This is a genomic window from Kitasatospora sp. NPDC098652, assembly GCF_044760155.1.
GTDB lineage: Bacteria > Actinomycetota > Actinomycetes > Streptomycetales > Streptomycetaceae > Kitasatospora.
Map to the genome: position 1 here is coordinate 1 of NZ_JBIWAQ010000014.1, position 220,673 is coordinate 220,673.

At 73.0% G+C, this 220,673-nt stretch carries 184 protein-coding genes, 5 tRNA genes, 5 pseudogenes and 1 riboswitch; of the genes and pseudogenes, 116 read left to right on the forward strand and 78 right to left on the reverse strand.

The window, feature by feature from the left end; all coding sequences use genetic code 11:
* The 15 genes and pseudogenes from ACIQWA_RS26725 to ACIQWA_RS26795 form a co-directional block, all read left to right on the forward strand.
* Positions 1-132 (forward strand): annotated as a pseudogene (locus ACIQWA_RS26725) (NADH dehydrogenase subunit D); the annotation flags it as partial.
* A gap of 26 nt (positions 133-158) precedes the next feature.
* Positions 159-1,010: an NADH-quinone oxidoreductase subunit NuoE gene (nuoE, locus tag ACIQWA_RS26730; protein WP_402487123.1), complete on the forward strand. Its 852-nt coding sequence runs from the start codon at positions 159-161 to the stop codon at positions 1,008-1,010.
* Positions 1,010-2,371: an NADH-quinone oxidoreductase subunit NuoF gene (nuoF, locus tag ACIQWA_RS26735; protein ID WP_402486777.1), complete on the forward strand. Its 1,362-nt coding sequence runs from the start codon at positions 1,010-1,012 to the stop codon at positions 2,369-2,371. Before nuoE ends, nuoF begins: the two co-directional genes overlap by 1 nt.
* Positions 2,368-4,872: an NADH-quinone oxidoreductase subunit G gene (locus ACIQWA_RS26740; RefSeq protein ID WP_402486780.1), complete on the forward strand. Its 2,505-nt coding sequence runs from the start codon at positions 2,368-2,370 to the stop codon at positions 4,870-4,872. The genes nuoF and ACIQWA_RS26740 overlap by 4 nt, the downstream gene beginning before the upstream one ends.
* Positions 4,869-6,209 (forward strand): NADH-quinone oxidoreductase subunit NuoH, encoded by a 1,341-nt coding sequence (gene nuoH / locus ACIQWA_RS26745; RefSeq protein ID WP_360244839.1) that lies wholly within the window; start codon positions 4,869-4,871, stop codon positions 6,207-6,209. The genes ACIQWA_RS26740 and nuoH overlap by 4 nt, the downstream gene beginning before the upstream one ends.
* Before the next feature lie 6 nt (positions 6,210-6,215).
* Positions 6,216-6,818, forward strand: a complete 603-nt coding sequence (nuoI, locus tag ACIQWA_RS26750; RefSeq protein ID WP_360244842.1) for an NADH-quinone oxidoreductase subunit NuoI — start codon at positions 6,216-6,218, stop codon at positions 6,816-6,818.
* Entirely contained in the window at positions 6,818-7,714 is an 897-nt protein-coding gene (locus ACIQWA_RS26755) for an NADH-quinone oxidoreductase subunit J (RefSeq protein ID WP_402487125.1), read from the forward strand. The genes nuoI and ACIQWA_RS26755 overlap by 1 nt, the downstream gene beginning before the upstream one ends.
* On the forward strand, positions 7,711-8,010 hold the full coding sequence (gene nuoK, locus ACIQWA_RS26760; RefSeq protein ID WP_360244848.1) for an NADH-quinone oxidoreductase subunit NuoK: 300 nt from the start codon (positions 7,711-7,713) through the stop codon (positions 8,008-8,010). Before ACIQWA_RS26755 ends, nuoK begins: the two co-directional genes overlap by 4 nt.
* 14 nt (positions 8,011-8,024) lie before the next feature.
* Entirely contained in the window at positions 8,025-9,920 is a 1,896-nt protein-coding gene (gene nuoL, locus ACIQWA_RS26765) for an NADH-quinone oxidoreductase subunit L (protein ID WP_402486784.1), read from the forward strand.
* A gap of 49 nt (positions 9,921-9,969) precedes the next feature.
* Positions 9,970-11,589 (forward strand): NADH-quinone oxidoreductase subunit M, encoded by a 1,620-nt coding sequence (locus ACIQWA_RS26770; protein WP_360244854.1) that lies wholly within the window; start codon positions 9,970-9,972, stop codon positions 11,587-11,589.
* Positions 11,586-13,223, forward strand: a complete 1,638-nt coding sequence (gene nuoN / locus ACIQWA_RS26775; RefSeq protein ID WP_360244857.1) for an NADH-quinone oxidoreductase subunit NuoN — start codon at positions 11,586-11,588, stop codon at positions 13,221-13,223. The genes ACIQWA_RS26770 and nuoN overlap by 4 nt, the downstream gene beginning before the upstream one ends.
* A gap of 253 nt (positions 13,224-13,476) precedes the next feature.
* The gene (locus tag ACIQWA_RS26780) at positions 13,477-14,487 is read left to right on the forward strand and encodes a polyprenyl synthetase family protein (protein WP_402486788.1); all 1,011 of its coding nucleotides are present in this window, start codon (positions 13,477-13,479) and stop codon (positions 14,485-14,487) included.
* Between the two features lie 94 nt (positions 14,488-14,581).
* Positions 14,582-15,244, forward strand: a complete 663-nt coding sequence (locus ACIQWA_RS26785) for a response regulator transcription factor (RefSeq protein ID WP_360244863.1) — start codon at positions 14,582-14,584, stop codon at positions 15,242-15,244.
* A gap of 249 nt (positions 15,245-15,493) precedes the next feature.
* Positions 15,494-17,491 (forward strand): 2-oxoacid:acceptor oxidoreductase subunit alpha, encoded by a 1,998-nt coding sequence (locus ACIQWA_RS26790; RefSeq protein WP_402486791.1) that lies wholly within the window; start codon positions 15,494-15,496, stop codon positions 17,489-17,491.
* On the forward strand, positions 17,488-18,543 hold the full coding sequence (locus ACIQWA_RS26795) for a 2-oxoacid:ferredoxin oxidoreductase subunit beta (protein ID WP_402486793.1): 1,056 nt from the start codon (positions 17,488-17,490) through the stop codon (positions 18,541-18,543). Before ACIQWA_RS26790 ends, ACIQWA_RS26795 begins: the two co-directional genes overlap by 4 nt.
* Positions 18,544-18,635: 92 nt before the next feature.
* Here ACIQWA_RS26795 and ACIQWA_RS26800 read toward each other — a convergent pair whose 3' ends face one another.
* Both ACIQWA_RS26800 and ACIQWA_RS26805 read right to left on the reverse strand, forming a co-directional pair.
* The gene (locus ACIQWA_RS26800) at positions 18,636-20,318 is read right to left on the reverse strand and encodes an LCP family protein (protein WP_402486796.1); all 1,683 of its coding nucleotides are present in this window, start codon (positions 20,316-20,318) and stop codon (positions 18,636-18,638) included.
* The gene (locus ACIQWA_RS26805) at positions 20,311-20,661 is read right to left on the reverse strand and encodes a DUF6542 domain-containing protein (protein ID WP_402486798.1); all 351 of its coding nucleotides are present in this window, start codon (positions 20,659-20,661) and stop codon (positions 20,311-20,313) included. The genes ACIQWA_RS26800 and ACIQWA_RS26805 overlap by 8 nt, the downstream gene beginning before the upstream one ends.
* A 417-nt stretch (positions 20,662-21,078) precedes the next feature.
* Here ACIQWA_RS26805 and ACIQWA_RS26810 point away from each other — a divergent pair, with 417 nt between their 5' ends.
* Complete coding sequence (locus ACIQWA_RS26810) at positions 21,079-21,720, forward strand: TetR/AcrR family transcriptional regulator (protein WP_402486801.1); 642 nt, start codon at positions 21,079-21,081, stop codon at positions 21,718-21,720.
* Positions 21,721-21,880: 160 nt separating this feature from the next.
* On the opposite strand, the gene ACIQWA_RS26815 is transcribed toward ACIQWA_RS26810, so the two are convergent.
* The 4 genes from ACIQWA_RS26815 to ACIQWA_RS26830 all read right to left on the reverse strand — a co-directional run bounded on the left by ACIQWA_RS26815 (position 21,881) and on the right by ACIQWA_RS26830 (position 26,907).
* Positions 21,881-22,576 (reverse strand): hypothetical protein, encoded by a 696-nt coding sequence (locus ACIQWA_RS26815; protein ID WP_402486804.1) that lies wholly within the window; start codon positions 22,574-22,576, stop codon positions 21,881-21,883.
* A 214-nt stretch (positions 22,577-22,790) separates the two neighbouring features.
* A complete protein-coding gene (locus ACIQWA_RS26820; RefSeq protein WP_402486806.1) occupies positions 22,791-23,351 on the reverse strand; it encodes an RICIN domain-containing protein in 561 nt (186 codons plus the stop codon).
* Between the two features lie 54 nt (positions 23,352-23,405).
* Positions 23,406-23,855, reverse strand: coding sequence for a CAP domain-containing protein (locus tag ACIQWA_RS26825; RefSeq protein ID WP_402486809.1), 450 nt, complete (start codon positions 23,853-23,855; stop codon positions 23,406-23,408).
* 130 nt (positions 23,856-23,985) lie between these two features.
* Entirely contained in the window at positions 23,986-26,907 is a 2,922-nt protein-coding gene (locus tag ACIQWA_RS26830; protein WP_402486812.1) for an AfsR/SARP family transcriptional regulator, read from the reverse strand.
* A 134-nt stretch (positions 26,908-27,041) separates the two neighbouring features.
* On the opposite strand from ACIQWA_RS26830, the gene ACIQWA_RS26835 reads away from it, so the two are divergent.
* Complete coding sequence (locus tag ACIQWA_RS26835; protein WP_402486815.1) at positions 27,042-28,463, forward strand: BTAD domain-containing putative transcriptional regulator; 1,422 nt, start codon at positions 27,042-27,044, stop codon at positions 28,461-28,463.
* A 16-nt stretch (positions 28,464-28,479) separates the two neighbouring features.
* On the opposite strand, the gene ACIQWA_RS26840 is transcribed toward ACIQWA_RS26835, so the two are convergent.
* Together ACIQWA_RS26840 and ACIQWA_RS26845 are read right to left on the reverse strand one after the other, a co-directional pair.
* Entirely contained in the window at positions 28,480-28,977 is a 498-nt protein-coding gene (locus ACIQWA_RS26840; RefSeq protein WP_402486817.1) for a hypothetical protein, read from the reverse strand.
* A gap of 119 nt (positions 28,978-29,096) precedes the next feature.
* Positions 29,097-29,570, reverse strand: coding sequence for a hypothetical protein (locus tag ACIQWA_RS26845; RefSeq protein WP_402486820.1), 474 nt, complete (start codon positions 29,568-29,570; stop codon positions 29,097-29,099).
* Between the two features lie 270 nt (positions 29,571-29,840).
* Between ACIQWA_RS26845 and ACIQWA_RS26850 the strand changes: the two genes are divergently transcribed.
* On the forward strand, positions 29,841-30,959 hold the full coding sequence (locus tag ACIQWA_RS26850) for an alpha/beta hydrolase (protein WP_402486823.1): 1,119 nt from the start codon (positions 29,841-29,843) through the stop codon (positions 30,957-30,959).
* 38 nt (positions 30,960-30,997) lie between these two features.
* On the opposite strand, the gene ACIQWA_RS26855 is transcribed toward ACIQWA_RS26850, so the two are convergent.
* From ACIQWA_RS26855 to ACIQWA_RS26865, 3 genes and pseudogenes are all read right to left on the reverse strand, one after another.
* On the reverse strand, positions 30,998-31,714 hold the full coding sequence (locus tag ACIQWA_RS26855; RefSeq protein WP_402486825.1) for a DsbA family oxidoreductase: 717 nt from the start codon (positions 31,712-31,714) through the stop codon (positions 30,998-31,000).
* Between the two features lie 94 nt (positions 31,715-31,808).
* The gene (locus ACIQWA_RS26860; protein ID WP_402486828.1) at positions 31,809-32,366 is read right to left on the reverse strand and encodes a GNAT family N-acetyltransferase; all 558 of its coding nucleotides are present in this window, start codon (positions 32,364-32,366) and stop codon (positions 31,809-31,811) included.
* Positions 32,367-32,556: 190 nt separating this feature from the next.
* Positions 32,557-32,928 (reverse strand): annotated as a pseudogene (locus ACIQWA_RS26865) (MerR family transcriptional regulator); the annotation flags it as partial.
* 149 nt (positions 32,929-33,077) lie between these two features.
* Here ACIQWA_RS26865 and ACIQWA_RS26870 point away from each other — a divergent pair.
* The gene (locus ACIQWA_RS26870; protein ID WP_402486830.1) at positions 33,078-34,046 is read left to right on the forward strand and encodes an oxidoreductase; all 969 of its coding nucleotides are present in this window, start codon (positions 33,078-33,080) and stop codon (positions 34,044-34,046) included.
* A gap of 16 nt (positions 34,047-34,062) precedes the next feature.
* Here ACIQWA_RS26870 and ACIQWA_RS26875 read toward each other — a convergent pair whose 3' ends face one another.
* From ACIQWA_RS26875 to ACIQWA_RS26890, 4 genes and pseudogenes are all read right to left on the reverse strand, one after another.
* On the reverse strand, positions 34,063-34,551 hold the full coding sequence (locus tag ACIQWA_RS26875; protein WP_360244914.1) for a hypothetical protein: 489 nt from the start codon (positions 34,549-34,551) through the stop codon (positions 34,063-34,065).
* A gap of 135 nt (positions 34,552-34,686) precedes the next feature.
* A complete protein-coding gene (locus tag ACIQWA_RS26880) occupies positions 34,687-34,995 on the reverse strand; it encodes an AAA family ATPase (protein WP_402486835.1) in 309 nt (102 codons plus the stop codon).
* A gap of 147 nt (positions 34,996-35,142) precedes the next feature.
* A pseudogene (locus ACIQWA_RS26885) lies at positions 35,143-35,373 on the reverse strand (AAA family ATPase); the annotation flags it as partial.
* Positions 35,374-35,478: 105 nt separating this feature from the next.
* On the reverse strand, positions 35,479-36,195 hold the full coding sequence (locus tag ACIQWA_RS26890; RefSeq protein WP_402486838.1) for a chitinase: 717 nt from the start codon (positions 36,193-36,195) through the stop codon (positions 35,479-35,481).
* A gap of 260 nt (positions 36,196-36,455) precedes the next feature.
* Between ACIQWA_RS26890 and ACIQWA_RS26895 the strand changes: the two genes are divergently transcribed.
* On the forward strand, positions 36,456-38,492 hold the full coding sequence (locus tag ACIQWA_RS26895; RefSeq protein WP_402486841.1) for a hypothetical protein: 2,037 nt from the start codon (positions 36,456-36,458) through the stop codon (positions 38,490-38,492).
* A 37-nt stretch (positions 38,493-38,529) separates the two neighbouring features.
* On the opposite strand, the gene ACIQWA_RS26900 is transcribed toward ACIQWA_RS26895, so the two are convergent.
* Positions 38,530-38,721, reverse strand: coding sequence for a DUF6011 domain-containing protein (locus ACIQWA_RS26900; protein ID WP_360245766.1), 192 nt, complete (start codon positions 38,719-38,721; stop codon positions 38,530-38,532).
* A gap of 26 nt (positions 38,722-38,747) precedes the next feature.
* Between ACIQWA_RS26900 and ACIQWA_RS26905 the strand changes: the two genes are divergently transcribed.
* A complete protein-coding gene (locus ACIQWA_RS26905; RefSeq protein WP_402486845.1) occupies positions 38,748-39,032 on the forward strand; it encodes a TetR/AcrR family transcriptional regulator C-terminal domain-containing protein in 285 nt (94 codons plus the stop codon).
* Here the strand turns inward: ACIQWA_RS26905 and ACIQWA_RS26910 are convergent.
* On the reverse strand, positions 39,019-39,438 hold the full coding sequence (locus ACIQWA_RS26910) for a winged helix-turn-helix transcriptional regulator (RefSeq protein ID WP_402486848.1): 420 nt from the start codon (positions 39,436-39,438) through the stop codon (positions 39,019-39,021). The two genes, ACIQWA_RS26905 and ACIQWA_RS26910, sit on opposite strands and share 14 nt — an antisense overlap.
* 93 nt (positions 39,439-39,531) lie before the next feature.
* On the opposite strand from ACIQWA_RS26910, the gene ACIQWA_RS26915 reads away from it, so the two are divergent.
* Positions 39,532-40,425, forward strand: coding sequence for an SDR family oxidoreductase (locus ACIQWA_RS26915; protein WP_402486851.1), 894 nt, complete (start codon positions 39,532-39,534; stop codon positions 40,423-40,425).
* 154 nt (positions 40,426-40,579) lie between these two features.
* Positions 40,580-41,557, forward strand: a complete 978-nt coding sequence (rarD, locus tag ACIQWA_RS26920) for an EamA family transporter RarD (RefSeq protein ID WP_402486854.1) — start codon at positions 40,580-40,582, stop codon at positions 41,555-41,557.
* On the opposite strand, the gene ACIQWA_RS26925 is transcribed toward rarD, so the two are convergent.
* The 3 genes from ACIQWA_RS26925 to ACIQWA_RS26935 are packed head-to-tail and all read right to left on the reverse strand — an operon-like array spanning position 41,547 to position 44,910.
* Complete coding sequence (locus ACIQWA_RS26925; RefSeq protein ID WP_402486856.1) at positions 41,547-42,530, reverse strand: ABC transporter permease; 984 nt, start codon at positions 42,528-42,530, stop codon at positions 41,547-41,549. The genes rarD and ACIQWA_RS26925 overlap by 11 nt on opposite strands.
* Positions 42,517-43,596: an ATP-binding cassette domain-containing protein gene (locus ACIQWA_RS26930; protein ID WP_402486858.1), complete on the reverse strand. Its 1,080-nt coding sequence runs from the start codon at positions 43,594-43,596 to the stop codon at positions 42,517-42,519. The genes ACIQWA_RS26925 and ACIQWA_RS26930 overlap by 14 nt, the downstream gene beginning before the upstream one ends.
* 3 nt (positions 43,597-43,599) lie before the next feature.
* A complete protein-coding gene (locus ACIQWA_RS26935; RefSeq protein ID WP_402486861.1) occupies positions 43,600-44,910 on the reverse strand; it encodes an outer membrane lipoprotein carrier protein LolA in 1,311 nt (436 codons plus the stop codon).
* A 181-nt stretch (positions 44,911-45,091) separates the two neighbouring features.
* On the opposite strand from ACIQWA_RS26935, the gene ACIQWA_RS26940 reads away from it, so the two are divergent.
* Positions 45,092-47,698 carry a bifunctional FO biosynthesis protein CofGH gene (locus tag ACIQWA_RS26940; protein ID WP_402486864.1) on the forward strand — a complete coding sequence of 869 codons (2,607 nt, stop codon included), beginning with the start codon at positions 45,092-45,094 and terminating at the stop codon, positions 47,696-47,698.
* A 223-nt stretch (positions 47,699-47,921) separates the two neighbouring features.
* Positions 47,922-49,037 (forward strand): ADP-ribosylglycohydrolase family protein, encoded by a 1,116-nt coding sequence (locus tag ACIQWA_RS26945; RefSeq protein WP_360245745.1) that lies wholly within the window; start codon positions 47,922-47,924, stop codon positions 49,035-49,037.
* 143 nt (positions 49,038-49,180) lie between these two features.
* Here ACIQWA_RS26945 and ACIQWA_RS26950 read toward each other — a convergent pair whose 3' ends face one another.
* The 3 genes from ACIQWA_RS26950 to ACIQWA_RS26960 all read right to left on the reverse strand — a co-directional run bounded on the left by ACIQWA_RS26950 (position 49,181) and on the right by ACIQWA_RS26960 (position 51,536).
* On the reverse strand, positions 49,181-49,390 hold the full coding sequence (locus ACIQWA_RS26950; protein WP_360245742.1) for a DUF397 domain-containing protein: 210 nt from the start codon (positions 49,388-49,390) through the stop codon (positions 49,181-49,183).
* Positions 49,387-50,250, reverse strand: a complete 864-nt coding sequence (locus ACIQWA_RS26955) for a helix-turn-helix transcriptional regulator (RefSeq protein WP_360245739.1) — start codon at positions 50,248-50,250, stop codon at positions 49,387-49,389. The genes ACIQWA_RS26950 and ACIQWA_RS26955 overlap by 4 nt, the downstream gene beginning before the upstream one ends.
* Before the next feature lie 533 nt (positions 50,251-50,783).
* Positions 50,784-51,536 (reverse strand): GPP34 family phosphoprotein, encoded by a 753-nt coding sequence (locus ACIQWA_RS26960; protein ID WP_360245736.1) that lies wholly within the window; start codon positions 51,534-51,536, stop codon positions 50,784-50,786.
* Positions 51,537-51,833: 297 nt separating this feature from the next.
* On the opposite strand from ACIQWA_RS26960, the gene ACIQWA_RS26965 reads away from it, so the two are divergent.
* Together ACIQWA_RS26965 and ACIQWA_RS26970 are read left to right on the forward strand one after the other, a co-directional pair.
* Positions 51,834-54,329, forward strand: coding sequence for a serine hydrolase (locus ACIQWA_RS26965; protein ID WP_402486870.1), 2,496 nt, complete (start codon positions 51,834-51,836; stop codon positions 54,327-54,329).
* Between the two features lie 151 nt (positions 54,330-54,480).
* Positions 54,481-54,553 (forward strand) — tRNA-Arg (locus ACIQWA_RS26970).
* Positions 54,554-54,663: 110 nt separating this feature from the next.
* Here the strand turns inward: ACIQWA_RS26970 and ACIQWA_RS26975 are convergent.
* Positions 54,664-55,467, reverse strand: a complete 804-nt coding sequence (locus ACIQWA_RS26975) for a phosphatase PAP2 family protein (protein ID WP_402486873.1) — start codon at positions 55,465-55,467, stop codon at positions 54,664-54,666.
* A 425-nt stretch (positions 55,468-55,892) separates the two neighbouring features.
* Between ACIQWA_RS26975 and ACIQWA_RS26980 the strand changes: the two genes are divergently transcribed.
* Both ACIQWA_RS26980 and ACIQWA_RS26985 read left to right on the forward strand, forming a co-directional pair.
* On the forward strand, positions 55,893-56,879 hold the full coding sequence (locus ACIQWA_RS26980; RefSeq protein ID WP_360245727.1) for a sigma-70 family RNA polymerase sigma factor: 987 nt from the start codon (positions 55,893-55,895) through the stop codon (positions 56,877-56,879).
* Positions 56,880-56,994: 115 nt separating this feature from the next.
* A complete protein-coding gene (locus ACIQWA_RS26985; protein WP_402486876.1) occupies positions 56,995-57,363 on the forward strand; it encodes a hypothetical protein in 369 nt (122 codons plus the stop codon).
* Positions 57,364-57,371: 8 nt separating this feature from the next.
* Here the strand turns inward: ACIQWA_RS26985 and mscL are convergent, their stop codons facing one another.
* The 4 genes from mscL to ACIQWA_RS27005 form a co-directional block, all read right to left on the reverse strand.
* Positions 57,372-57,788, reverse strand: a complete 417-nt coding sequence (gene mscL, locus ACIQWA_RS26990; RefSeq protein ID WP_360231278.1) for a large conductance mechanosensitive channel protein MscL — start codon at positions 57,786-57,788, stop codon at positions 57,372-57,374.
* A gap of 550 nt (positions 57,789-58,338) precedes the next feature.
* Positions 58,339-58,665 (reverse strand): FmdB family zinc ribbon protein, encoded by a 327-nt coding sequence (locus ACIQWA_RS26995; RefSeq protein WP_402486880.1) that lies wholly within the window; start codon positions 58,663-58,665, stop codon positions 58,339-58,341.
* Between the two features lie 126 nt (positions 58,666-58,791).
* The gene (locus ACIQWA_RS27000; protein WP_402487127.1) at positions 58,792-60,081 is read right to left on the reverse strand and encodes an MFS transporter; all 1,290 of its coding nucleotides are present in this window, start codon (positions 60,079-60,081) and stop codon (positions 58,792-58,794) included.
* A 466-nt stretch (positions 60,082-60,547) separates the two neighbouring features.
* Positions 60,548-62,032 (reverse strand): potassium/proton antiporter, encoded by a 1,485-nt coding sequence (locus ACIQWA_RS27005; RefSeq protein ID WP_402486883.1) that lies wholly within the window; start codon positions 62,030-62,032, stop codon positions 60,548-60,550.
* A 358-nt stretch (positions 62,033-62,390) separates the two neighbouring features.
* Here ACIQWA_RS27005 and ACIQWA_RS27010 point away from each other — a divergent pair, with 358 nt between their 5' ends.
* Positions 62,391-65,111 (forward strand): penicillin acylase family protein, encoded by a 2,721-nt coding sequence (locus tag ACIQWA_RS27010; RefSeq protein ID WP_402486886.1) that lies wholly within the window; start codon positions 62,391-62,393, stop codon positions 65,109-65,111.
* Positions 65,112-65,201: 90 nt separating this feature from the next.
* Here ACIQWA_RS27010 and ACIQWA_RS27015 read toward each other — a convergent pair whose 3' ends face one another.
* Positions 65,202-65,819, reverse strand: coding sequence for a 5-formyltetrahydrofolate cyclo-ligase (locus ACIQWA_RS27015; RefSeq protein ID WP_402486889.1), 618 nt, complete (start codon positions 65,817-65,819; stop codon positions 65,202-65,204).
* 61 nt (positions 65,820-65,880) lie between these two features.
* Between ACIQWA_RS27015 and ACIQWA_RS27020 the strand changes: the two genes are divergently transcribed.
* The 10 genes from ACIQWA_RS27020 to ACIQWA_RS27065 all read left to right on the forward strand — a co-directional run bounded on the left by ACIQWA_RS27020 (position 65,881) and on the right by ACIQWA_RS27065 (position 75,477).
* Positions 65,881-66,786, forward strand: coding sequence for a GGDEF domain-containing protein (locus ACIQWA_RS27020; RefSeq protein WP_402486891.1), 906 nt, complete (start codon positions 65,881-65,883; stop codon positions 66,784-66,786).
* Between the two features lie 51 nt (positions 66,787-66,837).
* A complete protein-coding gene (gene galU, locus ACIQWA_RS27025) occupies positions 66,838-67,758 on the forward strand; it encodes a UTP--glucose-1-phosphate uridylyltransferase GalU (RefSeq protein WP_270144670.1) in 921 nt (306 codons plus the stop codon).
* Between the two features lie 27 nt (positions 67,759-67,785).
* Positions 67,786-69,120 carry a gephyrin-like molybdotransferase Glp gene (glp, locus tag ACIQWA_RS27030; protein ID WP_360231260.1) on the forward strand — a complete coding sequence of 445 codons (1,335 nt, stop codon included), beginning with the start codon at positions 67,786-67,788 and terminating at the stop codon, positions 69,118-69,120.
* A gap of 160 nt (positions 69,121-69,280) precedes the next feature.
* Positions 69,281-69,721, forward strand: a complete 441-nt coding sequence (gene moaC / locus ACIQWA_RS27035; protein WP_402487129.1) for a cyclic pyranopterin monophosphate synthase MoaC — start codon at positions 69,281-69,283, stop codon at positions 69,719-69,721.
* Positions 69,718-70,236 (forward strand): molybdenum cofactor biosynthesis protein B, encoded by a 519-nt coding sequence (locus tag ACIQWA_RS27040; protein WP_402486896.1) that lies wholly within the window; start codon positions 69,718-69,720, stop codon positions 70,234-70,236. The genes moaC and ACIQWA_RS27040 overlap by 4 nt, the downstream gene beginning before the upstream one ends.
* Positions 70,237-70,274: 38 nt before the next feature.
* Complete coding sequence (locus ACIQWA_RS27045) at positions 70,275-70,859, forward strand: GNAT family N-acetyltransferase (protein WP_402486898.1); 585 nt, start codon at positions 70,275-70,277, stop codon at positions 70,857-70,859.
* A gap of 150 nt (positions 70,860-71,009) precedes the next feature.
* Positions 71,010-72,029 (forward strand): hypothetical protein, encoded by a 1,020-nt coding sequence (locus tag ACIQWA_RS27050; RefSeq protein ID WP_402486901.1) that lies wholly within the window; start codon positions 71,010-71,012, stop codon positions 72,027-72,029.
* 73 nt (positions 72,030-72,102) lie between these two features.
* Positions 72,103-72,176 (forward strand) — tRNA-Ala (locus ACIQWA_RS27055).
* A gap of 255 nt (positions 72,177-72,431) precedes the next feature.
* The gene (locus tag ACIQWA_RS27060) at positions 72,432-73,814 is read left to right on the forward strand and encodes a glycosyltransferase 87 family protein (protein ID WP_402486904.1); all 1,383 of its coding nucleotides are present in this window, start codon (positions 72,432-72,434) and stop codon (positions 73,812-73,814) included.
* A 40-nt stretch (positions 73,815-73,854) separates the two neighbouring features.
* Entirely contained in the window at positions 73,855-75,477 is a 1,623-nt protein-coding gene (locus tag ACIQWA_RS27065; RefSeq protein ID WP_402486907.1) for a DUF2079 domain-containing protein, read from the forward strand.
* Here ACIQWA_RS27065 and ACIQWA_RS27070 read toward each other — a convergent pair.
* From ACIQWA_RS27070 to ACIQWA_RS27080, 3 genes are all read right to left on the reverse strand, one after another.
* A complete protein-coding gene (locus ACIQWA_RS27070; RefSeq protein WP_402486910.1) occupies positions 75,467-75,931 on the reverse strand; it encodes a universal stress protein in 465 nt (154 codons plus the stop codon). The two genes, ACIQWA_RS27065 and ACIQWA_RS27070, sit on opposite strands and share 11 nt — an antisense overlap.
* A gap of 82 nt (positions 75,932-76,013) precedes the next feature.
* Complete coding sequence (locus tag ACIQWA_RS27075; RefSeq protein ID WP_402486913.1) at positions 76,014-76,883, reverse strand: peptidase; 870 nt, start codon at positions 76,881-76,883, stop codon at positions 76,014-76,016.
* Positions 76,884-76,885: 2 nt separating this feature from the next.
* Positions 76,886-78,208 carry a VWA domain-containing protein gene (locus ACIQWA_RS27080; RefSeq protein WP_402486916.1) on the reverse strand — a complete coding sequence of 441 codons (1,323 nt, stop codon included), beginning with the start codon at positions 78,206-78,208 and terminating at the stop codon, positions 76,886-76,888.
* Between the two features lie 371 nt (positions 78,209-78,579).
* On the opposite strand from ACIQWA_RS27080, the gene ACIQWA_RS27085 reads away from it, so the two are divergent.
* The 4 genes from ACIQWA_RS27085 (at position 78,580) to ACIQWA_RS27100 (ending at position 84,754) form a co-directional block, all read left to right on the forward strand.
* Positions 78,580-79,959 (forward strand): FtsW/RodA/SpoVE family cell cycle protein, encoded by a 1,380-nt coding sequence (locus tag ACIQWA_RS27085; RefSeq protein WP_402486919.1) that lies wholly within the window; start codon positions 78,580-78,582, stop codon positions 79,957-79,959.
* Positions 79,959-81,467: a penicillin-binding transpeptidase domain-containing protein gene (locus ACIQWA_RS27090; protein ID WP_402486921.1), complete on the forward strand. Its 1,509-nt coding sequence runs from the start codon at positions 79,959-79,961 to the stop codon at positions 81,465-81,467. The genes ACIQWA_RS27085 and ACIQWA_RS27090 overlap by 1 nt, the downstream gene beginning before the upstream one ends.
* 156 nt (positions 81,468-81,623) lie before the next feature.
* Positions 81,624-83,201 (forward strand): APC family permease, encoded by a 1,578-nt coding sequence (locus tag ACIQWA_RS27095; RefSeq protein ID WP_402486924.1) that lies wholly within the window; start codon positions 81,624-81,626, stop codon positions 83,199-83,201.
* Positions 83,202-83,344: 143 nt separating this feature from the next.
* Positions 83,345-84,754, forward strand: coding sequence for a glycosyltransferase 87 family protein (locus ACIQWA_RS27100; protein ID WP_402486927.1), 1,410 nt, complete (start codon positions 83,345-83,347; stop codon positions 84,752-84,754).
* A gap of 70 nt (positions 84,755-84,824) precedes the next feature.
* On the opposite strand, the gene ACIQWA_RS27105 is transcribed toward ACIQWA_RS27100, so the two are convergent.
* Together ACIQWA_RS27105 and ACIQWA_RS27110 are read right to left on the reverse strand one after the other, a co-directional pair.
* On the reverse strand, positions 84,825-86,585 hold the full coding sequence (locus tag ACIQWA_RS27105; RefSeq protein WP_402486929.1) for a penicillin-binding transpeptidase domain-containing protein: 1,761 nt from the start codon (positions 86,583-86,585) through the stop codon (positions 84,825-84,827).
* Positions 86,586-86,798: 213 nt separating this feature from the next.
* Positions 86,799-88,595: a dolichyl-phosphate-mannose--protein mannosyltransferase gene (locus tag ACIQWA_RS27110; RefSeq protein ID WP_402486931.1), complete on the reverse strand. Its 1,797-nt coding sequence runs from the start codon at positions 88,593-88,595 to the stop codon at positions 86,799-86,801.
* Between the two features lie 96 nt (positions 88,596-88,691).
* On the opposite strand from ACIQWA_RS27110, the gene rsmI reads away from it, so the two are divergent.
* The 7 genes from rsmI to ACIQWA_RS27145 all read left to right on the forward strand — a co-directional run bounded on the left by rsmI (position 88,692) and on the right by ACIQWA_RS27145 (position 96,722).
* Positions 88,692-89,561 carry a 16S rRNA (cytidine(1402)-2'-O)-methyltransferase gene (gene rsmI, locus ACIQWA_RS27115; RefSeq protein ID WP_360231210.1) on the forward strand — a complete coding sequence of 290 codons (870 nt, stop codon included), beginning with the start codon at positions 88,692-88,694 and terminating at the stop codon, positions 89,559-89,561.
* Positions 89,562-89,796: 235 nt separating this feature from the next.
* A complete protein-coding gene (locus ACIQWA_RS27120) occupies positions 89,797-90,222 on the forward strand; it encodes a hypothetical protein (protein ID WP_360231207.1) in 426 nt (141 codons plus the stop codon).
* Between the two features lie 138 nt (positions 90,223-90,360).
* Positions 90,361-91,980 (forward strand): methionine--tRNA ligase, encoded by a 1,620-nt coding sequence (gene metG, locus ACIQWA_RS27125; RefSeq protein WP_402486935.1) that lies wholly within the window; start codon positions 90,361-90,363, stop codon positions 91,978-91,980.
* A complete protein-coding gene (locus ACIQWA_RS27130) occupies positions 91,980-92,858 on the forward strand; it encodes a TatD family hydrolase (protein WP_360231201.1) in 879 nt (292 codons plus the stop codon). The genes metG and ACIQWA_RS27130 overlap by 1 nt, the downstream gene beginning before the upstream one ends.
* Before the next feature lie 102 nt (positions 92,859-92,960).
* Positions 92,961-93,851, forward strand: a complete 891-nt coding sequence (rsmA, locus tag ACIQWA_RS27135) for a 16S rRNA (adenine(1518)-N(6)/adenine(1519)-N(6))-dimethyltransferase RsmA (RefSeq protein WP_402486939.1) — start codon at positions 92,961-92,963, stop codon at positions 93,849-93,851.
* Positions 93,848-94,762 (forward strand): 4-(cytidine 5'-diphospho)-2-C-methyl-D-erythritol kinase, encoded by a 915-nt coding sequence (locus ACIQWA_RS27140; RefSeq protein ID WP_402486940.1) that lies wholly within the window; start codon positions 93,848-93,850, stop codon positions 94,760-94,762. The genes rsmA and ACIQWA_RS27140 overlap by 4 nt, the downstream gene beginning before the upstream one ends.
* Positions 94,763-94,907: 145 nt before the next feature.
* Positions 94,908-96,722, forward strand: a complete 1,815-nt coding sequence (locus tag ACIQWA_RS27145) for an ABC-F family ATP-binding cassette domain-containing protein (RefSeq protein WP_360231195.1) — start codon at positions 94,908-94,910, stop codon at positions 96,720-96,722.
* Between the two features lie 65 nt (positions 96,723-96,787).
* On the opposite strand, the gene ACIQWA_RS27150 is transcribed toward ACIQWA_RS27145, so the two are convergent.
* Positions 96,788-98,641: an FUSC family protein gene (locus ACIQWA_RS27150; protein ID WP_402486945.1), complete on the reverse strand. Its 1,854-nt coding sequence runs from the start codon at positions 98,639-98,641 to the stop codon at positions 96,788-96,790.
* A 322-nt stretch (positions 98,642-98,963) separates the two neighbouring features.
* Between ACIQWA_RS27150 and ACIQWA_RS27155 the strand changes: the two genes are divergently transcribed.
* From ACIQWA_RS27155 to ACIQWA_RS27175, 5 genes are all read left to right on the forward strand, one after another.
* Positions 98,964-99,548 carry a hypothetical protein gene (locus tag ACIQWA_RS27155; protein WP_402486948.1) on the forward strand — a complete coding sequence of 195 codons (585 nt, stop codon included), beginning with the start codon at positions 98,964-98,966 and terminating at the stop codon, positions 99,546-99,548.
* Between the two features lie 43 nt (positions 99,549-99,591).
* Positions 99,592-101,226 carry a WXG100 family type VII secretion target gene (locus ACIQWA_RS27160; protein WP_402486951.1) on the forward strand — a complete coding sequence of 545 codons (1,635 nt, stop codon included), beginning with the start codon at positions 99,592-99,594 and terminating at the stop codon, positions 101,224-101,226.
* A gap of 97 nt (positions 101,227-101,323) precedes the next feature.
* Positions 101,324-102,649, forward strand: coding sequence for a S8 family serine peptidase (locus ACIQWA_RS27165; protein ID WP_402486954.1), 1,326 nt, complete (start codon positions 101,324-101,326; stop codon positions 102,647-102,649).
* A 29-nt stretch (positions 102,650-102,678) separates the two neighbouring features.
* On the forward strand, positions 102,679-103,953 hold the full coding sequence (locus ACIQWA_RS27170) for a S8 family serine peptidase (RefSeq protein ID WP_402486957.1): 1,275 nt from the start codon (positions 102,679-102,681) through the stop codon (positions 103,951-103,953).
* A 154-nt stretch (positions 103,954-104,107) separates the two neighbouring features.
* Entirely contained in the window at positions 104,108-105,442 is a 1,335-nt protein-coding gene (locus ACIQWA_RS27175; RefSeq protein ID WP_402486960.1) for an MFS transporter, read from the forward strand.
* Between the two features lie 19 nt (positions 105,443-105,461).
* Here the strand turns inward: ACIQWA_RS27175 and ACIQWA_RS27180 are convergent, their stop codons facing one another.
* The gene (locus tag ACIQWA_RS27180) at positions 105,462-106,058 is read right to left on the reverse strand and encodes a flavodoxin family protein (protein WP_360231180.1); all 597 of its coding nucleotides are present in this window, start codon (positions 106,056-106,058) and stop codon (positions 105,462-105,464) included.
* A 152-nt stretch (positions 106,059-106,210) separates the two neighbouring features.
* On the opposite strand from ACIQWA_RS27180, the gene ACIQWA_RS27185 reads away from it, so the two are divergent.
* From ACIQWA_RS27185 to ACIQWA_RS27205, 5 genes are all read left to right on the forward strand, one after another.
* Positions 106,211-106,681, forward strand: a complete 471-nt coding sequence (locus ACIQWA_RS27185; RefSeq protein ID WP_402486963.1) for a winged helix-turn-helix transcriptional regulator — start codon at positions 106,211-106,213, stop codon at positions 106,679-106,681.
* 98 nt (positions 106,682-106,779) lie between these two features.
* Positions 106,780-106,855, forward strand: a tRNA-Thr gene (locus ACIQWA_RS27190).
* Between the two features lie 188 nt (positions 106,856-107,043).
* A complete protein-coding gene (locus ACIQWA_RS27195) occupies positions 107,044-107,712 on the forward strand; it encodes a response regulator transcription factor (RefSeq protein ID WP_360231174.1) in 669 nt (222 codons plus the stop codon).
* A gap of 198 nt (positions 107,713-107,910) precedes the next feature.
* Positions 107,911-108,873, forward strand: coding sequence for a UDP-glucose 4-epimerase GalE (gene galE, locus ACIQWA_RS27200; protein ID WP_402486967.1), 963 nt, complete (start codon positions 107,911-107,913; stop codon positions 108,871-108,873).
* Positions 108,874-109,251: 378 nt separating this feature from the next.
* Positions 109,252-110,205, forward strand: a complete 954-nt coding sequence (locus tag ACIQWA_RS27205; protein ID WP_402486969.1) for a LuxR C-terminal-related transcriptional regulator — start codon at positions 109,252-109,254, stop codon at positions 110,203-110,205.
* Between the two features lie 87 nt (positions 110,206-110,292).
* Here the strand turns inward: ACIQWA_RS27205 and ACIQWA_RS27210 are convergent, their stop codons facing one another.
* A complete protein-coding gene (locus ACIQWA_RS27210) occupies positions 110,293-110,790 on the reverse strand; it encodes a MarR family transcriptional regulator (protein ID WP_360231165.1) in 498 nt (165 codons plus the stop codon).
* Between the two features lie 110 nt (positions 110,791-110,900).
* On the opposite strand from ACIQWA_RS27210, the gene ACIQWA_RS27215 reads away from it, so the two are divergent.
* Positions 110,901-111,692 (forward strand): methyltransferase domain-containing protein, encoded by a 792-nt coding sequence (locus ACIQWA_RS27215; protein ID WP_402486973.1) that lies wholly within the window; start codon positions 110,901-110,903, stop codon positions 111,690-111,692.
* A gap of 74 nt (positions 111,693-111,766) precedes the next feature.
* Here ACIQWA_RS27215 and ACIQWA_RS27220 read toward each other — a convergent pair whose 3' ends face one another.
* Positions 111,767-112,369 carry a TetR/AcrR family transcriptional regulator gene (locus tag ACIQWA_RS27220; protein ID WP_360259311.1) on the reverse strand — a complete coding sequence of 201 codons (603 nt, stop codon included), beginning with the start codon at positions 112,367-112,369 and terminating at the stop codon, positions 111,767-111,769.
* 227 nt (positions 112,370-112,596) lie between these two features.
* Positions 112,597-113,598: a fatty acid desaturase gene (locus tag ACIQWA_RS27225; RefSeq protein ID WP_360231159.1), complete on the reverse strand. Its 1,002-nt coding sequence runs from the start codon at positions 113,596-113,598 to the stop codon at positions 112,597-112,599.
* Positions 113,599-113,865: 267 nt separating this feature from the next.
* Here ACIQWA_RS27225 and ACIQWA_RS27230 point away from each other — a divergent pair.
* The 6 genes from ACIQWA_RS27230 to ACIQWA_RS27255 all read left to right on the forward strand — a co-directional run bounded on the left by ACIQWA_RS27230 (position 113,866) and on the right by ACIQWA_RS27255 (position 118,795).
* A tRNA-Gln gene (locus ACIQWA_RS27230) sits at positions 113,866-113,936 on the forward strand.
* Between the two features lie 151 nt (positions 113,937-114,087).
* Positions 114,088-115,542 carry a bifunctional UDP-N-acetylglucosamine diphosphorylase/glucosamine-1-phosphate N-acetyltransferase GlmU gene (gene glmU, locus ACIQWA_RS27235; RefSeq protein ID WP_402486976.1) on the forward strand — a complete coding sequence of 485 codons (1,455 nt, stop codon included), beginning with the start codon at positions 114,088-114,090 and terminating at the stop codon, positions 115,540-115,542.
* Between the two features lie 203 nt (positions 115,543-115,745).
* The gene (locus ACIQWA_RS27240) at positions 115,746-116,723 is read left to right on the forward strand and encodes a ribose-phosphate diphosphokinase (protein ID WP_360231153.1); all 978 of its coding nucleotides are present in this window, start codon (positions 115,746-115,748) and stop codon (positions 116,721-116,723) included.
* 312 nt (positions 116,724-117,035) lie between these two features.
* Complete coding sequence (locus ACIQWA_RS27245; RefSeq protein WP_402486979.1) at positions 117,036-117,626, forward strand: 50S ribosomal protein L25/general stress protein Ctc; 591 nt, start codon at positions 117,036-117,038, stop codon at positions 117,624-117,626.
* 112 nt (positions 117,627-117,738) lie between these two features.
* Complete coding sequence (gene pth, locus ACIQWA_RS27250) at positions 117,739-118,317, forward strand: aminoacyl-tRNA hydrolase (RefSeq protein ID WP_402486982.1); 579 nt, start codon at positions 117,739-117,741, stop codon at positions 118,315-118,317.
* Positions 118,318-118,471: 154 nt separating this feature from the next.
* Entirely contained in the window at positions 118,472-118,795 is a 324-nt protein-coding gene (locus ACIQWA_RS27255; protein WP_402486984.1) for a hypothetical protein, read from the forward strand.
* A gap of 149 nt (positions 118,796-118,944) precedes the next feature.
* Here the strand turns inward: ACIQWA_RS27255 and ppc are convergent, their stop codons facing one another.
* Positions 118,945-121,740, reverse strand: coding sequence for a phosphoenolpyruvate carboxylase (gene ppc / locus ACIQWA_RS27260; protein ID WP_402486987.1), 2,796 nt, complete (start codon positions 121,738-121,740; stop codon positions 118,945-118,947).
* A gap of 279 nt (positions 121,741-122,019) precedes the next feature.
* On the opposite strand from ppc, the gene ACIQWA_RS27265 reads away from it, so the two are divergent.
* On the forward strand, positions 122,020-123,327 hold the full coding sequence (locus tag ACIQWA_RS27265) for a sensor histidine kinase (protein ID WP_402486989.1): 1,308 nt from the start codon (positions 122,020-122,022) through the stop codon (positions 123,325-123,327).
* A gap of 59 nt (positions 123,328-123,386) precedes the next feature.
* On the opposite strand, the gene ACIQWA_RS27270 is transcribed toward ACIQWA_RS27265, so the two are convergent.
* Together ACIQWA_RS27270 and ACIQWA_RS27275 are read right to left on the reverse strand one after the other, a co-directional pair.
* A complete protein-coding gene (locus tag ACIQWA_RS27270) occupies positions 123,387-123,983 on the reverse strand; it encodes an SUKH-3 domain-containing protein (RefSeq protein ID WP_402487131.1) in 597 nt (198 codons plus the stop codon).
* Positions 123,984-124,066: 83 nt separating this feature from the next.
* Positions 124,067-124,528, reverse strand: coding sequence for a YwqJ-related putative deaminase (locus ACIQWA_RS27275; RefSeq protein WP_360231138.1), 462 nt, complete (start codon positions 124,526-124,528; stop codon positions 124,067-124,069).
* Between the two features lie 427 nt (positions 124,529-124,955).
* Between ACIQWA_RS27275 and ACIQWA_RS27280 the strand changes: the two genes are divergently transcribed.
* The 7 genes from ACIQWA_RS27280 to ACIQWA_RS27310 all read left to right on the forward strand — a co-directional run bounded on the left by ACIQWA_RS27280 (position 124,956) and on the right by ACIQWA_RS27310 (position 138,222).
* The gene (locus ACIQWA_RS27280) at positions 124,956-126,104 is read left to right on the forward strand and encodes a Gfo/Idh/MocA family protein (protein WP_402486992.1); all 1,149 of its coding nucleotides are present in this window, start codon (positions 124,956-124,958) and stop codon (positions 126,102-126,104) included.
* A gap of 23 nt (positions 126,105-126,127) precedes the next feature.
* Positions 126,128-127,255: a DegT/DnrJ/EryC1/StrS family aminotransferase gene (locus ACIQWA_RS27285; protein ID WP_402486995.1), complete on the forward strand. Its 1,128-nt coding sequence runs from the start codon at positions 126,128-126,130 to the stop codon at positions 127,253-127,255.
* 55 nt (positions 127,256-127,310) lie between these two features.
* Positions 127,311-128,312, forward strand: coding sequence for an SMI1/KNR4 family protein (locus ACIQWA_RS27290; RefSeq protein ID WP_360231306.1), 1,002 nt, complete (start codon positions 127,311-127,313; stop codon positions 128,310-128,312).
* Positions 128,313-128,375: 63 nt separating this feature from the next.
* Positions 128,376-131,012: an SUKH-4 family immunity protein gene (locus tag ACIQWA_RS27295; protein WP_402486998.1), complete on the forward strand. Its 2,637-nt coding sequence runs from the start codon at positions 128,376-128,378 to the stop codon at positions 131,010-131,012.
* A 265-nt stretch (positions 131,013-131,277) separates the two neighbouring features.
* Positions 131,278-132,723, forward strand: a complete 1,446-nt coding sequence (locus ACIQWA_RS27300) for a DUF4047 domain-containing protein (RefSeq protein ID WP_402487001.1) — start codon at positions 131,278-131,280, stop codon at positions 132,721-132,723.
* Between the two features lie 709 nt (positions 132,724-133,432).
* Positions 133,433-137,062 carry a transcription-repair coupling factor gene (gene mfd, locus ACIQWA_RS27305; RefSeq protein WP_402487004.1) on the forward strand — a complete coding sequence of 1,210 codons (3,630 nt, stop codon included), beginning with the start codon at positions 133,433-133,435 and terminating at the stop codon, positions 137,060-137,062.
* A gap of 122 nt (positions 137,063-137,184) precedes the next feature.
* Entirely contained in the window at positions 137,185-138,222 is a 1,038-nt protein-coding gene (locus ACIQWA_RS27310; RefSeq protein WP_402487007.1) for a MazG family protein, read from the forward strand.
* 33 nt (positions 138,223-138,255) lie between these two features.
* On the opposite strand, the gene ACIQWA_RS27315 is transcribed toward ACIQWA_RS27310, so the two are convergent.
* Complete coding sequence (locus ACIQWA_RS27315; RefSeq protein WP_402487009.1) at positions 138,256-138,681, reverse strand: SDR family NAD(P)-dependent oxidoreductase; 426 nt, start codon at positions 138,679-138,681, stop codon at positions 138,256-138,258.
* A gap of 302 nt (positions 138,682-138,983) precedes the next feature.
* Between ACIQWA_RS27315 and ACIQWA_RS27320 the strand changes: the two genes are divergently transcribed.
* From ACIQWA_RS27320 to ACIQWA_RS27350, 7 genes and pseudogenes are all read left to right on the forward strand, one after another.
* Positions 138,984-140,300 carry a cytochrome P450 gene (locus ACIQWA_RS27320; protein ID WP_360231114.1) on the forward strand — a complete coding sequence of 439 codons (1,317 nt, stop codon included), beginning with the start codon at positions 138,984-138,986 and terminating at the stop codon, positions 140,298-140,300.
* A 210-nt stretch (positions 140,301-140,510) separates the two neighbouring features.
* Positions 140,511-140,681, forward strand: a riboswitch (cyclic di-AMP (ydaO/yuaA leader).
* 1 nt (position 140,682) lies between these two features.
* Positions 140,683-141,465: a transglycosylase family protein gene (locus tag ACIQWA_RS27325; RefSeq protein ID WP_402487013.1), complete on the forward strand. Its 783-nt coding sequence runs from the start codon at positions 140,683-140,685 to the stop codon at positions 141,463-141,465.
* A 288-nt stretch (positions 141,466-141,753) separates the two neighbouring features.
* The gene (gene eno / locus ACIQWA_RS27330; RefSeq protein WP_360231108.1) at positions 141,754-143,040 is read left to right on the forward strand and encodes a phosphopyruvate hydratase; all 1,287 of its coding nucleotides are present in this window, start codon (positions 141,754-141,756) and stop codon (positions 143,038-143,040) included.
* A gap of 163 nt (positions 143,041-143,203) precedes the next feature.
* Positions 143,204-143,686 (forward strand): septum formation initiator family protein, encoded by a 483-nt coding sequence (locus ACIQWA_RS27335; protein ID WP_360231105.1) that lies wholly within the window; start codon positions 143,204-143,206, stop codon positions 143,684-143,686.
* Positions 143,658-144,179 (forward strand): annotated as a pseudogene (locus tag ACIQWA_RS27340) (DUF501 domain-containing protein); the annotation flags it as partial. The gene ACIQWA_RS27335 and the pseudogene ACIQWA_RS27340, both read left to right, overlap by 29 nt.
* A 182-nt stretch (positions 144,180-144,361) precedes the next feature.
* The gene (locus ACIQWA_RS27345) at positions 144,362-145,303 is read left to right on the forward strand and encodes a Ppx/GppA phosphatase family protein (protein ID WP_360231102.1); all 942 of its coding nucleotides are present in this window, start codon (positions 144,362-144,364) and stop codon (positions 145,301-145,303) included.
* Between the two features lie 428 nt (positions 145,304-145,731).
* Complete coding sequence (locus tag ACIQWA_RS27350; protein WP_402487017.1) at positions 145,732-147,099, forward strand: NAD(P)/FAD-dependent oxidoreductase; 1,368 nt, start codon at positions 145,732-145,734, stop codon at positions 147,097-147,099.
* 264 nt (positions 147,100-147,363) lie between these two features.
* Here ACIQWA_RS27350 and ACIQWA_RS27355 read toward each other — a convergent pair whose 3' ends face one another.
* Both ACIQWA_RS27355 and ACIQWA_RS27360 read right to left on the reverse strand, forming a co-directional pair.
* On the reverse strand, positions 147,364-149,919 hold the full coding sequence (locus ACIQWA_RS27355; protein ID WP_402487019.1) for an ABC transporter permease: 2,556 nt from the start codon (positions 149,917-149,919) through the stop codon (positions 147,364-147,366).
* Positions 149,920-149,963: 44 nt separating this feature from the next.
* The gene (locus ACIQWA_RS27360) at positions 149,964-150,776 is read right to left on the reverse strand and encodes an ABC transporter ATP-binding protein (protein ID WP_402487022.1); all 813 of its coding nucleotides are present in this window, start codon (positions 150,774-150,776) and stop codon (positions 149,964-149,966) included.
* Between the two features lie 256 nt (positions 150,777-151,032).
* Between ACIQWA_RS27360 and ACIQWA_RS27365 the strand changes: the two genes are divergently transcribed.
* The 3 genes from ACIQWA_RS27365 to ACIQWA_RS27375 all read left to right on the forward strand — a co-directional run bounded on the left by ACIQWA_RS27365 (position 151,033) and on the right by ACIQWA_RS27375 (position 152,570).
* A tRNA-Leu gene (locus ACIQWA_RS27365) sits at positions 151,033-151,114 on the forward strand.
* A 142-nt stretch (positions 151,115-151,256) separates the two neighbouring features.
* Complete coding sequence (locus tag ACIQWA_RS27370) at positions 151,257-152,123, forward strand: Bax inhibitor-1/YccA family protein (RefSeq protein ID WP_402487024.1); 867 nt, start codon at positions 151,257-151,259, stop codon at positions 152,121-152,123.
* Positions 152,124-152,201: 78 nt separating this feature from the next.
* Positions 152,202-152,570 carry a hypothetical protein gene (locus ACIQWA_RS27375; protein ID WP_402487027.1) on the forward strand — a complete coding sequence of 123 codons (369 nt, stop codon included), beginning with the start codon at positions 152,202-152,204 and terminating at the stop codon, positions 152,568-152,570.
* A gap of 152 nt (positions 152,571-152,722) precedes the next feature.
* Here ACIQWA_RS27375 and ACIQWA_RS27380 read toward each other — a convergent pair whose 3' ends face one another.
* The 3 genes from ACIQWA_RS27380 to ACIQWA_RS27390 form a co-directional block, all read right to left on the reverse strand.
* A complete protein-coding gene (locus ACIQWA_RS27380) occupies positions 152,723-153,679 on the reverse strand; it encodes a hypothetical protein (protein WP_360231084.1) in 957 nt (318 codons plus the stop codon).
* A gap of 290 nt (positions 153,680-153,969) precedes the next feature.
* A complete protein-coding gene (locus ACIQWA_RS27385) occupies positions 153,970-155,190 on the reverse strand; it encodes an acetyl-CoA C-acetyltransferase (RefSeq protein ID WP_402487030.1) in 1,221 nt (406 codons plus the stop codon).
* Positions 155,191-155,254: 64 nt separating this feature from the next.
* On the reverse strand, positions 155,255-156,334 hold the full coding sequence (locus ACIQWA_RS27390) for an SGNH/GDSL hydrolase family protein (protein ID WP_402487033.1): 1,080 nt from the start codon (positions 156,332-156,334) through the stop codon (positions 155,255-155,257).
* A gap of 231 nt (positions 156,335-156,565) precedes the next feature.
* Here ACIQWA_RS27390 and ACIQWA_RS27395 point away from each other — a divergent pair, with 231 nt between their 5' ends.
* From ACIQWA_RS27395 to ACIQWA_RS27405, 3 genes are all read left to right on the forward strand, one after another.
* Entirely contained in the window at positions 156,566-157,966 is a 1,401-nt protein-coding gene (locus ACIQWA_RS27395; RefSeq protein WP_360231076.1) for a cystathionine beta-synthase, read from the forward strand.
* Between the two features lie 552 nt (positions 157,967-158,518).
* Complete coding sequence (locus ACIQWA_RS27400) at positions 158,519-158,851, forward strand: hypothetical protein (RefSeq protein ID WP_402487036.1); 333 nt, start codon at positions 158,519-158,521, stop codon at positions 158,849-158,851.
* A gap of 187 nt (positions 158,852-159,038) precedes the next feature.
* Positions 159,039-160,328, forward strand: a complete 1,290-nt coding sequence (locus ACIQWA_RS27405; protein ID WP_402487038.1) for an Ig-like domain-containing protein — start codon at positions 159,039-159,041, stop codon at positions 160,326-160,328.
* A 78-nt stretch (positions 160,329-160,406) separates the two neighbouring features.
* On the opposite strand, the gene ACIQWA_RS27410 is transcribed toward ACIQWA_RS27405, so the two are convergent.
* Positions 160,407-160,769 carry a cupin domain-containing protein gene (locus ACIQWA_RS27410; protein ID WP_402487041.1) on the reverse strand — a complete coding sequence of 121 codons (363 nt, stop codon included), beginning with the start codon at positions 160,767-160,769 and terminating at the stop codon, positions 160,407-160,409.
* 154 nt (positions 160,770-160,923) lie between these two features.
* Positions 160,924-161,601, reverse strand: coding sequence for a peptide-methionine (S)-S-oxide reductase MsrA (gene msrA, locus ACIQWA_RS27415; RefSeq protein ID WP_360231064.1), 678 nt, complete (start codon positions 161,599-161,601; stop codon positions 160,924-160,926).
* A gap of 160 nt (positions 161,602-161,761) precedes the next feature.
* Here msrA and ACIQWA_RS27420 point away from each other — a divergent pair, with 160 nt between their 5' ends.
* The gene (locus tag ACIQWA_RS27420; protein WP_360231061.1) at positions 161,762-162,916 is read left to right on the forward strand and encodes a cystathionine gamma-synthase; all 1,155 of its coding nucleotides are present in this window, start codon (positions 161,762-161,764) and stop codon (positions 162,914-162,916) included.
* Between the two features lie 5 nt (positions 162,917-162,921).
* Here ACIQWA_RS27420 and ACIQWA_RS27425 read toward each other — a convergent pair whose 3' ends face one another.
* A complete protein-coding gene (locus tag ACIQWA_RS27425; RefSeq protein ID WP_360231058.1) occupies positions 162,922-163,404 on the reverse strand; it encodes a MarR family transcriptional regulator in 483 nt (160 codons plus the stop codon).
* 122 nt (positions 163,405-163,526) lie between these two features.
* On the opposite strand from ACIQWA_RS27425, the gene ilvA reads away from it, so the two are divergent.
* From ilvA to ACIQWA_RS27440, 3 genes are all read left to right on the forward strand, one after another.
* Positions 163,527-164,738: a threonine ammonia-lyase gene (gene ilvA, locus ACIQWA_RS27430; protein WP_402487044.1), complete on the forward strand. Its 1,212-nt coding sequence runs from the start codon at positions 163,527-163,529 to the stop codon at positions 164,736-164,738.
* 169 nt (positions 164,739-164,907) lie between these two features.
* Positions 164,908-166,002: an ATP-binding cassette domain-containing protein gene (locus ACIQWA_RS27435; RefSeq protein WP_402487047.1), complete on the forward strand. Its 1,095-nt coding sequence runs from the start codon at positions 164,908-164,910 to the stop codon at positions 166,000-166,002.
* A 1-nt stretch (position 166,003) separates the two neighbouring features.
* Entirely contained in the window at positions 166,004-166,861 is an 858-nt protein-coding gene (locus tag ACIQWA_RS27440; RefSeq protein ID WP_402487049.1) for an ABC transporter permease, read from the forward strand.
* Between the two features lie 135 nt (positions 166,862-166,996).
* Here ACIQWA_RS27440 and greA read toward each other — a convergent pair whose 3' ends face one another.
* Positions 166,997-167,497 carry a transcription elongation factor GreA gene (greA, locus tag ACIQWA_RS27445; RefSeq protein WP_360231046.1) on the reverse strand — a complete coding sequence of 167 codons (501 nt, stop codon included), beginning with the start codon at positions 167,495-167,497 and terminating at the stop codon, positions 166,997-166,999.
* 317 nt (positions 167,498-167,814) lie between these two features.
* The gene (locus ACIQWA_RS27450) at positions 167,815-168,228 is read right to left on the reverse strand and encodes a DUF4307 domain-containing protein (protein ID WP_360231043.1); all 414 of its coding nucleotides are present in this window, start codon (positions 168,226-168,228) and stop codon (positions 167,815-167,817) included.
* A 238-nt stretch (positions 168,229-168,466) separates the two neighbouring features.
* Between ACIQWA_RS27450 and mca the strand changes: the two genes are divergently transcribed.
* The 4 genes from mca (at position 168,467) to ACIQWA_RS27470 (ending at position 172,713) form a co-directional block, all read left to right on the forward strand.
* Positions 168,467-169,372 (forward strand): mycothiol conjugate amidase Mca, encoded by a 906-nt coding sequence (gene mca, locus ACIQWA_RS27455; RefSeq protein WP_360231040.1) that lies wholly within the window; start codon positions 168,467-168,469, stop codon positions 169,370-169,372.
* Positions 169,373-169,420: 48 nt separating this feature from the next.
* Positions 169,421-169,612 (forward strand): hypothetical protein, encoded by a 192-nt coding sequence (locus ACIQWA_RS27460; RefSeq protein WP_360231037.1) that lies wholly within the window; start codon positions 169,421-169,423, stop codon positions 169,610-169,612.
* Positions 169,613-169,758: 146 nt separating this feature from the next.
* Positions 169,759-171,810, forward strand: coding sequence for a thioredoxin domain-containing protein (locus tag ACIQWA_RS27465; RefSeq protein WP_402487053.1), 2,052 nt, complete (start codon positions 169,759-169,761; stop codon positions 171,808-171,810).
* A 39-nt stretch (positions 171,811-171,849) separates the two neighbouring features.
* Complete coding sequence (locus ACIQWA_RS27470; protein ID WP_402487055.1) at positions 171,850-172,713, forward strand: GNAT family N-acetyltransferase; 864 nt, start codon at positions 171,850-171,852, stop codon at positions 172,711-172,713.
* A 54-nt stretch (positions 172,714-172,767) separates the two neighbouring features.
* On the opposite strand, the gene ACIQWA_RS27475 is transcribed toward ACIQWA_RS27470, so the two are convergent.
* Positions 172,768-173,094 (reverse strand): hypothetical protein, encoded by a 327-nt coding sequence (locus ACIQWA_RS27475; RefSeq protein ID WP_402487058.1) that lies wholly within the window; start codon positions 173,092-173,094, stop codon positions 172,768-172,770.
* A 106-nt stretch (positions 173,095-173,200) separates the two neighbouring features.
* On the opposite strand from ACIQWA_RS27475, the gene ACIQWA_RS27480 reads away from it, so the two are divergent.
* Complete coding sequence (locus ACIQWA_RS27480; RefSeq protein WP_402487061.1) at positions 173,201-174,955, forward strand: alpha/beta hydrolase; 1,755 nt, start codon at positions 173,201-173,203, stop codon at positions 174,953-174,955.
* Positions 174,952-175,566 carry a hypothetical protein gene (locus ACIQWA_RS27485; RefSeq protein WP_402487064.1) on the forward strand — a complete coding sequence of 205 codons (615 nt, stop codon included), beginning with the start codon at positions 174,952-174,954 and terminating at the stop codon, positions 175,564-175,566. The genes ACIQWA_RS27480 and ACIQWA_RS27485 overlap by 4 nt, the downstream gene beginning before the upstream one ends.
* Before the next feature lie 10 nt (positions 175,567-175,576).
* Here ACIQWA_RS27485 and ACIQWA_RS27490 read toward each other — a convergent pair whose 3' ends face one another.
* Complete coding sequence (locus ACIQWA_RS27490; protein WP_360231303.1) at positions 175,577-176,545, reverse strand: hypothetical protein; 969 nt, start codon at positions 176,543-176,545, stop codon at positions 175,577-175,579.
* Positions 176,546-176,759: 214 nt separating this feature from the next.
* Here ACIQWA_RS27490 and ACIQWA_RS27495 point away from each other — a divergent pair, with 214 nt between their 5' ends.
* Positions 176,760-177,434, forward strand: coding sequence for a papain-like cysteine protease family protein (locus ACIQWA_RS27495; protein ID WP_402487067.1), 675 nt, complete (start codon positions 176,760-176,762; stop codon positions 177,432-177,434).
* An 8-nt stretch (positions 177,435-177,442) separates the two neighbouring features.
* A complete protein-coding gene (locus ACIQWA_RS27500) occupies positions 177,443-178,369 on the forward strand; it encodes a hypothetical protein (protein WP_402487070.1) in 927 nt (308 codons plus the stop codon).
* Positions 178,370-178,420: 51 nt separating this feature from the next.
* Here ACIQWA_RS27500 and ACIQWA_RS27505 read toward each other — a convergent pair whose 3' ends face one another.
* On the reverse strand, positions 178,421-179,077 hold the full coding sequence (locus ACIQWA_RS27505) for a TetR/AcrR family transcriptional regulator (RefSeq protein ID WP_402487073.1): 657 nt from the start codon (positions 179,075-179,077) through the stop codon (positions 178,421-178,423).
* An 8-nt stretch (positions 179,078-179,085) separates the two neighbouring features.
* Entirely contained in the window at positions 179,086-180,618 is a 1,533-nt protein-coding gene (locus ACIQWA_RS27510; RefSeq protein ID WP_402487076.1) for an MFS transporter, read from the reverse strand.
* Positions 180,619-180,932: 314 nt separating this feature from the next.
* On the opposite strand from ACIQWA_RS27510, the gene ACIQWA_RS27515 reads away from it, so the two are divergent.
* Complete coding sequence (locus ACIQWA_RS27515) at positions 180,933-181,544, forward strand: hypothetical protein (RefSeq protein ID WP_402487079.1); 612 nt, start codon at positions 180,933-180,935, stop codon at positions 181,542-181,544.
* Here the strand turns inward: ACIQWA_RS27515 and ACIQWA_RS27520 are convergent.
* Positions 181,515-182,207, reverse strand: a complete 693-nt coding sequence (locus ACIQWA_RS27520) for a hemolysin III family protein (protein ID WP_360231008.1) — start codon at positions 182,205-182,207, stop codon at positions 181,515-181,517. The two genes, ACIQWA_RS27515 and ACIQWA_RS27520, sit on opposite strands and share 30 nt — an antisense overlap.
* A gap of 285 nt (positions 182,208-182,492) precedes the next feature.
* Here ACIQWA_RS27520 and ACIQWA_RS27525 point away from each other — a divergent pair, with 285 nt between their 5' ends.
* On the forward strand, positions 182,493-184,319 hold the full coding sequence (locus ACIQWA_RS27525) for a phosphoenolpyruvate carboxykinase (GTP) (RefSeq protein ID WP_402487082.1): 1,827 nt from the start codon (positions 182,493-182,495) through the stop codon (positions 184,317-184,319).
* 179 nt (positions 184,320-184,498) lie between these two features.
* Here the strand turns inward: ACIQWA_RS27525 and ACIQWA_RS27530 are convergent, their stop codons facing one another.
* Positions 184,499-185,713, reverse strand: a complete 1,215-nt coding sequence (locus ACIQWA_RS27530) for a pyridoxal phosphate-dependent aminotransferase (RefSeq protein WP_360231004.1) — start codon at positions 185,711-185,713, stop codon at positions 184,499-184,501.
* A gap of 292 nt (positions 185,714-186,005) precedes the next feature.
* Between ACIQWA_RS27530 and ACIQWA_RS27535 the strand changes: the two genes are divergently transcribed.
* Positions 186,006-186,728 carry a prepilin peptidase gene (locus ACIQWA_RS27535; RefSeq protein WP_402487085.1) on the forward strand — a complete coding sequence of 241 codons (723 nt, stop codon included), beginning with the start codon at positions 186,006-186,008 and terminating at the stop codon, positions 186,726-186,728.
* Between the two features lie 105 nt (positions 186,729-186,833).
* Here the strand turns inward: ACIQWA_RS27535 and ACIQWA_RS27540 are convergent, their stop codons facing one another.
* The gene (locus ACIQWA_RS27540) at positions 186,834-188,390 is read right to left on the reverse strand and encodes a chitinase (protein ID WP_402487088.1); all 1,557 of its coding nucleotides are present in this window, start codon (positions 188,388-188,390) and stop codon (positions 186,834-186,836) included.
* Between the two features lie 376 nt (positions 188,391-188,766).
* Here ACIQWA_RS27540 and ACIQWA_RS27545 point away from each other — a divergent pair, with 376 nt between their 5' ends.
* From ACIQWA_RS27545 to ACIQWA_RS27560, 4 genes are all read left to right on the forward strand, one after another.
* Complete coding sequence (locus ACIQWA_RS27545; RefSeq protein ID WP_360230998.1) at positions 188,767-189,561, forward strand: isoprenyl transferase; 795 nt, start codon at positions 188,767-188,769, stop codon at positions 189,559-189,561.
* A 315-nt stretch (positions 189,562-189,876) separates the two neighbouring features.
* Positions 189,877-191,211, forward strand: coding sequence for a PhoH family protein (locus ACIQWA_RS27550; RefSeq protein WP_360230996.1), 1,335 nt, complete (start codon positions 189,877-189,879; stop codon positions 191,209-191,211).
* Positions 191,212-191,661: 450 nt separating this feature from the next.
* Positions 191,662-192,402, forward strand: coding sequence for a transglycosylase SLT domain-containing protein (locus ACIQWA_RS27555; RefSeq protein WP_402487091.1), 741 nt, complete (start codon positions 191,662-191,664; stop codon positions 192,400-192,402).
* Between the two features lie 533 nt (positions 192,403-192,935).
* Positions 192,936-194,414: an AI-2E family transporter gene (locus ACIQWA_RS27560; RefSeq protein ID WP_402487094.1), complete on the forward strand. Its 1,479-nt coding sequence runs from the start codon at positions 192,936-192,938 to the stop codon at positions 194,412-194,414.
* Here the strand turns inward: ACIQWA_RS27560 and ACIQWA_RS27565 are convergent.
* The 5 genes from ACIQWA_RS27565 to ACIQWA_RS27585 all read right to left on the reverse strand — a co-directional run bounded on the left by ACIQWA_RS27565 (position 194,396) and on the right by ACIQWA_RS27585 (position 197,991).
* Entirely contained in the window at positions 194,396-194,773 is a 378-nt protein-coding gene (locus tag ACIQWA_RS27565) for a hypothetical protein (protein WP_402487096.1), read from the reverse strand. The two genes, ACIQWA_RS27560 and ACIQWA_RS27565, sit on opposite strands and share 19 nt — an antisense overlap.
* The gene (locus ACIQWA_RS27570; RefSeq protein WP_402487098.1) at positions 194,766-196,373 is read right to left on the reverse strand and encodes an alpha/beta hydrolase; all 1,608 of its coding nucleotides are present in this window, start codon (positions 196,371-196,373) and stop codon (positions 194,766-194,768) included. The genes ACIQWA_RS27565 and ACIQWA_RS27570 overlap by 8 nt, the downstream gene beginning before the upstream one ends.
* A 10-nt stretch (positions 196,374-196,383) precedes the next feature.
* A complete protein-coding gene (locus ACIQWA_RS27575) occupies positions 196,384-196,764 on the reverse strand; it encodes a hypothetical protein (RefSeq protein WP_402487100.1) in 381 nt (126 codons plus the stop codon).
* Positions 196,765-196,893: 129 nt separating this feature from the next.
* Positions 196,894-197,436, reverse strand: coding sequence for an alkyl hydroperoxide reductase (locus tag ACIQWA_RS27580; RefSeq protein ID WP_350506049.1), 543 nt, complete (start codon positions 197,434-197,436; stop codon positions 196,894-196,896).
* A gap of 3 nt (positions 197,437-197,439) precedes the next feature.
* On the reverse strand, positions 197,440-197,991 hold the full coding sequence (locus ACIQWA_RS27585) for a peroxiredoxin (RefSeq protein ID WP_350506050.1): 552 nt from the start codon (positions 197,989-197,991) through the stop codon (positions 197,440-197,442).
* A 193-nt stretch (positions 197,992-198,184) separates the two neighbouring features.
* Between ACIQWA_RS27585 and ACIQWA_RS27590 the strand changes: the two genes are divergently transcribed.
* Positions 198,185-199,141, forward strand: coding sequence for a LysR substrate-binding domain-containing protein (locus ACIQWA_RS27590; RefSeq protein WP_402487101.1), 957 nt, complete (start codon positions 198,185-198,187; stop codon positions 199,139-199,141).
* A 12-nt stretch (positions 199,142-199,153) separates the two neighbouring features.
* Here ACIQWA_RS27590 and ACIQWA_RS27595 read toward each other — a convergent pair whose 3' ends face one another.
* Positions 199,154-199,777: a TetR/AcrR family transcriptional regulator gene (locus ACIQWA_RS27595; protein WP_402487103.1), complete on the reverse strand. Its 624-nt coding sequence runs from the start codon at positions 199,775-199,777 to the stop codon at positions 199,154-199,156.
* Positions 199,778-199,932: 155 nt separating this feature from the next.
* Here ACIQWA_RS27595 and ACIQWA_RS27600 point away from each other — a divergent pair, with 155 nt between their 5' ends.
* A complete protein-coding gene (locus ACIQWA_RS27600; protein WP_402487105.1) occupies positions 199,933-202,122 on the forward strand; it encodes an MMPL family transporter in 2,190 nt (729 codons plus the stop codon).
* A gap of 69 nt (positions 202,123-202,191) precedes the next feature.
* On the opposite strand, the gene ACIQWA_RS27605 is transcribed toward ACIQWA_RS27600, so the two are convergent.
* The 3 genes from ACIQWA_RS27605 to ACIQWA_RS27615 all read right to left on the reverse strand — a co-directional run bounded on the left by ACIQWA_RS27605 (position 202,192) and on the right by ACIQWA_RS27615 (position 208,358).
* Positions 202,192-204,069 (reverse strand): SpoIIE family protein phosphatase, encoded by a 1,878-nt coding sequence (locus ACIQWA_RS27605; protein ID WP_402487107.1) that lies wholly within the window; start codon positions 204,067-204,069, stop codon positions 202,192-202,194.
* Between the two features lie 68 nt (positions 204,070-204,137).
* Positions 204,138-204,836: a class I SAM-dependent methyltransferase gene (locus tag ACIQWA_RS27610; RefSeq protein ID WP_402487134.1), complete on the reverse strand. Its 699-nt coding sequence runs from the start codon at positions 204,834-204,836 to the stop codon at positions 204,138-204,140.
* A 558-nt stretch (positions 204,837-205,394) separates the two neighbouring features.
* Positions 205,395-208,358, reverse strand: a complete 2,964-nt coding sequence (locus ACIQWA_RS27615) for an AfsR/SARP family transcriptional regulator (protein ID WP_402487108.1) — start codon at positions 208,356-208,358, stop codon at positions 205,395-205,397.
* A 214-nt stretch (positions 208,359-208,572) separates the two neighbouring features.
* Between ACIQWA_RS27615 and ACIQWA_RS27620 the strand changes: the two genes are divergently transcribed.
* Complete coding sequence (locus ACIQWA_RS27620; protein WP_402487110.1) at positions 208,573-208,845, forward strand: hypothetical protein; 273 nt, start codon at positions 208,573-208,575, stop codon at positions 208,843-208,845.
* Positions 208,846-209,331: 486 nt separating this feature from the next.
* Here the strand turns inward: ACIQWA_RS27620 and ACIQWA_RS27625 are convergent, their stop codons facing one another.
* Positions 209,332-209,550: a hypothetical protein gene (locus ACIQWA_RS27625; protein WP_360230970.1), complete on the reverse strand. Its 219-nt coding sequence runs from the start codon at positions 209,548-209,550 to the stop codon at positions 209,332-209,334.
* Positions 209,551-209,684: 134 nt separating this feature from the next.
* On the opposite strand from ACIQWA_RS27625, the gene ACIQWA_RS27630 reads away from it, so the two are divergent.
* The gene (locus ACIQWA_RS27630) at positions 209,685-210,443 is read left to right on the forward strand and encodes a GntR family transcriptional regulator (protein ID WP_360230968.1); all 759 of its coding nucleotides are present in this window, start codon (positions 209,685-209,687) and stop codon (positions 210,441-210,443) included.
* 41 nt (positions 210,444-210,484) lie between these two features.
* Here the strand turns inward: ACIQWA_RS27630 and ACIQWA_RS27635 are convergent, their stop codons facing one another.
* The 3 genes from ACIQWA_RS27635 to ACIQWA_RS27645 form a co-directional block, all read right to left on the reverse strand.
* A complete protein-coding gene (locus ACIQWA_RS27635; RefSeq protein ID WP_380401831.1) occupies positions 210,485-210,745 on the reverse strand; it encodes a Txe/YoeB family addiction module toxin in 261 nt (86 codons plus the stop codon).
* Entirely contained in the window at positions 210,742-211,014 is a 273-nt protein-coding gene (locus ACIQWA_RS27640) for a type II toxin-antitoxin system Phd/YefM family antitoxin (RefSeq protein ID WP_402487113.1), read from the reverse strand. The genes ACIQWA_RS27635 and ACIQWA_RS27640 overlap by 4 nt, the downstream gene beginning before the upstream one ends.
* A 153-nt stretch (positions 211,015-211,167) precedes the next feature.
* On the reverse strand, positions 211,168-212,835 hold the full coding sequence (locus ACIQWA_RS27645) for a fumarate hydratase (protein ID WP_360230966.1): 1,668 nt from the start codon (positions 212,833-212,835) through the stop codon (positions 211,168-211,170).
* Between the two features lie 242 nt (positions 212,836-213,077).
* On the opposite strand from ACIQWA_RS27645, the gene ACIQWA_RS27650 reads away from it, so the two are divergent.
* Both ACIQWA_RS27650 and ACIQWA_RS27655 read left to right on the forward strand, forming a co-directional pair.
* Complete coding sequence (locus ACIQWA_RS27650; RefSeq protein ID WP_402487136.1) at positions 213,078-213,788, forward strand: DUF1707 domain-containing protein; 711 nt, start codon at positions 213,078-213,080, stop codon at positions 213,786-213,788.
* Positions 213,789-214,103: 315 nt separating this feature from the next.
* Entirely contained in the window at positions 214,104-214,481 is a 378-nt protein-coding gene (locus tag ACIQWA_RS27655; protein ID WP_402487137.1) for a WhiB family transcriptional regulator, read from the forward strand.
* 133 nt (positions 214,482-214,614) lie between these two features.
* Here the strand turns inward: ACIQWA_RS27655 and glpX are convergent, their stop codons facing one another.
* Entirely contained in the window at positions 214,615-215,655 is a 1,041-nt protein-coding gene (gene glpX / locus ACIQWA_RS27660; RefSeq protein ID WP_402487115.1) for a class II fructose-bisphosphatase, read from the reverse strand.
* A 214-nt stretch (positions 215,656-215,869) separates the two neighbouring features.
* Between glpX and ACIQWA_RS27665 the strand changes: the two genes are divergently transcribed.
* Entirely contained in the window at positions 215,870-216,406 is a 537-nt protein-coding gene (locus tag ACIQWA_RS27665) for a DUF4245 domain-containing protein (RefSeq protein WP_402487117.1), read from the forward strand.
* A 126-nt stretch (positions 216,407-216,532) separates the two neighbouring features.
* Here ACIQWA_RS27665 and ACIQWA_RS27670 read toward each other — a convergent pair whose 3' ends face one another.
* Both ACIQWA_RS27670 and ACIQWA_RS27675 read right to left on the reverse strand, forming a co-directional pair.
* Complete coding sequence (locus ACIQWA_RS27670; RefSeq protein ID WP_360230958.1) at positions 216,533-217,135, reverse strand: malonic semialdehyde reductase; 603 nt, start codon at positions 217,133-217,135, stop codon at positions 216,533-216,535.
* A gap of 210 nt (positions 217,136-217,345) precedes the next feature.
* Complete coding sequence (locus tag ACIQWA_RS27675; protein ID WP_360230956.1) at positions 217,346-217,603, reverse strand: exodeoxyribonuclease VII small subunit; 258 nt, start codon at positions 217,601-217,603, stop codon at positions 217,346-217,348.
* Positions 217,604-217,697: 94 nt separating this feature from the next.
* Here ACIQWA_RS27675 and ACIQWA_RS27680 point away from each other — a divergent pair, with 94 nt between their 5' ends.
* Complete coding sequence (locus ACIQWA_RS27680; protein ID WP_402487119.1) at positions 217,698-218,186, forward strand: GNAT family N-acetyltransferase; 489 nt, start codon at positions 217,698-217,700, stop codon at positions 218,184-218,186.
* On the opposite strand, the gene xseA is transcribed toward ACIQWA_RS27680, so the two are convergent.
* Both xseA and ACIQWA_RS27690 read right to left on the reverse strand, forming a co-directional pair.
* Complete coding sequence (xseA, locus tag ACIQWA_RS27685; RefSeq protein ID WP_402487121.1) at positions 218,180-219,460, reverse strand: exodeoxyribonuclease VII large subunit; 1,281 nt, start codon at positions 219,458-219,460, stop codon at positions 218,180-218,182. The genes ACIQWA_RS27680 and xseA overlap by 7 nt on opposite strands.
* A gap of 85 nt (positions 219,461-219,545) precedes the next feature.
* Positions 219,546-220,580, reverse strand: a pseudogene (locus ACIQWA_RS27690) (APC family permease); the annotation flags it as partial.
* Positions 220,581-220,673 lie beyond the last annotated feature (93 nt).

The following is a 220,673-nucleotide window of genomic DNA, read 5'->3' on the forward strand; positions in this document are numbered from 1 at the left end:
CGGGTGCACTTCCGGGACCCGTCGTTCACCAATCTGCAGACGATGGCGGCGATGTGCGAGGGCGGCCAGGTCGCCGACGTGATCGTCGCGGTGGCCGGGATCGACCCGGTGATGGGAGGCGTGGACCGGTGACCGACGTCGAACTGGGACTGCCGGCGATGCCGGCCCCGCCGTACCCGGAGGAGGTGCGCACCCGGCTGGCCGCCGACGCCGCCGAGCTGATCGGCCGCTACCCGCAGGCCCGCTCGGCGCTGCTGCCGCTGCTGCACCTGGTGCAGGCCGAGGAGGGCTTCGTCAGCGCGACCGGGATCCGGTTCTGCGCCGAGCAGTTGGAGCTCACCACGGCCGAGGTGACCGCCGTCGCCACCTTCTACACGATGTACCGGCGGCGCCCGGCCGGGAAGTACCACGTCGGGGTCTGCACCAACACCCTGTGCGCGGTGCTCGGCGGGGACCGGATCTTCGCCGACCTCCAGGAGCACCTGGGCATCGGCAACAACGAGACCACCGAGGACGGCGCGATCTCGATCGAGCACATCGAGTGCAACGCCGCCTGCGACTACGCCCCCGTGGTGATGGTCAACTGGGAGTTCTTCGACGACCAGACCCCGCAGAGCGCCCGCCGGCTGGTCGACGACCTGCGGGCCGGCCGCGAGGTGCGGCCCACCCGCGGCGCCCGGCTGTGCGACTTCAAGGAGACCGCCCGGATCCTGGCCGGCTTCCCGGACGAGCGCCCGGGCGCCAACGACGAGTCGGGTGCCGGCGGCGCCCCCTCGCTGGCCGGGCTGCGGCTGGCACGCGGCGAGGCCCTGCCGGGCACCGGCGGCACCAAGGTGGTCGCCCCCCGCCACGAGGCCCCGCGCCCCGAGGAGCCCCGCCACGAGGCCCCGCGCCCCGAGGAGCCCCGCCACGAGGCCTCCCGCCCCGAGGCCTCCCGCCACGAGGCTCCCCGCCCCGAGGAGCCGGGCCACGAAGGCAAGGCCGCCGGCCAGGAAGGGACCGAAGCGTGATGACCTCCGCCGAGCCGGCCGAGAAGCTGCTCACCCCCGTCCTGTCGGACCCCTGGGACGACAGCCGCCCCTGGACCCTCGCCACCTACCGCCGCCACCAGGGCTACGAGGGCCTCAAGGCGGCCCTCGCGATGCCCCCGGACGACGTAATCGCCCTGGTCAAGGACTCCGGCCTGCGCGGCCGCGGCGGCGCCGGCTTCCCCACCGGGATGAAGTGGCAGTTCATCCCGCAGAACGACGGCAAGCCGCACTACCTGGTGGTCAACGCGGACGAGTCCGAGCCGGGCACCTGCAAGGACATCCCGCTGCTGTTCGCCAACCCGCACTCCCTCATCGAGGGCATGATCATCGCCTCCTACGCGATCCGCTGCGACCACGCCTTCGTCTACCTGCGCGGCGAGGTCGTCCCGGTGCTGCGCCGCCTGCACGCCGCGGTCGCCGAGGCGTACGCGGCGGGACTGCTCGGCCGGGACATCCTCGGCTCCGGCGTGAACCTGGACATCACCGTCCACGCCGGCGCCGGCGCCTACATCTGCGGCGAGGAGACGGCCCTGCTGGACTCGCTGGAGGGCCGCCGCGGTCAGCCGAGGCTGCGCCCGCCGTTCCCGGCGATCGCCGGCCTGTACGCCTGCCCGACGGTGGTCAACAACGTCGAGTCGATCGCCTCGGTGCCGCCGATCCTGGCCCGCGGCAAGGAGTGGTTCAAGGGCCTGGGCACCGAGAAGTCCCCGGGCTTCACGCTGTACTCGCTGTCCGGCCACGTCACCAACCCCGGCCAGTACGAGGCCCCGCTCGGCATCACGCTGCGCCAGCTGCTGGACCTCTCCGGCGGTGTCCGGGCCGGGCACCGGTTGAAGTTCTGGACCCCGGGCGGCTCCTCCACCCCGATGTTCACCGACGAGCACCTCGACGTCCCGCTGGACTACGAGGGCGTCGGCGCGGCGGGTTCGATGCTCGGCACCAAGGCGCTGCAGGTCTTCGACGAGACCACCTGCGTGGTGCGGGCGGTGACCCGCTGGACGGAGTTCTACGCCCACGAGTCCTGCGGCAAGTGCACCCCCTGCCGGGAGGGCACCTACTGGCTGGTCCAGCTGTTGAAGCGGATCGAGGCGGGCCAGGGCGTCGACGGGGACCTGGAGAAGCTCCTCGACATCGCCGACAACATCAACGGCAAGTCCTTCTGCGCGCTGGGCGACGGCGCGGCGAGCCCGATCGTCTCCTCGCTCCAGCACTTCCGGGCCGAGTACGAGCAGCACCTGGCCGAGCGCCGCTGCCCGTTCGACCCGGCCGCCTCCACCGTCTGGGCCGACGGCCCCCGCCCCGGCCACCAGTCCGCCACCGAGAGGGAGGTGCACGCGTGACGATCACCGAGCCGGCCGCCTCCACGAACGACGGAGCCGCCGTCGAACTGGTCACGCTCACCATCGACGGCGTCGAAGTGAAGGTCCCCAAGGGCACCTTGGTGATCCGGGCCGCCGAGACCATCGGCACCCAGATCCCGCGCTTCTGCGACCATCCGCTGCTGGATCCGGCCGGCGCCTGCCGGCAGTGCATCGTGGAGGTCGAGGGCCAGCGCAAGCCGGTCGCCTCCTGCACCATTCCGGTCGCCGAGGGCATGGTGGTGCGCACCCAGCTGACTTCGCCGGTGGCCGAGAAGGCGCAGCGCGGCGTGATGGAGCTGCTGCTGATCAACCACCCGCTGGACTGCCCGGTCTGCGACAAGGGCGGCGAGTGCCCGTTGCAGAACCAGGCGATGAGCAGCGGCGCGGCGGACTCCCGGTTCGAGGGGATGAAGCGCACCTACCCGAAGCCGCTGCCGATCAGCAGCCAGGTGCTGCTGGACCGGGAGCGCTGCGTGCTGTGCGCGCGCTGCACCCGGTTCTCGCAGCAGATCGCCGGGGACCCGTTCATCGACCTGGTGGAGCGCGGGGCGCTGCAGCAGGTGGGCACGGGGGAGGGGGACGCCTTCGAGTCGTACTTCTCCGGGAACACCATCCAGATCTGTCCGGTGGGTGCGCTGACCTCGGCGGCTTATCGTTTCCGCTCGCGCCCGTTCGACCTGGTGTCCTCGCCGAGCGTGTGCGAGCACTGCTCGGCGGGTTGCGCGCAGCGCACCGATCACCGGCGGGGCAAGGTGCTGCGCCGGCTGGCGGGCGAGGACCCGGCGGTGAACGAGGAGTGGAACTGCGACAAGGGCCGTTTCGCGTTCCGCTACGCCCAGCAGCGGGACCGGTTGACGACCCCGCTGGTGCGGGTGGACGGCGAGCTGGTGCCGGCCTCCTGGCCGGAGGCGTTGCAGCGGGCCGCCGAGGGCCTGCGCGGGGCCCGTACGGGTGTGCTGGCGGGTGGCCGGGTGACGGTGGAGGACGCGTACGCGTACGCGAAGTTCGCCCGGGTGGTGCTGGGCACCAACGACGTGGACTTCCGGGCCCGCCCGCACAGCGGTGAGGAGGCGGACTTCCTGGCCGCGGCGGTCGCCGGGCGCGGGGTGGACGTGGACGGTTCGGGCGTCGACTACGCGCGGTTGGAGCAGGCTCCGGCGGTGCTGCTGGCCGGGTTCGAGCCGGAGGAGGAGTCGCCGATCGTCTTCCTGCGGCTGCGCAAGGCCTCCCGGGGCGGCGGCGTCAAGGTGTTCTCGGTGGCGTCGTTCGCCTCCCGGGGGCTGGCGAAGCTGCGTGGTGCGCTGCTGCCGGCGGCGCCGGGGACGGAGCCGGAGTGGTTCGCGGCGCTGGCGGCGGACGAGCCGTTGAACGACGAGGCCGGGCGGGCGGCCGAGCTGTTGCGCCGGCCGGGTGCGGTGATCCTGGCGGGTGAGCGGCTGGCGTCGGTGCCGGGCGCGTTGACGGCGGTGCTGCGGCTGGCGCACGCGACCGGAGCGGCGTTGGCCTGGGTGCCGCGTCGGGCCGGGGAGCGCGGGGCGGTGGAGGCGGGTGCGCTGCCGGGTCTGCTGCCGGGCGGCCGTCCGGTGGCGGCCGAGGCGGCGCGGGCGCAGGCGGCCGCGGTGTGGGGGGTGGCGGAGCTGCCGTCGCGTCCGGGCCGGGACACCGGCCAGATCCTGGCCGCGGCGGCGCAGGGCGATCTGGACGCGCTGCTGGTCGGCGGGGTGGATCCGGACGATCTGCCGGATCCGGCGCTGGCCGGGGAGGCCCTGGCGGCGGTGCCGTTCGTGGTGTCGCTGGAGCTGCGGCCGTCGGCGGTGACCGAGCGGGCCGACGTGGTGCTGCCGGTGGCGGCGGTGGCGGAGAAGGCGGGCACCTTCCTGGACTGGGAGGGCCGGGTGCGGATGTTCGAGGCCGCGCTCAAGCCGGACCAGCAGATGGGCCGCCACCTCCAGTCGGACCTGCGGGTGCTGGCGATGCTGGCGGACGCGCTGGGGCACCGGCTGGGCCTGGCGGACGTGCGGGCGGCCCGGTTGGAGCTGGACCGCTTCGGGCCGTGGCGGGGTGACCGTGCGGCGGATCCGGCGGCGCACCCGGGTGTGCTGCCGCGTCCGGCCACCGGCCAGGCGGTGCTAGCGGGTTGGCGGCTGCTGCTGGACGAGGGCTCGTTGCAGGACGGGGATCCGCACCTGGCGGGGACGCGGCACCGGGCGGTGGCCCGGGTGTCGTCGGCGACGGCGAAGGAGGTCGGCGCGGACGCCACCGGTGCGCTGCGGCTGACCGGTCCGGCGGGTTCGCTGGTCCTGCCGCTGGAGGTGACCGACTCGGTCCCGGACCGGACGGTCTGGATCCCGCTCAACTCCACGCCGGGCGGCGCGCACCGCGCGCTCGGCACCACCGTCGGCCATCTGGTGACGATCGCCGCGGCCGAGCTCGCGCCGGTCGCCGTCGAGGGCGGGGCCCGGGAAGGGGAGGTCCGATGACGACTCCGCAGCCGTACGAGACGCTCCACTTCTTCGGCCAGGACCCTTGGTGGCTGGTGCTGTTGAAGGCGGTGTTCTGCTTCGCCTTCCTGGTGCTGACGGTGCTGGTGGCGATCGTCTGGGAGCGCAAGGTGGTGGCCTGGATGCAGTTGCGCATCGGGCCGAACCGGCACGGGCCGTGGGGTCTGCTGCAGTCGCTGGCGGACGGCGTGAAGCTGGCGCTCAAGGAGGACCTGGTCGTCAAGGGCGCGGACAAGGTGGTCTACGTCCTGGCCCCGATCGTCTGCGCGATCCCGGCGTTCATGGCCTTCGCGGTGATCCCGTTCGGCCCGGCCGGCGAGGAGGTGTCGGTCTTCGGCACCCGGACGCCGCTGCAGCTGACGGACTTCCCGGTGGCGCTGCTCTACATCCTGGCCACCGCCTCGATCGGCATCTACGGGATCGTGCTGGCCGGTTGGTCCTCCGGTTCGACGTACCCGCTGCTGGGCGGGTTGCGGTCGGCCGCGCAGATGATCAGCTACGAGATCGCGATGGGCCTGTCCTTCGCGGCGGTGTTCGTCTACTCGGGGTCGATGTCGACCTCGGAGATCGTGGCGCACCAGCAGCCGAAGTGGTTCGCGGTGCTGCTGCCGGTGTCGTTCATCGTCTACATCATCGCGATGGTCGGGGAGACCAACCGGGCGCCGTTCGACCTGCCGGAGGCCGAGGGCGAGCTGGTGGGCGGTTTCAACACCGAGTACTCCTCGTTGAAGTTCGCGATGTTCATGCTGGCCGAGTACGTCAACATGGTGACGGTCTCGGCGGTGGCGTCGACCCTGTTCCTGGGCGGCTGGCGGGCCCCGTGGCCGGTGTCGGCCTTCTGGGAGGGCGCCAACCACGGCTGGTGGCCGATGCTGTGGATCACCTTGAAGATCCAGCTGCTGCTGTTCTTCTTCATCTGGCTGCGCGGCACGCTGCCGCGGTTGCGCTACGACCAGTTCATGAAGCTGGGCTGGAAGGTCCTGATCCCGGTCTCGCTGGTGTGGCTGGTGCTGATCGCGAGCGTGCGGGCGCTGCGCAACGAGGGGTACGGCTTCGGCCAGGTGGTGCTGTACGTGGGCGCGCCGGTCGGCGTGATCCTGCTGCTGGCGCTGGTCCGGGACTTCCTGCGGAAGGAGAAGGAGCCCGGGGAGGAGCAGGAGGCCCCCGGGCGGGGCGAGTTCGATCCGATGGCGGGCGGGTACCCGGTGCCGCCGCTGCCCGGGCAGGTGCTGCCGCCGGTGCCGCGCCGGCCGGGCCGGGCCCCGAAGCAACTCCAGGACGCCCTCAACGGGGCCGACCATTCCGAAGGGAGCTGATCCGCGATGTCGTCCGACCAGACGGGCCGGCCCGAGCGGGCCGACCGGCCGTCGGTGCTCGGTCCGGCCGCCGGTTTCGGCGTGACCTTCAAGGCCATGTTCAAGAAGCGGCTGACCGAGCAGTACCCGGAGCAGAAGAAGCCCACGGCGCCGCGTTTCCACGGCCGCCACCAGCTGAACCGGCATCCGGACGGGCTGGAGAAGTGCGTCGGCTGCGAGCTGTGCGCGTGGGCCTGCCCGGCCGACGCGATCTACGTGGAGGGCGCGGACAACCGGGACGAGGAGCGCTACTCGCCGGGTGAGCGCTACGGCGCGGTGTACCAGATCAACTACGCCCGCTGCATCCTGTGCGGGCTGTGCATCGAGGCCTGTCCGACCCGGGCGCTGACCATGACCAACGAGTACGAGCTGGCGGACTCCTCCCGCAAGGACCTGATCTTCACCAAGGAGCAGCTGCTGGTCGGCCTGTCGGAGGACATGGTCGACACCCCGCACGCGATCTTCCCGGGCGCCGACGAGGGTGCGTACTACCGGGGCGAGGTCACCGGGGCGGCGCCGGGGACGGTCCAGCAGGAGCGCACCGACCGGGAGAAGGAGGTGCGGCAGTGATCGCACAGCTGGCGGCGGCGAGCGGGACGACCTCCACGGGTGAGGCCGTCCAGTTCTGGGTGCTCGCGGTGATCGCGGTCGGTGGCGCGCTGGGCATGCTGCTGATGCGCAAGGCGGTGCACAGCGCGCTGTGCCTGGCGGCGACCATGCTGGCGCTGGCGGTCTGTTACATGGCCCAGGGCGCGGTGTTCCTGGGCGTGGTGCAGATCGTGGTGTACACCGGCGCGATCATGATGCTGTTCCTGTTCGTGGTGATGCTGGTCGGCGTGACCAGCGAGGACTCTCTCAAGGAGCAGTTGAAGGGCCAGCGGTTCGCGGCGGTGCTGTGCGGGCTGGGCTTCGGGGTGCTGCTGATCGCGGGCATCGCGAACGCGAAGCTGAACCACTTCACCGGGCTGGCCGAGGCGAACGCCGAGGGCAATGTGCCGGGCCTGGCCCGGCTGATCTTCACCCGCTACGTGTGGGCCTTCGAGGTCACCGGCGCGCTGCTGATCACCGCGGCGATCGGCGCGATGGTGCTGACCCACCGGGAGCACGTGACGGCGCCGAAGACCCAGCGGGAGCTGGCGGAGCAGCGGGTGCGGGACAACATCCAGGTGCCGCCGCTGCCGGCGCCGGGCGTGTACGCCCGGCACAACGCGGTGGACGTGCCGGGGCTGCTGCCGGACGGCACGATCGCGGAGGACTCGGTGATGGCGACGCTGCGCGAGCGCGGCCAGGTCCGGGACGTCAGCCAGGACATGCTGCGGCGGATGGCGGAGCTGGAGAACAGCACGGCGGACTGGCTGGGCCGGCCGCCCTCGGAGCGGCCGGTGGCGGCGGCTCCGCGCAGGTCCTTGGAGCCGGTCCCGGGCCATGGGGCCGAGCAGGACGAGACCGGGGAGGGGGAGCGGTGAATCCGGTCAACTACCTTTATCTGTCGGCCCTGTTGTTCACCATCGGCGCGTCCGGGGTGTTGATCCGGCGGAACGCGGTCGTGCTGTTCATGTGCGTCGAGCTGATGCTGAACGCCTCGAACCTGGCCCTGGTGACGTTCTCCCGGCTGCACGGGACCTTGGACGGCCAGATCATCGCGTTCTTCACGATGGTGGTCGCGGCGGCCGAGGTCGTGGTCGGCCTCGCCATCATCGTCTCCATCTTCCGGACCAGGCACTCCGCTTCGGTCGACGACAGCAATCTGATGAAGCTGTAGGCGGAGGGCCTTCGGTGAACTCTCTCATTCCGCTGCTGGTGGCGGCTCCGCTGGCCGGTGCCGCCCTGCTGCTCCTGGGCGGTCGGGCCTTCGACCGCTTCGGCCACTGGCTGGCCACCGCGCTCGCCGCGCTCTCGTTCGGCTTCGGCCTGGCCCTGTTCTCGGACATGCTGGGCCGGGACGCCGAGCACCGGGCGGTGACGAAGCACCTGTTCACCTGGGTGCCGGTGAACGCCTTCCAGGCCGACGTCTCGTTCCGGCTCGACCAGTTGTCGCTGACCTTCGTGCTGTTGATCACCGGGGTGGGCACGCTGATCCACCTGTACTCGGTGGGCTACATGGCGCACGACGAGCGCCGGCGCCGGTTCTTCGCCTATCTGAACCTGTTCCTGGCCGCCATGCTGCTGCTGGTGCTGGCGGACAACTACCTGCTGCTGTACTTCGGTTGGGAGGGCGTGGGCCTGGCCTCGTACCTGCTGATCGGCTTCTGGCAGCACAAGCCGAGCGCGGCGACGGCGGCGAAGAAGGCGTTCCTGGTCAACCGGGTCGGCGACATGGGCCTGTCGATCGCGATCATGCTGATGTTCGCCGAGTTCGGCTCCTTCGCCTTCACACCGGTCTTCGACGGGGCGCACGGGGCCAGCGAGGGCAGGCTGACGGCGATCGGCCTGATGCTGCTGCTCGCCGCGTGCGGCAAGTCGGCGCAGGTGCCGCTGCAGTCCTGGCTGGGGGACGCGATGGAGGGCCCGACCCCGGTCTCGGCCCTGATCCACGCGGCCACCATGGTGACCGCCGGGGTCTACCTGATCACCCGGTCCTCGGCGATCTTCGACCTGGCGCCGGACGCCCAGACCGCCGTGGTGGTGGTCGGGGCAGTGACGCTGCTGTTCGGTGCGATCGTCGGTTGCGCCAAGGACGACATCAAGAAGGCGCTGGCCGGTTCGACCATGTCGCAGATCGGCTACATGATCCTGGCGGCCGGACTGGGCCCGATCGGCTACGTCTTCGCGATCATGCACCTGGTGACCCACGGCTTCTTCAAGGCCGGGCTGTTCCTCGGCGCCGGGTCGGTCATGCACGGCATGGACGACGAGGTGAACATGCGCCACTACGGCGGCCTGTGGCGGAAGATGCCGTGGACCTTCGCCACCTTCGGCCTGGGCTACCTCGCCATCATCGGCTTCCCCGGGCTGTCCGGCTTCTTCTCCAAGGACAAGATCATCGAGGCGGCCTTCGCCAAGGGCGGCACCGAGGGCTGGATCCTCGGCCTGTGCGCACTGGTCGGCGCGGCCGTCACCGCGTTCTACATGACCCGGGTGATGGTGCTGACCTTCTTCGGCGAGCAGCGCTGGCAGCCGGACGCCGAGGGCAACCTCCCGCACCCGCACGAGTCGCCGCGGACCATGGTCGTACCGATGGTCCTGCTGGCCTTCGGCTCGGTCTTCGCCGGCGGGCTGTTCGTCCTGCACGACTCCTTCCTGAAGTGGCTGGAGCCGGTCACCGGCCACAGCGAGGGCAACCCGCCGCTCGGCTCCTGGACGGTCACCGGGCTGACCACGGCCTGCATGCTGGCCGGCGTGGGCCTGGCGTACCTGATGTACGGGCGCTCGCCCGTCCCGGTGGTGCCGCCGGTCGGCTCCCCGCTCACCCGGGCGGCCCGCCGCGACCTGCTGCAGGACGACTTCAACCACGCGGTGCTGGTGCGCCCGGGCTCGGCGCTGGCCGCGACCCTGGTCTACTTCGACAGCCGCGGCCTGGACGGTTTCGTCAACGGCCTGGCCGCCCTCATCGGGGGCCTGTCCGGCCGGCTGCGGCGGGTCCAGAACGGCTTCGTCCGCTCGTACGCGCTCTCCATGTTCGGCGGCACGCTGGTGCTGGTCGCCTCGACTCTCCTGATGAGGTCCGTGTGATGACAGTTACTCGCCCGCTCGGCGGGGAATCGCGTCGGGAGGTGCGGTCGTGAGCGTCCTGCTGACCACCACCTGCGTCGTCCCGGCGGCCGGCGCGGTGCTGACCGCCGCGCTGCCCGCCGGGACGAACGAGGCCCGGCGGCGCACCGTCAAGACCGTCGCGCTGGCCGTGTCCGGGGTGACCCTGGTGCTGGCCGCCCTGGTGGCGCTGCGCTTCGACCCGCACGGCGCCCGGTTCCAGCTGACCGAGTCGTACAGCTGGATCCGCTCCTTCGGCATCACCTTCTCGCTCGGCGTGGACGGCATCGGCGCGGTGCTGGCCCTGCTGACGGCCGTCCTGGTGCCGATGGTGATGCTGGCCTCCTGGCACGACGCGGACCCGGCCGCGCCGGGCCCCGACGGCAGCTTCGAGAACAAGCGGCGCACCCAGGCCTTCTTCGCCCTGATCCTGGCGGTGGAGGCGATGGTGGTGGTGTCCTTCTACGCCACCGACGTCTTCCTGTTCTACGTGTTCTTCGAAGCCATGCTGATCCCGATGTACTTCCTGATCGGCGGCTTCGGCGACCGGGCCGGCGGCCCGGAGTCGGCGCGCCAGCGCTCCTACGCGGCCGTCAAGTTCCTGCTGTACAACCTGCTCGGCGGCCTGGTGATGCTGGCCGCGGTGATCGGGCTGTACGTGATCGCCCAGGACCAGGGCCTCGGCACCTTCGACCTGCCGACCCTCACCGGGGCGATCGCCGACGGCAGCCTCAAGCTGTCCGGGACGGCGCAGAACGCGCTGTTCCTCGGCTTCTTCTTCGCCTTCGCGGTGAAGGCCCCGCTGTGGCCGCTGCACACCTGGCTGCCGAACGCGATGGGCGAGGCGACGGCCGGCACCGCGGTGCTGATCACCGCGGTGGTGGACAAGGTCGGCACCTTCGCGATGCTGCGCTTCTGCCTCGGGCTGTTCCCGGACGCCTCGAAGACCTTCGCCCCGGCGATCCTGGTGCTGTCGCTGATCGGGATCGTCTACGGCGCGCTGCTGGCGGTCGGCCAGAAGGACATCAAGCGGCTGGTCGCCTACGCCTCGATCTCGCACTTCGGCTTCATCATCATGGGCGTCTTCGCGATGACCAGCCAGGGCCAGAGCGGCGCGACCCTCTACATGGTCAACCACGGCCTCTCCACCGCCGCGTGGATGCTGGTGGCCGGCTTCCTGATCTCGCGCCGCGGCTCGCGGCTGATCGCCGACTACGGCGGCGTGCAGAAGGTCGCCCCGGTGCTCGCCGGGACCTTCCTGATCGGCAGCCTGGCGACCCTGTCGCTGCCGGGGCTGGCCCCGTTCGTCAGCGAGTTCCTGGTGCTGGTGGGCACCTTCACCCGCTACCCGGCGATCGGCGTGGTGGCCACCCTCGGCATCGTGCTGGCCGCGCTGTACGCCCTGCTGCTGTACCAGCGCACCATGACCGGCCCGGTGAAGGAGGGCGTGCGCGCGATGCCCGACCTCAAGGTCCGCGAACTGGCCGTGGTGGCACCGCTGGTGGCGCTGACGATCCTGCTCGGCGTGTACCCGAAGCCGCTCACCGACCTGGTGAACCCCTCGGTGGACGCGACGCTCTCGCAGGTCCACCGGACCGATCCGGCGCCGGCCCACCCGGTCGCCGCCACCTCAGGAGGTGAGCAGAAGTGAGTGCCACCGCAGTGCTCGCCGCCGCCGGCGGCAACACCCCCAGCATCCCGGCGCCGCACATCGAGTACGGCCAACTCTCCCCGATGCTGGTGGTCTTCGGGGCCGCCGTGGCGGGCGTCCTGGTCGAGGCCTTCGTCCCGCGCCGGCTGCGGCACTGGACCCAGGTGTCGTTGGCGCTGGTCGCGCTGGCCGGCGCGTTCGCCGCCGTGGTGGTGCTGGCGACGCAGGGCCACGGCGCGCCGCGGGTCGACCTGCTGGCCATGGAGTCGGTCGCCCTGGACGGCCCGGCGCTGTTCCTCCAGGGCGTGATCCTGCTGGTCGCCGTCGTCGCGGTGCTCACCTACGCGGAGCGGAAGCTGGAGCCCAAGGCCGGCGGCCTGCCCGCCGACGCCTTCGCCGCCCAGGCGTCCGCCACCCCGGGCGGGGAGCAGGAGCGGGCCGCGGTCCGGGCCGGCTTCGCGACCACCGAGGTGTTCCCGCTGACCCTGTTCGCGGTCGGCGGGATGCTGCTCTTCCCGGCCGCCAACGACCTGCTGACCATGTTCGTTGCGCTGGAGGTCTTCTCCCTCCCGCTGTACCTGCTGTGTGCGCTGGCCCGGCGCCGCCGGCTGCTGTCCCAGGAGGCGGCGGTCAAGTACTTCCTGCTGGGCGCCTTCGCCTCGGCGTTCTTCCTGTTCGGCACCGCGCTGCTGTACGGCTACGCGGGCAGCGTGAAGCTCGGCGACATCGCGGACGTCATCTCCGGCAAGGCGATGACCACCCCGGCGCAGCTGAGCAGCACCCAGAGCGACGCGCTGCTGCTGACCGGCCTGGCGATGCTGGCGGTGGGCCTGCTGTTCAAGGTGGGCGCGGTGCCGTTCCACTCCTGGACCCCGGACGTCTACCAGGGCGCGCCGACCCCGGTGACCGGCTTCATGGCCGCGGCCACCAAGGTCGCCGCGTTCGGGGCGTTCCTGCGGCTGTTCTACGTGGCCTTCCCGGGCCTGCGGCTGGACTGGCGGCCGGTGCTGTGGGGCGTGGCGATCCTGACCATGGTGGTCGGCGCGGTGCTGGCGGTGACCCAGCAGGACGTCAAGCGGCTGCTGGCGTACTCCTCGATCGCGCACGCCGGGTTCATCCTGACCGGGGTGATCGCGGTCAACAAGCAGGGCCTGTCCTCGGTGCTGTTCTACCTGGCGGCGTACTCCTTCGTGACGCTGGGGGCCTTCGCCGTGGTCACCCTGGTGCGCGACTCCAAGGGGGAGGCGACCCACCTGTCCAGCTGGGCGGGGCTGGGGCGGCGCTCGCCGCTGGTGGCGGCGGTCTTCGCGCTGTTCCTGCTGGCCTTCGCCGGGATCCCGCTGACCTCCGGCTTCACCGGGAAGTTCGCGGTGTTCCAGGCGGCGGCGGCCGGCGGGGCGACACCGCTGGTGATCGTCGGTGTGCTGAGTTCGGCGGTGGCCGCGTTCTTCTACATCCGGGTGATCGTGCTGATGTTCTTCTCCGACCCGCAGCCGGGCGGCCCGACGGTGGCCATCCCGAGCGCCTTCACGGCGACCGCGATCGGGGTGGGGGTGCTGGTCACGCTGGGTCTGGGCCTGCTGCCGCAGTACTTCCTGGACCTCGCCTCCAAGGCCTCGCTGTTCGCCTACTGACCGGAGCCGGTCGGTTCGTCGGAGATCGGTCCGGATCCTCGGGCCGATCTCCGGCGTTTGTTTCCGGCCGAATTCGCCCCCACCGCGGCTCCGTCCGCGCAGGCCTCCTGACCAGGGCTTCCGGCGCGGTCATGACGGGATCCGCACGCCCGTGCAGTGATCCACTCGCGACCGGATACCCTGCCTGTATTGGCCAGCGGCGGCACTCAGGGACCAGGCCGCTAGATCGACCAGGGACAGAGGAGTGGTCTTCGTGACCGTCGTGGGACCCTTCGGGCTCAGCGTGCAGGACCGCGACCTGACCCGGGACGTCCAGGTCGGACTGGACGCGGTGGAGGCGGCGCTCTCCGAGGCCGTCAAGAGCGACGTCCCCTTCATCACCGTCACCGCCAGCCACCTGATGGAGGCCGGCGGCAAGCGCTTCCGTCCGCTGCTCCTGCTGCTGGCCGCCCAGTTCGGCGACCCGGGGGCGCCCGGCGTGGTGCCGGCCGCGGTGGTCGTCGAGCTGACCCACTTGGCCACGCTGTACCACGACGACGTGATGGACGAGGCCCCGGTGCGCCGCGGCGCGGAGAGCGCCAACTCCCGCTGGGACAACTCGGTGGCCATCCTCACCGGCGACTTCCTGTTCTCCCGCGCCTCCCAGGTGCTGGCCGACCTCGGCCCGGAGGCGGTGCGGATGCAGGCCGAGGCCTTCGAGCGGCTGGTGACCGGCCAGATCCTGGAGACCCGCGGCCCCGGCCCCGAGGGCGACCCGCTGCTGCACTACCTGGACGTGCTGGAGGGCAAGACCGGCTCGCTGATCGCCGTCTCCTGCCGGATAGGAGCGCTGGTGGCCGGCGCCGAGCCGTGGGTGGTGGAGGCCCTGGGCGAGTTCGGCGAGCGGATCGGCATCGCGTTCCAGCTGGCGGACGACGTGCTGGACATCGCCAGCGACGGCCACGAGTCCGGCAAGACCCCCGGCACCGACCTGCGCGAGGGCGTGCCGACCCTGCCGACCCTGCTGCTGGAGCAGATGCCCGCCGACCCGGACGACCCGGCCGACGCCCGGCTGCGCGAACTGCTCACCCAGGACCTCTCCGACGACGACCTGCACGCCGAGGCGCTGCGCCTGCTGCGCGCCCACCCCGCCCTGGAGCGGGCCCGCCGGGAGACCCTGCGGCACGCCGAGGAGGCCCGGGCGCTGTTGGCCCCGCTGCCGGACTGCGCGGCGAAGGCCGCCCTGGACGGGCTCTGCGACGCGGTGGCGATCCGCACCATGTGACCGCCCCCGGGCGGATCGGACCCCGAGCCCGTACGGGCGCGGGCGGATGGGGGAGACTGGCACCCGTCAGCCCACGCCTGCCCGGAAGGTCGCCATGCGCCGCGTCGTCATCGCCGAGGACTCCGTACTGCTCCGGGAAGGCCTGACCAGGCTGCTCACCGACCGCGGCCTGGAGGTCGTGGCGGGGGTCGGGGACGGCGCCGCCCTGGTGAAGACGATCCACGACCTGGCGGCGGCCGACGCCCTGCCGGACGTGGTGGTCTCGGACGTGCGGATGCCCCCGACCCACACCGACGAGGGCCTGCGCGCCTGCGTGGAGCTGCGCGGGCGCTACCCGCAGCTGGGTGTGCTGGTGCTGTCGCAGTTCGTGGAGGAGCGCTACGCCTCCGAGCTGCTGGCCGGGTCCACCCGGGGCGTCGGCTACCTGTTGAAGGACCGGGTCGCCGAGGTGCGCGAGTTCGCCGACGCGGTGGTGCGGGTCGCCGAGGGCGGCACCGCGCTGGACCCGGAGGTGGTGCAGCAGCTGCTCAGCCGCAGCCGCAAGGGCGACGTCCTGGCCAATCTCACGCCGCGCGAGCGCGAGGTGCTCGGCCTGATGGCCGAGGGGCGCACCAACGCCGCGGTGGCCAAGCAGCTGGTGGTCTCCGACGGGGCGGTGGAGAAGCACGTCAGCAACATCTTCCTCAAGCTGGGGCTGGCGCAGAGCGCGGAGGACCACCGCCGGGTGCTCGCGGTGCTGACCTACCTCAACTCCTGACCTCGACTCCAGGCCTCGACCGCCGGCCGGGGCCGTCCGGGGAGCCCGCCGTGGGGCGGCTGCTCCGTACCCGGAATGATCTCCGGCGGTCGGGCGTTGTCCCTGAGTGCGGTACCGGCGCGGCCGAGGGAATCCTGCGGGAGTTCCAACCGGGCCCGAGCGCCCGCGCATAGGATGCGAGCGGTGCACCAAGCGGACGGGGCACGGGGCCGCGCCCGCGGTGGTGTGTCCACGAGGAGGTCCGCGGCAGTGACCAGTCAGGTCGATCAGTCGGAGGCAGTGGACGGATCGGGCGGCGACGAGGGTCGTACCGGCGGTGGTGACGGACGCCCCGGAGCGGCCGGACCAGCCGGCCCGCACGCCCCGGGCAGTCCACCGGTGAGGCGGCCCAAGCCCGTTCGCAGACTCGACCGGGTGATCATCCGGTTCGCCGGGGACTCCGGTGACGGTATGCAGCTCACCGGTGACCGCTTCACCTCGGAGACGGCCGCGTTCGGCAACGACCTCTCCACGCTGCCGAACTTCCCGGCCGAGATCCGGGCCCCCGCCGGCACCCTGCCCGGCGTCTCGTCCTTCCAACTGCACTTCGCCGACCACGACATCCTCACCCCGGGCGACGCCCCGAACGTGCTGGTGGCGATGAACCCGGCGGCCTTGAAGGCGAACCTGCCGGACCTGCCGCGCGGCGCGGAGATCATCGTCAACACCGACGAGTTCACCAAGCGCGCGCTGGCCAAGGTCGGCTACGCGGCGGATCCGCTCGGCGACGACTCGCTGGACGCCTTCCACCTGCACCGGGTGCCGCTGACCACGCTGACCCTGGAGGCGCTCAAGGACAGCGGGCTGGCCCGCAAGGACGCCGAGCGGGCGAAGAACATGTTCGCCCTGGGCCTGCTGTCCTGGATGTACCACCGGCCCACCCACGGCACCGAGTCCTTCCTGCGCACCAAGTTCGCCAAGAAGCCGCAGATCGCCGAGGCCAACATCAGCGCCTTCCGGGCGGGCTGGAACTTCGGCGAGACCACCGAGTCCTTCGCGGTCTCCTACGAGGTGTCGCCGGCCAAGCTCCCGGCCGGGCGCTACCGCAACATCTCCGGCAACCTGGCGCTGTCCTACGGGCTGATCGCCGCCGCGCAGCGCTCCGGCCTGCCGCTGTACCTGGGCTCGTACCCGATCACCCCGGCCTCGGACATCCTGCACGAGCTGAGCCGGCACAAGGACTTCGGGGTGCGCACCTTCCAGGCCGAGGACGAGATCGCCGGCATCGGCGCCGCGCTCGGCGCGGCCTTCGGCGGGGCGCTCGGCGTGACCACCACCTCCGGGCCGGGCGTGGCGCTCAAGTCGGAGACCATCGGCCTGGCGGTCTCGCTGGAACTGCCGCTGCTGGTGGTGGACATCCAGCGCGGCGGCCCGTCCACCGGCCTGCCGACCAAGACCGAGCAGGCGGACCTGCTGCAGGCGATGTTCGGCCGCAACGGCGAGGCGCCGGTGCCGATCGTCGCCCCGGCCACGCCCGCCGAGTGCTTCGACGCGGCGCTGGAGGCGGCCCGGATCGCGGTGACCTACCGCACCCCGGTGTTCCTGCTCTCGGACGGCTACCTGGCGAACGGCTCGGAGCCCTGGCGGATCCCGGAGGTCGACGAACTGCCGGAGATCGACCCGAAGTTCGCGACCGGCCCGAACCGCGAGGACGGCGCCTTCTGGCCGTACCTGCGGGACCAGCACACCCTGGCCCGCCCCTGGGCGGTGCCCGGCACCCCGGGCCTGGAGCACCGGATCGGCGGCATCGAGAAGCAGGACGGCACCGGGAACATCTCCTACGACCCGGCCAACCACGACCTGATGGTCCGCACCCGGCAGGCGAAGGTCGACGGGATCACCGTCAAGCCGGTGGAGGTCGACGACCCGACCGGCGACGCCCGGGTGCTGGTGCTCGGCTGGGGCTCGACCTACGGCCCGATCACCGCGGCGGTGCGCCGGGTGCGCGCGGACGGTGGCGAGGTCGCCCAGGCGCACCTGCGCAACCTCAACCCGTTCCCGGCCAACCTGGGCTCGGTGCTGCGCAGTTACGAGAAGGTCATCGTGCCCGAGATGAACCTGGGCCAGCTCGCCCTGCTGCTGCGGGCGAAGTACCTGGTGGACGCCGAGTCCTACAACCAGGTGCGCGGACTGCCGTTCAAGGCGGCGCAGCTGGCGGACGTGCTGTGGGCGGCGATCGGCACCCTGGACGAGGAGGACCACCGATGAGCGAGCACCCGTTCCCGTCCTTGAAGCTGGTGCCCAAGGCCGACGGGCCGCAGAGCGCCCGGGACTTCAAGACCGACCAGGAGGTGCGCTGGTGCCCGGGCTGCGGGGACTACGCGATCCTGGCCGCGGTGCAGTCCTTCATGCCGGAGCTCGGCATCAAGCGGGAGAACACCGTCTTCGTCTCCGGCATCGGCTGCTCCTCGCGCTTCCCGTACTACATGAACACCTACGGGGTGCACTCGATCCACGGCCGGGCGCCGGCGATCGCGACCGGGCTGGCCTCCTCCCGGCGGGACCTGTCGGTGTGGGTGGTGACCGGGGACGGCGACGCGCTGTCGATCGGCGGCAACCATCTGATCCACGCCCTGCGGCGCAACGTCAACCTCAAGATCCTGCTGTTCAACAACCGGATCTACGGCCTCACCAAGGGGCAGTACTCGCCGACCAGCGAGCTCGGCAAGATCACCAAGTCGACCCCGATGGGCTCGCTGGACGCGCCGTTCAACCCGCTGTCGCTGGCGATCGGCGCCGAGGCCTCCTTCGTCGCCCGCACCATCGACTCGGACCGCCAGCACCTGCAGTCGGTGCTGCGGGCGGCGGCCGAGCACGAGGGCACGGCGCTGGTGGAGATCTACCAGAACTGCAACATCTTCAACGACGGCGCCTTCGAGGTGCTCAAGGAGGCCGGCACCCGGGACGAGGCGCTGATCCGGCTGGAGCACGGGCAGCCGATCCGCTTCGGCGCGGACGGGGCCAACGGCGTCTTCCGGGGCGCGGACGGCGAGCTGTTCACCGCCCCGGTGACGCCGGACAACGAGGCGCGGGTGCTGGCGCACGACGCCCACGCGGCCAGCCCGACCGGCGCCTTCGCGCTCTCCCGGATCGCCGACGCGGACACCCTGCACCACACGCCGATCGGCGTGCTGCGCGACGTCCGGCGCCCGGTCTACGACGACCTGATGGAGAGCCAGCTGGCCACCGCCGTCGCCCAGCGCGGGCCGGGCGACCTGGCGACCCTGCTGGCGGGCGGCGACACCTGGACGGTGGACTGACCCCCCGCCCGGCCGCGACGCGTCGGCGCCCCCGTCCCGGAGCGGACGGGGGCGCCTTCGCGTCGGGGGCGCCTTCGCGTCTGGGGTGCGCGTCAGAAGACGCAGGGGATGCCGCCGTCCGAGGTGGCGTCGACGCCGGGGCCCTGCATCGGCAGGTTGGCGGCCGGGTTGCCCGTGGCGGGGCCGCTGGGGGCGGCGGACTTGTCGTCCGTACCGGTGAAGGAGGTGCCGAGGGTGACCACCACGTGGCCGGCGCCGGCGGTGGCGGACTCGGTGGCGGTGACGCCGTAGCGGGCGGCGATCTGGTCGGCGGCGTCCTTGGCGCCCTTGCCGTAGGTCACCGTGGTGGTCTTCGGCTTGCTGCGGGCCGGGCCGGTGGTGCCCTCCTTGAAGCCCATCGCGACCAGGGCCTTGGCCTCGGCGGAGGAGGAGACCCCGGCGGCGGCGGAGGCGTTGTACACGTCGACGGTGGCCGGGGCGCCCGCCTTGGCCGGGGCGGTCGCGCTCGGCGAGGGGGTGGCGGGGGCCTCGGTGGTCGGGGCGTCGGTGGCGCCGTCCGCCGGCGCGGCGGGGGCGGCCGCGTCGGCGTAGCCGAACAGCTGCTTGACCACCTTCTGGATCTTCGACGGGGTGACCAGGTTGACGTCCTGGCCGTTCCTGGTGCCGAAGCCGTCGAAGGTCAGGGTGTTGAACTCGACGTTGCCGCCGGTCAGCGCCGGGGCCTGCTGGGCGAAGTCCAGGACGTTCCACTCGTTGTCGATCACCAGGTCCTTCTGGACGACGCCGAACAGGTCCTTGAGCTTGCCGAGGTCGCTGATGATGCCGTCCTGCTTGAGCTTGTGCACGACGGAGGAGATGAAGGCCTGCTGGCGGTGGGTGCGGGCGAAGTCGCCGGTGTTGCCCTTGCCGTCGTCCAGGTTGTGCCGCTGGCGGACGAAGGCCAGCGCCTGGGAGGCGTTGAGGGTGTTGATGCCCTTCTTGAAGTCGGCGCCGGAGCCCTGGCCCTCCATCGCCGGGTCCTTGGTGTCGTGGGTCAGGCAGACCTGGATCGGCTCCACGGCCTTGGCGATGTCGTAGAAGCCCATCAGGTTGACCTCGGCGATGTGGTCCACCGGCTGGTTCACGAAGGTCTGGACGGTGCGGATGGTGGCCGCGCGGCCGGCGTCGCGGCCGGCCTTCTCCAGGTCGGCGCCCTTGAGGCCCTTGGCCTTCGGGCTCCGGTCGAAGGCGTCCTTGGCGTTGCCGTACGCCTCCTTGATCTTGTGCATGCCCTGCTGGGAGCCGTCCCCGTTGTAGGTCATGACGTAGTCGTCGCGCGGGATGGAGACCGCCTGCACCTTGCCGCCGCCCGCCGGTATGTGCAGCAGGATCAGGGAGTTGGTGTTGTAGCCGCCGATGTCCGAGCTGTGGCCGGCGTGCAGTTCGTCCTGGACGAACTCCGGGGGCAGGTCGGAGCCGTCCATCGCCTTGCGGCTGTCCAGGCCGATCAGCAGCAGGTTGACCGAGTTGTCCAGGTGCTTCGGGGCGTCCTTCTTGGTCTCCGAGATCGCGTTGGACGTGGTCATCCCGTCGGTCAGCGACGTGTACTCGTACCAGACCACCCCGCTGGCCGCGAACACCGCGAAGCCCACCGTGGTGGCGACCACCCGGCCGGCGATCAGCGCCGGGGAGCTGCGGCGGCCCGCCGGGGCTGCCGCGGCCCTGCGGTCGGCGGCCCGGCCGCCATCCGGTCGTTCCCGTTCCCGTTCCTGTTCCCGCTCGCGCCCGTCAGCCATGCCGCCTCCTCCGGTCCAGGGCCACCCGGGCCACGATCACCAGCAGGGCCGCCACGGCGGCCTGCGCCATCACCGGGAAACCGTGCACCACCCACTTCGCGGAGCCGGTGGCCAGGGCCTTGCCCCGGTAGGTGTCGCCGTTCGCGGCCAGCTCGGCCGCGGCCGTCACGCCGAGCACCACCAGCGGGGAGGCGGCGACCACCCACCACCAGCCGCGGCGGGTGCTGAGCCCGGCCGACAGGCCGGTGCCGAGCACCGCGCACACCGCGAAGGCCAGGCCCATGCCCGGCCCGGAGAGCTCGTCGACCACCGCGCCGACCAGCGGCAGCCCGAGGGCCGCCACCGCGGGCAGTGCGGGCCCGCCGGAGAAGGGACGGGTGGGGCCCGCGGGCCGGCTCGTCGTCCGCCGTCGTGAACCCTGGTCGGACGACCGTCCTCGCTGCCCCGCCACTCACTCACCCCCGGTGTTCCCGTGCTTCGCGCGCCACGTCGGCGCTGCGCCGGGTCTGCCGTGGGAGAGCGGTTGCGGCGCTGCCAGTACGGGACGCTGGTGTTCGGCCGGCCGGTTCCCGTTCGCGGTTTCCCGCTGCTGCTCGGGGGCAGGCACGTTTTCGGATTTGCTCTACAGAGGTGTAGAGATCGTACGCAGCATAGAGCACGCCTGTTCGGTGGCAAGTCCGCTCGTGAACGGGCCAGCAGACACTACACCGGGCAGTTTCTGAGCCGGTCGGCGGGGCGCCGACGGAGAAGGAGGAGGGTCGTGGCGACCACAGGCGCAGCGGGACGGCCGGAGAAGCGCAGGGCGATCACCGCGGCCGCGACCACGGTGTTCGGACGGGAGGGGTACGTCCGGGCCAGCATGGACGCGATCGCGGCCGAGGCCGGGGTGTCCAAGCGCACGGTCTACAACCACTTCGCCGACAAGGAGACCCTCTTCCTGTCGGTGGCGCTGCAGAACTCGGCGGAACTGGCCGAGCGGATGCGGGAGTTGCTGGCGGAGCACCTGGAGGGGGCGGTGGACGTGCGCAGTGCCCTCACCGCCTTCGCGGTGGAGCGGGCGAACGCGGCGCCGGCCGCGGGTGAGCTGGGGGCGCTCGGGCGGGCGATCCGGGCCGAGGTGGCCAACATCCCGGCGGACGTCCTGGAGGCCTGGCTGGAGACCGGCCCGGCGGCCGCCCAGCGCGCTCTCGCGCAGTGCCTGGCGGAGCTCGGCGGGCGCGGGCTGCTGACGGTCCCGGACCCGGGGCTCGCGGCCGAGCGGTTCACCCTGCTGACCTTCCACGGCGTGGCCGAGCGCTCCTTCTGGGGCGCCCTGCCGGTGGCCGAGGAGGAGGTCCGGCGGCTGGCCGGCTCCGCCGTGGACGCCTTCCTGCGGATCCACGGCGGGCCGGCTGAGGGCTGAGCGCTGAGCGCGGGCCGGCCACGGCCGACGGTGTGCCGGTGGGTGTGCCGGTGGATGTGCAGGCGGGCGGGGCGGCCAGGAGCCGCCCCGCCCACCGGGTCATCGCCGATCAGCGACGGTCACCGTCGCCGGTCACCGTCGCCGGTCACCGTTCGACGGGTCACTTCCAGTTGACGCCCTTGCCCAGGGTGTACGGCTCGCCCCAGTACTCGGCGCCCGACACCTTGGTGGCCGTCGGGGCCAGCGCCAGCACGCAGGAGGTGATCGACTGCCCGTTGGTGAAGCCCTTCGGGAAGGAGGGGTGCGGGCACTTGTCGAAGCTGCCGATCAGCATCACCTCGGCGGCCTCCGAGCCGTCCGGCAGGGTGCCCTTCACCTGGGTCAGGCTGGAGAAGGACAGGTCGGTGCTGCCGGTGTTGGTGACCTTGAAGCGGATGTAGTACGGCACCATGCCCGCGGCCTTGTCGCCGAGCTTGAGCGGGGTGAGGTCGGCCGGGTCGCCCTTGTCGATCGAGGTGACCGCGAGCGAGACGGTGCCCTTGGTGCTGCCCGAGCTGAACGGGATGGTCGCCGCGTCGCCGATCTTCACCGTGGTGCCGGGCGCCGCCGTCGGACCGGCCTGGGCCGGGGCGCCGCCGGTGGTCCCGCCGGTGGCAGCGCCGGTCGGCGCGGCCGCCGAGGCGGAGGCGGCCGGGGTGGTCGGCGCGGCGGACGGCGCGGCCGGGGCCTGGGTGGCCGGCGGGGTGGTGGCGCTGTCGGACGACGCGGCGTCGTCGTTGCAGGCGGTCATGGTGAGCGCGCCGATCACGGCCAGGCCGGCCAGGGCCATGGTGCGACTGTTGCGGATGGTCTTCATGTGACGTCCCCCGTGCATGCGGACCGCCGTGGCGGCGGTTCTCCTGAGGGATGTTCATAGCGCAAGGGGAAAGCCGGGCGCCATTCCTTCGGTGCCGTCTTGACTGCGCCGTGACGAGTCCCACGCGGGTTCGTGACAAGGGATGCCGAGTCGTGATCAGTGGTGCCCGAACCGCCGGCCGCCCCGGGCCGGCGGAACGGGCCCCGCGGAACGGCTACTTGTGCCAGCGCTGGGCCGGGTCGCTGCCGTTGCAGGAGGTCACCGAGGTGTACTGGGCGATGCCGTTGCCCTTGAGGCACTGCCCGGTGGCGACGTTGCGGATCAGGTACCAGCCGCGGTCCTCGTCGGTCAGCCGCCACTTCTGGTTGGCGCCCATCCAGGCGCCGTTCTGCTGGTTGAGGCCGTCCCAGCCGCCGGGGGTGTCCCAGAGCTGGACGGCTCCGGTGCCGTGCGAGTCGAGGTCGAGCACCTTGCCGTTGCCGCCGTGCGAGATGGCGGTGGTGCCGTCGCAGTAGTCCCAGAACGTCCAGGTCTGGGCGGGGGACTGGTTGGCGGTGTAGGTGCCGACCCGCTTGCCGTTGGTCTCGTCGTTGGACGGCAGGTCGAGGGCGCCGGCGGAGCCGTTGAAGACGTTGACGGTGGCGCCGACCGACGGCCCGAGGTCGCAGGGCCCGGGCGTGGCGGCCTGGGCGGCGGGGGCGGCGACCAGGACGGTGGTGGCCAGGGCCGCGGCGGCGCCGAGGCCGGCGAGCAGGCGGCGGGTGGGGGTGGTCATCGGGATTCTCCTTCGGGTGGGGTGCGGTGATCGGTGGGCGTCGGACCCTGGCCGTCAGACCTGGCCGAGCGTCAGCACGTAGCGGCCCGGGGCGCCGGAGCGGCCGGGGGCGAAGCCGGTGCCGAGGTGGTTGAAGCGCGGGTCGAGCACGGCGTCACGGTGCCGGGGGCTGTTCATCCACAGCTGTACGGCCTGGGGCACGCTGTCGGCCGGGGCGATGAGCTCGGCGGCGAAGCGGAACGCGAAGCCGGCCGCCCGGACCCGGCGCCAGGGCGTGCTGCCGTCGGTGCCGTCCTGCTGGAGGAGGTCGTGCGCGGCGAGGTCGGCCGCGTGGCGCTGGGCGGCGGCGTCCAGCCGCCCGTCCGGGTTGAGCAGCCGGGCGCCGGAGTGGACCCGCCGGAAGTTGACGGAGGTCAGCAGTTCGGTGCGGAAGTCGACGCCGGGTCCGGTCAGGTCGGCTGCCGCGGGGGTCAGGACCGGGCCGCCGTGCACGAGCGTGGTCATGGTTCGCGCCTCTCCTCGGGTGTCGCCCCGGGGCGGCGGGTGCCGCGGTCCGGGGCCGGATGAGGAGTACGGTCCCGGACCGCGGTAGACAGGCGGTCAACGCGCGTAGCGGGCGATCACCCGGGGCCGGTCACCCCAACTCGGCCAGTACGGCGCTGACCTGGGCCGCGTCCTCGTCGAGGCCGAGCCGCCGGTAGCCGTCCAGGGCGTCGGTGAGGCAGGCCCGGGCCTGGCGCGGGCGGCCGAGGCCGGTGAGGGCGGTGCCGAGGGTGCGCAGCAGCCCGGCCTCCAGGGCGGGGCTGGTGCGGCGGGCCTGCGGCAGGGCGGCCTCGGCGACGTCGGCGGCGAGCAGCCAGCGCCGGGCCTCGCCGTGGATCCGGGCGGCGAGCTCCCCGGCGGCGGCCTCGAACACGGTGACCTGGAGGGCGGCGAACTCGTCCCGGGCGCCGAGCGCGTGGGTGAGGGCGGCCTGGCCGTCCCCGCACAGCCGTAGCACCCGGGCCAGGTAGTAGCGGCCGGTGGCGGCGGAGACCGGTCCGGCGGCGGTCATCAGCCGGGCGCCGCGCTCGGCGGCCTCCCGGGCCTCGGCGAGGCGTCCGGTCTGGGCGGCGTTGAACGCGAACTCGCCCAGGGCGCTGCCTTCGGCGCGTTCGGCGCCGAGGCGGCGGAACAGTTCGGCGGCGCGGCCGGTGTGTTCGGCGGCCTCGGCGTGGCGGCCGTGGACGCGGGCGTTGCCGCCGAGGTTGACCAGGGCCTTGGCGAGGATCCGTTCGGTGTCGGGCGTGGTGCAGAGGTCGACGGCGCGGCGCAGCTCCGCCTCCGACTCGGCGTAGTGGTTGACGTGCCAGAGCATGGCGCCGCGCAGGTAGCGGGCGAGGGCGAGCGGGCCGTGTTCGCCGCGGGCCTCGGCCTCGTCGGCGAGGCGTCCGGCGAGGTCGACGATGACGCCGGTCTGGGTGCGTTCGGCGAGCACGGCGCCCATCCGGTCGGCGAGTTCGGCGGCGCGGTCCAGCGGCAGGGCGGGGTCGGCGCAGCTGAGCGCGATGGCGGCGGCGTGCACCTCGGCCTGCTCGCGCATCCAGCGCACGGCCTCCGGGCCGTCGGCGATGGGCACGCCGGGGGAGATCACGGGGGCGCGGAGCAGGCTGAGTTCGGCGTCCTCGGCCTTGCGGGCGGCCCGGTCGGCGCTGCGGGCGGCGGCGAGGCAGAAGTCGGTGAGCCGGTCGGCGGCGGCGGTGTGTTCGGCCGGTGGTTCCTCGGCGGCGAGTCGGCCGCGGGCGTAGTCGCGGACGAGGTCGTGGAAGCCGTAGCGACCGAAGCGCGGGGAGTGCAGCAGGTTGAGGTCGACGAGGCTCTCCAGCAGCTGGTCGGCCTCGTCCTCGGTGCGGCCGAGCAGCGCGGCGGCGCAGGGCAGCGGGAGGTCGGGGGCGTCGGGCAGGGAGAGCAGGCGGAAGGCGCGGGCGAGTTCCGGGTCGAGGCGGTGGTAGGAGAGGGCGAAGGTGGCCTCCACGGTCCGCTCGCCGTCGCTGAGTTCGGCCAGCCGGTGTTCGCGGCGCAGCCCTTCGGCGAGGGCGGCGAGGGTGAGCCCGGGGTCGGTGGCGAGCCGGGAGGCCGCGATCCGGACGGCGAGCGGCAGCAGCCCGCAGGCCCGTACGACGTCCTCGGCGGCGGCCGGTTCGGCGGCGACGCGCTCGGCGCCGACGATCCGGGTGAGCAGTTCCAGCGCCTCGGCGGGCGGCAGGGTGTCCAGGCGCAGGTGGTGGGCGCCGGAGAGGCCGGTGAGCCGCTGTCGGCTGGTGATCAGGACGGCGCAGCCGGCCGCGCCGGGCAGCAGCGGCTCGACGTGGTCGAGGGTGGCGGCGTTGTCGAGGACGACGAGGACGCGCCGCCCGGCGAGGGCCGAGCGGTAGAGGGCGCTGCGTTCGCCGGTGTCGTTGGGGATCTCGCCGGGGGCGACGCCGAGGGCGCGCAGGAAGCCGGCCAGGACGGTGCCCGGGTCGGGCGGGGTGCGGTCGGCGCCGCGCAGGTCGGCGAAGAGCTGGCCGTCGGGGAAGCGGGCGCGGACCTGCCGGGCGGTGTGCACGGCGAGGGCGGTCTTGCCGACGCCGCCCATGCCGTCCAGGGCGGAGACCACCACGGCGCGTCCGCCGGCCCCGGCCAGCCGGTCGGTGAGGGCGTCCAGTTCCTCGGTGCGGCCGGTGAAGTCGGGCAGTCCGGAGGGCAGCTGGTCGGGCGCGCGCCAGGGCTCGGCGGCGGGTTCGGGGTCGGCGCCGGCGGCCCGGGCGGGCAGCAGGGTGGTGTCCTCGCGCAGGATGCGCAGCTGGAGTTCGGCGGCGGCCCGGTCGTGCGGGGGCAGGGCGGGGCGGGCGTCCTCGTAGACGGCGAGTGCCTCGGCCTTGCGTCCGGCCTGGTAGAGGGCGCGCATCAGGACGGCGGTGAGCCGGGGCCGGCCGGGGTGTTCGAGGGCGAGCGCGGTGGCCTCGGCGGTGAGGTCGGTGCGGTCGCCGAGGTCGGCGTCCAGTTCGAGCTGGGTCTCCTTGGCCGAGATGCGCTGTTCGGCGAGGCGGGCCCGGAGCGCCTCGGCGTGCGGCCCGGGGAGCCCGGCCAGGGCTTCGCCGGCCCACAGCCGCTGGGCGCGGCGCAGCACCTCCCGGACCTCCTGCCCGGGCGCGTCCGCCCGGCGCAGGTGCTCGGCCTCGGCGAGCAGGGCCTGCCACTGCTGGGCGTCGGTGGGGGCGGCGCGCAGGGCGTAGCCGTCGCCGACGCGGTGCAGCGGCAGCTGGTCCGGGTCGCCCGCGGTGTGCGGCCTGAACGCGGCGCGCAGCCGGGAGACGGCCAGCTGGACGGCCTTGCGCGGGTCGGACGGCGGGGTGCCGCCCCAGACCCCCTCGACCAGCACCGAGGTCGCGACCGTCCGCCCGGCGGCGCCGATCAGCACGGCGAGCAGCGCGCGCTGCTGCGGGCGGCCGAGCTCCACCTCTTCCGTCCCGTACCAGGCCCGTAGCGGGCCGAGCAGCGCGAAGCGCAGTCCGGTCCCCCCGATATCCACCATGTCGTCCCGTTTCCTGATTCGTCCCGTGCCGGATTCTCGCCACTTCCGTCCGGACGGCGGCGCCCCCAAGTCCCGGCTTCTATGCTCTGTTCACAGATTGTGCCCCGGACGCCGGAATTCCGAGAGGGTGGGGAGTGGAGCTCGATTTCCGCGTGCTGGGGCCGTTGCGCGCCCGGTGCGAGGGCCGTGAGGCCGACCTCGGCAGGCCGCAGCAGCGTGCGGTGCTGGCGGCGCTGCTGCTCGCCCCCGGGGAGCTGGTGTCGACGGACCGGCTGGTCGAGGGCGTGTGGGGCGAGGATGACGCGCACTGGCCGAAGGATCCGGTGGGCCAGATCGGCACCCACGCACACCGGTTGCGGCGGGCCCTGGACGCGCCCGGGCTGCTGGTCGCGGCGGCCGGCGGGTACCGGTTGTCGGTGCCGCGGGACGCGGTGGACCTGTTCCGGTACGAGGCCGCGGTGGCCGAGGCCGTCGCGCTGCGTCACCGGGATCCGCTGCGAGCGCGGGAGTTGCTGGTCGGGGCGCTCGACGCCTGGGAGGGGCCGCGGGCGCTGGACGGCGTACCCGGTCCGCTCGCCGAGCGGGCCAGGGAGCGGCTCGCGGCCGGGCGGCTGGCGGCGCTCAAGGTGCGGTACGACCTGGACCTCGCGCTCGGCGGCCACGAGCAGGCGCTGGAGCCGCTGGGCGAACTGGCGCGGGCCTACCCGCTGGACGAGGAGGCGCACCGGCTGCACCTGCTGGCGCTGCACCGCTGCGGCCGTTCCGAGCAGGCGCTGGCGGCGTACGAGGAACTGCGGGAGCGGCTGGACCGGGAGCTGGGCCTCGAACCGGGGGCCGCGGTGGCGGAGCTGGCCGAACGGGTCCGGGGCGGGGAGCCGGTGGCGGCGGCCCGGGCGCTGCCCCGACCGTGCCAGCTGCCGCCGGACATTCCCGACCTGGTCGGTCGGGCGGGGCTGCTGCGGGAGGCGGAGCGGGCGCTGCGGGCGGGCGGCTCGCCGGTGGTGGGGTTGTCGGGGCCGTCCGGCAGCGGGGCCTCGGCGCTGGCCGTGCACGTCGCGCACACGGTGCAGGACGCCTTCCCGGACGGGCAGTTGTACGCGGCCGGCGGGGAGGCCGGTGCGGTGCTGGCGGGCTTCCTGCGCGCCCTGGGGGAGCGGCCCGGCGACGGCGCGGGGGTCGGCGAACTCGGCGCGCGCTACCGCGAACTGCTCGCCGGGCGGCGGGTGCTGGTGGTGCTGGACGGGGTGGCCGACCCCGGGCTGCTGCTCCCGGAGGTGCCGGGCTGCGCCGTGGTGGTGGCGGGAGCCGAGCCCGGGGCACTGCCCGGCTGCGCCGTGCGGCTCGCGGTGGGACCGCTGGAGCCGCACGACGCCTATGAGTTGCTGGCCCGGATCGTGGGCGCGGAGCGGATCCGCCGCGAGCCGGACGCGGTGGCGGGGCTGGCCGCGCTCTGCGGGTACCTGCCCGTCCTGCTGCGGACGGCGGCGACCCGGCTGGCGGCCCGCCCGCAGTGGTCGGTGGCCGACCTGGTGCGGTGGTTCGCGGGGCGGGGGTGAGCCCGCCTCGGCGGCCTCAGTACAGGTCGGAGGAGAGGGGAACGGTGTTGGGGTCGCCGCCGTTGCTGCTGCGGGGGATGATGCCGCCGTTCCAGTGGACGCCGGAGCGGCCGGCGTCGAAGACCATCAGCTTGGCGTGCGGGTGGCCGGCCGTGCCGAGGGACCAGCAGACGCCGCCGTTGGCGGAGTAGACCACGAGGTTGCCGTCGGACTGCATGACGGCCTTGTAGCCGCAGCCGACGGTGTTGCTGGCATAGGTGACCTTGGTGAACTGCCCGCTGCCGTCGTTCTGGTAGACGACGAAGTTGCCGTCGGGCTGCATGATGACGCGCGTGGTCATGGAGTCGAGGTGCCAGCCCGGGTAGAGCGGCTCGTCGTCGTAGATCGCCTTGTAGCCGTTGCCCTGTTCGAGCGCCGCCTGGGCGGTGCCGGTGGTGGCCACCGTCCCGGCCAGGGCGAGCGCGGCGGTCGCGGCGGCCAGCGCCGTGTGGCGGAGGGTCTTCTTCGTCCTCATGTCCCGTGTCTTCCTTCGGTGTCTTCGGTGCCCGTGGTCCATCCGTGCTGAACGCCCGCGCGCCGCGCCTCACCTGCGCGCCGGGCCGGCGGGCGGGTGAGGCGCGGCGGGGCCCGGCGTCAGTACAGGTCGGAGCTGCGCAGGCTCGCCCAGTCGACGCCGTGGGAGGGCGGGTTGGTGAAGGCGATCGCGAGCCCGCCCTTGTCGGCGACCACCAGCGTGGCCTTGCCGGCGGGGTTCGGCTTGAAGGTGTTGCTGGCCCAGCAGGGCTGGTTGTAGGCGTTGTAGACGACGAAGTTGCCGTCGCCCTGCATGATCGCCTTGACACCGCAGCCGAGGGTCTTCGGGGCGACCCAGACGGGGGTGGGGGCGCTCGGGACGCCCCGGTAGAGGACGAGGTTGCCGTCGCCCTGCATGATCAGGCTGGTGTCACCGGCGGTGAGGCGGTCCCCCTGGTAGAGGACCCCGGGCTCGTCCATCCCCACACTGTCGTCCGCCTGCGCGGTCCCCGCCGACACCATCGTCCCGGCCAGTGCCAGCGCACCGGCCGCCGCGGCCATGGCCATGTGCCGCACGGTCTTCTTCGTCTTCATGTCCCCGTGTGCCTCTTCTCGTACCTCGCGCCCGTGATCCCCCGGGGCGCCTCCTGGAACGATCATGGCGCAGGGCGGTAGACAACCGATGAACGCCCCCGTCGGCCCGTCGGCCGGCCGTTCCCGGGCGAGGTCAGGGCCGTGCGGCCGGCGACAACCACTGGAAGCCGGTCCGGTCGACGAGGAACGGACGGACCGGCGAGCCCTGCTGAGTGATTCCGTACCGTCCCAGGTGCAACCGAACACCCGTCGCCCTCCGTTTCAGCAGGTGTGAAGCTCACCGGCACGCCGTTCCTCGTCCTCGCGCTGTTCCTCGTCCCGCTCTCCGTGGGCCTGCTGATGTACCTGTGGAACCGGGTGCGCGGCCCACAGGCCCTGCGGTTCGGGGCGCGGCTGCTGATGGTGGCCTTCGCCCAGGTCACAGCGGTGACGCTGGTGTTCGTGCTGGTGAACAACGACAACCAGCTGTACGGCAGCTGGGACGACCTGCTCGGCACCGGCAACCACGTGCGCGCCGTGCCCGTCCCGCCCCCGGCGGACGCCACGGCGGCGGCGAACGCGCCCGACCAGCCCAAGGTGGTGCAGCAGTTCGGGCCGGTGGACGACAACGCCGTGCCGAAGGACGTGCGGACGACCCAGCTCAAGGGCCGGGTGTCCGGGGTGGACGGCGAGGTGCTGGTCTGGACGCCGCCGCAGTACGACGACCCGGCCTACAAGGACAAGAAGTTCCCGGTGGTCGAGCTGCTCGCGGGCTTCCCCGGTTCGTCCAGCGCCTGGTTCGGCAGCATGAACGTCTCCAAGCAGCTGGGGCCGTTGATGAAGTCGGGGCAGGTCGCGCCGTTCATCCTGGTCTCGCCGCGGGTGGTGCTGCTCGGCAGCCACGTCGACACCGGCTGCGCGGACGTGCCGGGCAAGGTCAACGCCGAGACCTGGCTGGCGCGCGATGTGCCGCAGATGGTGCTGGACAACTTCCGCGCCGAGCCGGGCCCGGAGCACTGGGGGGTGGCCGGCTACTCGGCGGGCGCGCACTGCGCCGTCCGGCTCGCGCTGGGGCACCCGAACCGGTTCCACGCGGGCGTCAGCCTGTCCGGCTACAACGACCCGATGGGCGAGTCCGACTCGCTGACCGCCAAGGACGCGCACCTGCGCGAGGTCTCCAACCCGGTCTACCTGCTCCAGCACGCGCAGACGCCGCCCAACGTCGCCCTGTACGCGACGGGCAAGAAGGGCGACGGCCTCGAGGACGCCCTGGCGCTCCAGAAGAACGCCAAGGCGCCGACGGTGGTCACCCCGGTGGAGGTCAACGGCCCGCACCTGACCTCCACCTGGCAGCCGCTGGTGCCGTCGGTGTTCACCTGGCTGACCCAGACCATCGGCAAGACCGGCTGACGGTCTGCCCTCGGCCCTCGGCGGTCAGTGGACGGCGGTCAGCGCTGCGGCAGCTCGCAGCCGTCCGGCCCGCAGGCCTCGGCGTCGCCGGGCGTGCCGACCTGGACCAGCGGGGCCGGCACCCGGCTCGCCCAGGCCTGCTCCAGCGCCATGGTGAAGGTCTCGGCGGGCTGGGCGCCGGACACCCCGAGCCGCCGGTCGAGGACGAAGAACGGCACGCCCGTCGCCCCCATGGCGCTCGCCGTCGCCTCGTCCTCGCGCACCGCCTCGGCGTACGCCTCCGGGTCGGCCAGTACGGCGGCCGCCGCCCCGCCGTCCAGTCCGGCCTCGACGGCCAGCTCGACCAGCCGCCCGGGGTCGAAGGCGGAGCGCTCCTCGGCGAAGTTCGCCCGGTACAGCGCGTCCAGCAGCTCGGCCTGCCGGCCGTGCTCGGCGGCGAAGTGCAGCAGCCGGTGCATGTCGAAGGAGTTCGCGGCGTCCCGGCCCTCGTCCAGGTACGGCAGTCCCTCGCCGCGCGCGTTCTCGGCGATCCGGGCCTCCGCGGCCTCGGCCTGCTCCAGGCTCAGCCCGTACTTGGTGGCGAGCAGCGGGATCACCGGCCGGGCCGCGTCCGGCGCGTGCGGGTCCAGCTCGAACGAGCGGTGGACGACCTCCACCTCGTCGCGGTGCGGGAACGCCGCCAGCGCCCGTTCGAACCGGGCCTTGCCGATGTAGCACCACGGACAGTTGATGTCGCTCCAGATCTCCACGCGCACGGCGCCGCACTCCTTCTGCTCCCGCGCGGTCCCTCCGCGCACTGCGGTGGTGCCAACGCGGTCGAGGACCTGAATATTTCTTGCCATGAAATATTCAGGTCCGGGGTTCGGCGACCGGGCGCTCGTAGCGGCTCATCCAGAGCACCGGGACGGCCTCCTTCGGCTGCCCCGGCAGGCCGAGCCAGCGGGCGTCGCCGCGGTGGGTGAAGCCGCGGCGCTCGTAGTAGTCGCGCAGCGAGCGGTTGTGGGAGACGCAGTCCAGGCGGAGGGCGGCCGCGCCGCGCTCGCGGGCGCGGTCCTCGGCCCAGGCGAGGATCACCGCGCCCAGGCCGCGGGCCGACCGGCGGACGGCGAGCCGGTGCACGTAGCCGGCCGTGCCGCCGACGTCCGCCCACAGGTCGTCGGCCCAGTCCAGGGTGACCGTTCCGGCGGTCTTGTCGCCGACGTCCACCAGCCAGGTCTCGCCGCGTTCGATCGCCGCGACCACCCACCCGGGCGGGAAGCGGTCCGGCCACTGGCGGATGCCGCGCCCGCCCAGCCAGCCGGCCGCCTCGTCCAGCACCTCCAGCACCTCGCCGGTGTCCGCCGGGGCGGCGGGCCGGAAGGACACCCGGTCGCCGGCCCACTCGATCGGAGCGTTCGTCGTTGCCACAGTCCCTACCGTCCTACCGTTCGGGTGCGAAGGCCGAGGCGAGGTCCCCCGCCGTCCAGCGTTCCGGCTCCGCCGATTCTTCCGTCACCTCCAACGCTCCCGGTGCCTCCGGTGCTCCCGGCCCTCCCGGCCCTTCCGGCCCTTCCGGGACTCCCGGTGCTCCCGGAGCGGGCGGTCGGCCCGGGCGGACGGTCGGGTCCCAGAGGCCGGTGGCCTCGCCGCGCGCGAGGTGCTCGGCGTAGACGGCGGTCTTCCGGGCGATCACCGAGCGGCACTCCTCCAGCGCCCGGATCCGCTCGTCGACGCGCTGCTGGTGGGCGTCGAGCAGGCGCAGCCGCTCGGCCTCGTTGCCCGGGCCCCGTCGCACCAGCTCGGCGAAGCGCCGCAGCTCGGCGAGCGGCATGCCGGACTCGCGCAGCTTGACGCAGATCAGCAGCCACTCCACGTCCAACGCGCCGTAGCGCCGACGGCCGCCCGCGGTGCGCCGGACCGGCTCGACCAGCAGGCGCTGGCGCTCGTAGAAGCGCAGGGCGTCCACGCTGAGCCCGGTCTGCTCCGCCACCTCGCCGATGCCCAGCTCCGCCGCGCCGTCCCCGTCCCCGTCCCCGTCCCCGTCCCCGTCCCCGTTCCCGTCACCCGCCATGGCGCCCAGCCTAGTTCGGAGGGGACGGACTTGAGCTGGACCGCACTCCAGCTCCTACCGTCCTCGCCATGACCACCGACGAACAGCAGCCGCTCGGCTCGCCCTTCTGCGCCACCAGCACCGCCGAGGCCGTCATGGCCGGCCTCGACCTCTCCGGCCGGACCGCCGTCGTGACCGGCGGCGCCTCCGGCCTCGGCCTGGAGACCGTACGGGCCCTGAGCGCGGCCGGCGCCCGGGTGATCGTGCCGGCCCGCCGGCCGGAGCCCGCCCGCGACGCGCTGCGCCACCTCGACGGCTGCGAGGTCGTTCCGGCCGACCTCACCGACCTCGACAGCGTGCGCGCCGCCGCCGAACTGATCGCCGGGGCCACCCGGCACATCGACCTGCTGTTCGCCGTCGCCGGGGTGATGGCCACCCCGGAGCGGCGCGTCGGGCCGGGCTGGGAGGGGCAGTTCACCGCCAACCACCTCGGACACTTCGCGCTCGCCCGCGCGCTCCACCCGTTGCTCGCGGCGTGCGGGGCCAGGGTGGTCGTGAACAGCTCGGCCGGGCACGCCCTCACCGACATCCGGTGGCACGACCCGCACTTCCACCACGGGTACGACAAGTGGCTCGCGTACGGCCAGTCCAAGACCGCCAATGTGCTGTTCGCCGCGCACCTCGACGTGCTCGGGCGGGCGGACGGCGTCCGGGCCTTCGCGCTCCACCCCGGCAAGGTCATCACCGGCCTCCAGCGGGAGCTGACGCTCCGGGAGCAGGTCGACCGCGGCTGGGTGGACGAGCGGGGCGTGGTCGTCGGGGCGGACTTCAAGTCCCCCTCCCAGGGCGCCGCCACCGGCCTGTGGGCGGCGACCTCCCCGCTCCTCGACGGCCGCGGCGGGCTCTACCTGGAGGACTGCGAGGTCGCCCGCGTCGCCGCACCCGGGGAGCCGATGGACGACGGCGGCGTCCGCGCGTACGCCCTCGACCCCGGTTCGGCGGCCCGCCTCTGGGACGTCTCCCTCGCCGCGACCGGAGCCGCCCCGATCACCCGCTGAGGGCAGGACCGCCCCGCTACAGGCAGATCCAGCAGTACAGCCGTTCGCCAGCCGCCCGCGCCCGGCGGGCGAGGGCGATCAACTCCCCGGCCAGCGGTGCGAGATCCGCCGGATCCACCCCGCCCCACTCCTCCGCCTCCGCCCACTGCCGGACGGCCTCCGGTATTCGCTCGTCGGGCAGCTCGGCGAGAGTGTCGCGGGTCGCGTCGTCGAGTTCGAACGCCCACGGGCCGGTCGCCCACGGATCGTCCTCGCCCCGGGGCCCGTCCGGGCCGGGGCGCGGGGTGGTCGGCCAGATCGGCGTGTCCTCCACGAGGTCGACCCGCCACGGCTCCGCCCGGATCGCCGCGACGAGCTGCGCCAGCACGACGCCCGGGTCGATCCGCTTGGCCTCGACCACGTCGAAGTCCGCGCGGACGGCGGCCAGTGAGCCGTCGGCCGCGTCCAACGCCCGCACCACGGCCTCCGCGTCAGGCGCGCGGAAGTAGTCGGTCAGCACACCCATCCCGGCTGCCACCTCCTCGTCTCGGTCCTGCGAGCAGTCCAGCAGACGCCACTGACACCGTTCACTCGATCGGCTGATGCCCGGAACGGGAAGTCGGCCGGTCCGACCTCCCGCTCCACAGACGGGCCGGGCCCGTCAGGCGAAGGACGGCCAGCGGGCGGCGGCCCAGGCGTGCCAGTCGGGCCAGGGGGTCGGGGGCGGGTCGAGGTGGTGGCCGGCCAGTTCGGCGGGGTCGGGCTCCTCGAAGTGGGCGCGGCCGTCGAGGATGTCGGCCTCGGTCATCGGGAAGGTCTCGTCCGGGGTGGCGGCCCAGCGCTGGGCGATCCGGGCGCGCTGGGTGTGCACGTCCACCGGGAGGTAGAGGAGTCGGCAGGACGCCCCGGCCCCGGCCGCCAGCCAGCGAATCGCGGAGCGTTCGTCGCGCCCCTCGGGCGTGTCTGACAATTCGCGTCGGATCAGCGCGCGGCGTTGGGGTGCGTGCATCGCAAGGCGGAGGAGGGAGTCCATGCGGAGCATCGGCGACTGACGACAACGCGGCGAGGTGCGTGCCCCGGCGTCGCGCGCCCGGCGGGAATTGTCAGACACGCCCTAGCAGCCGAAGTCGACGACGACGTCGGTGCCCGCGCGCAGCGCCTTCAGGCCGAGCGAGAGCAGGCGGCCCTCCAGCACGTCCCGCTTGCCCTCCGCCTCGGCCGTGCCGAACAGCGGGAGCATCCACTCGTCCGGGCTCAGCCGGACCGCCCGGTGCTCCGCGGCGAGTCGGCGTGCCAGGGTCGTCTTTCCGGCGCCGGGCAGCCCGACCATCAGGAAGAGCGTCGTCACGCCCGCATGGTGGCAGCCGCGGCGTGGCGGGCGCGAACGCTTTTGCCCCCGGGGCGGGAAGTCGGCCGGTCCGACCTCCCGCTCCGCGGGCACCCGGTGGCGGGGTCAACAGGAGATGTTGCCGCCGCCGACGTTGGTGCCGAGCACGCCGACGAACTGCTTGAACAGGTTGATCCGGTCGTTGCGCTCGTCCGGGTTCTTGCCGTCGCACTCCAGGGCGCCGTTGATGCTGCGGATGGTCTCGCCGAAGCCCCGGTTGTTGACGATGGCGTCGTGCGGGGTCATGGTGCCGGCGCCCTTCTGGGTGTCCCAGAACCAGAGGGCCGTCTTCCAGGAGACGGCCGGGTCGGTCTGCACCAGGTTCGGGTTGTGCAGCAGGTCGATGTGCAGGGCGTCGCCCGCGGCCTTGTAGTTGAAGTTCCAGCTGATCTGCAGCGGCCCGCGCCCGTAGTAGGCGGACTGCCCGGCCGGACAGCCGTAGGGCTGGCCGGCGTCGCAGTAGTGGCTGTAGTTGGCGGTGTTCTGCTCGACGACGTACTTGAGCCCGCCGGTCTCGTGGCTGACGTTGGCGAGGAAGGCGGCGGCCTCGCGCTTGCGGGTGGCGTCGTCGCCGCTGGTGGCGAACCTCGGGTAGGCGCCCAGGGCGTCGGTGAGGCCCTTGTACGTGTAGAAGGAGTTCCGGCTCGGGAACATCTTGTTGAACTGGGCCTCGCTGACCACGAAGGAGGCGGCGGAGGCCGGGGTGGCGACCGGCCCGGTCAGGGCGAGGGTGCTCAGGACGGCGGCCGCGGCGAGTGCGGAGAGGGTGCGGGAGAGCTTCATCGTTCCTCGGCAAGGGTGGGGATCCGGATGCGAAAGGTGCTTCGCTCTCGAAGCACCGGAGTCATCGTGGTGGCCGCCGCCCCGGAGCTGAACCCTTCTCAGGTCTAAACCACTCGTAAGGGTCTTGTCCGACGGGTCAGTTGTCCGCCACACCCAGCGCGGGGTGATCATCCGCCAGTCGTACGTACCGGATAGCCTCGTCCGCGCACGAGGACCGAGGAACCAGCGAACACCGCGCGACCGCGACCGGGGGACAGGGCATGGCGCACACCGACGACGACGGCGACGAACGGCTGGCGGCCGAGGGCGAGGTGGCCGTCGCCCGGCTGGCGATCGACTCCGGCGACCTCGGCCACGCCGCCGACCACCTCGCCGACGCCATCCTCGCCGACCCCCAGCTGCCCGAACTGCACGAGGCCCTGGCCGAGTTGTGCGCCGCCACCGGCGGCCCCGCCGCGGCCCGCGAGCTGTTCCCGCTGGACGGCGAGGTCTACCTGGGCACCGTCGTCTGCCGCGCCCACGTGGAGGCCGCCGCCGGGGACTGGGACACCGCCGTCGGCCTGCTCGCCTCGGCGATCCAGTACGAGCCGGCCCGCCCCTGGGCACACACCGCCTGGCTCGCCCGCGAGGACCTGCCCACCCTGGTCGACCCGGACGCCGTCGCCCAGGCGGTGGCCCGCGCCGCCGGTGCGCTGCCGGACCCGCTGCCCGCCGAACTCGCCGACGCAGTGAGACCCTTCGAACGCTTCCTGCGGGCCGTGGTGGCCCGCCACCCCGACCACCCGCTGCTGCTGGCGATGGCCTCCGGCCTGACCCGCCGCTTCGGCGCCACCACCCGCGCCGTCGAACTCGCCGAGCGGGCCCACCGGCTGGCCCCCGACTACCTGCCCGCCGTGATGCTCGGCAACGCCCTGCGCGCCGACGGCCGCCCCGAGCACGCGCTCGCCGTCTGGGAGGCCGAACTGGCCCGGGTCGCACCGGCCGAGGGCAACTCCAGCGGCTACCTCGCCGTGGACGTCGCCGAGCTGTACGGCGCCCTCGGCCGGCCCGCCGAGGGCCTGCCCTGGCTGGAGCGGGTCCTCGCCGCCGAACCCGGGCACCCCAAGGCCGGCCCCGCCCTGTACGGGCTGCGGCACGCCGTCGACGGCGAGGCGGTCCACCTGCTCGCCCTCGCCGACCACCACCGGGACCACCCCGACCACGCCTACGCCCAGGACCTGCTGGAGCGGCTCAGCCACCGGGAGCCCTGGCTCGGGATGGTCTCCGGCACCACCGAGGCGACCGTCAACGTGCTGCACCAGGTGCTCGGTTCGTCCGGCGCCGGCCGCGACACCGAGGTCGACTGCACCGCCTCCGCCGTCGAGCCGCCCAGCTCGGTGCTGGCCGTGCACCTCGCGCTGCCGCGCTCCACGGTGTCCTACCGGTCCGTCGGCGAGCCCGACCCCCGGCTGCCGCTGACCGAGCCCACCACCCGGATCTGGGCCTGGGACGGCACCGACCCGCGCCCGGCCGTCGCCGCGCCCGCCCCGGCGAGCGCCGACCTCGTGCGCGCCACGGCCGAGATCGTCTGGCCGACCGTCCCCGCCGCCTACGACCACGCCGTCCGGCTGGCCGGGCTCCCGCTGGACGAGCTGCTCGGTGTGCTGGTCCACCCGCCGCTGCCGCGCGAGGACGACCTCGGCCGCGCGCTGCTCGCCCACCAGCCCGAGCTGTGGGTGCGCGCCGTCCAGGCCTTCGCCTGCCTCGGCATCGCCCACCACCGCACCGACCAGCCCTGGGAGGGCTCCGAACGGCGCCGGGTGCTGCGCGACCTGCTGCTCGGCCCGGAGGACTGGGTGGTCGAGGCGGCCGGCTTCGCCCTGGTCGCGATCGGCTGGACCCACCCCGCCGCCCGCACCGACATCGCCGCACTGCTGCGGCAACGGCTGCACTACAGCGCCCGGGCGAGCCGCAGCCGGGTGGTGACGATCCTGCGCTCGTACTGCGCCCTGGTGCTGGCCGCGCCGTGGGTGGAGCTGTCCGACCGCGAACTCGCCCGGCAGCTGCTGGCGGAGGCCGACGCCCGGGACGCCCGGGACGGCGAGGAGGCCGAGGAGGCCGAGGATGCGAAGGGACCGGAGGACGCCGAGGGTCCTGAGGGACCTGAGAGTGCTGAGGGTGCTGAGCGCCCCGGGGACGCCGACGCGTCCGGCCCGGCGGTGCCCGAACCCCCGCAGCGGCAGCGGCAGCGGCAACGGCCGGCGGAGCCGGGGCGGTCCCGCCCCGGTCTGCTCCGCCGCCTCTTCGGCCGCTCCTAGCCCTGTCCCCGGCCTGTCACGGGTCCCGGCCGGCGCCCTACACGCCCGGCAGGGTCTCCTGCTCCACGTCGAACCGGGCGACCCGCTCCGCCGGGTCCCGGCACTCCGGCCCGAGCCGGAGCATCCGCGACTCAGGGTCGTGCAGCGGCCGGTGGCAGCGCCGGCAGGTGACCCGGGGGCGGAGGACCTGGGTGGTGTCCGTGCCGGGAAGCGGCTGAGGGCTGGTCATGGGGGAGACGGTAGCCGCCGCCTCCCGTGGGCGGATCCTCCGCATGGCCACCGACCGCAGCAGCGCCGACCGCAACGGCGCTCCACCAGCCGCCCGCCCAGCAGGACAGCGCGATGACCGACGCCCAGTGGTGGCAGGCCAACGCCGAGCTGCCGGCCCGGGTCTTCGACCCCGAGCGCCACCCGGTGGCGGCCAGGGTCTGCGCCGCGGCGGGCGCGGCGCACGGCGGCGCGTACGACCCGGACCACGCGTACGCCTTCGGCCTGGCCCGGGTGCTGGACGGGCTGGAGGCCCTGATCAGGGAGCGGTAGCCCGCCCGTCGTACTCCTCGCGCGCCGCGACCACGGCGGCCACCCGCCGCTCCGACCAGTGGGCGAGCGCCGCGACCAGCTCTGCCGCCTCCCGCCCGAGCGGGGTGAGGCTGTAGTCGACCCTGGGCGGGATCACCGGGTGCGCCTCGCGCAGCACGAAGCCGTCCCGCTCCAGCGTCTGGAGGGTCTGGGCGAGCATCTTCTCGCTGACCCCGGAGACCTGCCGCCGCAGTTCGCTGAACCGGTAGCCGCGCTCGCGCAGCGCGCCGAGGACGAGCACGCCCCAGCGGCTGGTGACGTGCTCCAGCACGCCCCGGGACGGGCACATCCGGTCGAAGACGTTCGCCGGGGGCGGCACCGCGTCGACCGGCGCCCCGCCCACCATCCGCATGCTGCTCACCTTCATGTCAGTACCCTACTTCGAAGTGCGTACTTTCGAAAGGTTAGTGCCGGTCCTAGGGTGAGTGTCGAGGTCAGAACCCGTCCAGAGGAGCACCCCATGTACGTCGTCACCGGAGCCACCGGCCAGCTCGGCCGCCTCGTCGTCGAAGGCCTGCTGGCGCAGGTCCCCGCGGGCGAGGTGGCGGTCGCCGTCCGCTCCGCCGGGAAGGCGGCCGACCTGGCCGCGCGCGGGGTCGACGTCCGGGTGGTCGACTACGACCGGCCGGAGAGCCTGGCCGGCGCCTTCGCCGCCGGGGACCGGGTGCTGCTGATCTCGGGCAGCGAGGTCGGCCGCCGGATCCCGCAGCACCGGGCCGTGGTCGAGGCCGCGCGGGCGGCCGGGGTCGCCCTGCTCGCCTACACCAGCATCCCGGCCGCGGCCACCTTCCGGCTGGCCGACGAGCACCGGGCCACCGAGGAGCTGATCCTCGCCTCCGGCCTCCCGTACGCCTTCCTGCGCAACGGCTGGTACACCGAGAACTACCTGGGCGACGCGGCCGGCACGGTCGGGCGCGGGGTGGTGCTCGGCAGCGCCGGGAACGGTCGGGTGGCCACCGCCCCGCGCCGGGACTACGCCGACGCGGCGGTCGCCGTGCTGCTGGGCGGGGGTGGGAGCGACGGCGCGGGTGAGGGGGCGGGCGAGCGGGGCCGGGTGTACGAGCTGAGCGGTGACACCGCCTGGAGCCTGTCCGAGCTGGCCGCCGAGCTGGCGCAGGCCTCCGGCAAGGCGGTCGTGCACCGCGACGTCACCCCGGTCGAACACCTGGCGGCCCTGGTCGGCGCGGGCCTGCCGCAGGGCTTCGCGGAGGCGCTGGTCGACGTGGACGCGGGCATCGCGCGCGGCGAGCTGGCCGGCACCCCGGGCGACCTGGCCCGGCTGATCGGCCGCCCGACCACCCCGCTGGCGCAGTCCGTCCGCGAGGCGCTGGCCGCCCCGCCGGCCGGCGCCTGACCAGCCCGGCGATCGGCGCCTGACCAGCGCGGTCGCCGGAGCCGTCCAGCATTCAAGCAATGTCATGACCAAAATCCGGAAACGGAGATGACAGCCTGCCCTCCCGCCCGCTACCGTCGCATCGATATTCGCGCGCGCGGGAGGGCACTCGGCCATGCCACAGACGACCCAGCAGAACAGTGGCCGAGGCCTCTGGTACGGCATGGCGGCCTACGGGATCTGGGGGATCTTCCCCCTGTTCTGGCCGCTGCTCGAGCCCGGCGCCGCCGACGACATCCTCGCCAACCGGATGGTCTGGTCGCTGGTCGCGGTGGTGCTGATGCTGGTCGCCCAGCGGCACTGGAGCTGGATACGCCCGCTGCTGCGCCAGCCCCGCCGACTCGCCATGCTGGCCGGCGCGGCCACCGTGATCTCCGTCAACTGGGGCGTCTACATCTGGGCCGTCAACAACGGCCACGTGGTGGAGACCAGCCTCGGCTACTTCATCAACCCCCTGGTCACCATCGGCTTCGGCGTCCTGGTGCTCAAGGAACGGCTGCGCACCGTGCAGTGGACGGCCGTCGGCATCGGCGCCGCCGCCGTCGCGGTGCTCACCGCCGCCTACGGTCAGCTGCCCTGGGTCGCGCTCACCCTGGCGCTCTCCTTCGCCACCTACGGCCTGTTGAAGAAGCAGGTCGGGCTGAGCGGGCTGGAGAGCCTGGCCGCGGAGAGCGCCTTCATGTTCCCCTTCGCCCTCGGCTACCTCGTCCACCTGGAGCTCAGCGGGCGCGGCACCTTCGGCCACACGGTGGCCGGCTCCTACGGCTGGGGGCACTCCGCGCTGCTGGTGGTCAGCGGGGTGATCACCGCCGTCCCGCTGCTGTTCTTCGGCGCGGCCGCCGTCCGGGTGCCGCTGACGGTGCTCGGCCTGCTGCAGTACCTGGCACCGGTGTTCCAGTTCCTGATCGGCGTCGCGGTGTTCCACGAGTCGATGCCGCCCGCGCGCTGGGCCGGCTTCGCCCTGGTGTGGGCCGCGCTCGCGCTGCTCACCTGGGACGCGCTGCGCCAGGTGCGGGCGGACCGGGCCGGGCGGACCGCGACCGTGCCGCGGCCCGCCCCGGCGGGGGCGGCCAAGGAACCCGTCAGGCGCTGATGTCGCGGCTGGTGAACCGGGCCCAGGCCGCCGAGCCGAACACGGCGACGTAGGCGGCCTGGAGGCCGAGGTCCTTCCACACGCCGTCCCAGTACATCGGCTCGCGCAGCAGGTCCGAGAAGCTCATCCAGTAGTGGGTGAACAGGAACGGCCGGACCGCGTCCAGCTGCGGGAAGGCGTCCAGGATCTGCACCGTGATCACCAGCCCGACGGTCGCGGCCATCGCCGCGATGCCGCTGCCGGTGAGGGTGGAGACGAACAGCCCGATCGCCACCAGCCCGGCCAGCGAGGCGGCCACCACCCCGGCCACCAGCACCGCCCGCAGCAGGGCGTCGCCGAAGCCGATGGTGTCCCCGGAGATCAGGGTGACCTCGCCGAGCGGGAACAGAGTGGCGCCGGTGGCCAGCGCCGTCACCGCGACCGCCGCGGTGGCGGCCAGGCAGAACACCAGCCCGGCGGTGAACTTGGCGGCCAGCAGCCTGGTCCGCCCGGCGGGGGCGACCAGCAGGTAGCGCAGCGTCCCGGTGGCCGCCTCGCCCGCCACCGAGTCCCCGGCGACCACGCCGACCGTCATCGGCAGGAAGACCGGCAGGGCCACCGCCAGCGCGGTGAACACCAGGAACAGGCCGTTCTGGGTGGTCTGCGCGATGAAGCTCGGCGCACCGCCGCCACCGCCGCGCGGACTGTCGGTGTTGAGCTTGACGATCACCCCGATCAGGACCGGCAGCGCCGCCAGGATGCCCAGCAGCACCTTGGTGCGCATCCGGCGGAAGGTCAGGTGCAGCTCGTTGCGGAACAGCGCCAGGAAGCCGGACGCGGTCTGCGGCCGCCGTCCGGCGAGCAGCACCGTCCCGGCCGGGGCCGCTCCGTCCGCCGTCGTCCCGCCGGCTGTTGTCCCGCCCGTGGCCGTCGTTCCGCCCGTGGCCGTCCCGCCCGTGGCCGTCCCGGCCGCCGAAGCCTCAGCCCGCGACATCGAAGCCCTCCCCGGTCAGCGCCACGAAGGCGTCCTCCAACGTGCCCCGCTCCAGCCCGAACCCGTGCACCCGGACCCCGGCCTCGACCAGCGCCGCACACAGCTTGGGCAGCGCCTCGTCGTCGCTCGCGCCCAGCTCGCCGTCGACCCGGCCCTCGCCGGGCACCAGCGCGCCCACCTGGTGGGCGGCCAGTACCTCGGCGGCCTGCGCCACGTCGGGGGTGCGGACCACCAGCCGGCCCTGGGCCCGGGCGGCCAGCTCGGCCACGGTGCCCTGGACGACCAGCCGGCCCCGGGACATCACGGCCGCGTGGGTGCAGACCTGCTCGATCTCGTCCAGCAGGTGCGAGGAGAGGAACACCGTGGTGCCCTCCGCCGCGACCTCCCGCACCAGCGCCCGGATCTCCCGCATGCCCTGCGGGTCCAGCCCGTTGGTCGGCTCGTCCAGCACCAGCAGCTCGCGCGGCTGCAACAGCGCTGAGGCCAGGCCCAGCCGCTGCTTCATGCCGAGCGAGTAGGCGCGGGCCTTCTTCCCGGCGGCGGCACTCAGGCCGACCCGCTCCAGCGCGGTCTCCACCCGCTGCCGGCGGGTGCGCGGGTCGGCGGTCGGGTCGGCCGCGTCGAAGCGGACCAGGTTGTCCCGGCCGGAGAGGAAGCCGTACAGCGCCGGGCCCTCGATCAGCGCGCCCACCCGGGGCAGCACGGTGGCGACGGACTGCGGCATCGACTCGCCGAGCACGGTGGCCGCGCCGGAGGTGGGGGCGATCAGGCCCATCAGCATCCGGATGGTGGTGGTCTTGCCGGAGCCGTTGGGGCCGAGGAAGCCGAACACGGAGCCGCGCGGCACGGCCAGGTCCAGGCCGTCGACGGCGAGTTGGCCGCCGCGGAAGCGCTTGGTCAGGCCGCGGGTCCTGATCACGTCGTCGGTGCGGTCGGTGCGGTCGGTGCGGTCAGTGCGGGGGGCCGGAGGAGCGGAAGGAGCGGAAGGAACGGGGGCCGGGCGCGACGCGGCGCCCGGACCCCCGGCCGACTCCGTAACGTCCCCCGTTACGGGAGCGTCGGTCATCCGTCAGTTCACCCCGGCGGCGTGCTGGAGGACCGACAGGGTCACCGCACCGGCGAAGACCCGGCCGTCGTCGGTGAGCAGGACGTTGACGACCTTGGAGCTGATCAGGGTGCCGCCGCCGACCGGCTTGCCGAGCGACTTCACCAGCGCCTGCGGGTTCATCGACCGGCTCTGGTGCTTGCCCTGCCGCCCGTCGGCGTTCGGCGCCTCGGCGGGCGCCCCGACGGCGGCGGGCAGCTGGGCGGAGACCACGGCCGTCCAGCCCTCGCCGATCACGTTCACGCCGTCGTGGCCCTTGGCCTGCTCGCCCGCGAAGCCCTGGACGTCCTGGGCGCCCTGGTCGCGGGAGCCGTGCGCGCTCTTCGCCGCCGCGTCCGCCTTCCGCTCCGTCACCTTGGCGCCCTTGGGCACGGTGAAGTCGAAGGTCTTGGCGGCCGGCTTGGCGAAGGACACGTCGGTGAAGTGCACGTCCAGCACGGTGGAGCCGTCGGTGGACTTCACCACCACGGCGAGCGGCACCCCGTTGTCGGCCGCCACCGAGATCCGCACCTCGGAGATCGTCGAGCCGGACTGGGTCGGCTTGACGCTCAGCCGGTAGGCCTTCTGCCCGGCCACGTTGGCCGTCCCGTCGACGGTGACGGAGGTGGTGCCGGCGCTCCCGGTCAGGAACTGCTTCGCGGCCTCCTGCGGGGTGGTCGGCACCCCGGTCAGCGGGGCCTTCGGCTTCCCGGCGTGATCGGCGTGATCGGCGTGACCGGCGTGACCGGCGTGGTCGGCCGGACGCCCGGTCAGGTGCAGGGCGGTGTTGGTCGAGCTGTCCCAGGCCCAGCTCTGGTCCCCGTTGCGGACCAGGGTGTAGCCCGCCATGTTCTCCATCAGGTCGACCCGCTGACGGTCCGGGCCGTCCACCGCGACCCGCAGCGTCCGGTCGCCGCTGAGCAGGCCGAGCAGCTTGGCCTGCGGGTCCGCGCCCGCGCCGCCCCCGTCGTTCCCGCTGCCGTGTCCGGCCGCGGCGCCGAGGCCGCCCGCGGCCGCGCCCAGCAGCTGGCTGGGCACCCCGAGGTCGGTGGAGACGGAGACCGTCCCGGACAGGGTCTGGGCGTCCGAGCCGAGCACCTTGGCCACCACCTGCTCGGCGGACAGCTGCGGCAGGTCCGGCGGCGAGTCGGCGGCCAGCGCCGGCACCAGCCCGACCCCGGCGGCGATCACCGCGACCACCGCCACCGGCACCCCGACCCGCACCATGGTGCGCCGCCGTGAGCGGTACGGCACCCCGCCGTCCGAACGGTCTTCCCCTGCCGTCCCATTGGTCATGGCGTCCTCAACTCCTCTACGAACCCGTGCGATTGGCCGTGCTCCTCCATTAGAGGCCGGTGCCGCCGCCACGTCATCGCCCTGCAGGGGCACTTCGAGGTGAACCTGACGGGTACGCCGACCCTGAGACGGCCTCAGGGTTGGGTCATCCTGCCGTACCACCCTGGCGTAGGGTCGCGCCATGGACGGAACCGCAACGGACGCAAGCAACCCTCCGACCGCGAACGCCATGCGGCGCGCCCTGCGCCGCGCCCGGGACGGCGTGGCCCTCGACCCGACCGAGGCCGCCGTACTGCTCCAGGCCAGAGGCGAGGACCTGCGCGACCTGTGTGCGAGCGCCGCCCGGGTGCGCGACGCCGGCCTGGAGGCGGCCGGCCGCCCCGGCGTCATCACCTACTCCAAGAGCGTGTTCATCCCGCTCACCCGGCTCTGCCGCGACAAGTGCCACTACTGCACCTTCGCCACCGTCCCCGGCAAGCTGCGCCGGGCCGGGCACGGGATGTTCATGTCCCCGGACGAGGTGCTGGAGGTGGCCCGGCGCGGAGCCGAACTCGGTTGCAAGGAAGCCCTGATCACCCTCGGCGACAAGCCCGAGGACCGTTGGCCCGAGGCCCGCGAGTGGCTGGACGCGCACGGCTACGACGACACCGTCGCCTACGTCCGGGCCATGTCCATCCGCATCCTGGAGGAGACCGGCCTGCTGCCGCACCTCAACCCCGGGGTGCTGAGCTGGACGGACTTCCAGCGCCTCAAGCCCGTCTCAGCCTCGATGGGCATGATGCTGGAGACCACCGCCACCCGGCTGTGGAGCGAGCCCGGCGGCCCGCACTTCGGCTCCCCGGACAAGGAACCCGCCGTCCGGCTGCGGGTGCTGGAGGACGCGGGCCGCAGCTCCGTCCCGTTCACCAGCGGCCTGCTGATCGGCATCGGCGAGACGTACGAGGAGCGCGCCGAGTCGCTGTTCGCGCTGCGCAAGGTCTCCCGCGCCTACCACGGCATCCAGGAACTGATCCTGCAGAACTTCCGGGCCAAGCCGGACACGGCGATGCGCGGCATGCCCGACGCCGAACTGGACGAACTGGTCGCCACGGTGGCCGTCGCCCGGCACCTGCTCGGCCCGACCGCCTGCCTCCAGGCGCCGCCGAACCTGGTCGACGGCGAGTACGAGCGGCTGATCGCCGCGGGCATCGACGACTGGGGCGGCGTCTCCCCGCTCACCCCGGACCACGTCAACCCCGAGCGCCCCTGGCCGCAGATCGACCGCCTCGCCGAGCGCTCCGCCGCGGCCGGCTTCGAACTGCGCGAGCGCCTCGCCGTCTACCCCGAGTACGTGCTGCGCGGCGAACCCTGGCTGGACCCGCGGGTGCTGCCGCACGTGCGCGCCCTGGCCGACCCGGCCACCGGCCTGGCCAACCCGGACGCGACCGTCCTGGGCCGCCCCTGGCAGGAGCCCGAGGACCTGCCGGAGTCGTACGGCCGGACCGACCTGCACACCGCCGTCGACACCGAGGGCCGCACCGGCGACCGCCGGGCCGACTTCGAGGACGTGTACGGCGACTGGGAGGTGCTGCGCGAGCAGGTGCTGGCCAAGGGCGCGCCCGAGCGCCTCGCCGGGGACCTGCGCGAGGCGCTGGCGGTGGCCGCCGACGACCCGACGAAGCTCACCGACGACCACGCGCTGGCGCTCTTCCACGCGGACGGCCCGGCCCTGGACGCCCTGTGCCGGATCGCCGACGACGTCCGCCGGTCGGCGGTCGGCGAGGAGGTCACCTACTGCGTCACCCGGAACATCAACTTCACCAACGTCTGCTACACCGGCTGCCGCTTCTGCGCCTTCGCCCAGCGCCGCACCGACGCCGACGCCTACACCCTCTCCCTGGAGCAGGTCGCCGAACGGGCCGCCCAGGCCTGGGAGGTGGGCGCCACCGAGGTGTGCATGCAGGGCGGCATCCACCCGGACCTGCCCGGCACCGCCTACTTCGACATCGCCCGCGCGGTGAAGGAGAAGGTCCCCGGCATCCACGTGCACGCCTTCTCCCCGATGGAGGTGGTCAACGGGGCCACCAGGACGGGCCTGTCGATCCGCGACTGGCTGCAGCGGGCCAAGGAGTCCGGCCTGGACACCATCCCCGGCACCGCCGCCGAGATCCTCGACGACGAGGTCCGCTGGGTGCTCACCAAGGGCAAGCTGCCGGCCGCGACCTGGGTCGAGGTGGTCACCACCGCGCACGAGCTGGGCATCCGCTCCTCGTCCACCATGATGTACGGGCACGTGGACACCCCCGCGCACTGGCTCGGGCACCTGCGGCTGCTCGCCGAGATCCAGCAACGCTCGCTCGAATCCAACAGCAGCGGCGGCTTCACCGAGTTCGTCACCCTCCCGTTCATCCACACCAACGCCCCGGTCTACCTGGCCGGCATCGCCCGCCCCGGCCCGACCGCCCGGGACAACCGCGCCGTGGTCGCGATGGCCCGGCTGCTGCTGCACCCGCACATCCCCAACATCCAGACCAGCTGGGTCAAGCTGGGCGCCGAGGGCGCGGCCGAGATGCTCCGCTCCGGCGCCAACGACCTCGGCGGCACGCTGATGGAGGAGACCATCTCGCGGATGGCCGGCTCGGCGTACGGCAGCTACAAGTCGGTGCGCGACCTCCAGGCGATCGCCGAGGCCGCCGGCCGCCCGCACCGCCAGCGCACCACCGTCTACGGCGAGGTGTCCGCCGAGCGGCGGGCGGCGGCGCTCGCCTCGGACGGGCACCTGCCGGAGCTGCTGCCGGTCCTGGACTGAGGCGCCGGGCGTCCGGCCCGCCGCACCGTCGGCGGGCCGGACGTGGGCCGGACGTGGCCGGACGCGGGGGCACGTGGGGCACGCGGGGCACCGGAGCGAGCCGGCACCGGAGTACGAGGGATCCCGTCGATCCGTTCGAACCTTCGAAGTACAGTGCCAGGGCGCGTCGGCGGCCGTGGTGTCGCACGCGGCCCCCGACCCCGACGAAAGGCGCCCCGTCGTGATGCCACTGTGGTCACGAGCCCAGCAGCAGGACTTCCGCAGCCGGGTGCGCGGCTGCCTGCTCGGCGGTGCCATCGGTGACGCGCTCGGCGCCGGCGTCGAGTTCGAGCCGCTGGAGAAGATCCGGGCCCAGCACGGCCCGCAGGGCGTCACCGGCTACCTCCCCGCCCACGGGCGCACCGGCGCCGTCACCGACGACACCCAGCTCAGCCTGTTCACCGTGGACGGCCTGATCCGCGCCCACATCCGGCGCGACACCGGCAGCTGGCACCCGCCCACCGACCTGCACCTGGCCTACCTGCGCTGGGCCGCCACCCAGCGCGACTGGGGCCCGGACGAGCGCCGCCCCGACCTCGGCTGGCTCGGCCGCGAGGAGTGGCTGTACGCCCGGCGCGCCCCCGGCCAGGGCTGCCTGACCGGCCTCACCGGCCCGGACGGCGAGCGCCTCGGCACCCTGGACCGGCCCAAGAACCCGCACTCCAAGGGCTGCGGCACGGTGGTGCGGGCGGCGCCCTTCGGGCTGCTCACCACCTGGGAGCCGGGCCTGGTGTTCCAGCTCGCGGTGGAGTGCTCGGTGCTCACCCACGGCCACCCCACCGGCTACCTCGCGGCGGGCGCCTTCGCGGTGATCGTCCAGGCCGTCGCCCGCGGCGGCACCCTGGAGGAGGGCGTGCACCTGGCGCTGGCCCTGCTCTCCGAACGGCACGCGCACGAGGAGACCACCGCCGCGCTGCGCGCCGCACTGGACGCGGTCCGGGCCGGCGAGCCGTCCGCCGAACGGGTCGAGGCCCTGGGGGAGGGCTGGGTCGCCGAGGAGGCGCTCGCCATCGGGGTCTACTGCGCGCTGGTCGCCCACGACGTCCGCTCCGGCCTGCTGCTGGCCGTCAACCACTCCGGGGACAGCGACTCCACCGGCTCGATATGCGGCAACCTGCTCGGGGTGCTGCACGGCGACACCGCGCTGCCGCCGGGTCTGGTGGCGGGGCTGGAGGGGCGCGGAGCGATCCTCGAACTCGCCGACGACTTCACCCTGGAGCTGATGCACGGCACCGAACTGCACGACCCGCAGAGCCCGGAGGGGGCCGGCTGGGCCACCCGCTACCCGGTGGCGCACTGAACGGCGGGGCCCTGAACGGCGGCGCGCGGCCCGCCGGCCGTACGGACGAGGGCCCCCGGAACGGCAGTTGCCCGTAGCTCCGACCGCCGCCGCTCGGGGCGACGGACAGCGCTACGGGCAACTGGGCCGAGCACGGATCCCGTTCAGACCTCGCCGAAGGCCCCCGCCGCCGCGGCGGACGCGAAGGCGTTCCAGGCCTGGGTGGAGAAGCGCAGCTGCGGACCGGCCGGGTCCTTGGAGTCCCGGACCGCGACCGCACCCGCGGCCGGTCCGGCGATCTCCACGCAGGCGCCCTGGCCTCCACTGTGACTGCTCTTGCGCCAACGGGTTCCGTGCTCGGCGGCGGTGCTCATTCGTGGTATCCCTCTTCGATGTCGGCTATCAGCGACCGGCTCTCCGCGACACCGAGTGCGGCCGCTCTCAGGTAGTCGTACAGACCGGTATAGCGGCGCACATCGGCCTCCTTCTCCAGGTAGAGATCGCTCGTCACACCTTCGAAGTAGACAACCGTGGAATCGGCTGACTCCGGGAACTCCAGCAGGGAGAATGTCCCGGTCATGCCGGGGTGGGCGCCGTGCGAGAACGGGATCACCTGGATGGTGATGTTCGGGCGCAGGCTCAGCTCCAGCATCTGCCGCAGCTGGCGGGCCATGATCTCGCGGCTGCCGACCTCGCGGCGCAGCGCCGCCTCGTCTATGACGGTCCACAGGCTGCCGAGCTGGTTGTCGCCGTGGACGCGCTCCTGGCGCTTCATCCGCACCTGGACCCGGCGCTGCACCGCGATCGCGTCGGTGTCCGGCTGGGTGCCCTCGACCACCGCCTGGGCGTACTGCTCGGTCTGCAACAGGCCGGGGATGAAGGAGGACTCGTACGCGCGGATCGAGGAGGCCTCGGCCTCCAGCCCGATGTAGACGCTGTACGGGGTCGGCATGTCGTTGAAGTCGTGCCACCAGCCGCGCTGGCGGGACTCCTTGGCCATCTCCATCAGGCTGCCGCGCATCTGCTCGTCCGCCACGTTGTACACGTCGCAGAGATCGCGCACGTCGCGCTGGCTGATGCTGCGGCGGCCGTTCTCCAGCCGACTGATCTTCGACTGGGAGACCATCAGACGGCCGGCCACCTCCTCCGCCGTCATGCCCAGGCCCTCGCGGAGTTTGCGCAGCTCGGAGCCGAGGCGTCGGCGGCGCACGGTGGGATTGATGTTCGCGGACACGTCGACCTCCGGCCGAACCTCTGGTGATCGTTGGAACGGCAGCCCTCGGAACACTTCGGACATTGGGACCAACCCCCCTGACTTGGAGCAGCATGTCACCTTGGGCCAGGTCGGCGCCGGGGAATCACAGCAGCGCAGTAGAACAGATCATCGGAAAAGCGCGTCTGTGAGACAGCGAAAGCCCCCAGGTGGTAATGCGGCTCGGCGACTCGAACCGGTAGTTGCGGTGGGCCCCGACGGGCCTGCGGGAACGGCAGAGGGGCGGTCGCCGGGCGACTTGCGTCGCGGGGCGACCGCCCCTCTGTGCTCCTGGTGCTTCTCGTACTTCTCGTGCTTCCGGTGTTCCCGGTGTCTCCGGCGGTGCCGGTGGCGCCGGTGGTACCGGTCGTCCTGGTGGTGCGGAGATGTGCGGAAGGTCGTTCAGCGCCGCCGAGGGGCGCGAACGGTGCGCCGTGCGCTGCCGGGCGTTCCGTCGGACGACCTGTCGGACGTATGGTCCGGGTTGTCGCCCGGTACGGGGCCGGGGGTCCGGGTCAGCGCACCCCGACCCGCGGTGCGGGGACCCGCCCGCCCGGGGCCCGGCCCGTGACACGGGCACCGGAGCGCCCGGAACCGGCTCCGGCTGTGGCCCCGGAACCCTGGGATGAACGGTTCTGCTGCGCCGGCAGGCCGTTCTGCACGTCCATCACGGCGTGCGCGACCATCCCGCCCAACGGGTCGTACCGGATCAGATCGCGCAGCCGCGACCGTGAGGACCGGCCCTCGTTGCCCGGGTACAGGTGCTTGCCCAGCCCCACCGAGTGGGCGAGGGCCGCGAGCGCGGCCGTCCGCGGGTCCGGCGGCACGCCGGTGCGGATCGCGGTGTCCAGTCGCTGCTTGATCGCGGCGTTGGTGCAGTCGTCGGACGCCTGGTACCGGGTCGTCGGCAGCACCCCGCACACCTGTCCCGGCACGGCCGTGACCATGCCGCAGCGCTCCAGGTGCGCCAGGTACGTCTGTCGCAGCCCCAGTCGGGGCCCGCCGATCCAGTGCGCCGCGCGGACCGGACTGCCGCGTCGGCGCAGCAGTTCCAGTGCGTGGTCGAGGGTCGGGTCGCCGGTCGGCCGTGCGAGCACGACGGCGATCCGGTCACCCTCCGGTACGATCCGTCCGGCCAGGGACAGCTCGACGAGCTGGGCCCCGGCGAGTCCGAGGTCGAGGGTCTGCGGCTGCGCCGTGGTACCCGTGGTCGGGTCCAAAGCGAGCAGCAAGAGTTCCTCGGGAACAGTTCTGCGGCTCTTGCCCATCCAAGCCTCCCCGCGTGGATGAGAGACAGGGTGACGCCTCTCACACGGGCTTGTCGAGTACGCCTCCGAATCGTGACCTTGCGGTGAAGGCGCGGAACCGGCGGCCTCGGGCCCGGCGTCTGACCCTCGAACAGACCGCGTTGCGGCCGTGCGGCGGCAATAAGCGCCGGTCGGGCGGGGTGTGCGCGGCCGGACGGCCGTCGGTGGCGGAGACTGTACAGGTACACGGGGCGGGGCGTCGGCTTCCCGAAATCGGGTCTGCCGGTGCCCCGCCGGGCGTTGAGGAGGCTGGGATACGTGGGCGAGTCCCCCGACAGGGTGCTGAGGGACGGCGAGCGGGAGCGGGACCGCGAGCGCGAACGGGCGGGCGCGGCGGCTGCCGGGGAGTCAGCCGGGGAGTCAGCCGGGGCTGTCCGGTCCTCGGCCGGCGCCTCGACCGAGGCTGCCGCCGACGCGTCCGCTGACGCCTCGCCCGCTGCCGACACCGCTACCGGTACCTCTGCCGACACCGCTGCCGGCTCCTCCGTCGACGCGCCGAAGGCGGGCGCCAAGGGCGGCCCGACGGTGGAGCTCCGTGTCCGGGATGTGGACAGCCGGACGACCACGCTGCGGCTGCCGACGGACGACCGGACCACCGCCCTGCGGCTGCCGGTGGACGACCGGACCACCGCCCTGCGGCTGCCGGTGGACAACCGGACCACCGCGCTGCGACTGCCGGACGAGCTGCGCAAGCCCGCGGACAAGGGCGGCTCCGGCGACGGCGCACAGAACGAGAAGGACGCGCCGGAGGCCGACGGCGAGCAGGGGAGCGCCGAGCGGCCGCCCGCCGCCGACCCGCGTCTCGCCATCCGGACCGCCGCGGCGGCGGAGCCGGCCGACGGTGAAACCGACGAAGCCGACGAAGCCGACCGGCCCGATGAGGCGGCGAAGGCCGCGAAGGCCGCGAAGCCCGCAGGATCCGAGCAGCCGGAGAGCGCGAAGCGGGCGGAGGCCGGGAAGGCCGACACGCCCGACGACGCCACCGCCTCCGCCGCCGGGAAGGCCGACGCGCCCGGGACCCTCGGAACCTCCGAGACCCCCGAGACCTCCGACACCCCCGAGACCCCCGACACCACCGCGCCCGTCGCACTGACCGGGAACGGGCAGCCCGGTCAGCGGCCGGGCGGGGCGGGGCAGTCGGGCCGGTCCGGGAAGCTGGAGAAGCCCGCGCCGCTCCGTACTCCCGCAGCCCCGGCGGCGGCGCCCACCGCCGGTACCGTCCCCGAGCCCCCGGAGCCCGCTCCGCTGCCGGAGCCGGACCCGGCCCCCGAACCGCTGCCCCGGCCCGCCCCGAAGCCGGCCCCCACCCCCACCCCTGCGCCGACACCGCTGCCCGAACCGGACCAGCGCCCGGTGCCGCCCGTCCCGCCGCTGCCCCGGCCCGAGCCGCTGCCCTCCCAGCAGGTGCCGCCGCGGCCGGCGCCCCGGCCGGAGCCCGAGCCGGAGCCCCAGCCCCAGCCGCTGCCCTCGCCGGAGAACACCGCCGAGGCGATGGAGGTGCTCGCCACCCTCAACGCCCGCCCGGTCTCGCCGCTGCGCCGCGCGCTCAAGCGGATCACCATCTGGACGGCCTTCCTGGCCGTGGTGCTCGGCGTGCTCGTGGTGGCCCAGCTGCTGCGCCCGCTGCCGGACCCGAAGATGCGGATGACGACCGCGGGCAGTTTCAGCTTCGCCGGTGACCAGTTGGACCTCGCCTGGCCGGCCAAGGGCCAGTCCGCCGCCGAGGTGGTCGGCGTCGGCAGCCTGGGCAGCTCGGGCCAGGAGACGCCGGCCCCGATCGCCAGCGTCACCAAGGTGATGAACGCCTACCTGATCCTGCAGAAGTACCCGCTCAAGAAGGGGGAGAGCGGCCCCAAGATCAAGGTCGACAAGCAGGCCGCGCAGGAGTCCGGCAACGCCGACGAGTCCCGGGTGACCCTCGTCGAGAACCAGGAGCTCACCGAGTACCAGGCGCTGGAACTGCTGATGCTGCCGTCCGCCAACAACGTGGCCCGGCTGCTCGCCCGTTTCCACTCCGGCTCCGAGGACGCGTTCGTCAAGCAGATGAACGACACCGCGGCCAAGTTCGGCATGACCAACACCACCTACGCCGACCCGGCGGGCTTCAACGCGGATACCAAGTCCACCGCGAAGGACCAGCTCAAGCTGGCCGAGCAGGTCATGCAGGACGAGATCTTCCGGCAGATCGTCTCCACCCCGGACACCACGTTCAACAACGTGAAGATCCCCAACACCAACAACCTGATCAACCCGAAGACCGGCGTCATCGGCGTCAAGACCGGCTCCAGCACCCCGGCCGGCGGCTGCCTGATGTGGGCCGCGTACAAGGAGATCGGCGGCGTGAAGCGGCTGATCCTCGGCGTCACCCTGGGCCAGCAGGCCACCGGCCCGAACGTCGGCGACGGCATCCTGCCGACCGTGCTCAAGGTCAGCGGCAAGCAGATCCAGGCCGCGCAGAACGGGCTGACCGGCCAGACCGTGGTGAAGAAGGGCGACGTGGTCGGCAGCGTGGACGACGGCCTCGGCGGCAAGGTCGCGGTCGTCGCCACCAACGACCTCGTGGTGCCCGGCTTCCCGGGCGTCACCGGCACCGTCACCCTGGACCCGTCCGCACTGGGCCACAACGAGAAGGCGGGCAAGGAGGTCGGCACGCTGCGCGTGGGCGCGGGCGACAGCCGGACGGAGGTCCGGGTGGCCCTCCAGAGCGACCTGAACCCGCCGTCCATCGAGTCCCGCCTGCTGCGCCTGCTCTGACCGTCCCGGCGCGGGGGGAGCCGGGCCCGCCCGGCTCCCCCCCCCGCGCTGTCCCCCCGTCAGACCCCGGCACCCCCCGCCTCCCGGTCCGCCACCCCCGGCCGACCCCAGATCCGGTACGCTGTGAACGGCCTGGTCACCGACCGGCCACGCCTCAGTAGCTCAGGGGATAGAGCACGGCTCTCCTAAAGCCGGTGTCGCAGGTTCGATTCCTGTCTGGGGCACATACAGAACCGCAGTTCGCAGGCCCTCCGCCCACCCGGGTCGGAGGGCCTGCGGCGTTCCCGCGCCCTCCGTACCCTCGGTCCTCCGGCGCTGCCCGCCCAGGGGCAGATCAGCGGACCGGACCGTCCAACTCACTGTCCTCCAGCGGCCCGTCGGCCTGCGGCGCCCGGACGGACGGCACGATGACCCGCTGGACCCTGGGTCTGGTGCGCCAGTTGACCCGGCGGACGTCCCGGGCCAGGGCGCCCGGCCGCCAGAGTTCGATCACGGCCGTCACGGCGCCGAGCACGGCGCCGGCGGCCAGCCAGCCGGCCAGTACGTCGCTGGGCCAGTGCACCCCGAGGGCGGTCCTGGTCCAGCCGATGGTCAGCACCGTCACCGCGGCCACCGCGCAGGCGGCGGTCCGGCCGCGTCGGCCGACCCGGTACCAGAGCAGGCCGACCAGGACGGCACAGGTGATCGCCGAGGCCATGGCGTGCCCGGAGGGGAAGGCCGGACCGCCCGCGTGCGACACCGGATCGGAGAAGGCGGGCCGCTGCCGGCCGACGGCCAGCTTGAGCGTCCACTGGGCCGCCCAGCCCACCAGTGCCTGGGCGGCCACCCAGCCGGCCAGCACCCGGGCGCCGATCAGCAGGAGCCAGGCGGCCGCGCAGCCCAGCAGGATACGCATCGTGACGGGGCCGCCGATGTCGGAGAGGGTCTGCACCGCGGCGGTCCAGATCCGGTGATCGCGGGCGTAGGAGTGCAGTCCGTCGATCCAGTCCTGGTCGAACTCGTGCAGGGGGCTCCAGCGGTCCGTCACCAGTGTCGCCAGAAGGCCGAACAGCGCGGCGCAGCCCAGCGCGACCGACGCGTCCCGGAGGAGGCGGCGATGACGCACGGTGACGGGTCTCGTGCTGTTGGTCAGGTGCATGCCTGACACCTTCCCAGTGCGCTGCGCCGATCGGGAGCTGGAGTGATAGCGATTCGGCATCATTTGTGCGGAGGACCTGCGTGCGCCGGGGGGCGGGCGCGGGCGGAAGCCGGGGGCGCGCGGGAACGTCCACGAGTGTTCGCCTGTTCAACCAATGGGCGACGGTTGCGTGTGCGGGCGGTGAAGAAGCGCTCTACGAGCGGTCGCGAACGGGCACCCGAGGTGCCCGGGCGGTCACCGAGTGTCCAGAACCGGAGTGAAAACCGGCAGGATACTGCATCCCGAGGAAGAATCTGAACGACTTGGGAATGTTGTCCGGAATCTGTTCGTTGGATCGTTACGTGTGAGCCCCTGGGGGCCCGCACTTCTTGCCCTCCAGGGGGGCAGGCAGGCAGACCTCGGCAACACCAGCAAAGGGAGCAAGCATGGCCACCCGTGCCGTCGTTCGCGACAGGGCCGACCGGACTCGCGCGGCCCGCCCGACCAACCTTGAGGCCGACCGCGACCTGGTCGGTATGTACCTCGACGAGATCGCCAGGACGCCCCTGCTCGATGCCGCCGAGGAGGTCGAGCTCTCGCTGCGGATCGAGGCCGGTGTGTACGCCCAGCACCTGCTGGAGGAGAGCGAACTCCCCGACGGTCAACTCCCCGACGGCGTCACGCGCGAGGAGCTGGAGGTGATAGCCGCCGACGCCGAGCGCGCCAAGGACGTCTTCATCCGCTCGAACCTCCGTCTGGTGGTGGCCGTCGCCCGGCGCTACCCGCGCAGCGGCCTGCCCCTGCTGGACCTCATCCAGGAGGGCAACGCCGGCCTGGTGCGCGCCGTCGAGAAGTTCGACTACGCCAAGGGTTTCAAGTTCTCCACCTACGCGACGTGGTGGATCCGGCAGGCGATCACCCGCTCGATCGCCGACCAGTCCCGGACCATCCGGCTGCCCGTGCACCTGGTCGAGGAACTCGGCCGGATCCGCCGGGTGCAGCGGGAGAAGTCCAAGGAGCTGGGCCGTGAGGCGGAGCCGGCCGAGATCGCGGCCGAGCTGGACACCACCGAGGCCCGGATCAAGGACGTGCTGGACTGGGCGCGCGACCCGGTCAGTCTCAACATGTCGGTCGACGACGAGGGCGAGACCCAGTTCGGTGACCTGGTGGAGGACACCGGGGCGACGTCCCCCGAGGACGCCGTGATGGTCATGCTCCGCCGCGAGGAACTGGACGACCTGATCGGGCGGCTGGACGACCGCACCGCCTCGATCATCCGCTCCCGGTACGGCATGGAGGACGGCCGCGAGCGCACCCTCACCGAGGTGGGCAAGCAGCACGGCCTCACCCGCGAGCGGATCCGGCAGATCGAGAAGCACGCCCTGGCCGAACTGAAGAAGATCGCCGACCATGCGGGCTTCGAAGCCGCCTGACGGCCGGCGGCCGAGGTCGACCACCCGGGCCCGGGTGCGGAGCGCTCCGCACCCGGGCCGGCGCATGTCGCCGGGAGCCTCACGAGGCTTCTACGCTGAAAGGACAGGTCGGACCGTGAGCAGGGGAGTGGACGAGATGAGCGAGCAGGAACAAGAGCAGGCGCCGGAACCGGGGCGCGAACTGGGCCAGGGCCGCACGCGGGGGGCCACCCCCGCCCCTCCCTCCCCCTCCCCCCTCCCTCCCTCCTCCTCCACCCCTCCCACCTCCACCACCCCACCCACCACCACCCCACCCACCACCACCTCTGCCACTCCCACCCCTCCCGCCCCTGCCAAGGCCCGCCTGGTCTTCCGTGACCCGCTGGACCAGCAGTCCCGGGACGACACTGACGCCGGCTGGGGCGATCGCCCCGGGGCGGGTGCCGGCGGTGGGCGGGGGCTGGACTGGTACCTGAGCCAGCGCCCGCCGCACCACGGCGACTGAGGGACTTCCTAGCGCGCCGCGACCAGCGCGTCGCGGATCTCGGTCAGCAGTTGGACCTCCTTGGCCTCGGCCTCGGCCGCCACCTCGGCGACACTCTTGCGCTTGGCCGCCATCCGGTTCATCGGCACGATCAGCACGAAGTAGACGACGGCGGCGGTGATCAGGAACTGCAGGACGGCGCTGAGCACCGACCCCCACAGGATGAGGATCCCGGACGTGACCTCACCGGTGGCGCTCACCTCGCAGGGCCCCTTGAGGCAGGAACTGTAGGACGCCAGGTCCTTCGTCCCGAACACGCCGACGATCGGATTGATCACGCCCTTGACGAAGGCGTTGACGATGTTGGTGAAGGCCGCGCCGATGACCACGGCGACGGCGAGCTCGACGACATTTCCACGCAGCAGGAATTCTTTGAAGCCTTTCATGCCGCCTCGAACGACGAAGTCGTTGCCGGGTTACGGGTGATCTTCCGGAAGCCCGGATTGACAACCCGTACGGCCCACGGCGCCGCCCGGCGGCGGTGGCAGGCCGGCCCGTGCGGGCCCGGAGGCGAGTGCCGCGGCCGCCGCGAGCAGCACCAGCGCGGGCACCCCGCCCCGCCGCCGGACGGCCCGGCGCCAGCGGTGCCACCCGCCGCAGCCGCGCCGGATCGGTGGGAAGCTCGGCACCTCCCGCCGGGGCGGTACGGAGGGGGCGGGCAGCGGGAGGGACAGGCTCGTGGTCGACATCGGGACACCTCCGGACTCGGTCGGGTCTTGCTCGGTGTCCCACACCTTGCGCGTTCTTGCCGCGCTCCGGAAATCGATTCCCACAGCCTGTGGACAAACCCGCCCCTGTGGATAACTTCGTACACCCGCAGGAGTTGTTTCGATTCCGGAAGTTGACGGCGGCGCGCGAAAGGCCCGCCGCGGCGCGCGAAAAGGCCCGCCGTCCCCGCGCGCAGCGGGGTCGACGGGCCTTCCCGTGAAACCGAGGTCAGCCGGCGGCCGGAGCCGGGCTGCTGGACGAGCTCGACGCGCTCGACGCGCTCGAGGAACCGGACGACGAGCCGGTCGAGCCCGACGACGCCGAGGAGCCGGTCGACGAGCCGGCGGACGAAGCCGCGCCCACCGAGCTGCTGGAGGACGAACGGCTGTCGGTCCGGTAGAAGCCCGAGCCCTTGAACACGACGCCCACGGCCGAGAAGACCTTGCGGAGCCGTCCCTGGCATTCGGGGCACGTGGTCAGCGCCTCGTCGGTGAACTTCTGCACCGCCTCCAGGCCGCTGCCGCACTCGGTGCACTGGTACTGGTACGTGGGCACTTGTCTTCCTCCTGGCACTCTCGCCTGATGAGTGCTAACGATGGTCAATGATGCGGTATTCCGTTGGATCAGTCCAGCGAATCCGGTGTGAGATGAGCCGGTACCGAGTCACCGACGACCGTGCGTTCAGCCCTTCGCGGCACCGACCAGCTGTCCCGCGCCGCCGAGGTCGGCCGAGGAGGCCACCACGCGGCTCGTCCCGCTCGGGGCCACCAGCAGGCGCCGCAGCGACACCAGCGCGATCAGCCCCAGCCCGGCGCCGACCAGTGGCACCAGGAAGCCGGCGGACGGCCCGTGGCCGTCGATCAGCCGCCCGGCCACCATCGAGCCGACCGCCAGGCCCAGGCCGATGGCACCGGTCAGCCAGGTGAAGGCCTCGGTCTTGGCCCCGTCCTCGACCAGGGTCTCGACGAGGGTGTAGCCGCTGATCAGGGTCGGCGCGATGGCCAGGCCGCAGACCAGCGCGGCGATCGACAGCGTGACCAGGTTGGGCATCGCCCACAGCGTGGAGCAGCCCGCCACCAGCAGCGCGTAGCTGATCACCATCCGCTGCTGGACGGCCCGCCGCCAGGCGATGACGCCGTAGAGCACGCCCGCGACCATCGAGCCGCCGGCGAAGATCCCGTACACGGTGCCGGCCGCGTCGTGCTGGCCGACCGAGTCGGCGAAGGCGTTCACCGAGACCTGCATGCCGCCGAAGACGGCCCCGACCCCGAGGATCACCCCGGCCAGCAGCCGGACGCCGGGAGAGGACAGCGCGGAGGCGCGCCGGACCCCGGGCTCCGGGGTCATCCGGGCGGGTGCGGTGCGGCGCTGGGCGGCGAAGACCAGGCCGCCGACGAAGGTCAGCGCGGCCTCGACGACCAGGGCGGTGGCCGGGTTCACCGAGGTGGCGATGTTGGCGGCCAGGATCGGACCGATCACGAAGGTGAACTCGTCCGTCACGGACTCGAAGGCGAAGGCGGTGCTCACCTTGGCCGAGGCGGAGGCGGACGCGCCCTGGGCGCCGATGGTGGCGATCCAGCGGGCCCGGACCATCGCGCCGATCTGCGGAACGCTCGCGCCGGCCGGGACGGCGGCCAGGAACAGGCTCCAGGCGGGCGCGTGGCCGAGCGCCAGCGCGATCAGCAGGCCGACCGAGGCCGCGTGCACCGCTACGGTCGGGACGAGGACGGCGGCCTGCCCGTACCGGTCGGCGAGCCGTCCGGTCTGCGGGCCGATCAGGGCCTGGGCGACGGCGGCGATGGCCGTGACGGTGCCCGCGGTGCCGTAGGAGCCGTGGGTGTCCTTGACCAGGAGCAGGATGCCCATGCTGAGCATCGCGTAGGGCAGTCGCGCGATGAAGGCGGGGGCCAGGAAGGTCCAGGCTCCGGGCGTGCGCAGCAGCGCGCCGTACCCGACCTTGGCCGGTGTCACGGCGTCGGCGGTCGCGCTGTTCGGGGTGCTGTCCGCGGTGTCCGGAGCGTTGTCCGCGGTGATCTCGACCGTTCGGCGGGCCGTCACGGTCGGTCCTTCCTGCTGCCTGGTAGCGCGGCAGGGCATGGGGTGGCCCCGACGGCGCCGAGAGTCGTCCTCTCGCGCGTCGACCGGGGTAGATACCGGGCCGGCCGGGCCTGGTGGGCCGGGGCCGGGCCGCGGCCGCCGAGCGGTCGCGCCAACTCTGCGTCAGGCAGATGCTGGGGGTGGTCTAACGGTAGTCATACGGCGTGGTCGTACCAGCATACAGTTACGCGCGTAGATCCCGCCAGGCCACCCAGAACACCCGAGCACCCCAGGCCACCGGCGCACCCCGGGCCACTCAAGTCACCCCAGTCACCCCAGCCACCCCGGCCACCCGAGCAACCCCGGCCACCCCAGCCACCCGAGCAACCCTGGCCGCGCCTCAGCGCCCGTTCAGCCACCCCGCCAGCTTGCCGCCCTTGTCCACGGCCCGCAGCCGCCGCTCGGCCGCCTCGCCGACCTCGTCCGTGGTGACCACCAGCAGTTCGTCCCCGCCGCGCAGCATCGTCGCCTTGTCCGGCACGAAGGAGCTGCCGTCCCGCACGACCAGGGTGACCGCCGCCCCCTTGGGCAGCCGCAGCTCGCTGATCTCCACGCCGGACATCCGCGAGGCCGGCGACAGCGTGACCGAGAGCAGGTGCCCGTGCAGCTTCTCCAGCGGCGCGGACTCGATGTCGAGGTCCTGGCCCATGGCGCCCTCGCCGATCCGCAGCCGCTTGGCCATCCAGGGCAGGGTCGGGCCCTGGAGCAGGGTGAAGACCACGACCAGGATGAAGACGATGTTGAACACGTCGTCGGCCTTGTGCGCCCCGGAGACCACCGGGATGGTGGCCAGGACGATGGGCACCGCCCCGCGCAGTCCGGCCCAGCTCAGCAGCGCCTGCTCGCGGGCGGGCACCTTGAACGGGGTGAGCGTGAGCACCACGGACAGCGGCCGGGCCAGGAAGACCAGCACCGCGCCGATCACCAGCGCGGGGACCACCGCGTCGCCCATGCTCTCGGGCGCGGCGAGCAGCCCGAGCAGCACGAACATCCCGATCTGCCCGATCCAGGCGAGCCCGTCGGCGAAGCCGCGGACGGCCGGGCCGTGCGGCAGCTTGGAGTTCCCGAGGATCACCGCGCTGATGTAGACGGCGAGGAAGCCGGAGCCGTGCAGCAGCGCGCCGCCGGCGTAGGCGAGCACGGTCAGGGCGACCACGGCGATCGGGTACAGGCCGGAGGACGGCAGGGCGACGTGCTTGACCGCGAACGCGCCGAGCTTGCCGACGGCCAGGCCGACCGCGGCGCCGATCGCCAGTTCGGCGGCGATCGTGGCGAGCAGCACGTACCAGGAGTCCAGCTCGCCGGTCGAGGCGAAGGCGACGACCAGGATGACCACGGGCGCGTCGTTGAAGCCGGACTCGGCCTCCAGCAGGCCGGTGAGCCGGTGCGGCAGTGGGACCATCCGCAGCACCGAGAAGACGGCGGCGGCGTCGGTGGAGGAGACGATCGCGCCGAGCAGCAGCGAGGTGCGCCAGTCCAGGCCGACCAGCCAGTGCGCGCCGGCCGCGGTGACGAAGACGCTGACGCCGACGCCGACGGTGGCCAGCACGGTGGCCGCCGGCATGGCCGGCCTGACCTCGCGCCAGCTGGTCTTGAGGCCGCCCTCGGCGAGGATCACCACGAGTGCCGCGTAGCCGAGCACCTGGGTCAGTTCGGCGTTGTTGAAGGTGACGCCGATCCCGTTCTGGCCCAGCGCCACGCCGATCCCGAGGTAGATCAGCAGACTGGGCAGTCCTGATCGGGTCGAGAACCGGACGGCGACCACTGCGAAGAGCAGGATCACGGAGGCTTCGAGCAGGAGCTGGTTCAGGTGGGCGACGTTCACGCAGTGGCACCTCGGGCAGGCATGGGCGGGCGGGGTGTCAGGTGGTGCCGGGCCGGGGCAGTGCCGGACCGTCGACCCGTTAAGAAGTCGTCAATGCTCCCCTTGCGGATCGTTACTCAGTCTAACATTTTGCCATATCTTTAGTTTCATTGCCTACTTCCTCCCTCGTCGCGCCCGTCGCGAGCGCCCGCAGGGCGCCCACCAGCCCCTTCCGGGCCGCTCGTTGACCTCCCCCGATCCCGCCGGGAGCGTCCCCCGTGCACGCCGGTCGTCCGACTCGGCCTAATGTGGTGCCCTGTCACGGCCCCAGGCCCGGGACACGCCCGCCCGCCCCGAAGTCAGGACCGCAAGGACCCAGATGCCCCGCTCGAAGAAGTTCCGGCGCGCCCGTCTGATCGTGATCGTGCTGGTCGTGCTGCTGGTGGCCGGCGTCGGCTACGGCGGCTACCGCGGGGTCACCGCGGTCCGCGCCTCCTTCCCGGAGGTGGACGGCACGGTCAAGGTGGCGGGCCTGAGCGCGCCGGTCGACGTCAAGCGCGACGCCAACGGCATCCCGCAGCTGTACGCGGACACCAGCGAGGACCTGTTCCGCGCCCAGGGCTACGTCCAGGCCCAGGACCGCTTCTGGGAGATGGACGTCCGGCGGCACATCACCGCGGGCCGGCTGTCCGAGATGTTCGGTGACGGCCAGGTCGACACCGACTCCTTCATCCGCACCATGGGCTGGCGGCAGGTGGCGCAGAAGGAGTACGACACCAAGCTCTCGCCGGAGACCAAGAAGTACCTCCAGGCCTACGCGGACGGCGTGAACGCCTGGCTCGCCGAGCACCCCGGCGGGGAGAAGGCCTCGCTGGAGTACGCCATGCTCGGCGTGGTCAACAGCGGCTACACGCCCGAGCAGTGGACCCCGGTCGACTCGGTGGCCTGGCTCAAGGCGATGGCCTGGAACCTCTCCGGGAACCTCCAGGAGGAGGTCGACCGCTCGCTGCTGGCCCAGGACTTCGGCCCGGACAAGATCGCCGAGCTGTACCCGGACTACCCGTACGCCCGCAACGGCACGATCGTGAAGACCGGCACCGTCAACGGCGACACCTACCGTCCGGCCGACGGCTCGACCCCGGCCGGTGCCGCCCCCGGTGCCGGCACCGCCCAGGGCGCGGCCACCACCAAGGCGCTGCTGCAGGGCCTCACCGACCGGATCGACGCGATGCCGCAGCTGCTCGGCCGCCCCGGCCAGGGCATCGGTTCCAACTCCTGGGTGGTCGCCGGCTCGCACACCACCACCGGTAAGCCGCTGCTGGCCAACGACCCGCACCTCGGTCCCGGCCTGCCCTCGGTCTGGTACCAGATGGGCCTGCACTGCCGGACCGCCTCGCCGGCCTGCCAGTTCGACGTCTCCGGCTTCACCTTCGCCGGCATGCCCGGCGTGGTGATCGGCCACAACAAGGACGTCGCCTGGGGATTCACCAACCTCGGCGCCGACGTGACCGACCTCTACCTGGAGAAGGTCACCGGCCCGGACACCTACCAGGTGGACGGCAAGGACGAGAAGTTCGACCTCCGTAAGGAGACCATCAAGGTCGCCGGCGGCGAGGACCGCACCATCACCGTCCGCACCACCCGCACCGGCGCCCCGCTCATCTCCGACGTGAGCACCGAGCAGCAGAACGTCGGCAAGTACGCCCCCAACGGCAGCTCCGCCCCCGACCGCGGCACCGGCGGCTACGGCGTCGCCCTGCAGTGGACGGCGCTCAGCCCGGGCAGGACCATGGACGCCGTCTTCGAGCTCGACAGGGCGAAGAACTGGGACGAGTTCCGCGCCGCCGCCAAGGACTTCGCCGTCCCCGCGCAGAACCTGATCTACGCCGACAGCAAGAACATCGGCTACCAGGCCCCGGGCGTCGTCCCGGTGCGCGGCAAGGGCGACGGCTCCATGCCGGCCCCGGGCTGGGACTCCTCGTACCAGTGGAAGCCGGACCCGGTCCCCTTCACCGCCCTGCCGTACAGCCTCAACCCGGCGTCCGGCTACATCGTCACCGCCAACCAGGCCGTGGTGGACCAGGGCTACAAGTACAACCTCACCAAGGACTGGGAGTACGGCACCCGGGCCAAGGAGATCACCGACCAGATCGAGGGCCTGCTCAAGAACAACGGCAAGATCTCGCCGGACGACATGCAGACCCTCCAGCTGGACAACACCAGCATCATGGCCAAGACGCTGGTCCCGCTGCTGCTCAAGCAGCGGATCGACGACCCCTACGTGCGCGAGGCCCAGGACCTGTTGAAGGACTGGAACTTCCACCAGGACGCCGACTCGGCCGCCGCCGCCTACTACAACGGCGTCTGGCGCAACCTGCTCAGCCTGGCCTTCGGGCAGAAGTTCCCGGCCGACATCCGGGCCAAGGACAACTGCCTGCTGGTGCGCCAGCAGGACGACCCGACCAAGCCGGACAGCTCCAGCAAGATCGTCACCCAGTGCGGCACCCGCGACCCGGGCAAGGCCCAGCCGGACGGCGGCGACCGCTGGACCGAGGTCGTGCGCGCCCAGCTCGACAAGCCGGACAGCTCCTGGTGGACGTACATCGACTCGGACCACAAGGAGCAGAAGGGCCTGGACAACCTGCTCAAGGAGGCGATGAAGAACGCCCGGCAGGACCTGACCTCGCTGCTCGGCAAGGACATCTCCACCTGGAGCTGGGGCCGTCTGCACAAGCTGGAGCTGCGCGAGCAGACCCTCGGCACCGACAACTCCTCGATCGCCTCCGGCCTCGTCCACAAGCTGCTCAACCGCGGCCCGTACCGCCTCTCCGGCGGCTCGGCGGCGGTCGACGCGGCCGGCTGGAACGCGGCGGCGGGCTACCAGGTGGACTGGATCCCGTCGATGCGGATGGTGGTCGACCTGAACGACCTGGACTCCTCGCGCTGGGTCAACGTCGGCGGCGCCTCCGGCCACGCCTTCCACCAGAACTACAACGACCAGACCGACCTCTGGCTCAAGGGCAAGCTGCTGACCTGGGCCTACACGCCGGACGCGGTCGAGAAGGCCACCAAGCACAAGCTGGTGCTCACCACGGGCTGAGGCCCGTCCCGAGCCCGAGCGGCCCCGCCCTCCTCCCCGGGAGAGCGGGGCCGCCGCCGTCTCATCCGCCGCCGTCCCGGCCCCGCCGCTTCACCCGCCGTCCGGGCCGCCGCCGTCCGGGCCGCCGCCGTCCCGGCCGAGCGCCCGCACCCCCGAGGGCGTGACCACCAGGTCCACCGGCAGGTCGTGCGGCTCGGCCGGCACCCGCTCCAGCAGCTCGTGCTCGTACAGCAGCACCGCCAGGACCGGCCGTACCCCGGCCCGCTCCAGCCGGGCCAGTACCCGGTCGTAGCTGCCCCCGCCGCGGCCCAGCCGCAGCCCGGCCGCGTCCACCGCCAGGCCCGGCAGCAGCACCACCGAGGCCTCCGTGACGGCCTCCGGCCCCAGCCGCGGCCCGACCGGCTCCAGCAGCCCGCGCCCGGCCGCGGCCAGCGCCGCCGGCCCCGCGTACTCGGCCCAGTCCAGGTCGTTGTCGGGCAGCAGCACCGGCAGCAGCACCCGGACGCCGCTCTCCCGCAGCGCGTCCAGCAGCGGCCGCGTCCCGGGCTCCGCGCCCACCGACACGTACGCGGCCACCGTGCTGCCCGGCGCGGCGAGTTCCCACGCGTGTCCGGCCAGCGCGAGCGCCGCCTGCGCGCGCCCCTCGGCGGTGAGTGCGCGGCGCCGCGTCAACAGCCGTGTCCTCAGGTCGCTCTTCTCGTTGTGCACCGGATCCTCCACGTCCGAAAACCGTGACGCGCAGAGCCTGACACGCGAAAGGGCGCCCCGATTGTCCACCCCGTTGCTGGTCCAGGCCCTGGCCGCGCTGAGCGCCCCCGCGCTGGCCGGCGCCACCGTGCTCGGCGTGCGCGCGCGCCGGGAGCGGGCCGGGGCCGCCGCCGACCGGGAACGGCTGACCGGCCGGATCGCCGAACTGGAGGAGCGCTGCGCCGAGCTGGAGCGGACCGCCTCCTGCGACCCGCTCACCGGCGTCTGGAACTACCGCCACCTGCAGCTCACCCTGGACCGGGAGATCGAACGGGCCCGCCGCGCCGAGCACACCGACCAGGCCGAGGGCCCGCGCCCGCTGGCCGTCCTGCTGCTGGAGATCGCCGGCTTCGACGCGGTGCTCGCCGAGCACGGCCGGGCCCGCGGCAACGCGATACTGCGCGACCTCGCCCAGCGGCTGGCGATGGAGATCCGCCGCGCCGACACCCTGGGCCGCTACAGCGGCGAGGAGTTCCTGGTGGTGCTCCCGGACACCGGCGCCGAGGGCGCCGCGCAGGTCGCCGAGCGGCTGGTCTGGTCGGTCCGCCGGCACCTGCTGCTCGACTGGTCCTCCGGCACCCGGGCGCCCCGCCCGGCCGGGGGCAACGGCCTGACCGCCGCCGTCGGCGTCGCCGTGCTCCCCGAGGACGGCACCCACGCGGCCGTCCTGCTGCGCTCCGCCGACGGGGCCCTGGCCGCCGCCCGAGCGGCCGGCGGCGACTGCTGGCGGCTCGCGCCGGGCCCCGGCCGCCCCGCCGGGCCCCGTGAGCAGCCCCCTTCCGCACCGGAGCGGGCGCCGACTCCCGAACGTGACCGTTCGGAAAAGCCGGGTAGTCTGTCCGCCTGTACCGGAGGGGACCCCCTGGCCCAGCCGGTCGCTTCCCATACGCCTGCCACCGTGGCCGTGCCCCGGGACGTGCTGTCCTAGCCGCCCGACCGCGCTCGGCCGGGCGAAAACGTGCCTGAGTAAGGTAAACGCATGACGACGACCACCTCCCGAATTCCGGTAACCAAGGCCGTGGTACCCGCGGCCGGACTGGGCACCCGCTTCCTCCCGGCGACCAAGGCCACCCCTAAGGAGATGCTGCCCGTCGTCGACAAGCCGGCCATCCAGTACGTCGTCGAGGAGGCCTCCGCCGCCGGCCTCTCCGACATACTGATGGTCACCGGCCGCAACAAGCGCGCGCTGGAGGACCACTTCGACCGCGCCTACGAGCTGGAGGAGCTGCTCGTCCGCAAGGGCGACGAGGACCGCCTGCGCCGGGTCCGCGAGTCCGTCGAGCTGGCCAACATGCACTACGTCCGCCAGGGCGACCCGAAGGGCCTCGGCCACGCCGTCTCCGTCGCGGAGCAGCACGTCGCCGGCCAGCCCTTCGCCGTCCTGCTCGGCGACGACCTGATCGACCCGCGCGACCCGCTGCTCGCCCGCATGATCGAGGTGCAGCAGGAGCTCGGCGGCTCGGTCGTCGCCCTCATGGAGGTCGACCCCTCCCAGATCCACCTCTACGGCTGCGCGGCCGTCAAGGCCAACGGCTTCGGCGAGGACGTCTTCCAGGTGACCGACCTGGTCGAGAAGCCCGAGCCGGGCGAGGCGCCCTCCAACTACGCCGTCATCGGCCGCTACGTCCTCGACCCGCTGGTCTTCGACGTGCTGCGCGAGACCCCGCCCGGCCGCGGCGGCGAGATCCAGCTCACCGACGCCCTGCGCGAGCTGACCACCCGCGACGCCGAGGCCGGCGGCCAGGTGCACGGCGTGCTCTTCAAGGGCCGCCGCTACGACACCGGCGACCGCGCCGACTACCTGCGCGCTATCGTCCGACTGGCCGCCGAACGCGAGGACCTGGGCCCGGAGTTCCGCTCCTGGCTGCGGGAGTTCGTCGGTTCCGAGCTGCAGGACTGACCGCACGACACAGAGAGCGAGCCGCCGATGACCGGGTCCACGGAGCACACCACCACCCCCGCAGCCTGCTGCGACGGGTCCGCGGACCGGGCACCGGCGGCTCCTCGCTTCTGGACGGTGGACGAGCACCGCGCCGACGTGCTGGCCGCGGTCGGCCCGCTGCCCGCGATCGAGCTCCAGCTGCTCGACGCCCAGGGCTGCCGGCTGGAGGAGGACGTGGTCGCCGAGGGCGACCTGCCGCCCTTCGACAACAGCTCGATGGACGGCTACGCCGTCCGCACCGCCGACACCCAGGGCGCCACCGAGGAGTACCCCTCGGTGCTCGCCGTGGTCGGCGACATCGCCGCGGGCGCGGGCGAACTGCCCAGGGTCGGGCCCGGCCGGGCCGCCCGGATCATGACCGGCGCCCCGGTGCCGCCCGGCGCCCAGGCGGTCGCCCCGGTCGAGTGGACCGACGGCGGCACCGGCACCGGGACGGCCGCCGCCGCGATGACCGCGCCGGTGCCGGACGAGGAGGTCCGGGTGCTGCGCCCGGTCGCCGAGGGCGCCCACATCCGCCGCCGCGGCAGCGACGTCGCCGCCGGCGCCACCGTCCTGGAGGCCGGCACCCGGCTCGGCCCCACCCAGCTCGGCCTGCTCGCCGCCATCGGCCGCGCCACCGTGAAGGTCCGCCCGCGCCCCCGGGTCGTGGTGCTCTCCACCGGCAGCGAGCTGGTCCAGCCCGGCGAGCCGGTCGGGCCCGGGCAGATCTCCGACTCCAACAGCTTCACCCTCACCGCGGCCGCCCAGGAGGCCGGCGCCATCGCCTACCGGGTCGGCGCCGTCCCGGACGACGCCGACCGGCTGCGCGCCGTGCTGGAGGAGCAGCTCGGCCGGGCCGACCTGATCGTCACCAGCGGCGGGGTCAGCGTCGGCGCGTACGACGTCGTCAAGGAGGTTTTCGAGTCCTACGGGGGAGTCGACTTCCGCAGGCTGCGGATGCAGCCCGGCAAGCCGCAGGGCTTCGGCCGGATCGGCGGCGCGGCCGGGGTGCCGCTGCTCGCCCTGCCGGGCAACCCGGTGAGCGCCTACATCTCCTTCGAGCTCTTCGTCCGCCCGGTGATCCGCACCATGCTGGGCGCGAGCGACGTCCACCGTCCGGTGGTGCGCGCGCTCTGCCCGTCCGCGCTGCGCTCCCCGGCCGGGCGCCGGCAGTTCCTGCGCGGCCGCTACGCGGCGGACGGCACCGTACGGCCGGTGGGCGCCGCCGACTCGCACCTGGTGGGGGCGCTGGCCCGGGCGAACTGCCTGATCACCGTTCCCGAGGAGGTCACCGAGCTGCCCGCCGGCAGCGAGGTCGACGTGGTGCTGCTGGAGTCCTGAGCGCCGCGGGGCGGCGGGTCAGCAGCGCCCGGAGGCGAGCGGGGTACGGCAGAGCGGTACGGTAGCGCGGTATTCGACCTGCGCGCCCCTGGAGTTACCCGTGACGACACCGAATCCCGGCGACCGCCTCACCCACGTCGACGACCGGGGCGCCGCCCGGATGGTCGACGTCTCGGAGAAGGCCACCACCGCGCGCACCGCCGTCGCGGCCGGGCGGGTCAGGGTCTCGCCGCGGGTGGTGGCGCTGCTGCGCGGCGAGGGCGTGCCCAAGGGGGACGCCCTCGCGGTGGCCCGGATCGCCGGGATCATGGGCGCCAAGCGGACCCCGGACCTGATCCCGCTCTGCCACCCGATCGCGGTCTCCGGCGTCGAGGTCGACCTCACCGTCGGGGACGACGCGGTCGAGATCACCGCCACCGTGCGGACGGCCGACCGCACCGGTGTCGAGATGGAGGCGCTGACCTCGGTGACGGTCGCCGCGCTGACCGTGATCGACATGGTCAAGGCGGTCGACAAGGGCGCGAGCATCGAGTCCGTCCGGGTGCTGAGCAAGACCGGCGGCAAGAGCGGCGACTGGTTCGCGCCGGAGGCGGGCGCATGAGCACCCGGCGCATGAAGGCGCTCGCCGTGACCGTCTCCAACCGGGCCTCGGCCGGGGTGTACGAGGACAGGGGCGGCCCGCTGCTGGTGGCGGGCCTGACCGCGATGGGCTTCACCGTCGACGGACCGCGGGTCGTGCCGGACGGCGAGCCGGTCGAGGCCGTCCTGCGCGAGGCCGTCGCCGCCGGCTACGACGTGGTGCTGACCACCGGCGGCACCGGCATCTCGCCGATGGACCTCACCCCCGAGATGACCGCCCGGGTGATCGACCGGCAGGTCCCCGGCATCGCCGAGGCGGTCCGCGCGTACGGCCGCGACAAGGTGCCGACCGCGGCGCTCTCCCGCGGGCTGTCCGGGCTCGCCGGACGTACCCTGATCGTCAACCTGCCGGGCTCGACCGGGGGCGTCAAGGACGGTCTGGCCGTCCTGGAGCCGCTGCTCGCGCACGCCGTCGACCAGCTCGGCGGCGGGGACCACCCCCGGCCCGACGCACCAGCTTCCGGGAGAGCGCACTGAACGCCGGCTGGCCGGTAGAACTCCACGAGGGGGAGGTCGTGCTGCGCCCGATCCGGGCCCGCGACCAGCGCGAGTGGCAGGAGGTGAGCCGCCGCAACCGGGACTGGCTGCGGCGCTGGGAGGCCACCGTGCCGCCCGGTCCGGCCGGCCAGGCCGCCGGGCCCCGCCCGACCTACCGGCAGATGGTCCGCTTCCTGCGCGGCGAGGCCTCGGCGGGCCGGATGCTGCCCTTCGTGGTGCTCCACAAGGGCCAGCTGGTCGGCCAGTTGACCGTCGGCGGGATCACCTGGGGCTCGATGTGCTCGGCCAACGTCGGCTACTGGATCGACGAGGCGGTGGCCGGCCGGGGCATCATGCCGACGGCCGTGGCGCTTTCGGTGGACCACTGCTTCCGCACCCTCGGACTGCACCGGATCGAGGTCTGCATCCGCCCGGAGAACGGCCCGAGCCGGCGGGTGGTGGAAAAGCTCGGCTTCCGTCCGGAGGGAATGCGCCCGCGCTATCTCCACATCGACGGGGACTGGCGGGACCACCTGGTCTACGCCCTGACCGCCGAGGAGGTTCCGGAAGGGATGCTGGAGCGCTGGCGGGCGATCAGCTCCGGCCACGAACCGCGTAATTGAATATTTGTTCGAAAGAAATATCGATATGGCATCGGCGTGGTGGCGGACCGTCACAAACACCGGCAAAATAGTCGGAGAATCAGCTTGATCACACGACACGCCGCGCCAAATTGCTGCCGGGCCTTCCCCGTCGCCCGTACGGTGTGAATCGTGAGCAGTAGCGGCCTTATCTACGCCGTCATCGTAGGGGCCTGGGCCGCCTATCTGGTGCCGATGTGGCTCCGCAGGCAGGACGAACTCAACGAGGCGCGCCCGACGGAACGCTTCAGCACCGCCATCCGCCTGCTGGCCGGGCGTTCGGCGCTGGAGCGACGGGCAGCCCGGGCCCTGGGTGACGAATCGCGTGACGACGAGCACAGCAACGACGGCCCCCCGGAGCGGGACGCGGCCGACTCCGGCGACCCCGCGGTGCGGGAGCCCGAACCACCGGCGGAGCGGCCGGCCGAACGGCCGGCCCCGGCGCGGCAGGTCGGATCCGAGCGCCGGGCGCTGCTGCTGGCCCGTCGGCGCCGGATGGTCACCGCCCTCTTCCTGGCCTTCGCGCTCGGCGCGGTGGTCGCCGCGGTCGCGGGCCTGGCCTTCCTCTGGGTCCCGGCCGTGCCGGCGGTCCTCCTCACCCTCTACATCGGCCACCTGCGCAAGCTGGAGCGCCAGCGGTACGAGGTGAAGCTGGACCGCAACCGGGCCGCCCAGGCGGCCGAGCGGCTGCGCCAGCGCGAGCGCCGGCGTGCCGAGGCCCCGGCGGACGACCGGCCGACGGTCGAGGCGCCCGCCCCGGACGACGCCGGCCAGGCCGCGCCCGCCGAGCACCGCCCCGGCCGCCGTCCGCACCTGCGGCTGGCCGCCGACCCGGAGCAGGCCACCGTCGCGGTGCCCTCCTCCGCGGTGGCCTCCGCCTCCGCGGTGGCCGAGGCGACCGAGCACGAGGAGTGGGTCGACGGCATGCGCGAGCGCGGTGCGGCCGGCCCCGACTCCTGGGAGCCGGTGCCGGTCCCGCTGCCGACCTACGTCACCGCGCCGGTCGCCCCCCGGGTCTCCCGTGGCCTGGACCTCTCGGCGCCCGGCACCTGGACCGCCGGCCGGCCCGCCGAGTCCCGCAACACCCCGCTGTTCGACCAGTACGCCGAAGCCCCGGCTCCGGAGTCCCGCCCCCGCGCGGCCAACGAATGACCGCCGTGACCGCCCCCCGACCAGGGGGGTGGTCACGGACCTCCTCCGAAAGGTGCTAGAGTTTCTTCTCGTTGGGGCTGTGGCGCAGTCCGGTAGCGCACCTCGTTCGCATCGAGGGGGTCAGGGGTTCGAATCCCCTCAGCTCCACCCAACGGACCGGTTCCGACCGGTCGGGCAGATCCCGCCGGGAGTTCAACTCCCGGCGGGATTTCGCGTTTTGACGCCCCGGAAGCCCCCGGAAGCCCCGGCGGCCCGCGCCGTGACCGAGCTCACAGCGCCCTTGCCGGGCGGAATTCGTTGTGCTTGCGGGCCCGGGGGACTCTCAGAGGGGTCGGTTATGGTGGGTGGGCCCAGACGGTGACGAGGGAACGATCTGGTCTATCTCAACGGGGTGCCATCGCGGTGCGCGAGTTCGGTCTGACACGGTGGACGCGGCAGGCGGACCCGGAGGGGCCCGACGGCGGCCCGGCGAGCGGAGGACCGAACCCCTGGACCATCGCGGCGGCCTGTGTGGCCGTGGTGTCGGTGGCGGCCTTCGTCCTCCAGCGGCACCTGCACGGGGCGAACATGGTCGACATGCTCGTCTACCGGGCCGAGGGCCAGGCCGTGGTCAGCGGCGACGACCTGTACGCGATGCGCCTGCCCGGCTGGGACCTCCCGGCCACCTATCCGCCGTTCGCCGCGATGCTGTTCGTGCCGAGCACCTGGTTCGACGTGAGCCCGCTGCGGATCCTGGTGACGCTCGGCAACTACGCGCTGCTCGGCCTGGCCGTGCACCTGTCGCTCAAGCTGGCCGGCTGGCCCGCCCGGCGGTACCGGACGGCGGCCACGGTCCTCGCCGCCGGCCTCGCGGTCTGGCTGGAGCCGGTCTACACCACCTTCCAGTACGGCCAGGTCAACCTGGGCATCCTCTGCCTGGTGCTGTGGGACCTCACCCGCCCGGACCGCAGCCGGTCCAAGGGCGTGGGCATCGGCCTCGCCACGGCGATCAAGATCACCCCGGGGCTGTTCACCGTCTACCTGTTCCTGACCGGCCGGACCAGGGCCGCTCTGGTCTCCATCGGCACCTTCCTGGCGGCCGGCCTGGTCGGCTGGGCCGTGCTGCCGGACGCCTCGTACGGGTTCTGGACCACGTACCTGTGGGATCCGAGCCGGGTCGGCGTCACCGTGCTGGTCGACAACCAGTCGCTGCGCGGGGCCGTCTGCCGGCTGCTCGACGTCAACGACCCCGGCACGGTCGGGCTGATCGCCTCCGGGCTGGTCGCCACGCTCGGGCTCGGGGTGGCCGTGCTCGCCGGGCGCTCCGCCCGGGTGCTGCGCCGGGCCGACGCCTGGGGCGGTGTCTGCGCCGCCCTCACCGCGCTGCTGGTCTCGCCGATCAGCTGGACCCACCACTGGGTCTGGTGCCTCCCGCTGATCGCCCTGCTGGCCGCCGAGGCCCGGAGCACCGGCCGCCGGGTGCTGCTCGGCGTGACGCTGGCGGTGTTCCTCTCCCATCTGATGTGGGCCGTGCCGCACCGCTGGGGCCGCGGCGTCGCCTGGTACTGGCAGCTGCCCGGCTCGATCTACCCGCCGCTGGCGCTCGCCGTCCTGGTCGCGATCGGCCTGCGGCTGTACCGGGCCCGGCGCCAGGCCGTGGACGCCTCGGCCGGTGCCTGGGCGCTGCTCGGCGCCAGGCTCGACCACGACCACGACCACGACCACGACCGCGACCGTAGCCACGACCACGACCACGACCACGCCCGCGACGACGACCGCGACCCCGCCCTGAGCAACCGGACCTGACGGACCGGGCCGCACGGACCAGAGACGGACCAGAGCCGACGTGACCACCGAGACCGCGACCCCGCCGACGACCCGGGCCGCCGTACCCGCCGCCGCCCGCCGGGCCGCGGCCGTCCTGGGCCCGCCCGCCCGGCGCACCGTGCTGCTCAGCCTGCTGTGCTTCGCGGTGATGTGCGCCATCGGGATGCAGGGCTGGCTCTCCGTCTCGCTCGGCGGCTTCGACCTCGGCATCTTCGACCAGGGCGTGCGCGGCTACGCCCACTTCGGGCTGCCGGTCTCGACGTTGAAGTCCTACCACCACGAGTTCCCGCCCGGGTTCTCGCTGCTCGGCGACCACTTCTCCCCGGTCCTGGCGCTGCTCGCGCCGCTGTACTGGATCTGGGACGACCCGCGCTCGCTGATCATCGGGCAGGCGCTGCTGTTCGCGCTCGGGGTGCCGCTGATCCGCCGGATCACCGCGCACTCCTTCGCCGCCGCCGAGCCGCGCACCGCCCGTCGGGCCGCCGACCTGGCCGGGCTGGTCTACGCGCTCGGCTGGCCGCTGCTGGTCGCCTCCCGGGTCGGCTTCCACGAGGTGGCCTTCGCCGTCCCGCTGACCCTGCTGATGCTGGAGCGCGGCCTGGCCCGCCGCTACGGCGCGGTGGTGCTCGCCGCGGTGCTGCTGTGCTGCACCAAGGAGGATCTCGGCCTGCTGGTCGGCGCGTACGGGCTGGTGCTACTGCTGCGCACCCGCCGCACCGGGGACCGCGCGGGGCGCCTCACCGGACTGGGGCTGCTGCTCGGCGGGCCGGTCGCCTCGGCGGTGGCGATCAAGTGGCTGATCCCGGCGATGGGCGGCGAGCCGGGCTACTACTGGAACTACAAGGCGCTCGGCGACGACGGCGGCCAGGCGGTCGGCAACCTGCTGCACAACCCCTTCCTGCTGGTGCAGACCGCCTTCGACCAGCCGTTGAAGCCGCTGCTGCTGCTCTGGCTGTTCGGCACCGTGTTCCTGCTGCCGCTGCGCTCGGCCACCGTGCTGTGCATGCTGCCGCTGCTGGCCGAACGGATCCTCTCCAGCAACCCCAACCACTGGTCGATCGCCCGGCACTACGACTCGATGCTCTGGCCGGTCCTGCTGACCGCGAGCATCGAGGTGCTGGGCCGGCTCAGCAGCGCCGAGCGGCCCGAGCGGACCCGGCGCCGGGCCCGGCGGCTGGGCCTCGGCACGGTCAGGGTGGCGCTGGTGGCGGCGGTGCCGATCGGGCTGCTGCAACTGGCCGTGCCGTCCTCCTGGGAGCCCAGGGCGAGCGAGGCCGCGCTGGTCCGGGCGGCCGCGCTGATCCCGGACGGCGCCTCGGTGGAGGCCGACAACCAGATCGCGCCGCGGCTGACCGCCCGGACGGACGTGGTGCTGGTGGACGGGACGCCGCGCGGGCGCGAATACGTGCTGACCCGCTCCGACAAGCGGTCCTTCCCGTTCAAGACCGACAAGGAGCAGGCCGACCGGATCCAGCTGCTGCTGGCGCACGGGTACCGGCAGCTCTGGGCCGAGGACGGGGTGGTGCTGCTGCACCGCGAGGGAGACCAGCCGATCCCGGGCGAGCACGTGCCGGGGCCGGGCAGCACACCGGTCCAGGACGAGGTGCCGTCCGACGTGGGGCACAACCTGTTCAAGGGCTGAGCCGCGCACCGTCCGCCCGGGCGGTGCGTTCGCCGTCCGCCCGGACGACGGCGACCGGGCAGGGCGCGTGGTGCAGGCAGTACTGGGCGACGGTGCCCAGCGGGGCGTCCGGCGGGGTGGAGTGGCCGCGGTTGCCGAGGACCAGCAGGGCGGCGCCGGCCGCGGCGGCGACCAGGGCGGGTCCGGGCGGTCCGGCCCTGAGCCGGCGGCTCAGCGCGAGCCCGCAGTCGGCGGCCGCCTCGTCGAGGATCTCCGCGGCGCGGCGCTCCGGTTCGAAGCCGTCCAGGGCGGGCGGCACCAGGCCGTGCTCGCCGAACAGGCAGGGGAAGTCCCAGACCGCCACCGCCTCCAGCCGGCCGCCGGTGCGGCGGGCCAGCCGGGCCGCCCAGCGGACCGCGGCGCGGGCGGGGGCGGAACCGTCCACGCCGACCACGATCCGGCCGCGCGGCTGCACCTTTCGATCGTAGACGCGTGCGAGGGCCGGCCGGAAGGTGTCCGGCCGGCCCTCGACGGGTGGGGCCACGGGCGGGGTGGGGCTACCGGCGCTCGGCGTGGTCGCCGTGCTGGTGGTACGAGCCCTGGTGCGGGACGGGGCCGTGGTGGCCCGGGCGGTGGCCGCGCGGGTGCCGGGTCAGGTGGTAGCCGAGGACACCGGCCAGGGCGGCCAGGAAGCCGCCGCCGATGGTCCAGTACCAGCGGCTGTTCCAGCCGGAGAACCAGCCGGTGTACCAGTGCTCCTTCTCGGCGACCGGGGCCGCGGCCCGGGCCGTGCTCGCGCCGCCGCCGACCGGCGGGACCAGCGGGGCCTTGAGCTCGCCGCCCTCGGGCTGGGCGTTGTCGGCGTTGCCCTTGGCGGCGACGTGCAGGTGGGTGGTGGCGGCCAGGCCGAGGTCGGACTGCGGGGCGTCGGTGACCGAGAGCCGGACGTAGTAGGTGCCGGGCAGCGGGTCGCCGGACCACGGCTCGGCCCAGGTGCGGACCTCGCGCAGGGTGCAGTTCAGCGTCAGCGAGGTGGTGCTCTGGTCGCCGGTGGCGTTCTGGGTGCCGGCGGTGCAGGCCTGGCGGCGGCGCAGCCCGTCGAAGACCTCGACGCTCCAGGTCTGCGGGCCGTGCCGGTCGGCGGCCGGGGCCAGGTTGACGGTCAGACTGACCGTCGGGGTCTGGCCCTCGGAGGCGCCGAACGCCCAGTAGAGGTAGTCACCGGTGGAGACGGCGACGTCGGCGTCCTGGCCGGGGGAGAGGTTGACCGCGGTCAGGAAGGAGGTGCCGGCCTTGGTGGCCGGGGCCGGGGTGCCGCTCGCGGTCGCCGTCGGGGACGGCGAGGCGGCGGAGGCGGCCGGGGCGCCCAGCGCGAGGGCGGGCAGCAGGGCGAGGGCGGCGAGGGCGCCGCGGATCGTGGTACGCATGATCAGTTCTCCCGCCAGACGGCGATCCGCCAGCGGGCGATCCAGCCGGCGACCAGGCCGAGGAAGAGGCCGGCCAGGGTGAGGGTGAGCAGCAGGATCCAGCCGCGGCCGAGGCCCATCGCGGCGCCCTCGGGGGCGGGCGAGGCGGAGGCGAGGTCCACGGTGAGCTCCAGCGGCATGCCGGGGTCGGCCTGGACGCCGGCCTGCGGGGCCAGCGAGTTGCTGACCACCAGGCAGACGGTGGTGTCCGGCTTGTCCTTGGCGGAGGTGGTCGGGCCGGCGGTGACGTAGCCCTTGGAGTCGTCGGTGGACCAGCGCAGGCCGGTGGAGATCACGTCGGTGCGGGCGCTGCCGGCGTCGGTGCCGCGGACCAGTTCCTGGCCGGTGGCGCTGGTGGCCTGGAGGAGGACGCCGTAGTCCCGGGCCACCGCGCGGTCGAGGCCCACGCTGACCGAGGCGCGCAGCTCCTGGCCGGACTTGACCGGGACCTTGTAGACGCGGTGCTCGGAGAACTTCTCCCGGTCGCTGTAGACGCCGGGGGTGAGCACCGGGGCGCTCTCGCACTTGTCGGTGCCGGCGGTCTTGGACGGGGTCACCGTGTAGGTGTCGTTGGAGCGGTCGACCAGCTGCTTCACCTTGTCGGTGAGCTGCTGCGGGGTGCGGACGTCGGTGTAGGTGCCGCCGGTGGCGTTGGCGATGCAGAGCAGCTGCTGGCGGGTCTTCTCGTCGTGCGCCAGGCCGAGGGTGTCGACCACCAGGTGGATGCCCTGGGAGGCGAGTTCGCGGGCGACGTCGCACGGGTCGGGCGGGGTGCAGGTGTCCTCGCCGTCGGTGATCAGGACGATCCGGCGGGTGGCGTCGCCCTTGCCGAGGTCCTGGGCCGCGCCGCGCAGGGCGAGGCCCATCGGGGTCCAGCCGGTGGGGCGCAGGGTGGCGACCGCGGTCTTGGCCTCGACCTTGTTGGTCTTCCCGACCGGGAAGAGCTGCTTGGTGTCCTGGCAGCCGATGTTCTTGTCGTTGCCGGGGTAGGTGGCGCCGAGGGTGCGGATGCCGAACTCGGTCTCCGCGGGCAGGGCGTCGATCACCTCGTTCAGCGAGTTCTGGGCCACCGAGATGCGGCTCTTGCCCTGGATGTCGGCGGTGTTCATGGAGCCGCTGACGTCCAGGATCAGGTCGACCTTGGGGGCCTCCTTCGGTGCGGGGGAGGCGCCGGCTGAGGGTTCGTCGGCGTGGGCGGGCAGGCCGAGGAGCAGCGAGGCGCCCGTTATCGCCAGGGCGGCCAGCAGGCTGCCGAGCCTGGTCTTCGGTCGTCGTCCGGTATTCACCCGGCCGATCCTAGGGATCATCAGTTCGTCAAGGCCAAACGGGACCGGACGGTGCACCCCGCCCGCCCCGGTGTGAACTCCGGCGCGCGGGGAGGGGTTTGCCGGGCGCGGAGGTGCTGTTCGTGGACCACGACCCGGCCCGGCCGGCCGGGCGGACCGGCGCCGCCTACCGGGTGGGGGCGGACGGCGGGCGGCGGCCGGAGTGAGCCGCGGCGGGCGCGACCGCGGCAAAGGCGGACACACCGTGGCGAAGAGCCGATAAATATGGATAGCGCTCGTTAGGGTGACGAACCGGGGCACCGGTGTCCGGACCCGGTCGGCCCCTTCGACTCCCGCCTCCCCCAGGACGGTCCGTGGCGACACCCTCCGCCGTGACGAGATCCGCGGCCCGGCCGGTGCGGCCGGTGCGGCCCCGGCGCACCACCGAGCTGGTGCTGGTGCTGGCCGCCGTCCTGACCGCCGTGTTCGGCTACGTCGAGGTCGGGGTGAACCTCGACGGCGAGGCGCCCGCCGACGCCGCCCAGTACGGGGCGGCGCTCGGCGTGCTCGCCCTGGTGGCGCACGGCGCGGTCCGTCGGCGGGCCCGGTACGCGGACCCGCTGCTGCTGCCGATCGCAGTGCTGCTGAACGGGATCGGCCTGGTGGTGATCTACCGCCTGGACCGGGCCACCCCCGGCCGGGAGGCCGCCTCCGCCCAGCTGCTCTGGTCGGCCCTGGGGGTGGGGCTGTTCACCGCCGTGCTGCTGCTGGTGCGCGACCACCGGCGGCTGCGCCGCTACGCCCATGTCGGGGCGCTGCTGGCACTGGTCCTGCTGGTGCTGCCGATCCTCTTCCCGCCGGTGTACGGCTCGCGGATCTGGATCGTGCTCGGGCCGCTCTCCTTCCAGCCGGGGGAGTTCGCCAAGGTGCTGCTGGCGGTGTTCTTCGCCGCCTACCTCGCGGTGCACCGGGACGCGCTGGCGCTCACCGGCCGCCGGGTCTGGCGCTGGCAGCTGCCGCGCGGGCGGGTGCTCGGGCCGGTGCTGCTGATCTGGGCGGCCTTCGTCGGGGTGCTGGTGCTGGAGACCGACCTCGGGACGGCCCTGCTGTACTTCGGGCTGTTCGTGGTGATGCTCTACGTGGCCACCGCGCGCACCGGCTGGATCGCGATCGGGCTGGGCCTGGCGGCGGTCGGCGCGGTGACGGTGGGCTGGCTCTCGCCGCACGTGCACAGCCGGGTGGTGGACTGGCTGGACCCGCTGGGATCGATCGCGGCGGGCCGGGGCGCCAACCAGATCGCCCAGTCGCTGTTCGCCTTCGCCTGGGGCGGTGAGCTGGGCACCGGGCTGGGCGAGGGGCACTCGGTGCTGATCGGCTTCGCCGCCAAGTCGGACTTCATCCTCGCCACCATCGGCGAGGAGCTCGGGCTGACCGGGCTGATCGCGGTGTTCCTGCTGTACGCGGTGCTGGTCTCGCGCGGCTTCAAGGCCGGTATCGCGCTGCGCGACCCGTTCGGGCGGCTGCTGGCGATCGGGCTGGCCGCGATCGTCGGCCTCCAGGTGTTCGTGGTGGCGGGCGGGGTGCTGGCGCTGATCCCGCTGACCGGGATGACGATGCCGTTCATCGCCCAGGGGGGTTCGTCGGTGGTGACCAACTGGATCATCGTGGCGCTGCTGGTGCGGATGAGCGACGATGCCCGGCGGCCGGTGCCGGTGCCCGTATCGGTGCCCGGGCCCGGGGTGGCATCCGGGCCCGGGCCGGAGGTGCGGTGATGGTCGGCCCCGGGCCGCGGGGCAACGGACCGCAGGGGCTGCCCGGGATCTCGGTCACCGGTCGCCGGGCCGCCACCTTCTGTCTGCTGCTGGTCGTGGCGCTGTGCGTGCAGGCCACCCGGGTGCAGGTCTTCGAGGCCCGGGACCTCGACCGCAACAGCGCCAACCAGCGGCTGGTCATCGAGCGCTACGCCCGGCCGCGCGGGGACATCCTGGTCGGCGGGCAGCCGGTGACCGGCTCCGGGCCGACCGGCGGCCGGTACGCCTACAAGCGCACCTACACCGACGGAACGACGTACGCCGCCGTCACCGGTTTCGCCTCCCAGGCGTACGGCAACAGCCAGCTGGAGGGCACCGAGGACGGTCTGCTGAACGGCACCGACGGCCGGCTGACCGGCTGGTCGCTCCGGGACGCGCTCACCCGCCGGCGCAGCCCCGGCGGGAACGTCCTCACCACGATCGACCGGGCCGCCCAGCAGGCCGCGGTGCGCGGGCTCGGCGACCAGAAGGGCGCGGTCGTCGCGATCGAGCCGGCCACCGGGCGGATCCTGGCGCTGGCCAGCACCCCCTCCTACGACCCGGGTGACTTCGCCGGCTCGGCGGGCGCCGACCAGACGGCCTGGAACCGCCTGCAGACCGACCCCGACCGGCCGATGCTCAACCGGGCGCTGCGCCAGACCTACCCGCCGGGCTCGACCTTCAAGGTGGTCACCGCCGCCGCGGCGCTGGCGGCCGGGGTGGTGACCGACCCGGACGCGCCGACCGACGCGCCCTTCCCGTACGTGCTGCCGGGGACGACCACGCCGCTGGTGAACGACAGCGCGGCCTGCGACCGGCCCGGGCTGTCGCTGGCCGCGGCGATGACCGCCAGCTGCAACAGCGTGCTGGGCCACCTGGGGGTGCGGACCGGGCTGGAGAAGCTGGTGGCGACGGCCGAGGGCTTCGGCTTCAACGACCCGAGGCTGGACGTGCCGGTGCGCCCGGCCCGGTCCAACGTCGACACCGCGATGGACCCGGCGCAGCTGGCCCTCTCCTCGATCGGGCAGTTCGACACCGCGGCCACCCCGCTGGTGATGGCGATGGTCGCGGCCGGGGTCGCCAACGACGGGACGGTGATGCGGCCGCGGCTGGTGGACCGGCTGACCAGGAGCGACGGCACCGAGGTCGAGGTGCGCGGGCCGACCGTGTACCGGCAGGCGCTGACCCCGGCGGTGGCCGGGCAGCTGCGGAAGCTGATGACGGACGTGGTGGAGAACGGTACCGGCGGCAACGCCCGGATCCCCGGGGCGGTGGTCGGCGGCAAGACCGGTACCGCCCAGCACGGGGTGGACAACAGCGGGACGCCGTACGCCTGGTTCGTCTCCTGGGCCAGGCCAGCCGGTTCGGCCGCCGTGCCGCCGGTCGCGGTGGCGGTGGTGGTGGCGGACAGTGACGCCACGGACGTCACGGGTGGCGCGCTGGCGGCCCCGATCGCCCGCTCGGTGATGCGGGCGGTGCTCGACCGCTGACCCGGACAGGGGCGCTGACCTGGTCTTTTAATCGATGTCCGGAAGATCCGCCGCGTACGAAGTGTCCGGTTTGTGAGCTCTGGTGCGCCGATTCGTACAATGCGCCGATCAGTATTGTTTGTTTGCGACACTGGTGTCTTTGCCGGGTACTGTCCCATGTTTGTTCGGTTGGTCCCGACGGCACCCCCCAGTGCCCAGAGTGACCGGCCACTAGGACACCCTCCCCCGCCTAGAAGGACAGCAGTTTTGGCCAGCAACACCCTCGGTGCGCGTCTGCTGCGCCGCAAGCCCGTCTCGACCCTGATCGCCGAGAGCGAGGGCCACGGCCTTCCGGCCGGCGCACCCGAGGAAGGCGGCCGCTCCGGCATCCACCTGCGCCGCTCGATCGGGCTCTGGCAGCTGTCCGCGATCGGCATCGGCGCGACCATCGGCACCGGCATCTTCTTCGTGCTCCGGGATGCCGTCCCGGCGGCCGGGCCGGCCGTCATCCTGTCCTTCGTGGTCGCCGCCGTCACCGCCGGACTCACCGCGCTCTGCTACGCCGAGATGGCCTCCGCGATCCCGGTCTCCGGCTCCTCGTACTCGTACGCCTACGCCACCCTCGGCGAGGGCGTCGCCTTCGGCGTGGGCATCTGCCTGCTGATGGAGTACGGCGTCTCGGCCTCGGCGATCGCGGTCAGCTGGGCCGAGTACCTGAACAAGTTCCTCGACCTGGCCTTCGGGTTCAGGATCCCCGAGCAGCTCTCCGGCGCCCCCGGCGGCGGGCACTGGTTCAACCTGCCGGCGCTGCTGCTGGTCGCCATGGTCTGCTTCCTGCTGGTCCGCGGCGTCAGCGAGTCGGCGAAGGTCAACGCGGCCATGGTCGGGATCAAGATCCTCATCCTGGTGCTGTTCGTCGGCGTGGCGCTGACCGGCTTCCACTCCGGCAACCTGACCCCGTTCCTGCCGCTCGGCATCGGCGGCGTGCAGACGGCCGCCTCCAGCATCTTCTTCTCCTTCATCGGCCTGGACGCCGTGTCCACCGCCGGTGAGGAGGTCAAGAACCCCCGCCGCACCCTGCCGCTGGCGATCATCATCTCGCTGGTCGTGGTGACCCTGATCTACATCCTGGTCGCCCTGGCCGGCATCGGCGCCCAGCCGTGGACCAAGTTCGACCGCCAGGAGGCCGGGCTCGCCCAGATCATGCAGGACATCACCGGCCAGGGCTGGCCCGCGATGATCTTCGCGGTCGGCGCGATCATCTCGATCTTCAGCGTCACCCTCGTGGTGATCTACGGGCAGACCCGCATCCTGTACTCGATGGGCCGCGACGGCATGCTGCCCAAGCGCTTCGCCCAGCTCTCCCCGCGCACCGGCACCCCGGTCTGGAACACCCTGGTGGTCGGTGTCGGCGTGGGCGCGCTGGCCGCGTTCATCCCGCTGAACGTCCTGGCCGACATCACCAGCCTGGGCACCCTGATCGCCTTCTCGGTGGTCTCGATCGGCGTGATCGTGCTGCGCCGCACCCAGCCCGACCTGCCGCGCGGCTTCAAGGTCCCCGGTTACCCGGTCGTCCCGCTGCTCAGCGTCGGCTTCTGCGGCTACCTGATCACCGGCCTGCACGCCGACACCTTCCGGGCCGGGGCGATCGCCCTCGCCGTCGCCGTGGTCGTCTACTTCGGCTACAGCGTCAAGCACTCCCGGCTGGAGCGCGCCGAGCGGCCGGCCGTCCCGAGCGAGGCCGGCACCGGCTGACCAGGGCGTCGGCCGCCGGGCCGTTATCCAATCGTGAAGGGCCGCCGCGTGGTACGACACCCGGCGGCCCTACGCGCGTAGCGTGCCGATCGGCGCCCGCGGCGGTGGCGACAGGGCCCGGTTCGCCGCCATAACCTTCCACCATGGTGAGCACCCGCACGCCCGGCTTCTCCCGCCCGCGCGGCCGCTTCACCGGCCGCGCCAGAACGCCGGCCCCGACCATCGACGCCGAACCGCCGGCCAGACCCGGACGGCCGCCGGCGGGCTTCACGAGCCGCCCGTTCCCCCGTCAGCGTGGTGAGAGCACCTTTCCGCCCACGCCCGTTCGGTGGAATCCCGCCCGGCTCGCCTCGCTGCGCTGGGTGCAACTGCTCGGCTGTCTGATCGCGGCCGGCTGGGCCGCGGCCTTCCCGCTCGTCTCCGACCTGGCCAACCAGCGGCTGTGGGGCCTCGTCGCGGCCCCCGCCTACGTGGTGGCCGGACTGCTCTGCCTCACCCTGCCGCGCCGCTTCGCGGCCGAGGCCGCCGCCGTGGTCGCCCTGCTCGGGGCCGTGCTGGCGCCGCTCGGGCTGCTCGCGGTGACCGGCCGCCACCAGTCCGAGGTGATGGTGGTCGAACGCTCGGCCCACCTGATGCTCACCACCGGTGACGTCTACCTCCCGCACCCGGTGGTGGTCACCGACTACAACCCCTACCTCCCGGCGATGTCCCTGTTCGGGCTGCCGCGCCAGCTGCTCGGCAGCTCCACCGCCTTCGCCCGGGTCGCCGGGGACGCCCGGATCTGGTTCGCCCTCACCTTCGTGGTCTGCCTGCTGGCCGCCTGGCGGCTGCTCCGGCCCACCCGCGACCGGGCACCGCTGCTGCCGCTGGCCGTCCTCACCGCCTCGCCGCTGATAGCGCTGGCCCTGGTGGTCGGCGGCGTCGACCTGCCGCTGATCGGGGTCTGCTGCCTGGCCATGGCGCTCGCCGAGCGGGACCGCACCGTCGCCGCCGGGCTGGTGCTCGCCCTCGCCTGCAGCCTCAAGTGGACCGCCTGGCCCGCCCTGCCGGTGGCCGTCCTGCTGCTGTGGCGGCTGTACGGCCGGCGGCCCGCCGCCCGGACCGCGCTGATCGGGGCCGGGGTGAGCGCGGCGGTGCTGCTGCCGTCCGTCCTGGCCCAGCCGCAGGCGCTGCGCGACCAGGTGGTGCGCTTCCCGCTCGGGATGACCGCGATCCGCACCCCCGCGGGCAGTCCGCTGCCCGGCAAGGTGCTGGCCGGCTTCGGGCCGACCGGGCACAGCGTCTCACTGGCGCTGATGACCCTCGCCCTGGTCGGGGTGGCGATCTGGCTGGTGGCCCGGCCGCCGGTCTCCGCGATCGCCGCCGCCGACCTGCTGGCCGCCGGGCTGGCGATCGCCTTCACGCTCGCCCCGGCCGGGCGGTTCGGGTACCTGGCGCTGCCCGCCGTCCTGGTGATCTGGCCCCGGCTGGCGGCCCGGCGCTGGAGCAGCCGGCGCCCGGTGCCGCCCAGGCCCGCGCCGGAGGCGCCGGCGCCCGCCCTACCGAGGAGCTGAGCGGGGCCCGGACGCACGGGAGCCCGCCACGTCGTCCGTGGCGGGCTTCGCGCGTACCGGCCTCAGGCGGTCACTTGTTGCCGGACTTGAGCAGCGAGGCCACGGCCGGGCCGGCCGCGTCCACGCCGTGGCCGCCGCCCTGAACCTCGGCGGCGACCGCGAGGTTGCCGCGGAAGGCGGTGAACCAGCTGTTGGTGGTGGACGCGCCCTGGACCTCGGCGGAGCCGGTCTTGGCCCCCGCGTTGTCGGTGATCCCGGCCATCACCTGGCTGGCCGTGCCGCTGACGGCGGTGGCGTTCATCATCGCGCGCAGCTTGGCGGCGACGTCCGGCGAGATCTGCCGGGCCGCCTGCTGCTGGGGCAGGCCGGCGACCAGGATCGGCTGCTTGAACGCGCCGCTCTGGACGGTCGCCGTGATCGAGGCGATCGCCAGCGGGTTCATCTGGACCTTGCCCTGGCCGATGTAGTTCATCGCCTGCTCGTCCTTGCTGCCCGGGGTCGCCGGGATCTTGCCGTCGGCGTTCGGCAGGCCGGTCTTCCACTCCAGGCCGATGCCGTACACGTCCTTGGCGGTGCCGGACAGTGTCTCGGGCTTGAGGCTGGTCAGGCCCTGGTTGATGAAGGCGGTGTTGCAGGACACCATGAAGTCCTTCTGGAGCGTGTAGTCCGGGAAGGCGCCGGGGAAGTCGTTCGGGATCGCCACCGGGTTGCTGCTCTTCTCCGGGCAGGCCACGTTGCTGTCCGGGGTGAGCCCGGCCTCCAGCAGGGCCGTCGAGGTGACGATCTTCATCGTCGAACCGGGGGCGAGCAGGCCGGTGAAGGCCCGGTTCTGGCCGGTGGCCGGGGCGTTGGCGAAGGCCAGCACCTGGCCGGTGCTGGGCTCGACGGCCACGATGGAGCCCTGCTTGCCGCCCAGGTCGGTCATCGCCTTCTCGGCGGCGGCCTGGAGGGTGTTGTCGATGGTCACCTTGAACGGCTTGCCGGGCTTGGGCTCGACGATGGTGAACAGCTTGTCCGCGGCGGTCTTGCCGGCCGGGTCGGTGATCACCACCGCGCTGCCCGCGTCCTGGTCCTTGTTCGGGTCCGGCGGCAGCAGCTTGCGGGCGTTGTCCTGGAGGGTGGCCATCAGCGCCGGGGTGAGCGAGGCGCCCTGCAGCGCCTTGCCGTTGCGGTCCACCACGGTGGACGGCGGGGCGAAGACCTGCTGGGTGGCGATGGTCTCGTTGCCGGACAGGTGCGGGTGGATCACCGAGGGCGCCCAGTGCACGGCCGGGGTGTTGTCGCTCATCTTCACGACGCCGAGGAAGCCGTTGTAGTCCCAGACCCGGCTGGTGCCGGCGAACTCGGCGCGGGCCTTGAAGCCCATCAGCACGCCGGTCGGCCCGGAGGCGGTGGCGGACGGCGATTCGGTGGCGCCCGCGGTGGCGCCCGCCGACGGGGTCGCCGAGGCCGCGCCGGTCGGCTTGGCCGGGGTCGGGGTGCCGGTCGCCGAGGCGAAGGCCTGCGGGGTGGCCGGGCCGGCCGGGGTCAGGGTCAGCGCGCTCGGCTTCACCTGGTCCTTGAAGGCCGTCAGCGCCGTGGTGGCCGCGGCCGGGTCGTCGGTCAGCGAGGCCGCCTTGGCGATGTCGCCGGAGGACCAGGCCGCCAGGAAGTCCTTCGCACCGTTCGCCGCCTGGTCGGCCGTGGGCGGCTCGGCGACCACCGTGCGGGGCTTCTTGTCGCCGGACGAGGAGTCCGACCCGCCCATCAGGCTGTAGGCCCCGTAGCCACCGCCGGCGAGGACGGCGATGGACACGCCGGTGATGATGCCGATCTTCGCGCCACTGCGCATGGTGCAAATCCCCCAGGGGTCTCGCGGCCGGGCGCAACCGGCGGGGCCGGAAACGCGGTACTCCCCCCACCCTAGGCAGGGCGGATCGGTGGGCCGACGGAACCCCGGGGACTTGTGACGGATCTGGTACGTGTCGTGGACCGGGTACGGACGGTTCGGGGGGAGGGTGTGCGCGCGCTCCCCGGAGGCTTCCCCCGCTGGTCGCGGGGGGTCTCAGATCCAGCTGTTGAACCACATCCGGGCACGCCAGTCGCTCAGCGGGATGGTCTGCCCGGTGAACAGCGGATAGAAGTACAGGAAGTTCCAGATGATCAGCAGCACCAGCAGCCCGGCCGCGGCCGAGCCGATGATCCGGCGGTCCCGGGAGGCGCCGGCCGGCCCGATCAGCGCGCCGATCAGCATCGTCACGGCGAGCACCAGGAACGGGACGAAGACCACCGCGTAGAAGAGGAAGATCGTCCGCTGCTGGTAGAGGAACCACGGCAGGTAGCCGGCGGCCAGGCCGCACAGCAGCGCGCCGGCCCGCCAGTCCCGGCGGAAGGCCCAGAGCCACAGGCAGTAGACCAGCGCCAGCAGGGCCGTCCACCAGAGCAGCGGGGTGCCGATGCCCAGCACCTCGCGGGCGCAGTCGGCGACGGTGCAGCCGTTCTGGCCGAGCTTGGGGGACTCGTAGTAGAAGGACACCGGGCGGCCCAGCACCAGCCAGGACCACGGGTTCGACTGGTAGGTGTGCGGGTCGGTCAGGTGGGTGTGGAACTCGTAGACCGTCGAGTGGTAGTGCCACAGGGCCCGCAGGCCCTCGGGTATCCACGGGTAGTCGGTGGAGCGGCCGACCGCCCAGTCCCGGCCCCAGCCGCCCTGGCCGGGCGCGTTGCTGCTGGCGAACCAGCCCCACCAGGACGCCACGTAGACCGCCACCGAGACCACGACGACCGACACGAACGCCGGCACCACGTCCCGGGCCAGCACCGCCAGGTACGGGCGCGGGGCGCCGGCCAGCCGGCGGGCGCCGACGTCCCACAGCACGGTCATCAGGCCGAACGCGGCCGCGACGTACAGGCCGCTCCACTTGGTGGCGCAGGTCAGGCCGACGCAGACGCCGGCCGCGATCCGGTACGGGCGCCAGCCCAGGTTGAGCCGCTGGGCGAGCAGCGCGTCCTCGACCCCGCCGAGCCTCGCCGCGAGCCGGGCCCGGGTGCGGTCCCGGTCCAGGACCAGGAAGCCGAAGGCGGCGAGGATCCAGAACATCACCACCAGGTCGAGCAGGGCGGTCCGGCTGAGCACCAGGTGCAGGCCGTCCACCGAGAGCAGCAGGCCGGCCACGCAGCCCAGCAGGGTGGAGCGGAACATCCGGCGGGCGATCCGGGCCAGCATCAGCACCGACAGGGTGCCGAGCAGGGCCACCGCGAACCGCCAGCCGAAGGGGTTCATGCCGAACAGCTGCTCGCCCGCGCCGATGATCCACTTGCCCACCGGCGGGTGCACCACGTACGACGGCGTCGGGCGGTACGGCACGGCCGCGCCCGGCGTCATGATCGTCGTGTTGGCGTCCTCCGGCCAGTTGATCTCGTAGCCGCCGTGCCAGAGCGCGTAGGCGTCCTTGGCGTAGTACGTCTCGTCGAAGATGATCGCGTGCGGCTGGCCGAGGCCGGTGAACCGCAGCAGCCCGGCGAACACCGCGACCGCGACCGGGCCCAGCCAGCCGGACCAGCGGCACAGGAAGTACCAGAGGCCCTGCGGCAGCCGCAGGCCCAGCCGCAGCAGCAGCGGGGACTGCGCGACGTCGGGCCGGGTCACCCCGGGGCCGTCCGGCATCGGCGGGACGAGGCGCTCGGTGAGCGTGCCGCTCGGGCGGGCCCGGTAGCCGAAGGCGGTCAGGCGCTCCCGCCAGCCCGTGGGGGCCAAGGGGGACTCCGGTGGGCGGGGGGACGGCAGGCCGGCACCGCCCCGTGCGGAGTGGTCCTTCACCGTGGGCGTCTGCGCCGCCGTGTCGCCGTTCATCCGCCACATCGTAGGGGCGGTCCTCGTACGTGTGACCGGTCCCTCGGAAGCTGACCGAATCGTCACCAAACGCCCCGGCGGCCCGGAGCTGCGAGGATGGGGCCCGTGACAGGAGTACTCGTTCTCGCAGGCACACCCATCGGCGACGTCTCGGACGCCCCGCCCCGGCTGCTCACCGAGCTGGCCACGGCGGACGTCATCGCGGCCGAGGACACCCGGCGGCTGCGCCGGCTCACCCAGGCGCTCGGGGTGACCCCGGCCGGGCGGGTCGTCTCCTACTTCGAGGGCAACGAGGTCGGCCGCACCCCCGAACTGGTCGAGGCGCTGCTCGGCGGCGCCCGGGTGCTGCTGGTCACCGACGCCGGGATGCCGTCCGTCTCCGACCCCGGCTACCGGCTGGTGGCCGCCGCCGTCGAGGCCGACGTCAAGGTCACCGCCGTTCCCGGGCCGTCCGCGGTGCTCACCGCGCTCGCGCTGTCCGGCCTGCCGGTCGACCGCTTCACCTTCGAGGGCTTCCTGCCGCGCAAGGCCGGCGACCGGGCCCGCCAGCTGGCCACGGTCGCCGCCGAACCGCGCACCATGGTCTTCTTCGAGGCGCCGCACCGGATCGCCGAGGCGCTGGCCGCGATGGCGGAGGCCTTCGGGCCGCAGCGCCCGGCCGCCGTCTGCCGCGAGCTCACCAAGACCTACGAGGAGGTCAAGCGCGGGCCGATCGGCGAGCTGGCGGCCTGGGCCGCGGACGGCGTCAAGGGCGAGATCACCGTCGTGGTCGCGGGCGCCCCGCCGGCCGCGCCGCAGGAGCTGACCCCGGCCGAGCTGGCCCGGCTGGTGGCCGTCCGGGAGGAGGCCGGGGAGCGGCGCAAGGAGGCCATCGCGGCGGTCGCGGTCGAACTGTCCGTGCCCAAGCGGGAGGTCTTCGACGCGGTCGTCGCGGCGAAGAAGGAAGGCCTGGACGGGGCTTTGAAAAAGGGGTGAATTCCGGGGGTTGCGTGGCGGGCGGGGAGTCGTACCTTGGAGTGAAGGCCCGGCTAAACGCCCGCTGCGATGAAGGTTCGACCCCGGATTCCGGTTCCCGACGCGCCCTTTGTATAGGGCTCGCCAACCCGCATCCAAGTCTTCACAAGAAAGGCGTCAGCCAGGGCGGTACGGGCATTTCCTTGAACGGAAAGACCCAGCCGGGCGAGCGCCCGACGGGCACTGGGAGTTGGCTATGAGCGACACGATCGGTAGCCCCCGCAGTGGCAACGCGCTGAACGCCCCCGGCCTGGCGGGGCGGGCGCACACTCCCGTCGAGACCGTGCGGGAGGCCTACTCCTTCGCCTGCCTGCGCTGCGGGTACGGCTGGGAGCAGGCGTACGACATCGAGCACCACGTCGCCCGGGACGGCCACATCGTGTTCGAGTACCACGCCAACGGTGTCCGGGTGCCGTCCCCGCTGCTCAAGCCGACCTGCCCGGGCTGCGGTGGGCACACCGTCCGGATCATGCGCGAGGGCCGGGTGGCCAGCGCCGACCAGCCCCTGCGGCACGCCCCCGGCTACCCGGCGCACGCCGAGCCGGCCCGGCCGGCCCCGGCCACCCGGCCCGCCGAGCCGCAGGGGCGCTGGGCCCGGTTCTGGTCGCGGCTCCTGGGCTGACGGGGTGGACCGGGCCGACGGGTCCGGGGGAGCGCGGCCGGGGCCGCCCGCCGCGAGCAGTGCGGCAGGCGGCCCCGCGGTACGCCGGGGCGATATCCGGTCGAGGGGTGCGTTCGGGCCCGACTAAGCTTTCCGACCATGGCGGCCACTGCAGACCACAGCACCACCGGGACGAGCGCCCCGGCGTACTACGTTTCCACTCCGATCTACTACGTCAACGACCGTCCCCACCTGGGCCACGCGTACACCACCGTGGCGGGCGACGTCCTCACCCGCTGGCACCGCCAGCGCGGCGAGAAGGTGTGGTACCTGACCGGCACCGACGAGCACGGTCAGAAGATCATGCGGACCGCCGAGGCCAACGGCGTCAGCCCGCAGGAGTGGTGCGACAAGCTGGTCGAGGAGGCCTGGAAGCCGCTCTGGCGGCACCTGGAGATCGCCAACGACGACTTCATCCGCACCACCGAGGACCGGCACACCGCCCGGGTGCAGGAGTTCGTCCAGGACCTGTTCGACAAGGGCGAGATCTACAAGGGCGGCTACTCCGGCCCGTACTGCGTCGGCTGCGAGGAGTTCAAGCTCCCCGCCGAGCTGCTCGACGGCGCCACGGAGGACGAGAAGCTCTGCTCCGTCCACAAGAAGCCGGTCGAGTGGCTGGAGGAGGAGAACTACTTCTTCCGCCTCTCCGCCTACGCCGAGCGGCTGCTGGAGTTCTACGCCGCCAACCCCGACTTCATCCAGCCGGCCTCGGCCCGCAACGAGGTGCTGCGCTTCGTCGAGCAGGACCTCAAGGACCTCTCGATCTCCCGCTCCACCTTCAACTGGGGCGTGCCGCTGCCCTGGGACGAGAAGCACGTCCTCTACGTCTGGGTCGACGCGCTGCAGAACTACATCACCGCGGCCGGCTACGGCAGCGACCCGGAGCGCTTCGCCGAGCTCTGGCCGGCCTCCGTGCACCTGGTCGGCAAGGACATCCTGCGCTTCCACGCGGTGATCTGGCCGGCCATGCTGATGGCCGCGGGCCTGCCGCTGCCCAAGCGGGTCGTCGCCAACGGCTGGCTGATGGTCGGCGGCGAGAAGATGTCCAAGTCCAACCTGACCGGCATCGCGCCCACCGACCTGACCTCGCACTTCGGCGTCGACGCGTACCGCTACTACTTCCTGCGGGCGATCCCGTTCGGTACGGACGGCTCGTTCTCCTGGGAGGACTTCACCGCCCGCTACACCTCCGAGCTCGCCAACGACTTCGGCAACCTGGCCTCCCGGGTCGCCGCCATGGTCGGCAAGTACTTCGGCGGGACGCTGCCGGCCGCCACCGCCGCGGGCGAGGCCGAGCAGGCCGTCGCGGACGGGCTGGCCGCGGCCGTCGCCGCCGCCGACGCCAAGATCGGCGAGGAGCTGGACTTCGCCGGCGGCCTCGCGGCGATCTTCGAGTTCGTCAAGCAGGTCAACGGCTACCTCACCACCCAGGAGCCGTGGAAGGTCGCCAAGGACGAGTCCGAGGAGGGGCAGGCCCGCCTCGCCACCATCCTCTACACCGCCGCCGAGGCGCTGCGCGGCACCGCCGTGCTGCTCAACCCGGTGATGCCGTCCACCGCCGAGAAGCTGTGGGCCTCGCTGGGCGCCGCCGAGGGCCTCGGCGCACTCGCCGACCAGCGCGTCGCCACCACCGGTGACTGGGGCCGGCTGCCCGTCGGCGCCACCGTCACCAAGGGCGAGATCCTGTTCCCGCGCCTCGAAGAGAAGCCCGCCTCCTGATGGCGAGGAAGGACGACGACCGGTCGACCCCGCCGCCGCTGCCGGAGCCCCTGGCCGTGGCGGTGGCCGACTCGCACACCCACCTCGACATGCAGGCCGGCACCCCGGCCGAGGGGCTCGCCCGGGCCGCCTCGGTCGGGGTCACCACGGTCGTCCAGGTGGGCTGCGACGTACCCGGCTCGCGCTGGGCCGCCGAACTGGCGGCGCAGTACGAGCAGGTGCACGCGGCCGTCGCCCTGCACCCGAACGAGGCGCCGCGGATCTTCCTCGGCGACGCCGACGGGTGGTCCGGGCAGCAGCGGCACGCGGGCGGGCAGGCGGCGCTGGAGGAGGCGCTCGCCGAGATCGACGCGCTAGCCGCGCTGCCCCAGGTCCGCGCCGTCGGCGAGACCGGGCTGGACTACTTCCGCACCGGGCCGGAGGGCGTGGAGATCCAGAAGGAGTCGTTCCGCCGCCACATCGAGATGGCCAAGCGGCACGGCAAGGCACTGGTCATCCACGACCGCGACGCCCACGAGGACGTCATCGCCGTCCTGCTGGCCGAGGGCGCCCCGGAGCGGACCGTCTTCCACTGCTACTCCGGCGACGCCGAGATGGCGAAGGTCTGCGCCGAGCACGGCTGGTACCTGTCCTTCGCCGGCCCGGTCACCTTCAAGGCCAACCAGCCGCTGCGCGACGCCCTGCTCGCCACCCCGCTCGACCGGATCCTGGTCGAGACCGACGCCCCCTTCCTCACCCCGCACCCGTACCGGGGGCGGCCGAACGCGCCGTACCTCATCCCGGTCACGGTGCGGTCGATGGCGGCGACCCTGGGACTGCACGAGGACGAGCTGTCGGCGGCGATCGCGGCGAACACGGCGCGGGCCTTCGGGTACTGAGCGGTTCGCGGGCGCGCCGTTGCGCGTGCGGGGGTCGTCCGGAGGCGGGTGTTCCGGTTCCGCGCGTCCGGGTGGCGCCGCCCGCGCCCGTATCCTTGGCGCGTGAGCACCACCGACCCCACCCCTGACAGCCACCTGCTGGGCGCCGCCGACATCCGCGAGCTGGCGGCCGCGTTCGGCGTGAAGCCGACCAAGCAGCGCGGGCAGAACTTCGTCATCGACGGCAACACCGTGCGGCGGATCGTCCGCGCCGCCGACGTGACGGAGCAGGACGCGGTGGTGGAGGTCGGGCCCGGGCTCGGCTCGCTGACGCTGGCGCTGCTGGAGGTCGCCCGGCACGTCACCGCGGTCGAGATCGACCCGGTGCTCGCCCGGCACCTGCCGGACACCGTCGCCGCCCGGATGCCCGGTCGGGTGGACTCCTTCGACCTGGTGTTCAGCGACGCCATGGAGGTCACCGAACTGCCGGGGCCGGCGCCCACCGCGTTGGTCGCCAACCTGCCGTACAACGTGGCCGTGCCCGTCCTGCTGCACATGCTGGCGACCTTCCCCAGCATCGAGCGGACCCTGGTGATGGTGCAGAGCGAGGTCGCCGACCGGCTCGCCGCCAAGCCCGGCAACAAGGTCTACGGCGTCCCCTCGGTCAAGGCCAACTGGTACGCCGAGGTGAAGCGGGCCGGTGCGATCGGGCGGAACGTGTTCTGGCCCGCCCCCAACGTCGACTCCGGGCTGGTCTCGCTGATCCGCCGCGAGCCGCCGAAGACCACCGCCAGCCGCACGGAGGTGTTCGCGGTGGTCGACGCCGCGTTCGCCCAGCGCCGCAAGACCCTGCGCGCCGCGCTGGCCGGCTGGGCCGGCTCCGCCGCCGGGGCCGAGCAGGCGCTCGCGGCGGCCGGGATCGACCACAAGCTGCGCGGCGAGATGCTGACGGTGGAGCAGTTCGCCGCGATCGCCGAGCACAAGCCCGCCAAGCCTGCCGAGGACAGCGAGTGATCACCGTACGGGTACCGGCCAAGGTCAACGTCCAGCTCGGGGTCGGCGGACTGCGCGCCGACGGCTTCCACGACCTGGCCAACGTCTTCTTCGCGGTCGCGCTGGGCGACGAGGTCACGGCGAGTGCGGGCGAGGGCGTGACGCTGTCCTGCTCGGGCCCCGATGCCGACGCCGTCCCGCTCGACGACAGCAACCTCGCCGCCCGCGCCGCCCGGCTGCTCGCCGCCCACCACGGGATCGCCGACCCGGGCGTCCACCTGCACATCGCCAAGGCCATCCCGGTCGCCGGCGGCATGGCCGGCGGCAGCGCCGACGGCGCCGCCGCGCTGGTCGCCTGCGACGCGCTGTGGAAGCTCGACACCCCGCTCCCGGTGCTGCTGGACCTGGCCGCCGAACTGGGCTCCGACGTGCCCTTCGCCCTGCTCGGCGGCGTCGCACTGGGCCGCGGCCGGGGCGAGATCCTGGAACCGCTGCCGGTCGAGGGCGCCTTCCACTGGGTCTTCGCGGTCGCCGACGGCGGCCTGTCCACCCCCGCCGTCTTCCGCGAGTGCGACCGGCTCCGCGAGGAGGCCGGCACCGGCTCCAGCGACCTCCAGGTGCCCACCCCCGACGCCGACCCGGCCCTGCTCGCCGCCCTCGCCGACGGCGACGCCGTCGCCCTGGCCGACGCGCTCACCAACGACCTCCAGGCCGCCGCGCTCTCCCTGCGGCCCGCGCTGGCCGCCACCCTGCGGGCCGGCACCGAGGCCGGTGCGCTCGGCGCCCTGGTCTCCGGCTCCGGACCGACCTGCGCCTTCCTGGCCAAGGACGCCGAGGCGGCGGCCGCCGTCGCGCGGGCGCTGCTGGCCTCCGGCACCTGCCGGGCGGCGCACGCCACGTACGGGCCGGTGCCCGGGGCGTCGGTCGTCTGACCCCGCGGGGGTGCTTGAGCTGGTGGGGCGCTCGACGCGGTGAGGGCGTTGCGGCCCGCCCATTAGGCTGGGGTGATCGGGTCGTCCCCGAGAGAGGGGCGGGCTGGGCCCGCCCCCGACCGCCGAACCCAGGAGCGCAGCACACGTGGCCGTCAACCTCGCCACCATCGAGTCCGTCACGAAGGTCTACGGCACCCGCACCCTGCTGGACGCGGTCAGCCTGGGCGTGAGCGACGGCGACCGGATCGGCGTCGTCGGCCGCAACGGCGACGGCAAGACCACCCTGATCCGGATGCTCGCCAAGCTGGAGGAGCCCGACGGCGGCCGGATCACCTGGAACGGCGGCCTCGAACCGGCCGTCCTCACCCAGCACGACTCGCTCGACCCGAAGGCGACCATCCGGCACGAGGTCATCGCCGACCGCGCCGACCACGAGTGGCTCGGCGACGCCCGGATCCGCGACATCATCGAAGGCCTCTTCGGCGGCCTCGACCTGCCCGGCTTCGCCGACGGCCTCGACACCGTCATCGGCCCGCTCTCCGGTGGCGAGCGCCGCCGGATCGCCCTCGCCAAGCTGCTGCTCGGCTCCCCCGAGCTGATCATCCTCGACGAGCCCACCAACCACCTCGACGTCGAGGGCATCAACTGGCTCGCCCAGCACCTGCAGAAGCGCCGCTCCGCACTGGTCTGCGTCACCCACGACCGCTGGTTCCTCGACCAGGTCTGCACCCGGATGTGGGACGTCCAGCACGGCGAGGTGCACGAGTACGAGGGCGGCTACTCCGACTACGTCTTCGCCCGCGCCGAGCGCTCCCGGATCGAGGCCGTCGAGGAGCAGAAGCGCCAGAACCTCGCCCGCAAGGAGCTCGCCTGGCTGCGCCGCGGCGCCCCCGCCCGCACCTCCAAGCCGCGCTACCGGATCGAGGCGGCCAACGCCCTGATCGCCGACGTGCCGGACCCCCGGGACAAGAGCGAGCTGATGAAGTTCGCCAACGCCCGGCTCGGCCGCACCGTCTTCGACCTGGAAGGCGTCACCGTCAAGGCCGGCCCCAAGCTGCTGCTGGAGAACCTCACCTGGCAGCTCGGCCCCGGCGACCGGATCGGCCTGCTCGGCGTCAACGGTGCCGGCAAGACCTCGCTGCTGCGCGCCATGCGCGACGCCTACGCCAGCGAGGGCGACATCCAGCCCGCCTCCGGCGTGATCAAGGTCGGCAAGACCGTGCGCCTGGCCTACCTGTCCCAGGAGGTCGCCGAACTGGAGCCGACGACCCGGGTGCTGCAGGCCGTCGAGCAGGTCCGCTCCCGGGTCGACCTCGGCAAGGGCCGGGAGATGAGCGCCGGCCAGCTGTGCGAGCAGTTCGGCTTCGGCAAGGACAAGCAGTGGACGCCGGTCGGCGACCTCTCCGGCGGCGAGCGGCGCCGGCTCCAGCTGCTGCGGCTGCTGATGGACGAGCCCAACGTGCTGTTCCTCGACGAGCCGACCAACGACCTGGACATCGAGACCCTCAACCAGCTGGAGGACCTGCTCGACGGCTGGCCGGGCTCGATGGTCGTCATCAGCCACGACCGGTTCTTCATCGAGCGGACCACCGACGTCGTCCACGCGCTGCTCGGCGACAAGAAGATGCGGATGCTGCCGGGCGGCGTGGACGAGTACCTGGAGCGGCGGGCCCGGATGGCCGCCGCCGCGGCGCAGGCCGCCCCCGTGGCCGCGGCCCCGGCCGTCGACCCCGCCGCCGGGCTCTCCGGCGGGGACCTCCGGGCGGCCAAGAAGGAGATGCAGAAGATCGAGCGCCAGATCGCCAAGCTGGACGACAAGGAGTCCAAGCTGCACGCCCAACTCGCCGAGCACGCCGCCGACTTCTCCAAGGTCGCCGAACTGGACGGGCAGCTGCGCGCCGTCCGGGAGGAGAAGGAGGAGCTGGAGATGACCTGGCTGGAGCTGGCCGAGCAGGTCTGAGCTGTCTTCCTTCTGAGCTGTCTTCTTCCTGAGCTGCCTTCTTCCGGGGTTGTCCTCTTCCTGAACTACCGCTGCCTGAGCAGGAGTTCCAGCTCGTCCGCCGCACGGCCCAGCGCACTGAGCGCCGGGTCGTGCGGTGCGTCCGGCCGGGCCGCCGGGCCGACCGGCGGACGGTGCTCCCGGGCGGCGGCCGTCAGCTCGTCCAGGGCCCGCCGGACCCGCTCGGTCTCCACCGGATCCGGCACCCGGCCCCCGTACCGGATCTGCGCGGCGAACGCCGCCACCGCCCCGCCCAGCCGCTCCAGCGCCGCCGTGGCCGGTAGCCACTGCTCGGCCAGCCGGCCGGTGGGCGGCGGCTCGGCCAGCCCCTGCCGCACCTCCTGCCGGGCGTCCGCCAGGGACCGGTAGGCCGTACGGCGCAGCCACACCTCGCCGGTGCGGTGCTCCGTCACCGCGTCCAGGTAGGCGCGCAGGGCGGTCGTCGCGGTCACCAGCCGCGGCTCGATCCGGTGCCGGGGGCGCTCCGGCCACAGCAGGTAGCCGAAGAGCAGCACGATCGCGCTCGCCAGGACGGTGTCCAGCACCCGCGGCCAGAACTCGGCGGCACTGCTCCGGCCGCCGAGTTGGAGCAGCACCAGCGCCATCGGCGTCATCGCCACCGTGGTCAGCCCGTAGTGCGCCGCCGTCGCGTACGGCAGCAGCGCCACGCACAGCGCCGCCACCGCCGTCAGCACCCACTCCTCGGTGGTCGAGGCCAGCAGCGCCGCCGTCACGGCCACACCCAGCACCGTGCCGACCGCCCGGCTCACCGCCCGCAGGAACACCGAACCCAGATCCGGCTTCAACACGAACGCGATCGTCATGGGCACCCAGTAGCTCTTGCTCAGCGGGTAGTTGGCCGTCACCGCCGAACCCACCGCGATGCACAGCGCCACCCGCAGCCCGTACCGCGCCGACGCGGCGGACCACAGCCGCCCCCGGAGCCGCCACGGGTCGGGCGGCGGTGCGGGCGCCGCGTCGATCCGGGTAGGCCGGCCCGCGACCGCGTCCGCGGCGGCCCGCAGCGCCACGTCCAGGGCCTGCCGCGCCGGGGTGTCCGGCCGCCACTGCGGCACCACCACCTCGCCGCCGCCCCGCCGCACCGCGGCCGCCAGCTGCCCCGGCACCGCCGCCACCTCCGCGGGCACCGGCCGCCACGCCCACAACAGGCCCGTCGCCGCCTCGGTCGCCGCCAGCGCCGCCTCGTACACCGGGCGCAGGGCCGTCCGGCCGTGCCCGGGGAACAGGTCCTGCACCTGGTTCAGCCGGGCCGTCAACACCCGGCGGGACTCCGCGCCCCGCGCCGTCCCCAGATCGCCGAGCGTCCGGCCGAGCGCCTCGTACGCCGCCGCCAAGGCCCGGACGCGCGGGTCGGCCGCACGACCGGGCAGACCCAGCAGCACCACGAGCGCCGCACCCGCCGGCATCATCGGCGCCGCCGCCCACCACGGCTCCGGCAACGGCATCCCACTGCCCAACGCCGCCGACACCAGCAGCAGCATCCCCGCCGCCGACCCGCGCGGACCCGTCGCACTCAACGCACCCGACACGAACGCCGTCAGGGTCAGCCCGGCACCGAGCGCCGGCACGCCCGCGTGGACGTGCTGCAAGGCCGTACCGACCAGCATCCCCACCGCCGAGGCCGCCACCGCCGACCCGATCCGGACCACCCGCAGCCCCGCGGGCTCGACCCGGTCGTTCATCGTCGCGTGCATCGCCCCCAGGGCGGCGAACACCCCCAGGTCCAGCCGGTGCGCCCACAGCCCCAGCACCAGCGGCACCGCCATCCCCAGCGCGGCCCGCACCATCAACACCACCGGCACCGGCGGCCGCTCCGGCCGCACCGCCCGGGCCCACCAGGGCGTCCTCTGCTCAGGCATGTCGTCACACGTCCGTTTCTGCGGCCACGGCTCGCTGCTGAGCGACATTGCACGGCAGATGGGGCGTACCGGGGCAGTCTATCCAGCGGTCCGACCCCGGGCTGTACGTGTCAAGTTCGTACCGATCGCGCCCGCGCAGGCCAAGGTCCCTGCCGGGCCGACAGGGGCGGTGGCTACCATGACAGAGGCGGGGGCCGCCCTCAGGGCGGGCGGCCGAACCGACCAGGACGGTAAGCCTTAGAAGTTGACGGTGCGTTGCGGCGCGACGGGGCCCGGGACACGCCCGGGGCGCGCGGGCCGTACGGGGGAGAGGTGGATTGCTGTGGGAGAGCCGACGACCACGCCGAGCGCGGGATCGACGCCGGCGCCGGGGACGCCGGGGGCACCGGACGCGACGCCGTTCATGCTGGACGGGCCGACGATCCCGCTGCCGTGGGGGCACGGGATCAAGATCGCCCCCGTGGTCAGCACCGTGCAGACCAACGTCAGCGCCGGGGACCTGGTGGCGGCCTTCGGCAAGCAGGACGTCCAGATCGAGCTGCAGACGCTCACGAACTTCGCCAACAAGGTCGAGGCGCTGCTCCAGGCCATGGAGGGGTCGGCGGCCGCGCCGTACAAGCTCCAGGAGCAGAAGGTCTCCCAGGGCAGCTTCGTCAACGCCGCAGATGCTGCGAAGTTCCCCGAGGCCGTGGCCCTGCACGGTGCCTACGACAAGGTCCACGACCAGCTCGTCAAGCTCCACAAGGACTTCGTGGCGCAGATCGAGGCGATGAAGGCCGCGGTCGCGGACACGCACAGCCAGTACACGACCAACGAGGGCCACACGACCGACGCCCAGAAGTCGATCGCGGCGGGGGCAGGAATGAACCTGCCGCCGACAGGGGCGAAGTCCAACGTGACGGCCTGAAAGCGGCGCCTGGAGAGATTTACGGGGAGACGGGGAACAGACCATGTCAGGACCGACGGAGTTCAACAACATCGACCACGCCGTACTCAAGGCAATGGTCGACGGCGGGAAGCCGGCCGATGTACTGAAACGAGCCAACCAGCTCCAGGACGCAGGACGCGTCCTGACGGACCTTAGCCAGGCCCTTCAAGGGCACCTCGGCAATGTCAGTTGGGAGGGACCGGCAGCTGAGAGCTTCAAGACCTGGGTGGGGAACCTCTACAAGTCCGCAGCGATCATCGCCCAGCATTCCACGACCGCCGGCAATGCCATGGTCCAGGCTGGCGAGGCGCTCAGCACGGCCCAGTCCGCCGTGCCCAAGCCGCCACAGACGGAGATCGACCTGCTGGCCAAAGCCAAGGCGCAGACGGTCTACATGCCGTCGAGCGTGAACCTGGGCGGCAAGTCGGTCGACGACTTCATGTTCTCCCTCAACCCGAACTGGGTGAGCAAGGCTCGGGCCGATCAGGCCGCGGCGACGATCGAGAAGGAGAAGCAGGAAGCCATTCTCCAGATGGAGAAGCTGGCACAGGCGTACACCGCGGCGACGACGACGCTGAACGGGATCGACGACAACGTAGTGCTGCCGGGGACTCCTGCCACGGGCAAGGACAAGGGCTCCGCTTCGGAGTACGGGGGAAACGGTAACTCGGGAGGCAGCTACGGGGGCTCTGTCCGCAGCCCGCGCACCGGCAGCTACGGCGGGAGCTACAGCCCGTCGGGTGGCAACTATGGCGGTGCCACCATGAGGCCACGCGATCCGGCGACGAACTGGCAGGACCCGTCCAACCCGACCCACCCCGGCCCGACTCCGCCCCACGGCGGCGGTCAGCTGCCGCCCCCGCCGCAGGACCCGGGCACCCCGACCCCGCCGTCCCACCCGTCGGACCCGGTCACCCGCCCTGGCACCGGCCTCGACAGCATCCCGACCCTGCCGGACCAGACCACCCCGGTCGGGCCCGGGGGCGGCCCGGTGCTGCCGAGCGGTCCGGGTGGAACTCCGGGCTACCCCGGTGGTCCCGACGGCCGCGGCGGGCTGCCCGGCGTGCCGGGCAGTGGCCCGATCTCCGGCTTCCCGGTGGGTACCGGTGGCGGTTCCGTTCCGACCAAGGGCATCGGCAGCATCCCCGGCAAGGGCGGTGGTTCGGTTCCCCTCCGTACCGGCCCGTTCAACGGCGGCTCGACCTCTGGCAAGGCCGGTACCCCGGGACTCCCGAGCGGGACGGTCTTCGGGCGTGAGGGCGCGCCGGGCGGCGGCCGGGTCGGCGGTTCGCCCATGGGCGGCGGAATGGGCGGCATGCACCCGGGCATGGGCGGCGGCCACGGCGTCGTCGGCGGCAGCGGCGGCTCGCGCGGCCGAGGTCTGACCTCGACCCCGGGCGGCACGGTCGGTGGCCGCAAGGGTCCTGCTGCTGGTGGGGAGTTCACTCCCGGCGGCACGGGCCTGCGCAACCGCGCGGCGGCGGGAGCCGCCGAGGGCGGTGCCCGGTCCGGACAGAACGGCATGATGGCCCCAGGTGCGGGCGGCCACGGCGGTAAGAAGGAACGCGACCGCCGCGACCGTGCAGACTACCTCCACGAGGACGAGGAGACCTGGATCAGCGGTACCCCGCACAGCAACCCGGACGTGATTGAGTAGGACTGCAACGACTGCCCGGCCACTGGGCCTTCCCAGTGGCCGGGCAGTCTTGTTCAGGCCCCGCTTCGGCATGCGGGGAAGTCGACGAGGAGTTGTGATGAGTCGAATGATCCGGCGGGGGCCTGGACGGCTGTTCGTGGCGATGCTCGTAGCCGCTGGTGTCGTCGTTGCCCCTGTTGCAGCATCGGCAGCCGTAAACGGTTCGGTTCGTGACGACCAATGGCACCTGGATGTCATGAAGGCATCGGACATGTGGAAGGTGTCCACAGGGCAAGGCGTTACGGTCGCGGTGATCGACGGTGGGTTCAAGCTGGATCACCCTGACCTTTCCGGGCAGTTCTTGCCCGGAAAGGACTTCAGTGGCAGCAAGGGCGGAGTTGGTGCTGATGCCAATGGGCACGGCACGCAGATGGCCGGGCTGATCGCGGGGACGGGGAAGGCGAACGGCGGGAAGGGTGCTTATGGGTTGGCGCCCGGGGCCAAGATCCTGCCATTGAAGATCAATACGGGATCCGAGGGGTCGGTGATTTCTGCTGACTTCCTGGACCAGATCGGGCAGGCCGTCGACTATGCGGTCGCCAGCGGTGCCAAAGTCATCAGTATTTCTCAGGGGACGAACTCGGTCACGACCTCCGGCGACGATGTGGCCAAGCTGAATCGGATCCTCGCGTCCGCCAGGTCGAAGGGGGCCCTGGTTCTTGCTGCGGTGGGGAACGAGGCGAAGTCCGGGAACCCGGTTGACTATCCAGGAGGATTGCCGAACGTCGTCGGTATCGGAGCCTTCGGTCGGAACGGGGATGTGACCGACGAATCAGAGACGGGGCCTCAGGTGGCTCTGGTCGCTCCTGGCGTGGACACCATCGCGGCCTGCACGGCTCCATCCGGATACTGCACGGGACACGGAACGTCGGATGCGACTGCCCTGGCATCCGCCTCGGCGGCACTGGTCTGGTCGGTTCATCCGGATTGGTCGGCGAATCAGATTCTGCGGGTGCTGATCAATACTGCGGGCAGGCCGAACGGCGGGAACGCCCGGACGAACGATGCGGGTTGGGGTGCGGTGCGGCCGCGGATCGCGTTGACGGATCCGGGGGATCCGGGGCCGGCGGATGTGTCGCCGCTTCCGGCTGATGCGGCTACGCCTTCGGCTGCCCCTTCGCCCTCGGCGGCTGCGTCCGCGCCGGTGTCGTCGTCGCCGAGTCCGGCCGGAGCGGCGGCTGGCGCGCCGACGGGGCAGCCGAAGGCTGAGGGGTCGTCCGGGTCGGGCAGTGCGCTCCCGATCGTGGGTGGAGTGGTGGCCGGGCTGGTCGTGGTGGCCGGGGTGGTGTTCGCCGTCGTGCGGAGGCGGAAGGATGCGGTGTCGCCCGTGTCGCCGTCGTACCAGCCGCCGGTTCCACCGGAGGACAACCCGTACGCGAGGTAGCTCAGACCGTCATGTGGGGGAATCGAGTGATGAGCCGCTGGATGCGGGCTCGGCGGGCTACGGCTGCGGCGCTCCTGGCGATGGGAGTCTCTGTTGGCCCCAGCGCAGGTCCTGCGATTGCGGATGACACGATCCGTGAGAAGCAGTGGCACCTGGAGACCATGCACGCGACTGAGATGTGGAAGGTCTCAACGGGCAAGGGTGTCACCGTTGCGGTGATCGACGGGGGATTCAAGCTCGATCACCCTGATCTGGTGGGCCAATTGTTGCCCGGCAAAGACTTCAGTGGCAGCCCGGGCGGGGTCGGGTCGTTCGGGGACGGTCACGGCACTGAGATGTCCAGCCTGATTGCCGGAACGGGCAAGGGTGCTGGGGGGACGGGGGCAGTCGGTCTGGCGCCGGGAGCCAAGATTCTTCCACTCAAGATCAATAATGGATCTGTTGGGGCGCTCGATCCGGGTGACTTCCTGAGGCAGGTCGGAGATGCCGTGAATTATGCGGTCGATCAGGGTGCGAAGGTCATCAATGTCTCCCAGGGCGTGACGGCGATTCGAACCTCGCCTGAGGATGTGGCGAAGTTGGACGGCATTCTCGCGACTGCACGGGCCAAGGGTGTTCTGGTTGTGGCTAGCGTGGGGAACGAGGCGCAGTCGGGCAACCTGCTCTCGTACCCGGGCGGATTGCCCAACGTGGTGGGTGTCGGAGCCTTTGATCACAACGGAAGCGTCACGGCAGAGTCGGAAACGGGGCCGCATGTCGCTCTGGTCGCGCCCGGGGTGGACATCGTCGCTGCTTGTACGTCATCGACCGACTATTGCAAGAGCCATGGGACATCGGACTCGGCAGCTCTCGTTTCGGCCTCGGCGGCACTGGTCTGGTCGGTTCATCCGGATTGGTCGGCGAATCAAATTCTGCGGGTGCTGATCAATACTGCGGGCAGGCCGAACGGCGGGAACGCCCGGACGAACGATGCGGGTTGGGGTGCGGTGCGGCCTCGGATCGCGTTGACGGATCCGGGGGATCCGGGGTCTGCGAATGTGTCGCCGCTTCCGGCTGATGCGGCTACGCCGTCGGCTGCCCCTTCGCCCTCGGCCAGTGCGTCCGTGCCGGTGTCTTCGTCGCCGAGCCCGTCCGGAGCGGCGGCTGGTGCGCCGACGGTGCAGCCGAAGGCTGAGGGGTCGTCCGGGTCGGGTAGTGCGCTCCCGATCGTGGGTGGAGTGGTGGCCGGGCTGGCTGTGGTGGCCGGGGTGGTGGTCGTCGTGGTGCGGAGGCGGAGGGTGGGGGCGCCGCCGTACGGGCGGTAGCGGTAGCGGTAGTGGCAGGTGAGGGGTGCGGTGGGCCCGGGCGTTGTGGTGGCGGCGCTCGGGCTTTTTGGTGGGCGCTGGGGGCCGGGGTGTGCGCCGGGGTCACTCGAGTGGGGGCTGGTGGGGTGGGGCGGGGGGTCGGGAGGGTGGTGGTATGGATGCGGAGGGTGCCCGGCGGGCTGGGCAGTTGAGGCGGGCCGCGGCTGCGGCGTTGATCGGGACGGCGATCGAGTTCTACGACTTCTTCCTGTACGGGACGGCGGTGGCCCTGGTGTTCGGGCCGGTGTTCTTTCCCGGGTTGGGTGGGACCGGGGCGTTGTTGGCGGCGTTCTCGGTGTACGCGGTGGCGTTCCTGGCCCGGCCGTTGGGGGCGGTGGTGTTCGGGCACTTCGGGGACCGGGTGGGGCGGAAGGCGACGCTGGTGGTGTCGCTGTTGCTGATGGGGTTGGCGACGGCGGCGGTGGGGTTGTTGCCGGGGTTCGCGGTGTGGGGGTGGTGGTCGCCGGTGCTGCTGGTGGTGCTGCGGGTGTGCCAGGGCGTCGGGTTGGGCGGGGAGTGGGGCGGGGCGGCGCTGCTGATCGCGGAGAACGCGCCGGCCGGGCGGCGCGGGCGGTACGGCGGGTTCCTGCAGTTGGGGCCGTCGGGCGGGTTCGTGTTGGCGAACGGAGCCTTCCTGGTGCTCCAACTCACCCTGGACGAGGGGTCGTTCCGGGCGTGGGGCTGGCGGGTGCCGTTCCTGGCCTCGTTGGCGCTGGTGGCGGTGGGGTTGTTCGTGCGGCTGCGGCTGGCGGAGACGCCGTTGTTCCGGGCGGACGAGCGGCGGGACCGTCCGCCGGTGGTGGAGGTGCTGCGGGAGCACTGGCGGCCGGTGCTGGCCGGGGGTGGGGCGATCACGCTCGGGTACGCGTTGTTCTACCTGACCACCACCTACGCGCTGGCGTACGCGACGTCCGGCCTGGGGGTGGCGAGCACGGTGGTGCTGGCGATGCTGCTGGTCGGTGCGGTGGGCGGGGCCGTGACGGTGTGGCTGAGTGCGGCGCACAGTGACCGGTGGGGGCGGCGGCGGACGCTGCGGTGGGCGACGGGCCTGGCGGCGGGCTGGTCGCTGGTGCTGTTCCCGCTGTTGGAGACGGTGCGCCGGCCGTTGATGTTCCTGGCCTTGGCCGGGGCGATGGTGGTGCTGGGGTGTCTGATGGGCCCGGTGGCGGCGTTCCTGCCGGAGCTGTTCCCGACCCGGGTGCGCTACACGGGTGCCGCGTTGACGTACAACCTGGGCGGGGTGGTCGGCGGGGCGTTGACGCCGTTGGTGGCGACGCGGCTGACCGGCGCGTACGGGACGGCGCAGCCGGTCGGCTGGTACCTGGGGGTGCTGGGGCTGTTGGCGCTGGGCTGCCTGTGGCTGCTGCCGGACACCACGGGTGCGGAGTTGGCGGCGGTGGACGGCGGACGCCGCCGGGCGCCCGTGCTGGGGGCGGATCCGGCGGCGTAGCCGTGCGGCGGGGGCGGTCTCAGCCGGCCAGGGCGGCGCGGCCGGCCAGGACGACGGCGGTGTGCCGGGCGACGCGCTCGCCCAGGTGCTCGGCGGTGGCGATGTCGGCCTTGTGGACGGCCTCGGGGCCGGCGTCGGCGGGGGAGGAGGCGGCGGCGCCGGTGAAGAAGCCGAGGCGGTTGAGGTCGTCCTCGGAGGCGGTGGTGGCGTTCCAGCCGGGCTTGAGGCCGAGGTTGACCCAGTTCATGCCGTGCTGGGCGGCGAGGGTCTGGAAGAAGCCGAGGGTGCCGGCCTTGTCGCCGCTCTTGGAGGCGGAGTTGGTGAAGCCGGCCGCGAGCTTGTCCTTCCAGGCGTCGGCGAACCAGCGCTTGCTGCTGGCCTCGGCGAAGACGTGGAAGGCGCCGGAGGCGGTGCCCATGTAGGTGGGGGAGCCGAAGACGATCGCGTCGGCGGCGTCCAGCTGCGCCCACTGCTCCTCGGTGATGGTGTCGACGGCGATCGTGACGACCTCGGCGCCCGCTGCGGCGGCGCCGCGGGCGACGGCCTCGGCGATCACGGCGGTGTGGCCGTAGCCGGAGTGGTAGGCGAGGGCGACGGTCGGGCGGATGGCGGTCATGCGGGCACTCCTGGGGACGGGATGGCGTGAGAGCGGGAGGGCAAGAGGCGACGGAGCGGGGCCGGCCCGCTCCGTCGAACGGTCTCCAATATAGACCAGGTCTCCAGAAGAGACCAGGTGCGGATCGGAGACCGCAGGTCTACCCTGGGCGTATGACGACGGAGGAAGCGGCCCGGGCCGGGGTCGAGCGGCGGGCGGAGGGCGTCGGGGTCGAGCGGCAGGCAGGAGGCGGGAGGCCGGAGCAGGAGCGGGAGCCGGAGCTGGACGTCTTCGCCCAGCTCTGCCCCAGTCGCGAGCTGTTCGCCGAGCTCGCCGACAAGTGGTCGATGTTGATCCTGATGAGCCTGTCCGCCTGTGGGCCGCAGCGCTTCTCCGAGCTCCAGCGCGCGGTCGGCGGGGTCAGCCGCAAGATGCTCACCCAGTCGCTGCGGAGCCTGGAGCGCAGCGGGCTGGTGCTGCGCACGGTCTTCCCGGAGACGCCGCCGCGGGTGGTCTACGACCTGCTGCCGCTCGGTCGCGAGCTGGCCGGGCTGGTCGCCCCGCTCGGGCGCTGGACGGAGCGGCGCGCCGGGCAGATGCTCGCGGCCCGCGAGGAGTTCGACGCGGCGCACGCCGGGGGCTGACGGCCCGCGGGGCCCGGGGCGGAGCCGATTTCCCTTCCGGGCCGACGGCCGTGTAATGTCTTCCTTGTTCGACCGGCCCGGCGGAAACGCAAGGCCAAGCCCCTATAGCTCAGTCGGTAGAGCGTCTCCATGGTAAGGAGAAGGTCTGCGGTTCGATTCCGCATGGGGGCTCCACCGAAAGACCCTCGCCTCGCGGCGGGGGTCTTTCGCGTTCTGTGCACCGGGGTTCGCCCCGTTCCGCCGCTGGTCCCGCGATCCTCGGTGGCCTAGCGGGTCGGGTACGGAATGCGCTGTGATGGTGCGTCATCGGCCGCCCGCCCGCAGGGTGCGGGCACGAGCCGGGCCCCGACCGGGAGGGCGTCATGGGTGTTCGACTCGTGGTGGTCGACGACCACCGGCTGCTGGCCGAGGCGCTGGCCACCGCGCTGCAACTGCGCGGCCACCGGGTGCTCGCGGTCGGCTCGCCGGCCGGTGTGGCGGCCGATCTGGTGGCCGGGCGACGGCCCGAGGTGTGTCTGCTGGGGGTGTCCGCGCCGGGCGAGCCGGGGGCCTTCGACGGGCTGCGCCGGATCCGCCGGGAGCGGCCCGAGGTGGCCGTGATCGTGCTCGGACCGGTGGGTGAACTCCGGGGCGTGGCCTGCGCGTTCGCGGCCGGAGCAGCGGGGTACGTGCCCAGCGACGAGCGGATCGAGGTGGTCGAGCGGGCGATCGGGCGGGCCCGGGCGGGCGAGGCCGCGGTGGGGGTGGACGTCCTGCGCGGGGCCTTCGACCAGCTGCTGCGCCCGGTGGCCGAGCCGGACGACGAGGCGGTCCGGCTGCTGCGGCTGCTGACCCGCCGTGAGGTGCAGGTGCTGGCCCGGATCGCGGACGGCGAGGACACCGCGGCGATCGCGGCCGGGATGCGGATCGCCGCGAGCACCGCCCGTACCCATGTGCAGCGGGTGCTGATGAAGCTGGGTGCGCGCACCCGGCTGGAGGCGGCCGCGGTGGCCGCGCGCACCGGTCTGCTGGAGCGGATGGCCGAGGGCTGAGCGGCTCCCCGGGGTGTCGGCGGGGGCGCGGGGCGGCCCGGCCGTGGAGGTCGGCCGAGGAGTGGGTGAGAAAGCCGGGGAGCGAGCGCCCCGGTGGTCGGGAGCACCCCGGCGGGCAGGGACAATTGAGCGCAGTCGTACGCATTCCGTCGATGGCGCCGCCGACCGCGCGGACCATCGCCCGCTGGAGGTCTCATCATGAGTAAGTACCTGGTCACGGGTGGCGCCGGCTACGTCGGCAGCGTGGTGGCCGCCCACCTGCTGGAGGCGGGTCACCAGGTGACCGTCCTGGACGACCTCTCCACCGGCTTCCGCGAGGGTGTCCCGGCCGGTGCCGAGTTCGTCGAGGGCCGGATCCAGGAGGCCGGCCGGGTGCTCGACGGCTCCTTCGACGGCGTGCTGCACTTCGCCGCCTCCTCGCAGGTCGGCGAGTCGGTCGTGGACCCGGAGAAGTACTGGCGCAACAACGTGGCGGGCTCGCTGGAGCTGATCACCGCGATGCGCGCCGCGGGTGTGCGCAAGCTGGTGTTCTCCTCGACCGCGGCCGTGTACGGCGAGCCGGAGGTCGTGCCGATCGCCGAGACCGCCCGGACCTCGCCGACCAACACCTACGGCGCCAGCAAGCTCGCCATGGACCACATGATCACCAGCGAGGCCGTCGCGCACGGCCTGGCCGCCGTCTCGCTGCGCTACTTCAACGTGGCCGGCGCGTACGGCGCCTACGGCGAGCGGCACGACCCCGAGTCGCACCTGATCCCGCTGGTCTTCCAGGCCGCGCTCGGCCGGCGCCCGCACATCGCGGTGTTCGGCGACGACTACCCGACCCCGGACGGCACCTGCATCCGCGACTACATCCACGTCGCGGACCTGGCCGACGCGCACCTGCTGGCGCTGGACGCCGCCAAGCCGGGCGAGCACCTGATCTGCAACCTGGGCAACGGCAGCGGCTTCTCGGTGCGCGAGGTGATCGAGTCGGTCAAGCGCGTCACCGGCCGGGAGATCCCGGTGCAGGTGGTCGGCCGCCGCGCGGGCGACCCGGCCGTGCTGGTGGCCTCCGCCGAGCGGGCCCACCAGGAGCTGGGCTGGACGCCGCGCCGCCCCAACCTGGACGACATCGTCGCTGACGCCTGGAAGTTCACCCTGGAGCAGACCGGCGCGTAGGTCGGCGCGTAGGCCGGCGAGTAGAGCGGAGAGTAGAGCGGAGAGTAGGTCCGCGAGTGGACCGGCGGGTGGGTCGGCGACGGCCCCGCCGGCCGTACAGCGGAACGGGACGGCCCCCGGGCGGCGCTCCAGCGCGAGCGCACCCCGGGGGCCGTCCGCCCGTTCAAGTCCACCCCCTGACCCACCACCTGACGAAACTTCACCGAACCGCCACGGGAGCGTTTCCCGGCCCGTACGCTGAGTGCGGTACCGGTGGGGGCCGGCGCCCTTTCAGCTTCACCGGCCACCGGTGGGCGGGCGGAACGGCGGGTCCGGAACGCGGACGCCGGACCGGCCCCCGTCCCCGGGCTCGGGCGCTCTGAGCAGGGGGTAGTGACGATGGGGCGGATCCGGGTCCTGGTGGTCGACGACCACCGGATCTTCGCCGAGGCACTGGCCGCGGCGCTCGCCGCCGAGCCCGACGTGGAGGTGGGCGCGGCCGGTAGCGCGGCCGCCGCCGAGCGCGCGCTGGAGCGGGCCGCGGCCGAGGGGCGGGCCTACGACGTGGCGCTGATCGACGCCGACCTCGGGGTCGAGGCGGGCGGTCCGGCGGCCCGGGCCCGGCCCGGTCCGGAGGCGGCCGACGAGGCCCGGCGCCGTCCGGCCCCGGGGGCGCCCGCCGCCCGCAGGCCGGGCGGCTCCCCGCTCGCCCCGCCCACCCCGGCGACCGCCGCCGCCCGCCCCGCCGAGCAGCTGCGCGCCGCCGACCAGCTCCGTCCTGTGGACCAGCTCCGCGTCGCCGACCAGCTCCGCGCCGAGCAGCTGCGGCCCACGGCCCCGCCGCCGGACGGCATCACCCTGCTGGGCCGGCTCCGCCGGGCCCATCCGGGGCTGCGCGGGGTGGTGCTGGCCACCGCGGACGACCCGCACCGCGCCGCCCGGGCACTGCACGCGGGCGCCACCGGCTGGGTGGCGAAGGAGAGTTCGCTGGCCCGGCTGCTCGCGGTGGTCCGGGGGGTGCTGCGGGACGAGACCCACCTGCCGCCGGCGCTGCTCACCGGCGTGATCCGCGAGCTCACCACGGCCCGGCGGGACCGCACCGAGAGCGAGCGGCTGGTGGACGCCCTGACCCCGCGGGAGAAGCAGATCCTGCGCTGCATGGTGGCGGGCCTGGGCCGGCAGGCGGTGGCGGAGCGGCTGTACCTGTCGCCGCACACCGTCCGCACCCACATGCAGAACGTGCTGGGGAAGCTGGGGGTGCACTCCACGCTGGCCGCCGTCGCGGTGGCCCGGCGGGCCGGGGTCAGTCCGGCGGAGCCGGCCGCGCCGCCGTCGATCGCCTCCACGCCGTAGCCGGGTGCCGGCCGGGCGCCGTAGCGCCGCCGTCGGGGCCGCTCAACTCGCTCAGCCCGCTCAACTCGCTCAGCCCGATCGGCCCGCTCAGCCCGGGATGTTGTCGAACGGGGCGACCAGCAGCCGCAGCAGCCCGGCGAGTTCGCCCTGCTGGCCGGAGCTGAGCTGGGCCAGCAGTTCGCGCTCGTGGGCGAGCAGGCCGGCCAGGGCCTGGTCGGCGCGGTCGCGGCCGTCGTCGGTGAGCCGGACGAGCACGCCGCGCCGGTCGTCGGGGTCGGGCAGGCGCTTGACCAGGCCCTTGCCGGTGAGGCGGTCGATCCGGTTGGTCATGGTGCCGGAGGTGACCAGGGTCTGGGTGAGCAGCTGGCCGGGGGAGAGCTGGTACGGGGAGCCGGCCCGCCGCAGGGCGGTCAGGACGTCGAACTCCCAGGGCTCCAGCCCGTGCTCGGCGAAGGCGGTGCGGCGGGCGCGGTCGAGGTGGCGGGCGAGCCGGCTGACCCGGCTGAGCACCTCCAGCGGCTCCACGTCGAGGTCGGGGCGCTCCCGGCGCCACGCTGCGACCAGCCTGTCGACCTCGTCCTCCATGACGATCAGTGTATCGGTGGATGTGTCGATGTGAAGTCTCTTGACATCGAGAAATGTGCCAGCGAGGCTTTCGGAGATATCTTGATATCGAGATACCTGCGAGGTGAACCATGACCAGCCCCGTCTGGGACCCGGCGCAGTACCTGCGCTTCGCCGACGAACGCACCCGCCCGCTGCGTGACCTGCTCGCCCGGGTCCCCGCCCTGCCGAACGAACCCGCCCCGACCGTCCTCGACATCGGCTGCGGCCCCGGCAACTCCACCGCCGTCCTGCGCGAACGCTGGCCGAAGGCCCGGCTCACCGGCCTCGACAACTCCGCCCCGATGCTGGCGGCGGCCCGCACCGACGGCGAGCCCACCGCCGACTACCTGCTCGCCGACGCCCGCGACTACGACCCGGCCCCGGCCGCGCCCGACCTGATCGCCTCGAACGCGACCCTCCAGTGGGTGGACGGCCACCTCGCGGTGCTGGCGCGCTGGGCGGCCGCCCTGGGGCCCGGCGGGGTGGTCGCCGTCCAGGTGCCCGGCAACTTCGAGGCGCCCAGCCACACCCTGCTCGCCGAACTGCGCCGCAGCGCCCGCTGGCGCGACGCCCTCGGCCCCGACGCCGTCCGGGGCGGTGTCCACCCGCCCGGGCGCTACCTGGACGTCCTCGCCGGGGCCGGCTGCGCGGCCGACGTCTGGGAGACCACCTACTGCACCCTGCTGCCCGGACCGGACCCGGTGCTGGAGTGGGTCAAGGGCACCGCGCTGCGGCCCGTCCTCGGCCGGCTGACCGACCCGGCCGACCGGGCCGCCTTCCTCGCCGAGTACGGGCGGCTGCTGCGCGAGGCCTACCCGGCCGGGCCGTACGGGACGGTCTTCCCGTTCCGGCGGATCTTCGCGGTCGGGGTCAGGCGGTAGCCGGTGGCCCGCGGTGCGGCGTCCGGACGGAAAGGCGGACGGCCGGACGGCCGGACGGCCGGACGGAAGGGCGGTCAGCCCCGGCGGTCGCCGACCAGCCGAGGGTGCCGCTCCAGGCCCTCCAGCCCGTGCCAGGCCAGGTTCACCAGGTGCGCCGCCACCGTGGCCTTGTCCGGCTTGCGGACCTCCAGCCACCACTGGCCGGTCAGTGCGACCATCCCGACCAGCATCTGCGAGTACATCGGGGCCAGCCGGGCGTCGAAGCCCCGGGACTTGAACTCCAGGCCCAGGATGTCCTCGACCTGGGTGGCGATGTCGCTGATCAGCGAGGCGAAGGTGCCGGTCGACTGGGCCACCGGGGAGTCCCGGACCAGGATCCGGAAGCCGTCCGTCGAGGTGTCGATGTAGTCCATCAGCGCGAACGCCGCCTGTTCCAGCAGCTCGCGCGAGTGCCCGCCGGTCAGCGCCCCGGTCACCATGTCCAGCAGCAGCTGCATCTCGCGGTCCACCACCACCGCGTAGAGCCCCTCCTTGCCCCCGAAGTGCTCGTACACCACGGGCTTCGACACCCCGGCGCGCTCGGCGATCTCCTCCACCGAGGTGCCGTCGTAGCCGCGCTCCGCGAAGACCGTCCGGCCGATCTCCAGCAGTTGCTCCCGGCGCTGCTTGCCGGTCATCCGGACCCGCCCGCCCCGGCGGCGCGGGGTCGGGGCGGCCGCGGACCGGTCGGCGGGGCCGTCCGCGGTCCGTTCGCCGCCGCCGTCGGAGGCCGCGCCCGGCGCCGCAGCGGCCCGCGGACGGGCCGGCGCCGTTCCGGGCGCCGCGTCCGTCCGCGTGGTGTGGTGACCGCCTGTGCTGTCTGCGCTGCTCCCGTTCACCCCTACATCATGCTGGAAGCGCCGCCTCATGCGGCGCGGCGGGCGGCGATCCGCTCCGCGTCCGGCCAGCGGACGTCCCGGACCCAGCCGGCCAGCTCGAACCAGCGGATCAGCCGGGCCGAGGAGTCGATCTGTCCGCGCAGGACGCCGTGCCGGGCCGAGGTCGGGTCGGCGTGGTGCAGGTTGTGCCAGGACTCGCCGCAGGAGAGCACCGCGAGCCACCAGACGTTGCCGGAGCGGTCCCGGGAGCGGAACGGGCGCCGCCCGACGGCGTGGCAGATCGAGTTGATCGACCAGGTGACGTGGTGCAGCAGGGCGACCCGGACCAGCGAGCCCCAGAAGAACGCGGACAGCGCGCCCTCCCAGGACAGGCTCACCAGCCCGCCGACCAGCGCGGGCAGCAGCAGCGAGATGGTGGTCCAGAGCCAGAACAGCCGGGAGATCCGCCGCAGCGCCGGGTCGCGGACCAGGTCCGGGGCGTACTTGAGCTGCGGGGTCTGCTCCTCGTCGAACATCCAGCCCATGTGGGCCCACCACAGGCCCTTGATCAGGGCCGGGACGCTCTCCCCGTAGCGCCACGGCGAGTGCGGGTCGCCGTCCTTGTCGCTGAACCGGTGGTGCTTGCGGTGGTCGGCCACCCAGCGCACCAGCGGGCCCTCGACGGCGAGGCTGCCGACCACGGCGAGGGCCAGCCGCATCGGGCGGGGGGCCTTGAAGGCGCCGTGGGTGAAGTAGCGGTGGTAGCCGACGGTGATGCCGTGACAGGTGAGGAAGTACATGGCGACGGTGACCGCCACGTCGGTCCAGCCGAGCCCCCAGCCCCAGGCCACCGGTACGGCGGCGACCAGCGCGGCGAACGGCACGAGGATGAAGAGCACGAGCGCGATCCGCTCGGCGGCCCCCTGCTTCTCGCCGCCGCGGGTGGCGGACAGCCGGGTCGCGGCCTCGGCGGAGGGGTCGGGGGAGTCGGGGGAGGGGTCGGGGAGCGCGGTGGCCCCCGCGCGCGCCTCGTCGGCCTGGATGGTCATGGGCGTCCCTTCGCAGCGTCCCGGTACGGGACAGAGCGGACCTACGTTGGCGTAACCTACGGCATCGTAGGTTGCGCTCCGTGTCCAGGGGAACACATCGCCGCGCGGCGCTCGAGTGAATTCACCCGACTGGATGGATGAACCCCGGGCCCCTCCCGTGCCCGGATCGGACGGGCCAGGAGGGTCGGCATTGGTGGTAGATGTGAAGCGCGCTACCCCGTAGTCTTGGCCCAGCGCGTCGCCGGGCCTCCGGCGGCGGAGCTCCGGTCCCGGATCGTCTAAGGGCAGGACAGCTGGTTTTGGTCCAGCTTATGGGGGTTCGAATCCTCCTCCGGGAGCACTGAGTACGGCCGCGGGCGGGCATGCGCGGGCCGGGCGTCTGGCGTTTCGGCTCGCCGCCCCGCACTATCCTCGAACTGCCAGAGCACATGTGCGGACCGCGTTCTGGCCTGCTCTGCCCTCTCTGAACCTAATGAGGAGCCTCCCCGCATGGGTGCCAATTCGCTTGCCGCCGTTGTCGTGCTCGCCGCCGGTGGTGGGACCCGGATGAAGTCGAACAAGGTGCCCAAGGTGCTGCACGAGGTGTGCGGGCGCTCGCTGGTGGGTCACGCGGTGTCGGCGGCCGGGGAACTGATGCCGGGGCAGCTCGTCGTGGTGGTCGGCCACCAGCGCGAGCAGGTCGAGGAGCACCTGGCGGCGCACTACCCGGCCGTGCGCCCGGTCGTGCAGGAGCAGCAGAACGGCACCGGCCACGCGGTCCGCACCGCGCTGGAGTCGCTGGCCGCCGACGGCGTGACGCTGGACGGCACCGTGATCGTCACCGCCGGGGACTCCCCGCTGCTCACCGGGGACACCCTGCGCCGGCTGGCCCGCTCGCACGAGGCCCAGCAGAACGGCGTCACCGTGCTGACCGCCGTCGTCCCCGAGCCCTTCGGCTACGGGCGGATCCTGCGGGACGAGGACGGCACCGTCGCCGCGATCGTCGAGGAGCGGGACGCCACCGACACCCAGCGCGCCATCGCCGAGATCAACTCGGGCGTGTTCGCCTTCGACGCCAAGCTGCTCACCGAGGCGCTGGCCGAGCTGACCACGGACAACTCGCAGGGCGAGGAGTACCTGACCGACACCCTGTCGATCCTGCGCGAGGCCGGGCACCGAGTCGGCGCCGTGGTCGCCGAGGACCACCGGGACATCCTGGGCATCAACGACCGGGTCCAGCTGGCGCAGGCCCGCCGGCTGCTGAACGACCGCCTGCTGGAGCGGGCGATGCGCGCGGGCGTCACCGTGGTCGACCCGGCCAGCACCTGGATGGACGTCCAGGTGACGTACGAGCCGGACGCCGTGGTGCTGCCGAACACCCAGCTGCAGGGCGCGACCCACCTGGGCGAGGACTGCGAGGTGGGCCCGAACTCCACCCTCCGGGACACCCTGGTCGGCGCCGGCGCCCGTGTGAGCAACACCACGGCCGACCGCGCCGAGATCGGCGAGCTGGCCTCCACCGGCCCGTACGCCTACCTGCGGCCGGGGGCGAAGCTGGCCCGCAAGGCGAAGGTCGGCACCTACGTCGAGATCAAGAACTCCGAGCTGGGCGAGGGCGCCAAGGTGCCGCACCTCTCCTACATCGGCGACGCCACGATCGGCGAGGGCACCAACGTCGGCGCGGCCTCGGTCACCGTGAACTACGACGGGGTCAAGAAGCACCGCACCGTCATCGGGGCGCACTGCCGCACCGGCTCGGACAACATGTTCATCGCCCCGGTGACCGTCGGTGACGGCGCTTACACCGGCGCGGGCTCGGTGATCACCACCGACGTCCCGCCCGGCGCACTCGGCGTGAACCGCGCGCAGCAGCGCAACATCGAGGGCTGGGTGGAGCGCAAGCGCCCGGGCACGGTGTCCGCGCAGGCCGCGCAGGCCGCGACCGACGGCGCTGCCGAGGCCTGACGCGCCCGCCGGGGACCGGTCGGCCGGTCCCCGGGGCGGACGGTTTCTCCGCGGGCGCGTAACCTGGGGGACATACGTGCGCCACTGGGCCTACCGCCCGTGTCCAGGCGTACCGACAATTCCCCGATCCCCTCGTGAGTGCGGGCTGCGCCTGCCCTCCTCGGGGCCGGGGTTCAGCGTCCGCAACGCGAGGAGACGGTGCAGTGAGCGGGATCACGACGTCGGGTGAGAAGAAGCTCAAGCTCTTCTCCGGCCGTGCCCACCCGGAGCTGGCGAAGGAGGTTGCCGAAGCGCTGGGGACCGAGCTGGTCCCGACCAAGGCCTTCGACTTCGCCAACGGCGAGATCTACGTCCGCTTCCTGGAGTCGGCGCGTGGCGCGGACTGCTTCGTGATGCAGAGCCACGCGGCTCCCATCAACCAGTGGATCATGGAACAGCTGATCATGATCGACGCTCTCAAGCGGGCCTCCGCCAAGAGCATCACCGCGATCCTGCCGTTCTACGGGTACGCCCGCCAGGACAAGAAGCACCTCGGCCGCGAGCCCATCTCGGCCCGTCTGATCGCCGACCTGCTGCGCCAGGCCGGCGCCGACCGCCTGATGGCCGTGGACCTGCACACCGCGCAGATCCAGGGCTTCTTCGACGGCCCGGTGGACCACCTGTTCGCGCTGCCGCTGCTGGTCGACTACATCGGCGAGAAGGTGGACCGCTCCAAGCTGACCGTCGTCTCGCCGGACGCCGGCCGGGTCAAGGTGGCCGACCAGTGGTGCGACCGGCTGGACGCCCCGCTGGCGATCATCCACAAGCGCCGGGACACCACCCAGGCCAACACCATCCTGTCGGCCGACGTCGTCGGTGACGTCAAGGGCCGGGTCTGCGTCCTGGTCGACGACATGATCGACACCGCCGGCACGATCTGCGCCGCCGCCGACGCGCTGTTCGAGAACGGCGCCGCGGACGTCGTGGTGGCCGCCACCCACGGCGTGCTCTCCGGCCCGGCCGCGGACCGGCTCAAGAACTCGCGGGTCAGCGAGTTCGTGTTCACCAACACGCTGCCCACCCCGGCCGAGCTCCAGCTGGACAAGATCACCACGCTGTCCATCGCCCCGTCGATCGCCGCCGCGATCCGCGAGGTCTTCGAGGAGGGCTCGGTCACCAGCCTCTTCGAGGGCGTGCACTGACGAAGCCCCGCGCAGGCGGCCCCGGACCACCTCGGTCCGGGGCCGCCGCCGGTTCCGGCGGGGGGCGGCCGCCAGGGGCCCGATTTCGCCGGAGCGGGCCGGTGCGGTTAGACTCGTGAAACTGCTCGGCGAGGGATGTCGTGTGCCCGTTCGACGGACACCGACTCCGTGATCGACGCGCTGCCGGTGGCGGATTCCGTCCGTCGGCAGAAGTCGTTGCCGCCGAGTGACCCCCGAACGTACTGAGGGTGTGGTCCCGGCGGTTTTTCGCGTTGCCTGCACCCCCGCGCCATTCTTCCGAGGAGTGCAGTCGTGTCCGAGATCCGCCTTGCCGCTGAGACCCGTTCCGAGTTCGGCAAGGGTGCCGCCCGTCGCGCCCGCCGCGCCGGCTTCGTCCCCGGTGTCGTCTACGGCCACGGCCACGCCCCGGTTCACCTGAACCTGCCCGGCCACGACCTGATGATGGCCCTCAAGACCCCGAACGCCCTGCTGGTCGTTCCGATCGAGGGCAAGGACGAGTACGTCCTGCCGAAGGCCGTCCAGCGCGAGGCCATCAAGCGCACCATCGAGCACGTCGACCTGCTGCTGGTCAAGCGTGGCGAGAAGGTCACCGTCGAGATCCCGGTCCACACCGAGGGCGAGCTGGCCCCCGGCGGCAACCTGCTGGAGCACGTCCTGCAGGCCCTGCCGGTCGAGGCCGAGGCCACCCACCTGCCCGAGGCCGTCACCGTCTCGGTCGAGGGCCTGGAGGCCGGTGCCTCGATCACCGCCGGCGACATCGAGCTGCCCAAGGGCACCACGCTGGCCGTCACGGCCGACACCGTCGTGCTGCAGGTCATCGGCGCCCAGGCCTCGCAGGCCGACGCCGACGCCGAGGCCGCCGAGGCCGGCGCCGAGGCCTGAGCCTCGCACCACCAGTTGAGGCCGCTGCCCCGGTCGCTCCCGCAGGAGCGCCCGGGGCAGCGGTGTGTCCGGGATGATGGCGACGAGCGCGCAGACGAGGAGTGAGAGCGGCATGGCGGAGGAGTACGACGGGCCCTGGCTCGTGGTGGGGCTGGGCAACCCGGGCGAGCAGTACGCCCGGAACCGGCACAACATCGGTTTCATGGTGGTCGACCTGCTGGCGCAGCGGATGGGCGCCAAGTTCAAGGCGCACAAGAGCCGGGCCCAGGTGGCCGAGGGGCGGTTGGCGGGCAAGCGGGTGGTGCTCGCCAAACCGATGTCCTTCATGAACCTCTCCGGCGGGCCGGTGACGGCGCTGCGGGACTTCTACAAGGTGCCCGCCTCGGCGCTGATCGCCGTCCACGACGAGCTGGACATCGACTACGCGGCGCTGCGGCTCAAGCTCGGCGGCGGGGACAACGGCCACAACGGGCTGAAGTCGATCACCAAGTCGCTGGGCCCGGACTACCACCGGGTGCGCTGCGGGATCGGCCGGCCGCCGGGCCGGATGGAGGTCGCCGACTTCGTGTTGAAGGACTTCTCCTCGACCGAGCGCAAGGAGCTGGAGTGGTTCGTGGACCGCTCGGCCGACGCGGTGGAGGCGCTGCTGTCCGAGGGGCTGGAGCGGGCGCAGGGCACGTACAACTCCTGAACCGGGCGGGGCCTGACGTGACGTCATGGGCACGGTGTGCCGGGTACACAACAGTCGTACAACGCTTGCCCGGTAAACCTGAATCCATGTGAGAACCCTGTGCGGGATCGGATAGCGTCGCCCTGGTACGCGAACGGGTCCTGGGGAGTTCTCGATGCGGAGATTGCGTCCGGTCCGCCGACTTCGGCGGCTCCGGGTGGTCCGGCTCAAGCAGTTCGGACGACGGCTCGGCACCGCCGGTGCCCTGGGGGCGGCCGGGATGCTGCTGTCCAGCGGCGCGGTGGCGCACGCCGATCCGGTGGCCGAGCCCGATCCGGCGGTCACGCCGGAGCCCGCGGCGGCGCAGCTCGGTCCGGTGCTGGGCGAGTCGGTCGGCCCTGACGCGGGGCTGCTGGCGGTCGGCGGCGGCCTGGTGGTCGCGTCCGGCGGAGCCGCCCTGTGGCTCAAGCGCCGGCGCGCGGGCGAGCCCGCGGAGTAGGAACGTGCGGTGAGGGGCCGGTGTCCACGGGAGTGGGCGCCGGCCCCTCCTGCGTTCTGCCGCCGTAGCGCGCGCCACCGGCGGGACGGCAGGGGCCCCTGCCCGTCCGGGGGGACGGCAGGGGCCCCTGCGTCGCGTTCGGCCCGCCGTCAGCCGGTGTTGCGCAGGCCGGCCGCGATGCCGTTCACGGTCAGCAGCAGCGCGCGGGCGCGCAGCGGGTCCTCCGGGCGACCGCTCGCGACCTCCTCGCGCTGGCGGCGCAGCAGCGCGACCTGGAGGTAGGAGATCGGGTCGAGGTAGGCGTCCCGGACGGTGAAGGTCTGCTTCAACACCGGGTTGTGCTCCAGCAGTTCGTTCTCGCCGGTGAGCCGCAGCACCTCGCGCAGGGTGAGGTCGTGCTCGGCGACGATCTGGTCGAAGACGTGCCGCAGCTCGCCGGGCACCAGCTGCTCGACGTAGTGCCGGGCGATCCGCAGGTCGGTCTTGGCCAGCGTCATGGCGACGTTGGACAGGAAGTTGCGGAAGAAGTGCCACTGGCCGTACATCTCGTCCAGCACGTCGCCGAGGCCGGCCGCGCGGGCGGCGGCGAGGCCGGAGCCGACGCCGTACCAGCCGGGGACGATCTGGCGGGACTGGGTCCAGCCGAACACCCACGGGATGGCCCGCAGGCCGTCCAGACCGGCGCCGGAGTCGGGGCGCCGGGACGGGCGGGAGCCCAGGTGCAGCGAGGCGAGCTGGTCGACCGGGGTGGAGGCGAAGAAGTACTTCGGCAGGTCCTCCTGGTCGACCAGGGCGCGGTAGGAGGTGTGGGCGGCCTCGGAGACCCGGTCCATCGCGGCGTCCCAGCGGGCCAGTTCCTCGGGGGCCTGGCGCGGGGCGGTGTGCAGCGCGGAGGCGGCGAGGGTGGCGGAGAGGGTCAGCTCCAGGTTCTCCCGGGCGAGGGAGGGGAGCAGGTACTTGTCGGAGATGACCTCGCCCTGCTCGGTGACCTTGATCTCGCCCTCCAGGGTGCCCCAGGGCTGGGCCAGGATGGCCTCGTGGGAGGGGCCGCCGCCGCGGCCGACGGTGCCGCCGCGGCCGTGGAAGAGGCGCAGCCGGATGCCGTAGCGGTGGGCGACGTCGCGCAGTCGGCGCTGGGCGCGGTGGATCTCCCACTGGGAGGTGGTGATGCCGCCGAACTTGGAGGAGTCGGAGTAGCCGAGCATGACCTCCTGGACGTCGCCGCGCAGCGAGACGAGCAGCCGGTAGGAGGGGTCGGAGAGCATCTCGTCGAGGATGCGGTCGGCCTGCTGGAGTTCGTCGGTGGTCTCCAGCAGCGGCACGATGCCGATCTTGGCGATCCCGGCGTGCAGGTCGATCAGGCCGGCCTCGCGGGCCAGCACGGTGGCGGCGAAGACGTCGTCGGCGCCCTGGCACATCGAGATGATGTAGCTCTCGACGATCTCGTCGCCGAAGCGCTCGAAGCCCTGGCGGATGGTGTTGAAGACGCCGAGGGTCTTGGTGCCGGCCTCGTCCAGCGGGGCCGGGGTGGGGGCCAGCGGGCGGCGCGAGCGGAGCTCCTTGGCGAGCAGCTTCTGCCGGTACTCGCGGGGCATGTCGGCGTAGCGCCAGGCCTCCTCGCCGAGCCGGTCGAAGAGCTGGCCGAGGGCGTGGTGGTGGGCCTCGGCGTGCTCGCGGACGTCCATGGTGGCGAGCTGGAGGCCGAAGGCCTCGATGGTGCGGATGGCGCGGGCCAGCCGGCCGTCGGCGATCAGCTCGCCGCGGTGGGCGCGCAGCGACTCCTGGATCAGCCGCAGGTCGGCGACGAGTTCGCGGGTGCCGAGGTAGTCGCGGCCGTCGACGTGCGGGGTGCCGCCGGCCAGGCGCTCGCGGGTGTTCTCCAGCTTGAGCCGGATGCAGGTGGCCTTGAGGCGGTAGGGCTCCTCGGCGTTCATCCGCTTGTAGCGGGGGCTGAGTTCGGGGAGCCGGTGCAGGTCGGTGTTGAGCGAGGCGAGCAGTTCGACCGAGGCGCCGGCCAGCCGCTCGGAGGTGGAGAGGGTGTTGCGCAGGTCGTCGATCGCGGCGAGGGCGTCCTGGATGCCGTACTCGTGCTGGAGGTTGAGGACGTCCCAGGTGACCTGCGGGGTGACGTTGGGGTTGCCGTCGCGGTCGCCGCCGATCCAGGTGCCGAAGGTGAGCGGGCGCACGCCGTCGGGCACGCTCAGGCCGACCCGGGCGAGTTCCTCGTGCAGCTCCTCCAGCACCTCGGGGACGGCCTCGCGGTAGAGCTCGTCCAGGTAGTAGACGGCGTTGCGGGCCTCGTCGGTGGGCTCGGGGCGGGCGATGCGCAGTTCGTCGGTCTGCCAGAGCAGGTCGATGACCTCGGCGAGGCGGCGGTCGGCGGAGCGCTTGGCGCTGCTGGTGCGGGCCGGGTCGGCGGCGGCCAGGCCGTTGCTGAGCTCCTCGCGGTGGATCCGGTCGAGGAGTTCGCCGATCCGGCGCAGCTTGTTGAGTACGCTGCGGCGGGCGGCCTCGGTGGGGTGGGCGGTGAAGACCGGGCGGACCGCGAGGTGGGCCAGGGTGTCCTGGAGGTGCTTGGGGTCGGCCTCGGTGAGCTGGTCGGCGGTCTGGGCCAGCAGCGAGCCCTCGCGGGCGCGGCGGGTGGCGAACTCCCGGCCGCGGTGCACCTGCTCGGTGACGTTGGCGAGGTGGAAGTAGGTGGAGAAGGCGCGGACCAGCTTGGCGGCCGTGTCCAGGTCGATGTCGGAGAGGAGTTCGGCGGTGGCCTCGCCGTCGGTGCGGCTGAGCAGGCGGACCTGTTCGACCAGGCCCAACAGCTGGGGGCCCTCCTGGCGGACCAGCGTCTCGCCGAGCAGGTCGCCGAGGCGGCGGATGTCCGCGCGCAGGGCGGCATTGTCGGCGATGGCGGTGGGGCTGTCCGCCGGGGTGGGGACCGGAGCGGTCACGGCTGGCTCCCTCTGGTGGTGGGGTTCGGCAACGGCTCATCGTCACAGGTCCACGCGCAGTGTGGCGGGTGTGACGCGTGCGGACCGCGCTGTCCGACGCGACCAGCATAGGTGTCGGGGCGGTCGCTGTCCGCGAGGTGGCCGGATGGCGGACAGGGCTGCCGAGAACCACCTGTGGTCTGGACCACTTGAGGGGGGTCGGGGGTGTACCGGGCAATCCGGGTGGGGAAGGGGAGGGGTTGCGGCTCAAGCAGTCGGACACGGCTTAATCTGTCACGCATGAGCAAGTCGCCTGGGGAGCGCGTGCCGGTCCGGTCGTTCTGGTGGTGGAAGCGGCGGCGCAGCGCCCTCCTCGACATCGGGCTGGCGCTGCTCGCCGCGATCGAGTGCTCGGCCAGCACGATCGCCTTCTTCTCCGCCCGGATGCACGTGAGCGCCCTCGGCGCGGTCGGGATCGCCCTGCTCGGCACGCTGGCCGGCGGTTCGCTGGTGGTGCGCCGGCGGTGGCCGGCCGTGCCGGTGGTGGCGACCCTGCTGGTGCTGCCCGCGATGCTGGGCGTGCTGCTGCTGGTGGTGTCGCTGTACACGCTGGCGGAGACCTGGGAGTGGCCCTCCCGGCGCCGCCGGGTGGTGGCGCTGTCCGGACTGGCCTTCGCCGAGGCCGGCGCCGTGATGGCGTTCCAGGTGATGACCCCGGACGACTCGGTGGCGGCGGAGCGGACTCCGCTGTGGGGCCTGGTCGTGCTGTCGCTGCTGGTCGCGGTCGGACTGACCGTCGCCCCGGTGGTGACCGGACTGTACGTGGGGGCGCGGCGGCGGCTGATCGAGTCGCTCAAGGACCGTGCGCACGGCCTGGAGACCGAACTGGACCTGCTGGCCGAGCAGGCCCAGGAGCGCGCCCGCCGGGCCCGGTTGGAGGAGCGCACCCGGATCGCCCGGGAGATGCACGACGTGGTCGCCCACCGGGTCTCGCTGATGGTGGTGCACGCCGGGGCGCTGGAGCGAATAGCCGTCAAGGACCCGGAGAAGGCCGCGCAGAGCGCCAGGCTGATGGGCGAGGTGGGCCGGCAGGCGCTGAACGAGCTGCGCGAGATCCTCGGCGTGCTGCGGATGGACGACGAGCGGCCCCAGGAGCCGGACTCGCTGGCCGGGCTGCCCCGGCTGGTCGACCAGTCCCGGGCGGCCGGGATGGCCGTGACACTGACCGTCAGCGGCAGCCGGCAGGAGTTCACCGGCGAGGCCGAGCAGACCGCCTACCGGGTCGTCCAGGAGGGGCTGACCAACGCCCACAAGCACGCGGGCGGGGCGCAGGTGTCGGTGCTGCTGGCGTACGCGCCAAACGGGGTGCGGGTCAGTGTGGTGAACGCCTGCCCGGGCGGGGAGCGGGGGGCGGCGCAACTGCCCAGCGGGGGCAACGGGCTGGTCGGGATGCGGGAGCGGGTGATCGCGCTGGGCGGCACCTTCTCCTCCGGGCCGGAGGCGGACGGCGGCTTCCGGGTGGAGGCGGTGCTGCCGTCCCGGCTGGCCGTCCGCGCGGACCGGCTCGGCCGGGCGGGCGCCGCGCGGCCCGGCGAGGACGGACGCTAACCCGGTGAGGACCGACCCGGGCCTGGTGAGAGCGGATCCTGGCCCGGCGAGGGCGGCGCCTAGCCGTACGCGCGGCCGTACTCCTCGGCGGTGCGCAGCCGTTCCGGGGCGGTGCCCAGGACCAGGGTGCTGATCGCCTGGTCGATGCCGTGGCCGAGGAACCACTCGCCGGCGTGGTCCAGGCTGTAGACCCGGGCCTCCTCGTCGACGGCCAGCAGCGCCTGCCCGTACGCCTCCTCGCCGAGCGGGGCGAGCCGGCTGCCCAGGGCCCGGCCGAGGTCGAACAGGGTGCGCGGCTGGTGCAGCCCGCACATCGGGTCGATCAGGAACGGGGTGCGGGCCAACTGGCGGCCGGGACCGGAGAGGTCGAAGGCGAGGCCGCCGAACTCGGCCCAGGCCTCCACGGCCGCCGGGAACACCGCGTGCGGGACGCCGCCGGGATCGCCGTGCCCGACCAGGGCGTCGGCCCACTCCTCGGCCTGCTGGATCTGCCAGCGGCCGGGGTGCCAGCCGGCCGCCTTGAGTTCGGCGGCGACGTCGGCGGGGAAGCGCGGGCGGGCCCGCCCGGTGGGGCCGGCCGGGCGCGGGGTGCCCGGGGCGAGGGTGCCCGGGACGAGGGTGGCCGGCGAGGGCGGGGGCGGGCTGGGCGGATTCAGGGCGTGCTCCGGGGCTCGGGGACAGGGGGCGTACGAGGGGCGTACGGGAGGCGGGCGGGCGTGGGCGTCCGGCGTGCGGACGCTCAGTGCGCCGGCGGCCCGACCGCGACGCTCTGCACCGTGAAGTGCTCCAGCATCGGTGCGCAGGAGCGGCACGGCGGGGCGTGGGTGCCGTGCGCCGGGTCGCCCTCCTCGCGGATCCGCAGCGTCGTCATCCGGGAGCCCTTGAGCGCCTTGCGGGCTTCGTGCAGGCTCATCGGCTTGCGGGCGGCGCGCTTGGAGCGCTTCCCGTCCACGGTGGTCAGGTACTGGGAGAGCAGGACGGCCTCCGGGCAGCGGCCGGTGAACCGCTCGCGGGCCTCGACCGGCAGGGTGTCCAGGAACTCGCCGACCAGCGGGTGCAGGACCGGGCGCCGGTCGTCCTTGGCGCCCGCCAGGGTGTGCACCTCGCCGCCCTTGAGCGACAGCGCGGCGGCGACGGCGGGCAGCAGGCTGTCGCGGTGGTGGCGCAGCACGGGCGGGCCCGCCGGCTCACCGGTGGTCATGCGGTGTCCTCCTCCTCGTTCCTGGCGGTCCGGTTCCCGTTGGCTCCGGTCGGTCCCGGGGCAAGCCTGTCATTTGACACCGACAACCGCACAACCGGGGTGCGGGGCGGACCGAACACCCGTGCGGCCACCGGCCGGTCGGGCACCCGTCCCACCCGCATCCTGGCCGCCCACCGGCCGGAACCGCACACCGCCGTCATGACTTGTCCGCCGATCTACCGAAACCGCCCCCCGGCCCGGGCCCCGCCCGGTACGGTTCCGGCAGCGAGCCACAGGAGGGCCCGGACCCGGCCGTGCGGACACGGACGGGCCGGGCCGACTCCGGTGCCCGCGCCGGACGTTGAGGCCGCCGGGGCGGGCACCGTCGCGCCCCGGCGCCGGAGCCAGGGAGGGTCCTGCCGGACCCTCCAGTGAGGGGGCCCGAGCGATGACGTCGAAGCGGTGGACGGACGGGACGGCCAACCAGGCGCCCGGCGGCCACGTGCCCACCCCGGGCGAGCCGCCCCGGCCGGTGCCGGAGCGACCGGTCGGCCTCGCGGTGGTCGGGGCCGGCTACTGGGGGCCGAAGCTGGTCCGCAACGCCCAGCACACCCCGGCGCTGCGGCTGCACTGGCTGTGCGACCTGGACGAGGCCAAGGCCCGTGCCGTACTGGGGGAGTACAGCACCGTCGGGGCGACCGGCCGGTACGAGCGGGTGCTGGCGGACGAACGGGTCGACGCCGTCGCGGTGGCCACCCCGGCGGGCGCCCACTACCCGCTGGTGCGGGCCGCGCTGGAGGCGGGCAAGCACGTGCTGGTGGAGAAGCCGATCACCACCTCCTCCGCCGAGGCCGCCGAACTGGTCGAACTGGCCGAGGCCGCCGGGCTGGTGCTGATGTGCGACCACACCTTCTGCTACACCCCGGTGGTCCGCCGGATCCGCGAACTGGTGCACGGCGGGGAGATCGGGGACGTCCAGTTCTTCGACTCGGTGCGGATCAACCTCGGCCTGGTCCAGCCGGACGTCGACGTGCTGTGGGACCTCGCCCCGCACGACCTGTCCGTCCTGGACTTCGTCCTGCCGCCCGGGGTCGTGCCGGTCGGCGTCTGCGCCCAGGGCGCAGACCCGATCGGTGCCGGCCGGGCCTGCGTCGCCTACCTGACGGTGCGGCTCAGCAACGGCGCGCTGGCGCACTGCCACGTCAACTGGCTCTCCCCGACGAAGGTCCGCACCACCCTGATCGGCGGCTCCCGGCGCACCCTGGTCTGGGACGACCTCAACCCCCAGGCCCGGCTGGCCGTGCACGACCGCGGGGTCGACCTCACCCCGCCCGACCAGCTCACGGACGCCATCCGGCACCGGGCGCTGATCTCCTACCGGGTCGGCGAGATGGTCGCGCCCGCGCTGGTCGAACAGGAGGCCCTGCGCAACGTGATGGCCGAGTTCGCGGGCGCCGTCGTCGAGGGCCGGGCCCCGCTCACCGACGGGCGGGCCGGGGTGCGGGTGCTGGAACTGCTGGAGGCGGCCTCGCTCAGCCTCGAACTCGGCGGCATCACCGTACCGGTGGGGACCGGGGACCGGGCGGCGGTCCGGTGACGGGCTCGCCGGGCGGCGGTCCGTTGAGCGATGCGATCCCGCTGGTCGACCTGGCCGCCGCGCACGCCGAGGTCGAGGCCGAGGTGCTGGCCGGCTTCGACCGGGTGCTGGCGAGCGGCGCCTTCGTCAAGGGCCCCGAAGTGGCCGCCTTCGAGCGGGAGTACGCCGCCTTCACGGGCGTCCGGCACTGCGTGGGCGCCGCCAACGGCACCGACGCCCTGGAACTGGCCCTGCGCGCCCTGGACCTGCCGCCCGGCGGCGGGGTGGTGCTGCCCGCCAACACCTTCGTCGCCACCGCCGAGGCGGTGCAGCGGGCCGGACTGCGCCCGGTGCCGGTCGACGTCGACCCGGAGCACCTGCTGATCGACCCGGAGCGGGTCGCCGCCGCGCTGCCCGGGGCGGTGGCGCTGCTCCCCGTCCACCTGTTCGGCCAGTTCGCGCCGGTGGAGGTGCTGCTGGAACTCGCCGACGGCCGCCCGGTGGTGGAGGACGCGGCCCAGTCCCAGGGCGCCCGGCGCCACGGGCGCGGCGCCCACGGGCGGATCGCGGCGACCAGCTTCTACCCGGGCAAGAACCTCGGCGGCTACGGCGACGCCGGGGCGGTGCTCACCGACGACGACGAACTCGCCGCCGCCGTACGGCTGATCGGCGACCACGGCGCCCGCGACAAGTACCGGCACGAGCGGTTCGGCTTCAACTCCCGGATGGACGCCCTGCAGGCCGTCGTGCTGCGGGCCAAACTGCGCCGGCTGCCCGACTGGAACGCCGCCCGCCGCGCCGCCGCGGCCCGCTACGACCGGCTGCTCGACGGGCTGCCCGGCGTCACCCGGCCGGGCACCGCGCCCGGCAACGTCCACGTCCGCCACCTCTACCCGGTGCGGATCGCCCGCGGCCGCGACGCCGTGCTCGCCGCGCTGCACGGGGCCGGCATCGGCGCCGGGGTGCACTACCCCGTCCCGGTGCACCTGCAGCCCGCGTTCCGCCCGCTCGGTTACCGCGCGGGCGCCTTCCCGGTCGCCGAACGGGCGGCCGGCGAACTGCTCAGCCTGCCGCTGCACCCGCACCTCACGGAGGCCCAGCAGGTAAGGGTCGTGGAGGTCCTGGAGCGGGCCCTGGGTGCGGGGGGTTCGTCCGGCCGGGTGAACCAATAGGCTGATGCCCAGCAAGCGCACCGAGCATTTTGCAGCAGCCAGTGGGGGCTCCCAGATGACGACAGGTCGGCCCGGCGTCGCCGCCGCACCGAACGCGGCGTACGCAGGTCAGGTGGTGCAGTTCCCGGATCCGGTCCGTGCCGAGCGGCACCCGGCCGGGGTCCGGGTGGACGAGGCCGGCTACCCGGACTTCGGTCCGTACGCCGCCGCGGCGGCCGAGGTCGCCGACCCGCCGGAGGGCTTCGGCGTGGACGAACTGCGGCTGACCGACTACGTCTCGGCCAACGCCGCGCTGTTCACCCAGGGCCACCCGCTCTGGGCCGACCTGGAGACCGCCGTGGCCACCCCGCCCGGCTGGACCTGGCACCACGCGGTCGGCCGGGCCGCCCCCGGCTGGCGCCGGATGGAGCTCGTCCCGGTCGAGGTCAAGGCCCTGCTGCGGCACCACGGCGGCCTGGCCGTCTCGCCCGCCGACCACTCCCGCCGGGGCACCCGGCCGCTGCAGGAGCGCCGGCCCGTCCACTTCTCGCTGGCCAAGGACGGCGGCGATCCGATCGGTGTCCCCGAGGACCTGGTGCAGCGCGCCGAGGAGCGCCTCGGCTACCGGCTGCCCGGCGCCTACCGCACCTTCCTCAAGCTCGGCGGCGGCCGCGGCCCGGTCGGCGTCGCGCTGGACACCGAGCTCGGCATGCTGCTCGACCAGCCGTTCCTCACCCTCACCGAGGAGTACGGCACCGAGGACGTCGTCTACGCCAACAAGTGCCTGCGCGACCACCTCACCAAGGACTACCTGGGCATCGCCTACGCGCAGGGCGGCCTGATCGCGCTCAAGGTGCGCGGCGACCGGATCGGCTCGGTCTGGTTCCACCTGTACGACGACGCCCGGGACTCCGGCGGGCCGGAGGCCCCCGAGGAGCGCTGCGCCCGGCTGCTGCTGCCCTGCGGGGACGACTTCGACGCCTTCCTGCTGCGGCTGGCCGGCAGCCCGCCGGAGCTGGAGACGGTCGCGGAGCTGATGGTGGACGGCGGGTTCGCCCGGGCCGTCCCGGTGGACTGACGTGGTCGCGGGAACGGCGTTGAGGGAACGAGTGAGGACGACGGGGACAGGGGTGAACCGGGCGTGGTGACGTACGCGCAGGCGCAGGAGCTCGCCGAGGAGTGGGTCAACGGCGGGGTGCCGCACGGGCAGCAGCGCGAGGTGCGGGTCCGGGAGTTCGACCTCGGCTTCGTCTGCTGGGCGGTGTCGCCGGCGGACACGGCGGGCGGGCCCGCCGCCGGTGCCGACGGCGGGGCCGGTGCGGGCGGGGCGCGGCTGGTGATCGCCCGCGACTCGGGCGCCAGCACGCTGTGGCCCGCGCTGCCCGTCAACGAGGTGGTCCGGCAGTTCGAGGAGGTGTACGGGCGGCCGGTCGCGGCCAACCCGGCCGGGGCGGCGAAGCCCGCGCCGGGGCCGGTGGAGGCGACCTCCTTCCTGCTCAGCCCGCCGCAGTGGCTGCAGGAGGCGGGGGCGGCGGCGATCGCGGCGGAGGCCGAGAAGCTGGGGGGCGCCCCGGCTCCGGCTGCGGCCCCGGCCCCGGCTGCCGCGCCGGTCGCCGCGCCCGCGCCCGTCGACGTGCCGCCCGCACCGCTGCCGCCCGCGCCCGCCGTGCTGACCGAACCGCCGGTCTCCGAGCGGCCCGCCGGGGACGCGCCGACCATGCTCGCGCCGCCGCCCGGCGAGGACCCGTTCGCCGCCCCGCTGCCGCCGGCCGCGCCGGTGCCGCCGCCGAGCGCCCCGACGCCGCCGCCCGCGCCGGTCGCGGCCGAGGCGGCGACCGTGCTGATGCCGGAGGGCCTGCGCACCTCCGGTTCGGACCTGCCCGAGGCGCCCGCCCCGGCCGGGGCCGAGGCCGCGACCGTGCTGATGCCCCCGGGTGGCGGCCCCGGCCTGCCGCCGGTCCCGCCGGTCGGTGCCCAGGCCCCGGCCGCCCACGCCCCAGCCGCCCCGGCCCCGGCCCCGGCCCCGGCCGCGCCGCCCGTCGCCCCGTCGGCCCCGGTGCCCGCCCCGGCCGCCGAGCCGGCGCCGACGCTGCTCGCGCCGCCGGACGCCGTGCCGGGCCTGATGGGCCTGCCCGGTGCCCCGGCGGCCCCGCCCGCCGCCCCGGTGGAGCAGGCGCCCACCATGTTGGCCTCGCCCGGCGGGCTGGCCGGCCTGCCCGGCGCCCCCGGCTCGGCCGCACCGCCCGCCGCCCCGCCGGCCCAGGGCGGCGGTCTCGGCCGCAACCCGGGTTCGGCCCCGCCGCCCCCGCCGCCGGCCGCGCTGCGCGGCGCTCCGGGCGGACCGTCCGGCGCTGCCGGTTCGGGCGGGCTGGGCCGCAACCCCGGCTCCGCCCCGCCGCCGCCCCCGCCCGCCGAGCTGCGGCAGACCCCTGGGTCGGGCGCGCCCGCCGCCGGTCCGGGCGGCCGCTCGGGCGGTTCGACCCCGCCGCCCCCGCCGCCGGCGGGCCTGCGCTCCGGTGACGCCCCGGCTCCCGCGCCGCAGGGCGGGCCCGCTCCGGCCGCCGCCGGCGTGGCGTACGAGGCGACCCAGCTGGCGAGCGCGATCGACCCGGCACTGCTCGGCGGCCCGGCGGATCCTGGCACCCCGCCGTCCGGCGGCCCGGCCGTCCCGCCGCCGCCCGGTGGCCCGGCGGCTCCGGCCGCGCCCGCGGCGGGGTACGGCTACCCGAACGCGGGTGCCGCGCCCGGCGTCGTCCCGCCGACCCCGGTCACCGGCCCGCCGCCGGGTGCGCCGGTGCCGCCCGGGGTGCCCGCGGTCGGCCCGGGCTACTTCGCCGCGCTCAGCTACCGGGGCCCGGACGGCTCGGAGCAGAAGCTGCTGCACCGCAGCGAGCCGGGCACCCCGCACCCGGAGTGGAAGATCCTCCAGGACCTGCGGCGGCTGAACGTGCCGCCGGAGCAGGTGCTGGAGCTCTACACCGAGCTGGAGTCCTGCGACCTGCCCGGCGGCTACTGCAACCGCATGATCGCGGCCTCCTGGCCGAACGTGCGGCTGACCCACACCGCCCCGTACGGCCGTGACCACGCCTCCCGGCAGGCCGGGATGGCCGAGCTGCTCGACCACCTGGACGAGCTGCACCAGCTGGCCTCCGGTGCCCAGCGGGTCCGCCCGTTCCGGGTACCGCCGCCCGCGCCGGGGACGGTCCAGGCGCTGCCCCCGCTGCCGCCCCAGCAGCTCGCCCAGGAGCTGGGGACGGCCTTCGGCCAGAACCTGTTCCGCTACGAGCAGCGCGCCGTCTCCCGCCAGGGCGTGCCGGAGCCGGTGTCGCAGACGCTGGTGTGGGCCGGGCTGCCGCGCGACTTCGGGCCGTTCTTCTGGGCCCAGGCGCAGGAGGGTCGGCCGATCCCGACGCTGGCCGAGCTGGCCGCCGAGCGCGGCCTGCCGCAGGGCCCGGACTTCGGCGGCTACCTGGTGCTCGGCAACGACTACGGCCGTCAGCTGTGCGTCCAGTACGGCACCGCGAACGTGGTCGCCGTGGACGTCGACGGAACCGGCCAGCCGCCGCGCTTCGTCAACACCGGTGTACCGGAGTTCGTCCGCGCGCTGGCCCTGCTGGGCCGGATGTGGCGTCTGCGGTACGGGCTGACGCCGGAGCAGGCCGGTCGCTGGACGACCGACTTCCAGGCCCAGCTCGCCGCGATCGACCCGGCGGCCCTGCAGACCGCGGACACCTGGTGGGCGGTGCTGCTGGAGCAGTTCTGGGACGGTCTGCTGTAGCGGACCGTCGCGGATCCCCGCAGGTGGGAGGGGTCGTTCCGGTGTCCGGAACGACCCCTTCGGCGTGCCCCGGCAGCTGTGCCTCGTTGGGGTTTCGTCCGGATCTGCGCAAAATAGGTCAAGAGGATGGGTCTATTCGTCCCGTCCTCGACGCTTTCCGGTCCGCACGACGACCGGATCCGGCCCCGGTCTCCGAACCGGTTCCGGATCCGTCCAGTCCGTCCGATCATGGGCTCCGCAGCCCGCGAAACGAGGGGAAGAGCCCATGAGCGACGCCGTCCCCCAGTACGGCTTCACCCAGGCCCGGCGCGGCTACGCGCCCGAGCAGGTCGACCGGGCGCTGGCCGCCCTGACCGCACAACGTGACGAGGCCTGGGAGCGGCTGAGCGTCCTGGGAGCCGGGATCCGGCAGATGGAGACCAGGCTCGACGACATCCGCCGGGCCGCCGAGGAGGCCCCGGAGCCGGACTACGAGGTGCTCAGCGAGCAGGCCGCCGGACTCGCCGAGATGGCCCGGAACGAGGCCCGCGCCGTCAAGGAGAAGGCCGAGCGCTACGCCGAGGACCTGCGGGACGAGGTGTACGAGGCCGGCCAGGCGGCCGAGAAGGCCGCCAAGGAGTACGCCGCCACCGTCCGCGCCGAGGCCGACGCCGCCGCCCGCCGCACCGAGGAGCGCACCCGCGCCGAGGCCGAGGGCATCCGCGCCGAAGCCGACCGGGAGAGCCGCGCCGCCCGGGACGGCGCCACCGCCTACGCCGCCAAGGTCCGGGTGGCCGCCGCCGAGGCCAGCGAGCAGGCCGAGGCCGAGCTGGCCGCCAGGCGCCGCAAGGCCGACGAGACCTTCGCCGCGGCCCAGGCCCAGGCCGACGCCGAGGACGCCGAGGTCTCCGCGACGGCCGAGCGCCGGGTCAAGGAGGCCGAGCAGCACCGGGAGACGGTGCTGAACCGGATCAAGCAGCTGGAGACCGACGCCCAGGCCAAGGCCGACCAACTGATCGAGCAGGCCCGCCGGGAGGCCGAGAAGATCAACGCGGAGAGCGAGCGCGAGCAGCAGGCCTTCGACGCCCGGCTGGAGACGGTGCAGCAGCACCTGGACCACATCAAGGCGACGCTGGCCTCGCTCACCGGCGCGGCGGTCGGGCAGATCGAGCCCGAGCAGCTGGCCGCGGCCGCCGCCGGGGCCGCCGCGGCTGCGGCGGCCGGACCGGTGGACGCGGTGGCGGACACGGCACCGGTCGATTCGGAGGCGGACACCGGGGAGATCCCGCTGCCGGACCTGCGCAGCGCCGCGGCCCCGGCCGACGGCCCGGCCGAGGCTCCCGCCGGTGCGCGGCCCGGCGCGACTGCGCTGCTGCGGCAGCCGGTGGTCGGTGGCGGCGTGGCGGCCCGGGCCACCGGCGTCAGGCCTGCCGACGCCGAGCCCGTCGACGCCGAGCCCGTCGACGCCGAGCCCGCCGACGCCAAGCCCGCCGACGTCGAGGCCGCCGATGCGGAGCCCGGGGGTGTCGCCGCCCCAGTGGTGACCGGTCCGGTCGTCCCGGCCGCGGTGCCGCCGAAGCCGGCCGCGCCGCCGGCGGTGCCCGTGGACGGTGTGGCGGCGGCAGAGGGCGCCGAGGGCGCCGAGGAGACCCGGATCATCCCGAAGATCATCATCGTGGACGACGGCGCTGGTTACGCACCCCCGAACACGGTGTCCTACCGCCGCAAGTAGTCCTCAACCGCCCTCGCCCGCGATCAGCCGGGTGAGTCCCGCGTCCTGGGCCCTGACCGCCTTCTGCTGGGCGGTCGGGGCCTGTGCGTTGCGGTCGATCGGCTGCCGCTAGCAGCTGGCCGGCACGGCGAATCAGAGGCCGGCCGGTCGTGGAGGGCCCGCGCGCCGCGGGAGAGACGGATGAGGCCGAGACCCGTGGCGCCCTCCAGGAAAGGGCGCCACGGTTCCCGGCGCTTGGGCGGGCGCCCCCACCCAGGGTCGCCCGGCCTCGCACCTCCGACCCCCATCGGGGGTGCGACAGTGCCGCCACAGCCATCCCCCACGGTTGGGTGCGGCGGGCACATTCACCATGGTGCGCGATCTCCATGGACGGCCAGTGACAGGAGTATGTCCAGTTCGTGGCGGATGACGAAGCCCGGTCCGGGCCGGCGCCCGAGCGGTTCGTCCACCGCCCGGCCCGGTGTTCCGTCCAGTGGTGCGCCTACGGTCATGTCCCTGACAGAGGCACCCGGGGCCGCCGTTCGGCCCCCGCGCGGCCGGTCGCCCGGGCGGCGCGGCCCCGCCGGGCTCGTACGCCGCGTGGCTGTCCGTGCCGCGGCGTAGGCTGGAGACCCCCGGCCGCTCGGCGTGCCGGGCCGTTCGCGTTGCCCCGGCGGGCCGTTCGCCGCCCGGAGGCAGCACCAGCCACGGCACGAAGAAGAGACCCCAGATGAGTCTGACCGGACTGCTCGATGTCGTCGCGCGGGACGCGGCGCTCGCCGAGGCGATCGAGGCGGCCACCGCCACCGGAGCCGCGGCCGGCGGCCGCCGGCACCTGGACCTGGTCGGACCGCCCGCGGCCCGGCCGTTCGCCGTCGCCGCGCTGGCCCGCGCGCTCGCCGCCCGGGCGGCCGGCGAGCGGGGCCGCCCGGTGCTGGCCGTCACCGCGACCGGGCGGGAGGCCGAGGACCTGGCCGCCTCGCTGCGCTCGCTGCTGCCCGCCGACGCGGTCGCCGAGTACCCCGCCTGGGAGACCCTGCCGCACGAGCGGCTGTCGCCCCGCTCGGACACCGTCGGCCGCCGACTGGCCGTACTGCGCCGGATCGTGCACCCGCGGGCGGACGACCCGGCGGCCGGTCCGGTGCAGGTGATCGTCGCTCCGGTCCGCTCGGTGCTCCAGCCGCAGGTGAAGGGGCTGGCCGAACTGGAGCCGGTGGCCGTCCGGCGCGGGGAGACCCACGACCTGGAGGAGATCGCCCGCGGGCTCGCCGCGGCCGCCTACGCCCGGGTCGAACTGGTCGAGAAGCGCGGCGAGTTCGCCGTCCGCGGCGGCATCCTGGACGTCTTCCCGCCGACCGAGGAGCACCCGCTGCGGGTGGAGTTCTGGGGCGACGAGGTCGAGGAGATCCGCTACTTCAAGGTCGCCGACCAGCGCTCGCTGGAGATCGCCGAGCACGGGCTGTGGGCGCCGCCCTGCCGGGAGCTGCTGCTGACCGACCAGGTGCGCGCCCGGGCCGCCGAACTGTCGGCCCAGCAGCCCGGGTTGGCCGAGATCCTGGACAAGATCGCGGAGGGCATCGCGGTCGAGGGCATGGAGTCGCTGGCACCTGTGCTGGTGGACGACATGGAGCTGCTGCTCGACGTGCTGCCGCTCGGCTCGGTCACGGTGGTCTGCGACCCGGAGCGGGTCCGGACCAGGGCGGCCGACCTGGTGGCCACCAGCCAGGAGTTCCTCCAGGCCTCCTGGGTCGCGGCGGCCGCCGGCGGCGACCGGCCGATCGACCTGGAGACCATCGACGTCTCCGCCGCCTCGCTGCGCTCGCTCGCCGAGGTGCGCGAGCACGCCGACCGGATCGGCCTGCCCTGGTGGTCCGTCAGCCCGTTCGCGACCAGCGAGTCGACGCTCGACGGCATCCTGGAGGTCGACGTCAACACGCTGACCCTCGGCATGCACGCCGTCGAGGCCTACCGGGGCGACACCGCCCGGGCGATCGCCGACGCCAAGGAGCGGCTGGCCGCCGACTGGCGGGTCGTCATGGTGACCGAGGGCCACGGCCCGGCCTCCCGGCTGGCCGAGGTGCTCGGCAACGAGGGCATCCCGGCCCGGCTGGTCGCCGACCTCGCCGAGGCGCCCACCCGGGACGTCGTGTACGTCTCCTGCGGGTCCATCGAGCACGGCTTCGTCGATGAGCGGCTCAAGCTCACCGTCATCACCGAGACCGACCTGTCCGGCCAGCGGTCCTCCACCAAGGACATGCGCCGGATGCCGTCCCGGCGCCGCAACGCGATCGACCCGCTGGCCCTGGCGGCCGGCGACTACATGGTGCACGAGGCGCACGGCGTCGGCCGGTACGTCGAGATGGTGCAGCGCACCGTCCAGGGCGCCACCCGCGAGTACCTGGTGCTGGAGTACGCCCCCGCCAAGCGCGGCCACCCCGGCGACCGGCTGTTCGTGCCGACCGACCAGCTCGACCAGGTCACCAAGTACGTCGGCGGCGAGGCCCCGACGCTGCACCGGCTCGGCGGCGCGGACTGGGCCAAGACCAAGCAGCGGGCCAAGAAGGCGGTCAGGGAGATCGCCGCCGACCTGATCAAGCTGTACTCGGCCCGGATGGCCGCCCCCGGCCACACCTTCGGCCCCGACACCCCGTGGCAGCGCGAGCTGGAGGACGCCTTCCCGTACGCGGAGACGCCGGACCAGCTGACCACCATCGCCGAGGTCAAGTCGGACATGGAGAAGTCCGTCCCGATGGACCGGCTGATCTGCGGCGACGTCGGCTACGGCAAGACCGAGATCGCGGTGCGGGCCGCGTTCAAGGCGGTGCAGGACGGCAAGCAGGTCGCCGTGCTGGTGCCGACCACCCTGCTGGTGCAGCAGCACTTCTCCACCTTCGCCGAGCGTTATGCCAACTTCCCGGTCACCGTGAAGGCGCTGTCCCGCTTCCAGACCGACAGCGAGGCCAAGGCCGTCCTGGAGGGGCTGTTCGAGGGCTCGGTGGACGTCGTCATCGGCACCCACCGGCTGTTCTCCTCGGAGACCAGGTTCAAGGACCTCGGCCTGGTCATCGTCGACGAGGAGCAGCGCTTCGGCGTCGAGCACAAGGAGCAGCTGAAGAAGCTGCGCGCCAACGTGGACGTGCTCACGATGTCCGCGACGCCGATCCCGCGCACCCTGGAGATGGCCGTCACCGGCATCCGCGAGATGTCCACCATCACCACCCCGCCGGAGGAGCGGCACCCGGTGCTGACCTTCGTCGGGCCGTACGACGAGAAGCAGATCTCGGCCGCGATCCGGCGTGAACTCCTGCGCGAGGGCCAGGTGTTCTACATCCACAACCGGGTCGAGTCGATCGACAAGGCGGCCGCCCGGCTCAAGGACCTCGTCCCCGAGGCGCGGATCGCCACCGCGCACGGGCAGATGGGGGAGACCCAGCTGGAGAAGGTCGTCGTCGACTTCTGGGAGAAGGAGTTCGACGTCCTGGTGTCGACCACGATCGTGGAGTCCGGCATCGACATCTCCAACGCCAACACCCTGATCGTCGAGCGCGGCGACACCTTCGGCCTCTCCCAGCTGCACCAGCTGCGCGGCCGGGTCGGGCGCGGGCGCGAGCGCGGCTACGCGTACATGCTGTACCCGCCGGAGAAGCCGCTCACCGAGACGGCCCACGAGCGGCTGGCCACCATCGCCCAGCACACCGAGATGGGCGCCGGCATGTACGTCGCCATGAAGGACCTGGAGATCCGCGGCGCCGGCAACCTGCTCGGCGGTGAGCAGTCCGGGCACATCGCGGGTGTCGGTTTCGACCTCTACATGCGGATGGTCGGCGAGGCGGTGGCCGAGTTCCGCGAGTCGCTGGCGAACGGCGGCGAGCCGGAGGAGGAGCCGCTGGAGGTGAAGATCGAGCTGCCGGTCGACGCCCACGTGCCGCACGACTACGCCCCCGGCGAGCGGCTGCGGCTGCAGGCCTACCGTTCGATCGCGGCGGTCAACTCGGAGGCGGACATCCAGCAGGTCCGGGACGAGCTGGCGGACCGCTACGGGAAGCTGCCCGAGGCGGTCGAGAACCTGCTGATGGTCGCCGGCCTGCGGCTGTACGCCCGCCGCTGCGGGATCTCGGACATCACCCTCCAGGGCTCCAACGTCCGCTTCGGCCCGGTGGAGCTGCGGGAGTCCCAGCAGTTGCGGCTGAACCGGCTCTACCCGCGCAGCCAGGTCAAGGCGGCGGCCCGGCAGCTGCTGGTGCCCCGGCCGAGCACCGGCCGGATCGGCGGCAAGCCGCTGGTCGGGCGCGAACTGCTCGGCTGGTGCACCGAGTTCCTGTCGGCGATGTTCGACGACCTGGCGGGGACGAAGAAGTAGCGCCGGGCGGTCCACAGCGGTCCACGGCGGTTCACGGCGGTCCCGGGCCCGGCCCGGGGCCGCCGCTCGGCTGCCGGGCACCGGCCGGGGCCCGGGGCGCCCGCGGCGGGTAGGTTCGAGGTGTGACGACTAATGGTGTGCCGACGGACGCCCCGGGCGCGAAGTTGATCCTGCTGACCACCACCCACCGGGTGGCCCCCGGGCTGCTGGCGTGGCCGGCCTGGGAGGCGCTGCGGTCGGCCGGGCGGGTGCTGGTGGCGGACGAGGGGCATCCGCAGGTGGCGGCGGTGCGGCAGGCCGGGGTGGCGGTGGAGGTGGTGCCGGCCGGGTCGGCGCCGGCGCTGGCGCGGCTGCTGACCGGCCAGCCGGCCGGGGCGGGGCCGACGGTGTGGCTGGGCGGCCCGGACGGGGACCCGGGGCTGACGGACGCGCTGGCCCGGCTCGCGGTGGAGCACGCCGGGGAGGTGCCGGAGATCGAGGTACTGCCCGGCTCGTACGACCTGCCGGGTGCGCGGCTGCTGGACCTCGCCTCGGTGATGGACCGGCTGCGCTCGCCCGGCGGCTGCCCGTGGGACGCCGAGCAGACCCACGAGAGCCTGGTGAAGTACCTGGTCGAGGAGGCCTACGAGCTGGTCGAGGCGATCGAGGAGGGGGACCGGGACGCGCTGCGCGAGGAGCTGGGCGACGTCCTGCTGCAGGTGTTCTTCCACGCCCGGATCGCCGAGGAGCACCCGACCGGGCCGTTCACCGTCGACGACGTGGCCGGGGACATCGTGGACAAGCTGGTGTACCGGCACCCGCACGTGTTCGGGGACGTCGAGGCGGAGGGCGCCGCCGAGGTGGAGGCGAACTGGGAGCAGTTGAAGGCGGCCGAGAAGGCGGACCGGGAGTCCGTCCTGGACGGCGTCCCGGCCGGGCTGCCGGCGCTGGCGTACGCGGCGAAGCTGGTGTCCCGGGTGCGCCGGGCGGGCTTCGCGCAGGTGCTGGACGAGCCGTACGAGCTGCCGGCGGAGCTGACCGCGGAGTCGGTGGGCCGGTTGTTGCTGGCGGTGGTGCAGCGGGCGCACGACGCGGGGGTGGATGTGGACGCGGCGCTGCGCTCGGCCGCGCGCGGCTACCGGGAGGCGGTGCGCGCGGCCGAGGGGCTCAAGCCGGAGTAGCGGGGGCGGCTCAGGCCGGAGCAGAGGGGCGGCTCAGGCCGCCGTGGCGGTGCGCTCCGAGGCGGACCGCTGCGGCGGGACGAGCTCGCCGATCGCCTCGCCGATCAGGACGACCAGTTCGGCGAGGCGCTCCAGGTCGAGGTGGGCGGGCAGGTCGGCGAGGGAGACGATCCGCTCGCCCTTCGGGCCCGCCACGCAGAAGAGGTCGATCGGACCGAAGTGCTTCTCGGCGGTGTCGACCAGGGCGGCGACGTCGCTGGGCCGGCGGATGTCGCCGGAGACGCCGACCACGGGGCAGCCCGGCCGGTCGAGTTCGGCGGCGAGGTCCTCGGCGACGCCGACGTGGGTGTCGGCGATCAGCATCCCGGCGGCGTCGGCCGCGGCGAACCGGCGGGCGAGGTCGGCCCCCGAACCGCCCGCGAGTACCGCGATGACGACGACTGCTCCGCTGACCGTCATTGGTCCAGCTCCTCCCTGCGGGCGGCACCGCACCGGCGCCCGCGCGTACTTCGGAGGATCGTAGGCAGGTCCTGACCCTCCGCAACAGGGATTACCCCGCAGGTGACCAGGCTCACGCCTGCCGCCCGGCCAAGAGCTGGCCAAGGCCTGTCCACCCGGCGTCCACGAGCCGTCCACGGAGTGTCGGCGCCCCGCTCGCGCGCCGGTCACGGACGGTTCGCGCGGCGGTGACCTCCGGCCGGTGGCGAGGGCGCGTCCGCCGGTGGTCCGGGCCCGTCCGGTCCAGCGGTTACGGTCGACCCATGCCAGCTCAGCCCGAGGGCGCCCAGCCCGCCGCCCAGCCCGACCCGCAGCTCTTCACCTGGGAGTTCGCCGCCGACCCGTACCCCGCCTACGCCTGGCTGCGCGAGCACGCGCCGGTGCACCGCACCAAGCTGCCGAGCGGGGTGGAGGCCTGGCTGGTGACGCGCTACGCGGACGCCCGGCAGGCGCTCGCGGACAGCCGGCTGTCGAAGAACCCGGCGCACCACAGCGAGCAGGCGCACCGCACCGGCCGGGTGGGCATCCCGGGGGAGCGGCAGGCGGACCTGATGACCCACCTGCTGAACATCGACCCGCCGGACCACACCCGGCTGCGCCGCCTGGTGGCGAAGGCGTTCACCCCGCGCCGGGTGGCCGAGTTCGAGCCGCGGGTCCAGCAGCTGACCGACCGGCTGATCGACGGCTTCGCGCAGCGCGGTTCGGCGGACCTGATCCACGAGTTCGCGTTCCCGCTCCCCATCTACGCGATCTGCGACATGCTGGGCGTGCCGGCCGAGGACCAGGACGACTTCCGCGACTGGGCCGGAATGATGCTGCGCCACACCAAGCCGGGCCAGGCGGGCGGCCAACGCGGCGGTGTGGGGCGGGCGGTGAAGCGGATGCGGGCGTACCTGCTGGAGCTGATCCACCGCAAGCGGGCGGATCTCGGGGACGACCTGATCTCCGGCCTGATCCGGGCGAGCGACCACGGCGAGCACCTGACCGAGAACGAGGCCGCCGCGATGGCCTTCATCCTCCTCTTCGCCGGGTTCGAGACGACGGTGAACCTCATCGGCAACGGCACGTACGCGCTGCTGCGCAATCCCGGGCAGCGGGCCCTGCTGCAGGAGTCGGTGGCCCGCGGCGAGACCGCGCTGCTGGAGACCGGGATCGAGGAACTCCTGCGCTACGACGGGCCGGTGGAGCTGGCGACCTGGCGGTTCGCGACCCGTCCGCTGACCATCGGCGGGGTGGAGATCCCGGTCGGGGATCCGGTGCTGGTGGTGCTGGCGGCGGCGGACCGCGATCCGGCCAGGTTCTCCGACGAGAACACCCTCGACCTGGCCCGGAGCGACAACCCCCACCTGGGGTTCGGGCACGGCATCCACTACTGCATCGGCGCCCCGCTGGCCCGGCTGGAGGGGCGGTCCGCGCTGGCCACGCTGCTTTCCCGGCTGCCCGATCTGCGCCTGGCCGAAAGCCCGGAGAATCTGCGCTGGCGGGGTGGCCTGATCATGCGTGGATTGCGCGAACTTCCGGTCGAATTCAGTCCGGAGCTCAGGTCGCCGCACGGCCTTCCTGAGCCGGCGACACGCTGACGAGGCATCCGGAACCGGCCACCAGCGACGGTATGAACGCCCATCAAACCGGACAAAGACCCGCCGTTGGTAGGCGATCGAACACGGGCCGTAATTCTGGTGTGATGTCGGTGATATGAGCTTGTGATTCGTCTGAGGATCTGTCTAGTCTCCGTGGAGTTCGCAGCTGCGGACCTCGTGCGCGGGACGCCGAATCCTGCCCGCCGCGTCACGGGAAACCGACCAGAACCCTGGGCAGGGGCGGGGGAACCAGGTTTGTTGCCGTTCCTCCACGGCTCGGGGTGAAGCCGCCCGCGCGGAATCGATTCCGCAGACGGCGGCCGGGCCACCTCCCGGTCCGAACCCGACAGCTCACCTCGCAGGCGTGCGGAGAGGGACCTTCATGCTGTTCGTTGGAACTGGCCGTCATCGTCGTCGCACCCAGGCCGAGAAGGCCATCGCCGTCGCAGGTGTGGCCGGCGTCGGACTCGCACTGCCGCTCCTCACCGCCACCGGTGCCTCCGCCGCCCCGGCCTCCGTCTGGGACTCCGTCGCCCAGTGCGAGAGCGGCGGCAACTGGAGCATCAACACCGGCAACGGCTTCTCCGGCGGCCTCCAGTTCACCCCCAGCACCTGGAAGGCGTACGGCGGCACCGCGTACGCGGCGCAGGCCAACCAGGCCAGCAAGGCGCAGCAGATCGCGGTCGCCGAGAAGGTCCTCGCCTCGCAGGGCCCCGGCGCCTGGCCGGTCTGCTCCAAGAAGGCCGGCCTGAGCAAGGGCGGTGCCCCGGCCGAGGTGGACACCTCCTCGGACGCCAAGCCGCAGAAGCAGCAGGCCCAGCAGCAGGCGCCCAAGCAGCAGGCCCCCAAGGCCGCCGCGAAGCCCGCCCAGTCGAAGCCGGTCCAGCAGTACGCGCCGAAGCACGCCGCGCCGAAGCAGGCCGAGAAGCCCGCCGACCCGTCGGCGCAGCAGTACGCCCCCAAGCACGCCGCCCCGCGGGCCGCCCAGGCCCCGGCCGCCACGACCGGCCACGACTACACCGTCCGGGACGGCGACACCCTGTCGGGCATCGCCACCGCCCAGGGCGTGTCCGGCGGCTGGCAGGCGCTGTACGACGGCAACCGCGGCACGGTCGGCGGCAACCCGGACCTGATCGTGCCCGGCCAGGTCCTGCACCTGGGCTGAGCCGGACCGTTTCCACGGCGGACGACACGCTGGACAGGTGACGACACGCTGGACAGGTAGGGGGCCGCGCCCGGCGGCCCCCTACGTCCGCGTCCGCCCGCCCCGGTGGGACGCGCCGGGACGAGCAGGTGAACTACCGGTGGGTAGCCGGGCCACACGGTGAGACGCAGCCCAGGCCGACGTGGCCCCGGGAGCCCGGGCGGTTAGGCTCTGGTCGTAACGACTCCGCAATCGTCCGGCCGACGGCACCACCCGCAGCCGGACCCTGCTTCCGCAAGGAGATGCTTCGTGCCGTCCATCGATGTCGTCGTAGCCCGTGAAATCCTCGACTCCCGCGGCAACCCCACGGTCGAGGTCGAGGTCGGCCTCGACGACGGCAGCACGGGTCGTGCCGCTGTTCCGTCGGGTGCCTCGACCGGCGCCTTCGAGGCGCTCGAACTGCGCGACGGCGACAAGAACCGCTACTTCGGCAAGGGCGTGGAGAAGGCCGTCCTGGCCGTCATCGAGCAGATCGGCCCCGAGCTGGTCGGCTACGACGCCACCGAGCAGCGCCTGATCGACCAGGCCATGCTCGACCTGGACGCCACCCCGGACAAGTCCTCGCTCGGCGCCAACGCCATCCTGGGCGTCTCGCTGGCCGTCGCGCACGCCGCCTCCGAGGCCAGCGACCTGCCGCTGTTCCGCTACCTGGGCGGCCCGAACGCGCACGTCCTGCCGGTCCCGATGATGAACATCCTCAACGGCGGCTCGCACGCGGACTCCAACGTCGACATCCAGGAGTTCATGATCGCCCCGATCGGCGCGGAGTCCTTCTCCGAGGCCGTCCGCTGGGGCGTCGAGGTTTACCACACCCTCAAGGGCGTGCTGAAGGAGCGCGGCCTGTCCACCGGCCTCGGCGACGAGGGCGGCTTCGCGCCGAACCTGGACAGCAACCGCGAGGCCCTGGACCTCATCACCGAGGCCATCCAGAAGGCCGGCTACGTGCCCGGCCGCGACATCGCGCTCGCCCTGGACGTCGCCGCCTCCGAGTTCTACGAGGACGGCGCCTACCAGTTCGAGGGCAAGGCGCTGACCTCCGCCGAGCTCATCGAGTACTACGCCGAGCTGGTCGCCTCCTACCCGCTGGTCTCCATCGAGGACCCGCTGGACGAGTCGGACTGGGACGGCTGGAAGGCCATGACCGTCAAGCTGGGCGACAAGGTCCAGCTGGTCGGCGACGACCTGTTCGTCACCAACCCGGCCCGCCTGGCCAAGGGCATCGAGACCGGCACCGCCAACGCGCTGCTGGTGAAGGTGAACCAGATCGGCTCGCTCACCGAGACCCTGGACGCCGTCGAGCTGGCCCAGCGCAACGGCTACCGCTGCATGATGTCGCACCGCTCCGGCGAGACCGAGGACGTCACCATCGCCGACCTGGCCGTCGCCACCAACTGCGGCCAGATCAAGACCGGTGCCCCGGCCCGCTCCGAGCGCGTCGCCAAGTACAACCAGCTGCTGCGCATCGAGGAGATCCTCGACGACGCCGCCGAGTACGCCGGCCGCGGCGCCTTCCCGCGGTTCAAGCACGAGGGCTGAGCACGCCCGGGCCGGGCGACGTCCGGCCCGGCCGCCGGGGGCCCGAGGCCCCCGGTAGCGCACGCCTGACCGGTGCCCCGCCGCTCACCCCGTAGGGTGGACGGCGGGGCACCGTCGCGACCAGGAGGGGATACGGGAGATGGCTGGCTGGAGGATCCCGGGCTTGGCGGCCCGGCCTCGGTTCACGAGCCGGGCGACCGTCCTGGTCCTGGTGCTCTGCTCGCTGGTGGCGATCCTCGCCTACCCGACGCGGCAGTTCATCTCACAGCGCGCCGAGATCTCCGCCCAGCGGGCGAAGGCCGACCACGCGCGCCAGCAGGTCGACCAGCTGCGCCGGGACAAGGCGCGCTGGCAGGACCCGGAGTACGTCAAGGCGCAGGCCCGCGCCCGGCTGCACTACGCGGTGCCGGGGGAGACCCCGTACATCGCGGTGGACCCGGCCGGTCCGGCCGCCCAGCCCTCCGCCCCGGCCGGTTCGGCCGCTCCCGCCGCCGACGCGGCCGCCGGCCCGGCGAAGGCCGCCAAGCCCTGGTACACCAGCATCTGGGACTCGGTGGACGCCGCCGACACCGTCGCGCTGGCTCCCGCCGCACCCCGTCCGCTCCCCCCGTCCTCCGTTGGAGACCCCACCCCCCATGACCACTGAGAACCACCCCGCCGTCTCCGACGCCGACGTCGCGGCCATCGCCGCCCAGCTCGGCCGGGTGCCGCGCGGCCTGCGCGGCGTGGCGCACCGCTGCCCCTGCGGCAACCCCGACGTCGTGGAGACGGCCCCCCGGCTGCCGGACGGCACGCCGTTCCCGACGCTGTACTACCTGACCTGCCCCAAGGCCGCCTCGCTGATCGGCACCCTGGAGGCGGAGGGCGTGATGAAGGACCAGACGGCCCGGCTCGCCGAGGATCCGGAGCTGGCCGCCGCCTACCAGAAGGCGCACGAGGACTACATCGCCCGGCGCGACGCGATCGAGGTGCTGGAGGGCTTCCCGAGCGCCGGCGGCATGCCGGACCGGGTGAAGTGCCTGCACGTGCTGGTCGGCCACTCGCTGGCGGCCGGAGAGGGCGTCAACCCGCTCGGCGACGAGGCGATCGGCATGCTGGAGGACTGGTGGGCCAAGGGCCCGTGCGTCTCCCCGGCCGAGGTCCAGGCCGCCGGTGAGCGGGTCGCCCGCAACCGCGCCAAGGAGCAGGACCACGAGGCCGTGATCGCGGCCAAGCAGCAGAAGGCCGCCGAGCGGGCGGCGAAGAAGCGCGCCGCCGAGGAGACCACGGCGGGTCAGGAAGCCGCGGCGGCGCAGGACGCGGCGGCGGAGCAGGAGTCCGAGTGAGCACGACCCGGGTGGCCGCGATCGACTGCGGCACCAACTCGATCCGGCTGCTGGTCGCCGACCTGGACCCGGAGACGGGCGAGATCACCGACCTCGACCGCCGCATGATCATCAACCGGCTGGGCCAGGGCGTCGACCGCACCGGCCGGCTGCACCCGGACGCGCTGGAGCGCACTTTCGCCGCCTGCCGGGAGTACCGGGAGGTCATCGCGGGCTTCGGCGTCGGCCCGGAGCGCACCCGCTTCGTCGCCACCAGCGCCTCCCGGGACGCCGAGAACAGCGACGAGTACGTCAAGGGCGTGCGCGACATCCTGGGCGTCGAGCCGGAGGTGGTGAGCGGCGAGGAGGAGGCGCACCTGTCCTTCGTCGGTGCCACCAAGGAGCTGGCCGGCGGGCAGTTCCCCGCCCCCTACCTGGTCTTCGACCTGGGCGGCGGCTCCACCGAGTTCGTGCTCGGCGGGGCGGAGGTCCAGGCGGCGCGCTCGGTGGACATCGGCTGCGTGCGGCTGACCGAGCGGCACTTCGGCGGCGCCGAACTGCCCTCCGAGGAGCAGATCGCCGAGGCCCGGGCGCACGTGCGGGCCGAGCTGGACAAGGCCGAGGAGGTCGTCCCGCTGACCGGTGCGGCCACCCTGGTGGGCCTGGCCGGGACGGTCACCACGGTGTCCGCGATCGCCCAGGACCTGCCCGCGTACCAGTCGGAGCGGATCCACCACTCCCGGATCAGCCGCGAGCGGGTCGCCGAGATCGCCCGCGAGCTGCTGGCCGCCACCCACGCCGAGCGCGCGGCCATCCCGTCGATGCACCCGGGCCGGGTGGACGTGATCGCGGCGGGCGCGCTGGAACTGCTGGAGATCATGGACCGCACCGGCGCCGCCGAGGTGGTCGTGAGCGAGCACGACATCCTGGACGGCATCGCCTGGAGTACGGCCTCCTGACCGCCCGCAGGCCTTACCCCACCGGCCCCGACGCCCCTCTCGGGGTGCCGGGGCCGGGGCACGCCCGGGTGCGTGCGAGAACCTTCGTGAATTTCTTCACATGGCGATCCAGCCTTTCGTCGCACCCCGTGGCCCGCTACGCCCGAATTGTGAGACCGAAGGCCCTCCGGTCGTACGGCCCCTTGGATCGCAGGTCAGGGCTCGTCCGAGGTTTGAAAATCGAAATCACGAGCGGGAACCCGGGCGCTGTACGGATCGTTGCTGCTCAGCCGGGTAGTGCTCCGGCGCACGTTCACGGGGGGCTGTCGAGGGTCGTGAGCCGGTGCGCCGGGCCGATTTTTGTGGGCGCGGAGTGTAGCACGGGGTGTCCATGAGCTTGTGACCGGGCTCACGAAGGCTGCTCCGGACGGTGCTGGATACTTTCGGATATGAGCACCACGGAGCGTCCTCGCATCCTCATTGTCGGCGGTGGTTACGTCGGCCTGTATGCCGCGATGCGCATCCTCAAGAAGATGCGTTACGGCGAAGCGACCGTCACGGTCGTCGACCCGCGGTCGTACATGACGTACCTGCCCTTCCTCCCCGAGGCGGCCGGCGGCAACGTCGCGCCCCGCAACCTCGTCGCGCCGCTGCGCAAGACCCTCAAGCAGGCGGAGGTGCTGACCGGGTCCGTCACCGGCATCGACCACGCCCGCAAGGTCGCGACCATCCAGCCGGCGGCCGGCGACAGCTACGAGCTGCCCTTCGAGTACCTGGTCGTCGCGACCGGCTCGGTCTCCCGCACCTTCCCGATCCCGGGTCTGGCGGAGAACGGCATCGGCATGAAGACGGTCGAGGAGGCCATCGGCCTCCGCAACCACGTCATGGCCCAGCTCGACAAGGCCGAGTCCACCTCGGACGAGGAGGTCCGCCGCAAGGCCCTGACCTTCGTCGTCATCGGCGGCGGCTTCGCCGGCATCGAGACGGTCGCCGAGGTCGAGGACATGGCCCGCGACGCGGCCAAGCTGTACAAGACCGTCAGCCGCGACGACATGCGCTTCGTCGTGGTCGAGGCGGCCAACCGCATCCTCCCCGAGATGGGCCCGGACCTCGGTCTGTGGACCAAGGAGAAGCTCGAGGAGCGCGACATCGAGGTCTACATCGAGACCTCGATGGACTCCTGCGTCGACGGCCACGTCGTGCTGAAGAACGGCCTGGAGATGGACGCCGCCACCATCGTGTGGACGGCCGGCGTGAAGCCGAACCCGGTGCTGGCCAACTTCGGCCTGCCGCTGGGCCCGCGCGGCCACGTCGACACGGCGCCGACCCTCCAGGTCCAGGGCTTCGACTACGTCTGGTCCGCCGGCGACAACGCCCAGGTCCCGGACCTCGCCGCCGGCGAGGGCGCCTGGTGCCCGCCGAACGCCCAGCACGCCTGCCGCCAGGCCGTCGTCCTCGGTGACAACGTGATCTCCGGCATGCGGGGCTTCCCGCAGAAGGAGTACAAGCACAAGAACCTGGGTGCGGTCGCCGGTCTCGGCCTGCACAAGGGCGTGGCGATCCTCTTCGGCAAGTACAAGCTCAAGGGCCGTCCGGCCTGGTGGTTCCACCGCCTGTACCACGGCGCGATGGTCCCGACCTTCAACCGCAAGGTCCGCGTCTTCACCGACTGGACCCTCGCGATGTTCCTCAAGCGCGAAGCGGTCGGCCTCTCCCAGATGGAGAACCCGCAGCTTCCGATCCAGGAGGTCACGCCGCCCACCAAGCCCGTCGAGGCCGCCGAGCCGGCCGTCGACAAGGAGCTCGCCAGCAAGTAAGCGACTGGACCCCGGTGTGGGAGCGCCGGGGTATGAGTCGGAGGCCCTCCGCCCGGCAGTGTCGCCGGACCACGACCTCCGTGGTGCTCAGCCGGCCGTGCGACCGGGCGGAGTACAGCAGTAGTGGAGCCCCTGCCGAGAACCCTCCGGCAGGGGCTCTTGCTGTGCCCGCGGCGGCTCCTGCTGTGCGCAGGAGCGGGCCCGCCCCCGGTCGCGGGTGCGACCGGGGGCGGGCGGCGGCGGGCGGACCCGGCCGACGGGGCGTCAGTCCGTCTTGATGCTCGACAGGATGTCCAGCTTGGCGGCCCGGCGGGCCGGCCAGATCGCGGCCACCAGGCCGACCAGCCCGGCCAGGCCCAGGAACAGCGCCAGCTGGCCGTACGGCAGGACGGTGGTCAGCCCGCTCAGGCTGGACTTGAGCGTCCCGTTGATCGCCCACGCGATGAAGCAGCCGAGCAGCAGGCCGATCCCGGCGCCGAAGAGCGAGATCACCACCGACTCCAGCCGGACCATCCGCTTGATGCCGCTGCGGTCCAGGCCGATCGCCCGCAGCATCCCGATCTCGCGCTTGCGCTCGAAGACCGACATGGCCAGCGTGTTGATCACGCCCAGGACGGCGATCAGGACCGCCATGCCCAGCAGGCCGTACATCAGGTTCAGCGCGAAGGTGATGACCTGGCTGAACTCGTCCCGGACGTCCTGCTTGGACTTGACCTCGATCACCGGGTTGGCGCCGGTGGCGTCCTTGATCGACTGCTTGAGCCCGGCGGTGGCGCCGTCCTTGCCCTTGACCAGGACCTGGCGGATGTCGGGCTTCGGGTCGTGCTTGGCGACCTCGCTGTCGGCCAGCAGGACCGAGCCGAGCACGCCGCCGTTCTCGTACACGCCGCCGACGGTGAGCCGGCCGGTGGAGTCGTCCGGGTAGGACACCTCCATCGTCGAGCCGGTGGTGACGTGGAACTTGGTCGCGACGTCCTGGTCCACCAGCAGCTGGCCCTTGCCGAGGGCCGCGGCGGAACCGCTGGTCAGCCTGATGTCGGCGATCTGGTCCAGGACGGCCGGGTTCAGCCCGGTGATGTCCTTGTAGCTGCCGTCGAGCTTCCAGGCGGAGTCGGTCATCGGCGAGGAGGCCGCCACCTCGGGCACCTTGGCGATCTGGGCGGCCACCTGCCCGGACAGGCTCATGTTGTTGGCGGTCGAGACGATGTAGTCGGCCTTCATCGACTTGGTCACGGCCCGGTCGATGGTGTCCCCCACCGAGGTGCCGATCACGGTCAGACCGCTGACCAGGGTCAGTCCGATGGTGAGCGCGGCGGCGGTGGCCGCGGTGCGGCGCGGGTTGCGCACCGCGTTCTGCTGGGCGAGCTTGCCGGGAGTGCCGCCCAGCCCCCGCAGCAGCGGACCGACCAGGGCGACCACCGGGCGGGAGAGCAGCGGAAGCAGCACGAACACGCCGATCAGGGCCAGGAAGGCACCCGCGCCGACCGGCATCCGGCCGCTGTCGTCGCCGGTGGAGGCGCCGTAGGCGATCAGCGCCAGGCCGCCGCCGGCGAGCACCGAACCGATGGTGTTGCGGACCACCAGGCTCTTCTGACTGGTCGGCTGGTCGCCACTGCTCATCGCCGCCACCGGCGCGATCCGGGCGGCCCGTACGGCCGGCAGCAGGGCGGACAGGACCGTCACCAGGACGCCCACCACGAGGGTCACCACGACGGTCAGCGGCTGGATCACCAGCGCGCCGCTCGGCATGTTCTCGTCCAGCGAGCCGATCAGCGACTGCATCCCGGCGCCGATCCCGATCCCGGCCAGCAGACCGGCCGCCGCCGAGACGGCACCGATCAGCAGCGCCTCGATCAGCACCGAGCGGGTCACCTGCTTGCGGCTGGCGCCGATCGCCCGCAGCAGCGCGAGCTCCTTGGTGCGCTGGGCGACCAGCATGGTGAAGGTGTTGGCGATGATGAAGATGCCGACGAAGAGCGAGATGAAGGCGAAGACCAGCAGCATGGTGCGCATGCTGTCGGTGCCCTTGGTGATCTGCTCCTGCTCGTCCGCCTGCAGCTTGGCGCCCGTCTCGACGTCGAACTTCTGGGCGGCCGGGACCTTCGACTCCACCTCGGCGAGCAGCGCCTCCTGGGAGGTGCCGGGCTTGGCGGTGAGCACGACGCTGCTGTAGCGGCCCGGCTCCAGCAGCGTCTGCTGGGCGGTGGCCTTGTCGAACAGGGTGAGCGTGCCGCCGGTGTTCACCACCGGGTCGTCGGTGGTGAAGACGCCGGTGAGCTTCGCCTCGATCACCGGACCGTTGGCGGCCACCCGGACGGTGTCGCCGACCTTGTAGCCCGCCTTCTCGGCGGTCCTGCGGTCGAGGGCGACCTCCTTGGCGTTCTTCGGCCCCTGACCCTCGGTCATCGGGTAGCGCGGGTCCCGGCCGTCCTGGCCGGGGGCGAAGTTGGCGCCCTTGGCCGACCAGACCTGGCCTATCAGGTTGCCCTGCTTGTCGGCGACCCCGGTGAAGCCGCCGGCCACGCCGCGCGCGCTCGCCGCGCCGGGCAGCCCGGCCAGCTGCTGGACGATGTCGTCGGTGAGGCCGGCGCCGGCCTCGCCCCTGTGCCTGGTCGAGGCGCCGGCGCCGGCCGCGCGGTCCACGACCTGGACGGCGACGTCCGAGTAGCTCTTGGAGTTGCTGTCGCGCAGGGCCTTGCCGAAGGTGTCGGAGAAGACCATGGTGCCGGCGACGAAGGCGGTGCCGAGCATGACGGCCAGCGCCGTCATCAGCAGTCGGCCCTTGTGGGCCAGCACGTTGCGCAGTGCGGTGCGATACATGAGGTGTCCTGGGGAGGTTCGAGGGCTTCGGTCGGCTCGCTGGCTCAGCTGGTGCGGCCCTTGGCGTCGAAGCGGCGCATGCGGTCCAGGACGGTGTCGGCGGTGGGGGTGTGGAGTTCGTCGACGATCTTGCCGTCGGCGAGGAAGACGACGCGGTCGGCGTAGGAGGCGGCGACGGGGTCGTGGGTGACCATGACGACGGTCTGGCCGAGTTCGCGCACGGAGTTGCGCAGGAAGGAGAGGATCTCGGCGCCGGAGCGGGAGTCGAGGTTGCCGGTGGGTTCGTCGGCGAAGATGATGTCGGGCTTTCCGGCGAGGGCCCGGGCGCAGGCGACGCGCTGCTGCTGGCCGCCGGAGAGCTGGGAGGGGCGGTGGCTGAGGCGGCCGGAGAGGCCGACGGTGTCGACGACGCGGTCGAGCCAGGCCTGGTCGGCCTTGCGGCCGGCGATGTCCATCGGCAGCGTGATGTTCTCCAGGGCGGTCAGCGTCGGCAGCAGGTTGAAGGCCTGGAAGATGAAGCCGATGTGGTCGCGGCGCAGCTGGGTGAGCTGCTTGTCCTTGAGGCCGACGAGTTCGGTGTCGCCGATGGTGGTGGAGCCGGAGGAGACGGTGTCCAGGCCGGCCATGCAGTGCATGAGGGTGGACTTGCCGGAGCCGGAGGGGCCCATGATGGCGGTGAACTCGCCCTGGGGGAAGGTGACGCTGACGTTGTCCAGGGCGACGACCCGGGTCTCCCCCTCCCCGTAGACCTTGTTCAGACCGGTGGCGCGGGCGGCCGCCCGGCCGGTACGGACGGCGGTTGCGGTCGGCGTGGTCACGGGGATGCTCCTTGCTGGCTCGCGGATTCGTCCCTCCATGCTCCGCCACGTGATCATGGTTTTGCGTCGCTCCCCCGAACGGTTGGCCTGACCGCCGCTGGGCGTACGGAGGTGCCGGACCCTCCTCCTGCGGTATGACGGGAACCCTGAGGACGGTGCGGTGGCCGGAATCACCGTGCTTCGTGGCCGAATCCCGAACTGTTCGTCAGATGGCAAGGAAACATGACAACTTCCCGGGCTGGGAACATGCGAAAGGGTGAGCCGGGCGACTAGTCTCAGGGGTGGTTCGCAGGACGCCCGGATGGTGGAACGCAGACACGGGCAGCTTAAAACTGCTTGGCCGCGAGGCCGTGCCGGTTCGAGTCCGGCTCCGGGCACCGCAACGACCCGCGGGGGCGCCTCCGGCGTCCCCGCCGGGAGTCGTTCACCGGATCCTCCTTGCGGCGTATCCCGGAATTTTTGCCAAGCCATTACCCTGGTGCCTGGGCGGTGCAGTGCCGCCACGGAGGGAATGAGCACATGAGAAGCAGCAACCCGGTCTTCTCGCGGGAGGGGTCCTTCACCCGCGAGCCCGGCTACGCGGGGTTCGGTGGCACCGCGCAGGCCGGGGGCCAGCACGGCAACCCGTACGCGGGCACGCCCTACGCCCAGCCGCAGGGGCAGGGCCCGCTGACGGACGACCAGCTCTACCAGATGTACAACGGGCCGTCGGCCGGCCCCGGGGCCACCGAGCGGATGACGCTCGACGACGTGGTCGCCCGCACGGCGATCTCGCTGCTGACCGTGCTCGCGGGCGGTGCGGTGGCGTGGTTCACGCTGCCGTACGGGAGCTTCGGCCCCGCAGTGGGCGCCGCGTTGGTCGCCATGATCGTCGGTCTGGTCATCCAGTTCCGTAACAAGATCAGCCCCGCGCTGGTGCTGGTCTACGCGGCATTCGAGGGCTTCTTCCTCGGCGCGATCTCGCATTACCTCAACACCCTGATGGAAGGCATCGCGATTCAGGCGGTGCTGGGCACGGCGGCGGTCTCCGGTGCGACGCTCTTCGTCTACAAGAGCGGCCGACTCCGGGTCTCCCCGAAGTACGCCCGGATCGGGTACGCGGTCGGCCTGGGCTTCTCGGTCCTGCTGCTGATCAACTGGATCGCGTCGATGGCCGGCGGGGGCCTGAGCACCTGGTCCGGTCCGCTGGGCCTGGTGGTCGGTCTGGTCGGCGTCGCCCTCGGCGCGTTCTACCTGACGATGGACTTCACCGAGATCGAGCAGGCGATCGCCCGGGGTGCGCAGCAGGAGGAGTCCTGGCGGGCCGCCTTCGGGCTCACCTTCTCGCTGGTGTGGATCTACTTCGAGATGCTGCGCCTGATCGCCGTTCTGCGCGGCGACGACTAGGAGCACCTCGCACTGCCGCCGGGCCCCGGAGCACTCGCTGCTCCGGGGCCCGGCGGCGTTTTGGTTAGGCTCCTGTGCATGCATGACGTACAGCCCCTGGTCGTAGCCGTCGACGGACTGGCGGATCGTTTCCGCGCGCTGCCGCAGAGCAAGCTGCTGGGCGCCGTGCCCGGGCACGCCTCGCGGGCGGCGGCCGTACTGGCGCTGGCCCGGCGGCTGGCCGCGCTGGCGCTGGCCGCGGAGGGCGGGCCGGAGCGGGAGTTCCCGGACGCCGGGGCCTTCGCGGCGGGGGACCAGCTGGCCGTCGCCGGGCACGACCTGGCGGCCGCGCTCGCGGCGCTGCCCGAGGGGGCCGAGGTGGCGCTGCCGGACGGGCCGGTGGCGGTGGGCGAGCTGCTGGCCGGGGCGGTGGCCGCGGTGCGGGAGACGGCCGGGCTCTGCGCCTGACCCCCGGAGCGCTTTCCCGGAGCGGGTTCCCTGAGTACGCCCGGAGCGGGTTCCCCGGGCACCTTCTCGGAGCCGGACACGCCGAAGGCCGCCCGGGTCGGTAACCCCGTGACCCGGGCGGCCTTCGGTCCTGCTGCGTGGCTGAGGCCTGGTCAGATGCTGGCGACCACCCGGTCGGCGAGCACGTAGACGGCCTCCTCGTCGGTGGAGAAGGTCAGCGAGTAGGAGCCGGAGAAGCGCGAGCCGCCGAGCAGCCGGACGTGCTCACCGGCACGGACCGCGTCGATCAGCCGGTAGGCGGCCTCCCGGTCGCCCGGGGCCACGCACAGCGTGGTGCCGTCGGCGAAGGCGTACACGTCCAGGGTGCCGAGCGGGCCCGGGCGGACGTCGGTCAGGGCGACGGCCTCCTCGGCGAGCGCGGCGAGCCGGGTGTCGGTCCACTCCCGGGAGGGCGCCTGGCTCGGCACGAAGTCGGGGTGGGAGGGGTGGCGGCGCGGGTCGGGTGCGGCGACCGGGGCCTCCTCGACGAGCGGCTCGGCGTCCAGCAGCCCGGCCTCCAGACCGGTGGCCAGCAGGTCGGCCTCGCGGCGGGCGCGGGCGTCCGGGGCGGTCTCGCCGACCGGGTGGCCGGGGCGCAGCGGGGTGCCGCCCTCGGTGCCCGGCTCGGCCGGGCCGGTGCCGCCCTCGGTGATCAGGTCCTCCAGCGCGGAGCGCAGCGCCTCGCCGAACTCCGGGTCCATCGTCCCGGCGTTGTCGGCGGCGTCCTGCGGGCCGGTGGGGCGGGGGAAGAACAGCGGCCACTCGTCGGTGCCGGCCAGCGCCTCGGTGAAGGGCGCCCCGGGGAACGGGGAGTCGAACAGCGGGGCGTCCTCGGCCGCCCGGGCCTCCTGCTCGGCCCAGAACGCCCGGGCCTCGGTGATCTCCCGCTCGCGGTCGGCGGCCAGTGCCTCGGCGACGGCCCGGCGTATCGCGGCCTCGTCCACCGGCGCGGGCCCGGCCGGGGCCGCTGCCTGTGCGTCCAGCCGCCGGGAGATGCCCCGGAGGCGCAGCAGCACGGCGGTCGACACGGTGATCAGGATCAGCAGCAGGATGGTGTAGACGGCGCTCACGGAACGTACTCCTAGCGAGGAGCGGAACGGGGTTACGTGTCCACACTGCCCCATCCGGGGCTGTTACCGCAGTGGCGAATGTCTAATTCGTCCGGGACTTTCGCTCTTGTCCCCAAATTGTTAGGTAACACCGTTCTACGCAGTGGAGTTGATCCGCTCCGCAGTGTCGATCTCCGGGCCGGAAACGACCGTGAAGAGGGCCGGATCGACCTCTCGGTGTGATCCGGCCCTCAATTACGCACGGTCACTCCAAATGGGTGGTCCAGACCCTTCGGAGCGTGCGGGGAGCGTCAGCTGAGGCGCTCGATGACCATCGCCATGCCCTGGCCGCCGCCGACGCACATGGTCTCCAGACCGAACTGCTTGTCGTGCCACTGCAGGGAGTTGATCAGCGTGGTGGTGATCCGCGCGCCGGTCATGCCGAAGGGGTGGCCGACGGCGATGGCGCCGCCGTTGACGTTCAGCTTGTCCAGGTCGATGCCGAGGTCGCGGTAGGACGGGATGACCTGGGCGGCGAAGGCCTCGTTGATCTCGACCAGGTCGATGTCGTCGATGGTCAGGCCGGCCCGCCGGAGCGCCTGCTTGGAGGCCTCGACCGGGCCGTAGCCCATGATCTCGGGGGAGAGGGCGCTGACGCCGGTGGAGACCACCCGGGCGAGCGGGGTGATGCCGAGCTCGCGGGCCTTGGTGTCGGACATGATGACCAGCGCGGCCGCGCCGTCGTTCAGCGGGCAGCAGTTGCCGGCGGTGACGGTGCCGTCGGGGCGGAAGACCGGCTTGAGGCCGGAGACGCCCTCCAGGGTGACGCCGGCGCGCGGGCCGTCGTCGGTGCTGACCACGGTGCCGTCCGGCAGGGTGACCGGGGTGATCTCGCGCTCCCAGAAGCCGGCCTTGATGGCGGCCTCGGCGAGGTTCTGCGAGCGGACGCCGAACTCGTCCTGGTCGGCGCGGGTGATGCCCTTGAGCGCGGCCAGGTTCTCCGCGGTCTGGCCCATCGCGATGTAGGCGTCCGGCAGCAGGCCGTCCTCGCGCGGGTCGTGCCACTCGCCGCCGCCCTCCTCGGCGCGCTTGGCGGTGCGGGCCTGGGCCTCGTCGAAGAGCGGGTTGGTGGTGCCGGGCATGCCGTCCGAGGTGCCCTTGACGCTGCGCGAGACGGTCTCGACGCCGGCCGAGATGAAGACGTCGCCCTCGCTGGCCTTGATCGCGTGCAGTGCCATCCGCGTGGTCTGCAGCGAGGAGGAGCAGTAGCGGGTGATGGTGGCGCCGGGCAGGTAGTCCATGCCCATCTGCACGGCCACGATGCGGGCCAGGTTGTGGCCCTGCTCGCCGCCCGGGAGGCCGCAGCCGAGCATCAGGTCGTCGATCTCGCGCGGGTCGAGCTGCGGGACCTTGGCCAGGGCGGCCTGGATGATGTGGGCGGTCAGGTCGTCCGGGCGGACGTCCTTGAGGGAGCCCTTGAAGGCCCGGCCGATCGGCGAACGGGCGGCGCTGACGATGACGGCTTCGGGCATTGCAGGCTCCTCGCTGGGTGACGGCGGACCTGGCGGTCCGGGAGGAAAGCTACCGCTTGGTAGCTCAGTCGTCACCGGCCCCGGTGTGTGAGCTGGCCGACGTGTTCCCGGGCACCGGGCCGGGCTCCCGGACCGCGTCCGGACCGACCCGCAGCCGGTGGCGCAGCAGTGCCCAGCGCCGGCCCGGGCCCTCCGGGTCCACGGCCGCGACCTCGGTGCCCGCCCGGCCGGCCGCGGCCGCGGCGGCCACCGCGACCGGCAGCACCGTCTCGCCCGGCAGAGCCGCCGCGCCGGGGCGGGCGGCGCTCGGGCGCTCCTCCTCCGGCCACAGGCCCAGCGCGGCGCAGACCGAGGGCAGCACGGCCATCGCGGCGGTGGCGTAGCCCTGGGCCGAGGGGTGGTAGCGGTCGGCGGCGAACATCTCCGGGCGGCCGGCGAACTCCGGGCCGAGCAGCGAGCCCAGCGAGACGGTGCGCCCGCCCGCCTCCACCACCGCGATGGTCTGCGCGGCGGCCAGCTGGCGGCTCAGCCGCCGGGCCACCCAGCGCAGCGGCGGGCGCACCGGCTTGATCGTCCCGAGGTCCGGGCAGGTGCCCACCACCACCTCGCAGCCGTTGGCGCGCAGCGCGGCGACGGCCTCGCCGAGCTGGCGGACGGCGAGCTGGGCCGGACTGTGCCGGGTCACGTCGTTGGCCCCGACGATGATCACGGCGACGTCCGGGCGGTGCCGCAGGGCCCGTTCCAGCTGGCCGGGGAGGTCGGCCGAGCGGCCGCCGGAGCGGGCCACGTTGACCAGCCGGACCGGGCGCTCGGCGATCGAGGCCAGACCGGAGGCCAGCAGCGCGCCCGGGGTCTCGCGGCCGCGGGCCACGCCCAGGCCGGCGCCGGTGGAGTCACCCAGGACGGCCAGCACGAGCGGCGGCCGCGGCGGTGCGCCGCGGTCGGCGAAGTCCTCGCCGTAGACGCCGTCGGCCTTGGGCGGGACGGTCTCCAGGACGCCGATGGCCTGGACGGCGAGTTTGCTCTCGGTCAGCAGCAGGCCGACCAGGCCCACGCCGAGCAGTCCGAGCCCGCCCCCGCCGTACGCCGCCGCGGTGGCGATCCGACGGGCCACCCGGGCCCGCGAGTCCTGTGCCCCTGGCATCCGGTGCCCCCTTCGCGTCCTGGTGCCGTCCCCTCCGGGGACACGGCCATCCCTGCACAGCGCTCTTACCCGCGCGGAGGGCCGGAGTACCGGGGCGCGGGCCGGGGTGGGCCATTGGGGGAGCGCGGCGGCGGTGGGGGGAGTGCGGGAAGGGAGGGCTGGGGTGCGTGGCACGCCCTAGGCTTTGCAGTACCGAATGCACTCGCATGCCCATAGACCGGGAGGACCCCCGTGCGGTACCACAACTCGATCATCGACCTGGTCGGCAACACGCCGCTGGTCAAGCTGAACAAGGTCACCGACGGCATCACCGCGACAGTGCTGGCCAAGGTCGAGTACTTCAACCCCGGCGGCTCGGTGAAGGACCGCATCGCGATGCGCATGATCGAGGCCGCCGAGGCCTCGGGCGCCCTCAAGCCGGGCGGCACGATCGTGGAGCCGACCTCCGGCAACACGGGCGTCGGGCTGGCGATCGTGGCCCAGCAGAAGGGCTACAAGTGCATCTTCGTCTGTCCGGACAAGGTGTCCACCGACAAGATCAACACCCTGCGCGCGTACGGCGCCGAGGTCGTGGTCTGCCCGACCGCCGTCGCCCCGGAGCACCCGGACTCCTACTACAACGTCTCCGACCGCCTGGTCCGCGAGACCCCGAACGCCTGGAAGCCGGACCAGTACTCCAACCCGGACAACCCGGCCTCGCACTACTACTCCACCGGCCCGGAGCTGTGGGAGCAGACCGAGGGGAAGATCACCCACTTCGTGGCGGGCGTCGGCACCGGCGGCACCATCTCCGGCACCGGCAACTACCTCAAGGAGGCGTCCGGCGGCAAGGTCAAGGTCATCGGCGCCGACCCGGAGGGCTCGGTCTACTCGGGCGGCACCGGCCGTCCGTACCTGGTCGAGGGCGTCGGTGAGGACTTCTGGCCGACCGCCTACGACCGCGGCGTCGCGGACGAGATCGTCGCCGTCTCCGACAAGGACTCGTTCCAGATGACCCGCCGCCTCGCCAAGGAGGAGGGCCTGCTGGTCGGCGGCTCCTGCGGGATGGCCGTGGTGGCCGCGCTGGAGGTCGCCAAGAAGCTCGGGCCGGACGACGTCGTCGTGGTGCTGCTGCCGGACGGCGGCCGCGGCTACCTGTCGAAGATCTTCAACGACGACTGGATGGCCGACTACGGCTTCCTGCCCTCGGCCACCGACGAGGCCCACATCAGCGAGGTGCTGGTCCGCAAGGAGGGCATCGAGCAGGGCGGCGTCCCGCAGTTCGTCCACATGCACCCCAACGAGACGGTCGCCGAGGCGGTCCGGGTGCTGCGCGAGTACGGCGTCTCGCAGATGCCGGTGGTCTCCCCGGGCGCCGGGCACCCGGACATCATGGCCGGCGAGGTGATCGGCTCGGTGGTGGAGAAGCTGCTGCTGGAGGGCATCTTCGCCAAGGAGATCGAGCTGACCGACACGCTGGACAAGGTGATGTCCAAGCCGCTGCCGGTGGTCGGCTCGGGCGAGACCGTCACCAACCTGATGACCGTGCTGGAGAAGGCCGACGCGGCGGTCGTGCTGGTGGAGGGCAAGCCGCAGGGCATCGTCACCCGCCAGGACCTGCTGGGCTTCCTGACCACCCGTGGCGCGCACTGACGCCCGCTCACCCCGCCCGCCCGCGGCCGGATTCGGAGGATTCGTCCACGCGCGAAGTGGTACACCGGCGTCACCTGCCCGCAGCACGCGGTTAACACGGCTCCGGCATCGTGGTGGTCAACGGCAAGACGCCGAGCGAGACGGCAGTGGTCCACCGGGAGCGGCTCCCCGGCGGCCGCGGTCGGCTCCGGTCACGTCGGACGGTCCTGACCCGGCCGCCGTGTCCGCCCTCCCCGACCGTAGTTCGGAGGGAGGGGCCCCTCCGTGGGGGCGCCGTCGTCCCGACCCTGCCCGGCTCCGGCCGGTCGACAGGGTGCGGCGGCTCCCACGGACGATCACCGCGCCGTCACGGCGCGGCTCCGCGGCTCCCGGGTGGGGGAGCCGGTTCGGAGCACGGTGGGGCCGGTCCTGTTCCGAAGGACCGGCCCCCTCCGTGTGTCCGGGCCTCCCGCCCGCGCCCCGGCTTCCCGCCGCCCCGCTGCCGTCCTTCCCCCGGGCACCCCGGGCTTCCCGTGCACGCCGGGGGCCCGCCGTTCCCGTACGCTCGCTGGCATGACCAGCACTGAAACGACCGACGCGCCGCGCTACGTCAAGCTCAAGATCGAGCTCATCGCGGAGATCACCGACGAGGGCGCGCTCAAGGCCGCGGCCCTGCAGCAGGTCGCCGAGGACGAGTACCTCGACGACGAGGAGCGCGCCCAGTCCGTCGACGCCATCGAGGTGGACCCGTCGGGTTCGCTCGCCCACTTCATCGACCCGGTCGCGCTGCTCGGCGACGTCCCGGGCGTGGAGCTCGCCTCGGCGACCTGGGAGTCGGCGCAGACCGAGTTCGACCCCGAGAACGAGGAGTGGGACGAGTACTCCGTGGAGGAGTCCGCCGAGTAACGGCCGTTCCTGCCGTGACCACCCGTGAACACCCGGTCCGCCAACGGCGGACCGGGTGTTTTGTCCATGAACAGCGGGAGTTGGGTCATCTCATACGATCGCCTACCCTTCGGTGATGGAACCGTGAGCGGCCGGATTGCGTTTCTGTATCCGTAATTGCCCGGGATGATCAGCAGGGAGACGCGACGTGACGGCACGGGACGGTCAGGGGCGGGTGGCCGGAGGCAGCTGGAGCCGACGCGGGGTGCTCGCAGGCCTGATCGGTGCGCCGGTCCTGCTGCTCGCGGCCTGCAACGACAACAGCGGTGGCGGCAGCGGTGGCAGCGGCGGCTCCGGCAACGGCGGCTCTGGCAACGGCGGCGGCACCCCGGGATCCGGCGGCGGCAGCAGCGCGCCGAAGACCTCGACGGCCGTGATCACCGTCACCCCCGCGGACGGCACCACCGGCGCCAGTTTCAGCGAGCCGGTCAAGGTCACCATCGCCAACGGCACCCTGAGCAACGTCAAGGTCACGGACTCCACCGGCAAGGAGCTGGCCGGCCAGCTCTCCAGCGACAACACCAGCTGGACCTCGGCCGCGGCCCCGGCCAGCGGTACCAAGTACTCCGTGACCGCCAGCGGCGTCGACAAGGACAAGCTGGAGGCGGACGCCAACGCCAGCTTCACCACGGCGACCCCGGCCAACACCTTCGTCGGCTACTTCACCCCGGAGGACGGCTCGACGGTCGGCGTCGGCATGCCGGTCTCGATCAACTTCAGCAAGCCGATCACGGACAAGAAGGCCGTCCAGTCGGCGATCACCGTGATAGCGGAGCCGGGCGTCGAGATCGTCGGGCACTGGTTCTCCAGCACCCGCCTCGACTTCCGGCCGCAGGAGTACTGGGCCAAGGGCACCAAGGTCACCCTCAAGCTCCGGCTCAAGGACGTCGAGGGCGCGAAGGGCGTCTACGGTACCCAGTCCAAGGACGTCGCCTTCACCATCGGCCGGGCCCAGACCAGCGTCGCCGACCTCGCCACCAAGAAGCTCACCGTCACCACGGACGGCCAGGTCAGCGCCGTCTACAAGATCTCCGGCGGCTCCTCCGAGCACACCACCTGGGGCGGCAAGATGGTGATCTCCGAGCAGTTCACCCAGACCCGGATGAACTCGCAGACCGTCAACCTGGGCAGCGAGTACGACATCGCCGACGTGCCGCACGCCCAGCGCCTCACCACCTCGGGCACCTTCATCCACGGCAACTACTGGTCCTCGCCGTCGATCTTCGGCGGGCAGAACACCAGCCACGGCTGCGTCGGCCTCCAGGACGCCAAGGGCGCCCAGGACAGCAGCACGGACGGCTACAAGTTCTACAAGTCCTCGATGGTCGGCGACGTCGTCGAGGTCCGGAACTCGGGGGACAAGACGGTCGCCCCGGACAACGGCCTGAACGGCTGGAACCTGAGCTGGGCCGAGTGGAAGGCCGGCAGCGCGGTCTGACCCGCTCCCGCCCCGCCGTTTACGCCCCCGCCGTTTACGCCCGCCCCTCGGCCCGTACGAGGCGGCGGGCGGTCGCGCTCACCGCTTCGCGTAGTCCGTGAAGCCCTGCCAGTCCACGACCACGCACGGCTCGTCGCCCAGGATCCAGGCGTCGTGGCCGGGCGGGCAGATCATGAAGTCGCCCGGGCCGTAGTCGGCCTGCTCGCCGTCGTCCATGACGATCCGCATCCGGCCGGAGACCACGTACCCCAGGTGTGCCGCCTGGCAGCTGTCCGTCCCCGCGATCGGCTTCACGTGCTTGGACCACTGCCACCCCGGCTGGAACACGGCCCGGCCGACCGGGCCGGCGTCCAGATTGACCAGCCGCAGCTCCCCCGAGCCGTCCTCGAACGGGCGGACCTCCTCGGGAGCATCGAAACTCATGCGGACCAGACCGGACATGACGCACTCCTCTCACGAGGAACGGCCCGGCCGCCGGCAGGTGGCCGGGCCGCCCTTGCTGGCCCTTTCAGTCTGCGCCCGCCCCCGGCAACGGTCACCTCGGATAGCGGGCGCCCGGACCGCCCGGGGGGTGGGGCGGTCCGGCGGCGGGCGGTCAGCCCTGGGTGCGGGCCACCCCGATCGGGCAGGAGGCGCCGGTGCCGCCGAGCCCGCAGTAGCCGTTGGGGTTCTTGGCGTCCGACAGGTACTGCTGGTGGTACGGCTCGGCCGGGTAGAACGGGCCGGCCTCGGCGATCTCGGTGGTGATCGGGCCGTGACCGAGCGCGGTCAGGGCGGGCTGGAAGGCATCCCGGGTGGCGACCGCGGCGGCGGCCTGGGCGGGGGAGTGGGTGTACAGCGCGGAGCGGTACTGGGTGCCCACGTCGTTGCCCTGGCGGTTGCCCTGGGTCGGGTCGTGGGCCTCCCAGAAGGCCTTCAACAGCCGCTCGTAGGACACCACCGCGGGGTCGAACACCACCCGGACCGCCTCGGTGTGCCCGGTCAGCCCGCTGCACACCTCCTCGTACGTCGGGTTCGGCGTGTAGCCGCCCTGGTAGCCGACCAGCGTCGTCCAGACGCCGGGCAGCCGCCAGAACGTGCGCTCGGCGCCCCAGAAGCAGCCCAGCCCGAAGTCGGCCACCTCCAGCCCCTCCGGGTACGGGCCGGTCAGCGGGTGGCCGAGGACGGTGTGCGGCTCGGTCAGGGCGAAGGCCGGGGCCGGGCGGCCGGGCAGCGCCTGGTCGGCGGGGACGAGCGAGGTCTTGTGGCGGTTGAACAGCACGGCCTGCTCCATCGGGGTAGGGAGGGTTGCCCAGGATTCAACGCACCGGACGGCCCGCGGATTCCGGCCCGGCCGGCTCCGGGGATCCGGCCCGGCGGACTCGGGGGATCCGGTCCGGGAGGTCCGGGCATTCCGGCGGGCGCACGGCGGTACGGCCGTTAGGCTCGGAGCCATGACCGAGCACCAGCTTCCCCAGGGCTTCGAGACCCTCGCCATCCACGCGGGTCAGGAAGCAGACCCCCAGACCGGGGCCGTCGTCACGCCGATCTACCAGGTGTCCACCTACAAGCAGGACGGGGTGGGCGGCCTGCGGGGCGGCTACGAGTACAGCCGCAGCGCCAACCCCACCCGCACCGCGCTGGAGGAGTGCCTCGCGGCCCTCGAAGGCGGCGCCCGCGGCCTCGCCTTCGCCTCCGGCCTGGCGGCCGAGGACACCCTGCTGCGCACCATCCTCAAGCCGGGCGACCACATCGTGATCCCCAACGACGCCTACGGCGGCACCTTCCGGCTGTTCGCCAAGGTGCTGACCCGCTGGGGCGTCGAGTTCTCCGTCGCCAACACCCAGAAGCTGGACGACGTCCGCGCCGCGCTGCGCCCCAACACCCGCGCGGTGTGGGTCGAGACCCCGTCCAACCCGCTGCTCGGCATCACCGACCTGGCCGGGCTGGCCGAGGTCGCGCACGGTGCCGGGGCGCTGCTGGTGGTCGACAACACCTTCGCCAGCCCGTACCTGCAGCAGCCGATCGCGCTCGGCGCGGACGCCGTCGTGCACTCCACCACCAAGTACATGGGCGGCCACTCGGACGTGGTCGGCGGTGCGCTGGTGCTCGCCGAAGAGGGCCTCGGCGAGGAGGTCGCGTACCACCAGAACGCGATGGGCGCCGTCTCCGGGCCGTTCGACGCCTGGCTGGTGCTGCGCGGCATCAAGACCCTGGGCGTCCGGATGGACCGGCACAGCTCCAACGCGGAGAAGGTCGCCGAGCTGCTGGCGGGCCACCCCAAGGTCAGCCAGGTGCTCTACCCGGGCCTGCCCGAGCACCCCGGCCACGACATCGCCGCCAAGCAGATGAAGGCCTTCGGCGGCATGGTGTCGTTCCGGGTCGCCGGCGGCGAGGAGGCGGCCGTCGAGGTCTGCAACCGCGCGCGGCTGTTCACCCTGGGCGAGTCGCTGGGCGGCGTGGAGTCGCTGATCGAGCACCCGGGCCGGATGACCCACGCCTCGGCGGCCGGTTCGCCGCTGGAGGTGCCGGCCGACCTGGTGCGCGTCTCGGTCGGCATCGAGTCGATCGACGACCTGCTGGCCGACCTCACCCAGGCGCTGGGCTAAGGGAGTCACTGGCCCTGCTGGTCCGCCGTGTACGACTCCATCGCGAGATTGAAGCGGGCCAGCAGGGCGCAGAACGCCTGTTGCTCCTCGGGCGGCCAGTCGGCCGTCAGGCGGCGGGTCAACTCGGCCCGGCCGTCCCGGACCTCGGCGAGCCGACCGGTGCCGCAGGCGGTCAGTGCGAGCCGCACCGCGCGGCGGTCGGCCGGGTCCTGCACCCGGCCGACCAGCCCGGCCGCGACCAGCGGGGCGACCTGGCGGGTCACCGTGGAGGAGTCCACGCCGAGCGCGTCGGCCAGCGCCTTGACGTTGGCCGGCCCGTGCCGCTCCAGGCGGTCGAGCAGCAGATAGGCGGCCCGGTCCAGCGCGGCCAGGCCGCCGCCGGAGGTTCGGACCTGTTCCATCCGGCGGGCGAACACCGCCAGCTGGTACTGGAGTTGGGTGTGCACGGGCTCGGTTCGGTCGGTGGCCTGGGGCGAGGTCGTCGTCATCGCGGCTCACGATCGTCATGCGGTGAGAGAAGCTCAGAAGCAGCAGCGTACGCGGGCGGAGCGGGCCCGGGAACAGGCCCGACGTCCCGGGTTGGCCGCGGCAGCGGACCTACGCTGGGCTCATGCACAACTGGCCGATCACCCTCGACGACGTCCGCGGTGCCCAGAAGATGCTCGCCGGGGTCGCCCGGGTGACCCCGATGGAGGGGAGCCGGCACCTGTCCGGGCTGATCGGCGCGCCGGTCCACCTCAAGTGCGAGAACCTCCAGCGCACCGGCTCCTTCAAGCTGCGCGGGGCGTACGTGCGGATCGCGGGGCTCTCGCCGGTGCAGCGGGCCGGCGGGGTGGTCGCGGCGAGCGCCGGGAACCACGCCCAGGGGGTGGCCCTGGCGGCCTCGCTGCTGGGGGTGCGCTCGACCGTGTTCATGCCGGTCGCGGCGCCGCTGCCGAAGGTCGCCGCCACCCGGGAGTACGGCGCCGAGGTCCGGCTGCACGGCGCCACCGTGGACGAGGCGCTGCAGGCCGCGCAGCGGTACTCGGAGGCGACCGGCGCGGTGTTCATCCACCCCTTCGACCATTGGGACGTGGTCACCGGCCAGGCGACCGTCGGCCTGGAGATCCTGGAGCAGTGCCCCGAGGTGCGCACCGTCCTGGTCGGGGTGGGCGGCGGCGGGCTGCTGGCCGGGATCGCGGCGGCGGTCAAGCCGCTGCGGCCGGACGTCCGGGTGGTCGGGGTGCAGGCGGCGGCCGCGGCCGCGTACCCGCCCTCGCTGGCGGCCGGGCGGCCGGTCTCGCTGGAGCACTTCGCCACGATGGCCGACGGGATCATGGTCGGGCGCCCCGGGGACATCCCGTTCGAGGTGGTCAACACGCTGGCGGACGGCATCCGCACGGTCTCCGAGGACGCGCTGTCCCGGGCCCTGCTGCTCAGTCTGGAGCGGCTCAAACTGGTGGTCGAACCGGCCGGGGCGGCCCCGATCGCGGCGCTGCTGGAACAGCCGGACTCGTTCGAGGGCCCGGTGGTGGCGGTGCTCTCCGGCGGCAACATCGACCCGCAGCTGATGCAGCGGGTGCTGCGGCACGGGCTGGCGGCGGCCGGGCGCTACCTGTCGCTGCGGGTGCGGCTGGCGGACAAGCCGGGCTCGCTGGCGGACCTGCTGGGGGTGCTGACCAGGGCGGACGCCAATGTGCTGGACGTCGCGCACGTGCGGATCGACCCGCGGCTGGGGCTCACCGAGGTCGAGGTGGACCTGCACCTGGAGACCAAGGGGCCGGAGCACTGCGCGCTGGTGGTGGGGGAGCTGCGGGACGCGGGGTACGTGGTCTCCGACTGAGCCCCTGCGGGCGGTTCCTCGAAATCACTTGACGCGATGTATCGCGAGTTGCCAGGATCACGATACATCGCGTTCTGTGTCGGTGGCCGAGAACCGAGTCGCCCATGCGCCCGAACGGGGGGCAAAGTGGGACAGATCGCTCCATTCGTCCGAGGAGATGAGGCAGGCCATGGCGCCAGCCATCCAAGCCGAGAACCTGGTGAAGACCTTCGGCGACGTACGAGCCCTGGACGGCGTCAGCCTCGACGTCCCCGAGGGCACGGTGCTCGGGCTGCTCGGCCCGAACGGCGCCGGGAAGACCACCACCGTGCGCGTCCTCACCACCCTGCTCCGTCCCGACTCCGGCCGCGCGGTGGTGGCCGGGGTCGACGTCCTCAAGCACCCCAACGAGGTCCGCAGCCTGATCGGACTGTCCGGCCAGTACGCGGCGGTCGACGAATACCTGACCGGCTTCGAGAACCTCACCATGGTCGGCGAGCTCTACCAGATGAGCACCCGCAGCGCGAAGGCCCGCGCGCTGGAGCTGCTGGAGTGGTTCAACCTCACCGAGGCCAAGGACCGCACCGCCAAGACGTACTCCGGAGGCATGCGCCGCCGCCTCGACCTCGCCGCCGCGCTGGTCGTCCGGCCGCCGGTGATGTTCCTGGACGAGCCGACCACCGGGCTCGACCCGCGCAACCGGCTCGCGCTCTGGGAGGTCATCGAGACCCTGGTCGAGCAGGGCACCACGCTGCTGCTCACCACTCAGTACCTGGAGGAGGCCGACCGGCTCGCCCACGACATCGCCGTGGTCGACCACGGCCGGGTGATCGCCCGGGGCACCGCCGACCAGCTCAAGGCGCAGATCGGCGGCGAGCGGATCGAGGTCGTGGTGCACGACCCGGGCCTGGTCACGGACGCGGTCGCGGCCCTGTCCGGGTACGCGCTGGGCGAGCCCGCGGTGGAGAAGAACACCCGGAGGATCACCGTGCCGGTCAGCGGCGGCGCCCGGGTGCTCGCCGACGTGATCCGCGAACTGGACGGCCGGGGCATCGAGATCGACGACATCGGCCTGCGCCGTCCGACCCTGGACGACGTCTTCCTCACCCTCACCGGCCACGTCGCCGAGTCTGTCGAGGAGGACGGCGGTGCTGCCAAGGGCCGCGGTCGGGGCGGTCGCGGCCGCGGCTCCTCGGGTGACGGCGGGGACGGCGCCGACGGCGCCGAGGGCGGGGGCCAGGGGCCCGACCAGCAGCAGGCCGTCGCGGCCGGAACGGAGCGCTGAGATGAGCACCGCCACCGAGCACGCCATCGGCGCGGCCATGCCGACGCCCCGCCGGGGCCTGTCCGCGACCCTGCACGACTCCTGGGTGGTCGCCAAGCGCAACCTGCGCAGGATGTCCCGGATCCCCGAGATCGTGGTGTTCGGGCTCATGCAGCCGGTCATGTTCGTCCTGCTGTTCTCGTACGTCATGGGCGGGGCGATCAAGATCCCCGGGGCGAGTTCCAGCTCCCACACGTACATCCAGTTCCTGATGGCCGGCATCTTCGCCCAGACCGTCACCTTCGCCGTCGCCGGCGCCTCGGCCGGCATCGCGGAGGACATGACCAAGGGCCTGGTGGACCGCTTCCGCTCGCTGCCGATGGCCCGCTCCGCGGTGCTGGTCGGCCGCACCCTCGCCGACCTGTGCCAGACCGCCTTCACGCTGGTCGTGCTGGCGCTGGTCGCGCTGCTGGTCGGCTGGCGGATCCACGACGGGCTGCTCAAGGCGCTCGGCGCCTTCGGGCTGCTGCTCCTGCTCGGCTACGCCTTCTCCTGGATCGGCGCGCTGATCGGTCTCTCGGTGCGCAGCCCCGAGGCGGCCACCTCGGCCGGGCTGATCTGGCTGTTCCCGCTGACCTTCATCTCCAACGCCTTCGTGCCGGTCAGCTCGATGCCGGGGTGGCTGCAGGGCGTCGCCTACTGGAACCCGTTCAGCGCGACCGTGCAGGCCTGCCGGGACCTCTTCGGCAACCAGGTCGGGCCGGTGGACAGCGCCTGGCCGATGCAGCACGCGGCGCTGGTGTCGGTGCTCTGGTCGCTGGTGATCACGGCGGTGTTCTCGTGGCTGTCGGTGCGCAAGTACCGCTCGGCGGCGGGCTGAGCGGCGGCGCTTCCGGTCCTGGTTCCGGTCCCGGCCCCGGGCTTTTCGCTTCCGTCGGCCGGAGACGGGTGAGGGCGGTTGCGGAGTCCCCTACGGACTCCGCAACCGCCCTCGGCGGTGCTGCTCGGGGCCGGGTCAGCCGGCGTGCGGCACGACCTTGACGATCTTCACCATGGCGGGCTTGCCGTTCGGCAGCTCGTAGGTGGCCTCGTCGCCGATCTTCTTGCCGTCGATCGCGCGGCCCAGCGGCGACTGCGGCGAGTAGACGTCGATGTTGTCGGAGCCCGCGACCTCGCGCGAGGCCAGCAGGAACTCCATCAGGTCGTCCTCGTCACCGTCGAACGCGACCGTGACGACCATGCCCGGGGCCACCACACCGGAGTCGGCCGGGGCCTCGCCGACCTTGGCGCGCTCCAGCAGCTGGGTCAGCTGGCGGATGCGCAGCTCGTACTTGCCCTGCTCCTCCTTGGCCGCGTGGTAGCCGGCGTTCTCCTTGAGGTCCCCCTCCTCGCGCGCCGCCTCGATCTTCTGGGCGATCTCGATGCGCCAGGGCCCGGTCAGGTGATCCAGCTCTGCCTTGAGCTGGTCGTAGCCGGCCTGAGTGAGCCAGGTCACGTTCTCGCTGGTCTGGGTCACGGGTGCTCCTCGTAGGTGCTGGGGCTGAGCTGAGGGTGTGAGTCGTCAGCAGGGTCGACGATGATATTGGTCGTAACTACAAAGCAACGCCCGCTCCCGTACCATCCGGTGCGGAAGGGGCGAAACCACGAGCCTAACAAGTCCTGCCGACAAGCGGGAGGGCCGTTGTCGCGGCGTTGACGGCGGCATTGCGCCATGGTGTACGGCAACCGGCTGCGGGACTTCCTACGGATGCCCGTTCCGGTGGGCGAATATGCCTCGGGGGCGCTCCGGGCCCGCTCCGCCGGGTGTCCCTGGGGGCGCCGCCGTTACCGCGCCTACTTCGCCGGGGTGCAGCCGAGCAGCTCGGCGGTGGTGCCGCGGGCGGTGGTGCGCAGGGTGACGGTGGCCTCGTAGCTGGACCCGGCCGCGGGGACCGGGAAGTCGGCCACCCCGACCACCGCGTGGTCGTCGCCCTGCGAACGGACCGTGCAGGTGCCGGCCGTACCGTCGCTCTTGCGCACGGTGAGGTGCAGCTGCACCTCGGAGTCGGAGAGCACCTGGAAGGTCGGCACCGAGCCGTTGATCTTCGACTCGCGCAGCAGGTAGGAGCCGCCCAGCCAGGCGATCAGCCCCAGGCCGAGCACGCCGCAGACCGCGCCGACCACCTTGAGCCGACGGTCCGACTCGCCGTCGCCCCTCCGGCCGTAGCGCCCCTCGGGCAGCTGCGTCGCGGTGCTCTGTGCAGTCATCGGACTCCGTCCTCTCCTCGGGAGGGACCGCGCGGGTGGTGCGGGGAATGCGACGGACCTCCAGTCCGTCACTATAGGAGGGGCACGCCCGCGGCCGGTCCGGCGGGGGCGGGGCTCGGCCGCGCCGGAGACCGGCGCAGGCCGGCCTTGCGGCGACGCGGTCCCGAAGTGAGCGGTTCGTACGGTGGGCAGACCGGACTTCGCGGAACGCCCGACAATGTGGAAGGAACGCAAGGCGTTGACTGAGCAGTTGCGACTGATGGCGGTGCACGCCCACCCGGACGACGAGTCCAGCAAGGGCGCGGCCACCATGGCCATGTACGTCGAGCACGGTGTGGACGTGCTCGTGGCCACCTGCACGGGGGGCGAGCGCGGGTCGGTCCTCAACCCCAAGCTGCAGGGGGACCCGTACATCGAGGAGAACATCCACGAGGTGCGCCGCAAGGAGATGGACGAGGCGCGGGCGATCCTCGGCGTCAAGCAGGCCTGGCTGGGCTTCGTGGACTCCGGTCTGCCGGAGGGCGACCCGCTGCCCCCGCTGCCCGAGGGCTGCTTCGCCCTGCAGGACGTCAAGGAGGCGGCCGAGCCGCTGGTCCGGCTGATCCGCGAGTTCAAGCCGCAGGTCATCACGACCTACGACGAGAACGGCGGCTACCCGCACCCGGACCACATCATGACCCACAAGATCACCATGTTGGCCTTCGACGCCGCCGGCGACCCGGACGCCTACCCCGAGGCCGGCGAGCCCTGGCAGCCGCTCAAGCTCTACTACAACCACGGCTTCCCGATGGGCCGCATCCGCGCCCTGCACCAGTACCTCACCGAGCACGGGCACGACTCCCCGTACGGCGAGTGGATCGCGGGCTGGGAGAAGAGCGGCCGCCAGGAGCGCGAGATCACCACCCGGGTGCGCTGCGACGACTGGTTCGAGACCCGTGACCGCGCGCTGATCGCCCACGCCACCCAGATCGACCCGGACGGCCCGTGGTTCCGCGTCCCGCTCGACGTCCAGCGCGAGGTCTGGCCCACCGAGGACTACGAGCTCGCCCGTACCCTGATCGACGTGGACCTCCCGGAGGACGACCTGTTCGCCGGACTGCGCACCCCCAGCCTGGCGGCCGAGGCCGCCGACACGCGCGACTGACCCACCCCCGACGGCCCGGCTCGGCGTGAGCCGGGCCACCATAGAGATATGAGCGCCCCCGTGAACCTCGTCCACCTCGCCGCTGACCTCGCCGTCGACGACGCCAAGGTCACCCCCGGTCTCCTCGGCTTCGTCGTCTTCGCCGCCCTCGCCGTGGCGACGTGGTTCCTGGCCAAGTCCATGAACCGGCAGTTCAAGAAGGTCGACTTCACGGAGGAGCCGGAAGCCCCCAAGGAGTAGCCCCTCCCGCCCGCGGCCGTGGGGCCCCGGGCGGGGGCGCGGCGCCCGCCCGACCGGCCGCGGGGAAGCCGGCCCGGCCCTGGGGAAGCCGGCCCGGCGGGGCGGCCTGACGCCTGCGGGGCCCGTCATGCGGGAGGATGGGCGGCATGCCGAACCGTCTCGCGGACGCGACCTCGCCGTACCTGCTGCAGCACGCCGACAACCCGGTCGACTGGTGGCCCTGGGGGCCGGAGGCCTTCGCGGAGGCCGAGCGGCGTGGGGTGCCGGTGCTGCTGAGCGTCGGGTACGCGGCTTGTCACTGGTGCCACGTGATGGCGCACGAGAGCTTCGAGGACGCGGAGCTCGCCGGGTACCTGAACGAGCGGTTCGTCGCGGTCAAGGTGGACCGGGAGGAGCGGCCGGACGTCGACGCGGTGTACATGGAGGCCGTGCAGGCGGCGACCGGGCAGGGCGGGTGGCCGATGACGGTCTTCCTCACGCCCGGCAAGGAGCCGTTCTACTTCGGCACCTACTTCCCGCCCGCCCCGCGGCACGGGATGCCGTCCTTCCGGCAGGTGCTGGAGGGCGTGGACGCGGCCTGGCGGGACCGGCGGGAGGAGGTCGGCGAGGTTGCCGCGCGGATCCGGGCCGACCTCGCCGAGCGCGCCGCCGTCTACTCGGCCGGCGCTCACCACCCGCCCGCCGAAGCCGATTTGCACCAGGCGCTGGTCACCCTCGGCCGGGAGTTCGACCAGGCCCGCGGTGGCTTCGGTGGCGCCCCCAAGTTCCCCCCGGCCATGGTGATCGAGTTCCTGCTCCGCCACCACGCCCGGACCGGCTCCGAAGCCGCCCTGGAGATGGCCGCCCGCACCGCCGAGGCGATGGCCCGCGGCGGCATCCACGACCAGCTCGGCGGCGGCTTCGCCCGCTACGCCGTGGACGCCGGCTGGGTGGTGCCGCACTTCGAGAAGATGCTGTACGACAACACCCTGCTGCTGCGCGCCTACCTGCACCTGTGGCGGGCCACCGGCTCCGCGCTCGCCCGCCGGGTCGCGCTGTCCACGGCCGACTTCCTGCTGCGCGAACTCCGCACGCCCGAAGGCGCGTTCGCGTCCGCCCTGGACGCCGACAGCCTCGACGAGGAGACCGGCGCCTCCGCCGAGGGCGCCTACTACGTGTGGGAGCCCGGCCAGTTGGTGGACCTGCTCGGCCCCGCCGACGCGGCCACCGCCGCCCGGCTGTTCACCGTCACCGCCGAAGGCACCTTCGAGCACGGCACCTCCGTGCTCCAACTCCTCACCGACCCGGCGGACTTCGCCGAGTACGAGGAGATCCGGCAGCGGATGCTCCAGGCCCGGGCGGCCCGGCCCGCACCCGCCCGCGACGACAAGGTGGTCGCCGCGTGGAACGGCCTCGCCATCGCCGCCCTCGCCGAGACCGGCGCCCTGCTGGAGCGCCCCGACCTCGTCGAGGCCGCCGAACGCGCCGCCGACCTGCTGCTCGCCGTCCACCTCACCCCCGACGGCCGGCTGCTGCGCACCTCCCGGGACGGCCGCCCAGGCACCAACGCCGGCGTCCTGGAGGACTACGCCGACACCGCCGAGGGCTTCCTCGCCCTCTACTCCGTCACCGGCGAGGCGGAATGGCTCCAGCTGGCGGGCGGCCTGCTCGACACCGTGCTCAAGCACTTCACCGACGAGGCCTCCGGCGCCCTCTACGACACCGCCGACGACGCCGAGGAGCTCATCCGCCGCCCCCAGGACCCGACCGACAACGCCACCCCCTCCGGCTGGACCGCCGCCGCCGGGGCCCTCCTCGGCTACGCCGCGTACACCGGCTCCGAGCGGCACCGCACCGCCGCCGAACGCGCCCTCGGCATCGTCGGCGCCCTGGCCGGCCGGGCCCCCCGGTTCATCGGCTGGGGCCTCGCCGTCGCCGAGGCCCTGCTCGACGGGCCGCGCGAGGTCGCCGTCGTCGGCCCGGCCGACCACCCGGCCACCGCGGCGCTGCGCCGGGCCGCCCTGCTCGGGACCGCTCCCGGGGCGGTGGTGGCGGTGGGTGCGCCGGGGGAGACCGAGGTGCCGCTGCTGGCCGACCGCCCGCTGGTCGGCGGGGCGCCCGCGGCGTACGTCTGCCGGCACTTCGCCTGCGAGGTGCCCACCACCGATCCGGCGGTGCTCGGCGAACGGCTCGGCGCCGTTGCGGTCGTAGGCGAATAACCGTTGGCGCGCGGGCGTCGAGCGGGGTGAGGATGGGTCATGACCTGGACGCTCAGCACCTCGCTCGACGACTTCCGCCGCCACGCGGGCGACTTCCTGGCGGCCCACCCGGCCGAGAACACCGTCCTGCTCACCGTCGCCCACCGGCTCGCCGGATCCGGCCTCGACACGTTCGGGGAACAGCCGCCGGTCTTCGGCTGGTGGCAGGCCGCACCGGGCGGCCCGGTCGAAGGCGCGTTCCTGCAGACCCCGCCGTTCGCCCCCAGGCTCTCCGCCATGCCCCCGGCCCGGGCCGCCGAGCTGGCGGTCCGACTGGCCGAGGCCGGCCCCGGGTTCACCGAGGTCGCCGGAGTCGGCGGCGGGGCCGAGCCGGTCCGCGCCTTCGCCGAGGCCTGGACGGCCGCTACCGGCACCGCACAGTCCGTCCGGGTCGAGGAGCGGCTCTACCGGCTCGGCCGGCTCACCGACCCGCCGCGCCCGCCCGCCGGCCGGCCCCGGCTCGCCGGACCGGCCGACCGGGAACTGGCCATCCGCTGGTACGAGGAGTTCATGAGCGAGGTCGACGTCACCCCCTCCGACGCGGCCCAAGCCGTGGACGACAAGCTGGCCTCCGGCGGCCTCCACCTCTGGGAGGACGCGGGCGCCCCCGTCGCCCTGGCCGGCACCAGCCCCGTGCTCGCCGGAATGTCCCGCATCGGCCCGGTCTACACCCCCGCCGACCGCCGCGGCCGCGGCTACGCCAGCGCGGTCACCGCGGCCGCCTCCGCTCATGTGCTCGGCCTCGGGGCGGAGGAGGTGCTGCTCTACACCGACCTCGCCAATCCGACCAGCAACTCCATCTACCAGCAGATCGGCTACCGGCCGGTGGAGGACTGCCTGGTGGTGGACTTCCTTACCCCGTAACGGAGTTACGCGTTAGGGGGGAGGTGGGATGCGGGATGCGGGAGGCGGAATGTGTCAGGCGTCCCTGGTGAGATGGACGCCGGCCACCCCGACCACCTTCGTCTCGAAGGGGTCGTGGGCCGCCGCCGTGGTCGGCGGCGGCAGGTGGTCGGCGTTCTGGTAGTCGTGCGCGCAGGTGATCAGGTGGCCCCCAGCGGCCTTCATGTCGGCGGCGAGCCCGTCCAGCAAGGTCTTCCACGCGCTGCTGCACCCCGTCAGTGCGGCCCCGCTCTGCCACCCGGCCAGGCCCCCGGCGGCCGTGGCGCTGGGCTCCGCCAGCTTCGCCGTCTCCTCGGGGACCTTGCCGGCGACCGTCAGCGCGTTGTTCCCGGCGGCGGTCAACTCGCCTGGTTTGACGGTGAATCCGTTGCCGTCCGCCATCATGTCCCCCCGGTCTCGATGTGGCAGTCGTGGGTTATGGTAGCGCCGAGTAGCGGGGGGAATACTCATGACTGATCCGGAGCAGAAGGCGGCAGCGGGCCGCCTCGACTTCGCGAGCGTGAAGAACGCCAAGCCGGCGGACCTGCACGCGGCGGGGGACGCGTTCGACGCACTGCACAAGGTGTACGCCCAGCACACCGCGGACTGGAAGAGCGGCACCACCGACCGGGTCCACGGCTCCGGCTGGAGCGGACCGGCCGCCGACGCCGCGATCCCCTCCCTGGACGCCACCACCACCCAACTGCACGCCGCGGAAACCGAACTGGCCGCGATCGGCCGGACCCTGCGCGATTACGCGGACCTCTTCACGCTTGCTCAGTCGAAGCTCCGGCAGGCCGTCGTCGACGCCGGCGCCAAGGGCCTGACGGTCAGCGACGACGGGACGGTGAGCTGGCCCGCGTCGAGCGGCCCGGTCGACGCGGGCCAGGAGGCGAAGCAGAAGGCGGCGGCCGACGACATCTCCAAGCGGATCGGCGCGGCCATCACCGAGGCGAGCACGGCCGACCGGACACTGGCCGGCCTGCTCAACGGCTTCACCCAGCACGCCACCAGCAAGTCGGGACTGACCCTCGCCGTCGCCGAGGCCGACCAGAAGGCGGCGACCGGCCCGGCGGCGCCGTACCTGAGGGACATGCCGGCGGTGGGGGCGCCTCCGACGGAGGTCAACAGCTGGTGGAACAACCTCGGCCCGGACGGCCGGCAGTGGTTCATCGACCACCATCCGGAGAACATCGGGAACCTTGACGGCATCCCGGCGGAGGTGCGGGACACGGTCAACCGGGACTACCTGGACCGGCGGATGACCGAGCTCCGGGGCAAGGCCGACCGGACGAAGGAAGAGCAGGCGGAGTACGAGAAGCTCAGGCCCGTCTGGGAGCGCATACGGCAGGACTCCCAAGCGCAGGACGGTCGGCCGCATACGTACTTGATCGGTATCGGTACGGAGGGCCAGGGCCGAGTGATCCTCTCCTTCGGGAACCCCGACACCGCGACCGACATCTCGTCCTACGTTCCTGGGATCACCACCACGCCCGACTCGCTCGGAAAGGCGCAGCCCGGCACCACGCCTGGCAACAACGAGGCGGAGAACGCGCTGAACGTCTGGCGGGAGGCCAACCAGAAGGTCAAGCCCGGTGGATCGGTGGCCTCGATCGTTTGGCTCGGCTACGACCCGCCGGATGCCGACATCAACGCGACCACGGCCGAGCGGGCGGTGAAGGGCGCTCCCGACTACGCGAGGTTCGTCACCGGGCTCCGGGCGACCAACACGAGTGGCCAGAGCCCGCACATCACCTCAATCGGACACAGCTACGGCTCGCTCGTCGTCGGTCAGGCCACGTGGATGGCCGCTCACCAGGGCAACTACTCGCGGCCCGATGACGTGGTGATCATCGGCAGCCCCGGTGTCGGGGTGAAGCACGCTTCGGACCTGGGGATGCCGGCCGGTCGGGTGTGGGCGGGCGCGGCCGGAAACGATCCGGTCACCCAGATCCCCTCCCCGAAGAACCAAGCGGTCCCGTGGCCCTTCGGCGGGCTGGTCGGAGCAGACCCGCACGACCTCTGGTACGGGAGGGACCCGGCGAGCGACTCCTTCGGCGCGAAGCGCTTCACCGTCGACGGTTGGAGCAAGCCGTGGAGTTTGATGGACTTCGGGATGCACACCAAGTACCTGGCCCCGGAGACCGGCGGTCCCTCCCTCGGCAACGTCGGCGCGATCGTCGCGGGCAGGCCCGAGGACGTTCGCCTGACGGCGGGCCGATGACGAAGCGCTGGAAGACGGCCGGTGGGATCGTCCTGTCGTTCGTCGTCATCGTGTCCGTCCAAGCGGTGCTCTTCGTCAACGGGTACGGCCCCCTGGCGCTGGCCGACCGATCGGGCAGGGTGGGGACGGGCACCGCGAAGGGCCGGATCGACCAGGCCCTTCGCGCCACGATTGACGGGATCTCACCTTCTCTCACCTACGCGGGTGCCGACTTCGAGGTGGACAGAGCGCATCATCTCTGGGACGGCGAACCGAGTATGGGGTCGGACGTCACCGAGATCATCCGGGCGCGGACCGTTGTCTCGCGGGCCAAGTTGCCGGTTTTGATGGACCAGGTGACCCAGGTCTGGCGCGCGCTCGGAAGCCGGCTGGTCGAGCGGAATGAGGAGCTTCACTCGCTCCAGGGCGTGGGGAACGTCGGTGGCGAGATCTACCTGACGTTCTACGCCTATGAAACCCAGGACCCTTCTTCCTACACGGTGATGCTCCGGGCCGAGGCCGGTGGCGTGCTGTACCAGCCCGCTCACGAGTACGAACCCCTGTCCCCGCTGGCCAGAACTACGGCCGGGGCCAAGTTCGAGCCCCTCGACGACCCGTACTGGTCGCACTGATCGCTCCGCCTCACTCCCAGTCCCACCGGATGCCCAGGATGCACGGCCGGATCGCCGTGGCGACCAGGTGGACGCAGTGGTGGCCGTCGAGGGTGAGTTCCTCGGTCTCGTAGGGGGGTGCGCCGGGGGAGTGGAGGGCGATGCGGTGGCAGCGGACGGGGAGGGCGCTGGGGTGGAAGGTGATCTGGAGGACGTACTGGCCGGCGCCGGAGTTGAAGCCGCGGACGTATTCGCAGCTGGGGGTGGGGGAGGGGGCGTCGTCGAAGCCGTAGCCGAGGAGGTGGGTGTCGCCCGCGCGCAGGCGGCGGTCGAGGAGGAGTTCGGCGGCGAGGAGGTGGTGGGCCTGGTCGCGGCGGATGCGGCCGGGGCGGCAGTTCTCCTCGGCGCGGACGCCGACGAGGGCGGTGTCGCTGCCGGGGTCGCCCTGGTGGAGGGCTAGGTAGCGGTCGATGCCGTCGCGGTGGGCGCGCAGGGCGTGTTGGGAGTCGCGGCGGGTGAGTTGGCGGTCGGGGCCGACGCGGATGCGTTCGATGTGGGTGATGGTGTGCAGGCCGGTGTCGCGGGGGCCGGCGAGGGTGGCGAGCAGGCCGTCGACGGCGGTGGGCGGGGAGATCAGGTCGCGGTAGGGGCGGACGGGGGGTCCGGCGGCCGGGGCGGTGCGGCGGGGGCCGAGGAGCCGGGTGAGGGAGTGTTCGGGGAGGTCGAGAACGTCTTCGAGGGCGGCGACGGCGCGCAGTGATTCGGGGCGTTCGGGCCGTCGTTGCCCCTGCTGCCAGTAACTGAGGCTGGTGAGGCCGACGTTGACGCCCCGCAGGGCGAGGTGGCGGCGGATGCGGTGCAGGGTGAGGCCGCGGGTGGCGATGGCGGTGCGCAGGGCGAGGTGGAACGGGCCGGTGCGCAGGGCGGCGGCGAGGTCGGCTGGGTCGCTTCGGTGGATGGCGGCCTCCTGGCGGGCACGGACCGGGTTTTGACCGTGAATATTCACATCCGTGCGGCGGTTTGTCACCGGTCCGGGCAGCTCGCGCCGGGGTTTCCCGGGTGCCGTTCACATCCGCGCGGGCCCGTTCACACCGCGGTCGGGGCCCGTCCGGGGCCGTTGACCGGGCCCGGAGTGCGGCGCGATGCTCGGGGCGCGATCCGGACCGCGCCCCCACACAGCACCTCGCTCCACTCGTGCAAGGAGGCATTCCCCCATGCCAGTTCCACGGATACGGCTGCGCCGCGCGGTCTCGCTGTTGGCCCTGGGTGTGCTGGGCCCGGCGCTGACCGCCGCGGTGAGCACCCCGGCGGCGGCCACCCCCACGGCCGCCCCCGCCCCCGCCCTCCACCGGGCCGCGCACCAGGCCCGCCCGGCGGCGGCACCCGGCAGCACGGCCGATCTGGCCGGCACCTTCAAGAAGCTCAACATCACCATGCAGCAGCAACAGCAGACCAACTGGTGCTGGGCGGCGAGCGGGAACACCATCGCCACCTGGTTCGGCTACAACTACAGCCAGAACCAGTTCTGCAACGCCGCGTTCGGCCGCTCGGTCGACTCCAGCTGCCCGAACAGCCAGGCCTCGCTGGCCGACGTGCAGAACGGGCTGGACTGGGTCGGCATCAACCCGGGTTCGTACGTCACCGGGTACCTGCGCTACAGCACGGTGCAGTCCGAGGTGGACGCCAACCGCCCGATCGAGACGCGCATCCAGTGGAGCTCGGGCGGCGGGCACATGCACGTCCTGTACGGGTACGACACCGGCAACAACTGGGTCTACTGGGGCGACCCGTGGCCGTCCAACTACCGCTACAACTGGGCGGACTACTGGTACTACGTGAACAACAACACGTTCTCCTGGACCCACTCCCTGTACCGGATCGGCGCGTGAGGACGACCATGACCGAGCTCAGTACGGCCCGCCGGGCCGCCGTCACCGTCCTGCTCGCCGCCGGCCTCGCGCTGGCGCTCGCCCCGGCCGCGCAGGCCGACGCACCAGGCGCTTCCGGCGCCTCCGGCGCACCCGCCGCCCCCGCACCGGTGCCCGCCGCCGACCTGGCCGGGGCCCGCAGCGCCGTCCAGGACCCCGCGGTACTCGACAAGGTGGGCCACTTCTTCGCCCGCAAGGGCGTCCCGCCGACGCAGCAACTGACCATCGGTGCCGCCGAGGAGGCGAAGGCGGCGAGTGACGCGGCGCCCCGCCTGGCCGGTGACACCGTGCCGGTCTACACCCTGGACGCCGGTTTCGTGTCCGGCACCCCGGGCGCACCGGTGGCGAAGGCCGAGTTCACGGCGAGCAAGGTGGTCGCGGCGGACGGGCAGACCGCCTCGGTCTGGACGGTCCGCCAGGGCGATTCCTGGCGGGTCGTCAACATCGCCTCCGGCGGCGACGAGAGCGACTACGCGGCGAAGGCGGCCGGCAGCGGCGGCGGTACGGCCTTCCGGGAGCCGCAGGTCAACGCCTGGTACGTGCTGCGGGACGGCCGGGTGCTGCCGCTGGACGACGAGGCCCGGCGCTCGGTGGGCGCGGACGGGGTGTCGCTGGCCGGGTACCAGCAGCTGGTGCACCAGCGGTACGGGGACAAGCTGCCCGGCTCGGCGTACGACCGGGAGGGCAAGGGCGGCGGCTACGAGCTGAACGCCGCCGGAGCAGCCGCGGCCGCCCCGGCGGCCCAGGCCGCGGCCTCCGGGGCCTCCGGGGCCTCCGCGGCATCCGGAGCGGACGGCGGTTCGGGGCTCCCGGCCGTGACGGCGGCCGCCGCGCTCGGCGCCACCGCGCTGGTGGGTGCCGGTGCGGTACTGCGGCGCAGGCGGGGCAACCGCTGAGACCGCGACGGGGCCCGGCTCTGCACCGAGCCGGGCCCCGTCACCGTGTGCTCACACCCCGGCGAAGCCGCTCTCCAGCAGCGCGAAGGTGCGGTCGACCAGGTCGGCGATGTCCTCCCGGCCGTCCTGCGCGGCCCACTGGAGCACGGCCTCGACGGTGGCGGCGCCGATGGCGGCGGCCGTGACCCGCATCTCGTACGTGGGGTGCTCGACGCCCGCCCGTCGGGTGAGGACGGAGAGGTAGAGCTCGTGCGGGCTGTTGCCGGCCCGGAACAGTCCGGCCCGCAGCGCGGGGACTTCGGTGACCAGCCGCATCCGGGTCAGCAGTTCCTGGCGCTCGTGCTGGAGCAGGGCGCGGATCAGGCCGATCAGGGCCTCCCGGCAGGACCGCAGGAAGGGTTCACCGGCCGGCCGGTCGAGCAGGGCGGCGGTGATCACCGGGTCGTACTCGTCGGTCAGGACGAGGTCCTCCTTGGTGGCGAAGTACCGGAAGAGGGTGGAGGGGGAGATCTCGGCGGCGGCGGCGATCTGCTCGAGCGTGGTGTTCTCGTAGCCCTGCTCGGCGAACAGGCGGTACGCCTCGCGGCGCACGGTCTGCCGGGTCTTCAACTTCTTCCGCTCGCGCAGCGACAGCGGCGCCTCCAGTCGGGCCTGGACCGGGTTGGTCGGGGCGTCCGGGAGGGCCGCGGTCGGCTGCTCGCTCTTCATGGCCCCGATTATCGGTGATCTCCGGCGGTGGCGGGTTCGGGCCGGTCGGCGGGGGTGCCCCGGGTGGCTTCCGCGGCCGGCATCCGGGCCGCGACCAGGACCGCCGAGACCGCCGCGACCAGCCCGGCGACCAGCAGGACGAGGCCCATCCCGTGCACGTACGCCGCGTGTGCCGCGGCGCCGAGCGCCGGCCGCCCGGTCTCCCGGGCGACGGCGTCGGCGGCGACCACCGACGCCTCGGCCCGGTGCGCGGCCTCCGCGGGGAGCCCGCCGGTGTCCAGCGCGCTCCGGTAGGACCCGGCCAGCAGGCTGCCGAAGGCGGCGATCCCGATCGCGCCGCCGACCTGCCGCAGGGTCTGGAGCAGTCCGGAGCCGACGCCGGCCCGGGCGGGCGGCAGGGTGATCAGGGCGGAGCCCTGGGCGGTGATCAGCGCCAGGCCCATGCCGAGGCCGAGGACGGTGAGCCAGGCCGCGGCCCGCCCGTACCCGTCGGTGCTGCCGGTGCGGCTGCCGAACAGCAGGGCGGCGGCGAGCAGGGCCAGGCCGAGGGTGATCACGGCGCGGGCGCCGAGCCGTGTCACCAGCCGTTCGCTGAGCCGGGCGGCGACGAGCAGGCCGAGCATCATCGGCATCAGCCGCAGTCCGGAGCCGAGGGCGTCGGCGCCGAGCACGCTCTGGAAGTAGAGCGGCAGGACGAAGAAGGCGCCGAACAGGACGAGCGAGATCAGGGTGGCGGCGACCGAGGACCAGCGGAAGGCCGGGTCGGCGAGCAGGGTGAGGTCGAGCATCGGGTCGCTGCGGTGGCGGCTGCGCAGCACCAGGGCGGTGAGCAGGACCACCGAGCCGATCAGGGTGGTGAGCACCAGGAGGTCGGCCCAGCCGCGGTCGGAGCCCTCGATGATGCCGTAGGTGAGCGCGCCGAGGCCGGTGGCGGCGAGGACGGTGCCGGGCAGGTCGATCCGGGGTGCGGCGGGGTTGCGGGTCTCGGGCAGCAGCAGGAGGCAGGCGCCGATGCCGAGCACGGTGAGCGGGACGTTGACGGCGAAGACCGAGCCCCACCAGAAGTGCTGGAGCAGGAGGCCGCCGATCAGCGGCCCGAGCGGGGCTCCGCCGGCGATCGCGGCGGAGAGGATCGCGGTGGCCCGGCGGCGTTCGCCGGCCGGGAAGATCCCGGGGATGACCGCCAGTGACATCGGCATGACGAGGGCGGCGGCCAGGCCCATCGCGGCGCGGGCGGCGATCAGGGTGGCGGGCGAGTCGGTGAGCATGCCGACGGCGGAGGCGAGTCCGAACAGGGCGAGGCCGACGGTGAGCGTGCGGCGGCGGCCGTAGGTGTCGCCGAGCAGGCCGGCCGGGAGCATCGCGGCGGCGAAGACCACGGTGTAGGCGTCGACGATCCACTGCTGCTGCCCGGTGGTGGCCTGCAACTGCGAGGCCAGGGTGGGGAGGGCGACGTTCAGGATCGTCATGTCGAAGCTGATCACCAGGACGCTCAGGGCGACGGCGACCAGGGCGAGCCAGCGGCGCGGGTCGGCGGGCACGGCGACCTCCAGGGGCTGTGGTTTTGAGAAAGCTTCTGTCAAATGACAGTAACTCTCAAAAGGGGCCGACTGTCAATTCAGGGATGGTGCGACGATCTGATTACGCTCCGTGGTGTGTCCTGGAAGTGCTGCTTCCGCACGAGGAATTGACGCAACGTTGATCTGTCGTTCGCCGCCTCGGGGCGGCTCCGGGTGACTGTCGGTAGATACCATGTGGCAATCGGTCAGTGCTGGCCGGACGCGTGCCGAGAGCGGAGAAGGGGTGGGGCGGCAGGAGCCGACCACGAGCCCGGCGCCGGGAAAGGGGAGCCGAAGTGGCCGACAGTGACGACAGGCAGGCGCGGGCCCAGGCGTGGGGCGCGGCCGTGGTGGTGGGTTCCGCGCTGGCCGTGGTCGCGGCCTACCTGGTCAGCGGGGCGCCACTGGTGCTCGTGGTCGCCGGGATCGAGACGCTGCTGGTCATGGTGTACGTCGGCCGCCGCTGGCAGGCGGCGCACCGGCGGCCGTCCCGGGCCGGGCACCGGCCGCGGCGCGGCATCCCGGACGCCGCCCACTGCGAGCGCTGCCGCCGGGCCCGGGAGGCACTGGACGAGCGGCAGGCGCGCGGACGGGCCGGGGCGGAGCCGCCGGAGTCCGCGGCGGCGGTGCGCTCCCCGCGGTCACGGTCGCAGGCAGAGCAGGCAGAGCAGGCAGAGCAGGCAGAGCGGGCAGAGCAGGCAGAGCAGGCACGGCCGGTCGACCGCCAGTCGGAGTTGGAGGCGGAGCCGGGCGCCGCCGACCACCCGCCGTACCCGCGCCGCCCGCAGGGTCGGGCCGCGTACGAGCGGCCCCGGACAGCCGAACGGGCGGCCACCCGGTCCACGGACCGGACGGCCGCCCGTCGGGGCGCGCCGGGTTCAGCCGGCCGCGCTGTACGCCACCAGTGAGACGCCGACGTACTGCACGATGAAGGCTCCGAGGGTGAACGCGTGGAACACCTCGTGGAAGCCGAACCAGCGCGGTGAGGGGTTGGGCCGCTTGAGCCCGTACACCACGCCGCCGATGCTGTAGAGCACCCCGCCGACGATCATCAGCACCAGGACGGCGACGCCGCCGGTGCGCAGGAAGTCCGGCAGGAAGAAGGCGGCGGCCCAGCCCAGCGCGATGTACACGGGGGTGTACAGCCAGCGCGGGGCGCCGACCCAGAACACCCGGAAGGCTATTCCGGCGAGCGCCCCGCCCCAGGCGACCCAGAGAAGTATCTGCTGGTCGGCGCCGTTGAGCAGCAGGATCGTGAACGGCGTGTAGGTGCCCGCGATGATCAGGAAGATGTTCGCGTGGTCCAGCCGCCGGAGCACGGCGTCCCCGCGCGGGCCCCAGTCGAAGCGGTGGTAGACCGCGCTGACGCCGAACAGCAGCCAGGCGCTGACCGAGTAGACCGCGCAGGCGATCTTGGCCGGCGTGGAGTCGGCCAGGCAGATCAGCACGATCCCGGCGGCGACGGTGGCGGGGAACATCGCGGCGTGCAGCCAGCCGCGCCACTTCGGCTTGTCCTCCCGGCTCTCGGCCGGGCTCTCCCCAGTGCTCTCCGCGAGCGCAGCAGCAGTCATGGGCAGCATGCTACCCGCTACCTACGGGACCGTAGGTTACTGATGCGTAAGGAAGTGGTGCTCATCACTCTTGGACGTTTTGGAGCAATCGGAGTGTGGCGCCGCGCACTCCGTCCGGGATGTGAACGACGCAATACTGGCCAGTAATCATACTTACTGTAGTAAAAGATGCGTCAATTTCGCCGCAGCGCCGCATCGGGGGCCAGGAGCCGGGTCTACGCTGCAAGCACCCTCAGACCACCGCTACGCCGTCTCCCCGCCGGGACGGCGTGAAACGGAGCGATCGTGTCGTACGAGATCTCTGCTCTCAGCGCATCCGCGCCCACCCGCCACAAGCAGCTGCTCGCTTGGGTGAGCGAGATCGCCGAGCTCACCCAGCCGGACCGCATCGAGTGGTGCGACGGTTCCGACGAGGAGTACCAGCGCCTCGCGGACCTGCTGGTGGCTCAGGGCACCTTCAAGAAGCTGAACGAGGAGAAGCGCCCCAACTCCTACTACGCCGCCTCGGACCCGTCCGACGTCGCGCGCGTGGAGGACCGCACCTTCATCTGTTCCGAGCAGGAGAAGGACGCCGGACCGACCAACCACTGGAAGGCCCCCGCCGAGATGCGCGAGGTCTTCCAGGGCGAGCAGGGCCTGTTCCGCGGCGCGATGAAGGGCCGCACGATGTACGTCGTGCCCTTCTCGATGGGCCCGGTCGGCTCCCCGCTGGCCGCGTACGGCGTCGAGATCACCGACTCCGCCTACGTCGCGGTGTCGATGCGTGTGATGACCCGCATGGGCAAGGCCGTGCTCGAGCAGCTCGGCGAGGCCGGGGACTTCGTCAAGGCCGTGCACACCGTCGGCGCCCCGCTCGCCGAGGGCGAGGCGGACGTGCCGTGGCCGTGCAACAGCACCAAGTACATCTCGCACTTCCCGGAGACCAAGGAGATCTGGTCCTTCGGCTCCGGCTACGGCGGCAACGCCCTGCTCGGCAAGAAGTGCTACGCGCTGCGCATCGCCTCGACCATGGCCCGCGACGAGGGCTGGCTGGCCGAGCACATGCTCATCCTCAAGCTCACCCCGCCGTCCGGTGAGGTCAAGTACGTCGCGGCCGCCTTCCCGTCGGCCTGCGGCAAGACCAACCTGGCCATGCTCCAGCCGACCATCCCGGGCTGGAAGGTCGAGACCATCGGCGACGACATCGCCTGGATGCGCTTCGGCGCGGACGGCCGCCTCTACGCGATCAACCCCGAGGCCGGCTTCTTCGGCGTCGCCCCCGGCACCGGCGTGGACACCAACGCCAACGCCATCGACACCCTCTGGGGCAACACCGTCTTCACCAACGTCGCCCTCACCGACGACGGCGACGTGTGGTGGGAGGGCCTCACCGAGGAGCCCCCGGCGCACCTCACCGACTGGCGCGGCAACGACTGGACCCCCGAGTCCGGCACCCCCGCCGCCCACCCGAACGCCCGCTTCGCCGTCCCGGCCGCGCAGTGCCCGACCATCGCCCCCGAGTGGGAGGACCCGGCGGGCGTGCCGATCTCGGCGATCCTGTTCGGCGGCCGCCGGGCCACCGCCGTCCCGCTGGTCACCGAGTCCTTCAACTGGCAGCACGGCGTCTTCCTGGGCGCCAACATCGCCTCCGAGAAGACCGCCGCCGCCGAGGGCACCGTCGGCGAGCTGCGCCGCGACCCGTTCGCGATGCTGCCGTTCTGCGGCTACAACATGGGCGACTACTTCGCCCACTGGCTGAAGGTCGGCGCCCAGGCGGACGCCGCCAAGCTGCCGAAGATCTACTACGTCAACTGGTTCCGCAAGAACGCCGAGGGCAAGTTCGTCTGGCCCGGCTACGGCGAGAACAGCCGCGTGCTCAAGTGGATCGTCGAGCGCCTGGAGGGCATCGCCGACGGCGTCGAGACCCCGATCGGCGTGCTGCCGAAGGTCGAGGGCTTCGACCTGGGTGACCTCAAGCTGTCCGAGGAGGACCTCGACCTGCTCTTCACCGTGGACGCCGACATCTGGCGCCAGGAGGCCGCGCTGGTGCCGGCCCACCTGGAGCTGTTCGGCGACCACACCCCGAAGGAGCTGTGGGACGAGTACCGGAGCCTGGTCGCGCGCCTCGGCTGAGCCTGAGCCTCAGTCGAGCGAGAGGTCGGCGCGCGGCACGAACCGCGCGCCGACCGAGTGACGGGACGGCCGGAGTTCCGCCGGGTGGTCTTTCCCCGACCAAGGAGACCACCAGGGCCGGGACTCCGGCCGTAGCGTTTCCCCCTCCTGTGGAGAGAGCGCCCCTCCGGCAGGAGGGGTCAGGGCTGGGTGTAGCCGCTGAGGAAGTCGCCGATCCTGGTCACCGCGTCGGTGATCTCCTCCGGCCGCGGCAGCGTGACCAGCCGGAAGTGGTCCGGCTCGGGCCAGTTGAAGCCGGTGCCCTGGACCAGCAGGATGCGCTGGGAGCGCAGCAGGTCCAGCACCATCTGGGCGTCGTCCTTGATCTTGTAGACCTTCGGGTCCAGCCGGGGGAAGGCGTACAGCGCGCCCTTCGGCTTGACGCAGCTCACGCCGGGGATCTGGTTGAGCAGCTCGTACGCGGCGTCGCGGGAGGCGAGCAGCCGGCCGCCGGGCAGTACCAGGTCCTTGATCGACTGCCGTCCGCCGAGCGCGGCGGCCACCGCGTGCTGGGCCGGCATGTTGGCGCACAGCCGCATCGAGGCGAGCACGGTCAGGCCCTCGACGTAGCTGCGGGCGCGCTGCCGGTCGCCGGAGAGCACCATCCAGCCGGAGCGGAAGCCCGCGACCCGGTACGCCTTGGACAGTCCGTTGAAGGTGACGCAGAAGAGGTCCGGGGCCAGGGTGGCCAGCGGGACGTGCTCGGCGTCGTCGTAGAGGATCTTGTCGTAGATCTCGTCCGCGTAGACCACCAGCTGGTGCCGGCGGGCGATCTCGGCGATGCCCTCCAGCACCTCGCGCGGGTAGACCGCGCCGGTCGGGTTGTTCGGGTTGATCACCACGATGGCCCTGGTCCGGTCGGTGACCTTGGCCTCGATGTCGGCGAGGTCCGGGTACCACTCGGACTGCTCGTCGCAGCGGTAGTGCACCGCGGTGCCGCCGGCCAGCGAGACCGAGGCCGTCCACAGCGGGTAGTCCGGCGCCGGGACGAGCACCTCGTCGCCGTCGTCCAGCAGCGCGGTCATGGCGAGCTGGATCAGCTCGGAGACGCCGTTGCCGAGGAAGACGTCGTCGACCGAGAGCCCGTGCAGGCCGCGCTCCTCGTAGTGCATCACCACGGCGCGGCGGGCCGAGAGCAGGCCCTTGGAGTCGCCGTACCCGTGCGCGTTCGCGAGGTTGCGCAGGATGTCCTGGAGGATCTCCGGGGGCGCCTCGAAGCCGAAGGTGGCCGGGTTGCCGGTGTTGAGCTTGAGGATGCGGTGGCCCTGTTCCTCCAGCCGCATCGCCTCGTCGAGCACCGGGCCGCGGATGTCGTAGCAGACGTTGGCGAGCTTGCTGGACTGGATGACCTGCATGCCTGCCTACTTTAGGGGCACGCCGGGGCCCGGTGCCGGGTGTCCGGGAGGGCGGCTCGCCGAGCCCGGAAGGGCCTCCTTGGATCACCAGGCGGGGGTGTCGAACGGCCTTCCAAACCGCTGCCCGGATGTCCGGAATGCTCGCGTATGCGAGGAACGCCGTCGATCCCTGCGGCGGATTCTCCACCGGAACGAGACGGACGGCACACCGGCCGCCCGCCCCGGGCGGGAAGATGGGGGGCCGGTCGGTCGCCAGAAGTCGAGAGAGCGAAGCCGACAAGAGGAAGGGGGAGTGCCGGTGGTGACGGTCGTGGCCGGGGCGGTGCTGGTCGCCCTCCTGCTGGCTCCTGTGCTGCGCGCGCTGGTCGCCCGCTTCGCCGTGCCCGAGGGCGAACCCTGGTGCGAGGCCTGCCCGTTGTGCGGGCGCCCGGTGGGGCGGCTGCTGCCGCCGACCGGTCGCTGCCCGGGCTGCCGGGGGCGGCTGGGGGCCGGGCCGGGGGCGGTGGAGGCGGTCGCCGCGGCGGTCGCGGTCGCGGTCGCCTGGGCGGCGGACGGCCCGCAGGCGGCGGCGCTCGCCTGGGCGGGCGCGTTCGGGGTGGCGCTCGGCTTCACCGACGCCCGGGTACGCCGGCTGCCGTACCGGCTGACCGGGCCGCTGCTGGCCGGGGTGGCCGTGCTGCTGGCGGTGGCGGCGCTGGCCGAGGGGCGCCCGGGGGTGCTGCTGCGCTGCCTGCTGGTCGCGCTGGCGGTCGGCGCACTGCTCGAAGTCGCCGTCCAGATCGGCGCGTTGGGCCCCGGGGACTCACCGCTCGGGCTCGCCCTGGGCGGGCTGCTGGGCTGGTACGGCTGGTGGGTCGCGATCGGTGGGCTGGCCGCGGCCGTGGTGCTCGCCGGCCTGTGGGGCACCCTGCGGGTCACCGCCCTGCTGGTCCGTCGGCGCCCGTGGCGCGGACTGGAGGTCCCGGTCGGTCCCTTCCTGCTACTCGGTGCGCTCACCGCGGTGCTGGCGCGGTAGCGGCGGGGCCCGCCGTACCGGACCGGTACGACGGGCCCCGCCGCCGGCGCGCCGGCCCCACCCTCAAGGAGTGGCGCGCCGAGGGGAGTTGGGCCCGGGAGCGGCTCAGGGCAGCTTGTGGACGAACGGGCCGACCGTGTTGGAGAAGGCGTTGCCGTTGTTGGCGTCCCAGTTGGTGGACCAGGTCATCGCGCCCCGGATGGTGGGCCACTTGGCCGGCGGCACGAAGCTGCCGCAGTTGTTGCCGGTGGCCAGGCAGTTGAGCGCGTTGTTCACCACCGACGGGTCGACGTAGCCGCCGCCGGCCGCCTTGGCGGAGGCCGGGACGCCGATGCCGACCTGGTCGGGCCGCAGGCCGCCCTGGATGTGGGTGCAGACCTGCGAGGTGATGAAGTCGACCGTGCCCTGGTTGTAGACCTTGCCGTCGCAGCCGTTCATCCCGCCCGAGTTGTAGAACTGGGTGTTGACGACGGTCAGGATGTCCTTGGTGGCCAGCGCCAGCTGGAAGTAGGCGCCCGAGGTGCTGTACATCCCGATGGTCTCGGGGGCCATGGTCAGCACGAAGCCGGGGCCGGCCTTGGCCTGCAGGGAGTGCAGTGCGGCCCCGAGCGGGCCGGCCTGGACGCCGTTCTCCAGGTCGACGTCGATGCCGTCGAAGCCGTAGTCCTTGATGATCGCGTAGGCGCTGTCGGCGAAGTTCGCCCCGGCGGTGGCGTCGCCGACGGTGATCGCGCCGTTCTGGCCGCCGATGGAGAGGACGACCTTCTTGCCGGCCGCCTGCTTGGCCTTGATGTCGGCGCGGAACTGGGCGTCGGTGTAGCCGCCGAGCGCCTTGGACAGGCCCGGGTCCAGGGTGAAGCTGATCGCCCCGGTCCGGGTGGGCACGGCGTCGGCGAAGGAGACCGCGATGATGTCGTACGCGCTCTGCACGTCGCCCAGGCGCTGCGGGGTCGAGCCGTTGTCGAAGTTCTGCCAGTAGCCGGTGACCGCGTGGGCCGGCAGGCCGGTGGCCGGCGGGGTGGTGGTGGCGGTCGGGGTCGGGGTCGCCGTGGCGGTCGGAGTGGCGGTGGCCGTCGGCGTCGGGGTCGGCGTCCGGGTGGGGGTGGCCGTCGGGGACGGCGTGGAGGTGCCGCCCGGTCCGACCAGCGCGACGTCGTCGGCGAGGTAGGCGCCCTGCCCGTACCAGCCGTGCAGGTAGACGGTGACGCTGGTGGCGTTCGCCCCGGTGGTGAAGGTGCTGGTCAGCTGGTTCCAGCTGCTCTGGTTCGACCAGGTGGACGGGTCCGTCCCGCCGGTGCCGCGCGCACCGAGGTAGACGTACGGGCCCTGCACCCAGGCGCTCAGGGTGTAGCTGGTGTTGGGCAGCACGCTGATGGTCTGGGTGCACTCCGCGGTGTCGCCCGCGCTCGGGGCGGCCTGCAGCGCACCGGTGCCGGAGTGGGTCGGCGAGGACACCGCGGTCGCGCCGCCGGTGCAGGACCAGCCGGCCAGTCCGTTCTCGAAGCCGCCGTTGCCGACCAGGTTGCCGTCCGCCGCGCTGGCGCCGCCGGCGAAGAGGGCGAGGCCGCCGCCGGCCAGGGCGAGGGCGGTGGCGCCGGCCGCGAGGGCCGGGAGGGGGCTGCGCCGGCGCCGGTGCGCGGGCTGCTGCGGGGTACGGGCCATGGGGTGACGCTCCTGGGGGAGGAGCGGCCGCCGCGGTGGGGGGCGCGGCGGCCGCGTGTGGGGGAGGGGAGGTCCGCGGGTGACTCCGGGGGGCGGGATCGTTTCGTTCCGCCTCGGGTCAAAAGCTGGACTAGACCATTGCCGGTCGTCAAGGACGCAACATCCGGCTTACGGCTCCCTTAAGGAATCGGAGACCGTTCCGTGTCCACCCCCGGCACACCGCCCCGCAGGCCGTGACGCGCCCGTCGCGACAGACTTCGCACAGGACCGTGACCAGACCGCTACCTGCGGCTTTACCGCGTGCCTGCGCGCGGGAGTAGGCTGCGCCGGGGCGGTGACGCACCAGCCTGAACGAGTACGGAGGGGCCGGGAAACCATGGGTCTGCGCGATGTCGCCGAACGGACGCCGGGGCTGCGCACCCTGTTGGGCGGGCTGTACGGGCTCTACGGCCGACGGGTCGAGGTCCACCTCGCGCGCACCCCGCACCACATCGGCGTGATCCTGGACGGCAACCGCCGCTGGGCCAAGGCCGCCGGCGGCTCCACCGCGTACGGCCACCAGCGCGGCGCCGACAAGATCAGCGAGTTCCTCGGCTGGTGCGACGAGACCCACGTCAAGGTCGTCACCCTGTGGATGCTCTCCACCGACAACCTGGACCGCCCCGCCGACGAGCTGGTCCCGCTGCTCGGCATTATCGAGGACGCCGTCACCGGCCTGGCCGCCGCCCGCCGCTGGCGGGTCAACCCGGTCGGCGCGCTGGACCTGCTCCCGCAGCACACCGCCGACGTGCTCAAGCGCGCCGCCGAGGAGACTGCCGGGATCGACGGCATCACCGTCAACGTCGCGGTCGGCTACGGCGGCCGGCACGAGATCGCCGACGCCGTCCGCTCGCTGCTCCAGGAGCACGCCGGGCGCGGCACCCCGATCGAGGAACTGGCCGAGATCCTGACCGTCGAGCACATCTCGGAGCACCTCTACACCGCCAACCAGCCCGACCCGGACCTGATCATCCGCACCTCGGGCGAGCAGCGGCTGTCCGGATTCCTGCTCTGGCAGAGCGCCCACAGCGAGTTCTACTTCTGCGAGGCGTACTGGCCGGCCTTCCGCAAGGTCGACTTCCTGCGCGCGCTGCGCGCCTTCGAACAGCGGCACCGGCGGCTCGGCCTCTGATCCGGCGCCCGCCCGGCCCGCCGGTGGGCCCACCGGGGCTCCCGCCGGGCTCGCCGGGGGCGCCCGAGCGGCCGTCCCCCGGGCGGATCCCGGCCCCTCGGCCGCGCGTCCGGGCGAAATGACCGCCGTAGGCCTGGCCTACCCGGGCCGCGCGCGAGGCCAAACGTTCACCGGCAATGATCCGTCAGTTCGCCGGGGGCGCGAATGCACCGCTCCCCGCCTGGGAATACTCCAGTCAGTCCGGTCCCGAGGCCACCGGGGCAGCGGGGGCCGGCTTGCCGCGGATGACGCAGGGTCATCCGCTCTGGAGGCCTAGTGGTCAGTTCCAAGAGCCGCCGGACACCAGACCGGCGCACGTACGTTCTCGACACCAGCGTGCTCCTGGCGGACCCGCTCGCCATGACCCGCTTCGAGGAGCACGAGGTCGTCCTCCCGGTGGTGGTCGTCACCGAGCTGGAGGCCAAGCGCCACCACCCCGAGCTGGGCTACTTCGCCCGCCAGGCGCTGCGCCTGCTCGACGACTACCGCATCCGCCACGGCCGGCTCGACGAGCCGATCCCGGTGGGCGAGCTGGGCGGGACGATCCGGGTGGAGCTCAACCACTCGGACGTCTCGATACTGCCGGCCGGCTACCGGGCGGGCGGAGGCGAGGCGGACACCCGGATCCTGGCGGTCGCCCGCAACCTCCAGGCCGAGGGCTACGACGTCACCGTCGTCTCCAAGGACCTCCCACTGCGGATCAAGGCCAGCTCGGTGGGGCTGCTCGCGGAGGAGTACCGGGCCGAGCTCGCGATCACCTCCGGCTGGACGGGCATGTCCGAGCTGCACGTCGCGGCCGACCAGGTCGACGCGCTGTTCGCGGCCGGCCAGGACGCCGCCGTGGACATCGACGGGGTCGACGAGCTCCCGGTGCACACCGGTCTGGTGCTCACCTCGGAGCGCGGCCGGGCACTCGGCCGGGTCACCGGCGACGGGCGGGTCCGGTTGGTGCGCGGCGAGCGCGAGGCCTTCGGGCTGCGCGGGCGCAGCGCCGAGCAGCGGGTGGCGCTGGACCTGCTGCTCGATCCGGACATCGGCATCGTGTCGATGGGCGGCCGGGCCGGGACGGGCAAGTCGGCGCTGGCGCTGTGCGCCGGGCTGGAGGCGGTGCTGGAGCGGAGGCAGCACCGCAAGGTGATGGTCTTCCGGCCGCTGTACGCGGTCGGCGGCCAGGAGCTCGGCTACCTGCCCGGCAGCGAGGCGGAGAAGATGGGCCCCTGGGCCCAGGCGGTCTTCGACACCCTCTCGGCGGTCACCACCCCGGACGTGATCGAGGAGGTCATCGGCCGGGGGATGCTGGAGGTGCTGCCGCTGACCCACATCCGGGGGCGTTCGCTGCACGACGCCTTCGTGATCGTGGACGAGGCCCAGTCGCTGGAGCGGAACGTCCTGCTGACGGTGCTGTCCCGGATCGGCCAGGGCTCGCGGGTGGTGCTCACCCACGACGTGGCGCAGCGGGACAACCTCCGGGTCGGCCGGTACGACGGCGTGGTGGCCGTGGTGGAGAAGTTGAAGGGGCATCCGCTCTTCGCGCACATCACGCTCACCCGCTCGGAGCGGTCGCCGATCGCGGCGCTGGTCACGGAGATGCTGGAGGACATCCACCCGTGAACCATCCCTGAACGGTACATAGTCGGACAATAGGTTCAACTTGCTGTGTGGGGCCCGCTCCTGATGGAGCGGGCCCCGTCCCTTTCATCACATCGAGTGCTTTCTGTCCGGAGAACTTCGGTACGGTGAATGTGACATGCGCCACGCAGACGGGAATTGCGTCGACAGTGCCCGGTGCGGCATGGTGTGGGTTCTGTCAGGCCCCGCGTACGGCGCGGCAGGACCTCCGCCCGTCGGAGGCCCGGCCCCGGAAGGTCCGCCAACTCCGGTCGGTGGACACACAATTGAAGACCGTTGAGCCGTACGCCGCCCGATTCCAACGCCCGGTCGCCGCAATCCGACCGGACGCCGGGCCAGTACCTCCCGTGACCAGAGCACCTGCGGAGGTCCGTGCCAAGGGGCATGTTGCGTCCGCACGGTCACGCGTGGGCGATGCTGGAAGGAATCCATGTGACTCGGATCTCGGTCCGGGGAGTTGCTGTGGCCTCTGCCACCGCGGTCACCGCAGTCGGTGCCGTCGTGGGCATGGCCTCGGGCAGCGAGGGCAAGACCATGCAGACGGTCGACGTCGCCGGCGCGACCCTGCTCGCCGAAGTCCCCTCTGGCTCCCAGGCACAGGCCATCAGTGACAACATCGGCCAGCAGGCGACCGCCCAGCAGGCCTCCGCCGACGCCGCCGCCAAGGCTGCCGCCGAGCAGAAGGCCGCCGAGGAGGCCGCGCGCCAGAAGGCCGCCGCGGACGCCCAGGCGAAGGCCGACGCCCAGGCCAAGGCCGACGCGGACAAGGCCGCCAAGGCCGCCGCCGACCAGCGGGCCGCCGCCGACGCCGCCGCCAACCGCTCCAAGGCGCGGTCCGCGATGTCCGCGGTGGACAACAGCGCGCCCCCCGTCTCGGTCAGCCCCGGCTCCGTCCAGGACATGGCCCGGCAGATCGTCGGCAACGACACCCAGTTCCAGTGTTTCAGCCAGATCGTGAAGCGCGAGAGCGGCTGGGACTACACCGCGACCAACAGCGGCTCCGGCGCCTACGGCCTGGTCCAGGCCCTGCCCGGCTCCAAGATGGCCTCGGCCGGTGCCGACTGGCGCACCAACCCGGCCACCCAGATCAAGTGGGGCCTCAGCTACATGAACAGCCGCTACGGCAGCCCCTGCGGCGCCTGGTCGTTCTGGCAGGCCCACAGCTGGTACTAGGAGGACCCGCCGCCCCCGGGCGGCGTGACTCCCCGCGGCCCCCGGCCGCTCGTCCCGTTCGACGAGCAGCCGGGGGCCGCGGCGTTCCCGGGCGCGCCGGGTGGGGCGGCCGGGAAAGGGCGGGCCGCCCCGCCCGGGCTGCGCTGACCAAGGCGCCCACGGGCGGTGCGGTCCTGGTGCGGACGCGGGGCGCGGGGAGGGGTCCTGGTAGCTCCCCGCACCGGCCGGTCCGCCGGCGGTTGGCTCACATGGGATGGATGGGTCGATCCGGACGACCGGGCCCTACGGCACCGGTCGGCCCGATGGGACGACTCGGTGTCCCGTTCGAAGTCCTCCCCCGTCGCGCCCGGGCGAAACCACCTGAAACCTGGTGTTTTGTCCTGTTTCGTGGGGTGAAGTGATCGAAGCCGAACCCCACGGCGGGCGGACTCGCCCCGTCCCCGCCGGGTAGCGTCATCCCTGACGGCCGTGGTGCGACCCACGGCGTTGCCGCCGGGCTCGGCGGATCCGGCAGGGAAGCGGTGGTAGCGAGGATGGCGCGGGGCGGAAAGGCTTTCAAGGCCGTGGCCAAGGGCATGGCCGTGGTGGCGAGTGCGGCCGCCGTGATCGAACGGCGCCGGCGCGCCGCGATGGCGGCCGACCCGCACGAACTCCCCGCACCGGCCCTCGCCGAGGCGCCCGGCCCCGTCCCGGTGCCGCGCACCGACCCCGCGCCGGCGGCCGCGCCGCTCGCCGCCGGGGTGGCGCCCGAGGCCGACGCCGAGGCCATCGGGGAGGCCCCGACCCTTCCCCCGGCGCCCGCGACCGTGACGGCTACGCCCCCCGCGCACAGCGGATTCGGCCGCGAGCACCACCCCGGCCGGCCCGCCACCCCCGCCGAGGCGGTGCCGTGGGGACTGCGGGTCGCCGCCGAGTCGACCTGGCGGCTGCTGCTGCTCGGCGCCGCGCTCTACGTCGTCTTCTACGTCGTCGACATGCTGCGGCTGGTCGCCTTCTCGGTGCTGGCCTCGCTGCTGATCACCGCGCTGCTGGAGCCCTCGGTCTCCTGGCTGCGCCGGCGCGGGGTGCCGCGCTCGCTCGCGGCCGGCGGGGTCTTCCTCAGCGGTCTGGCCGGGATCGGACTGGTCGGCTGGTTCGTGGTCTGGCAGGTGTCCACCAACCTGCCGGACGTCACCGCCCAGGTGAAGGACGGCGTCAACCAGCTGCGGGACTGGCTGATCACCGGGCCGCTGCACCTGACCCAGCAGCAGATCAAGGACTTCGCCGACCAGATCACCAAGGCGATCACCACCAACACCGATCAGCTCACCTCGGCCTCGATCACCGGCGCGCAGATCGCCGTCGAGATCCTGACCGCGCTGCTGATGACCTTCTTCACCACCTTCTTCCTCCTCTACGACGGCTCCAGGATCTGGAACTGGGCGCTGCGCGGCCTGCCCCGGCAGTCCCGCTTCGCGATGGCCGGAGCCGGGCCCAAGGCCTGGACCACGCTCACCGCGTACGTGCGCGGCACCGTCTGCGTGGCCTTCATCGACGCGCTCTGCATCGGCATCGGCGTCGACCTGCTGGGCGTGCCGCTGGCCATGCCGCTGGCCGTGATCATCTTCCTGGGCGCCTTCGTGCCGCTGGTCGGCGCCCTCGTCACCGGCACGGTCGCCGTCCTGATCGCCCTGGTCACCCAGGGGCCGTGGACGGCGCTGATGGTGCTGGTCGTCCTGATCGCGGTGATGCAGGTGGAGAGCCACATCCTCCAGCCGCTCATCCTCGGCCGCGCCGTCCGGGTCCACCCGCTCGGCGTGGTCCTCGGTGTCGCGGCCGGCGGCATCATCGGCGGCATCGGCGGCGCGGTCGTCGCCGTCCCGCTGATCGCCGTCACCAACACCGTGGTCGGCCACCTGCGCCGCCGCAACGAGGCCGGCCAGGCGGTCTTCACCGCCCTCGAAGCCGCCCGCGAGGCCGCCGAACGCACGGCCGCCACCCGGCCGGCGGCGGCTCAGCCGGCCGCCGACTGACCGAGGGCGGACAGGGCGGACAGTACGGCGGCGCCGGCCGCCACGACCGCCAGCCCCACCACCGCGCCGGTCGCGACCACGGCCTCCCGCACGGCCCAGTGCCAGCGGCCCGGCGAACCGCGCCGCAGCGCCCTGCGGGTCAGCACGGCCCCGAGCACCGGACCGCTCCAGGGCAGCCCCACCGCCCAGAGCAGTCCGTAGTACCCGTGCCAGGGCGGGGCCTCGGAGGCGAACGCCGTCCAGACCACCGCGACGAGGCAGACCGCTGCCCAGAGGAGGGTGACCAGCACCGTCCACCAGCCTCCGCCGGACTGTGGCTGCCGCGGCTCCCGCGGGGTGCCGGGGCGAAGGTCAGTCATGACGTCCGGCCGCCGGGGTGATCCGGCTGGCGTGGCCGCTGACGATCCGTCCGATGTTGTCGACCGAGGTGCGGTCCTCGCCCGGGCCGTCGTCCCAGTAGGACGAGTGCGCGGTGAAGTCGGGGGACCCGCCGTCCACGGCGAAGCGGTGGGCGCCGAAGTCGACGCTCGCCGGATCCCTGGTGAACCAGCCCAGGTGCGAGATGTGGTCCCAGGAGGCGGCGCCGACGTAGGTGTGATCGGCTCCCACGGAGAACTCGGAGGCGTGGAAGGCGTCGGTGCCGGGACTGCCGACCAGGATGACGTCGTCGGCCGCGATCCCGGTCGGTTTCCTCGCGGCGAGGCCGACCAGGAGCGAACCGAAGCTGTGGCCCTCGGCCGTGACATGGGCCGGTGCGCCCTGGTGGGTGACGCGCTGCCCTTCGAGGAACCTGCGGTAGGCGTCGACGCCGCCCTGCGCGCGGCTCAGGTCGCCGGCCTCCGGGAAGCTGAGCGGCGCGTCGTACCCCAGCCAGGCGATGGACGCGGTGCTGCGGGTCGGGTCGGCGCGCTGGGCCGCGTCGTACACGGCTCTCGCCCGGTCCGCGTCGCCGCCGCCGATGCGCTGGAGGTCGGTGCCCAGGCCGCCGACCAGGGAGGTGACGTCGTCGGCGGTGTCGGGGTTGCCGAAGGAGATGATGCCGCGCCCCTGGCCTTCCCCACTGATGCCGAGCAGGAAGACCGGCGGTTCCGTTCCGTCGGTCCGGCGCAGTCGCTCGGCGATCCTGCGGTACCCGGCCAGCCTCAGCTCGTCGTGCGGATCGGACGACCGGCCACCCCGCTCGTACTCGGCGATCAGTCTCGGCAGGAGGATCCGGTTGGCCTGGTTCCTGGCGACCGCGGGGACGCCGTCGCGGTTGCCGACCAGGTCCGGGTGCTCGTGGATGAGCCACTGCTGCTTGTCGGGGGGCAGCGCATTCCACCAGGCATTGACCTCGGTGGGCGGTGCATCGTCCTTGGGGACGCTGCCGAGCAGCAGGCCGTCCGGGGCGAGGGTGGGGTCGAGCCGGTCCCTGAGGGCGGCGCCCGAGTCGAGACCCGTGCCGTCCTGGGCACGATCGACGTAGTGCTGGAGCCGGGCGGCGATGCCCTGATCGATGGCTTCGGCCTCGGTCAGGGCGGTCGAGATGCGGGCGGCGAGGGCTTTGGCGACGCGCTCACAGCTCGTCCGGTACTCGGGGTCGTGCTGGTCGGCGTAGCTGCCGGGCGGCCAGGAGACCGCGCCGTGGGCGTCGACGGACAGGCCGGCCTTCTGCGCGTCGGTCAATGCCGTGCGCAGCGCGGACTGGGCGAGGGCCAGTGCGTCGGCGCCGACGCGGATGCTCCTGCCGATCTGCCCGATCTCACTGTGGGCGGCTTTCAGCTCGCCGGTGCTGCGGCGCAGCGCCGGCCGGGCCGCGTCGGAGGAGGGGCCGGCCCAGTCGGCGGCCGCGATGCGGCCGTCGACGGCATCGCGCCACGTGTCCACGTGCTGCCCGAAGGCGCTGTGCAGCTTGTCGTAGGCATCGGCCGCCGCGTACAGGTGGCTCAGGTCGGTGTCGCGCAGTGTGGCGAGGTCCATGCGGTCGCCCCTAACCGAAGTGCAGCACGAAGTTGTGCTTCTGCTGTGCGGTCGGGCCCGCCGGGACGGTACGGGTGTCCGGGCCGAACGCCGTGCTGATCTGCTGGTCGGTGCTGCCGTAGCCGAGGCCCGCGTCGATCAGGCCTCGGCCCTGTCGGCCCAACGTGGTGTGCAGGTCTGTCAGCAGGGTGTTCCAGGCGTTTGTGCAGGCGCCGAGTGCGGTGCCGCACCGGAGGCCGGCCAGTCCGGAGGCGGACTGGTTCGAGGCCTCGAGCAGGGCTTTGAGCTCACCAGGGATCTGCCCGGCCGTTTCGAGGGCGGTGCCACCGGTCTGCTGGAGTTCGTCCGGGTTGGCACGGAAGCCCCCGCCGTTCTCCGGATGGTCGGACATCGCGGCTCCCCCTCGGACCGAATGTCGTGCACGGATCGCCTTGCACTGTAGCCGAGTTGGGCCTGCCGGGGGCCGGAAACGCCGAGGGGCCCCTCCGTGCGGAGGGGCCCCTCGGGTGGTGCGGGTGGGTCAGGCGTTGACGGCGGCGAGGGCGGCCTCGGAGTCGAGGACGCCGGCCACGGCCTGGAGGACGGCGGCGATCTTCATCGAGGCCTGGATGACCTCACGGTCGACGCCGGCCTTGCGCAGCACGGCCTCGTGCGAGTCGAGGCACTGGCCGCAGCCGTTGATGGCCGAGACGGCGAAGCACCAGAGCTCGAAGTCGATCTTCTCGACGCCCGGGGTGCCGATGATGTTCATCCGCAGACCGGCCCGCATCGTGCTGTACTCCTTGTCGGAGAGCAGGTGCAGCGTCCGGTAGTAGACGTTGTTCATCCCCATGATCGCGGCCGCGCCCTTGGCGGCGGTGTACGCCTCCGGGGAGAGGTTGGCCTTGGCCTCGGGCTCCAGCTCGCGCAGCAGGCCGGGGCTGCGGGTGGCCATCGCGCAGGACAGCACGGTGCCCCAGAGCTGCTGGGCGGGGAGGTCGGAGTTGCCGATGACCGAGCCCAGGTTGAGCTTGAGGTCCTTGGCGTAGTCCGGAAGGGCGGCCTTCAGATCGTCGAGGGCCATGGGTCAGCCCGCCAGGAGGGCCTGGGCGTCGAGGGTGTCCTCGCCCTTGTTCCAGTTGCACGGGCACAGCTCGTCGGTCTGCAGGGCGTCCAGCACCCGCAGGACCTCCTTGGGGTTACGGCCGACGGAGCCGGCGGTGACCATGACGAACTGGATCTCGTTGTTCGGGTCGACGATGAACACGGCGCGCTGGGCGGTGCCGTCCTCGCCCTCGACGCCGCAGGCGCGCATCAGCTCGTGCTTGATGTCGGCCAGCATCGGGAAGGGCAGGTCGCGCAGGTCCTTGTGGTCCTTGCGCCAGGCGTGGTGCACGAACTCGGAGTCGCCGGAGACGCCGAGGATCTGGGCGTCACGGTCGGCGAACTCGTCGTTCAGCTTGCCGAACGCGGCGATCTCGGTCGGGCAGACGAAGGTGAAGTCCATCGGCCAGAAGAAGACGATCTTCCACTTGCCCTCGTAGGTCTTGTGGTCGATGTCGGCGAAGGCGCTCGCGGCATCCAGGTCGACACAGGCCTTGAGGTCGAACTCGGGGAACTTGTCGCCGATCGTGAGCACGTTCGCTTCTCCTGAGGATGAGACTGCGGGGAGTTTTGTCCGGATTCCGGACGGCACCCACCATTCCACATCGTGGACTGATCAGGGAAATAGCTACACTTGATGTGTCTGATCGGAGATTGCTATCAGTACTGAACTACCCCTCTCTCGGCCCGCCCGGCGCGGGGCCGCCGCCGCCAAACCCGAGGCGGCTGTGGGGAGCACCACAGTCCGTACCCCGCGCACACCGACGGTCGCCCAGCTCAAGGCCTTCGTCGCGGTGGCGGAGCACCGGCACTTCCGGGAGGCCGCCGCCGCCACCGGGACCAGTCAGCCGGCGCTGTCCGGGGCGGTCGCGGCGCTGGAGGAGTCGCTGGGCGCGCAGCTGGTCGAGCGTACGACGCGCAAGGTGATCGTCACTCCCCTGGGGGAACGTGTGCACGAGCACGCGCGCCGGGTGCTCGCCTCCTTGCAGGCCCTCACCGAGGAGGTCGACGCCGCCCGCCGTCCGTTCACCGGACCGCTGCACCTCGGGGTGATCCCGACCGTCGCACCGTACCTGCTGCCCACCGTGCTGCGGCTGGTCCGCGACCGCTTCCCGGAGCTGGAGCTGCACGTCCACGAGGAGCGCACCCCCTCGCTGCTGGAGGGCCTGGCCGCCGGGCGGCTGGACGTCCTGCTGCTCGCGCTCCCGGCCGGCGGCTCCTCGCCGACCCGCGACATCCCGCTGTTCGACGAGGACTTCGTCCTGGTCACCCCGCCCGGGCACCCGCTCGCCGGGCGGATCGACGTGCCGCGCGACGTGCTGCTCGACCTGGACGTGCTGCTGCTGGAGGAGGGCCACTGCCTGCGCGACCAGGCCCTCGACATCTGCCGCGAGGTCGGCGCCGACCCGGCCGGCTCCACCACCCGCGCGGCAGGCCTGTCCACCCTGGTCCAACTCGTCGCCGGGGGGCTCGGGGTGACGCTGCTGCCGGCCACCGCGCTGGACGTCGAGGCCGGCCGCACCGACCGGCTCGCCGCCGTACGGTTCGCCGCCCCGGCGCCCGGCCGCCGGATCGGGCTGGCCGTCCGGCCGGGTTCGGCCCGCAGCGCCGAGTACGAGCGCTTCGGTGCGGCGCTGCGCGAGGTGCTGGCCGAGCTGCCGGTCCGGATCGTCGACGGGTCCTAGCCGGCGGAGGCGTCAGTGCGTCGCCGGTGCGCCGAGGCAGAGGCCGACCGTGGTCGCCACCAGCAGGTCCAGCGCCTCCAGGGTGTCCGGCGCGGGCGCCTCGCCCGGCAGGCTCCGGATCAGGTGGCGGGCCGTCAGGCCGTCGAAGCCGGTCAGGAAGTGGGCGGCGATCCGGTCGGCGGGCAGCGCCAGGGTCAGCCCGTGGGCGCCGGCGAGGGCGGTGAGCATCTCGGTGGCGGTGCCCTCCATGGCGTGCTGCAGCCCGAGCATGATCTCCCGGACGTCCGGGTCGCGCATCGCCAGCGTCTCGAACTCGCTGAGCAGGATGCACCGCCCGTCCTCGCCGGTGGCGGCCTCCCAGAGGGCGTGGACCAGGGTGCGGATCTGGTCGCCGAAGGGCCCGTCGCCGGGTGAGGCGGCGCGCACCTGCTCGATGAACTGGGCGGTGACCTCCTCGACGACGGCCCGGTAGAGGTCCTTCTTGGTGCCGAAGGTGTAGTGCACCGTCGCCTGTGCCACGCCCAGCTCCGCCGCGATCGCGCGGGTGCTGCCGGCGGAGACCCCTTCCCGGGTCATCAGGTCGATCGCGGCCCGGACCAGCTGCGGTCGGCGTTCGGAGGCGGGGACATGAGCCATTCAGCCAGGGTAGCGCCATGGTCGGGCAACTGTGTCGATCGATTTGGTCGGTCAACTTTGTCACCCGACAAAGTTGGGTCTACCGTGGGAGGGGTTCGCTCAGGCACCCGCCTGGCATCCGCCCGTCCGCCGACCGCACCGCGAGGGGTCCGACCTTGGCCACGTACCTGTACCGACTGGGCCGTTACTGCTTCCGGAGAAGGCGCGCCGTGCTGGCCGTCTGGGTCGCGCTGCTGATCGCCGTGGGCGGGGCCGCGGGCGCCCTCGCGGGCAGCACCAGCGACGAGTTCAAGGTCCCGGGCACCGAGGCCCAGGCCACCCTGGACCGGATCAAGGACACCTTCCCCGAGCAGGGCCACGGCTCCGCCCAGGTGGTCTTCGCCGCCCCGGCGCCCGGCGGCATCGCCTCGCCCGAGACGGGCAAGGCGGTCGGCGAGGCCGTTTCCCGAATCGCCCACGTCCCCGGCGTGGCCGCGGTGCCGGACCCGTACGCCACCGGCGCGGTCTCCCCGGACGGCAGGGTCGCGATCGCGCTGGTCTCCTTCGACCACAAGCTCGCCGAGGTCACCGACCAGCAGCGGGACGCCGTCCGGGCCGCCGCCGAGCCGGCCCGCGCGGCCGGGCTGGAGGTGGCCTTCGGCGGCGACGCGTACAACAGGTTCGCCCAGATCGAGGGCGGCTCCGAGGCGATCGGCCTGGTGGTGGCCGGGCTGGTGCTGGTGATCACCCTCGGCACCCTGGTCGCGGCCGGGCTGCCGCTGCTGACCGCGCTGGTCGGCGTCGCCGTCGCGATGGCCGGGCTGCTGGCGCTCACCGGCTCGTTCGAGATCATCACCACCGCGCCGGTGCTGGCCCTGATGGTCGGCCTCGCGGTCGGCATCGACTACGCGCTGTTCATCCTGTTCCGCCACCGCCGCCACCTGGCCGAGGGCCTGGAGCCCGAGGAGTCCGCCGCCCGGGCCACCGCGACCGCCGGCAGCGCCGTCGTCTTCGCCGGGCTGACCGTGGTCGTGGCGCTCGCCGGACTGGCCGTCGCCGGCGTCCCGTTCCTCACCGTGATGGGCCTGGCCGCCTCCGGCGCCGTCGTGGTGGCCGTCCTGGTCGCGATCACCCTGCTGCCCGCGGTGCTCGGCTTCACCGGCCGCGCGATCGACCGGCTGCCGGTCTGGAAGCGGGCGCTGACCACCCACGGCAAGGTCACCGTCGGCGAGCGCTGGGCCCGCTTCGTGGTCCGCCGCCCGCTGCCCGTGCTGCTGGTCGGCCTGGCCGGGCTGGGCGCCCTGGCGGTGCCCGCCGCGAGCCTGGACCTCGGCCTGCCGGGCGGCGGCTCACAGGCCGTCGGGACGGACGCCCGCAAGGCGTACGACCTGGTCAGCGACGGCTTCGGCCCGGGCTTCAACGCGCCGCTGGTGGTGGTCGTCGACGCCCACGGCGCACCGCGCCCCGAACAGGCCGTCCAGGAAGTGGCGGGCCGGCTCCAGGGCTTGACGGGCGTGCGGACGCTGCTGCCGCCGAAGGTCGACGCGGCCAGCGGCACCGCCCTGGTGCCGGTCATCCCGAAGACCGGCCCGGACCACCAGGACACCCGGGCGCTGGTCAACGAGATCCGTGACCAGCGCGACGGGATCCGGGCCGCGACCGGTGCGGGCATCGCCGTCACCGGCACCACCGCCGCCAACATCGACGTCTCCAGCAAGCTCGGCCAGGCCCTGCCGCCGTTCGTCGCGGTGATCGTCGGCATCGCCCTGGTGCTGCTGGGGCTGGCCTTCCGCTCGGTGCTGGTGCCGCTCAAGGCGGTGCTGGGCTTCCTGCTCAGCATCCTGGCCTCGCTCGGCGCGGTGGTCGCGGTCTACCAGTGGGGCTGGCTGGACGGCCTGATCGACGTGCCCAAGGTCGGCCCGGTGGTCAGCTTCGTGCCGATCCTGCTGATCGGTGTGCTGTTCGGGCTGGCGATGGACTACGAGCTGTTCCTGGTCTCCGGGATGAAGGAGCAGTACGTCCACGGCAAGGCGCCGCGCGAGGCGGTCGTCGGCGGGGTGAAGGGCGGCGCCCGGGTGGTGACGGCGGCCGCGCTGATCATGATCTCGGTGTTCGGCGCCTTCGTGTTCGGACACGACCCGATCGTCCAGCCGATCGGCTTCGCCCTCGCGGTGGGCGTGCTGGTGGACGCCTTCGTGGTGCGGATGGCCCTGGTGCCGGCCGCGATGGCGCTGTTCGGCAAGGCGGCCTGGTGGTTCCCGAAGCGGCTGGAGAAGGTCGTGCCGAAGGTCGACATGGAGGGCGAGCAGCTGATCGCCCGGCTGGAGGAGGAGCGCCGGTCGGCGAGGGAGCCCGCCGGGGTCTGACGGCTCGCCGGGCCCGGCGCGGCTGAGGGCTCGGAGGTGCCCGGTGGGATCCGCTCCCGCCGGGCACCGTCACGTCCCGGCGGGCAGCCGCTGCTCGAACCAGACCACCTTGCCGGTGCCCAGCCGGGTGGCGCCCCAGCGGTCCGCGCACCGGGCCACTATCTGCAGCCCGCGCCCGCGTTCGTCCTCCGGACCGGTACGGCGCGGCCGCGGCAGCAGCGGACTGTCGTCGCCGACCTCGCAGCGCAGCCGGGTGGTGCGCACCAGGCTCAGGGTGACCGGGCGGGTCGCGTGCTGTACGGCGTTGGTCACCAGCTCGCTGACCATCAGCTCGGTCGCCTCGCTCAGCTCGTCCAGCCCCCAGCGGCGCAGCGTGTGCGCGGCCAGCCGGCGGGCCCGGCCCGGCGTCTCGTTGCGCGGCTGCAGGTACCAGTGGGCGACGTCCCCGGCCGGGATGCCGTCGAAGCAGGCGCCCAGCAGGGCGATGTCGTCGCCGCGGTCCCCGGGCGGCAGGATCCGCAGCGCCTCCTGGCACAGCTGCTCGGGGGACTGCCAGCGAGCGGCCGCGATCCGCGCGCGGAGCACCTCCAGGCCGTCGCTGAGCGGGCGGGTACGGGTCTCCACCAGGCCGTCGGTGAACAGCAGCAGCGCCGATCCGGGCGGCGCGGGCAGCTCGACCGAGTTGAAGTCCACCCCGCCGACCCCGATCGGCGCCCCGGAGTCCAGCTCCACCAACTCGGCCGTGCCGTCCGGGCGGACCAGCACCGGCGGGACGTGCCCGGCGTTGGCCAGCACCACCCGGTTGGCGATCGGGTCGTACACCGCGTACACGCAGGTGGCCAGGTGCTGCTCGCGGCCGAGCCGCTGGGCCTGTTCGTCCAGGTGGTAGAGCACCTCGTGCGGCGGCAGGTCGAGCGCGGCCAAGGTCTGTGCGCTGGTGCGGAGTTGGCCCATGATGGCGGCCGAGGTGAGCGAGTGGCCCATCACGTCGCCGACGATCAGGGCGACCCGGTTGCCGGGCAGCGGCACCGCGTCGTACCAGTCGCCGCCGACCTGGGCGCCGCGCTCACCGGGCAGGTAGCGCTGGGCGAGCCGGACGCCGTGCGACTGCGGCAGCCGCAACGGCAGCATGCTGCGCTGGAGTTCGTTGGCTATCTCCCACTCGCGGGCGTACCGCAGCGCGGTGTCCACCGCCAGCCCCGCCTGGGTCGCCAGGTGCGCGGCGGTCGCGGTGTCGGCCGCGTCGAAGGCCGGCCGGCCGGTGCGTTCAGGGGGCCAGCGGATCAGCACCAGCAGACCGAGGACGGCCTTGCGGCCGCGCAGCGGCAGGGCCACCACCGATGTGCCGGCCGCCAGCCGGGCCAGCCCGCGGGGGCCGTACACCTCGCGCAGCAGCGCCTCGGTGCGCTCGGCGGCGGGCGTGCCCAGGACGGCGGACTCGGCGGGGCGGCGGCTCAGCAGGATGTGCGCCAGCGCGCCGCCCCGGGTGACCGGGGTGGCCGGGCCGGTGTCCGCGGTCGAGCGGGAGCCGAAGCGCGAGCGGTGCCGGTCGTCCGCGCCGCTCTTGCGGCCGCGGCGGCCGATCCGGGTGCCGGTGCTGTGGTGGATCCGCAGCTCCTCCGGGAAGCCGGGCTCGCGCTCCACGTTGGGCAGCGGGTCGCGCAGGTGGACGACGGCGGCGTCGGCGAGGGTCGGCACCAGCACCCGGCCGATGTTGCGCAGGGTCGCGGCCAGGTCGAGGGCGCTGTTGATCCGCCGGGTCGCCGCGTCGAGGTAGGCGAGCCGGTCCGCCAGCCCGTCCGCCGCCCCGGTGCGGTCCGGCCGCGCCGTCGGAGGCTTCGCCGGGGCCGCGGCCCTGACCGGTTCGTCCGGCCGGGCCGGGATCCGGACGCGCTGACCCGGGACGGCGGGCGGCTGCTCCGCCTCGGTCTTGAGCTGGTCGCGCACGGCTGCCTGTCCTGGATTCGGTGTGGTCGGGAGGTCTGGACGGTGAGCTGTTCTGGCCCTCTGGTCGGTCAGCCGACGCGTCGACAGCACAGGAACAGCTGTTCCTCCGGCGGCAGCGTGGTACTGGCCGGCGCGTACGGATGCCCCGAGCACTCCTCGACGGCGAAGCCGGCCGCGACCAGGACCCGTTCCAGATCCTCCCTCAGATACCCACTGATCCGCAGCTCTCTGCCAAGGAACGGAAGCGGAACGTGATCCAGGTCCGCCTCGACCATACCGAGCACCAGCAGTCCGCCCGGCCGCAGGAGTTCGCGCAACCGGCCGAGCACGATCGGGATCTCGTCCTGCGGCAGCAGGATCAGCGAGAAGAACGCGGTGACGGCGGCGAAGGTGCCGCGGCCCGCCGACCCCAGCGCGGGCACGCCCCACACCCGGTCGGCGCGCTCGGTGGCCAGATCGTACAGGTCGATGCGGTGGAACTCGGCCGGGTGCGCTCCCTCGATCCGAGCCCGGCGGGCCAGCGTCAGCATCACGTCCGAGAGGTCTATCCCGGTCACCCGCAGCCCGCCGGCGGTCAGCTGGCCCACGGTCGGCTCGCCGGTGCCGCAGCCCACGTCCAGCACCCGGGCGCCGGGTTCCAGTTCGGCGAGCAGCCGTCGCCCGCACTCCAACTGGCCGTCCTTGGCGGGGAAGGCCTCGCCGTACCCGGCACCGATGGTGTCGAAGGCGACCGCCTGCAGGGCCCGGGCCGCCCGGCGTCGCCGCACGTCGGGGCCGTCGGGGCCGTCGTCGCCCGCGTCCTCGCCGACCGGGAACGCGTCGGATATCTGTCCGGTCGTCACGTTGAGAGGCACCCTTCCACCCGTGGCCTCCGGTCGGCTCCTCCGCAGCCTCCTGGGCCGCTGCCGGTGGCGGTACGTCACGCTCCCCGCATCACACAGACGGCCTGCACCCCGACCCGCTGCCGGCAGACACTCGTGTGTGTACTGGCATCTGAGAATATGCGCGATCACTGCGCCATGGGGTCCCTTTCCGGCCAACTCGTCATGCTTGGGCCGATGTGGGACGGGTCCGCGGAAGCACGGGGGTGCGGGCCGGGTGGTGCGAGCGGCCCCGCACGCCGCACGGCGCGCCGGGGTGGGCGCCGCTGACCTGCGGTTTCGCCGGTCCGCAGGCTGACAATCGGACGTTTATCGAACGTCAATCGGTGGGGTGCACAGTAATGACCAGCGCCGGGGAAGCGTTGAGGGCGCTCCCGCAGCCGGGGGGCTGCGGGAGCGCCGACGCGCGGATCGGGGGAGGTGCTCCGCGGGGGAGCGGAGGCCTCAAGGCGCGGGGGGAGAAGAGAAGGGCTCGGTGTGCTGTCGGGAGATGAGGTCCGCCACGGAGGAGGCCTCCGGCACACCGAGCCGCGTGAAGATCGCGTGCGCCTCCTGCAGACAGGCGAGACCGCGGGCCGGCTGGGCGAGGGCGAGCAGCGCCTCGCCGAGCGCGGCGTTGGCGAGGCCCTGGCAGTAGGCGGAACCCAGTTCCTGTCCGATCGCTAGGGACTCACCGGCCGTGTCGGCGGCCTCCGGGTAGTTCTCGGCGGCAAGAAGTGCGGAGGCGAGGCGGGCCAGGGTGTAGCCCTCCCAGAGCGGATTGCGCTGGGACCGGTAGAGCTGATGGGCCTCCCGCAGGTGCGGCACGGCCTCGGCGGTGGAGAGCACCACGCCGAGCTGGTACAGGGTCTGGGCGAGAAGCGGGTCGTTCCTGGCCGTGCGGGCGGCGGAGACACCTTCGCCGGCGGACTGGATCGCCGTCTCGGTCATGCCGAGTCGGTTCTGGACGCGGGCCATGTTGCTGACAACCCGCGCCTCGAGGATCGATGCGCCGACGGCCTGGCTGGTGGCCCGGGCCTGTTCGAGGAACAGCAGTGCCTCGGCCGGATTATTGCTGACGTTCAGCATCACGCCGAGCATGTTCGCCGTGGCCACGAGCAGGACGGTCGGGTCGTCTGCTGCCTGGTGATCGAGGCTCTGGCGGAAGGAATGCCCGGCTCCCTGGAAGTCGCTGGTGACGGACTGCAGGGTGCCGCGGGCGAAGTAAACTCGGGCGAGTGCAGCCCAGTCATCACGATGCTGTGCGTCCGCGCCGATGACCTCCAGGATCCGGAGCGCTCGGGGGCCCCGGGTCGGGTCCGGGTCGATGCTGACCAAGTAGTTGAGCAGGTCGACGGCTGCACGCTGCAGGGTGCTGGGGCCGCTTGCGGCGGCCTCGACGGCGCTGAGCAGCAGACCGCCCTCGGTGCGCAGCCAGTCCTGGGCCGCGTGGCTCGTGACCAGGCCGATCCCCGATGAGGAAATCGCGGTCAGCTGCTCGATCAGCGGTTCGTCCGGCTCGATGACCTGGGCCGCGTTGCGGACGGTCGGGATCAGCAGGTCGAGCAGCCGGTGTACCGCTTGCTCCTGCTCCGCAATGTCCCCGATCCGCTCGTTCTGCCGCTGGGCGTAGAGCCGGAGCAGGTCGTGGTAGCGGTAGCGACCGGGAGTGAAGCACTCCAGCATATTCGCTTCGACGAGAGCCTCGGCGAGGTCCTCGGCGGTGTATTCGTCCACGCCGAGCAACGCTGCGGCGGCCGCGAGCGGGATGTCGGGCGAGTCGATCAGGGCGAGCAGCCGAAAGGCGCGGGCCTCGTCCACGGACAGCTGTCCGTAGCCGAGCCCGATGGTGGTCTCCACGGCGAGGTTGCCGAGCTGCAGTTCGTCCAGCCGACGTCGCTGATCGGCTAACCGACTGGCCAGGTCGGAGACGCTCCAGCGCGGGCGGCTGGCCAACCGAGCGGCGGCGATGCGAACGGCCAGCGGCAGGAAGCCGCAGGCGGTGACCACCTTCATGGCAGCTTCGGGTTCGTCGGCGACCCGCTGCTCGCCGACGATGGCGGAGAACAGCGCCAGCGCCTCGGCCGGGGTCAGCTCCTCGACGTCGAACAGGTGAGCACCGGGGATTCCGGCCAGCCGGGACCGGCTGGTGGCGAGCACGGCGCAGCCGGAGATCCCGGGGATGAGCGGCCGGATCTGGTCGGCATCCCGGGCATTGTCCAGCAGGATCAGCATCCGGCGACTGGCGAGTAGGGAGCGGTAGAGAGCCGCACGCTGTTCGAGTGCATCGGGGCTCTCGGTGACGCCGAGAGCGTGCAGGAAGTCGCCCAGGACGGCTGCCGGGTCGGCCGGGGAAGCGCCGGCCCCGCGCAGGTCGACGTACAGCTGTCCGTCCGGGAACTCGGTGCGGACACGGTGGGCGACGTGGACCGCGAGGGTCGTCTTCCCGACGCCGCCGATGCCCGCCAGCGAGGTCACCACCACAGCCTGGCCGGTGGCGTTCATCAGGACTGTCGAGAGGTCGCTGACCAGCTCGGTTCGCCCACTGAAGTCCGATACATCAGCTGGGAGTTGAGCCGGCGCTGGGGGCGAGGCCGGACCGTCCTCGCGCGAGGCGGGCGCGGGCACGGCCGGGATGGCGAGTGCCGGATCGGCCGCCAGGATACGGGTGTGCATCGCGGACAGGCCGGCGCCGGGTTCCACCCCGAGCTCCTCGATGAGGAGCTTGCGGGTGTCGGTGTAAACGCCGAGCGCCTCGGCCTGGCGTCCACAGCGGTACAACGCCAGCATCAACAGCTCGCGCAGGCGCTCGCGCAGCGGGTGTTCGGCCGTCAGGTTGTTGAGCTCGCCGACGATCTCGGCGTGCAGGCCGATGTCGAGGGCGGCTGCGCACAGTTCCTCGGCGGCGGCGACCTGGCGCTCGGCCAACCGAAGTCGCTGCGCGTCGGCGTAGGGGCCGGGGACGCCGGTGAGTGGACGGCCGCTGAACAGGTTCAGCGCCTGTGCCAGCAGGCGGTGTGCCTCGTGCTTGTCGCCCGCGGTGCGAGCGGCCGAAGCCTCGGCGGAGAGCCGTTCGAAGACCGACAGGTCGAGGGCCTCGCCCGGGATACGCAGTGCATAGCCGTCGGCGACCGAGACCAGCAGTGCGGCTGGCCGGCGCACCTCCCGCTGGGGCTCGATGACCGAGCGCAGGCGGGAGACGTAGGTGCGCAGTGCGGCCACGGCCTGGGCCGGGGGTCGGTCGCCCCAGAGCGCGTCGACCAGGTCCTGGGTGGTGACAGGGCGCCCGGAATGCAGCAGCAGGGTGGTCAGAACGGCCTGTTGCTGGGGGGAACCGAGGGAGAGGGGCTTGCCGTCGAGCCAGGCCTGGACCGGACCGAGGACTTGGAAGCGCAGCGCAGGGGTCTGCGGCGTCTCCCGAAGCTCCATGAAGTCCCCCGATGGCCTGTGGTGTTGATTCCGTGAAAGGGCTCTCGGCGGTCCGCCGCGGTGGTTCAGCTTAGGCGGACGCCCGACTCTGCTGGACGGCGTCGCAAGCCGCGCGATGTTTATCGGACATTTAATCAACCCTACGATACTGTCCGCGCGCCCGTGCCATGGAGGTCGGGCTGAACACATTTGATGACCGAAAGGCGGCCGCCCAATGGCCAATGACCAGAGCGAGACCCCGGTGCCGTCGACGCCGCAGAACGCGACGCAGACCGGCGCCCCGGCCGCCGCTGTGGAGGCGGGCAAGGCTGTCGAGGGCGCGGTCACCGCATCCTCGAACCCGGCCGGGTACACCGCGCCGACCGATGCCGACAAGACTGCGTTCGAGAACGGCTCGTTCGGCGACGAGGGTGAGTACGTCATCTCACCCACCGGTGAGCCGGGTGGCCCGCTCAAGCCGGAGAGCGCTGTCGGCGGGCACCCGTAAGGCAATCCGCACCCCGCGCCCCCGTCCGGGCGCGGGGGCGCGAGCATGTCGGCTCTGGAACGGCGAATCTGACGGCATGTAGCATCGAACTGGTGTCCACTCGGAGGGGTGGACCTGATGAGTTGGAGGGGTTCTATGGGCAAGCTTCGTCGGGTTGCTGTGGTCGCCGTGTCGACCGCCGTTGTGACCGCCGGCTACATGGTGACTGCCGCGGGGGCCTTTGCGAACATCGTGGGCGGCCACCCGTAAGCGGCCCTCGCCCAGTGCCCCCGCGTCCCCGTCCGGGCGCGGGGGCACTTCTGGTGCTGTGCGTGCCAATTCGTGTGCGGGTCCATCGGGTGGCCGATTCCCACCCTCGATGCACGCATGGTGACGGCCGTTATCCGTAACGTGCCCGGCGGCAGGCCCCGGGCGTTCCGGAATTCCGGATTCATCGGGGGGATTACCGGGGTCCGAATGCCGTGGTTTGCGTGGATTTTGCCGCAATTACCGGGGCTGATCGCATTCAGCCGAATCGCGGGGCTCGGGGGCGGGTGAGACGTGGTTCGGTTCGGCGGTCCATTCGCGACCGCCGTGCTCGGGGCGCAGGTAGTGCTCGCCGCCGATGGTTCCCATGTAGATGCCGGTGCGTCCGGTCCTCCGGTCGAGGACGAGGTCACCCACCTGTGGCCGGTAGGCCTTGGGGTTGCGCTGTCGGGTGCTCACCTCACCGCTCCTTCGCTCTGTCGCGACTGGCCAGCATCTCTAGAGAAGCTAATATCTCTAGAGATGTCAACGGTCGTATCTCCTTACCGGCGGCCGCGGGCGCGCCTAGGATTGTCCGAAGGAGAGGGAGCGCGATGACCGGCAGCAGTGGCGACAAACAGCCCAAGTACCAGCGGATCGCCGACTCCCTCAAGGCTGCCATCGACCACGGCCGCTACCGCGCGGGGGACCGGCTGCCCGGCGAGAACGACCTGATGGACGAGTACGGCGTGGCCCGGATGACGGCCCGTCAGGCGCTCGGCGTGCTGCAGAGCGAGGGCATCGCGGAGGCCCGCAAGGGGTCCGGGGTGTTCGTCCGGGACTTCCGGCCGCTGCGCCGGCGCGGCATCCAGCGGCTGGCGCAGGGGCAGTGGGGCTCCGGCCGGTCGATATGGTCCGCGGACATCGACAACCGCAGCCTGGTGGTCGACCAGGTGTCGGTCACCGAGCAGGGCGCGCCCGAGCACGTGGCCCGGGTGCTCGGGGTGGAGCCGGGCGTCCCGATGTGCGTGCGGCACCGCCGCTTCGTCCTGGACGGCAAGCCGGTGCTGCTCTCCACCTCCTACCTGCCGGCCGTCCTGGTCGCGGGCACCGCGATCACCCGCGAGGACACCGGCCCCGGCGGCACCTACGCCCGGCTGGCCGAGATCGGCGCCAAGCCCGTGCACTTCCGCGAGGAGGTCCGCTCCCGGATGCCCGGCGCCGAGGAGGCCGCCCGCCTCGAACTCTCCGCCGGCACCCCGGTGATCCTGATCTGCCGCACCGCCTTCGCCGACGAGGGCCAGGTCGTCGAACTCAACGAGATGATCCTCGACGCCGCCTCCTACGTCCTGGAGTACGACTTCGACGCCTGAGGCGGACCGGGACAGGCCGGGGCAGACCGGGACAGGCCGGACTACTGATAGTGGTAGCGGGCCTTGAGGATCTTCACTTCCTTCTCGTCGGCGCGGTACACCAGGCGGTGCTCGTCGTCGATCCGGCGTGACCAGTAGCCCGCCAGGTCGCCCTTCAGCGGTTCGGGTTTGCCGATCCCGGCGAAGGGGTCGCGCTGGATCTCGCCGACCAGGCGGGCGATCCGCTGAGCCATCTTCCGGTTCGAACCGAGCCAGAAGAGGAAGTCCTCCCAGGCGTCCGGGTCGAAGTGGACACTCCTCACACCTCACCCGCCAGGGCTTCCAGTTCCTCCGGCGTCCTGGTGAGGCCGGAGGCGCCGCCCTTGTCGCGGGCGACGGCCGCCATGAGCCGCTGGGCGTTGGCGGGGGAGCGCAGCAGGTAGATCGTCTCCTGCCATGCGTCGTAGTCCTCGGCGGACATGAGGACCGCGTCCCCGCTCTTGGAAGTGATTCTTATCGGGGTGTGGTCGTCGTTGACCTTCTTGATCAGCGGGAACAGCTGGGTGCGCGCCTCGCTCGCACTGATCGCCATGGTCAGGCCTCCGAGCTCGTACCGAAAATTGGTACTGCCATGGTACGAGGTTCCCGTACCACCGGCTACGGCATCGCGACCACGCGGCACCGCCCCGGCCGCGAGAGGGCGGCCGGGGCGGTGCGGTGGCGGGCGCGGGGCGCTCCGCGGGGGCTACTCCTTGGAGCGGATCCGCAGGTTGGTGATCAGCGGGCCCTCGGTGGTCTCGCGGAAGAAGTCGTTGCCCTTGTCGTCGACGACGATGAAGGCCGGGAAGTCCTCGACCTCGATGCGCCAGACGGCCTCCATGCCGAGCTCGGCGTACTCCAGCACCTCGACCTTCTTGATGCAGTCCTGCGCGAGGCGGGCGGCCGGGCCGCCGATGGAGCCGAGGTAGAAGCCTCCGTGGGCGGCGCAGGCGTCGGTGACCTGCTTGCTGCGGTTGCCCTTGGCGAGCATGACCATCGAGCCGCCGGCGGCCTGGAACTGGTCGACGTAGGAGTCCATCCGGCCGGCCGTGGTGGGGCCGAAGGAGCCGGAGGCGTAGCCCTCGGGGGTCTTGGCCGGGCCGGCGTAGTAGACCGGGTGGTCCTGGAGGTACTTGGGCATGCCCTCGCCGGCGTCCAGGCGCTCCTTGATCTTGGCGTGGGCGATGTCACGGGCGACGACGAGCGTGCCGGTGAGCGAGAGCCGGGTCTTGACCGGGTGCTTCGACAGCTCGGCGCGGATCGCGGACATCGGCTGGTCGAGGTCGACGCGCACCACGTCCTCGTCCAGGTGCTCGTCGGTGGTGTCCGGCAGGTACTTCGCCGGGTCGGTCTCCAGCTGCTCCAGGAAGACGCCCTCGGCGGTGATCTTGCCGAGCGCCTGGCGGTCGGCGGAGCAGGAGACGGCCATCGCGACGGGCAGCGAGGCGCCGTGGCGGGGGAGGCGGACCACGCGGACGTCGTGGCAGAAGTACTTGCCGCCGAACTGGGCGCCGATGCCGATCTTCTGGGTCAGCTCGGTGACCTTGGCCTCCAGCTCCAGGTCGCGGAAGCCGTGACCGGTCCGGGCGTTGCCCTCGGTGGGCAGGTTGTCCAGGTAGTGCGCGGAGGCGTACTTGGCGGTCTTGAGCGCGAACTCGGCGCTGGTGCCGCCGATCACGATGGCCAGGTGGTACGGCGGGCAGGCGGCGGTGCCGAGGGAGCGGATCTTCTGCTCCAGGAACGAGAGCATGCTGGCCTCGTTCAGGATGGCCTTGGTCTCCTGGTACAGGTACGACTTGTTGGCCGAGCCGCCGCCCTTGGCCATGAAGAGGAACTTGTACGCGTCGCCGTCGGTGGCGTACAGCTCGATCTGGGCCGGCAGGTTGTTGCCGGTGTTCTTCTCGTCCCACATGGTGACCGGGGCCATCTGGGAGTAGCGCAGGTTGAGCTTGGTGTACGCGTCGTACACGCCGCGCGCGATGGCGGACTCGTCGGCGCCGGAGGTGAGCACGTTCTGGCCGCGCTTGCCCATGACGATGGCGGTGCCGGTGTCCTGGCACATCGGCAGGATGCCGCCGGCCGAGATGTTGACGTTCTTGAGCAGGTCGAGCGCGACGAAGCGGTCGTTCGGGCTGGCCTCCGGGTCGTCCAGGATGCGGCGCAGCTGGGCGAGGTGGGCGGGGCGCAGGTAGTGCGAGATGTCGTGCATCGCCTCGGCGGTGAGCAGGCGCAGCGCCTCGGGCTCGACCTGGAGGAAGGTGCGGCCGCCGGCCTCGAAGGTGGAGACACCCTCGGAGGTGAGCTTGCGGTACGGGGTCGGGTCAGCGCCCAGGGGGAGCAGGTCGCTGTACTCGAAGTCTGGCGTGGGAGCCATCGGGGCGGTCCTTAGGGGTCCAGTGGTCCGGCTGCGTCGGCGAAGCACCATCCAGGGTAGGACCCGGCCGCGGGACGCATGCGGACAGGTCTGCCTTGCGTGACCGGGCTCACTCGGGCGGGAGTGCGAGCGACTAGGCTTGGCCCGTGAACTACACGCCGGACAACACGCCGGAGAATTCGCCGGAGAACTCGCCGTCGCAGGACGGTCCGGGGCTGCCGCCGGTGTCGGCGCCCGTTCCCCTGACCAAGCCCGAGCCCGAGCCGCGGCCCGCACCGGTGGCCGCCCCGCGGACGCCCGCCGCCCCGGTGGCGGAGGCGGAGCTGCGGGTCTCGGACGCCGACCGCGAGCGGGTCGCGGAGCTGCTGCGGGACGCCTACGCCGAGGGGCGGCTGGACGCGGAGGAGCACGCCGAGCGGATCGAGGCCGCGTACGCCGCCAAGACCTTCGGCGACCTCGTCCCGCTGACCAGGGACCTGCCCGCGCACCGCTCGGTGTCCTTCGACAAGCCGCCGCTGGGTGCCGCGGCGCCGGCCCCCGCGCCCGCCAGGCCGCTGCCGCCGGCGCGGCACGAGGCGCCGTCGGTGGTGGCGATCTTCGGCGGCGCCTCCCGCAAGGGCCGCTGGCGGGTGGGCTCGCACCTGACGGCCTTCACCGCCTTCGGCGGGGTGGAGATCGACCTGACCGACGCCGTCTTCGAGTCCCCCGAGGTGGAGATCACGGTGACGGCGGTGTTCGGCGGGGTCGACATCCGGGTGCCGGAGAACGTGACCCTGCTCGGTTCCGGGGTGGGCATCTTCGGCGGTTTCGACGTCCGGGAGCAGACCGCGGCGGATCCGTACGCTCCGGTCGTGCGGGTCAAGGGCCTTGCCCTGTTCGGCGGTTGCGAGGCCAAGCCGCGCCGGGGCAAGAAGCTCAAGGAGTGGGTGCGCAAGCAACTCGGGACGGATTAGCCCGAATTGACCTTTTGAGTGCCCGGCCGGGGATCAACTCCCGGTCGGGCACTCGGCGTTGTGTCCGGTGCACTCCGTAGTCGATTGCGTGCAGTGTGCATGAATCGCGGCCGGACGGGGTAGTTCCTTCCGCACATCGCTTCTTGTTACGGCTGTGCACCGGAGGCGGCCCAGCGGCCGCCCCGGGCGTTGGACAGCGGGGGCTCGCAGCCGGGCAGGGGAGCGAGGTTCCCCGTGTCCGAGAGCCTCGTCAGGAGTACGGCCGTGCTGCATCCGATCGAGTCCCGCACCACCTCGCCAGTCGCCGCCGCCCAGTTGCTGGAGCGCCGTCCGGCCGTCCCCCCGCAGCCGCAGCCCCCGGGCGGCACGGCGGGTCAGGCCGCGGGTGAGGACAATCCGTGGCACACCGGTGCGGCCTGTCGGCGGGACGAGGTGGGGCTGTTCTTCGCGCCCTCGAAGGAGCCGACGGCGGCCCGGTTGTCACGGGAGGAGCAGGCCAAGCAGGTGTGCGCCCGCTGCCCGGTGCTGCTGGAGTGCCGCGAGCACGCGCTGGCCCAGCCGGAGCCGTACGGGGTCTGGGGCGGGTTGACGGCCGCCGAGCGGCGGGTGGTGCTGGCCCGGCGCCGCCGCCGGGACGCGGAGCTGCGCGAGGCGGCCCGGGTGGCCACGGCCGGGCGCCGGATAGCGGGTTGACGCCGGGCCGAAGATCCGCGGCCGCATTTTCTGCGATGGTCGCCGCGGCGACCGGGACGGATACGCCGCGCGGCCCCGGCGGAGGGGGGAGTCCGCCGGGGCCGCGCGTCGGGACGACTGCTTCCGGTCCGGGTCAGTTGGCCCGGTCGAAGTCGATGGCGCTGTAGGCCCGCAGCTTCGACAGCTTGTGGACCGAGTTGATCTCGCGGATGGTGCCGCTCTTGGAGCGCATCACCAGCGAGCTGGTGGTGGCGGTCTCCGAGCGGTAGTGCACGCCGCGCAGCAGCTCGCCGTCGGTGATGCCGGTGGCGACGAAGAACACGTTCTCGCCGCTGACCAGGTCGTTGGTGGTGAGCACCCGGTCCAGGTCGTGCCCGGCGTCGAGGGCCTTCTGCCGCTCGGCCTCGTCCTTGGGCCACAGCCGGCCCTGGATGACGCCGCCCATGCACTTCATCGCGCAGGCCGCGATGATGCCCTCGGGGGTGCCGCCGACGCCCATCAGCAGGTCGATGCCGGTGCCCTCGCGGGCGGCCATGATGGCGCCGGCCACGTCGCCGTCGGAGATGAACTTGATCCGGGCGCCGGCCTCGCGGATCTGCCGGACCAGGTCGTCGTGGCGCGGGCGGTCGAGCACGACCACCGTGACGTCCTCGACGGCGCTGCCCTTGGCCTTGGCGACCCGGCGGATGTTGACGGCCGGCGGGGCGGTGATGTCGACGAAGTCGGCGGCTTCCGGGCCGCAGACCAGCTTGTCCATGTAGAACACGGCGCTGGGGTCGAACATGGTGCCGCGGTCGGCGACGGCCAGCACGGCCACCGCGTTGTTCATGCCCTTGGCGGTCAGCGTGGTGCCGTCCACCGGGTCGACCGCGACGTCGCACTCGGCGCCGGTGCCGTCGCCGACCCGCTCGCCGTTGTAGAGCATCGGGGCTTCGTCCTTCTCGCCCTCGCCGATGACGACGACGCCGTTCATCGAGACGGTCGAGACGAGGGTGCGCATGGCCTTCACGGCGGCGCCGTCGGCCCCGTTCTTGTCGCCACGGCCGACCCACCGGCCGGCGGCCATCGCGGCCGCCTCGGTGACCCGGACGAGCTCGAGCGCGAGGTTCCGGTCCGGAGCCTCGGGCGCGACCTCCAGGGCACTGGGAAGGTGGTGCGGGTACTGCGTGGTCATCGTCGTTACCTCTCTGTACGCGACGGCCAGTGAGCGCCCGACTACTGCCAGGTCGAACGCCGTGGTGAGGGTGATGCGATCGTATCTGCCCACGAGATGACTGTCTGTGGCGCGGGTCGCCACCCCGGGCGGAAGGCCCCGGTTCGTCCCGGTTCACCCGTACGTGCACACCCCGGGTGGCCGGGCCGGTGTGTGGATGAGTCACCATGGGTGGGTGGCTGCAGAGAGCAAGGGCATGAGGGGTCGGCAGACCGTACGGGACATGGTCCTGTCGATGCTGGCGGTCGGTTTCGTCGTCTGGATCGGTTACCTGTTCCTCCCGCACGACGCGAACGGCGATCCGGTGCACGTGGTCGCCTACAAGGTCGAGGCGGCCTCGGCGAAGCGCGCCGCGCCGTACCCGCTGCTGTCCCCGGAGGGGCTGTCCGACAAGTGGCGGGCCACCTCGGTCAGCTACACGCCGGCCGGCATCAACAACGGCAAGGGCAACGCCTGGCACCTGGGCTTCGTGACGCCCTCCGGCCAGTACGCGGCGGTCGAGCAGGCCGACGTCCCGCGCGAGAAGCTGCTCGCCGACAAGGTCGCCGGCGCCCAGCCGGACGGCACCGCGGACACCGCCGGGCGCACCTGGGACCGGGTGCAGGGTGACAAGGCCCGCGCGCTGACCGTCCAGACCGGTTCGGCCACCACCATGATCACCGGCACCGCCTCCTACGAGGAGATGGCCGAGCTGGCCCAGGCGCTCAAGTAGCGCCGGGCCCCGCCCGGGCGCGGAGGCCCCCGGCGCCCCACTCGGGCGCGGAACCTCCGGCGCCCCGGACACGCGGAAGGGCCCGCACCGGAACCGGTGCGGGCCCTTCGCCGTCGCGGGGTGCGATCAGACCGTGGTGACGACCTGGTCGTACTCCAGGCGCGGGGAGCGCGGGAACCAGGCGTCGTCGCCCGGCTTGCCGATGTTGACCACGGCCAGCACCGAGTGCTCGCCGTCGCCGAAGAACTCCTTGTTGAGGCCCTCGGCGTCGAAGCCGGTCATCGGGCCGGCGGCCAGGCCGGCGGCGCGCACGCCGATGATGAAGTACGCGGCCTGGAGGGCGCCGTTCAGCGCGGCGGAGCGCTCACGGACGGTGCGCTCGGAGAAGAACACGTCCTTGGCCTGCGGGAAGTGCGGGAACTGGGTCGGCAGCTCCTCGTGGAACTCGTTGTCCGCGGCCAGGATGGCCACCAGCGGGGCGGTGGAGGTCTTGGCCTTGTTGCCGTCCGCCAGGTGCTGGACGAGGCGCTCGCGACCCTCGGCGGAGCGGACCAGGACGACGCGCAGCGGCTGCTGGTTGAAGGCGGTCGGGCCGAACTTGACCAGGTCGTAGATGGCCTGGACCTGCTCCTCGGTGACCGGCTCGTCGGTGAAGGTGTTGGCGGTGCGGGCCTCGCGGAACAGCAGGTCCTGAGCGGCGGCGTCGAGTACCAGGGCGTCGGTGGTCATGCTTCTGCACCTCATGCGGGAGGGGGTTCGTCGGGGTGACCGGCGGGGCCGATCGCTTCCTCCAACATAGGTGAAGATTCAACGATTCCCCAAGCCCTTGTGAGCTGCCTCACAGGCCGGGGCCGTGCGCCCGGGGCCGTGCGCCCGGGGCCGTGCGCCCGGGGTCGTGCGTTCGGGCCGTGCGCCCGGGGTCGGGTACCCGGGGCCGGGTCACTCCCCGGCCGGGCCCGCGCCCTCCTCGGCGGCCAGCGCGGCGTCCAGTCGGGCCCGGGCGCCGTCCAGCCAGCGCTGGCAGACCTTCGCCAGCTGCTCGCCACGCTCCCACAGCGCCAGTGACTCCTCGAGGGAGGTGCCGCCGTTCTCCAACTGCCGGACCACGTCCAGCAGCGCGTCTCGGGCGTGCTCGTAGCCCAGCGCGTCGTCCGGGGTCGGCGCCGCCGCGTCCTGCTGCTCCTGCTGCTCTGCCATGCGTGCCAGCGTAGGGGCTGGTGCCGACAGGGGCGGGTTCCACGGGCCGAAACCCGGGTGCGGCCGGGCGGCCCGCGGCGTTAGCCTCCGCGGCATGATCGAAGTCCGCCCCGCCGCCCCCGCCGACGCGCCCGAGCTGGTCCGGCTGCGCAACGTGATGCTGCAGGAGATGCCCGGCATGGCCGCGCTGGCCGGTCCCGCCCCCTGGCAGGCCGCCGCCGAGCGGATGCTGCGCGAACGGCTGGCCGCCCCGGCCGAGGAGCTCACCATGTCCGCCTTCGTGGTCGACGACCCGGAGCGCCCCGGCCGGCTCGCCGCCTGCGCCGTCGGCACCCTGGAGCACCGACTGCCCTCGCCCGGCAACCCGGACGGCCTGTTCGGCTCCGTCTTCAACATCTGCACCGACCCCGACCGGCGGCTGCGCGGCTACGCCCGGGCCTGCACCGTGGCGCTGCTGGACTGGTTCGACGGTCGCCGGGTCGGCCGGGTCGACCTGCACGCCAGCAGCGGCGGCGAGGCGCTCTACCGCAGCCTGGGCTTCGCCGAGTACTCGACGGCGCTGTCCCGCAAGCGCCCCTACTGAGGCTCCGCCGGGGCCTTCGCCCGCGGCCCGGCCGCGCGCCGGGGCTCCGCCGGGGTGTCCGGCGTCCCGGCGGCCACGGTGACGTCGAAGCCGCCGCCCGCGACCCGGGCGTGTAGCCCCTCCCCGGCCGCGAGCAGCGCCGGGTCCGTCACCACCGTGCCGTCGGTCCGCTGCAGCACCGCGTAGCCGCGCTCCAGGGTGGCCGCCGGGGAGAGCGCGACCACCCTGGCCAGGGTGTGCCCGAGGTCGCTCTGGGCGTGGTCCAGCCGGTGCCGCAGGGTGCGCCGTGACCGCTCCAGCAGGCCCTCCACCTCCTGGCCGCGCCCGTCCAGCATCCGGTGCGGGGCGGCCAGCGCCGGGCGGCTGCGCAGCCCGTCCAGCCCGTGCTGCTCGCGCTCGACCCGGGCCTGCACGTGCCGGCGGGCCCGGTCGCGCAGCTGGCGGACCTTGGCCAGCTCCTCGCCGACGTCCGGAACCACCCGTTTGGCGGCATCGGTCGGGGTGGAGGCGCGCAGGTCGGCGACGAAGTCCAGCAGCGGCTGGTCCGGTTCGTGCCCGATCGCGCTGACCACCGGCGTACGGGCGGCCGCGACCAGCCGCACCAGCCCCTCGTCCGAGAACGGCAGCAGGTCCTCCACGCTGCCGCCGCCGCGGGCCACGATGATCACGTCCACCTCGGGGTGCTCGTCCAGCTCCCGCACCGCCGCGCTCACCCGCTCCACCGCGCTGACCCCCTGCACCGGGACGTTGCGCACCTCGAAGCGCACCGCCGGCCAGCGCCGCCGGGCGTTCTCCAGCACGTCCCGCTCGGCCGCCGAGCCGCGCCCGGTGACCAGCCCGACGCACTGCGGCAGGAACGGCAGCCGCCGCTTGCGCTCCGCCGCGAACAGGCCCTCCCCGGCCAGGCGCCGCTTGAGCTGCTCCAGCCGGGCCAGCAGCTCGCCCAGGCCCACCGGGCGGATCTCCGAGGCCCGCAGCGAGAGCTGCCCGCGCGCCGCGTACCACTCCGGCTTGGCGTGCACCACGACCCGTGAGCCCTCCTGCACCACGTCCGCGACCTGCTCGAACACCGAGCGGAAGCAGGTCACCGTGAGCGAGACGTCGGCCTGCGGGTCGCGCAGGGTCAGGAACACCACGCCCGCGCCGGGGCGGCGGCTGAGCTGGGTGATCTGCCCCTCGACCCACACCGCGCCGAGCCGGTCGATCCAGCCGCCGATCAGCGCGGAGACCTTGCCGACCGGGAGCGGGGCTTCGGGGGAGCTGGGGTTGGCCATGCGTACGAGGCTAGCGGCGCCCGCCGACACCGTCCCCGGCGACGCCCAGCGACACCGTCCCCGGCAACGCTCGGCGACACCGTGGCTAGCGGCGCCCGCCGACACCGTGCGCCGTACTGCCCTGCACGCCCAGCACCACCAGGCCGACCGCCAGCCAGACCAGCCCGACCAGCTGCGCCGTGGTCGAGGCCTCGTAGACCACCGCGCCGATCACCGCGATCCCCAGCAGCGGGACGACCAGGTGCCGGAGCCGGTCGGGCGAGCCGTGCCGGACGGTGTACCAGCCGATCACCGAGGCGTGCAGCAGCGCGAAGGCGGTCAGCGCGCCCACGTTCACCACCGAGGTCAGCTGGTCCAGCCCGTCGTCCCGCTCGGCCGCCCAGACCGCCGCCGCCATGGTGACCACCGCGGCCGCCAGTAGCGCCCGGCGCGGCACCGCGCTGCCCGGGTCGACCGAGCCGAGCACGCGGGGCAGCCGCCCGTCCCGGGCCATCGCGAAGACCAGCCGGCCGGCCGCCGCCTGCCCGGCGAGCGCCGCGAAGGCCGCGCCGATCGCCTTGCTGCTCGCCACCAGCACGTGCAGCCAGTGGCCGATGCCGCCCTCCACGGTGTCGTAGAAGGCGGAGCCCTGGGCGGCCGGGTCGGCGGCCAACTGCTGCGGGGTGTCGGGTTCCAACACCGCCGCCAGGTAGGTCTGGACGACGAACAGCAGCCCGGCCAGCGCCAGGCACCAGAGCACCGCCCGGGCCACCGCGGCGGAGGCGCCGACCGCCTCCTCGACGAAGGTCGCGATCGCGTCGAAGCCCAGGTAGGAGAGCACCGCGACGGACACCGCCGAGATCACCGCGGTGAGCGAGAAGTCCCCGACGGCGGTGAAGGGCGTGTCCCAGCCGCGCCGCGCGCCGTCCCGCACCAGCACCACCACGGCCGCGACCACGAACACCGCCAGCACCGCGATCTCCAGCGCGAGCACCGCGAAGCCGACCGCGGCCGCCGTCCGCACCCCGGCCAGGTTGAGCGCGGTGGTCACCAGCACGGCGACCGCCGTCCACACCCAGCGCGAGACCCCGGGCACCAGCGAGTTCAGCGCGATCCCGGAGAACAGGTAGGCCACCGCGGGAGCAGATACAACACCCGGTGTTCTGCTCGGCAGCGGACCGTTTCCGCAGGTCACAAGGGGTACGCCATGGGAACGGCCACGCTCACGCGCTCG

What these genes read in the sequence shown, in the direction of transcription:
- nuoE (WP_402487123.1), top strand. Translation starts at nt 159, where the DNA reads ATGCCGGCCCCGCCGTACCCGGAGGAGGTGCGCACCCGGCTGGCCGCC.
- nuoF (WP_402486777.1), top strand. Translation starts at nt 1,010, where the DNA reads ATGACCTCCGCCGAGCCGGCCGAGAAGCTGCTCACCCCCGTCCTGTCG.
- nuoH (WP_360244839.1), top strand. Translation starts at nt 4,869, where the DNA reads ATGACGACTCCGCAGCCGTACGAGACGCTCCACTTCTTCGGCCAGGAC.
- nuoI (WP_360244842.1), top strand. Translation starts at nt 6,216, where the DNA reads ATGTCGTCCGACCAGACGGGCCGGCCCGAGCGGGCCGACCGGCCGTCG.
- ACIQWA_RS26785 (WP_360244863.1), top strand. Translation starts at nt 14,582, where the DNA reads ATGCGCCGCGTCGTCATCGCCGAGGACTCCGTACTGCTCCGGGAAGGC.
- ACIQWA_RS26795 (WP_402486793.1), top strand. Translation starts at nt 17,488, where the DNA reads ATGAGCGAGCACCCGTTCCCGTCCTTGAAGCTGGTGCCCAAGGCCGAC.
- ACIQWA_RS26800 (WP_402486796.1), bottom strand. Translation starts at nt 20,318, where the DNA reads ATGGCTGACGGGCGCGAGCGGGAACAGGAACGGGAACGGGAACGACCG.
- ACIQWA_RS26815 (WP_402486804.1), bottom strand. Translation starts at nt 22,576, where the DNA reads ATGAAGACCATCCGCAACAGTCGCACCATGGCCCTGGCCGGCCTGGCC.
- ACIQWA_RS26820 (WP_402486806.1), bottom strand. Translation starts at nt 23,351, where the DNA reads ATGACCACCCCCACCCGCCGCCTGCTCGCCGGCCTCGGCGCCGCCGCG.
- ACIQWA_RS26825 (WP_402486809.1), bottom strand. Translation starts at nt 23,855, where the DNA reads ATGACCACGCTCGTGCACGGCGGCCCGGTCCTGACCCCCGCGGCAGCC.
- ACIQWA_RS26830 (WP_402486812.1), bottom strand. Translation starts at nt 26,907, where the DNA reads ATGGTGGATATCGGGGGGACCGGACTGCGCTTCGCGCTGCTCGGCCCG.
- ACIQWA_RS26840 (WP_402486817.1), bottom strand. Translation starts at nt 28,977, where the DNA reads ATGAGGACGAAGAAGACCCTCCGCCACACGGCGCTGGCCGCCGCGACC.
- ACIQWA_RS26845 (WP_402486820.1), bottom strand. Translation starts at nt 29,570, where the DNA reads ATGAAGACGAAGAAGACCGTGCGGCACATGGCCATGGCCGCGGCGGCC.
- ACIQWA_RS26870 (WP_402486830.1), top strand. Translation starts at nt 33,078, where the DNA reads ATGACCACCGACGAACAGCAGCCGCTCGGCTCGCCCTTCTGCGCCACC.
- ACIQWA_RS26875 (WP_360244914.1), bottom strand. Translation starts at nt 34,551, where the DNA reads ATGGGTGTGCTGACCGACTACTTCCGCGCGCCTGACGCGGAGGCCGTG.
- ACIQWA_RS26890 (WP_402486838.1), bottom strand. Translation starts at nt 36,195, where the DNA reads ATGAAGCTCTCCCGCACCCTCTCCGCACTCGCCGCGGCCGCCGTCCTG.
- ACIQWA_RS26895 (WP_402486841.1), top strand. Translation starts at nt 36,456, where the DNA reads ATGGCGCACACCGACGACGACGGCGACGAACGGCTGGCGGCCGAGGGC.
- ACIQWA_RS26900 (WP_360245766.1), bottom strand. Translation starts at nt 38,721, where the DNA reads ATGACCAGCCCTCAGCCGCTTCCCGGCACGGACACCACCCAGGTCCTC.
- ACIQWA_RS26910 (WP_402486848.1), bottom strand. Translation starts at nt 39,438, where the DNA reads ATGAAGGTGAGCAGCATGCGGATGGTGGGCGGGGCGCCGGTCGACGCG.
- ACIQWA_RS26915 (WP_402486851.1), top strand. Translation starts at nt 39,532, where the DNA reads ATGTACGTCGTCACCGGAGCCACCGGCCAGCTCGGCCGCCTCGTCGTC.
- rarD (WP_402486854.1), top strand. Translation starts at nt 40,580, where the DNA reads ATGCCACAGACGACCCAGCAGAACAGTGGCCGAGGCCTCTGGTACGGC.
- ACIQWA_RS26925 (WP_402486856.1), bottom strand. Translation starts at nt 42,530, where the DNA reads ATGTCGCGGGCTGAGGCTTCGGCGGCCGGGACGGCCACGGGCGGGACG.
- ACIQWA_RS26930 (WP_402486858.1), bottom strand. Translation starts at nt 43,596, where the DNA reads ATGACCGACGCTCCCGTAACGGGGGACGTTACGGAGTCGGCCGGGGGT.
- ACIQWA_RS26935 (WP_402486861.1), bottom strand. Translation starts at nt 44,910, where the DNA reads ATGACCAATGGGACGGCAGGGGAAGACCGTTCGGACGGCGGGGTGCCG.
- ACIQWA_RS26940 (WP_402486864.1), top strand. Translation starts at nt 45,092, where the DNA reads ATGGACGGAACCGCAACGGACGCAAGCAACCCTCCGACCGCGAACGCC.
- ACIQWA_RS26945 (WP_360245745.1), top strand. Translation starts at nt 47,922, where the DNA reads ATGCCACTGTGGTCACGAGCCCAGCAGCAGGACTTCCGCAGCCGGGTG.
- ACIQWA_RS26950 (WP_360245742.1), bottom strand. Translation starts at nt 49,390, where the DNA reads ATGAGCACCGCCGCCGAGCACGGAACCCGTTGGCGCAAGAGCAGTCAC.
- ACIQWA_RS26960 (WP_360245736.1), bottom strand. Translation starts at nt 51,536, where the DNA reads ATGGGCAAGAGCCGCAGAACTGTTCCCGAGGAACTCTTGCTGCTCGCT.
- ACIQWA_RS26975 (WP_402486873.1), bottom strand. Translation starts at nt 55,467, where the DNA reads ATGCACCTGACCAACAGCACGAGACCCGTCACCGTGCGTCATCGCCGC.
- ACIQWA_RS26980 (WP_360245727.1), top strand. Translation starts at nt 55,893, where the DNA reads ATGGCCACCCGTGCCGTCGTTCGCGACAGGGCCGACCGGACTCGCGCG.
- mscL (WP_360231278.1), bottom strand. Translation starts at nt 57,788, where the DNA reads ATGAAAGGCTTCAAAGAATTCCTGCTGCGTGGAAATGTCGTCGAGCTC.
- ACIQWA_RS27010 (WP_402486886.1), top strand. Translation starts at nt 62,391, where the DNA reads ATGCCCCGCTCGAAGAAGTTCCGGCGCGCCCGTCTGATCGTGATCGTG.
- galU (WP_270144670.1), top strand. Translation starts at nt 66,838, where the DNA reads ATGACGACGACCACCTCCCGAATTCCGGTAACCAAGGCCGTGGTACCC.
- glp (WP_360231260.1), top strand. Translation starts at nt 67,786, where the DNA reads ATGACCGGGTCCACGGAGCACACCACCACCCCCGCAGCCTGCTGCGAC.
- moaC (WP_402487129.1), top strand. Translation starts at nt 69,281, where the DNA reads ATGGTCGACGTCTCGGAGAAGGCCACCACCGCGCGCACCGCCGTCGCG.
- ACIQWA_RS27040 (WP_402486896.1), top strand. Translation starts at nt 69,718, where the DNA reads ATGAGCACCCGGCGCATGAAGGCGCTCGCCGTGACCGTCTCCAACCGG.
- ACIQWA_RS27075 (WP_402486913.1), bottom strand. Translation starts at nt 76,883, where the DNA reads ATGCGTACCACGATCCGCGGCGCCCTCGCCGCCCTCGCCCTGCTGCCC.
- ACIQWA_RS27090 (WP_402486921.1), top strand. Translation starts at nt 79,959, where the DNA reads ATGGTCGGCCCCGGGCCGCGGGGCAACGGACCGCAGGGGCTGCCCGGG.
- ACIQWA_RS27095 (WP_402486924.1), top strand. Translation starts at nt 81,624, where the DNA reads ATGTTTGTTCGGTTGGTCCCGACGGCACCCCCCAGTGCCCAGAGTGAC.
- ACIQWA_RS27100 (WP_402486927.1), top strand. Translation starts at nt 83,345, where the DNA reads ATGGTGAGCACCCGCACGCCCGGCTTCTCCCGCCCGCGCGGCCGCTTC.
- ACIQWA_RS27105 (WP_402486929.1), bottom strand. Translation starts at nt 86,585, where the DNA reads ATGCGCAGTGGCGCGAAGATCGGCATCATCACCGGCGTGTCCATCGCC.
- ACIQWA_RS27110 (WP_402486931.1), bottom strand. Translation starts at nt 88,595, where the DNA reads ATGTGGCGGATGAACGGCGACACGGCGGCGCAGACGCCCACGGTGAAG.
- ACIQWA_RS27120 (WP_360231207.1), top strand. Translation starts at nt 89,797, where the DNA reads ATGAGCGACACGATCGGTAGCCCCCGCAGTGGCAACGCGCTGAACGCC.
- metG (WP_402486935.1), top strand. Translation starts at nt 90,361, where the DNA reads ATGGCGGCCACTGCAGACCACAGCACCACCGGGACGAGCGCCCCGGCG.
- ACIQWA_RS27130 (WP_360231201.1), top strand. Translation starts at nt 91,980, where the DNA reads ATGGCGAGGAAGGACGACGACCGGTCGACCCCGCCGCCGCTGCCGGAG.
- ACIQWA_RS27150 (WP_402486945.1), bottom strand. Translation starts at nt 98,641, where the DNA reads ATGCCTGAGCAGAGGACGCCCTGGTGGGCCCGGGCGGTGCGGCCGGAG.
- ACIQWA_RS27160 (WP_402486951.1), top strand. Translation starts at nt 99,592, where the DNA reads ATGTCAGGACCGACGGAGTTCAACAACATCGACCACGCCGTACTCAAG.
- ACIQWA_RS27165 (WP_402486954.1), top strand. Translation starts at nt 101,324, where the DNA reads ATGAGTCGAATGATCCGGCGGGGGCCTGGACGGCTGTTCGTGGCGATG.
- ACIQWA_RS27170 (WP_402486957.1), top strand. Translation starts at nt 102,679, where the DNA reads ATGAGCCGCTGGATGCGGGCTCGGCGGGCTACGGCTGCGGCGCTCCTG.
- ACIQWA_RS27175 (WP_402486960.1), top strand. Translation starts at nt 104,108, where the DNA reads ATGGATGCGGAGGGTGCCCGGCGGGCTGGGCAGTTGAGGCGGGCCGCG.
- ACIQWA_RS27180 (WP_360231180.1), bottom strand. Translation starts at nt 106,058, where the DNA reads ATGACCGCCATCCGCCCGACCGTCGCCCTCGCCTACCACTCCGGCTAC.
- ACIQWA_RS27185 (WP_402486963.1), top strand. Translation starts at nt 106,211, where the DNA reads ATGACGACGGAGGAAGCGGCCCGGGCCGGGGTCGAGCGGCGGGCGGAG.
- ACIQWA_RS27195 (WP_360231174.1), top strand. Translation starts at nt 107,044, where the DNA reads ATGGGTGTTCGACTCGTGGTGGTCGACGACCACCGGCTGCTGGCCGAG.
- galE (WP_402486967.1), top strand. Translation starts at nt 107,911, where the DNA reads ATGAGTAAGTACCTGGTCACGGGTGGCGCCGGCTACGTCGGCAGCGTG.
- ACIQWA_RS27205 (WP_402486969.1), top strand. Translation starts at nt 109,252, where the DNA reads ATGGGGCGGATCCGGGTCCTGGTGGTCGACGACCACCGGATCTTCGCC.
- ACIQWA_RS27210 (WP_360231165.1), bottom strand. Translation starts at nt 110,790, where the DNA reads ATGGAGGACGAGGTCGACAGGCTGGTCGCAGCGTGGCGCCGGGAGCGC.
- ACIQWA_RS27215 (WP_402486973.1), top strand. Translation starts at nt 110,901, where the DNA reads ATGACCAGCCCCGTCTGGGACCCGGCGCAGTACCTGCGCTTCGCCGAC.
- ACIQWA_RS27220 (WP_360259311.1), bottom strand. Translation starts at nt 112,369, where the DNA reads ATGACCGGCAAGCAGCGCCGGGAGCAACTGCTGGAGATCGGCCGGACG.
- ACIQWA_RS27225 (WP_360231159.1), bottom strand. Translation starts at nt 113,598, where the DNA reads ATGACCATCCAGGCCGACGAGGCGCGCGCGGGGGCCACCGCGCTCCCC.
- glmU (WP_402486976.1), top strand. Translation starts at nt 114,088, where the DNA reads ATGGGTGCCAATTCGCTTGCCGCCGTTGTCGTGCTCGCCGCCGGTGGT.
- pth (WP_402486982.1), top strand. Translation starts at nt 117,739, where the DNA reads ATGGCGGAGGAGTACGACGGGCCCTGGCTCGTGGTGGGGCTGGGCAAC.
- ACIQWA_RS27255 (WP_402486984.1), top strand. Translation starts at nt 118,472, where the DNA reads ATGCGGAGATTGCGTCCGGTCCGCCGACTTCGGCGGCTCCGGGTGGTC.
- ACIQWA_RS27265 (WP_402486989.1), top strand. Translation starts at nt 122,020, where the DNA reads ATGAGCAAGTCGCCTGGGGAGCGCGTGCCGGTCCGGTCGTTCTGGTGG.
- ACIQWA_RS27275 (WP_360231138.1), bottom strand. Translation starts at nt 124,528, where the DNA reads ATGACCACCGGTGAGCCGGCGGGCCCGCCCGTGCTGCGCCACCACCGC.
- ACIQWA_RS27280 (WP_402486992.1), top strand. Translation starts at nt 124,956, where the DNA reads ATGACGTCGAAGCGGTGGACGGACGGGACGGCCAACCAGGCGCCCGGC.
- ACIQWA_RS27290 (WP_360231306.1), top strand. Translation starts at nt 127,311, where the DNA reads ATGACGACAGGTCGGCCCGGCGTCGCCGCCGCACCGAACGCGGCGTAC.
- ACIQWA_RS27300 (WP_402487001.1), top strand. Translation starts at nt 131,278, where the DNA reads ATGAGCGACGCCGTCCCCCAGTACGGCTTCACCCAGGCCCGGCGCGGC.
- mfd (WP_402487004.1), top strand. Translation starts at nt 133,433, where the DNA reads ATGAGTCTGACCGGACTGCTCGATGTCGTCGCGCGGGACGCGGCGCTC.
- ACIQWA_RS27315 (WP_402487009.1), bottom strand. Translation starts at nt 138,681, where the DNA reads ATGACGGTCAGCGGAGCAGTCGTCGTCATCGCGGTACTCGCGGGCGGT.
- ACIQWA_RS27320 (WP_360231114.1), top strand. Translation starts at nt 138,984, where the DNA reads ATGCCAGCTCAGCCCGAGGGCGCCCAGCCCGCCGCCCAGCCCGACCCG.
- ACIQWA_RS27325 (WP_402487013.1), top strand. Translation starts at nt 140,683, where the DNA reads ATGCTGTTCGTTGGAACTGGCCGTCATCGTCGTCGCACCCAGGCCGAG.
- ACIQWA_RS27350 (WP_402487017.1), top strand. Translation starts at nt 145,732, where the DNA reads ATGAGCACCACGGAGCGTCCTCGCATCCTCATTGTCGGCGGTGGTTAC.
- ACIQWA_RS27355 (WP_402487019.1), bottom strand. Translation starts at nt 149,919, where the DNA reads ATGTATCGCACCGCACTGCGCAACGTGCTGGCCCACAAGGGCCGACTG.
- ACIQWA_RS27360 (WP_402487022.1), bottom strand. Translation starts at nt 150,776, where the DNA reads ATGGAGGGACGAATCCGCGAGCCAGCAAGGAGCATCCCCGTGACCACG.
- ACIQWA_RS27370 (WP_402487024.1), top strand. Translation starts at nt 151,257, where the DNA reads ATGAGAAGCAGCAACCCGGTCTTCTCGCGGGAGGGGTCCTTCACCCGC.
- ACIQWA_RS27375 (WP_402487027.1), top strand. Translation starts at nt 152,202, where the DNA reads ATGCATGACGTACAGCCCCTGGTCGTAGCCGTCGACGGACTGGCGGAT.
- ACIQWA_RS27385 (WP_402487030.1), bottom strand. Translation starts at nt 155,190, where the DNA reads ATGCCCGAAGCCGTCATCGTCAGCGCCGCCCGTTCGCCGATCGGCCGG.
- ACIQWA_RS27390 (WP_402487033.1), bottom strand. Translation starts at nt 156,334, where the DNA reads ATGCCAGGGGCACAGGACTCGCGGGCCCGGGTGGCCCGTCGGATCGCC.
- ACIQWA_RS27400 (WP_402487036.1), top strand. Translation starts at nt 158,519, where the DNA reads ATGACCAGCACTGAAACGACCGACGCGCCGCGCTACGTCAAGCTCAAG.
- ACIQWA_RS27410 (WP_402487041.1), bottom strand. Translation starts at nt 160,769, where the DNA reads ATGTCCGGTCTGGTCCGCATGAGTTTCGATGCTCCCGAGGAGGTCCGC.
- msrA (WP_360231064.1), bottom strand. Translation starts at nt 161,601, where the DNA reads ATGGAGCAGGCCGTGCTGTTCAACCGCCACAAGACCTCGCTCGTCCCC.
- ACIQWA_RS27420 (WP_360231061.1), top strand. Translation starts at nt 161,762, where the DNA reads ATGACCGAGCACCAGCTTCCCCAGGGCTTCGAGACCCTCGCCATCCAC.
- ACIQWA_RS27425 (WP_360231058.1), bottom strand. Translation starts at nt 163,404, where the DNA reads ATGACGACGACCTCGCCCCAGGCCACCGACCGAACCGAGCCCGTGCAC.
- ilvA (WP_402487044.1), top strand. Translation starts at nt 163,527, where the DNA reads ATGCACAACTGGCCGATCACCCTCGACGACGTCCGCGGTGCCCAGAAG.
- ACIQWA_RS27435 (WP_402487047.1), top strand. Translation starts at nt 164,908, where the DNA reads ATGGCGCCAGCCATCCAAGCCGAGAACCTGGTGAAGACCTTCGGCGAC.
- ACIQWA_RS27440 (WP_402487049.1), top strand. Translation starts at nt 166,004, where the DNA reads ATGAGCACCGCCACCGAGCACGCCATCGGCGCGGCCATGCCGACGCCC.
- ACIQWA_RS27450 (WP_360231043.1), bottom strand. Translation starts at nt 168,228, where the DNA reads ATGACTGCACAGAGCACCGCGACGCAGCTGCCCGAGGGGCGCTACGGC.
- ACIQWA_RS27460 (WP_360231037.1), top strand. Translation starts at nt 169,421, where the DNA reads ATGAGCGCCCCCGTGAACCTCGTCCACCTCGCCGCTGACCTCGCCGTC.
- ACIQWA_RS27465 (WP_402487053.1), top strand. Translation starts at nt 169,759, where the DNA reads ATGCCGAACCGTCTCGCGGACGCGACCTCGCCGTACCTGCTGCAGCAC.
- ACIQWA_RS27470 (WP_402487055.1), top strand. Translation starts at nt 171,850, where the DNA reads ATGACCTGGACGCTCAGCACCTCGCTCGACGACTTCCGCCGCCACGCG.
- ACIQWA_RS27480 (WP_402487061.1), top strand. Translation starts at nt 173,201, where the DNA reads ATGACTGATCCGGAGCAGAAGGCGGCAGCGGGCCGCCTCGACTTCGCG.
- ACIQWA_RS27485 (WP_402487064.1), top strand. Translation starts at nt 174,952, where the DNA reads ATGACGAAGCGCTGGAAGACGGCCGGTGGGATCGTCCTGTCGTTCGTC.
- ACIQWA_RS27495 (WP_402487067.1), top strand. Translation starts at nt 176,760, where the DNA reads ATGCCAGTTCCACGGATACGGCTGCGCCGCGCGGTCTCGCTGTTGGCC.
- ACIQWA_RS27500 (WP_402487070.1), top strand. Translation starts at nt 177,443, where the DNA reads ATGACCGAGCTCAGTACGGCCCGCCGGGCCGCCGTCACCGTCCTGCTC.
- ACIQWA_RS27505 (WP_402487073.1), bottom strand. Translation starts at nt 179,077, where the DNA reads ATGAAGAGCGAGCAGCCGACCGCGGCCCTCCCGGACGCCCCGACCAAC.
- ACIQWA_RS27520 (WP_360231008.1), bottom strand. Translation starts at nt 182,207, where the DNA reads ATGACTGCTGCTGCGCTCGCGGAGAGCACTGGGGAGAGCCCGGCCGAG.
- ACIQWA_RS27530 (WP_360231004.1), bottom strand. Translation starts at nt 185,713, where the DNA reads ATGCAGGTCATCCAGTCCAGCAAGCTCGCCAACGTCTGCTACGACATC.
- ACIQWA_RS27540 (WP_402487088.1), bottom strand. Translation starts at nt 188,390, where the DNA reads ATGGCCCGTACCCCGCAGCAGCCCGCGCACCGGCGCCGGCGCAGCCCC.
- ACIQWA_RS27545 (WP_360230998.1), top strand. Translation starts at nt 188,767, where the DNA reads ATGGGTCTGCGCGATGTCGCCGAACGGACGCCGGGGCTGCGCACCCTG.
- ACIQWA_RS27560 (WP_402487094.1), top strand. Translation starts at nt 192,936, where the DNA reads ATGGCGCGGGGCGGAAAGGCTTTCAAGGCCGTGGCCAAGGGCATGGCC.
- ACIQWA_RS27565 (WP_402487096.1), bottom strand. Translation starts at nt 194,773, where the DNA reads ATGACTGACCTTCGCCCCGGCACCCCGCGGGAGCCGCGGCAGCCACAG.
- ACIQWA_RS27570 (WP_402487098.1), bottom strand. Translation starts at nt 196,373, where the DNA reads ATGGACCTCGCCACACTGCGCGACACCGACCTGAGCCACCTGTACGCG.
- ACIQWA_RS27575 (WP_402487100.1), bottom strand. Translation starts at nt 196,764, where the DNA reads ATGTCCGACCATCCGGAGAACGGCGGGGGCTTCCGTGCCAACCCGGAC.
- ACIQWA_RS27580 (WP_350506049.1), bottom strand. Translation starts at nt 197,436, where the DNA reads ATGGCCCTCGACGATCTGAAGGCCGCCCTTCCGGACTACGCCAAGGAC.
- ACIQWA_RS27595 (WP_402487103.1), bottom strand. Translation starts at nt 199,777, where the DNA reads ATGGCTCATGTCCCCGCCTCCGAACGCCGACCGCAGCTGGTCCGGGCC.
- ACIQWA_RS27615 (WP_402487108.1), bottom strand. Translation starts at nt 208,358, where the DNA reads ATGGAGCTTCGGGAGACGCCGCAGACCCCTGCGCTGCGCTTCCAAGTC.
- ACIQWA_RS27620 (WP_402487110.1), top strand. Translation starts at nt 208,573, where the DNA reads ATGGCCAATGACCAGAGCGAGACCCCGGTGCCGTCGACGCCGCAGAAC.
- ACIQWA_RS27630 (WP_360230968.1), top strand. Translation starts at nt 209,685, where the DNA reads ATGACCGGCAGCAGTGGCGACAAACAGCCCAAGTACCAGCGGATCGCC.
- ACIQWA_RS27640 (WP_402487113.1), bottom strand. Translation starts at nt 211,014, where the DNA reads ATGGCGATCAGTGCGAGCGAGGCGCGCACCCAGCTGTTCCCGCTGATC.
- ACIQWA_RS27645 (WP_360230966.1), bottom strand. Translation starts at nt 212,835, where the DNA reads ATGGCTCCCACGCCAGACTTCGAGTACAGCGACCTGCTCCCCCTGGGC.
- glpX (WP_402487115.1), bottom strand. Translation starts at nt 215,655, where the DNA reads ATGACCACGCAGTACCCGCACCACCTTCCCAGTGCCCTGGAGGTCGCG.
- ACIQWA_RS27670 (WP_360230958.1), bottom strand. Translation starts at nt 217,135, where the DNA reads ATGACCACCGACGCCCTGGTACTCGACGCCGCCGCTCAGGACCTGCTG.
- ACIQWA_RS27675 (WP_360230956.1), bottom strand. Translation starts at nt 217,603, where the DNA reads ATGGCAGAGCAGCAGGAGCAGCAGGACGCGGCGGCGCCGACCCCGGAC.
- ACIQWA_RS27680 (WP_402487119.1), top strand. Translation starts at nt 217,698, where the DNA reads ATGATCGAAGTCCGCCCCGCCGCCCCCGCCGACGCGCCCGAGCTGGTC.
- xseA (WP_402487121.1), bottom strand. Translation starts at nt 219,460, where the DNA reads ATGGCCAACCCCAGCTCCCCCGAAGCCCCGCTCCCGGTCGGCAAGGTC.